This is a genomic window from Micromonospora sp. DT62 (assembly GCF_049847285.1).
Taxonomy (GTDB): Bacteria; Actinomycetota; Actinomycetes; order Mycobacteriales; family Micromonosporaceae; genus Micromonospora; species Micromonospora reichwaldensis.
The window spans coordinates 270,536-494,278 of record NZ_JBNCOB010000002.1 but is presented as its reverse complement, the minus strand read 5'-3'; the positions used below and the strand labels follow the sequence as shown (position 1 = coordinate 494,278).

Annotated in this window: 205 protein-coding genes, 3 tRNA genes and 3 pseudogenes (1 of these 211 running past the window's edge); 121 read left to right on the top strand and 90 right to left on the bottom strand. The window is 74.0% G+C overall.

The features are described from left to right. Both ACPXCB_RS05810 and ACPXCB_RS05805 read left to right on the top strand, forming a co-directional pair. A protein-coding gene (locus tag ACPXCB_RS05810) for an ABC transporter permease (protein WP_425872807.1) crosses the window boundary here: on the top strand, window positions 1-498 show its 3' portion. It extends 213 nt beyond the left edge of the window; the window shows 498 of its 711 coding nt (coding positions 214-711); the start codon falls outside the window, past its left edge; the stop codon is at window positions 496-498. 126 nt (window positions 499-624) lie between these two features. After that, a complete protein-coding gene (locus ACPXCB_RS05805; RefSeq protein WP_425872805.1) occupies window positions 625-1,275 on the top strand; it encodes a hypothetical protein in 651 nt (216 codons plus the stop codon). 62 nt (window positions 1,276-1,337) lie between these two features. On the opposite strand, the gene valS is transcribed toward ACPXCB_RS05805, so the two are convergent. The 5 genes from valS to ACPXCB_RS05780 all read right to left on the bottom strand — a co-directional run bounded on the left by valS (window position 1,338) and on the right by ACPXCB_RS05780 (window position 9,736). Then, window positions 1,338-3,902 (bottom strand): valine--tRNA ligase, encoded by a 2,565-nt coding sequence (valS, locus tag ACPXCB_RS05800; protein WP_425872803.1) that lies wholly within the window; start codon window positions 3,900-3,902, stop codon window positions 1,338-1,340. Between the two features lie 76 nt (window positions 3,903-3,978). Beyond that, on the bottom strand, window positions 3,979-5,850 hold the full coding sequence (locus tag ACPXCB_RS05795; RefSeq protein ID WP_425872801.1) for an ABC transporter ATP-binding protein: 1,872 nt from the start codon (window positions 5,848-5,850) through the stop codon (window positions 3,979-3,981). Then, window positions 5,847-7,661 carry an ABC transporter ATP-binding protein gene (locus ACPXCB_RS05790; protein ID WP_425872799.1) on the bottom strand — a complete coding sequence of 605 codons (1,815 nt, stop codon included), beginning with the start codon at window positions 7,659-7,661 and terminating at the stop codon, window positions 5,847-5,849. Before ACPXCB_RS05790 ends, ACPXCB_RS05795 begins: the two co-directional genes overlap by 4 nt. Window positions 7,662-7,709: 48 nt before the next feature. Further along, window positions 7,710-8,210 (bottom strand): methylated-DNA--[protein]-cysteine S-methyltransferase, encoded by a 501-nt coding sequence (locus ACPXCB_RS05785; RefSeq protein ID WP_425872797.1) that lies wholly within the window; start codon window positions 8,208-8,210, stop codon window positions 7,710-7,712. After that, window positions 8,207-9,736, bottom strand: coding sequence for a DNA-3-methyladenine glycosylase 2 family protein (locus ACPXCB_RS05780; protein ID WP_425872796.1), 1,530 nt, complete (start codon window positions 9,734-9,736; stop codon window positions 8,207-8,209). The genes ACPXCB_RS05785 and ACPXCB_RS05780 overlap by 4 nt, the downstream gene beginning before the upstream one ends. 141 nt (window positions 9,737-9,877) lie before the next feature. Between ACPXCB_RS05780 and ACPXCB_RS05775 the strand changes: the two genes are divergently transcribed. Further along, complete coding sequence (locus tag ACPXCB_RS05775) at window positions 9,878-10,360, top strand: hypothetical protein (RefSeq protein WP_225852416.1); 483 nt, start codon at window positions 9,878-9,880, stop codon at window positions 10,358-10,360. Window positions 10,361-10,530: 170 nt separating this feature from the next. Here the strand turns inward: ACPXCB_RS05775 and ACPXCB_RS05770 are convergent. Next, a pseudogene (locus ACPXCB_RS05770) lies at window positions 10,531-11,298 on the bottom strand (EamA family transporter); the annotation flags it as partial. Between the two features lie 93 nt (window positions 11,299-11,391). Here ACPXCB_RS05770 and ACPXCB_RS05765 point away from each other — a divergent pair. From ACPXCB_RS05765 to ychF, 3 genes are all read left to right on the top strand, one after another. Next, a complete protein-coding gene (locus tag ACPXCB_RS05765; RefSeq protein WP_425872794.1) occupies window positions 11,392-11,895 on the top strand; it encodes a MarR family winged helix-turn-helix transcriptional regulator in 504 nt (167 codons plus the stop codon). Between the two features lie 246 nt (window positions 11,896-12,141). Continuing rightward, complete coding sequence (locus ACPXCB_RS05760) at window positions 12,142-12,876, top strand: Type 1 glutamine amidotransferase-like domain-containing protein (protein WP_425872915.1); 735 nt, start codon at window positions 12,142-12,144, stop codon at window positions 12,874-12,876. A 146-nt stretch (window positions 12,877-13,022) separates the two neighbouring features. Continuing rightward, window positions 13,023-14,108 (top strand): redox-regulated ATPase YchF, encoded by a 1,086-nt coding sequence (ychF, locus tag ACPXCB_RS05755; RefSeq protein ID WP_425872792.1) that lies wholly within the window; start codon window positions 13,023-13,025, stop codon window positions 14,106-14,108. Window positions 14,109-14,148: 40 nt separating this feature from the next. Here ychF and ACPXCB_RS05750 read toward each other — a convergent pair whose 3' ends face one another. Next, window positions 14,149-14,730 carry a Uma2 family endonuclease gene (locus ACPXCB_RS05750; protein WP_425872790.1) on the bottom strand — a complete coding sequence of 194 codons (582 nt, stop codon included), beginning with the start codon at window positions 14,728-14,730 and terminating at the stop codon, window positions 14,149-14,151. A 134-nt stretch (window positions 14,731-14,864) separates the two neighbouring features. On the opposite strand from ACPXCB_RS05750, the gene ACPXCB_RS05745 reads away from it, so the two are divergent. Together ACPXCB_RS05745 and ACPXCB_RS05740 are read left to right on the top strand one after the other, a co-directional pair. Next, window positions 14,865-15,320: a hypothetical protein gene (locus ACPXCB_RS05745; protein WP_421454559.1), complete on the top strand. Its 456-nt coding sequence runs from the start codon at window positions 14,865-14,867 to the stop codon at window positions 15,318-15,320. A gap of 115 nt (window positions 15,321-15,435) precedes the next feature. Next, window positions 15,436-15,939 carry a hypothetical protein gene (locus tag ACPXCB_RS05740; RefSeq protein WP_425872788.1) on the top strand — a complete coding sequence of 168 codons (504 nt, stop codon included), beginning with the start codon at window positions 15,436-15,438 and terminating at the stop codon, window positions 15,937-15,939. 74 nt (window positions 15,940-16,013) lie between these two features. Here ACPXCB_RS05740 and ACPXCB_RS05735 read toward each other — a convergent pair whose 3' ends face one another. Both ACPXCB_RS05735 and ACPXCB_RS05730 read right to left on the bottom strand, forming a co-directional pair. Then, on the bottom strand, window positions 16,014-16,349 hold the full coding sequence (locus ACPXCB_RS05735) for a YnfA family protein (RefSeq protein ID WP_151456642.1): 336 nt from the start codon (window positions 16,347-16,349) through the stop codon (window positions 16,014-16,016). 292 nt (window positions 16,350-16,641) lie between these two features. After that, window positions 16,642-16,998, bottom strand: a complete 357-nt coding sequence (locus ACPXCB_RS05730) for a hypothetical protein (RefSeq protein WP_425872786.1) — start codon at window positions 16,996-16,998, stop codon at window positions 16,642-16,644. A gap of 159 nt (window positions 16,999-17,157) precedes the next feature. On the opposite strand from ACPXCB_RS05730, the gene ACPXCB_RS05725 reads away from it, so the two are divergent. The 3 genes from ACPXCB_RS05725 to ACPXCB_RS05715 are packed head-to-tail and all read left to right on the top strand — an operon-like array spanning window position 17,158 to window position 19,149. Continuing rightward, on the top strand, window positions 17,158-17,619 hold the full coding sequence (locus ACPXCB_RS05725) for a hypothetical protein (protein WP_425872784.1): 462 nt from the start codon (window positions 17,158-17,160) through the stop codon (window positions 17,617-17,619). Continuing rightward, window positions 17,606-18,127 (top strand): DUF3995 domain-containing protein, encoded by a 522-nt coding sequence (locus tag ACPXCB_RS05720; RefSeq protein WP_425872782.1) that lies wholly within the window; start codon window positions 17,606-17,608, stop codon window positions 18,125-18,127. Before ACPXCB_RS05725 ends, ACPXCB_RS05720 begins: the two co-directional genes overlap by 14 nt. After that, on the top strand, window positions 18,124-19,149 hold the full coding sequence (locus ACPXCB_RS05715; RefSeq protein WP_425872780.1) for a hypothetical protein: 1,026 nt from the start codon (window positions 18,124-18,126) through the stop codon (window positions 19,147-19,149). The genes ACPXCB_RS05720 and ACPXCB_RS05715 overlap by 4 nt, the downstream gene beginning before the upstream one ends. A gap of 242 nt (window positions 19,150-19,391) precedes the next feature. Here ACPXCB_RS05715 and ACPXCB_RS05710 read toward each other — a convergent pair whose 3' ends face one another. Further along, on the bottom strand, window positions 19,392-19,805 hold the full coding sequence (locus tag ACPXCB_RS05710; RefSeq protein WP_425872778.1) for a GntR family transcriptional regulator: 414 nt from the start codon (window positions 19,803-19,805) through the stop codon (window positions 19,392-19,394). A gap of 155 nt (window positions 19,806-19,960) precedes the next feature. Here ACPXCB_RS05710 and ACPXCB_RS05705 point away from each other — a divergent pair, with 155 nt between their 5' ends. From ACPXCB_RS05705 to ACPXCB_RS05695, 3 genes are all read left to right on the top strand, one after another. Then, window positions 19,961-20,224, top strand: a complete 264-nt coding sequence (locus ACPXCB_RS05705; protein WP_425872776.1) for a hypothetical protein — start codon at window positions 19,961-19,963, stop codon at window positions 20,222-20,224. A 76-nt stretch (window positions 20,225-20,300) separates the two neighbouring features. After that, entirely contained in the window at window positions 20,301-20,636 is a 336-nt protein-coding gene (locus ACPXCB_RS05700; RefSeq protein ID WP_425872774.1) for a YciI family protein, read from the top strand. Next, a complete protein-coding gene (locus ACPXCB_RS05695; RefSeq protein ID WP_425872772.1) occupies window positions 20,629-21,864 on the top strand; it encodes an RNA polymerase sigma factor in 1,236 nt (411 codons plus the stop codon). The genes ACPXCB_RS05700 and ACPXCB_RS05695 overlap by 8 nt, the downstream gene beginning before the upstream one ends. Here ACPXCB_RS05695 and ACPXCB_RS05690 read toward each other — a convergent pair. Together ACPXCB_RS05690 and ACPXCB_RS05685 are read right to left on the bottom strand one after the other, a co-directional pair. Beyond that, the gene (locus ACPXCB_RS05690) at window positions 21,857-22,219 is read right to left on the bottom strand and encodes a PH domain-containing protein (RefSeq protein WP_088998502.1); all 363 of its coding nucleotides are present in this window, start codon (window positions 22,217-22,219) and stop codon (window positions 21,857-21,859) included. The two genes, ACPXCB_RS05695 and ACPXCB_RS05690, sit on opposite strands and share 8 nt — an antisense overlap. Before the next feature lie 55 nt (window positions 22,220-22,274). Then, entirely contained in the window at window positions 22,275-23,159 is an 885-nt protein-coding gene (locus ACPXCB_RS05685; RefSeq protein WP_425872770.1) for a LysR family transcriptional regulator, read from the bottom strand. 142 nt (window positions 23,160-23,301) lie between these two features. Between ACPXCB_RS05685 and ACPXCB_RS05680 the strand changes: the two genes are divergently transcribed. Next, entirely contained in the window at window positions 23,302-23,694 is a 393-nt protein-coding gene (locus ACPXCB_RS05680; protein WP_425872769.1) for a VOC family protein, read from the top strand. Window positions 23,695-23,734: 40 nt separating this feature from the next. Here the strand turns inward: ACPXCB_RS05680 and ACPXCB_RS05675 are convergent, their stop codons facing one another. Further along, window positions 23,735-24,040, bottom strand: a complete 306-nt coding sequence (locus tag ACPXCB_RS05675) for a 4a-hydroxytetrahydrobiopterin dehydratase (RefSeq protein ID WP_425872768.1) — start codon at window positions 24,038-24,040, stop codon at window positions 23,735-23,737. Between the two features lie 183 nt (window positions 24,041-24,223). Here ACPXCB_RS05675 and ACPXCB_RS05670 point away from each other — a divergent pair, with 183 nt between their 5' ends. Then, window positions 24,224-24,661 carry a (deoxy)nucleoside triphosphate pyrophosphohydrolase gene (locus ACPXCB_RS05670; protein ID WP_132231036.1) on the top strand — a complete coding sequence of 146 codons (438 nt, stop codon included), beginning with the start codon at window positions 24,224-24,226 and terminating at the stop codon, window positions 24,659-24,661. A 77-nt stretch (window positions 24,662-24,738) separates the two neighbouring features. Here the strand turns inward: ACPXCB_RS05670 and ACPXCB_RS05665 are convergent, their stop codons facing one another. The 4 genes from ACPXCB_RS05665 to ACPXCB_RS05650 form a co-directional block, all read right to left on the bottom strand. Then, window positions 24,739-25,836, bottom strand: a complete 1,098-nt coding sequence (locus ACPXCB_RS05665; RefSeq protein WP_425872766.1) for a succinate dehydrogenase/fumarate reductase iron-sulfur subunit — start codon at window positions 25,834-25,836, stop codon at window positions 24,739-24,741. A gap of 3 nt (window positions 25,837-25,839) precedes the next feature. Then, window positions 25,840-27,768, bottom strand: coding sequence for a fumarate reductase/succinate dehydrogenase flavoprotein subunit (locus ACPXCB_RS05660; protein WP_425872764.1), 1,929 nt, complete (start codon window positions 27,766-27,768; stop codon window positions 25,840-25,842). Window positions 27,769-27,780: 12 nt separating this feature from the next. Continuing rightward, window positions 27,781-28,587, bottom strand: a complete 807-nt coding sequence (locus ACPXCB_RS05655; protein WP_425872762.1) for a hypothetical protein — start codon at window positions 28,585-28,587, stop codon at window positions 27,781-27,783. A gap of 306 nt (window positions 28,588-28,893) precedes the next feature. Next, window positions 28,894-29,442 (bottom strand): Uma2 family endonuclease, encoded by a 549-nt coding sequence (locus tag ACPXCB_RS05650; RefSeq protein WP_358117666.1) that lies wholly within the window; start codon window positions 29,440-29,442, stop codon window positions 28,894-28,896. Window positions 29,443-29,717: 275 nt separating this feature from the next. On the opposite strand from ACPXCB_RS05650, the gene ACPXCB_RS05645 reads away from it, so the two are divergent. The 5 genes from ACPXCB_RS05645 to ACPXCB_RS05625 all read left to right on the top strand — a co-directional run bounded on the left by ACPXCB_RS05645 (window position 29,718) and on the right by ACPXCB_RS05625 (window position 35,829). After that, a complete protein-coding gene (locus ACPXCB_RS05645) occupies window positions 29,718-30,773 on the top strand; it encodes an ABC transporter ATP-binding protein (RefSeq protein WP_425872913.1) in 1,056 nt (351 codons plus the stop codon). Between the two features lie 115 nt (window positions 30,774-30,888). Then, window positions 30,889-31,977: an ABC transporter ATP-binding protein gene (locus tag ACPXCB_RS05640; protein WP_425872760.1), complete on the top strand. Its 1,089-nt coding sequence runs from the start codon at window positions 30,889-30,891 to the stop codon at window positions 31,975-31,977. Then, the gene (locus tag ACPXCB_RS05635; protein ID WP_425872758.1) at window positions 31,974-32,975 is read left to right on the top strand and encodes an ABC transporter permease; all 1,002 of its coding nucleotides are present in this window, start codon (window positions 31,974-31,976) and stop codon (window positions 32,973-32,975) included. Before ACPXCB_RS05640 ends, ACPXCB_RS05635 begins: the two co-directional genes overlap by 4 nt. A gap of 12 nt (window positions 32,976-32,987) precedes the next feature. After that, complete coding sequence (locus tag ACPXCB_RS05630) at window positions 32,988-33,974, top strand: ABC transporter permease (protein WP_425872756.1); 987 nt, start codon at window positions 32,988-32,990, stop codon at window positions 33,972-33,974. Between the two features lie 109 nt (window positions 33,975-34,083). Continuing rightward, window positions 34,084-35,829 (top strand): ABC transporter substrate-binding protein, encoded by a 1,746-nt coding sequence (locus ACPXCB_RS05625; RefSeq protein WP_425872754.1) that lies wholly within the window; start codon window positions 34,084-34,086, stop codon window positions 35,827-35,829. A gap of 203 nt (window positions 35,830-36,032) precedes the next feature. Here ACPXCB_RS05625 and ACPXCB_RS05620 read toward each other — a convergent pair whose 3' ends face one another. Then, entirely contained in the window at window positions 36,033-38,174 is a 2,142-nt protein-coding gene (locus ACPXCB_RS05620) for a prolyl oligopeptidase family serine peptidase (protein ID WP_425872752.1), read from the bottom strand. Between the two features lie 87 nt (window positions 38,175-38,261). On the opposite strand from ACPXCB_RS05620, the gene mshB reads away from it, so the two are divergent. From mshB to ACPXCB_RS05605, 3 genes are all read left to right on the top strand, one after another. Then, window positions 38,262-39,188 carry an N-acetyl-1-D-myo-inositol-2-amino-2-deoxy-alpha-D-glucopyranoside deacetylase gene (mshB, locus tag ACPXCB_RS05615; protein WP_425872751.1) on the top strand — a complete coding sequence of 309 codons (927 nt, stop codon included), beginning with the start codon at window positions 38,262-38,264 and terminating at the stop codon, window positions 39,186-39,188. A 17-nt stretch (window positions 39,189-39,205) separates the two neighbouring features. After that, window positions 39,206-39,643, top strand: coding sequence for a hypothetical protein (locus ACPXCB_RS05610; protein WP_425872911.1), 438 nt, complete (start codon window positions 39,206-39,208; stop codon window positions 39,641-39,643). 77 nt (window positions 39,644-39,720) lie between these two features. Then, the gene (locus ACPXCB_RS05605) at window positions 39,721-40,188 is read left to right on the top strand and encodes a hypothetical protein (protein ID WP_425872750.1); all 468 of its coding nucleotides are present in this window, start codon (window positions 39,721-39,723) and stop codon (window positions 40,186-40,188) included. Between the two features lie 187 nt (window positions 40,189-40,375). On the opposite strand, the gene ACPXCB_RS05600 is transcribed toward ACPXCB_RS05605, so the two are convergent. Then, window positions 40,376-41,335, bottom strand: a complete 960-nt coding sequence (locus ACPXCB_RS05600) for a GNAT family N-acetyltransferase (RefSeq protein ID WP_425872748.1) — start codon at window positions 41,333-41,335, stop codon at window positions 40,376-40,378. A gap of 79 nt (window positions 41,336-41,414) precedes the next feature. Here ACPXCB_RS05600 and fdxA point away from each other — a divergent pair, with 79 nt between their 5' ends. The 5 genes from fdxA to ACPXCB_RS05575 all read left to right on the top strand — a co-directional run bounded on the left by fdxA (window position 41,415) and on the right by ACPXCB_RS05575 (window position 45,287). Next, entirely contained in the window at window positions 41,415-41,741 is a 327-nt protein-coding gene (gene fdxA / locus ACPXCB_RS05595; RefSeq protein ID WP_091422126.1) for a ferredoxin, read from the top strand. After that, on the top strand, window positions 41,738-42,844 hold the full coding sequence (dapC, locus tag ACPXCB_RS05590) for a succinyldiaminopimelate transaminase (RefSeq protein ID WP_425872909.1): 1,107 nt from the start codon (window positions 41,738-41,740) through the stop codon (window positions 42,842-42,844). The genes fdxA and dapC overlap by 4 nt, the downstream gene beginning before the upstream one ends. A 19-nt stretch (window positions 42,845-42,863) precedes the next feature. After that, on the top strand, window positions 42,864-43,889 hold the full coding sequence (locus ACPXCB_RS05585; protein WP_425872747.1) for a prephenate dehydrogenase: 1,026 nt from the start codon (window positions 42,864-42,866) through the stop codon (window positions 43,887-43,889). 103 nt (window positions 43,890-43,992) lie between these two features. Further along, window positions 43,993-44,640, top strand: coding sequence for an SIMPL domain-containing protein (locus ACPXCB_RS05580; protein ID WP_425872745.1), 648 nt, complete (start codon window positions 43,993-43,995; stop codon window positions 44,638-44,640). Then, on the top strand, window positions 44,640-45,287 hold the full coding sequence (locus ACPXCB_RS05575) for a nucleoside/nucleotide kinase family protein (protein ID WP_425872743.1): 648 nt from the start codon (window positions 44,640-44,642) through the stop codon (window positions 45,285-45,287). The genes ACPXCB_RS05580 and ACPXCB_RS05575 overlap by 1 nt, the downstream gene beginning before the upstream one ends. 40 nt (window positions 45,288-45,327) lie before the next feature. Here the strand turns inward: ACPXCB_RS05575 and ACPXCB_RS05570 are convergent, their stop codons facing one another. Further along, complete coding sequence (locus ACPXCB_RS05570) at window positions 45,328-45,885, bottom strand: sugar O-acetyltransferase (protein ID WP_151456224.1); 558 nt, start codon at window positions 45,883-45,885, stop codon at window positions 45,328-45,330. 98 nt (window positions 45,886-45,983) lie between these two features. Here ACPXCB_RS05570 and ACPXCB_RS05565 point away from each other — a divergent pair, with 98 nt between their 5' ends. Further along, window positions 45,984-49,349, top strand: coding sequence for a S8 family serine peptidase (locus ACPXCB_RS05565; RefSeq protein ID WP_425872741.1), 3,366 nt, complete (start codon window positions 45,984-45,986; stop codon window positions 49,347-49,349). 52 nt (window positions 49,350-49,401) lie between these two features. On the opposite strand, the gene dapD is transcribed toward ACPXCB_RS05565, so the two are convergent. Next, complete coding sequence (dapD, locus tag ACPXCB_RS05560) at window positions 49,402-50,358, bottom strand: 2,3,4,5-tetrahydropyridine-2,6-dicarboxylate N-succinyltransferase (RefSeq protein WP_425872739.1); 957 nt, start codon at window positions 50,356-50,358, stop codon at window positions 49,402-49,404. 118 nt (window positions 50,359-50,476) lie between these two features. Here dapD and dapE point away from each other — a divergent pair, with 118 nt between their 5' ends. Further along, window positions 50,477-51,550 (top strand): succinyl-diaminopimelate desuccinylase, encoded by a 1,074-nt coding sequence (dapE, locus tag ACPXCB_RS05555; RefSeq protein ID WP_425872737.1) that lies wholly within the window; start codon window positions 50,477-50,479, stop codon window positions 51,548-51,550. 85 nt (window positions 51,551-51,635) lie between these two features. On the opposite strand, the gene ACPXCB_RS05550 is transcribed toward dapE, so the two are convergent. Next, the gene (locus tag ACPXCB_RS05550; protein ID WP_425872735.1) at window positions 51,636-51,797 is read right to left on the bottom strand and encodes a hypothetical protein; all 162 of its coding nucleotides are present in this window, start codon (window positions 51,795-51,797) and stop codon (window positions 51,636-51,638) included. 198 nt (window positions 51,798-51,995) lie between these two features. Here ACPXCB_RS05550 and ACPXCB_RS05545 point away from each other — a divergent pair, with 198 nt between their 5' ends. The 7 genes from ACPXCB_RS05545 (at window position 51,996) to ACPXCB_RS05515 (ending at window position 62,961) form a co-directional block, all read left to right on the top strand. Further along, window positions 51,996-52,856 carry a TIGR00730 family Rossman fold protein gene (locus ACPXCB_RS05545; protein WP_425872733.1) on the top strand — a complete coding sequence of 287 codons (861 nt, stop codon included), beginning with the start codon at window positions 51,996-51,998 and terminating at the stop codon, window positions 52,854-52,856. A gap of 1 nt (window position 52,857) precedes the next feature. Beyond that, complete coding sequence (locus ACPXCB_RS05540; protein ID WP_132231057.1) at window positions 52,858-53,403, top strand: TIGR00730 family Rossman fold protein; 546 nt, start codon at window positions 52,858-52,860, stop codon at window positions 53,401-53,403. Window positions 53,404-53,475: 72 nt separating this feature from the next. Then, the gene (locus tag ACPXCB_RS05535) at window positions 53,476-57,099 is read left to right on the top strand and encodes an ATP-dependent helicase (protein ID WP_425872731.1); all 3,624 of its coding nucleotides are present in this window, start codon (window positions 53,476-53,478) and stop codon (window positions 57,097-57,099) included. After that, window positions 57,096-60,632 (top strand): ATP-dependent helicase, encoded by a 3,537-nt coding sequence (locus ACPXCB_RS05530; protein ID WP_425872730.1) that lies wholly within the window; start codon window positions 57,096-57,098, stop codon window positions 60,630-60,632. The genes ACPXCB_RS05535 and ACPXCB_RS05530 overlap by 4 nt, the downstream gene beginning before the upstream one ends. Before the next feature lie 205 nt (window positions 60,633-60,837). Continuing rightward, the gene (cspE, locus tag ACPXCB_RS05525; protein ID WP_007464836.1) at window positions 60,838-61,041 is read left to right on the top strand and encodes a transcription antiterminator/RNA stability regulator CspE; all 204 of its coding nucleotides are present in this window, start codon (window positions 60,838-60,840) and stop codon (window positions 61,039-61,041) included. Window positions 61,042-61,263: 222 nt separating this feature from the next. Beyond that, a complete protein-coding gene (locus ACPXCB_RS05520) occupies window positions 61,264-62,595 on the top strand; it encodes a DEAD/DEAH box helicase (protein ID WP_425872728.1) in 1,332 nt (443 codons plus the stop codon). A gap of 177 nt (window positions 62,596-62,772) precedes the next feature. Further along, a complete protein-coding gene (locus ACPXCB_RS05515) occupies window positions 62,773-62,961 on the top strand; it encodes a hypothetical protein (RefSeq protein WP_425872726.1) in 189 nt (62 codons plus the stop codon). Window positions 62,962-63,008: 47 nt separating this feature from the next. Here the strand turns inward: ACPXCB_RS05515 and ACPXCB_RS05510 are convergent, their stop codons facing one another. From ACPXCB_RS05510 to ACPXCB_RS05495, 4 genes are read right to left on the bottom strand one after another with little or no spacing between them, the layout of a single operon-like run. Next, window positions 63,009-63,458, bottom strand: coding sequence for an RrF2 family transcriptional regulator (locus tag ACPXCB_RS05510; RefSeq protein ID WP_425872724.1), 450 nt, complete (start codon window positions 63,456-63,458; stop codon window positions 63,009-63,011). A gap of 1 nt (window position 63,459) precedes the next feature. Next, a complete protein-coding gene (locus tag ACPXCB_RS05505; RefSeq protein ID WP_311413001.1) occupies window positions 63,460-64,344 on the bottom strand; it encodes an ABC transporter permease in 885 nt (294 codons plus the stop codon). Beyond that, a complete protein-coding gene (locus ACPXCB_RS05500) occupies window positions 64,334-65,113 on the bottom strand; it encodes an ABC transporter ATP-binding protein (RefSeq protein WP_425872722.1) in 780 nt (259 codons plus the stop codon). Before ACPXCB_RS05500 ends, ACPXCB_RS05505 begins: the two co-directional genes overlap by 11 nt. Then, window positions 65,110-66,174 (bottom strand): ABC transporter substrate-binding protein, encoded by a 1,065-nt coding sequence (locus tag ACPXCB_RS05495; RefSeq protein WP_425872720.1) that lies wholly within the window; start codon window positions 66,172-66,174, stop codon window positions 65,110-65,112. The genes ACPXCB_RS05500 and ACPXCB_RS05495 overlap by 4 nt, the downstream gene beginning before the upstream one ends. Window positions 66,175-66,437: 263 nt before the next feature. Here ACPXCB_RS05495 and ACPXCB_RS05490 point away from each other — a divergent pair, with 263 nt between their 5' ends. Genes ACPXCB_RS05490 through nudC form a run of 3 tightly spaced genes read left to right on the top strand, consistent with a single transcriptional unit; the run spans window position 66,438 to window position 70,082 of the window. Continuing rightward, the gene (locus ACPXCB_RS05490) at window positions 66,438-67,748 is read left to right on the top strand and encodes a M16 family metallopeptidase (RefSeq protein ID WP_425872718.1); all 1,311 of its coding nucleotides are present in this window, start codon (window positions 66,438-66,440) and stop codon (window positions 67,746-67,748) included. A gap of 55 nt (window positions 67,749-67,803) precedes the next feature. Continuing rightward, window positions 67,804-69,147, top strand: coding sequence for a M16 family metallopeptidase (locus tag ACPXCB_RS05485; RefSeq protein ID WP_425872716.1), 1,344 nt, complete (start codon window positions 67,804-67,806; stop codon window positions 69,145-69,147). Further along, window positions 69,144-70,082, top strand: a complete 939-nt coding sequence (gene nudC, locus ACPXCB_RS05480; RefSeq protein ID WP_425872715.1) for an NAD(+) diphosphatase — start codon at window positions 69,144-69,146, stop codon at window positions 70,080-70,082. The genes ACPXCB_RS05485 and nudC overlap by 4 nt, the downstream gene beginning before the upstream one ends. Window positions 70,083-70,251: 169 nt before the next feature. Here nudC and ACPXCB_RS05475 read toward each other — a convergent pair whose 3' ends face one another. From ACPXCB_RS05475 to ACPXCB_RS05465, 3 genes are all read right to left on the bottom strand, one after another. After that, entirely contained in the window at window positions 70,252-70,527 is a 276-nt protein-coding gene (locus ACPXCB_RS05475) for a hypothetical protein (protein ID WP_425872907.1), read from the bottom strand. A gap of 214 nt (window positions 70,528-70,741) precedes the next feature. Further along, window positions 70,742-70,978, bottom strand: a complete 237-nt coding sequence (locus tag ACPXCB_RS05470; protein ID WP_425872713.1) for a DUF397 domain-containing protein — start codon at window positions 70,976-70,978, stop codon at window positions 70,742-70,744. A 72-nt stretch (window positions 70,979-71,050) separates the two neighbouring features. After that, window positions 71,051-72,031, bottom strand: a complete 981-nt coding sequence (locus tag ACPXCB_RS05465; protein ID WP_425872711.1) for a helix-turn-helix domain-containing protein — start codon at window positions 72,029-72,031, stop codon at window positions 71,051-71,053. A gap of 225 nt (window positions 72,032-72,256) precedes the next feature. Here ACPXCB_RS05465 and ACPXCB_RS05460 point away from each other — a divergent pair, with 225 nt between their 5' ends. Then, window positions 72,257-73,552 carry an MFS transporter gene (locus ACPXCB_RS05460; RefSeq protein WP_425872710.1) on the top strand — a complete coding sequence of 432 codons (1,296 nt, stop codon included), beginning with the start codon at window positions 72,257-72,259 and terminating at the stop codon, window positions 73,550-73,552. 85 nt (window positions 73,553-73,637) lie between these two features. Here the strand turns inward: ACPXCB_RS05460 and ACPXCB_RS05455 are convergent, their stop codons facing one another. Beyond that, window positions 73,638-73,880 carry a mycoredoxin gene (locus ACPXCB_RS05455; protein WP_151456061.1) on the bottom strand — a complete coding sequence of 81 codons (243 nt, stop codon included), beginning with the start codon at window positions 73,878-73,880 and terminating at the stop codon, window positions 73,638-73,640. Between the two features lie 92 nt (window positions 73,881-73,972). Here ACPXCB_RS05455 and ACPXCB_RS05450 point away from each other — a divergent pair, with 92 nt between their 5' ends. The 3 genes from ACPXCB_RS05450 to ACPXCB_RS05440 all read left to right on the top strand — a co-directional run bounded on the left by ACPXCB_RS05450 (window position 73,973) and on the right by ACPXCB_RS05440 (window position 77,014). Then, window positions 73,973-76,135: an ATP-dependent DNA helicase UvrD2 gene (locus tag ACPXCB_RS05450; protein ID WP_425872708.1), complete on the top strand. Its 2,163-nt coding sequence runs from the start codon at window positions 73,973-73,975 to the stop codon at window positions 76,133-76,135. Between the two features lie 127 nt (window positions 76,136-76,262). Next, a complete protein-coding gene (locus ACPXCB_RS05445) occupies window positions 76,263-76,520 on the top strand; it encodes a hypothetical protein (protein WP_425872706.1) in 258 nt (85 codons plus the stop codon). Window positions 76,521-76,648: 128 nt separating this feature from the next. After that, on the top strand, window positions 76,649-77,014 hold the full coding sequence (locus ACPXCB_RS05440) for a WhiB family transcriptional regulator (protein WP_088998544.1): 366 nt from the start codon (window positions 76,649-76,651) through the stop codon (window positions 77,012-77,014). Between the two features lie 393 nt (window positions 77,015-77,407). On the opposite strand, the gene ACPXCB_RS05435 is transcribed toward ACPXCB_RS05440, so the two are convergent. The 3 genes from ACPXCB_RS05435 to ACPXCB_RS05425 form a co-directional block, all read right to left on the bottom strand. Beyond that, complete coding sequence (locus ACPXCB_RS05435; protein WP_425872705.1) at window positions 77,408-78,775, bottom strand: ABC1 kinase family protein; 1,368 nt, start codon at window positions 78,773-78,775, stop codon at window positions 77,408-77,410. 78 nt (window positions 78,776-78,853) lie between these two features. Beyond that, window positions 78,854-79,906, bottom strand: a complete 1,053-nt coding sequence (locus tag ACPXCB_RS05430; RefSeq protein ID WP_425872905.1) for a TOMM precursor leader peptide-binding protein — start codon at window positions 79,904-79,906, stop codon at window positions 78,854-78,856. 219 nt (window positions 79,907-80,125) lie between these two features. Beyond that, a complete protein-coding gene (locus ACPXCB_RS05425; protein ID WP_012014940.1) occupies window positions 80,126-80,293 on the bottom strand; it encodes a DUF5679 domain-containing protein in 168 nt (55 codons plus the stop codon). Between the two features lie 548 nt (window positions 80,294-80,841). Here ACPXCB_RS05425 and ACPXCB_RS05420 point away from each other — a divergent pair. Next, window positions 80,842-81,372 carry a M48 family metallopeptidase gene (locus tag ACPXCB_RS05420; protein ID WP_425872703.1) on the top strand — a complete coding sequence of 177 codons (531 nt, stop codon included), beginning with the start codon at window positions 80,842-80,844 and terminating at the stop codon, window positions 81,370-81,372. Between the two features lie 372 nt (window positions 81,373-81,744). Beyond that, window positions 81,745-82,359: a hypothetical protein gene (locus tag ACPXCB_RS05415; RefSeq protein WP_425872701.1), complete on the top strand. Its 615-nt coding sequence runs from the start codon at window positions 81,745-81,747 to the stop codon at window positions 82,357-82,359. Window positions 82,360-82,666: 307 nt separating this feature from the next. Here ACPXCB_RS05415 and ACPXCB_RS05410 read toward each other — a convergent pair whose 3' ends face one another. After that, window positions 82,667-83,974 (bottom strand): zinc-dependent metalloprotease, encoded by a 1,308-nt coding sequence (locus ACPXCB_RS05410; protein ID WP_165947701.1) that lies wholly within the window; start codon window positions 83,972-83,974, stop codon window positions 82,667-82,669. Window positions 83,975-84,087: 113 nt separating this feature from the next. Here ACPXCB_RS05410 and ACPXCB_RS05405 point away from each other — a divergent pair, with 113 nt between their 5' ends. The 6 genes and pseudogenes from ACPXCB_RS05405 to ACPXCB_RS05380 all read left to right on the top strand — a co-directional run bounded on the left by ACPXCB_RS05405 (window position 84,088) and on the right by ACPXCB_RS05380 (window position 90,495). Continuing rightward, window positions 84,088-85,101, top strand: a complete 1,014-nt coding sequence (locus ACPXCB_RS05405; RefSeq protein WP_393168140.1) for a YlbL family protein — start codon at window positions 84,088-84,090, stop codon at window positions 85,099-85,101. A gap of 187 nt (window positions 85,102-85,288) precedes the next feature. Next, the gene (locus ACPXCB_RS05400; RefSeq protein ID WP_425872699.1) at window positions 85,289-88,348 is read left to right on the top strand and encodes a UPF0182 family protein; all 3,060 of its coding nucleotides are present in this window, start codon (window positions 85,289-85,291) and stop codon (window positions 88,346-88,348) included. 268 nt (window positions 88,349-88,616) lie between these two features. After that, window positions 88,617-88,757: pseudogene (locus ACPXCB_RS05395) on the top strand (SigE family RNA polymerase sigma factor); the annotation flags it as partial. A gap of 122 nt (window positions 88,758-88,879) precedes the next feature. Continuing rightward, window positions 88,880-88,956 (top strand) — tRNA-Met (locus ACPXCB_RS05390). A gap of 919 nt (window positions 88,957-89,875) precedes the next feature. After that, window positions 89,876-89,952, top strand: a tRNA-Met gene (locus tag ACPXCB_RS05385). Between the two features lie 291 nt (window positions 89,953-90,243). Further along, on the top strand, window positions 90,244-90,495 hold the full coding sequence (locus ACPXCB_RS05380; protein WP_425872903.1) for a hypothetical protein: 252 nt from the start codon (window positions 90,244-90,246) through the stop codon (window positions 90,493-90,495). Between the two features lie 164 nt (window positions 90,496-90,659). On the opposite strand, the gene ACPXCB_RS05375 is transcribed toward ACPXCB_RS05380, so the two are convergent. Beyond that, window positions 90,660-91,991 carry an ABC transporter substrate-binding protein gene (locus ACPXCB_RS05375; RefSeq protein WP_425872697.1) on the bottom strand — a complete coding sequence of 444 codons (1,332 nt, stop codon included), beginning with the start codon at window positions 91,989-91,991 and terminating at the stop codon, window positions 90,660-90,662. Window positions 91,992-92,157: 166 nt separating this feature from the next. Here ACPXCB_RS05375 and ACPXCB_RS05370 point away from each other — a divergent pair, with 166 nt between their 5' ends. The 3 genes from ACPXCB_RS05370 to ACPXCB_RS05360 all read left to right on the top strand — a co-directional run bounded on the left by ACPXCB_RS05370 (window position 92,158) and on the right by ACPXCB_RS05360 (window position 94,740). After that, the gene (locus ACPXCB_RS05370; protein WP_425872695.1) at window positions 92,158-92,991 is read left to right on the top strand and encodes a phosphoribosylaminoimidazolesuccinocarboxamide synthase; all 834 of its coding nucleotides are present in this window, start codon (window positions 92,158-92,160) and stop codon (window positions 92,989-92,991) included. 70 nt (window positions 92,992-93,061) lie between these two features. Next, window positions 93,062-93,559, top strand: a complete 498-nt coding sequence (locus tag ACPXCB_RS05365; RefSeq protein WP_132231083.1) for a SigE family RNA polymerase sigma factor — start codon at window positions 93,062-93,064, stop codon at window positions 93,557-93,559. After that, window positions 93,556-94,740: a hypothetical protein gene (locus ACPXCB_RS05360; protein WP_425872693.1), complete on the top strand. Its 1,185-nt coding sequence runs from the start codon at window positions 93,556-93,558 to the stop codon at window positions 94,738-94,740. Before ACPXCB_RS05365 ends, ACPXCB_RS05360 begins: the two co-directional genes overlap by 4 nt. 72 nt (window positions 94,741-94,812) lie before the next feature. Here the strand turns inward: ACPXCB_RS05360 and glpK are convergent, their stop codons facing one another. Further along, entirely contained in the window at window positions 94,813-96,297 is a 1,485-nt protein-coding gene (glpK, locus tag ACPXCB_RS05355; RefSeq protein ID WP_425872691.1) for a glycerol kinase GlpK, read from the bottom strand. Between the two features lie 93 nt (window positions 96,298-96,390). Between glpK and ACPXCB_RS05350 the strand changes: the two genes are divergently transcribed. After that, the gene (locus ACPXCB_RS05350) at window positions 96,391-97,329 is read left to right on the top strand and encodes a ribose-phosphate diphosphokinase (protein ID WP_425872689.1); all 939 of its coding nucleotides are present in this window, start codon (window positions 96,391-96,393) and stop codon (window positions 97,327-97,329) included. A gap of 29 nt (window positions 97,330-97,358) precedes the next feature. Here ACPXCB_RS05350 and ACPXCB_RS05345 read toward each other — a convergent pair whose 3' ends face one another. Continuing rightward, on the bottom strand, window positions 97,359-97,826 hold the full coding sequence (locus ACPXCB_RS05345; protein ID WP_425872687.1) for an ATP-binding protein: 468 nt from the start codon (window positions 97,824-97,826) through the stop codon (window positions 97,359-97,361). A 120-nt stretch (window positions 97,827-97,946) separates the two neighbouring features. On the opposite strand from ACPXCB_RS05345, the gene macS reads away from it, so the two are divergent. Next, on the top strand, window positions 97,947-99,077 hold the full coding sequence (gene macS, locus ACPXCB_RS05340; RefSeq protein WP_425872685.1) for a MacS family sensor histidine kinase: 1,131 nt from the start codon (window positions 97,947-97,949) through the stop codon (window positions 99,075-99,077). A gap of 14 nt (window positions 99,078-99,091) precedes the next feature. Continuing rightward, window positions 99,092-99,754, top strand: coding sequence for a response regulator (locus ACPXCB_RS05335; RefSeq protein WP_425872901.1), 663 nt, complete (start codon window positions 99,092-99,094; stop codon window positions 99,752-99,754). Between the two features lie 52 nt (window positions 99,755-99,806). Here the strand turns inward: ACPXCB_RS05335 and ACPXCB_RS05330 are convergent, their stop codons facing one another. The 3 genes from ACPXCB_RS05330 to ACPXCB_RS05320 form a co-directional block, all read right to left on the bottom strand. Continuing rightward, window positions 99,807-100,379 (bottom strand): DUF5709 domain-containing protein, encoded by a 573-nt coding sequence (locus ACPXCB_RS05330; protein ID WP_425872683.1) that lies wholly within the window; start codon window positions 100,377-100,379, stop codon window positions 99,807-99,809. Between the two features lie 104 nt (window positions 100,380-100,483). After that, window positions 100,484-101,212: an ATP-binding protein gene (locus ACPXCB_RS05325; protein WP_425872681.1), complete on the bottom strand. Its 729-nt coding sequence runs from the start codon at window positions 101,210-101,212 to the stop codon at window positions 100,484-100,486. Between the two features lie 86 nt (window positions 101,213-101,298). Next, window positions 101,299-102,297, bottom strand: a complete 999-nt coding sequence (locus tag ACPXCB_RS05320) for an SDR family oxidoreductase (RefSeq protein ID WP_425872679.1) — start codon at window positions 102,295-102,297, stop codon at window positions 101,299-101,301. A gap of 216 nt (window positions 102,298-102,513) precedes the next feature. Between ACPXCB_RS05320 and ACPXCB_RS05315 the strand changes: the two genes are divergently transcribed. Beyond that, window positions 102,514-103,716 carry a glycosyltransferase gene (locus tag ACPXCB_RS05315; RefSeq protein ID WP_425872677.1) on the top strand — a complete coding sequence of 401 codons (1,203 nt, stop codon included), beginning with the start codon at window positions 102,514-102,516 and terminating at the stop codon, window positions 103,714-103,716. Here the strand turns inward: ACPXCB_RS05315 and ACPXCB_RS05310 are convergent. The 4 genes and pseudogenes from ACPXCB_RS05310 to aroA all read right to left on the bottom strand — a co-directional run bounded on the left by ACPXCB_RS05310 (window position 103,671) and on the right by aroA (window position 107,958). Then, window positions 103,671-104,635, bottom strand: a pseudogene (locus tag ACPXCB_RS05310) (hypothetical protein). The gene ACPXCB_RS05315 and the pseudogene ACPXCB_RS05310 overlap by 46 nt on opposite strands. A gap of 59 nt (window positions 104,636-104,694) precedes the next feature. Next, window positions 104,695-105,513, bottom strand: coding sequence for a histidinol-phosphatase (gene hisN / locus ACPXCB_RS05305; protein WP_425872676.1), 819 nt, complete (start codon window positions 105,511-105,513; stop codon window positions 104,695-104,697). A 24-nt stretch (window positions 105,514-105,537) separates the two neighbouring features. Continuing rightward, on the bottom strand, window positions 105,538-106,491 hold the full coding sequence (gene rsgA / locus ACPXCB_RS05300) for a ribosome small subunit-dependent GTPase A (protein ID WP_425872899.1): 954 nt from the start codon (window positions 106,489-106,491) through the stop codon (window positions 105,538-105,540). A 165-nt stretch (window positions 106,492-106,656) separates the two neighbouring features. After that, window positions 106,657-107,958, bottom strand: a complete 1,302-nt coding sequence (gene aroA / locus ACPXCB_RS05295; protein WP_425872674.1) for a 3-phosphoshikimate 1-carboxyvinyltransferase — start codon at window positions 107,956-107,958, stop codon at window positions 106,657-106,659. A 102-nt stretch (window positions 107,959-108,060) separates the two neighbouring features. On the opposite strand from aroA, the gene ACPXCB_RS05290 reads away from it, so the two are divergent. The 5 genes from ACPXCB_RS05290 (at window position 108,061) to rsrA (ending at window position 111,423) form a co-directional block, all read left to right on the top strand. After that, window positions 108,061-108,771 carry an SOS response-associated peptidase gene (locus ACPXCB_RS05290; protein ID WP_425872672.1) on the top strand — a complete coding sequence of 237 codons (711 nt, stop codon included), beginning with the start codon at window positions 108,061-108,063 and terminating at the stop codon, window positions 108,769-108,771. 194 nt (window positions 108,772-108,965) lie between these two features. Beyond that, a complete protein-coding gene (locus ACPXCB_RS05285; RefSeq protein WP_121399693.1) occupies window positions 108,966-109,358 on the top strand; it encodes a WhiB family transcriptional regulator in 393 nt (130 codons plus the stop codon). Between the two features lie 83 nt (window positions 109,359-109,441). Next, on the top strand, window positions 109,442-110,056 hold the full coding sequence (locus ACPXCB_RS05280; RefSeq protein ID WP_425872670.1) for an alpha/beta family hydrolase: 615 nt from the start codon (window positions 109,442-109,444) through the stop codon (window positions 110,054-110,056). Window positions 110,057-110,294: 238 nt separating this feature from the next. After that, on the top strand, window positions 110,295-111,134 hold the full coding sequence (locus ACPXCB_RS05275; RefSeq protein WP_425872668.1) for a sigma-70 family RNA polymerase sigma factor: 840 nt from the start codon (window positions 110,295-110,297) through the stop codon (window positions 111,132-111,134). Between the two features lies 1 nt (window position 111,135). Next, window positions 111,136-111,423: a mycothiol system anti-sigma-R factor gene (gene rsrA, locus ACPXCB_RS05270; protein ID WP_366639441.1), complete on the top strand. Its 288-nt coding sequence runs from the start codon at window positions 111,136-111,138 to the stop codon at window positions 111,421-111,423. Between the two features lie 136 nt (window positions 111,424-111,559). Here the strand turns inward: rsrA and ACPXCB_RS05265 are convergent, their stop codons facing one another. Further along, window positions 111,560-111,634 (bottom strand): 50S ribosomal protein bL37, encoded by a 75-nt coding sequence (locus tag ACPXCB_RS05265; RefSeq protein ID WP_369700219.1) that lies wholly within the window; start codon window positions 111,632-111,634, stop codon window positions 111,560-111,562. Window positions 111,635-111,910: 276 nt separating this feature from the next. On the opposite strand from ACPXCB_RS05265, the gene ACPXCB_RS05260 reads away from it, so the two are divergent. Both ACPXCB_RS05260 and ACPXCB_RS05255 read left to right on the top strand, forming a co-directional pair. Next, window positions 111,911-112,126, top strand: coding sequence for a biotin/lipoyl-binding carrier protein (locus ACPXCB_RS05260; protein WP_088973021.1), 216 nt, complete (start codon window positions 111,911-111,913; stop codon window positions 112,124-112,126). Beyond that, complete coding sequence (locus ACPXCB_RS05255; RefSeq protein ID WP_425872665.1) at window positions 112,123-112,632, top strand: GNAT family N-acetyltransferase; 510 nt, start codon at window positions 112,123-112,125, stop codon at window positions 112,630-112,632. The genes ACPXCB_RS05260 and ACPXCB_RS05255 overlap by 4 nt, the downstream gene beginning before the upstream one ends. An 18-nt stretch (window positions 112,633-112,650) precedes the next feature. Here ACPXCB_RS05255 and ACPXCB_RS05250 read toward each other — a convergent pair whose 3' ends face one another. After that, on the bottom strand, window positions 112,651-114,402 hold the full coding sequence (locus ACPXCB_RS05250; RefSeq protein WP_425872897.1) for a tetratricopeptide repeat protein: 1,752 nt from the start codon (window positions 114,400-114,402) through the stop codon (window positions 112,651-112,653). A gap of 245 nt (window positions 114,403-114,647) precedes the next feature. On the opposite strand from ACPXCB_RS05250, the gene ACPXCB_RS05245 reads away from it, so the two are divergent. Then, on the top strand, window positions 114,648-115,679 hold the full coding sequence (locus ACPXCB_RS05245) for an SIS domain-containing protein (protein ID WP_132231368.1): 1,032 nt from the start codon (window positions 114,648-114,650) through the stop codon (window positions 115,677-115,679). 25 nt (window positions 115,680-115,704) lie between these two features. Beyond that, window positions 115,705-117,321: a histidine kinase N-terminal domain-containing protein gene (locus ACPXCB_RS05240; protein ID WP_425872663.1), complete on the top strand. Its 1,617-nt coding sequence runs from the start codon at window positions 115,705-115,707 to the stop codon at window positions 117,319-117,321. A gap of 140 nt (window positions 117,322-117,461) precedes the next feature. Here the strand turns inward: ACPXCB_RS05240 and ACPXCB_RS05235 are convergent, their stop codons facing one another. Both ACPXCB_RS05235 and ACPXCB_RS05230 read right to left on the bottom strand, forming a co-directional pair. Then, window positions 117,462-118,859 carry a glycosyltransferase family 39 protein gene (locus tag ACPXCB_RS05235; protein WP_425872896.1) on the bottom strand — a complete coding sequence of 466 codons (1,398 nt, stop codon included), beginning with the start codon at window positions 118,857-118,859 and terminating at the stop codon, window positions 117,462-117,464. A gap of 165 nt (window positions 118,860-119,024) precedes the next feature. Further along, window positions 119,025-119,153, bottom strand: a complete 129-nt coding sequence (locus ACPXCB_RS05230) for a hypothetical protein (RefSeq protein WP_425872662.1) — start codon at window positions 119,151-119,153, stop codon at window positions 119,025-119,027. A 322-nt stretch (window positions 119,154-119,475) separates the two neighbouring features. On the opposite strand from ACPXCB_RS05230, the gene ACPXCB_RS05225 reads away from it, so the two are divergent. The 4 genes from ACPXCB_RS05225 to ACPXCB_RS05210 all read left to right on the top strand — a co-directional run bounded on the left by ACPXCB_RS05225 (window position 119,476) and on the right by ACPXCB_RS05210 (window position 123,032). Beyond that, the gene (locus ACPXCB_RS05225; RefSeq protein ID WP_425872660.1) at window positions 119,476-121,191 is read left to right on the top strand and encodes a nitrite/sulfite reductase; all 1,716 of its coding nucleotides are present in this window, start codon (window positions 119,476-119,478) and stop codon (window positions 121,189-121,191) included. A gap of 61 nt (window positions 121,192-121,252) precedes the next feature. Beyond that, window positions 121,253-121,411, top strand: a complete 159-nt coding sequence (locus tag ACPXCB_RS05220; protein WP_121399684.1) for an IS1 family transposase — start codon at window positions 121,253-121,255, stop codon at window positions 121,409-121,411. Continuing rightward, entirely contained in the window at window positions 121,408-122,193 is a 786-nt protein-coding gene (locus tag ACPXCB_RS05215) for a phosphoadenylyl-sulfate reductase (RefSeq protein ID WP_425872659.1), read from the top strand. Before ACPXCB_RS05220 ends, ACPXCB_RS05215 begins: the two co-directional genes overlap by 4 nt. Before the next feature lie 98 nt (window positions 122,194-122,291). After that, a complete protein-coding gene (locus tag ACPXCB_RS05210) occupies window positions 122,292-123,032 on the top strand; it encodes a sirohydrochlorin chelatase (protein WP_425872657.1) in 741 nt (246 codons plus the stop codon). An 89-nt stretch (window positions 123,033-123,121) separates the two neighbouring features. On the opposite strand, the gene ACPXCB_RS05205 is transcribed toward ACPXCB_RS05210, so the two are convergent. Both ACPXCB_RS05205 and ACPXCB_RS05200 read right to left on the bottom strand, forming a co-directional pair. After that, window positions 123,122-123,379 (bottom strand): WhiB family transcriptional regulator, encoded by a 258-nt coding sequence (locus ACPXCB_RS05205; protein ID WP_007072794.1) that lies wholly within the window; start codon window positions 123,377-123,379, stop codon window positions 123,122-123,124. Between the two features lie 451 nt (window positions 123,380-123,830). Next, on the bottom strand, window positions 123,831-124,781 hold the full coding sequence (locus tag ACPXCB_RS05200) for a diacylglycerol/lipid kinase family protein (RefSeq protein WP_425872656.1): 951 nt from the start codon (window positions 124,779-124,781) through the stop codon (window positions 123,831-123,833). Window positions 124,782-124,824: 43 nt separating this feature from the next. On the opposite strand from ACPXCB_RS05200, the gene ACPXCB_RS05195 reads away from it, so the two are divergent. Then, entirely contained in the window at window positions 124,825-125,214 is a 390-nt protein-coding gene (locus tag ACPXCB_RS05195; protein ID WP_425872654.1) for a hypothetical protein, read from the top strand. A gap of 42 nt (window positions 125,215-125,256) precedes the next feature. On the opposite strand, the gene ACPXCB_RS05190 is transcribed toward ACPXCB_RS05195, so the two are convergent. After that, on the bottom strand, window positions 125,257-125,664 hold the full coding sequence (locus tag ACPXCB_RS05190) for an ATP-binding protein (protein ID WP_132231108.1): 408 nt from the start codon (window positions 125,662-125,664) through the stop codon (window positions 125,257-125,259). 199 nt (window positions 125,665-125,863) lie between these two features. Next, window positions 125,864-126,268: a superoxide dismutase, Ni gene (gene sodN, locus ACPXCB_RS05185; protein ID WP_425872652.1), complete on the bottom strand. Its 405-nt coding sequence runs from the start codon at window positions 126,266-126,268 to the stop codon at window positions 125,864-125,866. 86 nt (window positions 126,269-126,354) lie between these two features. Here sodN and ACPXCB_RS05180 point away from each other — a divergent pair, with 86 nt between their 5' ends. From ACPXCB_RS05180 to ACPXCB_RS05170, 3 genes are all read left to right on the top strand, one after another. Then, window positions 126,355-126,705: a S24 family peptidase gene (locus ACPXCB_RS05180; RefSeq protein ID WP_151457052.1), complete on the top strand. Its 351-nt coding sequence runs from the start codon at window positions 126,355-126,357 to the stop codon at window positions 126,703-126,705. Between the two features lie 141 nt (window positions 126,706-126,846). Next, entirely contained in the window at window positions 126,847-128,022 is a 1,176-nt protein-coding gene (locus ACPXCB_RS05175; RefSeq protein WP_425872650.1) for an NAD(P)-dependent malic enzyme, read from the top strand. Window positions 128,023-128,117: 95 nt separating this feature from the next. After that, window positions 128,118-129,080 carry a zinc-binding dehydrogenase gene (locus ACPXCB_RS05170; protein WP_425872648.1) on the top strand — a complete coding sequence of 321 codons (963 nt, stop codon included), beginning with the start codon at window positions 128,118-128,120 and terminating at the stop codon, window positions 129,078-129,080. Window positions 129,081-129,197: 117 nt separating this feature from the next. Here the strand turns inward: ACPXCB_RS05170 and ACPXCB_RS05165 are convergent, their stop codons facing one another. Together ACPXCB_RS05165 and ACPXCB_RS05160 are read right to left on the bottom strand one after the other, a co-directional pair. Next, window positions 129,198-130,193 (bottom strand): alpha/beta hydrolase family protein, encoded by a 996-nt coding sequence (locus tag ACPXCB_RS05165; protein WP_425872646.1) that lies wholly within the window; start codon window positions 130,191-130,193, stop codon window positions 129,198-129,200. A 318-nt stretch (window positions 130,194-130,511) separates the two neighbouring features. Beyond that, on the bottom strand, window positions 130,512-131,402 hold the full coding sequence (locus ACPXCB_RS05160; RefSeq protein WP_425872644.1) for an alpha/beta hydrolase family protein: 891 nt from the start codon (window positions 131,400-131,402) through the stop codon (window positions 130,512-130,514). Between the two features lie 158 nt (window positions 131,403-131,560). On the opposite strand from ACPXCB_RS05160, the gene ACPXCB_RS05155 reads away from it, so the two are divergent. Together ACPXCB_RS05155 and ACPXCB_RS05150 are read left to right on the top strand one after the other, a co-directional pair. Then, the gene (locus tag ACPXCB_RS05155) at window positions 131,561-131,731 is read left to right on the top strand and encodes a hypothetical protein (RefSeq protein WP_425872642.1); all 171 of its coding nucleotides are present in this window, start codon (window positions 131,561-131,563) and stop codon (window positions 131,729-131,731) included. Between the two features lie 158 nt (window positions 131,732-131,889). Then, window positions 131,890-132,408: a hypothetical protein gene (locus ACPXCB_RS05150; protein WP_425872640.1), complete on the top strand. Its 519-nt coding sequence runs from the start codon at window positions 131,890-131,892 to the stop codon at window positions 132,406-132,408. 19 nt (window positions 132,409-132,427) lie between these two features. On the opposite strand, the gene ACPXCB_RS05145 is transcribed toward ACPXCB_RS05150, so the two are convergent. Further along, window positions 132,428-133,579 carry an acetate/propionate family kinase gene (locus tag ACPXCB_RS05145; protein WP_425872638.1) on the bottom strand — a complete coding sequence of 384 codons (1,152 nt, stop codon included), beginning with the start codon at window positions 133,577-133,579 and terminating at the stop codon, window positions 132,428-132,430. Further along, entirely contained in the window at window positions 133,576-135,648 is a 2,073-nt protein-coding gene (gene pta / locus ACPXCB_RS05140; protein ID WP_425872636.1) for a phosphate acetyltransferase, read from the bottom strand. The genes ACPXCB_RS05145 and pta overlap by 4 nt, the downstream gene beginning before the upstream one ends. Window positions 135,649-135,772: 124 nt before the next feature. Here pta and ACPXCB_RS05135 point away from each other — a divergent pair, with 124 nt between their 5' ends. Next, window positions 135,773-136,543, top strand: coding sequence for a hypothetical protein (locus tag ACPXCB_RS05135; RefSeq protein WP_425872634.1), 771 nt, complete (start codon window positions 135,773-135,775; stop codon window positions 136,541-136,543). After that, window positions 136,536-138,731, top strand: coding sequence for a bifunctional polysaccharide deacetylase/glycosyltransferase family 2 protein (locus tag ACPXCB_RS05130; protein ID WP_425872633.1), 2,196 nt, complete (start codon window positions 136,536-136,538; stop codon window positions 138,729-138,731). The genes ACPXCB_RS05135 and ACPXCB_RS05130 overlap by 8 nt, the downstream gene beginning before the upstream one ends. 93 nt (window positions 138,732-138,824) lie before the next feature. Here ACPXCB_RS05130 and ACPXCB_RS05125 read toward each other — a convergent pair whose 3' ends face one another. The 6 genes from ACPXCB_RS05125 to ACPXCB_RS05100 form a co-directional block, all read right to left on the bottom strand. Further along, window positions 138,825-139,868, bottom strand: coding sequence for a glycoside hydrolase family 6 protein (locus tag ACPXCB_RS05125; protein WP_425872631.1), 1,044 nt, complete (start codon window positions 139,866-139,868; stop codon window positions 138,825-138,827). Window positions 139,869-139,900: 32 nt separating this feature from the next. Then, window positions 139,901-140,080, bottom strand: a complete 180-nt coding sequence (locus tag ACPXCB_RS05120) for a DUF6104 family protein (protein ID WP_151456601.1) — start codon at window positions 140,078-140,080, stop codon at window positions 139,901-139,903. A 137-nt stretch (window positions 140,081-140,217) separates the two neighbouring features. Beyond that, window positions 140,218-143,967, bottom strand: coding sequence for a multifunctional oxoglutarate decarboxylase/oxoglutarate dehydrogenase thiamine pyrophosphate-binding subunit/dihydrolipoyllysine-residue succinyltransferase subunit (locus tag ACPXCB_RS05115; protein WP_425872629.1), 3,750 nt, complete (start codon window positions 143,965-143,967; stop codon window positions 140,218-140,220). Between the two features lie 280 nt (window positions 143,968-144,247). Beyond that, window positions 144,248-145,060, bottom strand: a complete 813-nt coding sequence (locus ACPXCB_RS05110) for an ABC transporter permease (RefSeq protein WP_425872627.1) — start codon at window positions 145,058-145,060, stop codon at window positions 144,248-144,250. Beyond that, a complete protein-coding gene (locus tag ACPXCB_RS05105) occupies window positions 145,057-145,992 on the bottom strand; it encodes an ABC transporter ATP-binding protein (RefSeq protein ID WP_425872626.1) in 936 nt (311 codons plus the stop codon). Before ACPXCB_RS05105 ends, ACPXCB_RS05110 begins: the two co-directional genes overlap by 4 nt. Before the next feature lie 131 nt (window positions 145,993-146,123). Then, the gene (locus ACPXCB_RS05100; RefSeq protein WP_425872624.1) at window positions 146,124-146,783 is read right to left on the bottom strand and encodes a hypothetical protein; all 660 of its coding nucleotides are present in this window, start codon (window positions 146,781-146,783) and stop codon (window positions 146,124-146,126) included. A gap of 200 nt (window positions 146,784-146,983) precedes the next feature. Here ACPXCB_RS05100 and ACPXCB_RS05095 point away from each other — a divergent pair, with 200 nt between their 5' ends. Further along, complete coding sequence (locus tag ACPXCB_RS05095; protein WP_425872622.1) at window positions 146,984-147,490, top strand: hypothetical protein; 507 nt, start codon at window positions 146,984-146,986, stop codon at window positions 147,488-147,490. Between the two features lie 106 nt (window positions 147,491-147,596). Here the strand turns inward: ACPXCB_RS05095 and ACPXCB_RS05090 are convergent, their stop codons facing one another. Then, the gene (locus ACPXCB_RS05090; protein ID WP_225852412.1) at window positions 147,597-147,797 is read right to left on the bottom strand and encodes a DUF397 domain-containing protein; all 201 of its coding nucleotides are present in this window, start codon (window positions 147,795-147,797) and stop codon (window positions 147,597-147,599) included. Further along, entirely contained in the window at window positions 147,788-148,585 is a 798-nt protein-coding gene (locus ACPXCB_RS05085; protein WP_151456608.1) for a helix-turn-helix domain-containing protein, read from the bottom strand. Before ACPXCB_RS05085 ends, ACPXCB_RS05090 begins: the two co-directional genes overlap by 10 nt. A 546-nt stretch (window positions 148,586-149,131) precedes the next feature. On the opposite strand from ACPXCB_RS05085, the gene ACPXCB_RS05080 reads away from it, so the two are divergent. The 8 genes from ACPXCB_RS05080 to ACPXCB_RS05045 all read left to right on the top strand — a co-directional run bounded on the left by ACPXCB_RS05080 (window position 149,132) and on the right by ACPXCB_RS05045 (window position 157,373). Continuing rightward, entirely contained in the window at window positions 149,132-149,479 is a 348-nt protein-coding gene (locus ACPXCB_RS05080) for a hypothetical protein (protein ID WP_425872620.1), read from the top strand. A gap of 96 nt (window positions 149,480-149,575) precedes the next feature. After that, complete coding sequence (locus ACPXCB_RS05075) at window positions 149,576-150,406, top strand: DUF4097 family beta strand repeat-containing protein (RefSeq protein ID WP_425872618.1); 831 nt, start codon at window positions 149,576-149,578, stop codon at window positions 150,404-150,406. Continuing rightward, complete coding sequence (locus ACPXCB_RS05070; protein ID WP_425872616.1) at window positions 150,403-151,077, top strand: PadR family transcriptional regulator; 675 nt, start codon at window positions 150,403-150,405, stop codon at window positions 151,075-151,077. Before ACPXCB_RS05075 ends, ACPXCB_RS05070 begins: the two co-directional genes overlap by 4 nt. 75 nt (window positions 151,078-151,152) lie before the next feature. Beyond that, window positions 151,153-151,854 carry a response regulator transcription factor gene (locus ACPXCB_RS05065; RefSeq protein WP_151457730.1) on the top strand — a complete coding sequence of 234 codons (702 nt, stop codon included), beginning with the start codon at window positions 151,153-151,155 and terminating at the stop codon, window positions 151,852-151,854. After that, the gene (locus ACPXCB_RS05060; protein WP_311413062.1) at window positions 151,851-153,410 is read left to right on the top strand and encodes a HAMP domain-containing sensor histidine kinase; all 1,560 of its coding nucleotides are present in this window, start codon (window positions 151,851-151,853) and stop codon (window positions 153,408-153,410) included. Before ACPXCB_RS05065 ends, ACPXCB_RS05060 begins: the two co-directional genes overlap by 4 nt. A gap of 62 nt (window positions 153,411-153,472) precedes the next feature. Next, window positions 153,473-155,278 carry a trypsin-like peptidase domain-containing protein gene (locus ACPXCB_RS05055; protein ID WP_425872614.1) on the top strand — a complete coding sequence of 602 codons (1,806 nt, stop codon included), beginning with the start codon at window positions 153,473-153,475 and terminating at the stop codon, window positions 155,276-155,278. A gap of 175 nt (window positions 155,279-155,453) precedes the next feature. After that, window positions 155,454-156,125, top strand: coding sequence for a BON domain-containing protein (locus tag ACPXCB_RS05050; RefSeq protein ID WP_311413064.1), 672 nt, complete (start codon window positions 155,454-155,456; stop codon window positions 156,123-156,125). A 186-nt stretch (window positions 156,126-156,311) separates the two neighbouring features. Next, complete coding sequence (locus tag ACPXCB_RS05045) at window positions 156,312-157,373, top strand: glycosyltransferase family 4 protein (protein ID WP_425872894.1); 1,062 nt, start codon at window positions 156,312-156,314, stop codon at window positions 157,371-157,373. Between the two features lie 10 nt (window positions 157,374-157,383). Here ACPXCB_RS05045 and ACPXCB_RS05040 read toward each other — a convergent pair whose 3' ends face one another. Further along, window positions 157,384-158,913, bottom strand: a complete 1,530-nt coding sequence (locus ACPXCB_RS05040; RefSeq protein WP_425872611.1) for a serine/threonine-protein kinase — start codon at window positions 158,911-158,913, stop codon at window positions 157,384-157,386. A 190-nt stretch (window positions 158,914-159,103) separates the two neighbouring features. Here ACPXCB_RS05040 and ACPXCB_RS05035 point away from each other — a divergent pair, with 190 nt between their 5' ends. From ACPXCB_RS05035 to ACPXCB_RS05015, 5 genes are all read left to right on the top strand, one after another. Then, on the top strand, window positions 159,104-159,937 hold the full coding sequence (locus ACPXCB_RS05035; protein WP_132231132.1) for a patatin-like phospholipase family protein: 834 nt from the start codon (window positions 159,104-159,106) through the stop codon (window positions 159,935-159,937). Beyond that, window positions 159,937-160,953, top strand: coding sequence for a 1-acyl-sn-glycerol-3-phosphate acyltransferase (locus ACPXCB_RS05030; protein ID WP_425872609.1), 1,017 nt, complete (start codon window positions 159,937-159,939; stop codon window positions 160,951-160,953). Before ACPXCB_RS05035 ends, ACPXCB_RS05030 begins: the two co-directional genes overlap by 1 nt. Before the next feature lie 9 nt (window positions 160,954-160,962). After that, window positions 160,963-161,283, top strand: a complete 321-nt coding sequence (gene cutA, locus ACPXCB_RS05025) for a divalent-cation tolerance protein CutA (protein ID WP_151455675.1) — start codon at window positions 160,963-160,965, stop codon at window positions 161,281-161,283. Between the two features lie 47 nt (window positions 161,284-161,330). After that, window positions 161,331-165,041, top strand: a complete 3,711-nt coding sequence (locus ACPXCB_RS05020; RefSeq protein ID WP_425872607.1) for an SCO7613 C-terminal domain-containing membrane protein — start codon at window positions 161,331-161,333, stop codon at window positions 165,039-165,041. A 147-nt stretch (window positions 165,042-165,188) separates the two neighbouring features. Then, window positions 165,189-166,238 (top strand): fatty acid desaturase family protein, encoded by a 1,050-nt coding sequence (locus tag ACPXCB_RS05015; RefSeq protein WP_425872605.1) that lies wholly within the window; start codon window positions 165,189-165,191, stop codon window positions 166,236-166,238. Window positions 166,239-166,296: 58 nt separating this feature from the next. Here the strand turns inward: ACPXCB_RS05015 and ACPXCB_RS05010 are convergent, their stop codons facing one another. Further along, entirely contained in the window at window positions 166,297-167,070 is a 774-nt protein-coding gene (locus ACPXCB_RS05010) for a hypothetical protein (RefSeq protein ID WP_425872603.1), read from the bottom strand. Between the two features lie 201 nt (window positions 167,071-167,271). Here ACPXCB_RS05010 and ACPXCB_RS05005 point away from each other — a divergent pair, with 201 nt between their 5' ends. Both ACPXCB_RS05005 and ACPXCB_RS05000 read left to right on the top strand, forming a co-directional pair. After that, window positions 167,272-167,565, top strand: coding sequence for a 4a-hydroxytetrahydrobiopterin dehydratase (locus tag ACPXCB_RS05005; protein WP_121399652.1), 294 nt, complete (start codon window positions 167,272-167,274; stop codon window positions 167,563-167,565). Then, complete coding sequence (locus tag ACPXCB_RS05000) at window positions 167,562-168,713, top strand: FHA domain-containing protein (RefSeq protein WP_425872601.1); 1,152 nt, start codon at window positions 167,562-167,564, stop codon at window positions 168,711-168,713. The genes ACPXCB_RS05005 and ACPXCB_RS05000 overlap by 4 nt, the downstream gene beginning before the upstream one ends. A gap of 65 nt (window positions 168,714-168,778) precedes the next feature. On the opposite strand, the gene rocD is transcribed toward ACPXCB_RS05000, so the two are convergent. The 3 genes from rocD to ACPXCB_RS04985 form a co-directional block, all read right to left on the bottom strand. Beyond that, window positions 168,779-169,993, bottom strand: a complete 1,215-nt coding sequence (rocD, locus tag ACPXCB_RS04995) for an ornithine--oxo-acid transaminase (protein ID WP_425872599.1) — start codon at window positions 169,991-169,993, stop codon at window positions 168,779-168,781. Further along, the gene (gene ddaH / locus ACPXCB_RS04990; RefSeq protein ID WP_425872892.1) at window positions 169,990-170,805 is read right to left on the bottom strand and encodes a dimethylargininase; all 816 of its coding nucleotides are present in this window, start codon (window positions 170,803-170,805) and stop codon (window positions 169,990-169,992) included. The genes rocD and ddaH overlap by 4 nt, the downstream gene beginning before the upstream one ends. 329 nt (window positions 170,806-171,134) lie before the next feature. Further along, window positions 171,135-171,974, bottom strand: coding sequence for a thrombospondin (locus ACPXCB_RS04985; RefSeq protein ID WP_425872597.1), 840 nt, complete (start codon window positions 171,972-171,974; stop codon window positions 171,135-171,137). Window positions 171,975-172,161: 187 nt separating this feature from the next. Here ACPXCB_RS04985 and ACPXCB_RS04980 point away from each other — a divergent pair, with 187 nt between their 5' ends. Then, window positions 172,162-172,971, top strand: coding sequence for an Fpg/Nei family DNA glycosylase (locus ACPXCB_RS04980; RefSeq protein ID WP_425872596.1), 810 nt, complete (start codon window positions 172,162-172,164; stop codon window positions 172,969-172,971). Between the two features lie 24 nt (window positions 172,972-172,995). On the opposite strand, the gene ACPXCB_RS04975 is transcribed toward ACPXCB_RS04980, so the two are convergent. From ACPXCB_RS04975 to ACPXCB_RS04950, 6 genes are all read right to left on the bottom strand, one after another. Beyond that, complete coding sequence (locus tag ACPXCB_RS04975) at window positions 172,996-173,880, bottom strand: aminoglycoside phosphotransferase family protein (RefSeq protein WP_425872594.1); 885 nt, start codon at window positions 173,878-173,880, stop codon at window positions 172,996-172,998. Window positions 173,881-174,079: 199 nt separating this feature from the next. Beyond that, window positions 174,080-175,498 (bottom strand): WGR domain-containing protein, encoded by a 1,419-nt coding sequence (locus ACPXCB_RS04970; protein ID WP_425872592.1) that lies wholly within the window; start codon window positions 175,496-175,498, stop codon window positions 174,080-174,082. A gap of 120 nt (window positions 175,499-175,618) precedes the next feature. Continuing rightward, entirely contained in the window at window positions 175,619-176,998 is a 1,380-nt protein-coding gene (locus ACPXCB_RS04965) for an FAD-dependent oxidoreductase (protein WP_425872590.1), read from the bottom strand. 13 nt (window positions 176,999-177,011) lie between these two features. Beyond that, complete coding sequence (locus tag ACPXCB_RS04960) at window positions 177,012-178,160, bottom strand: carboxylate-amine ligase (RefSeq protein WP_425872588.1); 1,149 nt, start codon at window positions 178,158-178,160, stop codon at window positions 177,012-177,014. 148 nt (window positions 178,161-178,308) lie between these two features. Continuing rightward, the gene (locus ACPXCB_RS04955) at window positions 178,309-178,656 is read right to left on the bottom strand and encodes a hypothetical protein (protein WP_425872890.1); all 348 of its coding nucleotides are present in this window, start codon (window positions 178,654-178,656) and stop codon (window positions 178,309-178,311) included. 38 nt (window positions 178,657-178,694) lie between these two features. Next, entirely contained in the window at window positions 178,695-179,165 is a 471-nt protein-coding gene (locus tag ACPXCB_RS04950) for a hypothetical protein (protein ID WP_425872587.1), read from the bottom strand. Window positions 179,166-179,481: 316 nt separating this feature from the next. Here ACPXCB_RS04950 and ACPXCB_RS04945 point away from each other — a divergent pair, with 316 nt between their 5' ends. From ACPXCB_RS04945 to ACPXCB_RS04930, 4 genes are all read left to right on the top strand, one after another. Then, window positions 179,482-179,775, top strand: a complete 294-nt coding sequence (locus ACPXCB_RS04945) for a DUF6412 domain-containing protein (RefSeq protein WP_425872585.1) — start codon at window positions 179,482-179,484, stop codon at window positions 179,773-179,775. 93 nt (window positions 179,776-179,868) lie between these two features. Beyond that, complete coding sequence (locus ACPXCB_RS04940; protein ID WP_425872583.1) at window positions 179,869-180,618, top strand: YidC/Oxa1 family membrane protein insertase; 750 nt, start codon at window positions 179,869-179,871, stop codon at window positions 180,616-180,618. 71 nt (window positions 180,619-180,689) lie between these two features. After that, entirely contained in the window at window positions 180,690-182,114 is a 1,425-nt protein-coding gene (locus ACPXCB_RS04935) for a carbohydrate-binding protein (protein ID WP_425872581.1), read from the top strand. A gap of 159 nt (window positions 182,115-182,273) precedes the next feature. Continuing rightward, the gene (locus tag ACPXCB_RS04930; protein WP_425872579.1) at window positions 182,274-183,677 is read left to right on the top strand and encodes a chitinase; all 1,404 of its coding nucleotides are present in this window, start codon (window positions 182,274-182,276) and stop codon (window positions 183,675-183,677) included. Window positions 183,678-183,879: 202 nt separating this feature from the next. Here ACPXCB_RS04930 and ACPXCB_RS04925 read toward each other — a convergent pair whose 3' ends face one another. The 3 genes from ACPXCB_RS04925 to ACPXCB_RS04915 form a co-directional block, all read right to left on the bottom strand. Continuing rightward, window positions 183,880-184,536, bottom strand: coding sequence for a DedA family protein (locus ACPXCB_RS04925; RefSeq protein ID WP_425872577.1), 657 nt, complete (start codon window positions 184,534-184,536; stop codon window positions 183,880-183,882). Window positions 184,537-184,620: 84 nt separating this feature from the next. Beyond that, window positions 184,621-185,223, bottom strand: coding sequence for a DUF1349 domain-containing protein (locus ACPXCB_RS04920; RefSeq protein ID WP_425872576.1), 603 nt, complete (start codon window positions 185,221-185,223; stop codon window positions 184,621-184,623). Window positions 185,224-185,327: 104 nt separating this feature from the next. Then, a complete protein-coding gene (locus ACPXCB_RS04915; RefSeq protein ID WP_425872575.1) occupies window positions 185,328-185,882 on the bottom strand; it encodes a hypothetical protein in 555 nt (184 codons plus the stop codon). A gap of 203 nt (window positions 185,883-186,085) precedes the next feature. Between ACPXCB_RS04915 and ACPXCB_RS04910 the strand changes: the two genes are divergently transcribed. The 3 genes from ACPXCB_RS04910 to ACPXCB_RS04900 all read left to right on the top strand — a co-directional run bounded on the left by ACPXCB_RS04910 (window position 186,086) and on the right by ACPXCB_RS04900 (window position 190,940). Then, window positions 186,086-187,678: a class I SAM-dependent methyltransferase gene (locus tag ACPXCB_RS04910; RefSeq protein ID WP_425872573.1), complete on the top strand. Its 1,593-nt coding sequence runs from the start codon at window positions 186,086-186,088 to the stop codon at window positions 187,676-187,678. Between the two features lie 119 nt (window positions 187,679-187,797). Beyond that, window positions 187,798-189,135 (top strand): M23 family metallopeptidase, encoded by a 1,338-nt coding sequence (locus ACPXCB_RS04905; protein WP_425872571.1) that lies wholly within the window; start codon window positions 187,798-187,800, stop codon window positions 189,133-189,135. 152 nt (window positions 189,136-189,287) lie between these two features. Continuing rightward, window positions 189,288-190,940, top strand: coding sequence for an alpha-amylase family protein (locus ACPXCB_RS04900; protein WP_425872569.1), 1,653 nt, complete (start codon window positions 189,288-189,290; stop codon window positions 190,938-190,940). A gap of 49 nt (window positions 190,941-190,989) precedes the next feature. Here ACPXCB_RS04900 and ACPXCB_RS04895 read toward each other — a convergent pair whose 3' ends face one another. Continuing rightward, window positions 190,990-192,573, bottom strand: coding sequence for a DUF4139 domain-containing protein (locus ACPXCB_RS04895; RefSeq protein ID WP_425872568.1), 1,584 nt, complete (start codon window positions 192,571-192,573; stop codon window positions 190,990-190,992). 112 nt (window positions 192,574-192,685) lie between these two features. On the opposite strand from ACPXCB_RS04895, the gene fabG reads away from it, so the two are divergent. Next, on the top strand, window positions 192,686-193,444 hold the full coding sequence (fabG, locus tag ACPXCB_RS04890; protein WP_425872567.1) for a 3-oxoacyl-ACP reductase FabG: 759 nt from the start codon (window positions 192,686-192,688) through the stop codon (window positions 193,442-193,444). Window positions 193,445-193,524: 80 nt separating this feature from the next. Here the strand turns inward: fabG and ACPXCB_RS04885 are convergent, their stop codons facing one another. Beyond that, entirely contained in the window at window positions 193,525-193,947 is a 423-nt protein-coding gene (locus ACPXCB_RS04885) for a hypothetical protein (RefSeq protein ID WP_151456210.1), read from the bottom strand. After that, window positions 193,940-194,335 (bottom strand): hypothetical protein, encoded by a 396-nt coding sequence (locus ACPXCB_RS04880; RefSeq protein ID WP_425872565.1) that lies wholly within the window; start codon window positions 194,333-194,335, stop codon window positions 193,940-193,942. Before ACPXCB_RS04880 ends, ACPXCB_RS04885 begins: the two co-directional genes overlap by 8 nt. Window positions 194,336-194,637: 302 nt before the next feature. Here ACPXCB_RS04880 and ACPXCB_RS04875 point away from each other — a divergent pair, with 302 nt between their 5' ends. From ACPXCB_RS04875 to ACPXCB_RS04865, 3 genes are all read left to right on the top strand, one after another. Beyond that, window positions 194,638-196,047 carry a glycosyltransferase family 2 protein gene (locus ACPXCB_RS04875; protein ID WP_425872563.1) on the top strand — a complete coding sequence of 470 codons (1,410 nt, stop codon included), beginning with the start codon at window positions 194,638-194,640 and terminating at the stop codon, window positions 196,045-196,047. Window positions 196,048-196,137: 90 nt separating this feature from the next. Next, window positions 196,138-197,364, top strand: coding sequence for a glycosyltransferase (locus ACPXCB_RS04870; protein ID WP_425872561.1), 1,227 nt, complete (start codon window positions 196,138-196,140; stop codon window positions 197,362-197,364). A 203-nt stretch (window positions 197,365-197,567) separates the two neighbouring features. After that, the gene (locus ACPXCB_RS04865) at window positions 197,568-198,473 is read left to right on the top strand and encodes a Gfo/Idh/MocA family protein (RefSeq protein ID WP_425872559.1); all 906 of its coding nucleotides are present in this window, start codon (window positions 197,568-197,570) and stop codon (window positions 198,471-198,473) included. 2 nt (window positions 198,474-198,475) lie between these two features. Here ACPXCB_RS04865 and ACPXCB_RS04860 read toward each other — a convergent pair whose 3' ends face one another. Further along, entirely contained in the window at window positions 198,476-198,667 is a 192-nt protein-coding gene (locus ACPXCB_RS04860; RefSeq protein WP_425872558.1) for a DUF2795 domain-containing protein, read from the bottom strand. A gap of 90 nt (window positions 198,668-198,757) precedes the next feature. Here ACPXCB_RS04860 and ACPXCB_RS04855 point away from each other — a divergent pair, with 90 nt between their 5' ends. Next, window positions 198,758-200,014 carry an erythromycin esterase family protein gene (locus tag ACPXCB_RS04855; protein ID WP_425872556.1) on the top strand — a complete coding sequence of 419 codons (1,257 nt, stop codon included), beginning with the start codon at window positions 198,758-198,760 and terminating at the stop codon, window positions 200,012-200,014. Window positions 200,015-200,124: 110 nt separating this feature from the next. Here ACPXCB_RS04855 and ACPXCB_RS04850 read toward each other — a convergent pair whose 3' ends face one another. The 3 genes from ACPXCB_RS04850 to ACPXCB_RS04840 form a co-directional block, all read right to left on the bottom strand. Next, entirely contained in the window at window positions 200,125-202,344 is a 2,220-nt protein-coding gene (locus ACPXCB_RS04850) for an MMPL family transporter (RefSeq protein WP_425872554.1), read from the bottom strand. A gap of 38 nt (window positions 202,345-202,382) precedes the next feature. Further along, window positions 202,383-202,928 carry a TetR/AcrR family transcriptional regulator gene (locus ACPXCB_RS04845; protein WP_425872552.1) on the bottom strand — a complete coding sequence of 182 codons (546 nt, stop codon included), beginning with the start codon at window positions 202,926-202,928 and terminating at the stop codon, window positions 202,383-202,385. Window positions 202,929-203,026: 98 nt separating this feature from the next. Then, window positions 203,027-203,473: a winged helix-turn-helix transcriptional regulator gene (locus ACPXCB_RS04840; RefSeq protein ID WP_425872888.1), complete on the bottom strand. Its 447-nt coding sequence runs from the start codon at window positions 203,471-203,473 to the stop codon at window positions 203,027-203,029. Between the two features lie 63 nt (window positions 203,474-203,536). On the opposite strand from ACPXCB_RS04840, the gene ACPXCB_RS04835 reads away from it, so the two are divergent. From ACPXCB_RS04835 to ACPXCB_RS04825, 3 genes are all read left to right on the top strand, one after another. Beyond that, window positions 203,537-203,956 carry an isocitrate lyase/phosphoenolpyruvate mutase family protein gene (locus ACPXCB_RS04835; protein WP_425872550.1) on the top strand — a complete coding sequence of 140 codons (420 nt, stop codon included), beginning with the start codon at window positions 203,537-203,539 and terminating at the stop codon, window positions 203,954-203,956. Between the two features lie 31 nt (window positions 203,957-203,987). Then, on the top strand, window positions 203,988-204,947 hold the full coding sequence (gene ligD / locus ACPXCB_RS04830; protein WP_425872549.1) for a non-homologous end-joining DNA ligase: 960 nt from the start codon (window positions 203,988-203,990) through the stop codon (window positions 204,945-204,947). Window positions 204,948-205,344: 397 nt separating this feature from the next. Further along, window positions 205,345-205,842 (top strand): anthrone oxygenase family protein, encoded by a 498-nt coding sequence (locus ACPXCB_RS04825; protein WP_425872547.1) that lies wholly within the window; start codon window positions 205,345-205,347, stop codon window positions 205,840-205,842. 59 nt (window positions 205,843-205,901) lie between these two features. On the opposite strand, the gene ACPXCB_RS04820 is transcribed toward ACPXCB_RS04825, so the two are convergent. From ACPXCB_RS04820 to ACPXCB_RS04805, 4 genes are all read right to left on the bottom strand, one after another. Beyond that, window positions 205,902-205,973, bottom strand: a tRNA-Arg gene (locus ACPXCB_RS04820). Window positions 205,974-206,226: 253 nt separating this feature from the next. After that, the gene (locus ACPXCB_RS04815) at window positions 206,227-206,919 is read right to left on the bottom strand and encodes a winged helix-turn-helix domain-containing protein (RefSeq protein ID WP_425872545.1); all 693 of its coding nucleotides are present in this window, start codon (window positions 206,917-206,919) and stop codon (window positions 206,227-206,229) included. A 307-nt stretch (window positions 206,920-207,226) separates the two neighbouring features. Further along, window positions 207,227-207,889, bottom strand: a complete 663-nt coding sequence (locus ACPXCB_RS04810) for a DUF305 domain-containing protein (RefSeq protein ID WP_425872543.1) — start codon at window positions 207,887-207,889, stop codon at window positions 207,227-207,229. 8 nt (window positions 207,890-207,897) lie between these two features. Next, window positions 207,898-208,764 carry a DUF3105 domain-containing protein gene (locus ACPXCB_RS04805; RefSeq protein WP_425872541.1) on the bottom strand — a complete coding sequence of 289 codons (867 nt, stop codon included), beginning with the start codon at window positions 208,762-208,764 and terminating at the stop codon, window positions 207,898-207,900. A gap of 100 nt (window positions 208,765-208,864) precedes the next feature. Between ACPXCB_RS04805 and argS the strand changes: the two genes are divergently transcribed. The 6 genes from argS to ACPXCB_RS04775 all read left to right on the top strand — a co-directional run bounded on the left by argS (window position 208,865) and on the right by ACPXCB_RS04775 (window position 219,431). Then, window positions 208,865-210,529 carry an arginine--tRNA ligase gene (gene argS, locus ACPXCB_RS04800; RefSeq protein WP_425872539.1) on the top strand — a complete coding sequence of 555 codons (1,665 nt, stop codon included), beginning with the start codon at window positions 208,865-208,867 and terminating at the stop codon, window positions 210,527-210,529. A gap of 8 nt (window positions 210,530-210,537) precedes the next feature. Continuing rightward, the gene (gene lysA / locus ACPXCB_RS04795) at window positions 210,538-211,953 is read left to right on the top strand and encodes a diaminopimelate decarboxylase (RefSeq protein WP_425872538.1); all 1,416 of its coding nucleotides are present in this window, start codon (window positions 210,538-210,540) and stop codon (window positions 211,951-211,953) included. 8 nt (window positions 211,954-211,961) lie between these two features. Beyond that, on the top strand, window positions 211,962-213,275 hold the full coding sequence (locus tag ACPXCB_RS04790) for a homoserine dehydrogenase (RefSeq protein ID WP_425872886.1): 1,314 nt from the start codon (window positions 211,962-211,964) through the stop codon (window positions 213,273-213,275). 252 nt (window positions 213,276-213,527) lie between these two features. Then, window positions 213,528-214,577: a threonine synthase gene (thrC, locus tag ACPXCB_RS04785; RefSeq protein WP_393167990.1), complete on the top strand. Its 1,050-nt coding sequence runs from the start codon at window positions 213,528-213,530 to the stop codon at window positions 214,575-214,577. A gap of 192 nt (window positions 214,578-214,769) precedes the next feature. Further along, window positions 214,770-218,075, top strand: a complete 3,306-nt coding sequence (locus tag ACPXCB_RS04780; RefSeq protein WP_425872536.1) for an efflux RND transporter permease subunit — start codon at window positions 214,770-214,772, stop codon at window positions 218,073-218,075. Between the two features lie 111 nt (window positions 218,076-218,186). After that, window positions 218,187-219,431, top strand: coding sequence for an MFS transporter (locus ACPXCB_RS04775; RefSeq protein WP_425872534.1), 1,245 nt, complete (start codon window positions 218,187-218,189; stop codon window positions 219,429-219,431). A 60-nt stretch (window positions 219,432-219,491) separates the two neighbouring features. Here ACPXCB_RS04775 and ACPXCB_RS04770 read toward each other — a convergent pair whose 3' ends face one another. Beyond that, window positions 219,492-220,022 (bottom strand): hypothetical protein, encoded by a 531-nt coding sequence (locus ACPXCB_RS04770; RefSeq protein ID WP_425872532.1) that lies wholly within the window; start codon window positions 220,020-220,022, stop codon window positions 219,492-219,494. A 139-nt stretch (window positions 220,023-220,161) separates the two neighbouring features. On the opposite strand from ACPXCB_RS04770, the gene thrB reads away from it, so the two are divergent. After that, window positions 220,162-221,106, top strand: a complete 945-nt coding sequence (gene thrB, locus ACPXCB_RS04765) for a homoserine kinase (RefSeq protein ID WP_425872530.1) — start codon at window positions 220,162-220,164, stop codon at window positions 221,104-221,106. Between the two features lie 297 nt (window positions 221,107-221,403). Next, window positions 221,404-223,617 (top strand): transcription termination factor Rho, encoded by a 2,214-nt coding sequence (gene rho, locus ACPXCB_RS04760; RefSeq protein ID WP_425872528.1) that lies wholly within the window; start codon window positions 221,404-221,406, stop codon window positions 223,615-223,617. Window positions 223,618-223,743 lie beyond the last annotated feature (126 nt).

The following is a 223,743-nucleotide window of genomic DNA, read 5'->3' as shown; positions in this document are numbered from 1 at the left end:
GGGGCCGAGATCGACGACGGCACCGTCGTGCACATCCTGACCAAGCCGTTGCCGCGCTGGCAGATCGTGCTGCCCAAGCTGGCGGTGGCCGCCGGCGTCACCGCGGTCACCGTCGCCGTGCCGATCTACGTGGCGGGCGTGCTGGCCCACTCCGTACGACTCGGCCTGGCGCTCGCCGCCGCGTCGGCGGTCGGCGCGCTGGCGTACTCGGCGCTGTTCGTGGCGCTCAGCCTGCTCACCCGGCGGCCGGTGCTGCTCGGCCTGGTCTACGTGCTGATCTGGGAGGGGCTGCTCGGCAACGTCGTCAGCGGCACCAAGGTGCTCTCCATCCAGCAGTACGTGATCGCCCTCGCCGACCGGATGGCCCCCACCGGGCTGCTGGAGGCCGGCGTCTCGGTGCCGGTGGCGGCGGTGATGGCCGCGTTGATCAGCGCGGGCTTCACGCTGCTCGCCATCGACCGGCTCCGCTCCTTCAGCGTGGCCGGCGAGACGAGCTGATCCCCGACGGTCCGGGCCGCCCCGCCGGGATCCGGGACGCGACCTGACGGCCTCCGGGCAGCCCGACCCGGCGATGGTAGGGCTGCCCGGATGGACCGGGCCGGGCGGCTGGGCGAGGCTGGCGGCGTGAGCGCGCAGACGGGACTGGTGATGTCGCGGGAGTCCTATCCGGGTGCCGGCCGGCACTGGATGGTCAGCCTGGCGGTGGCCGGGCTGGCGGCGGCGGCGACCACCACGGCCGCGCAGGCCACCGGGCACTTCCACTGGTGGGCGGGGTTCGTGCTGATCCCCGGCGCGCTGATCGCCGCCACCGGCGGGCCGCTGCTGGCCAGGGGCGGCGGGCGGGCCTTCGCCGGCTACGTGGTCGCCTGCCTCGGCGCGCTGGTGTTCGCGGTCGGGGCGCTGCTGATGTTCGGCGTGTTCGGGCGGGGCTGGCCCCTGATGGTCATCCTGCCGTGCCTGGCGGTCGCCGGCACCTACCGCTGGCGGCTGGTCCATCCGTTGGCCCGGGGGCTGCACCGGGCGGTCTCCCTGCTGGCGCTGGCCGGCGCCGTGCTGCTCGGCGGGACGCTGCAACTGACCCACGTCGACCTGGTCGGCGTCGATGCCGCGCCGATGTGGGGCGCGTTCCTGATGCTGGTGGGGGTGATCGTGCTGGGCAACGCGGTGGAGCTGACCCGGCACCGGATGCCGTACCGCCTCCAGGCGATCACCCTGCTGGTCGGCCCCGCCGTCGTCGCCTTCCTGCTCGGCCTGCGCCTCCTGCGCGGCTGGTGAGCCCCGCCGCGCCGGGTGAGCAGCCCCGCCGCGCCCGGTGAGAGCGCGACGGGGCCGGCCGGTCAGAACGCGCAGGCGATGACGAGTTCCGGGGTGCGGTCGGGGAGCAGGTCCAGCTTGGCGATGCGGCCGGCGGCCCGGACGTCGCCGGCGATCACGGTCAGCTGTTCCAGCAGGGCCGCCGGGCCGAGCGCCTCGGCCAGCGGCACCTCCGCCTTCATCGACAGTTTCCGCTCCGACTTGGCCCGGCGCACCTGGCCGAGCGCGTCGGCGGCCAGCCGCAGCAGCTCAGGTTGGCCGGTGCCCTGGATCGCCCGGTCCACCTCGTACGTGGTGGGCCAGGTCGCGCGGTGCACCGAGCCGTAGCGCCACCACGACCACACCTCCTCGGTCGCGTACGGCAGCACCGGGGCGAAGAGCCGCAGCTGCACCGAGAGCGCGGTGGCCAGCGCCGCCCGGGCGGAGTCCGCCCCCGGCCCGGAGCCGTAGGCGCGCTCCTTGACCAACTCGATGTAGTCGTCGCAGAACCGCCAGAAGAAGCCCTCGGCGACCTGCAACGCGGCCGTGTGGTCGTACGCCTCCAGCGCCGACGTCGCGGCGGCGACCACGCCGGAGAGTTCGGCGAGCATGGCGCGGTCCAGCGGCTCGGTGGCCGGCGCCCGCAGCGCGTCGGCGGCGCCCAGCCCGAGGGCGAACTTCGACGCGTTCAGCAGCTTGGTCGCCAGCCGCCGGCCGACCTTGATCTGGGCCGGGTCGAAGGCGAGGTCCATGCCCGGCTTGCCGTTCGCCGCCCAGTACCGCACCGCGTCGGAGCCGTGCTGCTCCAGCAGCGCCATCGGGGTGACCACGTTCCCCTTGGACTTGGACATCTTCTTCCGGTCGGGGTCGAGGATCCAGCCGGAGAGCACCGTGTCCCGCCAGGGCAGCACCCCGTGCTCCAGGTGGGCGCGGACCACGGTGGAGAAGAGCCAGGTGCGGATGATCTCCTGACCCTGCGGGCGCAGGTCCATCGGGAAGACCCGGGCGAACAGGTCCGGGTCGGTCTCCCACCCGCCGGCGATCTGCGGGGTGAGCGACGAGGTGGCCCACGTGTCGAGCACGTCCGGGTCGCCGACGAAGCCGCCCGGGCGGCCCCGCTGCGACTCCTCGAACCCCGACGGGGCGTCGATGGACGGATCGATCGGCAGCGCGGCTTCCGCCGGCGTGAGAGGCTGGGACCAGTCCGGCTCGCCAGCGTCGTCGAGCCGGTACCACACCGGCACCGGCACGCCGAAGAAGCGTTGCCGGCTGACCAGCCAGTCGCCGGTCAAACCGCCCACCCAGTGCGCGTAGCGGTGCCGCATGTGCTCCGGCACCCAGCGCAGCTCCCCGCCCCGGGCCAGCAGCTCGTCGCGCAGGCCCGCGTCGCGTCCGCCGTTGCGCAGGTACCACTGCCGGGTCGAGACGATCTCCAGCGGCCGGTCGCCGCGCTCGTAGAACTTCACCGGGTGGGTGACGGGTCGCGGCTCGCCGACCAGGTCGCCGGCGTCGGCCAGCAGCTCCACCAGCGTCCGCCGGGCGCCGTTGACGCTCTGCCCGGCCAGCGCCGCGTACGGCTGCCCCGGCACGCCGGCCGGCGGCTCGGGCAGCAGCCGGCCGTCGCGGCCGATCACCACGCGGGTGTCCAGCCGCAGCTCCCGCCACCAGGTCACGTCGGTCAGGTCGCCGAAGGTGCAGACCATCGCGATGCCCGTGCCCTTGGCCGGGTCCGCCAGCGGGTGCGCCCGCACCGGCACGTCCACCCCGAAGACCGGCGTACGCGCGGTGCCGCCGACCAGGTCGGCGTACCGCTCGTCGTCGGGGTGGCAGACCAGCGCCACGCAGGCCGGCAGCAGCTCCGGTCGGGTGGTGTCGATGAGCACCTCCCGCCCGCCCGGCCCGGCGAACCGCAGCCGGTGGTACGCCCCGGGCCGCTCCCGGTCCTCCAGCTCCGCCTGGGCGACAGCGGTGGCGAAGCCGACGTCCCAGAGCGTCGGCGCCTCCGCCTGGTACGCCTCGCCCCGGGCCAGGTTGCGCAGGAACGCCCGCTGCGAGGCCGCCCGGGCCGCCGAGCCGATCGTCGTGTACGTCAACGACCAGTCAACGGAGAGCCCGAGCCGCCGCCAGAGCGCCTCGAAGACCTGCTCGTCGGCCACGGTCAGCCGCTCGCACAGCTCGATGAAGTTCCGCCGGGAGACCGGGGTCGGGTCCTTGCGGGCGGCCTCGCTCACCGGTGCCTCGGGGGCCTGCCGGTCCGGCTCGTACGGCAGCGCCGGATCGCAGCGCACGCCGTACACGTTCTGCACCCGGCGCTCGGTGGGCAGGCCGTTGTCGTCCCAGCCCATCGGGTAGAAGACCGTGCGCCCGCGCATCCGCTGGAACCGGGCCACCACGTCGGTGTGCGTGTACGAGAAGACGTGCCCCATGTGCAGCTCGCCCGATACGGTCGGCGGCGGGGTGTCGATCGCGTACACGTCGGCGCGCCCCTTCGCGCGGTCGAACGCGTACGTGCCGTCCTCCTGCCAGCGGCGCGCCCAGGTCTCCTCGATGCCGTCCAGGCTCGGACGTTCGGGGACGCCGGCGCGGGCCGTCCTCTCCGTGTCGGTCATCCGTCGATGGTAGGCAGTGGCCGGGGGCCGGACCACGTGGTTTCGCCCCGCGCCCGGACGCCTCCCGCCGGCGCGCTCAGAGCAGGGAGTCGCGCCACTGCCGGTGCAGGGCGGCGTACCGGCCACCGGCGACGACGAGCCGGCCGGGCGGGCCGTCCTCGACGATCCGCCCGTCGTCGAGCACCAGCACCCGGTCGGCCGTCTCCACGGTGGAGAGCCGGTGCGCGATCACCAGCGCGGTGCGGTCGGCCAGGATGGTGCCGAGGGCGTGCTGCACCAGCCGCTCGGTGGGCACGTCCAGCGACGAGGTGGCCTCGTCCAGGATCAGCACCGTCGGGTCGGCCAGGAACGCCCGGGCGAACGCGACCAGTTGCCGCTGCCCGGCGGAGAGCCGGCCGCCGCGCCGCTGCACGTCGGTGGCGTACCCGTCGGGGAGGGCGGCGATGAAGTCGTGTGCGCCGATCTCCCGCGCGGCGGCCTCCACGGCGGCGTCGTCCGCGCCGGGACGGCCGAACCGGATGTTCTCCGCGACCGTGCCGCCGAACAGGTGGGTCTCCTGGGTCACCAGCACCACGGCCCGCCGCAGCTCCGCGTCGGCGACCTCGCGCAGGTCGACCCCGTCGAGGGTGACCGCGCCCGAGAACGGGTCGTGGAACCGGGCGAGCAGCTTGGCGACGGTCGACTTGCCGGCGCCGGTCGCCCCGACCAGCGCCACGGTCTGGCCGGCCGGGACGGCGAGGTCCAGCCCGGCGACGATCGGTGCGTCCGGCCGGTAGCCGAAGGTGACCGCCCGGAAGGCGACCGCCCCGCGCCCCGGCCCGGCGGGCAGCGGCACGGGCCGCGCCGGCTCGGCCACCGACGGCCGTTCGTCGAGCACCCCGGCGAGCTTCTCCAGCGCCGCCGTGGCCGACTGGAGCGAGTTGTAGAACTGGCTCAGTTCCTGCATCGGCTCGAAGAACCGCCGCAGGTAGAGCAGGAACGCCGCCAGCACGCCGATCCCGGTCGCCCCGCCCAGCACCCGCCAGCCGCCATAGCAGAGCACCACCGCCACGGTGACGTTGCCGATCACCTTGATGCCCGGCGAGTACGTCGCGATCAGCCGGAACGCGTCCCGGCTGGCCCGCCGGTAGTCGTCGCTGACCGCCCCGAAGATCTGCTGGTTGCGCGGCTCCCGCCGGAACGCCTGCACCGCCCGGATGCCGCGCATCGACTCGACGAAGTGGACGATGACCAGCGCCACCGTCTCCCGGGTGCGCCGCCACGCGTCCGCCGACGCCCGCGCGAACCAGCGGCTCAGCAGGATCAGGAACGGGAACGCGAGCAGCGTCACCGCGGCCAGCGGCACGTCCAGCCAGAGCAGGATGCCGGCGACCGACAGGATCGACAGCACGGCCAGCACCAGGCCGTCGATGCCGCCGCCGACCAGTTCGCCGATCGAGTCCAGGTCGCTGGTGAGGCGGGAGACCATCCGGCCGGAGGTGTACCGCTCGTGGAACGCCACCGACAGGCGCAGGAAGTGCGCGTACACCCGCTGACGGAGGTCGAGCAGGACGGCCTGGCCGATCCGCGCGGAGAGGGTGAGGAAACCCCGGCGGGCGGTGTACTCGACGGCGGTGGCCGCGGCGAACCCGGCGGCGACGACCAGCAGTGGGCCGGCATGGCCGGCCCGCAGCGGCGCGATCGCCCGGTCGATGCCGAGCATCACCAGGTACGGCCCGGCCATCGCGGCGGCGTTCTGGCCGAGCAGCAGCGCGACGGCCAGCGCGAGGCGGCGCCGGTGCGGGCGCAGCAGGTCGCGCAGCAGCACCCGGCTGCGGGCCCGGAGCCGGGCCACCGCCTCGGGGTCGGTGTCCTCGGCGCGGCTGCGGTCCGCGTCCGGGTCGGTGGCGACGCCGCGCCACCGGGCGAGGTCCGCCCCGCCCGCGGGGCCGGCGGTGTCGCCGGTCACGAACGCACCAGGCCACGGTCGCCGGGTGGCACGGGGGTGGGCTCGGCGGAGAGCACCGCGCGGTACGCCGGCACGGCGGCGAGCAGCTCCGAGTGCCGCCCGACGGCCGTGATCCGGCCCTCCTCCAGCAGCGCCACCCGGTCGGCGAGGGCGATCGTCGAGGGCCGGTGCACGACCAGCAGGGCGGTGGTGGTGCGGAGCACCCGCTTCAGCGCGGTCTCGACCAGCGCCTCGGTGTGCACGTCCAGGGCCGACAGCGGGTCGTCCAGCACGAGCAGCGCGGGTCGGCTGAGCACCGCCCGGGCCAGCGCCAGCCGCTGCCGCTGCCCGCCGGAGAGCGACAGCCCCTGCTCGCCCACCCGGGTGGCCAACCCCCACGGCAGCTCGTACGCGAAGTCGGCCTGGGCGAGGGCGAGCGCGGCGCGGACCTCGTCCTCGCCGGCCTCCGGCCGGCCGAGCGTGAGGTTCTCCCACACCGACATGGAGAACAGCGTCGGCTCCTCGAAGGCGACCCCGACCAGTCGACGCAGGGCGGACAGCCGCAGCTCGCGCAGGTCGTGCCCGTCCAGCGTGATCCGCCCGCCGGTCACCTCGTGCAGCCGGGGCACCAGGGAGAGCAGGGTGCTCTTGCCGCAGCCGGTCGCCCCGACCAGGGCCACGGTCTCGCCCGGCTCGACGGTCAGGTCGATCTCCCGCAGCACCGGCGCGGCGGTGCCCGGGTAACGGAACGAGACCCGCTCGAAGCGGAGCCGCCCACGTACGTCGGCGCGGCGCAGGGCGAGCGCGTGCGGGGCGTCCACGATGGCCGGCGGGGTGTCCAGCACCTCGCGCACCCGGTCGGCGGCGGTGGCGGCCTCCTGCCCGTTGGCGATGATCCAGCCCAGCGACTGCACCGGCCAGATCAGCATCAGCTGGAGGCTGACGAAGGCGACCAGTTCGCCGATGGTCAGCACCCCACCCGCGGCGGCCGCCGCGCCGGCGACCAGCACCACGCCGAGGGTCAGGTTGGGCACCAGGTCGAGCAGGGCGGAGGTGCGGGCCAGCAGCCGGCCCTTGCCGACCCCCGTGTCGTGCAGCGCCCGCGCGCCGGTCGCGAAGCGGGCGGCGAGTTCCGGCCCCCGCCCGTACGCCTTCATCGTGCGCAGCCCCTGCGCGGTCTCCTCGACCAGCGTGGCCAGGTCGCCCTGCTGGTCCTGCATCCGCCGCGAGGCCGCGTGGTAGTGCCGCGCGAAGCGGCGGCTGATCAGGAACAGCGGCACCGCGCTCGCCGCCACCAGCAGCCCCAGCGCGGGGTGCAGCCGGATCAGCAGCGTCACCACGGCCAGGTAGGTCACCAGGTTGAGGATCAGGAAGAAGAGGCCGAAGGAGAGGAACCGGCGCAGCACCGACAGGTCGCTGGTGACCCGGGAGAGCAGTTGGCCGGACTGCCAGCGGTCGTGGAAGCTGGTCGGCAGCCGTTGCAGGTGGGCGTAGACGTCCTCGCGGATGGCCGCCTCGATCCGCATCGAGGACGACGACTGCACCCAGCGCCGGATGAAGATCAACAGTGCCTCGACCAGGCCGAGCAGCAGCGCCAGCCCGGCCAGCCGGAACAGCCCGGCCGGGTCCTGCCGGGCCACCGGGCCGTCCACCACCCGCTGCGCGACCAGCGGTACGGCGATGCCGGCCCCGGTGGCGGCGAGGCCGGCGAGCAGCAGCCAGCCGAACTCGGCCGCGTGCGGGCGCAGGTAGTGGCGCAGCCGCCAGAGGCTGTGCAGCGGGTGCCGGCCGGCCTCGACCCGGGAGGCCGGGTTGCCGTCACCGTCAGGCACTACCCGACGGTAGCCTCAAACAGGGTCGGCGCAGGTGTCGGCTTCCCGTCATCGCCGCTCGTGCCCGAGAAGCCACTTCTTCACGTCCAGCCCCCAGCGGTAGCCCCCGAGCGTCCCGTCGGTACGCAGCACCCGGTGGCAGGGGACGAACAGGGCGGCGGCGTTACGGGCGCAGGCCGCCGCGGCGGCCCGTACGGCGGCGGGGCGGCCGGCCAGCCCGGCGAAACCGGTGTAGGTCACCGGGTCTCCCGGTTTCACCTCGCGCAGCACCTGCCAGGCGTGCGCCATGAACGCGCCCCCCGTGTGCTGCTGGACCGGCACGGCGTCGATCGCGGCCAGCTCGCCGTCCAGGTAGGACGCCACGGCGACGCTGACCGGGCCGAGGTCGGCCCGGTGCCGCAGCGGCGCCCGCAAAGCCGGGTGCACCAGGGGGAGCAGGCTCTCCGGATCGCCGGTGAAGCCCGCCGCCCGGACCGCGCCGTCGGGGCCGGCCACGATGCTGAGCGGCCCGGCGGGGGTGTCGATGACAGTGCTGTCGTTCATGCTCATGCTGCTCTCCAGAGTCGGATCACCGCGTACGAGCGCCAGGGGCGCCAGCGGTCGGCGTACGGGTCGAGGGTCGTGGGGGCGTCGGGGAGGCCGAGGGCCGCGGCGCCCCGGCGTACGGCGAGGTCGGTGGGGAGCAGGACGTCCGGGTCGCCGAGCGCGCGCATCGCCACGTAGCCCGCCGTCCAGGGGCCGATCCCGGGCAGCGCCAGCAGCCGCCGGACGGTCTCCTCGCGGTCCCCGCCCGGCGCCAGGTCCAGCGACCCGTCGGCGACGGCGCGGGCCAGCCCGCGAATCGTCTCCCGCCTGCCAACCGGCATCCCGAACACCTCGTCCGGCACCCCGAGCACCTCCTCGGCGGTGGGGAAACCGGACAGCCACGCCCTCCCCGCCCCCTCGGCTAGTTGATCAAGAGGTTTCGGCTCCCGAGAGCGCTCCCCGGCTGTCGAAACCTCTTGATCAACACCGGCGGGGCCGGGGCCGGGGGCGGGCGGGCGGAGGTGGGTCAGGAGGCGGGTGAGGGTGGTGCGGGCCGAGCGGACGGAGACCTGTTGGCCGACGATCGCGCGCACGGCCATTTCGAAGCCGTCGACCGAGCGGGGGAGCCGGACGCCCGGCTCGGCGGCGACCACCCCGGCCAGCGCCGGGTCGGTGGCGAGCGTGCCGTCGACGGCGGTCGGATCGGCGTCAAGGTCGAGCAGGCGACGGCAGCGGGCCACGGCGGGGGCGAGGTCGCGCATGTCGGTCAGCCGCAGCGTCGCCGTCACGTGCCCCTCCGCCGGGGCCAGGGCCGCCTCACCCGCGCCGTGCGGCAGCCGCAGCCCCCGCCGGTACGTCCCGTCACGCACCTCCTCGACGCCGGGCAGCGCGCGCAGCGCGAGGAAGTCCAGCAGCGCCTCCGCGTGCAGCGGCGGGCGGTACGCGAGCCGCAGCGTGATCGTGCCCGCCCCGCCCGGCGCGGGACACCGGCGGCGGGCGGTACGCAGCTCGGACGGGGCCGCCCCGAACACCTCCCGGACCGTGTCGTTGAACTGCCGCACGCTGCCGAACCCGGCGGCGAACGCGACCTCCGCCATGCCCAGCCCGGTGGTCTCGATCAGGGTGCGGGCGGTCTGCGCGCGTTGCGCCCGGGCCAGGGCCAGCGGGCCGGCGCCCATCTCGGCCCGCAGCATCCGGTGCAGGTGCCGTTCCGTGTAGCCGAGCCGGGCGGCCAGCCCCGGGATGCCGTCGCGGTCCACCACCCCGTCGGCGATCAGCCGCATGGCCCGACCGACGACGTCGGCCCGTACGTCCCACTGGGGGGAGCCCGGGGCGGCGTCCGGCCGGCAGCGCCGGCAGGCGCGCAGCCCCGCCGTCTGGGCGGCGGCGGCCGAGGGGAAGAACCGGACGTTCTGCCGCTTCGGCGTCATCGCCGGGCAGGACGGCCGGCAGTAGATCCCGGTCGACGTGACGCCCGTGTAGAACCAGCCGTCGAACCGCTGGTCGCGGCTGTCGACCGCCCGGTAGCACCGCTCGAAGTCCAACTCCACGTCACCGATGATGCCCCTGCCCGGCGCCCCTGGCTCGCGGGAATCGGACGTGGCCGTGCGGGCCTGAACCGGACGCCCGGCGCCGAAAGTGTCGGTTGTGGTCGGTACCGTCCGGCCACCAACTCAAGAAGGGGTGCGGCGATGGCGAGCGTGGCGGGTCGGCGGGCGGCGTCGACACGGGACGGGCACCCTCCGCTGGACGGCGCGGTGGTGCAGCGCTTCTACGAGCGGATGCGCGCGGTCGCCCCGGCCGCCGTCGGCGCGATCGAACGGGACCGGGCCGGCGACCCGGGGCGGGCGTTCGGCGACACCGCCTGCGGCCGGCTGGTGCGCTCGCTCGACGCCGACGGCCTCCGCGCGCTGGGCATGTGGGTGCACCACTGGTGCATGCGGTTCTACGACGACGACACCCGGGTGGCGCTGCGCCTGGTCCGGGAGATCGCCGGCCGCGCCGGGCTGGGCTGGACGGCCGACGAGGTGCGCTGGATGCTCCGCGAGTCGTACGCCGCCGGTCCCGCCGCCGAGGCCCGCTTCACCCTGCCGCTGGCCGCCGCCGGGGAGCTGGCTCCCGGCGCCCTGCCGATCGAGGCCGTGGTGCCCCGCCAGGCCGGGCCCCGCGACTGACCCACCGGTCCGGCCGACTGACCCGCCGGTCCCCGTGGCCGACGCCAGACCGGCCCGCCGGGCGCGGTGCCCACCGGTCCGTGCCGGCGGGTCGGGAGCTGCCCGGCCACCGTGGCGCCGACCGCCACGGCGAAGCCGGCGAGCTGCCAGCCGGTCATCGCCTGCCCGAGCGCGGCCCAGCCGAGCGCGGCGGCCGTCAACGGGCTGAGCGCCCCGAGCAGCGACACCTGGGTGACCGGCAGCCGGGCCGCGCCCCGGAACCACAGCGCGTACGCCAGCGCCGTCCCGACCAGCGTCAGCCACGCGTAGCCGGCCAGTGCCGGCGGGTCGGGCACGGGCGGCGCCCCCTCGACCAGCAGGGCCGCCGGCACCACCATCAGTCCGCCGGCGGTGAGCTGCCAGCCGGTGGCGGTGAGCGTGCCGACGCCCGGCGGGCGACCCCAGCGACGGGTCAGCACCAGGCCCGTGGCCATCGCGGCGGTGGCGGTCAGCCCGGCGGCGACGGCCGTCGGGTCGAGGCCCGCGTCGGGGCGCAGCACGACCAGGGTGACCCCGGCGAGCGCCGCGAGTGCGGCGGCCAGCGTCCGGGGGTGGGGCCGTTCGTGCAGCACGAGCACCGTCAGCCCCGCCACCAGCAGCGGCTGGGTGGCGCCGAGCACCGCGGCGGCGCCGCCGGGCAGGTGGTAGGCGGCGAAGAAGAGCAGCGGGAAGAACGCCCCGATGTTCAGCGCGCCGAGCACGGCCGCGCGCCACCACCAGGCCCCGCGCGGGCGGTGCCGGGTCAGCGCGAGCAGCAGCAGGCCGGCGGGGAGGGCCCGGATCACGCCGGACCAGAGCGGCCGGTCGGGCGGCAGCAGTTCGCTGGTGACCAGGTACGTCGTGCCCCACGCGGTCGGCGCGGCGGCGGTGAGCAGGATGTCGAGCCGGCGTCGGTCCACGGTTCCTCGCTAATTCTTGTTGCTAAGTATCTTGCTACTAAGCTACTTCGTGGCGAGTTAAAGCGGGAGTGCGAGGTGCGGCACAATCCGGGGGTGACCGAGCGGGACGACGTGGACGGCATCGTCGAGCAGTGGCAGCGCGAGCGGCCCGGAATGCGCCCCGAGCCGATGGCGGTCTTCGGCCGGATCTACCGGCTGGCCCGGCTCGTCGGCGACGAGCAGGAGCGCACCTACGCCCGCTGGTCGATCAGCCGGGGCGAGTTCGACGTGCTCGCCGCCCTGCGCCGCGCCGGCACCCCCTACACGCTGGCGCCGAAGGCGCTCACCGCCTCGCTGATGCTCACCTCCGGCGGGATGACCGGCCGACTCGACCGGCTGGAACGCGCCGGACTGCTCCGCCGCGCACCCGACCCGGCGGACCGGCGCGGGCTCCAGGTCACGCTCACCCCGGCCGGCCTCGAACTGGTGGAGGAGGCCGCCGAGGCGGGGCTGGCCGTCCAGCGCCGGCTGCTCGACGCGCTGCCCGCCGAGGACCAGCGGCACCTCGCCGACCTGCTGCGTACGCTGCTGGGCGCGGTCACCGGCGGCGGACGCTGACCGGCGGCACGGACCCTGGCGGCGCGGACGGCAGCCCCGGGCCGGCGGCCGGCGGCGCGGACCCTGGCGGCGACGGGCGGCAGCCCCGGGCCGGCGGTGCAGCCTCTAGCGGTGACCGGCGGCGCGGACCCTGGCGGCAGCCCCGGGCCGGCGACCGTCCCGGGCGGGCCCGCGTGGCGGGCGCTGAGCGGCAGGGGAGCGGCCTCGGGCAGGATGGGCACCGTCGACCCCGACGGAAGGACGACCGTGCCCGCCAGTGAACCGACCATCCTCGCCACCAGCATGGGCATCTACGCGCCCCACCACGATGGCGGGCCCCGGCGGGTCAACCCCGTCTTCGACCTCGCCGCCGAGTTGGCCGAGGCCGGGCCGGAGCCGAGGATCTGCTTCCTCAACCAGGCCGAGGGGGACCAGCCGACCACGCTCGCCAGGGTCTACGAGGCATTCGCCGGCAGCCGGTTCCGGATGACGCACCTGGCGCTCTTCCCGATGCCGAACGTCGACGACGTCCGCGCCCACCTGCTCGCCCAGGACGTGATCTGGGTCGGCGGCGGCAGCGTCGCCAACCTCTGTGCGGTCTGGCGGGTGCACGGCCTCGGCGAGATCCTGCGCGAGTGCTGGGAGGCCGGCGTGGTGCTCGGCGGCGTCTCCGCCGGCTCGATCTGCTGGCACGCCGGCGGGGCCACCGACAGCTTCGGCACCACCCTGCGCGGCTTCACCGACGGGTTGGGCTGGCTGCCCTACGGCAACGGCGTGCACTACGACAGCGAGGAGCAGCGCCGGCCGCTGATGCACAAGCTGGTCGCCGACGGCGTGCTGCCGACCGCGCACTGCACCGACGACGGCACCGGCCTGCTCTACCGGGGCACCCGGCTGGTCGAGGCGGTCGCGGACCGCGAGGGTCCCTCGGCGTACGAGGTCAGCCGCGCCGACGACGGCACCGCCCGGGAAACCCGGATCACCCCCCGCCTGCTCGCCTGACCGGCCCGAGCCGCTCGAACCCTGGCCGATCTTGGTACGGGAGCGCCCCTGGAAGGGCCGTCTCGTACCAAGATCGGTCGGGCGTGAGGCCGGTGCACCGGCCTGCCTGAACCGGGGTGTGGGGCATCGGCGTAAGCTGGCTCGTCGTGAGTCTCACCATCGGGATCGTCGGCCTGCCCAACGTCGGCAAGAGCACCCTGTTCAACGCGCTGACCAAGAACGACGTGCTCGCGGCGAACTACCCGTTCGCCACCATCGAGCCCAACGTCGGCGTCGTCGGGCTGCCGGACGAGCGGCTGCACACGCTCGCCGAGATCTTCAGCTCGCAGAAGGTGCTGCCCGCCCCGGTGTCGTTCGTCGACATCGCCGGCCTGGTGCGCGGCGCCTCCAAGGGGCAGGGCCGGGGCAACGCGTTCCTGGCGAACATCCGCGACGCCTCGGCGATCTGCCAGGTCGTCCGGGCCTTCTCCGACCCGAACGTGGTGCACGTCGACGGCAAGGTCTCCCCGGCCGACGACATCGAGACGATCAACACCGAGCTGATCCTCGCCGACCTCCAGACCCTGGAGAAGGCCCTGCCCCGGCTGGAGAAGGAGGCCAAGCTCCGCAAGGACCGGGCCGCCGCCGTCACCGCCGCCAAGCAGGCCGTCGAGCTGCTCGACACCGGCGTCACCCTCTACACGGGCGCCAAGGACGCGGGCATCGAGCTGGAGCACCTGCGCGAGCTGCACCTGCTCACCACCAAGCCCTTCCTGTACGTCTTCAACGTCGACGAGGCCGAGCTGGGCAACGCCGAGTTCCTCGACGAGCTGCGCGCCCTGGTCGCCCCGGCCGAGGCCGTCTTCATGGACGCCAAGATCGAGTCCGAGCTGGTGGACCTGCCCGACGAGGAGGCCCGCGAGCTGCTGGAGTCGATCGGGCAGAACGAGCCGGGCCTGGACCAGCTCGTCCGCGTCGGGTTCCGCACGCTCGGGCTCCAGACGTACCTCACCGCCGGCCCCAAGGAGGCGCGCGCCTGGACCATCCCGGTCGGCGCGACCGCCCCGGAGGCCGCGGGGGTCATCCACTCCGACTTCCAGCGCGGCTTCATCAAGGCCGAGGTGGTCTCCTTCGGCGACCTGGTCGCGGCCGGTTCGATGGCGGCGGCCAAGGCCGCCGGCAAGGTCCGGATCGAAGGCAAGGAGTACGTCATGCAGGACGGCGACGTCGTGGAGTTCCGCTTCAACGTGTAGTGACGATCCGGTTCAACCTCTGACGGAGTCGGCGCCCGGCTCAGCTCTTGCGGCCGGGCACCAGCCCATCCAGATCGAGCTCGATCGTGAACGGCGTCGTGGTGCGCAGCTCGTGTCGATGGATTGCGGTCGGCACATAGGACCGAGTGGGCCCGTCGAGTTCGTAGGCGTGGACCACCGGTGATCCATCCTCCTCCTCGATGCGCCAGTAGTTGGCGATGCCGGCTTCCGCGTACTTGCGCAGCTTGACCGTCCGATCGCGGTGGGCCGACTCCGGAGAGACCACCTCCACGACCAGAAGGGTCTCCTCAGGCGTGTAGAAGGTGCGGGACGGATCGTAAGGTGCCCTCGTGGCCAGGAGATCGGGCTCGGGACGATTCCACCTGTCGAGTCGAATCGTGATCTCCCTGTCGACCTCGATGCCAGGCGGTGCCTGGTCCGTCAGGCGGTTCACCAGCGCGGTGACCATCCGGGCGTGCCAGACCCGCTGGGGAGACATCATGAAGACGAGTGCTCCATCGATGAGTTCGGTGTGGCGCGGTGCTTCGGCGAGCTTGTCAAGATCGTCGGCATACCACCCCTCCGGGCGAGGCGGCCGCATCCAGTCAGGCACCGCAGTCATTCCGTCACCGTAGCACTCGGTAATCGCGGCTCCCGGCCTGCTGCGCCCAGCCTTTCCGCTGCTGGCGGCCCCATTCTCGGGACTGCCGCGAGGCCGTGTCCGAGGACTTCTCGCATCGCCTACCCTCACTACCCATGACTCACCCGTACCAGGTGCCCCAACCGCCGAAGCGGCGCACGCTGCGCACAGTGCTGATCGTCGTCGGTGTGGTCGTCGTGCTGTGCTGCGGTGGCGCCGGCGTCGGCGGCTTCTTCCTGTACAAGGGGGTCAAGGGCGCGACGGATCCGGCGCGGCAGGCCGCCGAGTCGTTCGTCAGCCACCTGGAGGCCGGCGATCCGGACGCCGCGTACGAGCTGTTGTGCGGCGACACGCGCGGCGGGTACACCAGGGAGGCGTTCGCCCAGGTCGTCGCCAGGCAGCCGAAGATCCACGGTCACAAGGCCAACGGCGTCAACGTGTCGAGCGTCAACGGCCGCACGTCGGCGACGGTGAACATGGTCCTGACGCGGGACGGCGGCGCCACCGACCAGCACACGTTCATGCTCGTCAAGGAGGACGGGGCCTGGAAGGTGTGCGGCCAGCCGTACTGACGGCGCGCACGCCGTTGCCGCCGGGCCGGCCGAACCTCAGGCGCATGGCGGGGCGCTGCCTCTTCTGAGTACCCGGACGGATGCCTGACGACGGGATCGCTGATCTGCTTACGTCATGTCACGGCACAGCGGTGGTCGACAGGCGTCCGGTTCGGCCCTGCGGCGGGCGGCAGGCAACGTCGGGCGCGGTGGTCTGCTGGCCTGCCTCGTCGCGCTGTCCTGCGCCGGCTGCGCCCGCTCGGGCCACGACGCGGCCCGGGACCGCGTCCTGGAGAGGGCCGGGCAGATCGCCCACGAGACCGGGGCGTGGGCGACCGACTCGCACAGCCTGAGCGGCTGGGCGAGCAACGAGTCGGTGCTCGACCGGCTCGTCGCCCTGACCGGGGGCGAGCAGCTAACCTCGTCGGTCCACGATCCTGACGATCACGGCGTGGGCCTACTGGCCAGGGTGGAGGTGGCGATGGTGGGCGCCGCCTCGGACACCTGGCTCGGCGAGGAGACGCACTACAACATCTGCGTCCGGTTCGACGTCACCCGGGAGAGCAGCGGGCCCCGCGAGATCGCCCCGGTGACCGTCGACTGCCCTCCCCGGGTTCCGGAGACCCGGTCACCGGACTGAGGTGAGCCCGACGTTCCCGCGACCGCCGTCACGCATGTGGCTGGCGCGTCGCCGAAGGTGGCAGTCGCCTCATCTCAGCCGCTGCGTGGGGCGTACATGATGATGGCGACCCCGACCAGGCAGATGGCCGCGCCGACGACGTCGTAGCGGTCGGGGCGGAACTTGTCGACGACCATGCCCCAGGCGAGGGAGCCGGCGACGAAGACGCCGCCGTAGGCGGCCAGGATCCGGCCGAAGTTCGGGTCGGGCTGGAAGGTGGCGACGAAGCCGTAGAGGCCGAGGGCGACGACCCCCGCCGCCACCCACAGCAGCCCCCGGTGCTCGCGCCAGCCCTGCCACACGAGCCAGGCCCCGCCGATCTCGGCGAGCGCCGCGAGCAGGAACAGCAGGATCGAGCGCACCACCGTCATGGTGGGAACGGTAGCGGGAGCACGACCCGGCCAGCGGTCGGCCGGATCAGGGCGTCACGGTCAGCGGGTTGCCGGCGGCGCGCGCGGCGTCGAAGCGCCGGGCGGCGGCCAGCTCGCCGTCCGGGCGGTCGCCGCCGTCGGGGGAGAGGTTGTTTCAGAAGATCGAGTGCACGATGATCACCGGTAGGGGCGCGCCCGCACGTGCCACCGGCCAGCCCCTGCCGTCACCGCCGCCCCTGTCGTCACCGCCGCCCCTGTCGTCACCGCCGCCGTGGCAGAACGGCCGACCCGGTCACCGCCCGCCCGCCGCTGTCGCCGCCTGCTCGGTGAGGCCGTCGAGCACGGCGACGTGTGCCGCCGGTACCCGGATGTCCAACGTCAGCGCGTTCGGACCGGATCGGGACAGGTCGAACGTGAAGAACGAGCAGCACGCCGACTCGCGCGCCGTCAGGTCCCGTGCCGTCTGCTCCGCCTGCGCGGTGCCGGTGAGCCGCAACCGCAGGTGCCGCGCGGAGAGCCGGGTGACGTCGCGTACCGCGTCACGGAAGAACCGATCGAACTCGGCGAGCCGCAGCGGCCGCGCGGCCGTCGGCAGCGTGCACGCGTCCGGCACCCAGGCGGCCTCCGCCGCAGAGCCATGAATGTCCATGTCTCGACGGTAGCCCTCCGGAGGGGCGCGAGATGCGGGCCGTGAACGGGCCGGCCCCCGCCGAGCACGGCCTGTCGCACCGCGCTCCCTCCCACGGGGGAGGGTGTCCCCTCGCGCTCGGGAGTCGGCGCGGGGTCCGCCGGGCCTAGCGTCGGGAGCATGGATGCTTCTCCCGGTGCGCGGCGATGGCCGGCCTACGCGGTGGCGGTGCTCTTCCTCGCGTACGCCGTGGGCAAGGCCGCCTTCGCCCTCGAATCCCGGCTCGGTTTCCCGGGCGGCCCGGTCGTCCCGGCCGCCGAGCACGAACGCTACGCCCGCGACGTGATGGGCGTGGCGACCGCGCAGTGGTCGGCCACCGCGTCGGGGGTGGCGGGCGCCTGCCTCGCCCTCGCCACGGTCACGGCGCCGGGGCGGCGGGTGCCGAGGCCCCTGATGCTGCTGGCGCTGGCGGGCATGCTGCTGGCCGTCGGGGCCGGCGCGACGATCATGGTGGTGGACGGGTTCGTGGGCCTCGGCGTGGGCTGGCAGTGGTACCACGGGGTCCTCGGACTCGTCGTGATCGGGCTGCTCGTGGCGACGATCCGGTCCTACGTGGTGGCGACGAGACGTGTCGCGCACTGACCGGGCGCGGGTGGGCGCGTACGGCGCGGCGGCGTGCGCCTCGGCCTACGGGGCGATGAAGCTCGCGCAGGCGCTGGGGGCCAACGCGCTGGCCGACAAGGATCCGCTCCCGCCGGAGCTGCGCGAACGGCTGCTCGCCCGCGACCCGCTGTTCGTGGCGAGCCACTGGGCGCTGGCCGCCGCCGCGGTGGTCGGTGTCGTGGTCGCGTTGGCCACGTTGCGCCCCTGGCGGGCGGCCCTTCCGCGCCGGCTGCTGCTGGCGGTCACCTGGACGCTCGGCATCCTCATGATCGCCCGGTCGGTCGGGGTGCTGGGGCACGGCCTCATCGGTGACGCGCTGCTGCTGACCGGCGTCCGGCCACCGCCGGTCGGGCACGCCGCCCTGGCCCGCGACCTGGCGTGGTGGGACCTGCTGCTGTGGTCGCCGTTCTTCCTGCTCTGGGGGTCGTGCTGGACGGCGACGGGCTGGCGGCTGGGCAGGCGTCGACCGCCTACGATCTCGCCATGATCACCCCGCCCCTCCCGCCCGACGTGCTCGCCCGCTACCCCGGCCTGGAGAAACTGGGGCGCACGGCGACCCGCCTGCACCCGCGCCCCGGGGCGGTCACGGCCGCCATGAGCCACGTGGGCGGGCCGCTGCGCTGGCCGGCCGACGAGCCCTGGCCCACCTGCGAGGCGCCGCACATGGTGCACGAGGAGGTGCCGGTCCCGGCCGATCTGGTGGACCGGATGCGGGCGGCGGAGCGCGGGCGCACGCAGTCGCACGTCCTGGCCGAGGGCGAGGTCGAGCTGCACCGGGAGATCGCCAACCTGGTCGGCCCGGGCTTCACCGGCTGGGGCTCGCGCGACGGCGGCCCGGTCGTCGGCCACCGATACGTGCCACGACCGCACCCCGTGCCGAACCCGATGGTCCCACTGGCGCAACTGCGCGCGCAGGACGTCCCCGACCTGCCGCGCCCCGGCGGGGCGGACCTGTTGCAGGTGTTGTGGTGCCCGTTCGAGCACGCCGAGGGCCCGTGGGGGCCGACGGTGGAGCTGCGCTGGCGGCGGGAGGCGGACCTGACCGATCTCCTCGGCCAGCCGCCGCGCGGCGAGATCGGGAACGACGAGTACGTGCCCCGGCCGTGCCGGCTGCACCCGGAGCAGGTCGTCGAGTACCCGTACCCGCAGGAACTGCCGGAGGCCCTGCGGACGCTGGTCGACGAGCAGGACGAGGAGGGCGAGTACGACGACGACAACTACGTCGACACGGTCATGGCGCCCGGCTGGAAGGTCGGCGGCCACGCCGACTGGAGCCTCACCGACCTGCGTCCGACGCCGTGCCCCCGCTGCGCCGGCCCCACCACGCTGGCCCTCGTCGTCGCCTCCTCCGAGCGGGGCACCGGCCGGTGGCAGCCGATGCGGACGGACGGCCAGCCCGACCATGACCCGTACGAGCCGACCGGGGTCGTCGTCGGCCGACACGGCGCGCTGCGCATCTTCGTCTGCCTGAGCTGCCCGGACACCCCGTTCCTGCTAGACCAGCAGTGACCGCTGCCGCCACCGACCGCTCCGCGTCGCCAGGTGCCGGTCGGGTTCGGCCGGTGCCCGAGCCAACGCCCACGACGTTGCCCGACCGCCCCGGTAGCCCAACGCCGCCGGGACGAGTGGAACGCCACGGGTGTCAAACAGGCGCTTTGACGCACGTGGTGTTCCACTCGTTGCTCGGCGTCGCGGCGCTGCGGGACGTCCCGGCCGGTGCAGCGGGACGCGCGGTCGCGCGTTGGGGGTGGTCAGCCGGTGGGGCGGGTCAGTTTGACCTGGTCGCCGGCCAGCACCTCCGTGGTGCCCTCCGGGTGGCGAACCTCCAGCACCGGTACGCCCTCGTCGAGTTGCATGCTCCGCCGCTCCTCGCCCGTGGGCATCCGCGCGACCACCGTCGCGCCGGGAGGCACTTCGACCGGCCGGCGCACCGGCGTCTCTCGCACGTGGGTGCCGTGGCCCCGCACCGTGCTGACCAGTCCCTCGGACCGGAGCAACGAGGTTGCCATGCGCACGGCTTCGCGGCCGATCCCATACTCCTGCGTCAGTCGCGTCTCGCTCGGCAAGGTCGTGCCAGGACCGAACTCGCCCGACTCGATGCGCTGCCGGAGCAGGTCGGCGAGCTGCACGTAGACCGGGGTGTGCGAGCGCGGATCGATCGTCATGGCGCTTCAGCCTTGTTCCCCTGTCGGCAGGTCTGGTTGTGCCCCTGGGCCCCTGTGCGTATAGTCCCAGTGACGCTGGGTGCTCGGGCGGAAATCCTCCGCCACCTGCGGTCGTCCCGCCGACGTCCCGTCCTACTCGCCGGAGGTCAACACTGATGAGAGTTGCCCGGGAGCGTTTCGTCATCCACCTGCCGGTCGTCACGAGGGACCTGCTCTCCGCCGTACGCCTGGCGCGGGTCGTGGCGCGGTGGGCGAGCGTGCTCGCGCAGACCGACCCCGGCGAGACCACGGTCTCCGCCGAGGACGCGCAGCACCTGCGGCACCGGGTCTTCTGTGACACGCTGCTGCCTGAGGGCCGGCGCTGCCTGCTGCGGGCCGACCACGACGGTCCGTGCACCCGCCGCCCCGCGAGATTCTGAGATCGCCGGTCGCACGTCGTCCGGAACCGGGTCGCCTGTTCGTCACCCTGGTGAGTACCCGACATCGAGGAGCGACATGAAATACCTGATGTTCGTCTGCACCGACAGCGAGCCGGACACCGACCGGGCCGACTGGCCGGACATCGAGGCGTGGGTGGCGGAGAACGACGCCCGGGGCCGGCGGCTGACGGGCGACGCGCTCGCGGAGACGACGGCGGCCACCACGGTCCGCGTCCGTAACGGGGAGTTGCTGGTCTCCGACGGTCCGTTCGCCGAGACGAAGGAGGTCATCGTGGGCTTCGACCTGCTGGAGTGCGCCGACCTGGACGAGGCGATCGAGGTGGCGCGCGCCCACCCGATGGCCCGCGATGGCCGGCTCGAACTACGCCCGATCGTCAGCCTGGGTGGCTGACGGCCCCACCGACCGGCTCGCGGTGGCCGACGCCGTCGCCACCGCGAGCACCGGGTCGTACGCCCGGATCGTCGCGACGCTGATCCGGGTGACCGGCGACTGGACCCTGGCCGAGGACTGCGCCCAGGAGGCGTCGGCGCTCGCGCTGGCCCGCTGGCCCGCGGAGGGCGTGCCCGCCAACCCGGGCGGCTGGCTGATGACGGTGGCCCGCAACCGCGCGATCGACGTGCTCCGGCGATCCTCGGTCGAGCGGCGCAAGCTGCGTGAGCTGGCAGTCCTCACGCTGATCGGACCGGAGCCCGAGCCGGGAACGGCGGGGGAGGGGGAGATCGTGGACGACCGGCTGCGGCTCGTCTTCACCTGCTGCCACCCGGCCCTGGCGCTGGAGGCGCGGGTCGCCCTGACGCTGCGTACGGTCTGTGGGGTGTCGACCGCCGACATCGCGCGGGCCTTCCTGGTCACCGAGTCGACCATGACCCGGCGGCTCACCCGGGCCAAGGCGAAGATCGCCGCCGCCGGCATCCCGTACCGGGTGCCGACCGGCCCGAGGCTCGCGGAGCGGCTCCCCGGCGTCCTGGCCGTGCTGTACCTGCTCTTCACCCGGGGCTACGACGCCGACGGCGAGCCCGCCTTCGCCGACGAGGCGATCCGCCTGGCCCGGCTGCTCGACCGGCTGATGCCGGGCCAGCCCGAGGTGGCCGCCCTGCTGGCCCTCTTCCTCCTCCAGCACTCCCGGCGCGACGCCCGCCGCGACCGCGACGGCAACCTGCTCACCCTCGACCGGCAGGACCGCGCCCGCTGGGACCACGCCGCGATCGCCGAGGGCGTCGGCATCCTCGCGCGGGTCCCGGCGGACGGCCCGTACGCCCTCCAGGCCCGGATCGCCGCCTGTCACGCCACCGCCGCATCCGCCGAGGCCACCGACTGGGTCGCGATCGCCGAGGCGTACGACCGGCTCGCCGGGTGGCAGCCGTCGCCGGTGGTCGAGCTGAACCGCGCAGTCGCGCACGGTTACGCGTACGGGCCGGCGGCGGGGCTGGCGCTGCTGGCCGCCGCCCGGGCCGGCGGGGCGCTGGACGGCTACCCGCTCGCCGTCGCCGCCGAGGCGGAGCTGACCGCCCGGCAGGGCGACCGCGAGCGGGCCGCCGCGCTGTTCCGACGGGCCGCCGACGCTCACGGCGGGGCGGAGCGCCGCGCCCTGCTGGATCGCGCCGACCAGCTCAGCTGATGTGGTGCAGGATCACGTTGTGCACGTGGTGGCTCTTGTCGGCGCCCCGGAACTCCACCTCGTAGGTGTGCGTGCCGACGTGGATCGCGATGGCCCCGGTGGAGAAGAACGAGCCGCCCCACGACTTGTTGCTGACCACGCTGACGCTGGTGATCTTCGAGTACGGGATGCTGGTGATGGCGTACCGCTTACCGACGAAGGAGCGGTCCTGGATGATGACGCGCCGATCGGTCAGGCCGATGAAGCCGGTGCCGGTGCCGACGGCGTCGTAGACGGCGATGATCTGTTCTCCGTGGAGCAGGCCGCTCTGGATCTGCTGGAACTGCTCCTTGCGGTCGTACGTCGCGTTCGCCATGCCCCCACGGTAGGCCGCGCGCGCCAACCGAAGATCACCCCCGGTGCGGGACCCGTCAGGTCGTGTTCGCGTCGGTCGCGGCCCGCACGAACTCCTGCACCCGGGCCGTGCCGTTGCTCTCCCGCCAGACCAGGCCCCGCCGGATCGGTGGCGCGTCACGGATCGGCACGTACGCCACGTCGGGGCGCGGGTAGTAGCGGCGCGTGTGCTCGCCCACCGGCAGCACCCCCCGCCCCATCGCGACCAGCGTCAGCATCTCCGAGAACGTGTTGCCCGCCGGCCCCTTCGGCACCGGCCGTCCCGACGGGGTCTGCTCGGGGGTGCGGTCGCGCTTGAACTCCGCCGAGGTCACGGCCGGGTACTGCACCACCGGGTGGTCGCCGAGCGTCTCCAGGGAGACCGACGCCTCCCGGGTCAACGGGTGCCCGGCGCTCACCGCGAGCAACCGTCGCTCCTCCACCAGCGCCGGCCCGCAGGCCATCCCGTCGAAGGGGTACGCGGCCATCAGGACGTCGACGGAACCGTCGAGCAGGCTCTGCCGGGAGTTGAAGAGCTGCACCTCCCGCACCTCGACCTGGCAGTCAGGGTGGCGTTGCGAGAACAGGGCGACGGCCTTGAGCAGCGTCGGGGCGGTCCACTCGCCGAGGAAGGCGACCCGTAGCCGCCCGGTCACGCCCCGTCCCGCGTCGACGGCCCGGCGTACGGCGTCGTCGATGCCGGCGACCAGCGGCGCCAGGTCCTCGGCGAGTTGCCGCCCGACCGGGGTGAGCTGGACGACCCGGCTGGTACGGGTGAAGAGCGGGGCGCCGACGTGGCGTTCCAACTTCTTGACCACCTGGCTGATCCGCCCGGTGGTCACCCGCAGGCGCTCCGCCGTCCGGCCGAAGTGCAACTCCTCGGCGAGGGTCAGGAAGGTCTCCAGCTCGTGTCGTTCCAGCACGTCCCGCCCCATCGTTGAATTTGGCTCAACGATGGTATTGCGATCGCGTCTTGGTCGACGCCGCCAGCCAGCGGATCGTGAGGGGCATGAAAACGACGACAGTCACCGACTGGCTGCGCCAGGCCCACGCGCTGGAGGTCAGGTGAGCGCGGTACGGGTCACGGGCTTCGACCACCTGGTGCTCAACGTGACCGACGTGGAGCGCGCGCTGGACTTCTACTGCGGGCTGCTCGGCCTGGCCCCGGTGCGGGTCGACCAGTGGCGGGCCGGCGCGGTCCCGTTCCCCTCGGTACGGGTCGACGCGGGGACCATCATCGACCTGGTCCGCCGGGACCGGGGCGAATCGAACGTCGACCACTTCTGTCTGGTGGTGGAGCCGCTGGACTGGGCGGAGGTCGTCGCGTCGGGTGCCTTCACGGTGATCGAGGGGCCGGTGGGTCGGTTCGGCGCGCGGGGCAGCGCCACCTCGCTCTACGTGCGGGATCCGGACGGCAACTCCGTCGAGCTGCGCTGGTATCCCCAGGACGCCCCCTGAGCGGCCGACGGCCCGGGCCGGGGCGACGGATGGAACGGGGTCAGGGCTGGGTGACCGCGCGGTAGGCGTCCTCGATGCGGGCGGCCAGCAGGACCTCCCCCTCGGTCAGCGGCGCGTTGCCGTGCCCCACCCGGATCCGGGTCTGGTCGGCCCGACGGTTGATCTCCGGCCGCAGGTGCAGCGCGTCGGCGACCACCTTCACCCGCTCGGTGAGCGCGGCGTGCTGCGAGTCGTCGATGACGAGGGTGCGTCGGATCTGCTCACCCTCGCGGATCCAGCCGGGGAGCAGGGTGAGAGCGTCGTCGAGGTAGTCGTGCTTGGATCGACTGCTGAACAGCGCGCGCATCACCGCACCTCCCAGGCGCCGTTGCCGGCTTGTGGCCAAATCGTCGCCGTCCCGTGTCTTGTCGGTGCCCTCTAGTCTGTCCTCGCATGCTGGGTGTGTCCACGCCCACACTTCCGGGTTCTCCTGCCCTGACGGTCGGCCACGCTACCCAAACCGCCGATTGATCTGGCACGCTGGACGCCCGTGCGGACCGAACGGGCGAATGGCGGCGGGCAGGCCGAGCGACGGGACCTCAGGGTGATCGTCGGGGCGGCGATCATCAGGGACGGCCGGGTGCTCGCCTGCGCCCGCTCCGCCCCGCCTGAGGTGGCGGGCATGTGGGAGTTCCCCGGCGGCAAGGTGGAGCCGGGCGAGAGCGAGACCGCCGCGCTCGCCCGCGAGTGCGCCGAGGAGCTGGCCGTACGCGTGGAGATCGGCGACCGGGTGGGCCGCAACGTCCGGATGGCCCACGGCCGCTCGGTGCTCAAGGTGTACGCGGCCCGCCTGCTGCACGACGACCAGCCGCAGGCCCTCGAACACTCGGCGCTGCGCTGGCTCTCCGCCGACGAGTTGGACAGCGTCACCTGGCTCCCGGCCGACGCGCCCATCGTCGCGGCCCTCCGGCCCATCCTGGCCGCCTGAGCGGAAGCGGACATCCGAGCCGAAAGAGGACGGGGGCCGGCGGCATCAGCCGTGGCCCCCGTCATCGTCAGCGCAGGTCAGTGCTTGTCCTGCTCCGGGTGGGCGAAGTTGAGGTGCTCCGGCGGCAGCGGGAAGGTCACGTCGTCGCCGAACGGCGACGGCGCCGCCGCCCGGTCGAAGGTGAGCTCCGTCAGCGGCAGCCTGCCGTGGTCGTCGACGGCTGGCGCGGTCGGCCTCGGCACCTCGCGGTCCCAGTTGACGCCGCGCTGCGCCTGCACCTCGGCCCGCGGGTCGTGGGAGCCGCCCGCGTGCGAGTGCACGCCCCCGTGGGCCGCGCTGCCGCGTACCGCGCCGCTGGCGTGTTCGCTGGTCACGATGGTCTGAGGCACCTGACCCCTCCGGAAGATCTTGCTACCAAGCCACACGAGGGGATCGTACCTGCGGTCGACGACCCGTTCCTTCATGGGGATGATCCCGTTGTCGGTGATCTTGATGTGCTCGGGGCAGACCTCGGTGCAGCACTTGGTGATGTTGCAGAATCCGAGGCCCTGCTCGGCCTGCGCGTACTCCTTGCGGTCGCTCTTCGCGTCCAGCGGGTGCATGTCCAGCTCGGCCGCCCGGATGAAGTACCGCGGCCCCGAGAACGCCTGCTTGTTCTCCTCGTGGTCCCGGATCACGTGGCAGACGGTCTGGCACAGGAAGCACTCGATGCACTTGCGGAACTCCTGCGAGCGCTCCACGTCGACCTGCTGCATCCGGTACTCGCCGGGCGCCAGGTCGGCCGGCGGCGCGAACGCCGGCGTCTCCCGCGCCTTCTCGTAGTTGAACGAGACGTCGGTGACCAGGTCCCGGATCACCGGGAAGGTGCGCAGCGGGGTGACCGTGACCGTCTCGTCCTCCGTGAAGGTGGACATCCGGGTCATGCAGCTCAGCCGCGGCTTGCCGTTGATCTCCATCGAGCAGGAGCCGCACTTGCCGGCCTTGCAGTTCCAGCGGCAGGCCAGGTCGGGGGCGTCGGTCGCCTGGAGCCGGTGGATGACGTCGAGGACCACCTCGCCCTCGTTCACCTCCACCATGTAGTCCTGGAGGTCGCCGCCGTTCTCGTCGCCGCGCCAGATGCGGAACTGGCGCTTCGCGCCCGGCTTCCCGGGCCCCTGGGGGTTCTGGTTACCCATGCGTCAGCGCTCCTTCTCGGTCTCGACGTCGGCGACCTGGGCGTCGAACTCGGCGAGTTCCTCGTCCGTGAGGTACTTGGCCAGCTCCGCGCGGTCGAAGAGGCCGATCAGCTCCGGGCGCATCCTCGGCAGCGGCTTGCGCTCCAGGCGCACCGTGTCGCCGTCGAGGGAGCAGACCAGGTTGACCCGACGCCACGCCGGATCCATCGCCGGGTGGTCCTCCCGGGTGTGCCCGCCGCGCGACTCCCGCCGCTCCAGCGCCGCCTTCGCGGTGCACTCCGAGACCACCAGCATGTTGCGCAGGTCGAGCGCCAGGTGCCAGCCCGGGTTGTAGCGCCGGCCGCCGCTCGCGCTGACCTTCGCCACCCGCTCCCGCAGCTCCGCCAGCCTGCCCAGCGCGTCGACCAGCTCGCCCTCGCGCCGGATGATGCCGACCAGGTCGCCCATCACCGCCTGGAGGTCCTGCTGGAGGGTGTACGGGCTCTCGCCGGTGTCCCGCTGCAACGGGGCCAGGGCCGTCTCCACCGCGGCCTCCACGGCGGCGACGCCCACCTTCGGGCGCGCGGGGAGGCTGTCGGCGTACGTGGCGGCGTGGCCGCCCGCGCGCTTGCCGAACACCAGCAGGTCGGACAGGGAGTTGCCGCCGAGCCGGTTGGAGCCGTGCATGCCGCCGGACACCTCGCCCGCGGCGAAGAGCCCCCGCACGTGGCCGAACGCGGCCCCGCTGTCCGGGTCGACCTCGACGCCGCCCATCACGTAGTGACAGGTGGGCCCGACCTCCATCGGCTCCTTCGTGATGTCGACGTCGGCCAGCTCCTTGAACTGGTGGTACATCGACGGCAGGCGGCGGCGGATCTCCTCCGCCGGCTTGCGGGAGGCGATGTCCAGGTAGACGCCGCCCGCCGGCGTGCCCCGCCCGGCCTTGACCTCGCTGTTGATCGCCCGGGCCACCTCGTCACGCGGCAGCAGCTCCGGCGGGCGCCGGTTGTTGTCCGGGTCGGTGTACCAGCGGTCCGCCTCCTCCTCGGTCTCCGCGTACTGCTTGCGGAAGACGTCGGGGACGTAGTCGAACATGAACCGCTTGCCGTCGGAGTTCTTCAGCACGCCGCCGTCGCCGCGCACCGACTCGGTGACCAGGATGCCCTTCACCGAGGGCGGCCAGACCATGCCGGTCGGGTGGAACTGGAGGAACTCCATGTTGATCAGCGTCGCGCCGGCCCGCAGCGCGAGCGCGTGCCCGTCACCCGTGTACTCCCAGGAGTTCGAGGTGACCTTGTAGGAGCGGCCGACGCCGCCGGTCGCCAGCACCACCGCGGGCGCCTCGAAGAGGACGAAGTCGCCGGACTCCCGGTAGTAGCCGAACGCGCCGGCGACCCGGTCGCCGTCGAGCAGCAGCTCGGTGATCGTGGTCTCGGAGAAGACCTTGATCCGGGCGTCGTACGAGCCGTGGTCGCGCTTGTCCTCCTGCTGGAGCGACACGATCTTCTGCTGGAGGGTGCGGATCAGCTCCAGGCCGGTCCGGTCGCCGACGTGCGCCAGGCGGGGGTACTCGTGGCCACCGAAGTTGCGCTGCGAGATCTTCCCGTCCTTGGTGCGGTCGAAGAGCGCACCGTACGTCTCCAGCTCCCAGATCCGCTGCGGCGACTCCTTCGCGTGCAGCTCGGCCATCCGGAAGTTGTTGAGGAACTTGCCGCCGCGCATCGTGTCGCGGAAGTGCACCTGCCAGTTGTCCCGGCTGTTCACGTTCCCCATCGCGGCGGCGGCGCCGCCCTCGGCCATCACCGTGTGTGCCTTGCCGAAGAGCGACTTGGAGATGATCGCGGTCTTCTTGCCGGCGAGGCGGGCCTCGATCGCGGCGCGCAGGCCGGCGCCGCCGGCCCCGATCACGACGACGTCGTAGTGGTGTCGTTCGATTCGCGTTGTGTTGGTCATGTCAGGGGCCCTCTAGTTGATGAACCGCAGGTCGTTGAACCACCCGGCCGCGATCGCCATGACGTAGAAGTCCGTCAGGGCCAGCGTGCCGAGGGTGATCCAGGCGAGCTGCATGTGCCGGACGTTCAGGGCGGAGACGAAGCTCCAGGCCCGGTAGCGCACCGGGTGCTTGGAGAAGTGCTTGAGCCGCCCGCCGATGATGTGCCGGCACGAGTGGCAGGAGATCGTGTACGCCCAGAGCATCACCACGTTGGCGAGCAGGACGATGTTGCCCAGCCCGAACCCGAAGCCCTTGGGGGAGTGGAAGGCCAGGACCGCGTCCCAGGTGTTGATCAGCGAGATGATCGCGGCGGCGTAGAAGAAGTAGCGGTGCAGGTTCTGGCCCAGCAGCGGGAACCGGGTCTCGCCGCCGTAGGACTTGTGCCCGTCGGGGACCGCGCAGGCGGGCGGCGACAGCCAGAACGACCGGTAGTAGGCCTTGCGGTAGTAGTAGCAGGTGAGCCGGAACAGCAGCAGGAACGGCAGCGTCAGTGCCGCGTCCGGGATGATCCACCAGCCGGGCAGGAACCGTCCGAAGTGGGAGGCGCCCTCCACGCACCGCTCGGTCACGCAGGGCGAGTAGAACGGGGTCAGGTAGTGGAAGTCCTCGACCCAGTACCACTTGTGCATGAAGACCCGGACCGTCGCGTACGCCACCCACGCGCTGAGCCCGATCACGGTGATCAGCGGGGCGAGCCACCAGCGGTCGGTTCGCAACGTCTTCGCCGCGATGGCGGCGCGCGCCCGCGCTCCCCGCGGCCTCGTTGCCGTTGATGTCATTAGAGTCGTCTCCCTGACAGGACCCTCACGGGCGGATCAAGTTCCGGTCGGCAACGCGGACCGGCAGACCCGCACCCGCTTGCCACGTCATGCGCACACCAACGACCGCGCCGGCGATACGGCGCAGCTAAGTGACACACGTTACGCCGATCTTCGCGAGCCGTCCGCGCAAGGCAGTGTCCCGTGTGTCCCGGCCGGTGGAAAGCCCCGCACGGTGATCGATGTCCGGATGTTAAGAACCTCACCCGGCGCCTGTCCGGCGTACCGGAGCGGTTCACCCGGAGCGCGTCCCGACGCGGTGGCCCGTCAGGCGAGCAGGTCCGCCGGCCGGATCGTGGCCCGGACCGGCTCGGTCAGCTCCAGCGTCTCGCCGGCCTTGGTCACCGACCGCTCGACGTAGTGGGCGCCCTGCCGCTGGTAGACGTGCACGCTCAGTGTCTCCTGCTCCACCAGGAGATACCACTCGATGCCGGCCGCCGCGTAGTAGTGCATCTTGAGCACCTTGTCGGTGGCCGCGTTGCCCGGCGAGATGATCTCGCAGACCAGCCTCACGTCGGCTGCCTCGATCCAGGGGTCGTCGAGGTCGATCGGGCCCGTGACGACGAGGTCCGGGATGGGGATGCGCCCCGGCCGGAGCCGGACGTTCACCGCTTCCAGCAGCTCCAGCCCGAGGGCTTCGGCAGCGGGTTCGAGGATGTTGCCCAGCCTGCGTGAGAGGCGCTGGTGGCGGGGCGTGGGGGCTGGGGTCACGTGAAGGCTCCCGTCGAAGAGTTCGACGCGCTGCTGCGTCTCGCCGAGGGCGAGGTACTCCTCTTCGCTCCACGGGCCGTCGTGGTCGAACACCGCCGCGGTCATCGTCACCTCCACCTCGTGCCGGGGGACATCCTTGCGGGACTGCCGCGCCCATCGTCGCACCCGCTGTCCGGGTGCGGGAGGTCAACGCCGGTGAATGCCGAGGTGAGGGCTGTTCACGCCCGTTGCAGAGTCGTTACGCTGTGGCCCGCTGACAGCTCCGGTTATGTAGCTTATTTTCACCCTCAGTGCTTTCCTGTAAGTTCTCTTCGTCGCTGAGGGAGGCGGTCGTGGACAGGCCGGAGTCGGCGCCGTCCGGGAAACCGGACCGCCCCAACGTGCCGGAGCAGCGCTCCGGTCAGGACCCCTACCTGCGGGTGAGCGATCTGCGGGTCCGGTTCGACACCGAGGACGGCGTGGTGCGCGCCGTCGACGGGGTGTCGTTCGAGGTGGCGCGGGGACGCACCCTCGGCATCGTCGGTGAGTCCGGCTCGGGCAAGAGCGTCACCTCGCTGGCCATCCTCGGGCTGCACGGCGCCAAGCGGACCAGCATCACCGGGGAGATCTCCGTCGGCGGCCGTCAGCTCGTCGGCCTGCCGGACGAGGAGGTACGCCGGCTGCGCGGCCGGGACATGGCGATGATCTTCCAGGATCCGCTGTCCGCGCTGCACCCGTACTACACGGTGGGCCGGCAGATCGCCGAGGCGTACCGGGTGCACCACCCGAAGTCCGGCAGGCGCGAGGCCCGCCAGCGCGCGGTGGACATGCTGGGCCGGGTCGGCATCCCGCAGCCGGCCCGCCGCTTCGACCAGTACCCGCACGAGTTCTCCGGGGGCATGCGGCAGCGGGCGATGATCGCCATGGCGCTGGTCAACGACCCGGACCTGCTGATCGCCGACGAGCCGACCACCGCCCTGGACGTGACGGTGCAGGCGCAGATCCTCGACCTGCTGGCCGACCTCCAGGCCGAGTTCCACTCCGCGATCATCCTGATCACCCACGACCTGGGCGTGGTCAGCCAGGTCGCGGACGAGGTGCTGGTCATGTACGGCGGGCGGGCCGTCGAGCACGGCAGCGTCGAGCAGGTGCTCCGCCGGCCGCAGCACCCGTACACCTGGGGTCTGCTCTCCAGCGTGCCCTCGTTGCGCGGCGACGCGGACGCGGACCTGGTGCCGATCAAGGGCAACCCGCCGAGCCTGATCAACCTGCCGTCCGGCTGCGCCTTCCACCCGCGCTGCCGCTACGCCGACCGCAACGCCGACCGGTCCCGCACCGAGGTCCCGGAGCTGCGCCCGGCGGGCGCGCCCGGCCACCTGGTGGCCTGCCACCTCTCCGCCGACGACCGGACCCGGCTGTACGCGGAGGACATCGCCCAGGTGGGAGTGGCCCGGTGAGCGCGAGGAACGCAGCGCAGCGGAGTCCCGCAGTCGCGAACGGAAGGTGGGCCCCGGTGAGCGCGAGGAACGCAGCGCAGCGGAGTCCCGCAGTCGCGAACGGAGGTTGGCTCCGATGAACGTGGAGATCAAGGAGCCGGTGGAGCCGCTGCTGCGGGTGCGCGGGCTGGCCAAGCACTTCCCGGTGCGCAACGGGCTGCGGCGTACCGGCCTGGTCCGGGCCGTGGACGGGCTGGACTTCGACGTGCGCCCGGGCGAGACGCTCGGCCTGGTGGGCGAGTCCGGCTGCGGCAAGACGACCACCGGTCGGATGCTGGTGCGCCTGCTGGAGCCCACGGCGGGCAGCATCGAGTTCGCCGGGCGGGACATCACCCACGCGGGCCGCCGCGAGCTGCGGGCGCTGCGGCAGGACCTCCAGATCATCTTCCAGGACCCGTACGCGTCGCTGAACCCCCGGCACACCGTGGGCCGGATCGTGGCGATGCCGTTGCAGGTCAACGGGATCACCCCGCCGGGCGGGGTGAAGAAGCGGGTCCAGGAGCTGCTGGAACTGGTCGGGCTGAACCCGGAGCACTACAACCGCTACCCGCACGAGTTCTCCGGCGGCCAGCGGCAGCGCATCGGCATCGCCCGCGCGCTCGCCCTGCAACCCAAGCTGATCGTCGCCGACGAGCCGGTCTCCGCCCTGGACGTGTCGATCCAGGCGCAGGTGGTCAACCTGCTGCGCGACCTGCAACGCGACCTCGGCCTGGCGTTCGTCTTCATCGCCCACGACCTGGCCGTGGTGCGGCACTTCTGCCAGCGGGTCGCCGTCATGTACCTCGGCAAGGTCGTCGAGATCGGCGACCGGGACGACATCTACGAACGGCCGCAGCACCCGTACACCCGGGCCCTGCTCTCGGCCATCCCCGACGTCACCCAGCTCGGCGCGGCGGGCCGGATCCGGCTCTCCGGGGACGTCCCGACGCCGCTGGACCCGCCGTCGGGTTGCCGCTTCCGCACCCGGTGCTGGAAGGCGCAGGAGCGCTGCGCCACCGAGGAGCCGGCGCTGGTGCCGCGCGACGGCGGCGACCAGGCCACCGCCTGCCACTTCCCGGAGACGGGGCCGGTCGGCGCCACCACGGGACCGGCCGGTGACGACGCGCGGCCGGTGGACCCCGGGACGGCCGGGGTCGGCACGACCGCCGAGGAGGTGGCGAAATGAGCTTGTCCCCGGTCGAGGGCACGGCGCTGGCCGAGATCGAATCCGGCGGCGACGCCGGCGAGGGGAAGACGCTGATCGGCCGCTCGCCGGGCCAGCTCGTCCGCAGCCGGCTGCGCAGCGACCGTACGGCCCTGGTGAGCGGCGTGGTGCTGGTCTTCTTCGTGCTGTTGGCGGTGGGTGCGCCCCTGGTCCAGCGGCTCTACGGGGTGACGCCGAACGAGCAGTTCGGCGAGCTGCTGGACAGCACCGGGATGCCGCTGGGATACGTCGGCGGGATCAGCGGCGACCACTGGTTCGGTCTGGAGCCCGGCCTGGGCCGGGACATCTTCATGCGGATGATCTACGGCATCCGCACCTCGCTGCTGATCGCGCTCGGCGCGGCCCTGATCACCACCACGATCGGCGTGGTCCTCGGGATCATCGCCGGCTACCTCGGCGGGGTGGTGGACGCGGTGATCAGTTGGGTCACCGACGTGGCGCTGGCGATGCCGTTCCTGATCTTCGCGCTGGCCGTGGTGCCGACGTTCTCGCTGCGCTTCTACGGTCCGCGCGACGAGGTGCCGACCTGGTTCGCGGTCACCACGCTGATCGTGGTCTTCACCGCGTTCGGCTGGACCAGCACCGCGCGGCTGGTTCGCGGTCAGGTGGTGTCGCTGCGCGAACGCGAGTTCGTGGAGGCGGCCAAGGCCAGCGGTGCGGGGCTGGGGCACATGCTCTTCCGGCAGCTGCTGCCGAACATCTGGGCCCCGATCCTGGTGTCGTTCTCGCTGCTGGTGCCGTCGTACGTGACCAGCGAGGCGGCGCTGTCCTTCCTCGGCGTCGGGCTGCCCGAGTCGGTGCCCAGCTTCGGCCGGATGATCTACCGGAGCATCGACTACCTGCAGACCGACCCGGCCTACGTCTTCTTCCCCGGCATCACGATCTTCGCGCTCGTGCTGGCGTTCAACCTCTTCGGCGACGCGTTGCGTGACGCGCTCGACCCGAAGTCGTCACGGTAAGGGGTACTGCGCATGGTGCGCTTCCTGGTGAAGCGGGTGCTGCTGGCGATCTCGGTGCTGTTCGCGGTGAGTGTGGTCAGCTTCCTGCTGTTCTTCGCGCTGCCCGCCGACCCGGTGACCGGCATGTGCCCGAAGAACTGCAACGCCGAGCGTCTGGAGCGGGTGCGGACGGAGTTGGGGCTCAACGAGCCGAAGGTGCAGCAGTACGCCGACTACATGAAGGGCATCTTCGTCGGCCGCGACCTGGGCAGCGCGCAGGGTGGCGAGTGCGCGGCGCCCTGCCTCGGCTACTCGTACGTCAACAGCGAGGCGGTCACCGACACCTTCGCCCGGGTGCTGCCGGTGACGTTGAGCATCGTCCTGCCCGCGGCGGTGCTGTGGCTCGCCATCGGGGTCGGGCTCGGCATGGTCTCGGCCCTGCGGCGCGGCTCGCTGCTGGACCGGATCTCGATCGGCCTCACCCTGACCTTCGCCTCGCTCCAGCTCTACTTCGTCGGCGCGGTCCTGTTGCTGATCTTCGTCTACACGCTGAAGATCCTGCCCACACCGCGGTACACGTCGCTGTTCGAGAATCCCGTGGAGTGGGCGCGGGGGCTGGTGCTGGCCTGGGTGACCCTGGCGCTGCTCTTCTCCGCGATCTACGCCCGGCTGTCCCGGGCCCAGATGCTGGAGACGCTCTCCGAGGACTACGTCCGTACCGCCCGGGCCAAGGGCATGCCGAAGCGGCAGGTGTACGGCAAGCACGCGCTGCGGGCGGCGATCACGCCGATCGTCACCATCGCCGGTCTCGACGTGGGCACGGCGCTCGGCGGCACGGTGATCACCGAGACCACCTTCGGCATCCAGGGGCTGGGGCGTACGGCGGTGGAGGCGGTCAGCCAGGGGGACCTGCCGACCATCATGGGGACGGTGCTGATCGCCGCGCTGTTCGTGGTCGTCGCCAACATGCTCGTCGACCTGCTCTATGCGTTCATCGACCCCCGGGTGCGCCTCGGCTGACCCGAGGCGTGCCGGGTGCCGATCGTTGTAGCCCCGTTATCTGCTCGAAATTTACCGTCATTGAAGGCTAAGCGAAGCTTTCCTTCATCGGCGATCCGGAGGAGTGAGTATGCGAGCAAGACGCGTCACCGCCCTGGGCGGTGCGATCGCACTGATGGTTTCCCTCGGTGCGTGCAGCGAGAACACCGGTGACGACACCGGCGGGGTGGACACCACCAAGCCGCGCACCGGTGCCATCGCGACCGACCCCAAGGACTCTCTCGGCCCGGCGCCGGAGGTGCCCGGCGCGGCCAAGGGCGGCACGTTCTACATCCTGCGGGAGAACAAGATCTCCCACATGGACCCCCAGCGGATCTACTCGTTCGCCGGCCTGATGGGGAGCCAGCTCTACGCCCGCTTCCTCACCACCTTCAAGGACGACGGCAAGGGCAACGTCACCCTGGTCGGCGACCTGGCCGAGACCCCCGGCACCAACGTCAACAACGACTGCAAGGTCTGGGAGTTCAAGGTCAAGCAGGGGGTGAAGTTCGAGGACGGCCGGCCGATCACCAGCAAGGAGATCGCGTACGGCATCGCCCGGTCCTTCGACCCGGACCTCACCGGCGGCCCGACCTACCTCCAGGAGTGGCTGGTCGACAGCCCGCAGTACGACACCAAGTGGGACTTCAAGGCCAACAAGACCTCGCTGCCGCCGGGGCTCACCACGCCGGACGAGAAGACCCTGCGCTTCGAGTTCAACAAGCCCCGCTGTGACCTGCCGTTCGCCGTCTCGCTGCCGGCCACCGCGCCGCTGCCGGCCGACAAGGACACCGGCGTGAACCTGGACAACCAGCCGTTCTCGTCGGGCCCGTACAAGTTCACCAAGCACACCCCGGGCGTCGAGATCGTGCTCGAGCGCAACGAGCACTGGGACCCGGCCACCGACGCCGTGCGCCACCAGTACCCGGACAAGTTCATCTGGTCGCTGGGCGCGGACCAGGCCGCCCAGACCAACCGGGTGCTCGCCGGCACCGGCAACGACGCCGCGGCGGTCGCCACCGGCGGTGTCCCGTCGGAGCTGCTCGCCAAGGTCACCGGCGACCCCAAGCTCAAGGAGCGGATGATCGTCGCGGCCACGCCGAACGCGTACCGCCTGAGCATCAACACCGCCCGGGTCACCGACCTGTCGGTGCGGCAGGCGATCAACCACGCGATCGACCGCACCAGCATCACCAAGAACCTCGGCGGCCCCTACGGCGCCGTGCCGATGACCACGCTGCTGCCGCCCACCACGCTCGGCTACAAGCAGTTCGACGCGTACCCGGCCGGCGAGGGCGGCAACCCGGAGAAGGCCAAGGAGCTGCTCGCCGGCAAGACGCAGAACCTGGTGCTGCTCACCTCCGACGTGACCAGCTCCCAGGAGCGGGCCACCCAGATCAAGAACGCGCTGGAGAAGGCCGGCTTCACCGTCACGATCAAGACGATCCCCGAGGACGGCTACCTCGACACGGTGAAGAAGAAGGACAACCCGTACGACATCTGGGTCGACTCGTGGGCGGCCGACTGGCCCAGCGGCGCGTCTATCCTGCCGGTGCTCTTCGACGGCCGTGGCATCAAGGCCGAGGGCAACAGCAACACCTCGCAGCTCAACAACGAGGCGCTCAACGGGGAGTTCGACCGCATCCTCGCGCTCGACCCGGCCAAGCAGGCCGACGAGTGGAGCAAGATCGACGAGCGGCTCATGAAGGAGACGGCGCCGGCGGTGCCGCTCTACGTCGAGGTGGTCTCCATCGCGCACGGCGAGAAGGCCGGCGGCATCTTCATCGGCAGCATCTTCGGCTGGCCGAGCTTCGTGGACGCGTACGTCAAGCAGTGACAACGCCCGTGAGGCGGTGACACCCGCGCGGTGACACCGCACGGACCGACCCCCGGTCGACAACGTCGTCGGCCGGGGGTCGCCGTGTCGGTGGGCTGCCGGCGACTGCTCGGCGGCGCCACCGCCCGGCCGACCCGCGACTGCTCGGCGGGCCCTCCACCCGGGCGGCCCACGGCGGCGGGGACGGCCGCGCCGGGGCGCGGCTAGAGGTGCCGGCGGACGAAGTCGAGTTCCAGCCTGAGCAGACGCTCGGCGATGCCGCCGGCGGCCATGTGGGTGGCCCCGGTCAGCGGGAGCACGGAGTGTGGCCGGCCGGTCGCCAGCAGCGCCGCCGACAGCCGCAGCGTGTGCGCGGCCACCACGTTGTCGTCGACCAGGCCGTGCACCAGCAGCAGCGGCCGGGCCGCCTCCCCGGCCGGCACGGGCTCGCCGGCCAGCTCCACCAGCGAGTGGTGCGCGTAGATGTCCGTGCCGTCGTCCGGCAGGCCCAGGTAGCGCTCCGTGTAGGCCGTGTCGTACAGCGCCCAGTCGGTGACCGGCGCCCCGACGATGCCGCACCGGAACAGCTCCGGGTGCCGCAGCACCGCCAGGCCTGCCAGCCAGCCGCCGAACGACCAGCCGCGCACCGCCACCCGCTCCAGGTCCAGGTCCGGGTGCTTGCCGGCCAGGGCGGTGAGCGCGTCCACCTGGTCGAGCAGGACGACGTCGGCCACCCGCCGGTGGATCGCCTTCTCGAAGGAGGGGGCCACCCCCGGCGTACCCCGGTTGTCGATGGTGACGACCGCGAAGCCGGCGTCGGCCCACCACTGCCGCTCCAGCCACGCCGCGCGGGCCGCGAGCACCTCCTGGTGCCCCGGCCCGCCGTAGACGTCCAGCAGCACCGGCAGCCGCCGGCCGGTGACGTAGTTGTCCGGGTAGAGCACGGCCGTCGGCAGCCGCCGGTCGGTGACCCGCTCCAGCAGCGGCAGCGGCGCGTACGGCGGGGTGGCGGCGAGCGAGCGCAGCACGGCCACCTCCTGCTCGCCCCGCCGCACCGTCCACCGGACGCCCGCGTGGTCGAGCGAGGCGGTGCCCACCACCAGCACGTCCCCGCCCACGGCGGCGGTGTGCCAGCCCGGGTCGGTGGTGATCCGGCGGGCGTCCACGCCGCCGCCGATCGTCGTGCGCACCCGGAACAGGTGCCGTTCGCTCGGCTCGCCGTCGCTCGCCTCCACCAGCAGGTCGGCCGGGCCGCTGCCGCCGGGCAGCCGCCCCACCACCCGCCGCACGTAGAGCGAGGGAGGGGTGAGCAGGGTGCCGTCGGCGAAGAGGCAGCGGGCGTCGTACCCGTCGTGGGCGAGTTCGCCGCCGACGAGCACCCGGCCGTCCGGCAGGTGCGCCGGGGTGCCCGGGATCGGCTCCACCCAGCGCGGGTCGGCCAGCTCGGCGTGCACCTGGGTCTCGCCGGTGCGCGGGTCCACGGCGAGCACCAGGCCGTGCTGCTGGGACCGGCGCAGCACGGTGATCAGCGGGCCCCCGTCGGCCCAGTGCACGGCCGTCAGGTACGGGTAGGTCTCCCGGTCCCAGTGCACGTCGACCCAGCCGTCGTCGAGATCCAGCAGGTGCAGGCTGACCTCGGCGTTCGCGGTGCCCGCCCGGGGGTACGCGACGGTGGTCGGCGGGGTCGCCGGGTCGGCCGGGTCGTGCAGGTGCCAGCGCTCCACGCGGGACTCGTCCACCCGGGCGGCCAGCACCGCACGACCGTCCGGCGCCCACCAGTAGCCGCGGAACCGGTCGAACTCCTCGGCCGCGATGTGCTCGGCCAGCCCCCAGGTCACCCCGGAGTCCTCGCCGGCCAGCAGGGTGTCCGTGCCGTCGTGCTCGACCACCCGCAGCTGCCCCCGCCGGACCCCCTCGGCGGCGTCGGTGACGTACGCCAGGCGCTGCCCCGTGGGATCGGGCCGGGGGTCGAGCACCGGCCCGACGGTGGCGACCTCGACCACGTCGCCGTGCACCAGGTCGGCCCGGAACAGCCGCCCGGCCAGCGCGAAGACCGCCACCCGGCCGGCGCCGTCCAGCGTGTAGGAACCGATGCCGGAGGCGCTCAGCCGCAGCCGCTCGCGCAGGGCGCGCTCGCCCGGGCTCAGCGCGCCGGCGTCGGCGTCGGCCCCGAGCAACGCCGCCGGGTCGGCGACGAGCCGTTCCTCGCCGGTCGCCACGTCGAGCTGCCAGAGCGCGTCGGCCGGGTCCTCCGGGCCGGCCGACCGCAGGAAGACCACCCGGGAGCCGTCGTCGGCCACGGTGACCGCCCGCGGCGCTCCGCGGCTGAACCGGCGGGTGCGGGCGGCCAGCTCCGGAAAGTCCACAGTCCAGATCGTAGAGCGGGGACCGGGGGTGATGTGGCCGACCTGCGCGGACGCGTCGGGGTCGGCGGAGGAGAACCGCCGGATAGAGTGACCGGCGTGACGACGCTGCCTGACCGCCGCCTCCTGCTGGTCCACGCGCACCCCGACGACGAGTCCATCGGCACCGGCTCGACGATGGCGCACTACGCCGCCGCCGGCGCTCACGTCACCCTGGTGACCTGCACCCTCGGCGAGGAGGGCGAGATCCACGTGCCGGCGCTCGCCCAGCTCGCCGCGGCCGAGGCCGACCAGCTCGGCGGCTGGCGGATCGCCGAGCTGAACGCCGCCTGCGCCGCGCTCGGCGTCACCGACCACCGCTTCCTCGGCGGCGCCGGCCGTTACCGCGACTCCGGCATGATGGGCCTCGCCACCAACGAGCACCCCCGCGCCTTCTGGCAGGCCGACCTCGACGAGGCCGCCGGGCACCTGGTGGAGATCATGCGGGAGGTACGCCCGCAGGTCATGGTCACGTACGACGACAACGGCTTCTACGGGCACCCGGACCACATCCAGGCGCACCGGGTGGCGATGCGCGCGTACGAGCTGGCCGGCGCGGAGGGCTTCGCCCCGGCGAAGGTCTACTGGACGGCGATGCCGCTCAGCGTGCTGGAGGCCGGCCTGACCCACTTCGCCGAGTCGGCGGACAACCCCTTCGCCGGCATCCAGGACATCTCGGAGCTGCCCTTCGGCACCCCGGACGCGCAGATCGCCGCCCGGATCGACGCCACGGACCAGCACGCCGCCAAGGAGGCGGCCATGCGCGCGCACGCCACCCAGATCCCCGACGCCTCCTGGCTCTACTCCATCGCCGGCAACTTCGGCAGCGAGTTCATGGGCGTGGAGTACTACACCCTCGCGGTGGGCGGGCGGGGCCCGGGCAGCGGCCCGTACGGCTGGGAGGACGACCTCTTCGCCGGGCTGGACGTCGCCGACGGTCCGGACCGGTCCCCGGTCTCGGCGGCCGGTAACCGGTGACCCTGCCCGTCGCGTCGATGTCGACCGCCCCGCAGGAGACCGCCCCGCCACCGTCCGGGCGGTCCCGGCGGCTGCTCGACCTCGCCCTGCGGGTGGCCGGCGGGCTGGTCGCCGTCCTCGCTGGGACGCTCACCGCGGTGCTGGAGCTGCTGCTGGCCACGGTCCGGGTCGGCGGGCACCTGATCGGCGTCTCGGTGCTCGTGGCCATCGGCGCGAACATCGCGCTGAGCTGGTTCGCGCACGAGGCCGTCGGTCGCCGGTGGGCCGTGGCGCTGCCCGCGACGCCCTGGTTCGTCCTGATGTCCGTGGCGGCGGTCCGCACCGCGGAGGGGGACCTGCTCGTCACCGGCGACAACTGGGTCGGCCTGGCGATGATCGTGGCCGGCGCGATGACCTTCGCGGTGATGGGTTTCCGGCAGATCCTGGCACCGCCACCGGTCCGGTCGGGGGACTGACGCGCACAGGTTCCGGTGGTAGACATTCCTGCCAGGAGGCCCGCCGCTGGAGCGGGCGGTACGGCGGGAGGCGTGCGATGAGTGAGCGGTGGCGCGCGATCGGGATCCTCGCGGTCGCGCTGTTCGCGGTCAACGTGGTCGCCCGGCTGGTCACCCGGTTCGGCTTCGACGGCGACGACACGGCCGCCGCCGACCGGGTGTCGCTGGGGATGTTCGTGGTGATCGGGCTGGTCCTGGCGGCGGTCGCCTTCGTGTGGGGCAGGCGTCGCCCCGTCTCGGCCTGGGGCGCGGACCTGGCCGCCGCGGTCGGGATCGCGCTGCTGCTGACGGTGCTGGTCGGGCCGCTGCTGGTCGGCGACGACCCGTTCGGCGGGGGCGCGGGCACCTTCTTCGCCCAGATCTGGCTCTACCTCGCGGCGGCCGGCGTGGGCGTGCTGCTCGGCTACCTCCTCCTCACGGCGCTGGGCCTGGACCACCGCTCGCAGTCCCTCAAGCGCTACGCCGAGCTGAGGGCCACCAAGCCCCGCCGCGTAGTCCGCCGCTGACCCACCCCCCACCCCCCACCCCCCACCCACCCCCCACCCCCCACCCCACCCCCTGACCCCGTTGATCATGAAGTTATTGCCACTGTAAGCGCTTTCCGCTGGCAACAACTTCATGATCAACGCTGCGGCGGACGACGGCGCCGCGTGGCGGGGGCGGACGGCGGGAGGGCGGTCAGGGGGCGGGCGGTCAGGGGGGTGGGGTGCGGGTCAGGTAGGTGTGGTGGGTGGTGAAGCCCAGGGCGCGGTAGAGGGTCACCGCCGGGGTTTTGTGCTGCTCGACCTGGAGGAAGGCGCGCGAGGCGCCGGTCGCGGCGCCCCAGTCGGCCAGCGCGCGGATGATCCGGCCGGCCAGGCCCTGTCGCCTCGCCTCGGGCAGCACCTCGACGAGGCTGAGCCCGAGCCAGCGCCCCTGCCCGGTGACCGTGCCCCGGCCGATGGCGAGCAGCGTGCCGTCGGCGTACACGTGGGCGAAGCGGACCTGGTCCACGGCGGTGAGCACGTGCCGGGCGGCGTCCGGCAGGCCGCCCTTGCGGCCGGCGGCGACGGCGAGCCAGTCGTCCGACGGCTCGGCGGTCAGCTCGACCGGCGGCGCTCCGGCGGGCTCCGGCGCGGCCGGCGGCAGCCCCGCCAGCGGCACGGTCTGCACCAGCACGGGCGGCCTGCCGACCCAGCCCCGGGCGTCCAGCTCCGCGCCGACCGGGGCGGCGAGCGGCAGCGGGGTGTTGACCATCGGCGGTCGGCCGAGGTCGGCGTACCAGCGTTCCACCGCGTCGAGCGCGGCGGGCAGGGGCCGGTCCGGGTCGCCCACGGGCAGCGCCGAGTTGGCCCGGCCGGTCCAGCCGTCGGCGGCGCGCAGCCGCCAGTCGCCGAGCCGTCCCCGCACGGCGGCGGGCCACGCCTCGTCGGCGGCCAGTTCCAGCTCGACCACGGCCGCCGCGGTGGGGCGGCGGGCCGGCGGCACCCGCTTTGCCCGGTGCACCTCGGCCACGGGGACCCGGAGCCGGCCCTGCGCGGTGGCGAGTGTGAGATGGGTTTCGCTCAGCTCGACCAGTTCGCCGAGGGCGTCCGAGAAGAGCGGCCGACCTTCGCGAATCCCCACGATTCGGCGAACCACGATCCGGTGTCCCACATCCTGCTGTCGGAGCACGATCGACCCCCTCCCCGGCGAGATACTAGGCTCTAACCGTCGCGGGTGATCGCGGCGTGTCTTGCGGAGGAGAAGACCGGTGACCTACATCATCGCCGAGCCGTGCGTGGATGTGCTCGACAAGGCTTGCATCGAGGAATGCCCGGTCGACTGCATTTACGAGGGCAACCGGATGCTCTACATCCACCCCGACGAGTGCGTCGACTGTGGGGCCTGTGAGCCGGTCTGCCCGGTCGAGGCGATCTTCTACGAGGACGACGTCCCGGAGCAGTGGAAGGACTACACCGGCGCCAACTACGAGTTCTTCGAGGAGCTGGGCTCGCCCGGCGGCGCCTCGAAGATCGGCAAGGTGGAGAAGGACGCGACCTTCGTCGCCGCGCAGCCGCCGCGCGGCGAGGGCCACTGAACCGGCCCGCGCCGGTCTCGTCACGGCTGCCGGAGTTCACCTGGGACACCCTGGACGCCGCGGCCGCACTGGCCGCGGCGCATCCTGAGGGCCTGATCAACCTCTCCATGGGTACGCCGGTCGACCCGGTGCCCGAGGTGATCCGGAGGGCGCTGGCCGACGCGTCCAACGCGCCGGGCTATCCGCTGACCGCTGGCACGCCGCTGCTGCGCGAGACGATCGCGGCCTGGGTGGCACGGGCCTGCGGCGCCGGTGTCGACGGCCTCGGCGTGCTGCCGACGATCGGCTCCAAGGAACTCGTCGCCTGGCTGCCGACCCTGCTCGGGATCGGTCCCGGCGACGTCGTCGTGGTGCCGTCGATCGCCTACCCGACGTACGAGGACGGGGTCCGGCTCGCCGGCGCCACCGTCGTGCGCGCCGACTCGCTGACCGCCGTCGGCCCCACCCCCCGGGTGCGCCTGGTCTGGGTCAACTCGCCCGGCAACCCGACCGGCCGGGTGCTGCCGGCGGCCCACCTGCGCAAGGTGGTCGACTGGGCCCGGGAGCGCGGCGCGGTGGTCGCCAGCGACGAGTGCTACCTGCCGCTGGGCTGGGCCGCCGAGCCCGTCTCGGTGCTCTCGCCCGAGGTCTGCGGCGGGTCGTACGACGGGGTGCTGGCCGTCCACTCGCTCTCCAAGCGGTCCAACCTGGCCGGCTACCGGGCGGGATTCGTGGCGGGCGACCCGGCACTGGTGGCGGAGCTGCTCAAGGTCCGCAAGCACGCCGGGATGATCGTGCCGGCGCCGGTGCAGGCGGCGATGGTGGCCGCGCTGCGCGACGAGCGGCACGCCGACGAGCAGCGGGAGCGCTACCGGGCCCGGCGGGACATCCTGCACGCCGCGTTCACCGACGCCGGCTTCACCGTCGAGCACTCCGAGGCCGGCCTCTACCTCTGGCTGACCCGGGGCGAGGACTGCTGGGAGACGATCGACTGGCTGGCCCGGCGGGGCATCCTCGCGGCTGCGGGCGTCTTCTACGGCCCGGGCGGCCGGCAGCACGTCCGGGTGGCGCTGACCGAGTCCGACGAGCACGTGGCGGCGGTCGCCGGCCGGCTGCGCGCCTGAGCGACCGCCGAGGCGCGTGATGGTGGAGAGTTCGCGAGGGCGACCCCGGGTCGCCGTGGTGGGCACCGGCCTCATCGGCGGTTCGGTCCTGCTGCGGCTGCACGAGGCGGGGCTGGACGTCGCCGGCTGGGACCCGGACCGGGCCACCCGGGCGACCGGGCGCGAACGCGGGATCACCTTCCCCGACGACCTGGGCGGGGCCGTCCGCGACCGTGACGTCGTGTTCCTCTGCGGCCCCCTGCCGAGGCTGCCGGAGACCCTGCTCACCGTCGCGAAGCACACCGGGGGCGGCTGCGTCCTCACCGACGTGGGCAGCACGAAGGGCGCGGTGGCCGCCTTCGCCGCGGCCAACGGGTTGACCGACCGGTTCGTACCGGGCCATCCGATGGCGGGCACCGAACGCTCCGGGCTCGCCGCCGCCGTGCCGGCGCTGTTCGAGGGGGCCGCGTGGGTGCTCTGCCCGGCGGCCGAGGGGATCCGGTCGTTCCGCATGCTGTCCGGCCTCATCGTGGACGTCTTCGCCGCCCGGGTGGTGCCGATGTCGCCGGCGGTACACGACTCGGTGGTGGCGCTCTCCTCGCACATCCCCCACCTGCTCGCCAACAGCCTCGCCGGCGCGGTGGCGAAGTCGGACCTCCGGGACGCCGTGCTGGGCCTCGCCGCGGGCAGCTTCCGGGACGGCACCCGGGTCGCCGGCACCCCGGCCCGGCGTACGGCCGACATGCTCTTCGACAACCGCGAGCAGGTGGTGCGACAGCTCGGCCAGGTCGCTGCGTTCCTCGACGGGCTCGCCGCCGCGTTGCGCGACCAGGACATCGACGCCCTGGTCGGTCACTTCGAGGGGGCGCGGGACCTGCGTACCGTCCTGTTCGACCGTGACCTGCTCGCCCACCGGCAGGAGTTCCCCGCCGACGGCGACCACCGCGCCGAGGTGGAGTTCCTGATGGAGCTGGGGGCCGCCGGCGGTTACCTCACCGAGTGCCGGGTCGACGGCGACCGGGTCGGCTACACGGGCCACCTCCCGGCGACGGCCCACTCGGCCTGAGCCGGACCGGCCGGGGCGTGCGCGACCGGGACCGCCGACCGCACCCGGTCGACGTGCGGTCGGACGGCGGGCGGGCCGACGGGCGCGCGGTTAGGGTGAGGGCATGGTGGACGGGCCGGTGGTGGCGGTGCGCGGCGAGGCGTACCGGGAGGTGGCTCCGGAGCTCGCCCGGTTCGCGGTGACGGCCAGGGCACGCGACCGGGACCGCGAGGCCACCCTGACGCGGCTGGCCGAGCGGGCCGCCGCCGTCCGGGTGCTGCTCGACGGCGAGGGCCCCGGCATCGACCGGCGGGAGACCGGCGAGCTTCAGGTCAGGCCGGAGACCCGGCGTTCCGGCGAGCGGGTGGTGGCGTACAGCGGCAGCGTGACCACCACCGTGACGGTCAGCGACTTCACCGCGCTCGGCGAGCTGATGCTGCGCCTCGCCGACCAGGACCAGATCGAGGTGGCCGGGCCGTGGTGGTCGCTGCGGCCGGACAGCCCGGCCCACCGCGAGGCCCGGCACGCCGCGCTCGCCGACGCCCTGCTGCGCGCTCGCGAGTACGCGGAGGCCCTCGGCGCCCGCGTGACCGCCCTGATCGAGCTGGCCGACGCGGGCGCGGCAGAGCAGCCGATGATGAGCCGGATGGCGTACGCGATGGGCGACGGCGCGGAGAGCGGCCCGCCGGAGCTGGAACTCGACCCGCAGCCGCAGACCGTGCACGCCGCGGTGCAGGCGCGGTTCGCGATCAGCGAGCCGGTACTCGGCTGATGGCCGGCGCCCGGGTCGTCGGCACCGACGAGCTGGTGGCGCGGGCGCGGGCCCTCGCCGGGGCCGGCCCGCGGCAGCTGCTCGGCATCGCCGGGCCGCCCGGCGCGGGCAAGTCGACGCTGGCGGAGCTGATCGTCGAGGCGGTCGGCCCCACCGCCCGGCTGGTGCCGATGGACGGCTTCCACCTCGCGCAGGCCGAGCTGCGCCGGTTGGGCCGCGCGGAGCGTAAGGGCGCCGTGGACACCTTCGACGCCAACGGCTACGTCTCGCTGCTGCGCCGCCTGCGCCGGCTGGAGCCGACGGCGGTCTACGCGCCGGCGTTCCGCCGGGACCTGGAGGAGCCGGTGGCCGGCTCGATCGAGGTGCCGCCGTCGGTGCGGCTGGTGGTCACCGAGGGCAACTACCTGCTGCTGACCGGGACGCCCTGGGACGAGATACGGCCGCTGCTGCACGAGGCGTGGTTCCTCGACCTGGATGCCGAGCTGCGGCTGCGCCGGCTGACCGCCCGGCACGAGTCGTACGGGCGGTCGGCGGAACAGGCCCGGGCGTGGGCGACGGGCAGCGACGAGGCCAACGCCGCCCTGGTGGCCGGCACCGCGCACCGCGCCGACCTGGTCGTCCGGCTCGCCGAGCCGCCGCTGCCCTGACGGGTCGGCCGGCGGGAGGGTGCGCGGCGGACTGACGCTGTCAGTCGAGCTGGCGTACGACGCGGGCCGGGTTGCCCACGGCGACCACGTTCGCCGGCAGGTCCTTCGTCACCACGGCGCCTGCGCCGACGACCGTGTTCTCCCCGACGGTGACGCCGGCGAGCACGATGGCCCCGCCGCCGAGCCAGACGTTGTCGCCGATGGTGATCGGCTTGGCCCCCTCCCACTTGTCGCGGCGGGGCCCGGGTTCGACGGGATGGGTGGGGGTGAGCAGCTGCACGTTCGGTCCGATCTGGACGTCGGCGCCGATGGTGATCGGGGCGACGTCGAGGAGGACCGCGTTGAAGTTGACGAAGCTGCGCGGCCCGATCCGGACCTGCCAGCCGTAGTCGACGTAGAGCGGCGGTCGGACGTAGGTCCCCTCGCCGACCTCGCCGAGCAGGGCGCGCAGGGCCGCGAGCCGGGCCTCGGGGTCGGCGGCCGGACTGGTGTTGAAGGCTTCCATCAGCCGCGTGGCCCGGTCCAGGTCGGCGGCGATCTCCGGATCGTCGGCGATGTACGGCTCGCCGGCCAGCATGCGTTCCTTCATGGATGTCACCGGTCGATCATCTCCGCTGATCAGGCCCGTTCGTTGGCTGGTCCGTCAATTTTGTGACTTCATTTTGCATACTCGGTATGCAAGTCTAATGACTGTCAATGCGTCTCTCCCTACAGGTAGTAACGCCCGACGAGGAGGATCCGTTGCAGCGAAGAAGAAAACTGGTCGGTCTCGGTCTGATGCTCGGCATGGTGCTCGGCACCCCCGGCATGGCCGTTGCCCAGAAGCCCGCCGAACCGACCGTCCGTCCCGACGCGACCCCGCCGTCCCGGGTGGGTGACGCCAGCCGCCCGGTCACCGTCACCCTGCTCACCGGCGACCGGGTCACCGTCAGCGGGACCCGGGCCAGTGTGCGACCCGCACCCGGGCGCGAGGACGTCCGCTTCCTGACCCGACGGGAGCGGGGGCACGTCTCCGTCGTACCCGAGGACGCCGTGGCGCCCATCCGGGACGGGCGGATCGACCGGCGGCTGTTCGACGTCACCGAACTGGTCGCCGCCGGCTACGACGACGCCCGGCGCGACGACCTGCCCCTGCTGATCACCGGCAGCGCCGGCGCGGCCCGGCGCTCCGCCGTGCCCGCCGGGGTGACGGTCACCCGTGAGCTGCCCGCCGCCGGCGGGCTCGCCGCCACGGCGAGCAAGCGGCGGGCCGCCGAGGTCTGGGCGGCGGTCACCGCCGCCGGTGCGAGGGTCGGCGCGGCAGGGGGCGCCGACCGGATCTGGCTCGACGGCCGGCGGCAGCTCACGCTCGACCGCAGCGTGCCGCAGATCGGCGCGCCGGAGGCGCACCGGAACGGCTGGACCGGCCGGGGCATCCGGGTCGCCGTGCTGGACACGGGGATCGACGCGACCCACCCGGACCTGGCCGGCCGGGTGGCGCAGGTGCGCAACTTCACCGAGGAGTCCGCGCCGGGCGACGTCGTCGGGCACGGCACCCACGTCGCCTCGACCATCGCCGGCAGCGGCGCCGCCTCCGGTGGCCGCCACAGCGGTGTGGCCCCGGACGCGACCCTTCTCGACGGCAAGGTCTGCGAGACGTACGGCTGCCCGGAGTCGGCGATCCTCGCCGGCATGCAGTGGGCCGCGGTCGAGCAGCGGGCCCACGTGATCAACCTCAGTCTCGGCGGCTTCGACACCCCGGAGGTCGACCCGCTGGAGGCGGCCGTCAACACGCTCACCGCGCAGACCGGCGCCCTGTTCGTGATCAGCGCCGGCAACTCCGGCCGGTTCGCGCCGGTCAGTTCCCCCAGCACGGCCGACGCCGCCCTCTCGGTGGGCGCCGTCGACCGGGACGACAGCCTCGCCGACTTCTCCAGCCGTGGTCCCCGCACCGGTGACGACGCGCTGAAGCCGGACATCACCGCCCCGGGAGTGGGGATCGTGGCGGCGCGCAGCCGCGACGGGGTGATCGGCGACCCGGCCGGGACCGGGTACGTGGCGATGTCGGGCACCTCGATGGCGGCCCCGCACGTCAGCGGCGCGGCGGCGCTGATGGCCCAGATGCGGCCCGGCTCGAAGGCCGGCGAGATCAAGGCACTCCTGATGTCCTCGGCGAAGCCGGATCCCGAGCTGACCGCATACGAGCAGGGAGCCGGGCGGGTCGACCTGGCCAAGGCGACCTGGCAGTCGCTGACCAACGACCCGCCGAGCGTGTCGTTCGGGCGGACGCTCTGGCCGCACGGCGACGACGCCCTGGTCACCCGCACGGTGACCTGGCGCAACGACAGCGGGACCGCGACCGACCTGGAGCTGGCCGTCGAGGCGACCGGCCCGGACGGCAGGCCGGCCCCGGCAGGCATGTTCACTCTCGGCGCGACCCGGATCAGCGTGCCGGCCGGCGGCACGGCGAGCACCACCGTCACCGCCGACACCCGCGTCGACGGCCCGGACGGCCACTACACCGGCCGGATCGTGGTCCGCGGCGACAACTTCCCGGCGGGCATCCCGCTCGCGGTGCACCGGGAGGTGGAGAGCTACACGGTGACCGCCCGGCACCTGAACCGTGCCGGTGTGCCCACCGGCGAGCACAGCACCACGCTGGTTTCCCTAACCGAGCTGAACCCGTATGACCTGTACGACCCGGACGGCACCGCCGAGCTGCGGGTCCCCAAGGGCCGGTACGGGCTCATCAGCTACGTGTTCGAGGTGGACGGCGACGAGTTCACCGCGGCCACCCAGCTCGTCCAGCCGGAGCTGGTGGTCGGCGGGGACACGCGGATCACCCTCGACGCCCGACGGGGCAAGCCGGTCAGGATGAGCGTCCCGCAGCGCTCGGCCACCCCGGCGCTCGCCGTCACCGAGGCCAGCTTCCTCGCCGAGAACGGCAGCTACACCTTCGGCCTGCTGGACTCCGACTTCGACGGTCTCTTCACCGCAGGGCTCGGGAAGCCGGTGCCCGCACAGCGGTTCGTCGCCACGGTCAGCGGCCAGTGGGCCGACCTGGAGGCAGCGAGCAGCCCCTACCTCTACGCCCTCAACGAGGCCGTGCCGGGCCGGATGCCGACCGGCTTCGTCCGGCACTACCGGGCGAGCGACCTGGCCACCGTCACCCACCGGTTCAACGGCGGCAGCCCCGGCCTGGCCGCGATGCGCCTGGTCTTCGCGCACCGGGAACCCGACCTCGGCGGCTGGGCGGTCGGCCTGCGCACCGCCACCCCCGGGCAACGGGTCGAGCACTACAACACCCGGGGCGTGCGCTGGTCCTCCGAGCTGGAGTTCGGGGTGCCGACCGACGACGGCTGGCTCGACACCAAGGCGATCCTGTTCGCCGAGGAGCGGAGCCTGCGCGCCGGGCGGCACTACCGGGAGAGCTGGAACAGCGCGCCGTACGGGCCGTCGTTCCCGGAGGCGGGGATCGTCCGCCGGGGCGACCGCATCGAGGTGGGCCTGCCGCTGCACAGTGACGCCGAGGGGCACCCCGGCGGCTCGGTCGCCGACACCGCCCGCACCGCCCTCTACCGCAACGGGACGCTGGTGGGGGAGAACGAGGAGCCGGCGTACGGCGGGTTCGACGTGCCGCCGGGCGCGGCCGACTACCGGCTGGAGACGTCGTCGAAGCGGAGCTTCACCGACCTCTCGACCGAGGTGTCAGCCACCTGGACGTTCCGGTCCCGGCACGTCGCCGGGGACGACCCGGCCGTGCTGCCGGCGTCGGCGATCCGGTTCGCGCCCCGACTGGACCGGGACAACGCCGCCCCGGCGGGCCGGAGCTTCGCGATCCCGGTGACGGTGCAGCGGCAGCCGGGCGCGCCCTCGGCCCGGGTCGCCGCGTTGACCGTCGACGTCTCCTACGACGGCGGGAAGACCTGGCAGCGGGCCCGGATCCGTGGCGGCGGGGACGGCTGGACGGCCACCGTGCAGCACCCGGCCGGCACCGGACACGTCTCGCTGCGGGCCACCGCCCGGGACACCGCCGGAAACACGGTCACCCAGCGCGTCATCCAGGCGTACCGCCTGCGCTGAGGCGTACCCCGCCGGGTCCGCGGCCGACCGCGGGCCCGGCGGGGGGCGACCGTCAGTCGTTGGCGTGCAGCGCGGCGTTCAGCTCGATGCCCCTGCCGCTGCGCTGCTTCGCCTCCAGCGCACCGGTCACCGAGTTGCGCCAGAACAGCAGGTTGTCCACCCCGGACAGCTCGCGGGCCTTGACCACCCGGCCGTCCGGCAGGGTGATCTTGGAGGCGGCGGTGATGTAGCAGCCGGCCTCCACCATGCAGTCGTCGCCGAGCGAGATGCCCACGCCGGCGTTCGCGCCGACCAGGCTGCGCTCGCCGATGCGGACCTTGTCGGTGCCGCCGCCGGAGAGGGTGCCCATGATCGAGGCGCCGCCGCCGATGTCGGAGCCGTCGCCGACCACCACGCCCTGCACGATCCGGCCCTCGACCATCGAGGTGCCGAGCGTGCCGGCGTTGAAGTTGACGAAGCCCTCGTGCATGACGGTGGTGCCGGCCGCCAGGTGCGCGCCGAGGCGCACCCGGTCGGCGTCGGCGATCCGCACGCCCGACGGCACCACGTAGTCGGTCATCCGGGGGAACTTGTCCACCCCGTACACGGCCAGGTGGCGGCCGGCGGCCCGCTCGATGACCCGCAGCTCGTCGACCCGCTCCGGGGGGCACGGCCCGGCGGACGTCCAGGCCACGTTCGCCAGCTTGCCGAAGATGCCGTCGAGGTTGAGCTCGTTGGGTCGCACCAGGCGGTGGGAGAGCAGGTGCAGCCGCAGGTACGCGTCGGCGGCGTCCTTGATCGGCTCGTCCAGCGAGCCGATCACGGTGACCACCTGGACGGTACGCAGCCCGGGCAGCGCCCGGTCGCCCATCGCTCCCGGGGGCAGGTCCAGCACGTCCGCCTCGTCCTCGCCGGCGACCAGCGGCAGCTCGCCGAGGCCCAGCTTGCCCGTCGGATACCAGGTGTCGAGCACCTGGTCGTCAGCGGTAACGGTGGCCAGGCCGATGCCCCAGGCGGATTCGGACGTCACTGATTCACCTCTCGTTCGTGCTGCGGGCCGGCGAGCCCTCCGCGTCCCGCGTCCCGCGCGGGCCGCCCCGGAACGCTCGCTCCACGCGCTCGCCGAATCTGACGGTACCGTGCGAACCATGGAGAACCCGCTGACCCCCGAGGTCCTGGCCGATCCGGTGGCGTTGACCCGCGCGCTGGTCGACATGGAGTCCGTGTCCCTCAACGAGAAGGCGATCGCCGACTGCGTGGAGGAGGTGCTGAGGGGCGTACCGCACCTGACCACGTACCGGCACGGCAACACGGTGATGGCGCGGACGGACCTGGGCCGCGACCAGCGGGTGGTGCTCGCCGGTCACCTGGACACGGTGCCGCTGAACAACAACTTCCCGTCGACCATGCGCGGCGACCTGATGTATGGCTGCGGCACCTCGGACATGAAGTCCGGGGTGGCGTTCGCGCTGAACCTGGCGGTGAGCCTGCCGGACCCGCGCTACGACGTGACGTACTTCTTCTACGAGGCGGAGGAGATCGAGTCGAAGTACAACGGCCTCTTCCTGGTCGCCGACGCGTACCCGGAGTGGCTGGAGGCCGACTTCGCGCTGCTGCTGGAGCCGACGCACGGCATCGTCGAGGCGGGGTGCCAGGGCACCATGCGCTCGGTCGTCACCACCACCGGCGTACGCGCCCACTCGGCCCGTTCCTGGCACGGGGTGAACGCGATCCACGCGGCCGGCGAGGTGCTCGACCGGCTGACCAACTACGAGGCGCGGCGGGTGACCATCGACGGCTGCGACTACCGGGAGGGGATGAACGCGGTCCGCATCCACGGCGGCGTGGCCGGCAACGTGGTGCCCGACCGGTGCGAGGTCGAGGTCAACTACCGGTTCGCGCCGGACCGGACCCCGGCCGAGGCCGAGGCGCACCTGCGCGAGGTCTTCGCCGGCTTCGACGTGCGGGTCACGGATTCGGCCGCCGGTGCCCCGCCCGGGCTGGAGGCGGCACCCGCCAAGGAGTTCCTCGCCGCGGTCGGTGCCGCGCCGATCGGCAAGCTGGGCTGGACGGACGTGGCCCGGTTCGCCGCGATGGGCATCCCGGCGCTGAACTTCGGCCCCGGTGACCCCAACCTGGCCCACCACCCCGACGAGCACGTGGAGATCAGCAAGATCCGGGAGGGCGCCGTCACCCTGCGCCGCTGGCTCGCCTCTTCCTGACGCTCTCCGCGCGGGTGTCCCCCGCATGGACGGAAGGTCCGCGTCGGACGACGCGGACCTTCCGTGCACGGTGTCGTCGGTGCGGTCAGACGGTGGTGGACGCGTCGGCGGCGGGCCGGACGTCGGTCTGGCCGCCCTGGTCGGTGGACGGTTCCATCAGGCGGGCGCGGCGGCGCTCGGCCACCACGTCGCGGATGCGGCGCTGCATCTGCCGCCGGATCCGGATCATCTCGCTGTTGCTGATCACGCTGACTCCTCCCCCGAAGGCGCGCGCCGGGGCATACCCGGTATGTGAATAGTAAGACGCCCGTGCGACCGAATTAGTTGCCCAAGATCCGGAAAAATATTTCCCGATCGTCGCCCGGCCCGGCCCCGCCCGTCGCCCTAGGCGGCCCGGCTCACGGTGCGCGCACCTGGCGGGTGCGGCTCCACTACGGTTGCTCCCATGGGTCAGAGCAACGGGCGGGAGGCCGGCCGCGAGCCGGGACGGGAACGGCACCGGGGGGCCGTGACGCTGCGGCGGCAGGCGATGACGGGCAGCACCGCCGACCAGCGCCTGCTCGATTCGCGGGGGCGTGAGGACTGGAAGACCAAGGACGCCTGGCGGGCGCTGCGCATCCTCTCCGAGTTCGTCGAGGGCTTCGACACCCTCGCCGACCTGCCCTCGGCGGTCAGCGTGTTCGGTTCCGCCCGCAGCCACCCGGAGAGCCCCGAGTGCCAGCTGGCCGAGGCGCTGGGCGCTGCCCTGGCCCGGGCCGGCTACGCGGTGATCACCGGCGGCGGGCCGGGCGTGATGGAGGCGGCCAACCGGGGCGCCAGCGAGGCCGGTGGGCTGTCGGTCGGCCTCGGCATCGAGCTCCCCTTCGAGCAGGGGCTCAACGACTGGGTCGACCTGGCCATCGACTTCCGCTACTTCTTCGCCCGCAAGACCATGTTCGTCAAGTACGCCCAGGCGTTCGTCGTGCTGCCCGGCGGGTTCGGCACCATGGACGAGCTCTTCGAGGCGCTCACCCTGGTGCAGACCGGCAAGGTGACCCGGTTCCCCGTGGTGCTGATGGGCGCCGACTACTGGAGCGGCCTGCTCGACTGGCTGCGCGACACGATGGCCGCCGACGGCAAGATCGGCCCCGTCGACCTGGAGCTGATCTGCGTGACCGACGACGTCGACGCGGCGGTCCGGCACATCGTGGAGGCCGAGGCCGCCCTCAACACCGAGCAGGAGGCCGTCCGCGAGGAGGCCGTCGCCGTCACCGCCGCCGACCAGCAGGCCGCCGCCGAGGCGGGCGACGAGAACCGGAAGCGCTGACATGGCGGCGATCTGCGTGTTCTGCGCCTCCTCCCGTACCCTCGACCAGCGCTGGCTGGACCTCGCGGCCGAGACGGGCGCGGAGATCGCCCGGCGCGGGCACACCCTCGTCAGCGGCGGCGGGTGCGTCGGCATGATGGGCGCGCTGGCCGACGGGGCGCGGGCCGCCGGCGGCCGGACGGTCGGGGTGATCCCGCAGTCGCTGGTCGACCTGGAGGTCGCCGACCTGGCGTCGGACGAGCTGCTGGTCACCGACTCGATGGCCAGCCGCAAGACCCTCATGATCGACAAGTCGGACGCGTTCCTCACCCTGCCGGGCGGGCTCGGCACCCTCGACGAGCTGTTCGAGGTCTGGACGACCGCCACCCTGGCCCTGCACGCGAAGCCGATGGTGCTGGTCGACACCGACGGCTTCTACCGCCCGGTGCTCGACTGGCTGGGGGCGCTGGCCGACCAGACCTTCCTCAAGCCCGCCGGCCTGGGCCTGCTCACCGTGACCGACACGGTCCCCGCCGCCCTGGACACCCTGGAACTCCAGCTCCTCTGACGGGGGAGTGTGGGTTGGTCCCCGGCGGGGTGGCGGGGTGGGGGTGTCGTACCGGCGTGGTGGGATGGACGGATGCAGGCGTACCGGCTGGTGCGTCGGCCTGCCGAGGCGGTCCGGGGGGACCACCGGCCCGGCGGGCCGGCCCGGGGGGACGGTCGGTCCGGGGGGCCGACCGAGGGTGAGCGGCGGTCCGGGGGGCCGGCCGACGGTGAGCGGCGGTCCGGGGGGCCGACCGACGGGGACGCGCACAGTGGGGCGGCGCGGCTGGCCGATCCGCGCCAGGCCGAGATCGTGGCGCACACCGACGGGCCGATGCTGGTGCTCGGCGGTCCCGGCACGGGCAAGACCGCCACGCTGGTCGAGGCCGTCGCCGCGCGGGTGGCCGAGGGCGTCGACCCGGAGCGGATCCTGGTGCTCACCTTCGGCCGCCGGGGCGCCACCGCGCTGCGCCAGCGGATCGAGGCCCGCGTCGCCGAGGGCGGGCACCGCGTGCTGCGCGAGCCGCTGGTGCGCACCCTTCCGGCGTACGCCTTCGGGCTGCTGCGGCGGGCGGCGGCCGAGCGCGGCGAGCCGTCCCCCCGGCTGCTCACCGGGCCGGAGCAGGATCTGATCATCCGCGAGCTGCTCGACGTGGTCGGCGAGGCGCCCGACGACGACCCGGTCGGCTGGCCGGAGGACCTTCGCCCCGCGTTGCGCACCCGGGCCTTCGCGGCGCAGCTGCGCGACCTGCTGATGCGCGCCGCCGAGCGGGGCGTCGGCCCCGTCGAGCTGGCCCAGCTGGGCGAGAAGCTCGGCCGCGCCGACTGGCCCGCCGCCGCGCGTTTCCTGCGGGAGTACGTGGCCGTGCTCGCCCTGCGCGACGTCAGCAACCGCGGCTCCGTCGCGTACGACCCGGCCGAGCTGGTCCGGGCCGCCACCGGGATGCTGCTCGACGATCCCGGGCTGCTCGCGGCCGAGCGCCGGCGGCTGGCGTACGTCTACGTCGACGAGTTGGCCGACACCGACCCGGCCCAGCAGGACCTGCTCGCGACGGTGGCCGGCGGCGGCAAGCCCCTGGTCGCGTTCGCCGACCCGGATTCCTCCACGTACGCGTTCCGGGGTGCCGACCCGGCGGGGGTGGCCACGTTCCCGCACCGCTTCCGCACCGCCTCGGGGGCGCCCGCGGCGCAGGTGGTGCTCACCACCTCCTACCGGGCCGGTGCCCGGCTGCTCGCCGCGTCCGGCCGGCTGGCGCGACGGCTGCGCGGCCCGGCGGCGCACCGCCGGCTGCACCCGCTGCCCGACGCGCCGCCCGGCGCGGTCGAGGTACGCACCTTCCGCTCGGCCACCAGCGAGGCGGCCTGGCTGGCGCACGCCCTGCGCGAGGCGCATCTGCTCGGCGGCGTGCCCTGGTCGGAGATGGCCGTGCTGGTCCGCTCCACCGGGCGGCAGCTGCCCTCGCTGCAACGTGCCCTGCACGCCGCCGGGGTGCCCACCGTCGTGCACGGCGAGGACCTGCCGCTGCACCTGCAACCGGCGGTCGCGCCGCTGCTGCTCCTGCTGCGCTGCGCCCTGGAGCCCGAGCGGCTCGACGAGGAGGCCGCCGTGGCGCTGCTGCACTCGCCGCTCGGCGGCGCCGATCCGCTGGCCGAGCGGCGGCTGCGGCAGGGGCTGCGCGCCCTGGCGCTGTCCGGCGGCGACCGCCGGCCCTCGGGCGAGCTGATCGTGGAGGCGCTGCGCGACCCGGCCGGGTTGGCCGGGATCGAGCGGCACTGGGCGGAGCCGGCGCAGACGGTGGCCGGTCTGCTGGCCGTGGCCCGGGAGGCCGCCGCGCGGCCCGGCGCCACGGCGGAGGACGTCCTCTGGGCGGTGTGGCGGGCCAGCGGGCTCGCCGAGCTGTGGTCCGCGGCGACCGGCCGCGGCCAGACGGTGACCGGCGAGGGCGACGTCGCGCGGCGCCGCCGCGCCGAGGCGGCCGACCGCGACCTCGACGCCGTGATGGTCCTCTTCGACGCGGCGGCCCGGTTCACCGACCGGCTGCCCGGCGCGCGTACGGAGGTCTTCCTCGACCACGTCCTCGGCCAGGACCTGCCGGCCGACACCCTCGCCCCGACCGCCGACCGGGGAGAGGCGGTACGGCTGCTCACCGCCCACGCCGCGAAGGGGCTGGAGTGGGATCTCGTGGCGGTCGCCGGGGTGCAGGAGGGCGTCTGGCCCGACCTGCGCCTGCGCGGCAGCCTGCTCGGCTCGGAGCGCCTGGTCGACGTGCTCGCCGGCCGGACGGCCGGCGCGGGCGTGGTGGCGGCCCTGGTCGGGCAGACCTCGGCGCTGCTCGACGAGGAGCGCCGGCTGTTCCACGTCGCGGTCACCCGGGCCCGGCGACGGCTGCTGGTCAGCGCGGTCGCCTCCGTCGCGGTGGGCGGCGACGACCACGAGGAGCAGCCGAGCCGCTTCCTCTACGAGCTGGGCCCCACCGACCCGACCGAGCCGGCCAGCCCGCCGGATCCGACCGGCCCGCCGGATCCCAGCGACCCGACCGGCCCGGCTGGCTCCACCGCGCCTTCCGCGTCAAGCGACGGTCCACCGCCCCCGGGGAGCCGACGCCCGGCCGGCGTCGCAGCGCGACCGGACGGGAGCGCGCCGCAGCGCCCGGAGGAAGGTGGCGCCTCCGCCGAGGAGGAGCCGGACCGGCCGGGGGCGTTGCCAGTGAGCCGGCCGCCCCGGGCGCTGACCCTGCCGGCGCTGGTGGCGGAGCTGCGTACCGCCGTCAGCGACCCGGCCGCGACCTACGCCCGGCGGCAGGCGGCGGCTGCCGAGCTGGCCCGGCTCGCCGCCGCCGGGGTGGCCGGCGCGCATCCGGACGACTGGTGGGGGCTGCGGCAGCTCTCCGACGACCGCCCGCTGGTCGACGAGGGGGAACCGGTCCGGGTCACCCCGTCGGCGATGGAGAGCGCGCTGCGGTGCAGCCTGCGCTGGCTGCTGGAGCGGCACGGCGGCAACCCGCCGGCCAGCGCCGCCCAGGGCGTCGGCAACCTGGTGCACGCCGCCGCGATGCTCGCCGAGGACGCCAGCGCCGACCGGGGGGCCCTGCTGGACTACGTCGCCGCCCGGTTCGACGTGATCGAGCTGGCCGCCCGCTGGATGGTCGGTCCGGAGCACAGCCGCGCCGAGGCGATGGTGGACAAGCTGCTCCGCTGGCTGGCCGCGAATCCGCGCCGGCTGCTCGCCATCGAGCACGAGTTCGCGGTGCGCCTCGACGACCCGCACCGGCCGGTCGAGCTGGTCGGTCGGGTGGACCGACTGGAGGTCGACGAGGACGGCCGGCTGGTCGTCATCGACCTGAAGACCGGCAAGTCCACCGCCGTCACGGCCAACGACCTCGCCGAGCACCCGCAGCTCGGCGCGTACCAGGCGGCGGTGGAGGCGGGGGGCTTCGCCGACTTCGGCGAGGAGTCCGGCGGCGCGGCCCTGGTGCAGCTCGGCACCGGCGCGAAGGACGCGAAGGAGCAGAGCCAACCGCCGGCGGGGGAGGGCCCGGACGCCGGCTGGGCGACCGCGCTGGTGCGACGCACCGCGGATACGATGGCCGCCGCCACCTTCGCCGCGGTCGCCAACTCCAAGTGCCGGGTCTGCCCGGTGCGTACCAGCTGCCCGGTGTCCGGGCAGGGCCGCCAGGTGGTCGAGCCGCCGACCACCCGTCGTCCGGAGACGCCTTGACGCAGCCCGCCCTGTTCAGCAGCGCGACCCCTGCGCCCCGGGTCGCCGACGCCGGCCCCCGCTACACGCCGGTGGAGCTGGCGAAGCTGCTGCGGCTGCCCGCGCCGACCCGGGAACAGGCCGCGATCATCGCCGCGCCCGTCGAGCCGCTGCTGGTGGTCGCGGGCGCCGGGTCGGGCAAGACGGAGACGATGGCCGCCCGGGTGGTCTGGCTGGTCGCCAACTCGTACGTGCGGCCGGAGCAGGTGCTCGGGCTCACCTTCACCCGCAAGGCCGCCGGGGAGCTGGCGCACCGGGTGCGTACGCGGCTCGACCAGTTGGTGCGTCGGCTAGGGCGGCGGGGGCGCGACCCGCTCGACGACCCGCTGGCCGGGGAGCCGACCGTCTCCACCTACCACTCGTACGCCGGCCGGATCGTCACCGAGCACGGGCTGCGGGCGGGCTACGAGCCGTCCACCCGGCTGCTCACCGAGGCGTCCCGCTGGCAGTTGGTCGACCTGCTGGTGCGCAACTACGACGGCGACATGTCCGGAGTGGACCGGATGCCGAGCACGATCACCGACGCGGTGCTGGCGCTGGCCGGGGAGCTGGACGAGCACCTGGTCGACCCGGACGCGCTGGCCGCGTGGACGGGCCGGTTCTTCGCCGAGGTGCAGGTGCGCCCCGGCCGGGTCTACGCCGACGTGCGCAAGGCGCTGCAACTCCAGCAGATCCGGCTGAAGCTGCTTCCGCTGGTGCGCGCGTACGCCCGGCGCAAGGAGGACTTCGAGGCGATGGACTTTGCCGACCAGCTCGCGCGGGCCGCCCGGGTCGCCCGCGACCACCCGGGCGTCGGCGAGATCGAGCGGGACCGGTTCCGGGTGGTGCTGCTCGACGAGTACCAGGACACCAGTCACGCCCAGGTGGTGCTGCTCAACGCGCTGTTCGGCGGCGGGCATCCGGTGACGGCGGTCGGCGACCCCTGCCAGTCGATCTACGGCTGGCGCGGGGCGAGCGCCGGCACCCTGGACCGCTTCCCCACGGAGTTCGCCCGCGCGGGCGGTGCGCCGGCCGAGGTGCTCAGCCTCACCACGAGCTGGCGCAACCGGCCCGAGATCCTCGGTGTCGCCAACGCGCTGGCCACCCCGCTGCGGGCGGCCGGCGCCCGGGTGCCGGAGCTGCGCGCGGCGATGAGCGTCAAGGAGCCGGTCCCGCACCGCAGCGCCCGCGGCGCCGCCGGCGGCACCGTCCACTGCGCCCTGCTGCGGACGTACGCCGACGAGGCCGACTGGATCGCCGACAGCGTGCTGCACGCCTGGCGCGGCGCGGCGGGGATGCCCGGCGTGCTGCCCGAGCACATCCCGGTGCCGCTGCGGCCCACGACCGCCGTGCTCGTGCGGCTGCGCAGCCAGATCCCGGCGATCGAGTCGGCGCTGCGCGAGCGCGGCCTGCCGGTCGAGGTGGTGGGCCTGGGCGGCCTGCTGGACACCCCCGAGGTGCGGGACGTGGTGTGCACGCTGCGGGTGCTGGCCGACCCGACGGACGGGGCCGCGCTGCTGCGGCTGCTGACCGGCGCGCGCTGGCGGATCGGGCCCCGGGACCTGGTGGCCCTGCACCGCCGGGCGAAGTCCATCGCGGCGGCCCGGCGCAGGCTCGCCGACGACGGCACCCCGGAGATCAGCCCGGATCTGCTCGACGAGGCGACCCTGGTGGAGGCGCTGGCCGACCTGGGCCCGGCCCAGGCGTACTCGGCGGAGGGCTACGCGCGGCTGCGGGCGTACGCCCGGGAGCTGGGCCTGCTGCGCTACCGGCTGGACCAGTCCCTGCCGGAGCTGATCGCGGACATCGAGCGGACGATCGGCCTGGACGTGGAGGTGGCGGTGCGGGCCGGCCGGGACGGGGCCGGTGACGCCGGCCTGGCGCGGGGCCACCTGGACGCGCTCGGCGACGTCGCCGCCCGGTTCAGCGGGGAGACGCCGGGCGGCACCCTGTCGGGGTTCCTGGCCTACCTGGCTGCCGCCGAGGACGAGGAGCGCGGCCTCACCCCGGGCGAGGTGGAGGTGGTCGAGGGCGCGGTGCAGATCCTCACCGCGCACGCCGCGAAGGGCCTGGAGTGGGACGTGGTCGCGGTGGCCGGGCTGAGCCGGGGCGTCTGGCCGGGGCCGGTGCGCAACTCCGACCACTGGCTCGGCGGGCTGGGCGTGCTGCCGTTTCCGTTGCGTGGTGACGCCGACGGGCTGCCGGAGCTGGGCCTGGCCGAGGCCGAGGACCAGCGGGGGGTGGCCCGGGCGCTGGAGGACTTCACCGACGCCTGGCGGGCGCACGACGAGCGGGAGGAGCGCCGGCTGGCGTACGTGGCGGTGACCCGCCCTCGGCGGCTGCTGCTCTGCTCCGGCTACTGGTGGGGGGAGGGCACCAAACGGCCGCGCGGCCCGTCGGTGCTGCTGCGGGAGGTGCACGACGCCTGCCTGGACGCCCGCGCCGGGCACCTGGTGGACGAGTGGGCGCCGGAGCCGCCGGGGGACGCGGTCAACCCGACGACCGAGGTGGTGCTGCGCGCCGAGTGGCCGGCCGACCCGCTGGGCGCCCGCCGGCCGGCGCTGGCCGAGGCGGCAGCCCTGGTCCGCCGCTTCCTCGCCGATGGCGACAGGGTGGCACGCCCGCTGCCCGGCGGCGAGACCGCCGAACGGACGCCGTCCGACGGCGACCCGGCGGCCCGCCCGCTGCCCGGCGGGGAGGCAGCGGCCCGCCCGCTGTCCGGCGGCGAGACGGCCGAACGGACGCCGTCCGGCGGCGACGACACCGCCGGGGTGGGCGCGGACCCGTCGGCTGGCGACGCGGACGTGGCGCGGTGGCGGCGGGAGGCCGACCTGCTGCTCGCCGAGCGGGCCGAGCTGACCCGGCAGTCCGGCGCGGTCGAGGTGGCCCTGCCCGGCCAGCTGTCGGTGACCCAGTTGGTGGCGCTGCGCCGGGATCCGGCGGCGCTGGCCCGCGCGCTGCGCCGCCCGGTGCCCACCGAACCCAATCCGTACGCCCGCCGGGGCACCGCCTTCCACACGTGGCTGGAGCAGCGGTTCGGCGCGGACCGGCTGCTCGACCTGGACGAGCTGCCGGGTGCGGCGGACGCGGACGCGGCGCCGGACGAGGCGTTGGCTGAGCTCCAGGAGCGTTTCCTGGCCAGCGAGTGGGCCGAGCGGGTGCCGGTCGAGGTGGAGGTGCCCTTCGCCACAGTGATCGCCGGAGTGGTGGTCCGGGGGCGGATGGACGCCGTCTTCGCCCGGCCGGGCGGGCGGTTCGACGTGGTCGACTGGAAGACCGGCCGGCAGCCCGTCGGCGCAGCCGCCGAGGTGGCCGCCGTGCAGCTCGCGGTCTACCGGCTGGCCTGGGCGGAGCTGGCCGGCGTGCCGGTGGAGCGGGTCGGTGCGGCGTTCCACTACGTGCGGGACGGGGTCACGGTCCGCCCGGCGGACCTGCTCGACGCGGACGGGCTGACCGCGCTGATCGTCTCCGTACCGGAAATTCCGGCAGACGGTGGCGCGGGGCCGAATCCGTGATAGGTTGGTCGCGTTGCAGTTATGGTTCCCAGAGACTCTGTGTGCGCCTGGAGGATTGTGGCCCAGGCGCTCTTTGTTGTGTCCGGAGTTCTCCGGGCGGGGCGACCAGAAGCGACAAGCGAGCCAGGCAGTTCCGCGTGGCGCGCTCCTCTTCGAGCCCGCAACAAGTGCGGGTTCGACGTTCCGTCAAGGAGACGAAACAAAAATGGCTATTGGCACCGTCAAGTGGTTCAACGCTGACAAGGGCTTCGGCTTCATCACTCCGGACGGCGGCGGCGCCGACGTCTTCGCCCACTTCTCGGCGATCCAGTCCTCCGGCTACCGGAGCCTGGACGAGAACCAGCGGGTCGAGTTCGAGGTGACCCAGGGCCAGAAGGGCCCGCAGGCGGAGAACATCCGCCCGCTCTGATCTTCGGATCTTCCAGGTAGCACCCATCGCGCCCTCCGGGCGCGGTGACGGGACCGGCCCGCCGCACTGTCGACCTGCGTGAGCAGGCGGCGAACGGCGGCGGGCCGGGGCCCGTACCCCTTTCGGTTCGTGCTTGTGAGTCACCTGCGGCCTGGCCCGCCGGTGACAGCGCCGCCTCCGGCGCCCTCCCTCGACACGTGCCGCGTCGAGGAAGGCTTCCGCATGACCACTGTCGTACCCTCTTTCGCCCTCACCGGGCTGGCCCCGGCGCTGCTCGCCGAGCTGACCGCCCAGGGCATCACCGAGCCGTTCCCGATCCAGTCGGCGACCCTGCCGGACTCGCTCGCCGGCCGGGACGTGCTCGGCCGGGGCCGCACCGGCTCCGGCAAGACGCTCGCCTTCGGGCTTCCCCTGCTGTCCCGCATCGCCGGCCGCCGGGCCCGCCCGGGCCGACCGTTGGCCCTGGTGCTGGTGCCCACCCGCGAGCTGGCCCAGCAGGTCACCACCGCGCTCGACCCGTACGCCCGCGCCGTCGGGCTGCGCTGCGCCACCGTCGTCGGCGGGCTTTCGCTGCAACGCCAGGCGGACGCCCTGCGCACCGGCGCCGAACTGGTCGTGGCCACCCCCGGCCGGCTGCACGACCTGATCAACCGCGGCGACGCCCGGCTGGACCAGGTCGGCATCACCGTGCTCGACGAGGCCGACCAGATGGCCGACATGGGCTTCCTGCCGCAGGTCACCAAGCTGCTGGAGCAGGTCGCCCCGAACGGGCAGCGGATGCTCTTCTCGGCCACCCTGGACGGCGGCGTGGACAAGCTGGTCCGCCGCTTCCTGAGCAGCCCCGTGACGCACTCGGTGGATCCGGGTACCGCCACGGTGACCGCGATGACCCACCACGTGCTGCACGTCGACGCGCTGGACAAGCCGACCGCGCTGACCTGGATCGCCGCCCGCGAGGGCCGCACCATCCTGTTCATGGGCACCAAGCACCGCGCCGACCGGCTGGCCCGCCAGCTGCTGTCCAAGGGAGTACGTGCCGCCGCGCTGCACGGGGGGAAGTCCCAGCCGCAGCGCACCCGGATCCTGGAGCAGTTCCGCACCGGGCAGGTGACGGCGCTGGTCGCCACCGACGTGGCGGCGCGGGGCATCCACGTGGACGGGCTGGACATGGTGGTCAACGTGGACCCGCCCGCCGAGGCGAAGGACTACCTGCACCGTGGTGGGCGTACCGCCCGGGCGGGGGAGTCCGGCACGGTCGTCACCCTGGTCCTGCCGGAGCAGCGCCGGGACGTGTCCCGGCTGATGTCGACCGCCGGGATCCGTCCCGAGTCCGCCCAGGTGCGGTCCGGCGACGAGGCCCTGGCCCGGGTGACCGGCGCCCGGGAGCCGTCCGGCGTGCCGGTGACGATCGCGCCGCCCGCGCCGCAGGCCGCCTCCGCCGGGTCTGCCGGCGGCCGGTCGGCCGGCCGCGCCGGTGAGGGCGGCCGGGCTCCGCACCGCGCCTCGGGGCGGCCCCGCCGCTCGCGCCGCCCCCGCACCCCGCACGCCTCCTGACCAACCCTCCACGTCACGCTCTCCCATCGGCTCCGGGCACCCGTGCCCGGAGCCGACGGCTGAGTCTGGAATCAGCGGACGTTACGTCCGATCGGCGACTGTTTCCGCCGCCGGGGGTGGTGGAAGCTGGGGCGGGGGAAGATCCGGGCGGGACCGCCCGGCGTGGGAGGGGTGACCATGGCGGGCGACGCCGGCTCGGGCGCGGCGCGGGAACTGTTGCTGGTGCTCGCGGTGGCGCTGGCCGGGCTGCTGCTCGCCGTGGTCGCGGTGTTCACGCCATGGCACGCCACCCCGGACGGGGCCGCGCCAGCCGCTCCGGTCGAGCTTCGCAGCCCGACGGAGCGGCCGGTGTCCACCGTCGGCTGACCGTCGCCGGGGCCCGCCTGCCCGTCGCCGGAGGAGCCGGTGCGCGGTCAGCCGGCGCGGGTCTCCCCGGCGCCGGCCGGGAAGTGGTCCGCCCCCAGCAGGTCGGCGAGGGTGGTCCGGTCGACCACCAGGGCGATCGCGCCGTGCACGGCCAGCCAGACGTCCCGCAGTCCGGTCGCCACACCCGCGTAGCCGGCCCGCTCGGCCGGCAGCCCGCGGACGGTCGTCAGGGACCCGCCGATCGCGCGGAGCACGTCGCCGACGCTGATCTCCACCGCCGGGCGGGCCAGGGCGTACCCGCCCTCGGTGCCCCGGTGGCTGACCAGCAGACCGGCCCGGCGCAGGTCGACCAGGATGCCCTGGAGAAAGCTCAGCGGGATGTCCTGGCTGTCGGCCAGCGTCCCCGCCTTGACCAGCTCGCCGCCACCGACCGGAGCCGCGGCGGCGACGGCGAGCATGGCCCGGAGCGCATAGTCACTGCGCGCGGAGACGTACACGTCACTGACCCGCCTGGTCCAACACGCCCCAGCGCCGCCGGATCGCCTTGTCCGCCGCCCCGAACGCGGCGTCCACCGCCAGGCCCAGCACCAGGATCACGATCATCGTGGAGATCAGCCAGGGCGAGTCGGAGAGTTCCCGCGAGTAGGTGAGCTGCGCGCCCAGCGAGGTCTGCGAGATGCCGACCACGATCAGCTCGCCGGCCATCAGGCTGCGCCAGGAGAACGCCCAGCCCTGCTTGAGACCGGCCACGATGGCCGGCAGCGCGGCGGGCGCGATGACGTACCGGTACAGGTTCAGCCCTCGGGCGCCGAGGTTGCGGCCGGCGCGCAGCAGCAGCGGCGGCACGTAGTCCACACCGGCGATCACGCCGTTGGCGATGGACGGCGCGGCGCCGAGCACCACCACGAAGAAGATGGCCTTCTCGCTCAGCTCGAACAGCAGGATCGCCAGCGGGAACCAGGCGATCGACGGCATCGTCTGCAACGCGGTGATCATCGAACCGATCGCGGCCCGCAGGATCCGCGACCGGGCCACCGCGAGGCCGAGCAGCAGGCCGACGGCGACCGAGAAGACGTAGCCGAGGGCCGCCCGACGCAGGGTGGTGACCAGCCCCTCCCAGAGCTGGACGCCGCTGACCTGCCGGAGCAGCTCCTGACCCACGGCGACCGGGCCCGGCAACGAGTACTCGGGCTTCCAGCCGGTCCAGACCACGACCTGCCAGGCGCCGACGGCGAGGACGAGGGCGGCCAGCTTCGGCCAGGTCGCCGCCCAGAGCCGGCTGGCCCGCGTACGGCTCTTCTCCCGACCAGCCAGCTCCAGGGCGTCCAGCCCGGAGATCTCCGCGTCGGTACGCGGGACGGCGGCGAGGGTGTCACCGGCCATGGCGGCCCACCTCCGTACGCAGGCGGCCGGTGACCTCGGCGGCGATCGCGGCGACCTCGGGGGAGTCGATGCGGCGCGGCCGGGGCACGTCGACCGGGGTGGACCAGATGATCCGGCCGGGCCGGCTGGAGAGCAGGATGATCCGGTCGGCGAGCCGGGCCGCCTCGCGGACGTTGTGCGTCACGAAGAGCACGGTGAGCCGCCGCTCGGTCCAGATCCGTTCCAGCTCGTCGTGCAGGATGTCCCGGGTCATCGCGTCCAGCGCGCCGAATGGCTCGTCCATCAGCAGCACCGGCGTGTCCAGGGCGAGGGTGCGGGCCAGCGCCACCCGCTGGCGCATGCCGCCGGACAGTTCGTGCGGGCGCTTGCGGCCGAAGTCGGCCAGGTGGACCGTGCCGAGCAGTTCGGCGACCCGGTTCCGCCGCGCCGCCCGGGGCAGCCCGCGCAGTTTCAGCGGCACCTCGACGTTGCCCTCGACGGTGAGCCAGGGGAAGAGGGCGGGCTCCTGGAACATCAGTCCCGGGTCGACGCCCTCGTCGAGGGTGATCCGCCCGCCGCTGGGCAGGTCGAGGCCGGCGACCAGGTTGAGCAGGGTGCTCTTGCCGCAGCCGGAGGCCCCGACCAGGCAGACGAACTCGCCGGGCGCGACGTCGAGGGAGACCCCGTCCAGGGCGACGACGGCGTTCGCCCCGCGCCCGTACACCTTGGTGACGCCGTGCAGCGCGACCGAGCCGGTCGCGCTGCGTGGCGTCGTCGTGGTCGACGTCATGGTTGGACGACCCCGGGCTTGCCCTGGCCCTTGAGCACCTCGTTGAGGTGGGTGAGGTCGTAGAGGCCGTCGAGGCTGACCGGCTGGGTCAGCCCGACCGCGACGGCGTGGTCGAGACCGGTCTTCAGCGACGAGGCGATCGGGTCGTTGGTGAACTCCAGCGTCGGCCAGGCCTGCTTGATCAGCTTGAGGTCGAGCGGCTTGCCGCTGATCTTGCCGATGTGGTCGGAGATGGCCTGGTGCGCCTCGTCGGGCCTGCCGTTGACGAACTCGTTCGCGGCCACCTGGCCCTCGACCAGCTTCTTCACCACGTCCGGGTGGGCCTTGAGGAACTTGGTGCTGACGATCAGGTTGGTGATGACGAACTTCCGGTCCGGCCAGAGGTCGCGCTCGTCGACGAGCACCTTGCCCCCGGCGTTGACCAGCCGGGACACGAACGGCTCGGGCACCCAGGCGCCGTCGACGGCCCCGCTGTTGAACGTCTCCACCGTCTGGGCGTTCTCCTGCGGAATGATCTTGACGTCGCCGCCGCCCTCCTTGGTCGTCGTGAGGCCCTTCTCCTTCAGCCAGTGGCGGATGGCCACGTCCTGGGTGTTGCCCAGCTGCGGGGTGGCGATCTTCTTGCCCCGGAGCTGCTCCACCGAGGTGATCTCGGGCTTGACGACGAGCGCGACGCCGCCGGAGGCCGCGCCGGAGATGACCCGGACGGCCTCGCCCTTCGACTTCGAGAAGGCGTTCACCGTCGGGTTCGGGCCGATGTACGTGGCGTCGAGCGCGCCGGAGAAGATCGCCTCGATGGCGGCGGGGCCGGCGTTGAAGGTCTTCGTCTCCAGCTTGACGTCGCCGCCGAGCTTCTCGGCGAAGATGCCCTTCTCCACGCCGACCACGGCCGGTGCGTGGGTGATGTTGGGGAAGTAGCCGAGCCGCAGCGTCGTCGGGCCGGAGCCGCCGCCCGCGCCCTCGCTGTCGTCGCCGCAGGCGGCGGCGGTGCCCAGGGTCGCCGCGCCGACGACGGCGAGGGTGGCCAGGGAGACCCACCGACGCATGGGGAGCCGTCTCATCGTCCATCCAATCCGCAGTATTCCTACTTAGTTGGTAGGAAGATTGGGGCAGGCGGTGAACTGGCGTCAAGGGCCAACCACATGGCGGGATGGGCATCCCAGAAAAAGCGCCAATCTCTACCGGTTGAGTGTGCTTTGCGGCCGGGGCTCGCAGCGTCGCCCCCGGCTGCCGGAGCGGCTGCCCGCGACGCCCCGGGCGCCGGTCGGGGCGGCAGGGGAGAGGTGGCCGGTGGCGGGGGTGCCGACGCGCTAGGGTCGACCCCGTGGCGGCGCGGAGATCGAGAATTCCAGCGACGAAGTACCCGGTAGAGCGGTTCACGCTCGACAACGGCCTGCGGGTGGTCCTGACCCCCGACCGCAGCGCCCCGGTGATCGGGGTGGCGGTCGTCTACGACGTCGGCATCCGCTCCGAACCCGAGGGGCGCAGCGGCTTCGCCCACCTCTTCGAGCACCTCATGTTCCAGGGCTCCGAGAATCTGGAGAAGCTGGCGCACTTCCGGCACGTGCAGGGGGCGGGCGGCACCTTCAACGGCTCCACCCACCTGGACTACACCGACTACTTCGAGACCCTGCCGAGCAACGCCCTGGAGCGCGCGCTGTTCCTGGAGGCGGACCGGATGCGCGGCCCCCGGCTGACCGAGGAGAACCTGCGCAACCAGGTCGACGTGGTCAAGGAGGAGATCCGGGTCAACGTCCTCAACCGCCCGTACGGCGGTTTTCCCTGGCTGACCCTGCCACCTGTCATGTTCGACACCTTCCCGAACGCGCACGACGGCTACGGCTCCTTCGTCGACCTGGAGTCGGCCACCGTCCCCGACGCCGCCGACTTCTTCCGCCGCTACTACGCGAGCGGCAACGCGGTGCTGGCGGTCAGCGGCGACATCGACGTCGCCGAGGCGACCACGCTGATCGAGCGGCACTTCGGCGACGTGCCGGCGCGTCCCGCCCCGAAGCGGCCCGACTTCGCCGAGCCCGACCTGACCGAGGAGCGGCGCACCTCGTACACCGACGAGTTGGCCCCGCTGCCGGCGGTGGCCGGCGCCTGGCGGGTGCCCGACCCGATCACCGACTTCGCCGCCTACCTGCCGTACGTCGTGCTGGCCGAGGTGCTCACCGACGGCGACGCGTCCCGGCTGGTAGAGCGGCTGGTCCAGCGGGACCGGGCGGTGACCAGCCTCGGCGGCTACGTCGGCTTCATGGGCGACCCGTTCGACGTGCGGGACCCGACGGCACTGCTGCTCCAGGCGCACCTGCCGCCCGGCGGGGACGTGGACAAGGTGCTGCGCACCATCGACGAGGAGCTGGACCGGCTGGCCACCGACGGCGTGGCCGAGGGAGAACTGGCCCGCACCCAGGCCCGGATGGCGACCCACCTGCTGCGCGACACCGACGCGGTGCTCGGCCGGGCGTTGCAGATGGCCGTGCTGGAGCAGCAGCGCGGCGAGCCGGGGCTGCTCAACGACCTGCCCCGGCTCGTCGGCGAGGTCACCGACGAGCAGGTCCGCGCCGCCGCGGCCACCCTGCGGCCCGAGCGCCGCGCGTCCATCGAGGTCATCCCCGGAGGTAACAGGTGAGCGCGAGGAGTGAGCCGGGTTTGCGAGCCCCGCAGTCGCGAGCGAAGGAAGACCAGTGACGGCAACCGCACCGGCCGCGCCCCGGGCGCTGCCGCCGCTCGGCCCGAACCGCAAGCTCAAGCTGCCGAAGCAGGCCGAGCGCACGCTGGGCAACGGGCTGACCGTGATCGCCGTACGCCGGCCGGCGGTGCCGCTGGTGGAGGTGCGGCTGTGGATGCCGTTCGGCCGCACCCACCTCGCCCGGGGCGCCATGCTCGCGCAGACCCTGCTCTCCGGCACGGGGACCATGTCCAGCGTGCAGATCGCGGCCGAGTTGCAGAAGGTCGGCGGCGGGCTCTCCGCCGGGATCGACCCGGACCGGCTGATGCTCTCCGGCGCCGGGCTGGTCACCGGGCTGGACCGGATGCTGGAGATCCTCGCCGAGGTGCTGACCGGCGCGGCCTACCCGAACGACGACGTCGCCACGGAACGGGACCGGCTGGTGGACCGGATCCACGTGGCGCGGAGCCAGCCGGCGCACCTGGCCCGCACCGCCCTGCTCCGGCGGGTCTACGGCAGCCACCCGTACGCGGTGCAGACCCCCGAACCGGAGGCGGTCCGGGCGGTCCGGCCGGGAGTGCTGCGGACCCTGCACGCCCAGCGGGTGCACCCCGCCGACGCCGTGCTGGTGCTGGTCGGTGAAGTGCAGCCGGACCGGGCGCTGGACGCCGCCGAGAAGGCGCTGTCCGGGTGGACCGGCGCCGGGCACACCGCCGACCTGCCGCCCGCCCCGCCGCTGGAGCCCGGGCCGCTGCTGCTGGTCGACCGCCCGGGGGCGGTGCAGTCCTCGCTGCGGATCGCGCTGCCGGCGGTGCCCCGCACCCACCCTGACCACGCCGCGCTGCAACTGGCCAACCTGATCTTCGGTGGCTACTTCTCCTCCCGCTGGGTGGAGAACATCCGCGAGGACAAGGGCTACACGTACGGGGGGCACTCCCTCGTCGAGCACTCGGTGGCCGGGTCGGTGCTGGTCGCCGCCGTCGACGTGGCCACCGAGGTCACCGGGCCGGCGCTGCTGGAGACGACGTACGAACTCGGCCGGCTGGCCTCCCTCCCGCCCCGCGAGGACGAGCTGGAGCAGGCCCGCCAGTACGCCCTCGGCACCCTCCAGCTCGGGATGTCCACCCAGGCCGGGCTCGCCTCGCTGACCAGCGCGTACGCCGGCAGCGGGCTGCGCCTGGAGTTCCTGGCCGAGCACGCCGCCCGGCTGGCGAAGGCGACCGTGGCCGACGTGGCCGAGGCGGCGGCCCGCTACCTCGCCCCGGCGCAGGCGGTCACCGTGGTGCTGGGCGACGCCGAACGGATCGGGCGGCAGGTGGCGGCGCTGGCCCCGGTCACCACCGAGCCGGCACGACCGTGAGCGGTGAGCCCGCGCCGCCGCTGGCCCGTTCCACCCTGGACCGGGCGGCCCACCGGCGCACCGACCCCGGGTGGCTGGCGCAGGCGTGGAGCCGGGCCCGGGTGCTGGTGCTCGACGCCGCCGACGGCGGCCGGGCGCTGGTGCGTACCGACACGTCGCCGCCGAAGCTGGTGCTTGTCGATCCGGCCGGGCTGCCCGAGCCGACGTCGCCGATGTTCCTCGGCGTCGAGCCGGACGGGGTGCCGGTCTTCGCCGTGGACGCCCCGCTGCCGGCGGTGTCGGGGGCCCGGGCGGCGCACCTGCGCGAGGTCGGGCACCTGCTCGGCGACCGCGACGCCGGGCTGTTCACCACCGCGCTGGCGCTGGTCAACTGGCATCTGCGGCACCGCTACTCGTCGGCCACCGGGCACCCGACCGAGGTGGACGAGGCCGGCTGGTCCCGGGTCGACCCGGCCGGGGAACGGATCTGGCCGCGTACCGATCCCGCGATGATCGTGCTGGTGCACGACGGCGTCCCGGGCCTGGACGGGCGGTGTCTGCTCGGCAACAACGCCACCTGGCCGCACACCGCCGGCGAGCGCCGGTTCTCCTGCCTCGCCGGCTACGTCGAGCCGGGGGAGTCGGCCGAGGCCGCGGTGCTGCGCGAGGTCCGCGAGGAGGTCGGCGTCCCGGTCGACGACATCGCGTACGCGGGCAGCCAGGCGTGGCCGTTCCCCGGCTCCCTGATGCTCGGCTTCCTCGCCACGGCGGATCCGGAGCACCCGGTGCAGGTGGATCCGACGGAGATCGCGTTCGCCCGGTGGTTCTCCCGCAGGGAGATCGGCGCGGCACTGACGGGACGGCCGGTGGAGGTCGGCGGGGCCCGCCTGGTGCTGCCGCCGCCGTCGTCGATCGCGCTCTTCCTGATCCACCGCTGGCTCGACGGGCACTGCTGAGGCGGTCTTCGCCGCGCGAGCGTGCCGGTGGCCGGGGTCGTGCGGTCCCGGCCCGTGGCCGCCGTTGCCGCGACGGTCACGGACCGGGAACACGGGCCGCCGTGGTCGGCTGGGGCAAAGGAGCACGGCGGGGGAGCCGGTCCGACCACGACGGACGTCTGGGTGCGGGTCAGCTGCCTCGGTCGTCGGGTGCGGCCCGCCGCCCGTGGCCCGGCTCGTCGAGCGGGAGCACCTTGACCCGTTGCTTGCCGGAGCGGACCGCGCCGACCGTGGCGAGGGCCCGGGCCAGCAGCAGCGCGGCGTCGCGCTCCTCGGCGTGCACGATCTGGCGGCGCGGCTCGGGCGTGGTGGTCTCGTCGCGGAGTCGGTCACCGCACGCCCAGGCGGCGGCGATGTCCACGTCGGCGGCAGCGCGGATGTCGGTGCGAACGATCAGGAACCGCATGCGGGTCTCCGGATGAATCGCGAGGGTGGGGAACGGGTGGAAGTTCCACGTCACTCTGTCGTCATGTTACGCCGCGCGGTCGTCTCATCAAGTGAAACGCGACGATTGGTCCGGAGGCTCATCCGATCAGCGGATGCCTGGTCGGCGGGGTGGCAGGGCGCAGACGCGACGGGGCCGCCGGCACGCTGCCGGCGGCCCCGCGACGGTCGACGGATCAGTTCAGATCGAACTGTCCGTTCTTCGCGCCGGCGATGAAGCCCAGCCAGCCGGCCCGGTTGAACAGCAGCACCGGACCGCCCTGGTCCTTGCTGTCCCGCAGGGCCACGGCGACCGGTCCGGTCCTCAGTGGTGCGACCTCGACGCAGTTCGAGGTCTGGCTGCGCGTGCTCTTACGCCACGGGGCGTCGGTGAGCTGGGCGAGTACGGACGGCGTGTTGCGGATCTCGTTCATCGTGTCACTCCTGAGGTGAACTGCTCCGATGGAACGAGTGGCGCCGCACGACCCGACGGTGGGCCCCCGTGATCACCGATCCGTCAGGCGCCCGGAATACCGGCGACGTTGGGTCGGCGCCGTTGCCGGCCCGTACGCCACCGTGGACGCGGTCGCCGTGCCGGGCAGCCGCCCCGTCGCCTCGATCAGCCAGGAGAGGGTGTCCGATTCGGAGAGCGCCGCCGTGCATAGCCACTCGAACACCACTTTATAGCGATTTAGGGCGTTTACCTCGGTCGACATGACGTCGGTGAACCCCCCTTCGATGGCCAGGGTCTCCGGATCGAGCGGATCGGCGAACCGGTAGACCGAGAACGCGGTCGGCGGGAGGTACCAGTCGCCGACCTGGGTGTCGCGCGGCAGGACGTGCAGCGTGACGTTCGGCAGCATCGCCAGTTCGCAGAGCTGCACCAGCTGCGCGCGCAGCACCTCCGGCGGCCCGGTCCGGCCGCCGAGCGCCGCCTCCTCCAGCACCGCCGTGTAGCGGGGCGCGTCGGTCGAGCGGGTGAGCAGCGACTGCCGGGCCAGCCGGGCCCGCACCTCGGTGTCGATGTCCTCGCCGGCCTCCGGGTCGCCGGCCTCCTCGTCGACCTGCCGGGCCGAGGCGATCCGCACCGACGCGTAGTCCGGCGTCTGGAGCAGGCCCGGCACCAGGACGGGGTTGTATTCCGAGATCTCCGCGCAGCCGGCCTCCAGCTCGGCGAAGCTGCGCTGCTGCTGGGTCATCACCGGGTAGTTGCGCAGCCAGCCGCGGATGTCGCCGGCCTCGTCGGTGATGCCGAGGAGTTCCCGGCGCAGCGCCTCGTCGGCGCCGTAGAGATCCAACAGCACGCGCACGTCGTCCGGGTCCGGGCGGCTGCGGCCGTTCTCCAACCGGGACAACTTGGACGCGGACGCCCAGCCGATCCGCTCGATGACCTGGTCTCCCGTGAGACCCGCGGCCTCGCGCAACCGGCGCAGCTCGGTGCCCAACCTGCGGCGGCGCAGGATCGGGCTGGGTGAGGCAGGAGGCACGACGTCCTCTTTTCCCGTGGACCGCCGCAGACGCGACGGTAACTGTATGAAATTCGCCCCCCACGGTCAGTATGGACGGCGCGCCTCCCGCCGGAGGTCCCGGTGGGGGCGTGTCTCGCAGAAAAGAGGACCGTGGAAGGGCGCGGCGTCCGGTACGACGCCGTCGGCCCGGCCGCGCCACCCCAGACCGCGCCACGCCGCGCACCACCCCGCCGGAGGGACCCCATGCGCACCGTCCTGCGCCGCCCGGATTTCCGCCTGCTCTTCGGCGGCCTGCTCGCCAGCATGGCCGCCGAGTCGATCCTGTTGCTGGCCCTCGCCATCTGGGTGAAGGACCTGACCGGGTCGGACGGGCTGGCCGGCGCCACCATCTTCGCGGTCATCGCCCCGATGACCCTGGCCCCGCTGGTGGGGTGGATCGTCGACCGCTACCCTCGGCGCCCGTTCTTCGTGGCGGCGAACCTGGTGACGGCCGTTCTGCTCACCCCGCTCCTCGTGGTGCGGGACCGGGCCGACGTGTGGATCATCTACGTGGTGGCGGCCCTCTACGGCCTGTCGTACATCACCCTCAGCGCGGTGCTCAGCGGCCTGATCCGCCAGCTCGTGCCGGTGGAACTGCTGGCCGAGGCGAACGGCGTGCTCCAGACCGTGCGCCAGGGGCTGCGGCTGGTCGGCCCGCTGGCCGGCGCCGGGCTCTACGCCGCCGTCGGCGGTTGGATGCTGGCCGTGATCGGGATGGTCGGCTTCCTGTCGGCGGCCGTCGTGGTGGGCCTGATCCGCACGACGGAGACGCCGCCGGCCGGGCCCGGGCTGCGCTGGCCGGCCGAGGTGAGCGCCGGGCTGCGTCACCTGGCCGGGGAGCCGGCGCTGCGCCGGGCGCTGCTCGGCTACGGGCTGGGCTCGCTGGCGATGGGCTTCAGCGAGTCGTTGATCTTCGCGTACGTCGACCAGGGGCTGCGCCGGGACGCCGCGTTCGTCGGCGTGCTGGTCACCGTGCAGGGCATCGGCGGACTGGTCGGCGGGCTGCTCTCCCCGGCCGTGGTACGCCGCGCCGGCGAGGTGGGCACGCTCGCCGCCGGGGTGGCGTTCTTCGGACCGGCCTCGCTGGCGCTGGTGTACCCGAACCTCTGGCTCGGCTTCGTCGCCGTACTGCTGGCCGGGGTGTCGCTGCCGCTGACGATGGTCGGGCTGCACACGCTGATCCAGCGGCGTACCCCGCAGGGGCTGCTCGGCCGGGTCGCCGCGGCCTCGGAGGCCGTGGTCAGCGGCCCGCAGGCGCTCTCGATCGGCGCGGGGGCGCTGCTCGTCGGGGTGCTGGACTACCGCGTCCTGTTCGCCCTGATCGGGGTGGTCACCCTGCTCGCCGGCGGCTACCTCTGGCACGGCCGCACGCTCAGCCCACCGCCACCCGTCCGGATCCCCGCCCCCCGCCGGCCCGCCGAGGGGTCCACCGCCGTCGGCCCGGCCGTCGCCGCGAGCCAGGAGGTGGTCGGCACGACCCCACCGGGCCCGGCGCGCTGAACCGCCGCGTCGTCAGGACCTCCCGTGGTACGCGACGAGCGGCCGGCCCGGGTGGGCGGCCGCTCGTCGGCGGTGCTGCGTACGGTCAGGCGTCGATCGTGGCCAGGTGCTGCTTGACCTGAATGATCGAGGGGTTGGTCAGGGCGCTGCCGTCGGCGAAACGCAGCGTCGGGACGGTCTGGTTGCCGCCGTTGACGCTCATCACGAACTCCGCGGCCTTCGCGTCCTGCTCGATGTCGACCACCTCGTAGCCGATGCCCTCCCGGTCGAGCTGCGACTTCAGCCGGTGGCAGTAGCCGCACCAGGGGGTCGAGTACATCGTCAGCATGGTCAGATCCTCCAACGGTCCGCGTGGCGGCTTGCCGATCAAGCCCAGGCTAATCGCTGCAACGTCTGGCGGAGCTGAGACAATTCCTCGCTGTGGTGGTTCACTCAGCATCCGAACGCGTGCTCGCCGGGCTCGACCCCGAGCAGCGGTCGGCGGTGACCGCCCCCGCCGGCCCGGTCTGCATCCTGGCCGGCGCCGGCACCGGCAAGACCCGCGCGGTCACCTCCCGGATCGCCCACCGGGCGCTCTCGGGGGAGATCTCCGCCCGGCACGTGCTCGCGGTGACCTTCACGGCCCGCGCCGCCGCCGAGATGCGCGCCCGGCTCACCGCGCTCGGGGTGGGTGGCGTCCAGGCCCGCACCTTCCACGCGGCGGCGCTGCGCCAGGTGCGCTACTTCGCGCCCCGGCTGCTCCAGGGGCGGGCCATGCCCGAGCTGCTGGACAGCAAGGTCCGGCTGGTCACCCTCGCCGCGGCCAAGGCCGGCCTGCGCACCGACCGGGCGGCCGCCCGGGACCTCGCCGGCGAGATCGAGTGGGCGAAGTCGTCGCTGGTGGAACCGGGGGAGTACGTCGTCGCAGCGGCGAAGGCGATGCGGGACACCCCGCACGAGCCGGGCCGCGTCGCCGAGGTCTTCGCGGCGTACGAGCGGCTCAAGCGGTCCAACGGGGTGATCGACTTCGAGGACATGCTGCGCGCCGCGGTCTGGGGCATCGAGGAGCACCGGGACGTCGCCGAGCAGGTCCGCGCCCAGTACCGGCACTTCGTCGTCGACGAGTACCAGGACGTCAACCCCCTCCAGCAGCGGCTGCTCCAGGCGTGGCTGGGCGGGCGGGACGACCTGACCGTGGTCGGCGACGCCAGCCAGACGATCTACTCGTTCACCGGGGCCACCTCGTCGTACCTGGTCGACTTCCCGCGCCGGTACCGGGGCGCGACGGTGGTCCGGCTGGTCCGCGACTACCGCTCCACCCCGCAGGTCGTCGGGCTGGCCAACGCGGTGATCTCCCAGGCGCGGGGCGCCGAGGCCCGGCTGCGCCTGGAGCTGGTCGGCCAGCGCCCGCCCGGCCCCGAACCGGAGCTGCGGATCTTCACGGACGAGCCGGCCGAGGCCAACGCGGTGGCCGCCCGCTGCCGCGCCCTGGTCGACGCCGGCACCCCGGCGAGGGAGATCGCCGTGCTGTTCCGGACCAACGCGCAGTCCGAGGCGTACGAGAAGGCGCTGACCGAGGCGCAGGTGCCGTACGTGGTGCAGGGGGCCGAGCGGTTCTTCGAGCGCGCCGAGGTGCGGCAGGCGATGGTCGCCCTGCGGGCCGCCACCCGGTCGATCCCCGGGGAGACCCCGCTGCCCGCCGCCGTGGTGGAGGCGCTCACCGCGGTCGGCTGGGCCCCCGACGCCGCCCCGGCCGGTGGCGCCGCCCGCGAGCGGTGGGAGGCGCTCGCCGCGCTGGTGCAACTCGCCGAGGAGTACGCGGCCACCCCGCAGGTGCTGCCGATCGGGCCCGCCGCCTCGGTCGAGCGCCCCGTCACCCTGGCCGACTTCAACGACGAGCTGGCCCGCCGGGCCGCCGCACAGCACGTGCCGACGGTCGACGGGGTGACCCTGGCCTCGCTGCACTCCGCCAAGGGCCTGGAGTGGGACGCGGTCTTCCTGGTCGGCCTCTCCGAGGGCACCCTGCCCACCACGTACGCCAAGACCGTCGAACAGGTCGAGGAGGAGCGCCGGCTGCTCTACGTCGGCGTCACCCGGGCGCGCGAGTGGCTCTGGCTGTCGTACGCCTCGGCCCGCTCCCCGGGCGGGCGGGCCCGGCGGCCCTCGCGGTTCCTGCCGCAGCTCGACCGCTCCGGCGGGGCGGAGCGGGCCGGGGCCGCTCCCGCGGCGCGCCGGCCGGAGCGCCGTCGGACCCAGATCGTCTCCTGCCGGATCTGCGGCGCCACCCTGCTCGCCGGACCGGACCGCAAGCTCGGCCGCTGCCCCACCTGCCCCTCGGACATCGACGAGGAGCTGCACGAACGGCTGCACGAGTGGCGCCAGCGGGTGGCCGGCGGGCAGCGGGTACCGGCCTATGTGGTCTTCACCGACGCCACCCTGGTCGCGCTCGCGGAGCGGCGCCCCGGCCGAACGGAGGAGCTGATCGCCATCGCCGGCATCGGGCCCCGGAAACTCGGCCTCTACGGGGAGGCGGTGCTGGCGCTGGTGGCGGGCGCGGCGGTCGACGACATCTGCCCGGAGAAAACTTTCGAAATCTCGCCGTAAATTCGTTTGCCCTCGCCCCGTGGCGAGGAATAGCCTCATGACACACCTCGCGAGCGGCGCCATTCGGGCTGCTCACGAGGGGTAGAGACCGTATCGGCACGAGTGAACGTCAGAGGAGGTGGTCCCGATGGAGATCGTCTACATCAACGAGCGTCCGGCGGCGCTGCCCGCTGTCGTCGCTCCGTTGTCGGCTGTCCGGGTGGCCCTCGCCGCTGCGCGACCGTCGGTTTCCCAGGTGCACCGTGTCGAGGCTCAGGCCGAGCTGATTCTCGCCACCGCGCCGAACGGAAACCAGGGGACCAGTGGCTTCACGGGCAAGGGCGTCGATGCTGTCAAGCGTCACATGGGCGCCCGCGGAGTTCCACCTCGAGGTAGACCGGTCTGATTCTCAGACACCGGCTCACCTCGAGGCCGCGGAACCCGCTACCGGGATCCGCGGCCTCAGTTTTTTGCCCGCCAAGTACGTCGGAAATGCGATCCACGAGATCGAAGTGAGAGAGAGGTGACCGGGCGATGAGTCTGGCGTTGGCCCCACTCGACGTGAGCGTCGAGGTGGAGGCGAACCTGCCCTGCCGGAAGTTCGACCCCGACCTGTGGTTCTCCGACTCGCCCGCCGAGCTCGAGCTGGCCAAGTCGCTCTGCGGGGACTGCCCGCTGCGCGTCGAGTGCCTGGCCGGGGCGGTGGAGCGGGCCGAGCCCTGGGGCGTCTGGGGCGGCGAGATCTTCGAGCGTGGCGCGGTCGTCCCGCGCAAGCGGCCCCGTGGCCGTCCGCGCAAGGAGGACCTCGCCCGCGACGCGGCGCTCCGGGTCGAGGCCGAGGCACGACTGGCGGCCAGTGGGCTGTCCGAGTCGCGTACCACGGTCCGGCTGGCGGCCTGACATGCACCCGATCCAACCCACCCACGCCGGTGTCACGCCGGCGACGAGAGAGCTGACCACCATGCTGAACGTTCTTGACGGAGTCGCCGAGATGCAACTACTTCACGAAGCGTTGTCCCGGGCTCGAATGCGCCGGCCTCAGGCCGGTCGTACCACCACGAGCACTGAGGCAACCCTTTCCGCCCGTACCGTCGCCATGAACAGCCGCAACCGAGCGGCGCGCGACCTGGGCGTTCTCTAGTACCCCACCGATTGTCGAGGGGCGGTGGCCGGATTCCGGCCACCGCCCCTCGTCGCGTTCCCCGCCCCGTGCCGTCTTCCGCGCGCGTGCCGTCCTCCGCGCGCCGCGCCGTCTTCGACGCGCCGCGCCGCGTCCGGTTGCGCTGCCGTCGCTCAGCCGCCCGCCGAGGGCTGGCCGGACGACGGGGCGAAGCCGGGCAGCCAGCGCTCCAGGATGCCCCGGTAGGGCGCCTTCGCCTCCAGTTGGCAGAGCACGCCGATCGAGCCGAGCGTCACCCGGTGGATGAGCAGGTACGACGGCGGCAGGTTGAGCTGCCGGCTCAACTGGTACGCGGGGGATCGGGGGCTGGCCAACCGGGTCGCCTCCGTACGCAGCCAGGCCCGGGTGAACCGGAACTCCTCGGCGGCGATGGGCTCCAGCATCGGACGGAGGAAATCGAGCACCGCCTCGGCGTCGATCGCCTCGGTGGAACCGATGAAGCCCTCCGAGCGCAGCCCCGCCACCACCTCGTCGGCGTCGCCCCGCAGCGCCAGTGCAGCGATGCGGCCGATCGGCTCGGGCGTGCCCTCCGGCATCCGGGCCACCGCGCCGAAGTCGATCACGCCGAGCCGGCCGTCCGTCAGCAGCCGGAAGTTGCCCGGGTGCGGATCGGCGTGCAACAGCCCGGCCCGCTGCGGCGCGGACAGGTGCAGGATGGCCATCAGCCGGCCGGCCTCGTCGCGCTGTTCCTCCGTGCCCTCGCGGATGATCTCCGCCAGCGGGGTGCCCTCGACCCACTCGGTGACCAGGACCCGGGGCGACGCCGAGACCACCGCCGGGATGTGGATTTCGGGATCGTCCGCGTACGCGGCGGCGAAGGCGCGCTGCGACTCGGCTTCCAACTCGTAGTCGAGTTCCTCGGTGATCCGTTCCCGCAGCTCCGCCAGGAGCGGCTTGACGTCCAGCCCGGGCTGGATCGCCCGGAACATCCCACCGAGGCGGGAGAGCTGCTTGAGGTCGGCGAGCAGGGCGTCGCCGGCGCCCGGATACTGGATCTTGACAGCCACGTCGCGGGTCTGCGGCGCGCCGGACGGCCCGTAGCCCGGCTCCCGCCACACCGCCCGGTGCACCTGGCCGATGCTGGCCGCGGCGGCGGGAGTGTCGTCGAACTCCACGAACCGGTCCCGCCAGTCCGGGCCGAGCTGCTCGGCGAGCACCTTGTGCACGCTGGCCGCCGGCAGCGGCGGCGCCGCCTCCTGGAGCTTTGTCAGCGCCTGCCGGTAGGGGGCGGCGATCTCCTCGGGCAGGGCGGCCTCGAAGACCGACAGCGCCTGCCCGAACTTCATCGCACCGCCCTTGAGCTGCCCCAACACGCTGAAGAGCTGCTCGGCGGTGCGTTGCTGGATCTCCGCGGAGATCACGTCGGAGGCGAGCCCCGTGACGCGCTTACCCATGCCGAGGACGGTCCGACCGGCGAAGCCGAGCGGCAGAGCGGCGAGCTTGGCGGTCCGGGACACGGCCCGGCGCGGGATGTCGGTCACCCGGCCATTGTTACCGACTCCGGGGGCCCACGGCTGCTCTGCCGCCGGGCTGGGTGCCCGTCCCCGCCTTCGGGGGCGTCACCGGCGCCGTCGCGAACATCCGCAGGAGGGGTGCGGCGGCCACATCCGGCGGCGGAACCGCCCCGCCCCGGTGATCTCCACCGCGCAGCCCAGGGTCTCCGGGGTGCCCCCGTCGAGCTGCGCCAGCGCCTCGGCCGCCGCGTACGCCCCGGCCGCCAGGAGGGTCGCGGTGGCACACGCCTGCTCGCCCGCGCCCGTGGCGAGCTGGGCGGCCAGCGCCGGCCAGTCCGGGTCCCGGTCCGCCCGGTGCAGGTCGAGGCAGTTCAGGCAGGGGCCGGCGGGCGGGCGGACGAGCGGGCCGACCACGGGCACGCCCTCCCGGAGGCCGAGCAGCAGGTGCGGCTGGCGGCGCTGGGCGTGACCGGCGGCGAGCAGGGCGGCCGGCCGGTCCGTACCGAGCTGGACGACCAGGTCGACCCGGCCCCGCCGGAAAGGGCCCGTGCCCGTGCCGGGGGCGGCCCGCTCGACGGCGTCGCGTACCGCCCGGGCGAGCGGACGGCCGAGCGCGGCGGCCGGGATGCCCGTGCCGACCAGGTCCGCCGGCCGCACCGGGCCGGCCAGGTCCGGGTGCACGTGCCCCACCCCGGCCTGGGCCAGTGCCAGGGTGACCGGGGCGCCGAGGCGGCCGGCGCCGCTGACCACCACCCGGGCGGCCAACCGCCGGCGCAGCACCTGGGCGGGTGTGCCGGGCAGCCGCGCCGAGGCCAGGGCGAGCGCCTCCGCCTCGGCGGTGAGCCGGGCCCGGGACGGGCCGGCCAGGTCCTTCGGCAGCAGGGTGTGCGCGGGTACGACCAGGCCCGCGGCCCGCAGTGCGTCGAGCAGGGCGCGGGCCTCGTCGGGGGCCACCTCGGCGGCGACGGCGTGCGCCAGGACCAGCCGTTCGCTCCGGGTGCCGTCGAGCAGGTCGAGCAGGCGGGCGGCCCGGGGGTCGGCGATCTCCAGCAGCACGGCGCGGCCCGGCTCGACGCCGAGTTGGAGGGTGTGGCGGTCCCGCCAGAGTCTGGTGAGGCCCGGCAGCAGGACGGGACGGGGCAGCGTGGCACGGCGCATGACACCGATCGTGACCGTGTCCGTGCTCACGGTCGATCGTTGTCCACAGGTGCGCGATGCCCTGTCCAGGGCTGTCCACAGGAAATCCCGGGATATCCACAACCCGCCGGTAATCATGTCGGCGAGCCGACAGTGCGCGAGCGGGTGCGCCGGCGGACGAGGTGCGGTCATGCCGGAGGGGGCGGCCGACGGCCGCCCCCTCCGGTGCATCCGTACGGGTCAGACCTTCGCCTTGCCCAGGATGCGGTTCACTGTTGTGCCGCAGACCGGACACTTGCCCTTGGCCATGTTCATCCCGGTCTTCGAGACCTCGACGCGGCCCTCGAAGTCCCGCTTCTCCTTGCACTTGACGCAGTAACCGTTGTAGGTCTGGGCCTGGTCGGCCACGGTGCCCTCCTCGTCTCGTCCGCCGGCCGATGCCGTTCCGGCGGGGGTTCCCGGCGGCGGGCCACTCGGGCACCGGCGCTGGGTCGTTCTCCCACGGCCACGCTCGTGACCGCTGGTCCGCGGACCCTACCCAGGTGCGGGCGGTTCCATGTCAGCTGTGCTTCGTCACTGTGAGCAAGTCGACGTCGAGAGTGTGCATGGCGAATTACGTCGGATAAGTCAGTTTGGCGGGGACACGCCGACCGAACCCGGTCAGATGCCCCGTGCGGGGCACCCCGAGCTGCGCCTGCCACGGAGATCACTTAACGTGGGGGTACGCCACGCGGCACCCGGCGGAGGCCAGCGGCGCGACGCCTCCGCACCCGTGGGCGGCCGCCACGAAGGGTGACGGCGACGAATCACCGTGGCCCGGCAAAAGATTTTTTGGGACTCCTGCCGACCAATCACCATTTTCCGGGCGGGTGTCGGGGTGTTGACCCTTGCGGACCCCTGGTCAGTACGCATTAGCTTTCCTTCGTGACAGGAATCCGAGGCTGCGCGGCCCGCTGATGGCAGGGGCGCGGAAGCCGGTCGTCGAAGTGCGGCGCAGCCAGCGTCGGCGACGCACGGTGTCCGCTTATCGCGACGGTGAACGGGTCGTCGTCCTCATCCCGGACCAGTTCTCCCGGGCCGAGGAGAGCGAGTGGGTCGACCGGATGCTCGCCCGGCTCGCCGCCCGGGAGGGGCGCCTCGCCCGGTCCGACGCCGAGCTGCTCGCCCGGGCCACCCGCCTGATCAAGCTCTACCTCGCCGAACACGGCACGCAGGCCGTACCGACGAGCGTCCGCTGGGTCACCAACCAGAACGGCCGGTGGGGGTCCTGCACCCCGGACGACGGCACGATCCGCATCTCGCACCGCGTCCAGGGACTGCCGGACTGGGTGATCGACTACGTGCTCCTGCACGAGCTCGCGCACCTCATCGTGCCCAGCCACAACGCGCGGTTCTGGGCGCTCGTCGCGCGCTACCCGAAGTCCGAGCGGGCGCGCGGCTACCTGGAGGGCGTCGCGGCGGCCTCGGGCACCCCGCTGACCGACTGACCCCCTCGGCGCCGCCGCCCACCCGCCGTCCCGACCCCCGCCAACGCCTGCTGCCCGCGCCGGCTTCGTCCGCGCTGCCTGCGCTGTCCGCGCCGGCTTCGCCTGCGCTGTCCGCGCCGGCCTTTTCGCGTTGTCCGCGCCGGCTTTGTCCGCGTTGTCCGCGCCGGCTTCGCCTGCGCTCTCCGCGCCGGCCTTTTCGCGTTGTCCGCGCCGGCTTTGTCCGCGTTGTCCGCGCCGGCTTCGGGGCGGACGGAGCCGGCAAGATCTTGGTACGAAATGGCCCCTCCAGGGGCACGTTCCTGCCAAGATCTCGACGCCGCCTCCCCGCGCCCGTGGGTCGTGGCTCCTGGCACATCCGGTTAGGGTTGTGGGGTGGCCCGACGTGTGGTGGTGGCGTTGCTCGGACCGGTGACCTGGGCGCCGCCCGGCACCGACCCGGTGGACTGGCGGGCCGCGCTCGCCGAGGACGTGGTCGACCTGCTCGCCACGCTCAACGAGGTGGAGACGGCCGTTGCCGTCACCCCGGCGGACCGGGAGCTGGCCGACGCGGTGGTCTGGCCGGACACGGCCGTGTACGAGGTCACCGAGGCGACCCCGAACGCCGTCTTCGCCGCTCTCGCCGACACCGGCTACGACCAGGTGGCCGTGATCGCCGGCGACGCGCCCGACGTGCCGGGCCTGACGATCGGCAAGCTGCTGCGCCCACTCACCACCCGGCCGGTCGCGGTCGCCCCGGTCGAGGGCGGTGGACCGGGGCTGCTCGGCGTGGCCACCCGGCTGCCCGTACCGGCGTGGCTGCCGGCGCTGGACCTGGACACCGCGCGGCCCGCGGCCGTGCGCGCGGCGGCGCCGCGACCCGGCGACCTGGCGGTGACCCCGGCCTGGCGGCGCCTGCGTGGGCCGGGCGACCTGGCGTTCCTCAACCCGGCCGTGGAGGGCTGGGAGACCACCCGCGCCCTGCTCTCCGGCACCGCGCAGCCCCGCTGAGCCGACCGCGGGCCGGAAGCGACCCGCGCTGACCCCCTCCGAACCACCGCCTGGCCGCCCGGCCCCGCGACAAGGGCCGACTCCGCGACAAAGGGCCGACCGTGCGACGAGGGCTGCCCGACCGCGACGTGAGCGGCGCAACCGGCGACGAGGCCCGACCGTGCTACGAGGCCCGACCGTGCTACGAGGCCCGACCGTGCTACGAGGCCCGACCGTGCTACGAGGCCCGACCGTGCTACGAGGGCCGACCGCGCGACGAGGGCCGACCGGACCCCGGTGGGTCGGGCGGCCCTCGTCGTCGACGCGGTCAGGGGCGGCTGGCGTCGCCGCCCTCGGGGTCGTCGTCCGGGCGCCGCTGCTCCGGCTCGCCCGGGGCCTTCTCCTCCGGGCCGCCCGGCGCGCTGAAGTCGAAGCTCTCCAACTCACCGAGGTCCCACTCGGACATCGCGAAGGCCACCGGGTCGGCGAAGTCGTCGTCGGAGGGGAGTAGGTCGGGGTGGCCCCACAGGGCGTCCCGGCCGGCGATGCCCCGGTGCTCGGTCAGTGCCGCCCAGAGCGCCGCAGCCTCGCGCAGCCGGCGCGGACGCAGCTCCAGGCCGACCAGTGCCGCGAAGGTCTGCTCGGCCGGGCCACCGGCGGCCCGGCGGCGGCGGAACGCCTCGCCGAGGCTCACCACGTTGGGCAGCCGGCCGCTCGCCGCGCTGTCGACCACGTGGCACACCCAGCCCTCGACCAGGGCCAGGGCGGTCTCGAGTCGGGCCAGCGACGCCTTCTGCGCCGGGCTGTCCTCCGGCGTGAAGATGCCCTCCAGCGCGATCGCCTGCATCGACTCCGGGTCGGTCGGGTCGACCCGGCCCATCGCCTCCTCGATCGCCTCCCGGTTGACCCGGATGCCGGCCGCGTACATCTCGACGGCGTTGAGCACGTGCCCGCGCAGCCACGGCACGTGCTGGAAGAGCCGCTGGTGGGCGGCCTCGCGCAGGGCCACGTAGAGGCGCACCTCGTCCTCGGGCAGCTCCAGGCCCTCGCCGTACGCCCGGATGTTGGCCGGGATCAGCGCGGCCGTGCCGGCCGGGCCGAGCGGCAGCCCGATGTCGCCGGCGGAGAGCACCTCCGCGGCGAGCGAGCCGAGCGCCTGGCCGAGCTGGCCGCCGAAGAGCGCGCCACCGAGGGTGGCGACCATCGACTGCATCGGGCCGAGCTGGGCGCGCGCCTCCGGCGGCACCAGGTCGCCCATCGCGCCGACCATCCGGCTGGCCACCGGGTCGCAGAGCTTGCGCCAGACGTCGAGCGTCTTGTAGATCCACTCGTTGCGGTTCCAGGCCAGCGAGGTCTGGATGCCCGAGGGCAGGGCGGAGGCCGGCTCCAGCCACAGGTCCGCGAGCCGCAACGCCTCCTCCACCGCGTTGCGCTCGAAGGGCGACACCGCCGGGTCGCCCGCGGCGGCGAGCTGGCTGGCGGCCACCTGCCGGGCCAGGTCCCAGTTGACCGGCCCGCTGCCCGACGCGGAGAGCAGGTGCTGCAACTGCGACATGAACTGCTGCATCTGCGCGGGATCGTTGGGGTCTGGTGGTTGCCCACCCGGGAGCGCGAAACCGAACGGAATATCAGGCACGACGTCTACGGTACGCGCGCCGCGCCCCAGGTAGCTGCCGCTGGCGTTGCGCTGAGGGCGAAGTCGCGATTCACCCGCCGGAGGCCCCGATCCCGGTCGGTACGCTCTGCCGCATGAGACGTCGCGGCGTGACCGTCCTGCTCGGTGCTCTGCTCACCGCTCTGCTCAGCATCGGCGTGCTCGGCGCGCCCATCCCGTACGTGGTGCTCGGCCCGGGACCGACCGTCAACACGCTCGGCAAGGAGAACGGCAAGGAGGTCATCCAGGTCACCGGCCGGGAGACGTCCACCTCCGCCGGCCAGCTCCGGCTGACCACGGTCGGGGTGCAGCCCTCGGTCAAGCTGCGCTCGGCGATCCAGGGCTGGTTCTCCGACGACGAGGCGGTGGTGCCCCGCGAGCTGGTGTACCCGCCGGGGGAGAGCCGCAAGCAGGTCGAGGAGCGCAACGCGGAGGACTTCCGGGTCTCGCAGACCAGCGCGGAGACCGCGGCGCTGCGGGAGCTGGGCTTCCCGGTGCAGGTGGTGGTCAAGACCGTCGCCGCCGACGGTCCGGCGGCCGGCGTACTCAAGCCCGGCGACGTGCTGACCTCGGTGGACGGGGAACCGGTCCCGCTGGCCACGCGCCTCACGGACCTGATCAGGGCGAAGCCGGCCGGGACCGCGCTGAGGATCGGCTACACCCGCGACGGCGCCGCCGCGACGGCGGCGGTCACCAGCCGGGAGCAGGACGGGCGACCCCGCATCGGGGTGGAGATCGAGCAGCAGCAGCCGCACCCGTTCACCCTGAGCATCGACCTGGAGGACATCGGCGGGCCGAGCGCCGGCCTGATGTTCGCCCTCGGCATCGTGGACAAGCTGACCCCGGAGGACCTGACCGGCGGGAAGGTCATCGCCGGTACCGGCACGATCGACGACGCCGGCCGGGTCGGGCCGATCGGCGGCATCGCCCAGAAGCTGGTGGGCGCGAAGGAGGCCGGCGCGGTGGCGTTCCTGGTGCCGGCGGCGAACTGCGCCGAGGCGGTACGCAACCCGCAGCCCGGGCTGCCGCTGCTGAAGGTCGGCTCGCTGGACGAGGCACTGACCGCGCTGGAGACGCTGCGCGCCGGGGGGCAGCCGACCCGCTGCTGACCACGGCGCCCGGGCGGCCACGGTGTGCGGGGCGCCGACCGGCGGGTCGTACGGGCTGCCCGGCCATCGACGCTCCTCGCGCCGGGCGCTCGCCGTGTGACCTTGGACCGACACGTTCAGGAACACCCCGTACTCTGGGTGCCTGGTCGGAGCCGATCATATCGAGCGTGCGGAGCCAACAGTGGTCATGCGTAGCAGCAGCCCCCTGCCGAGGATGAGCCGACGCGGTCGCGTCACGATCGGTGTCCTGGTCGGGGTGTTCGTGCTCTTCACCCTGCTCGGCTGGGGTGTCCAGGCGTGGACGGACTGGCTGTGGTTCGACGAGGTCCGCTACACCGGGGTCTTCACGGGGGTGCTGACGACCCGGCTGCTGCTCTTCTTCGCCGTCGGTCTGGGCATGGCGTTGTTCGTCGGCGGCAACCTCTGGCTGGCCCAGCGGCTGCGCCCCCGGATGCGCCCGCACTCGCCGGAGCAGGCCACCCTGGAGCGCTACCGGATGCTGCTGAGCCCCCGGCTCGGCCTGTGGATCACGCTGGTCGCCGCCGTGGTCGGCCTCTTCGCCGGGCTGTCGGCGCAGAGCCGGTGGAACCAGTGGCTGCTCTTCCGCAACGGCGGTGACTTCGGCGTGAAGGACCCGGAGTTCGGCATCGACGTCGGCTTCTACGTGTTCCAGCTGCCGTTCCTGCGCTACCTGCTCGGCGTGGGCTTCACCGCGGTGGTGCTCTCCGTGATCGGCGCGCTCGCCGTGCACTACGTCTTCGGCGGCGTCCGGCTCCAGGGCGTCGGCGACCGGATGACCAACGCGGCCCGGGCCCACCTGAGCACGCTCGTCGCGGTCTTCGTCCTGCTCAAGGCGCTCGCGTACGTGCTGGACCGGCGCGCGATGCTGCTGGAGTACGGCAACGGCCCCGTCTACGGCGCCGGCTACGCCGACGTCAACGCGCTGCTGCCCGCCAAGGAGATCCTCGCCTATATCTCCATCGTCGTGGCGATCGCGATCATCGTCTTCTCCAACGCCTGGATGCGGAACCTGGTCTGGCCGGGCATCTCGCTCGCCCTGCTGGGCGTCTCCGCCGTCGCCATCGGCGGCGTCTACCCCTGGGCGGTGCAGACCTTCGAGGTCAAGCCCAGCGCGAAGGAGAAGGAGGCGCCGTACATCGAGCGGAGCATCAAGGCCACCCGCTCGGCGTTCGGCCTGGAGGCGGCCACCACCACGCCGTACGCGGCGAGCAACCTGAGGCCGCCGGCGACCCTCGCCACGGACACCTCCGTGGTGCCGAACATCCGGCTGCTCGACCCGCAACTGGTCTCCGAGACGTACACCCAGCGCCAGCAGGTCCGGCAGTTCTACGACTTCGGCGAGAAGTTGGACGTCGACCGGTACGGGGTCAACGGCAAGGTGCAGGACTACGTGGTGGGCCTGCGCGAGGTCAACTACCGGCAGTTGACCCCCCAGCAGAACACCTGGATCAACCGGCACACCGTCTACACCCACGGCTACGGGCTCGTGGCGGCGCCCGGCAACCGGGTGGTCTGCGGCGGCCAGCCCTTCTTCGTCTCCGGTTTCCTCGGCGACCCGCAGGAGCAGCAGAAGGAGCAGAGCCAGCAGACGGGCGAGCAGTGCGCCTCGCAGACCGAGCAGATCGCGGCCAAGCAGCCCCGCGTCTACTACGGCGAGCGGATGGACGCCAGCGACTACGCGATCGTCGGCCAGAGCGACCCGGCGCGGAAGGCGGAGTTCGACCGCCCGGTCGGCGAGGGCGGCGAGTCCTACACCTACACCGGTGAGGGCGGCGTCGACATCGGCTCGTTCTCCCGGCGGCTGCTCTACGCGATCAAGGAGCAGGAGTCGAACTTCCTGCTCTCCGACGCGGTCAACGACAACTCGAAGCTGCTCTACGTGCGCAACCCCCGCGACCGGGTGGAGAAGGTCGCCCCGTTCCTCACCCTCGACGGCGACCCGTACCCGGCGGTGGTGGGCGGCCGGATCCAGTGGATCATCGACGGCTACACCACGGCGGCGACCTACCCGTACGCCGAGCGCGTCAACCTCCAGGAGCAGACGGCCGACGAGCTGACCGGGCGGGGCACCTTCCAGCTCGCCCGGGAGAACGTCAACTACATCCGCAACTCCGTGAAGGCCACCGTCGACGCGTACGACGGCACGGTGCGGCTCTACGAGTTCGACGAGACCGACCCGGTGCTCAAGGCGTGGAACAAGGCGTTCGGCGGTGACCTGGTGCTGCCGAAGTCGGAGATCCCGGCCGAGCTGGCCGAGCACTTGCGTTACCCGGCCGACCTGTTCAAGGTGCAGCGCAACCTGCTGACCCGGTTCCACGTGACCGATCCCGGCGCCTTCTACTCGGAGACGGACTTCTGGCAGGTGCCGAACGTGCCGGACGCCCCGGACACCGGCCAGAAGCAGCCGCCCTACTACCTCTACACGCAGTTCCCGGGCCAGGAGTCGGCGCGCTTCCAGCTCACCTCGGCGGTCACCCCGAACGGCCGGGAGAACCTCGCCGCGCTGATCTCCGGGTCGTACGTGGACGGGCAGCCGCGGCTGGAGGTGCTCGACCTGCCCGACCAGACCCGGGTCTCCGGCCCGGTGCAGGTGCACCAGTCGATGACCAACAACGCGAACATCCGGCAGCAGCTGAACCTGCTCCAGTCCCAGCAGGCCCAGGTGCAGTACGGCAACCTGCTCTCCCTGCCGTTCGGCGACGGCATGCTCTACATCGAGCCGGTCTACGTGAAGACCGCCGCGCAGAACGCGCCGCCGCTGTTGCAGCGGGTGCTGATGTCCTACGGCGACGGCGGCTCCTACGTGGTGCTGGCCAACAACGTGACCGACGGCATCAAGCAGCTCGTCGAGCAGGGCAAGCAGGCCGCCGCCCCGGGCACCCCGCCGCCCGCCGGTGGCACCCCGCCGCCCGCCGGTGGCACCCCGCCCCCGGCCGGGGGCACGCCGCCGGGTGGGACGGCACCTCCGCTGACCGGCGAGCTGGCCGAGGCGGCGAACCGCGTCCAGACCGCCATCGCGGAGGTCCGGGCCGCGCAGACCTCGGGCGACTTCGAGCGGTACGGGCGCGCGTTGAAGGCGCTGGACGAGGCGCTCACCGCCTTCCAGCAGGCCCAGCAGGCCGCCACCGCCCCGGCGTCCCCGACGCCCGGCGCCAGCGCCCCGGCGCCCAGCGCCCCGGCGTCCCCGGCACCGGGCGGCAGCGCCTCACCCACCCCGGGCGGCTGACCCGCACCACCCTCGCAGCGCCCCCGGCCGACGGACCGATCCGGTCCCGACGCCGGGGGCGCTGTCGCGTTCGCGACCACCGGCTGGGCGCCGCAACCCGCCGTCCCACGACGCTGTGTGGAGGAGGCGTACGCCCGGGCCTGGCGGCAGTGGGCCGGACCGGCCGCCCACCCGGCGCCGGAGGCGTGGCTGCGGCTGGTGGTCGCCCGGCTGGCCAAGGCCGGTGGCGCGGTTGCAGTGTTGGCGCGTGGCGCATGGCGCAGGGCGCATGCCCGTGGGGTTGAGCCGCACCGGGCCGCCTGAACTGGCGCCGCCGCACGAGGCTGGCGTGCTGCTGGCGGGCGCGCTGCGCCGGTTGCCGTACGCCCAGCGGCAGGCGCTCGCCCTGCACTACCTCCTCGACATATCGGTGGAGGACATCGCCCGGGAGACGCAGGTGCCCGCAGGCACCGTCGAGTCGTGGTTGTCGTGGGGTGTCCCCGGGGTCGTTTTGCGGCGACGGGGGTCGGTGGGATACGGTGTACAAGCCGACGCGGGGTGGAGCAGCTCGGTAGCTCGCTGGGCTCATAACCCAGAGGTCGCAGGTTCAAATCCTGTCCCCGCTACCACGTCGGAACGGCCCCGGACTTCAATCCGGGGCCGTTCCGCATTTCCGGGCCACCACCCGCTACCCGACGATCACCCGGCTACCGGCTACCGGCTACCGGCTACCGGCTACCGGCTACCGGCTCCGGCTCCTTGCTGCCGCCGCTCCGCTCGCCGCCCGTTGCCGCCGCATGCCGCTGCACGCCTGCCGCCCGCCGTCGCCCGCTGCCATCGTCGCCCGCCGCTGCCGGCCGCTGCCCGCCGTCGCCCGCTGCCATCGTCGCCCGCCGCTGCCGGCCGCTGCCCGCCGTCGCCCGCTGCCATCGTCGCCCGCCGCTGCCAGCCGCTGCCCGCCGTCGCCCGCTGCCGTCGCCCGTTGGCGAGACCGGCGGCCGTGGATTGCGTCAGTGCGGAGGCGGAGTGACCGACATCACGCGATCCGTCGGCGGACATCGTCGGGAGCGACCCCACGGCGGCGACAACCGCGACCGTTCGCGCAGGAACGCGAACGGCCACTACCGGCGACGGACGCACGGCCGAACGACCGGACAGGCGGGCGTGCGGGCGTGCGACGGCGTGATCAGGACGTCATGGACCTTAAAAAGCCCGGGTAACGTCCATGGCGTCCTGATCACCGGACACACGCGCGAGAGAAGGCAACGCGCCCGCGTCAGAAGGAGACAGCTCGGAAGCGGGCCGGAGCCCGGAGGCGGCCGGAGCCTGGAAGTGGGTCGGAGCCCGGAGGCGGGCCGTAGTTCGGAGGCGGGCCGTAGTGCGGAAGCGGACCGAGATGTGCCACTGCGGTCGGGCGCGGCCTGAGCCCGGCTGGGGCGCCTCGCGGCGACCTCCGGCGCCGGTTTGCGCTGGTCAGGGCGGGGTCCATCGCAGGATCGGGGGTCCGCTGATCATCGCCCGCCGGGTGCGCTAGAGTTAACGAGCCGACGCGGGGTGGAGCAGCTCGGTAGCTCGCTGGGCTCATAACCCAGAGGTCGCAGGTTCAAATCCTGTCCCCGCTACCACGTCGAAGAGGCCCCGGAGATTGTCTCCGGGGCCTCTTCGCATCTTGCCTCCGGCGTCGACGTGTCGCATCGGTCGACGACGGGCTTCGTCAACCCCGAGTACGACGCACCCGCCGACAGGCGGGCCGGCCGGCGGGAGCGGCGGGCCCGGGACAGCCACGACTCCGTGCTCCAGGTGCTGGCGGTGCTCAGGGCGACCGACCAACGGACGGCGCCAGGCGTGCCTGGGCGCGGCGCGTGTTCCTCCTTGACCGACGTGCCGAGGTTGCGGTTGTCGGCGAAGATGTGGGCATGTCTTCTTTCGGTAAGTGGTGGGGCCGGTTGACCGCCGTTTTCGGTGTGGTCGTGTTGTCGGTGTTCGTGCCCGTCGCGGCCTGGGCGTCCACGGGCACGGGTGAGCTCGTGGTGGAGGCGGCGCGACGGCGGCGCGGTGGTGGCGGCTTCGGCTTCATCGGCCTGCTCTGCTGCCTGGTCGTGGTGGCCGGCGTCGTCTTCCTCCTGATGCGCATGATGCGCAACCGCCGAGGCGGCCCGCCGCGCTGAGGCGGCCCGCCGCGCTGAGGCGGCCCGCCGCGCTGAGGCGGCCCGCCGCGCTGAGGCGGCCCGCTGGCGCGCCGGTGTTCCGGCAGCGTGACGGTGCCCTGCCTCGGCCCAGGCGGAGCAATCCGACCGGCATCCCCACCGGGGCAGCCTCTCGGTGACCGGCCCTATCCGGCCAGCGCCGCGTCCGCCTGGGCCATGAAGCGGGCCGTCGCCGCCCGGGGGCCGGTCCTGCCGCCGCGGATGCTCTCGGCGGCCTCCAGCAGCAGCGCCCGCACCCGGGGGTGGCCCTGCGGCGGTGGGCTGGGCGCCGGTCCCAGCCGGGCGGCCAGCGCGTTGCCGAGGGCCGCCGCGCGCCGCTGCGCCGTATCGGTGATGCTGCCCTCGACGTAGCTGCGTACGGCGAGGCTGGGGCTGAGCCCGCGCTCGTGACCGAGCGCGCTCCCCGCCTCGCCGTTACCGGTCAGGAAGTTGATCACGTCCGCGACCAGGTCGGGGTGCCGGGTGCCGCGGAAGGCCGCCCAGTACATCGACGCCCGGTGCCACTGCGCCTCCGGGGGACCCGGCATGGCGGCCAGGCCCAGCTCGGCGTCGGTGAGGCGCTGGAGTTCCGGCAGCTGGTGCGACCAGGCGAACGAGGCGGCCGTCGCGCCAGTGACCACGAGCTGCTGGACGGGTTCGCCGCCGTCGGCCTGCTCCACGAGGGCGGCGCTCGGGGTGGCCCGGCTGGAGCGGGCGCGCCGCCACAGGTCGAACCATTCGATCAGCGCGTCGGCGTCGAAGCCGAGCTGTCGACCGCGGTAGAACTCACCGCCCTGGCCGCGCAGCCAGAGCCAGAGCGCCCGGTAGTCGCCGGACGGGTCCATCGTGCCGGCCACCCGGCCCTCGCTCGCCCGGGTGACCCGCCGCGCCCAGGCGACGTACTCCGCCCAGGACATTCCCGTGTTCGGCTCGGGCAGCCGCAGCCGGCGCAGCAGCGTGCGGTCGTAGACCACGGCGGCGGCGGTCTGTGCCGCGGCGACGCCGACCGTACGGCCGTCGACCTGCCCGTACCGGACCAGGCCCGGGGGCAGGGTGCGCAGGTCCAGGCGGTGGTCGGCGACGTACCCGCTGAGGTCCAGGACGATCTCGCGGCGGGCGTACTCGGTGAGCATGCTGTCGTCGAGCTGGATCAGGTCGGGCACGTTGCCGCCCGCGGCCTGGGTGGCCAGCCGGTCGTAGTAGCCGCCGGCGCCCTGCCAGGTGATCCGGAAACCGACGCGGGGATTGCGGTCGGTGTAGAGCCGCAGCACCCGCTCGGTGAGTTCGGCCCGCTTCGCCCCGCCGTACCAGAAGACCGACAGCTCGACCGGTCCGGTCTCCACCGGGGCCGTCCGGCCCTCGGTGCACCCGGTGAGCCCGCCGGTCGCGAGCACCGGCGCACCCAGCATCGCAGCGAGCACCCGACGCCGGCCCGGATCCGCTTCGGCACGGGGCAGCGGGGATCGGGCAACGGGCACGAAGAACTCCTGGCGGACCGGTGGGGCGGGCGGCCGGATCATTCACGCAGGCGCGCGCGAGGGTGTCAACGTACGTCCGGCCACACCACCACATCCCAGGCGTACGCATCGATGCCCGCAGCCACCGGCGGAGGCCGTGGCCGGCCCGCATGGTGTACTAGGGCGCGTGGAACTTCTGCACTCGGGCAAGGTGAGGGATGTCTACGCCGACGGCGGGGACCTGATCCTGGTCGCCTCCGACCGCATCTCGATCTACGACGTGGTGCTGCCGACGCCGATCCCCGACAAGGGCAAGCTGCTCACCGCGCTCTCGCTGTGGTGGTTCGAGCAGCTCGCCGACCTGGTGCCGAACCACGTCATCTCCGCCACCGACGTGCCGGCCGAGTTCGCCGGTCGGGCGATCCGCTGCCGGCGGCTGGAGATGGTCGCGGTGGAGTGCGTCGCCCGGGGCTACCTGACCGGCGGCGGCCTGAAGGAGTACCAGCGCACCGGCGCGGTCTCCGGCGTCGAGCTGCCGCGCGGGCTGGTCGAGGCGTCCATCCTGCCCGAGCCGATCTTCACCCCGTCGACGAAGGCGCCGGTGGGCGAGCACGACGAGCCGATCACCTTCGCCGAGGTGGTGGACAAGGTCGGCGCGGAGACCGCCGAGCGGCTGCGCCGGATCACGCTCGACGTCTACCGCCGGGGCGCCGAGCTGGCCGCCGACCGGGGCATCCTGGTCGCCGACACCAAGATCGAGCTGGGCTGGGCGCCGGACGGCACGCTGACCGTCGGCGACGAGCTGCTCACCTCCGACTCGTCCCGGTTCTGGCCGGCGGAGTCGTACCAGCCGGGTCGGGCGCAGTTCTCCTACGACAAGCAGTACGTCCGGGACTGGGCGGTGGAGAGCGGCTGGGACCGGCAGGGCCCGGCGCCCGAGGTGCCGGCCGAGGTGGTCGAGGCGACCCGGGCCCGTTACGTCGACGTCTACGAGAAGCTCACCGGCAACCGCTGGGACTGATTCCCGAACGGGTTTCCCGACCGGTGCAGCACCTCGGTCGCCTCATGGACTTTCCTGGGGCGGAGGTGCCATGCAGCCGACGTTCGAGGAGTTCGTGACCGCCCGCGGGGGATCCCTGCTGCGGTTCGCGCTCATGCTCACCGGGGACCGGCACCAGGCCGAGGACCTGGTGCAGGCGGTACTGGCCAAGGCGTACGTCCGGTGGGCGCGGGTGGCCGGGATGAGCCGGCCCGAGGCGTACCTCAAACAGGTCCTGGTCAACGAGAACCTGCGCTGGTGGCGGCGGCTCTCCTCGCGTGAGCTGCCGGTCGAGGCCCCCGCCGACGGCGCGGCCGGCCCGGACGACGCCGGTGCCCACGCGGCGCGCGACGCGGCCTGGGCCCTGCTGCGCCGGCTGCCGCGCCGGCAGCGGGCGGTGCTCGTGCTGCGCTACTACGAGGACCTCTCCGACGCGCAGATCGCCGAGGTCCTCGGCTGTGCCCCCGCCACCGTGCGGTCGCAGGCTGCCCGTGCCCTCGCCACGCTCCGGGCCACCGTGCCCACCATCGATCGGGAGGCGCTGCCATGAGCAGGGACGACGTCGAGACGCTGGTCCGGGACACGTTCCTCAGTCACGAGGCCGAGGCCGACGGGGGCGCGCTGGACCTGACCGGTGCGGTGCGGGCGCGGGTGGCCCGGCGCCGCCGCCGGACCCGGGCGGCGGGGGCCGGGGCGGCGGCCGTGGCGGTGCTCGTCGCCGCCGGGGTGATCCCGGCGCTGTTCGGCGACCGCCCGGCCCGGCCCCCGGCGGTCGACGTGGCGGCCGAGGACCGGGCGGCGACGGCGGACTGGCGCTGGGAGAGCTCCCTCGGCGCGGAGATCCGGGTACCGGCACACTGGACGGTCAACGACTCCGGCTGCTTGCAGACCGACGCGCCGAGCGTGGTGCGGGGTGCCGGCCTACAGTTCTCCTGCTTCACACCGGAGCCGGTCCACAAGGAGCTCGCCTTCATCGGCGACCGACCGGCCGGCAGCCCGCTGACCGCGATTCCCACCGGGCCGCCGAGCGGATGGCCGACTGCCGTCGCCCTGCCGAAGCGGGCCGTCGAGGTCAGCGGGGTGCCAGCCGTCCGCGCCGAGGGACGGCTGCCCGACGGCCGGTACGCCGGCACCGTCACCGTCGCGGCGCGGCAGGTCGCGGTGACCGTGCGGACGCGGGACGAGGCCACCACCCGGCGGATCCTGGACAGCCTCCGGCTGGTGGAGATCGACCACGCCGGCTGCCCCACCCGTCTCCGGCCGGTCGCTCCCGCGCCGCTGCCTGGGCAGAGGTCGCCGGGCCGGTCGACGGCGCAGACCACGGAGGATCAGAGGCGCACGCCCTTCGTGCCGAGCCTCCCGTCCTCGATCTCCGTCTGCTCCTACGGATCGCCGAACCCGCGTGGGGAGCGCCGGGACCGGATCGAGGCGTCGGCCCGGCTCTCGGGTGCCGAGGCGACGGAACTCGCCGCGGCACTCAACGCCGCCCGCCCCGGCGGCAATCCCGCGCCTCCCGGCCTGGCCTGCGCCCGACCGGACCCGCTCGGCTACGAGGCACTGCTCCTGCTGCGGGACCAGGGCACGGAGGTGCGGGTGCGGGTCAGCTGGAACGGATGCACGCGCGGGCTGGACAACGGGGCGAGCCGGGCCCAACTGACCATGTCGCTGCTCGCGGACATCATGGGACCGGTGAAGGCGGGCTACTCGCTCTCCCACGCCCTGCCCAGATGACCTGGCCGCACGCCGATACAGCCGCCCCGGGCCCGGTCCCGGTCCAGGTCGGCCGTGGTCCGGTCGGTGTGGTCAGTCGACCCAGTCCAGGGTGCGCTCGACGGCCTTGCGCCAGTTGCGCAGCTCCCGCTCCCGGTGCGCCGGGTCCATCGTCGACTCCCACTGCGCGTCGGAGCGCCACTGGCCGCGCAGCGTCGCCAGGTCCGGCCAGAAGCCGACCGCGAGGCCGGCCGCGTACGCCGCGCCGAGGCAGGTGGTCTCGGTGATCCGGGACCGCACCACCGGCACGTCGAGCACGTCGGAGAGGAACTGCATCAGCAGCCCGTTGGCGGTCATCCCGCCGTCGACCCGCAGCCGGCGCAGCGCCACGTCGGAGTCGGCGTTCATCGCGTCGACCACCTCGCGGGTCTGCCAGGCGGACGCCTCCAGCGCCGCCCGGGCCAGGTGGCCCTTGGTGATGTAACCGGTCAGCCCGGCGATGACCCCGCGCGCGTCGCTGCGCCAGTGCGGGGCGAACAGCCCGGAGAAGGCCGGCACGACGTAGCAGCCGCCGTTGTCGTCGACGGTGCGGGCCAACTCCTCCACCTCGGGCGCGGTGGAGATCAGCCCGAGGCCGTCCCGCAGCCACTGCACCAGCGAGCCGGTGACCGCGATCGCCCCCTCCAGCGCGTACGCGGCGGGCTGGCCCTGGATGCGGTAGGCGACCGTGGTGAGCAGGCCGTGGGTGGAGGGGACCGGGCTGGCGCCGGTGTTGAGCAGCAGGAAGCTGCCGGTGCCGTAGGTGCACTTGGCCTCGCCCGGCTGGAAGCAGGTCTGCCCGAACAGAGCGGCCTGCTGGTCGCCGAGCGCGCTGGCGACCGGCACCCCGGCCAGGACGCCGGTGGCCTCCCCGTAGACCTCGGCGGAGCTGCGGATCTCCGGCAGCATCGCGGCCGGCACCCCCATCGCGTCGAGCAGCTCCGGGTCCCAGTCGAGGGTGCTCAGGTCCATCAGCAGGGTGCGGCTGGCGTTGGTCACGTCGGTGACGTGCCGGCCGGTGAGCTTCCAGATCAGCCAGCTGTCCATCGTGCCGAAGAGCACCTCGCCGGCCTCGGCGCGCCCGCGCAGCCCGTCGACGTGGTCCAGCAGCCACCGCAGCTTCGGCCCGGCGAAGTAGGTGGCCAGCGGCAGGCCGGTGCGGGAGCGGAACCGCTCCTCGCCGTACGCCTGGTCGAGCTCACGCAGCAGCGGCGCGGTGCGGGTGTCCTGCCAGACGACGGCGTTGGCCACCGGCCGTCCGGTGGCCCGGTCCCAGACGAGCGTGGTCTCCCGCTGGTTGGTGATGCCCACGGCGGCGAGCCCGGCGGCGTCGGTGCCGGCGGCGTGCAGCGCCTCCCGGACCACCCGCTGGACGTTGTCCCAGATCTCCTCGGCGTCGTGCTCCACCCAGCCCGGCCGGGGGAAGATCTGCCGGTGCTCCCGCTGGGCGACGGAGACGATCTCCCCGGCCCGGTCGAAGACGATGCACCGCGAGGAGGTGGTGCCCTGGTCGATGGCGGCGACGTACTGGGGGGTCACGGCAGCACCGTACCCGGCCCGGCCGATCTTCGCCGGCCGGCGGCGGGCCCCGGCGGGGAGCGGGTCCCGTGCACGTCCGTACGATGTGCGGACGTGCGTGACATCGCCGTCTTCAGTGGTACCGCCCACCCCGAACTCGCCGCCGAGATCTGCGCCCAACTCGACGTGCCGCTGCACCCGGTGCGGGTCTCCCGGTTCGCCAACGACTGCCTGGAAGTGCAGTTGCAGGCCAACTGCCGGGAGCGGGACGTCTTCCTGATCCAGCCGTTGGTGCCGCCCGTGCAGGAGAACCTGGTCGAGCTGCTGCTCATGATCGACGCGGCCCGGGGCGCCTCAGCCGGCCGGATCACCGTGGTGCTGCCGCACTACGCGTACGCGCGGTCCGACAAGAAGGACGCGCCCCGCATCTCGATCGGCGGGCGGCTGGTCGCCGACCTGCTCACCTCGGCGGGCGCGGACCGGGTGCTGGCGATGACCCTGCACTCGCCCCAGGTGCATGGCTTCTTCAGCGTGCCGGTCGACCACCTGCACGCGCTGCGCGAGCTGGCCGAGCACTTCACCCGCTACGACCTGAGCAACACGGTGGTGGTCTCGCCGGACCTCGGCAACGCCAAGGAGGCGGCGGCGTTCGCCCGGCGGCTCGGTACCCCGGTGGCCGCCGGGGCGAAACAGCGGTTCAGCGACGACCGGGTCAAGATCAGTGCGGTGATCGGCGACGTGACCGACCGGGACGTGATCGTGCTGGACGACGAGATCGCCAAGGGCAGTACGGTGATCGAGCTGATGGAGCACCTGCGCGAGCTGAGGGTCCGCTCGATCCGGCTGGCCTGCACCCACGGCCTCTTCTCCAGCGGCGCGTTGCAGCGGCTGAGTGAGCAGGAGGGCGTGCTGGAGATCGTCTGCACCAACACGGTGCCGATCCCCGCCGACAAGCGGGTGCCGAAGCTGGAGATCCTGTCCGTGGCGCCGGCGCTGGCCGAGGCGATGCGCCGGATCCACAACGGCGAATCGGTCAGCGCCCTCTTCGCCTGACCCGCCCCGGGCCGCAGGTCCAGCGGGGGTCAGTCGCGGCGGTGGCGGCCGGTGTGCTGGGGGGCCGCGACGGCGGTGCTGATGCGGACCGTCGTGCCGCGCGCGCCGGTCTCCACGTCCATGCTGTCGCTCAGCTCCCGGGCCAGCCAGAGGCCCCACCCGCCGGCGGTGTCGGCGGCGGGGCGGCTCCGGTCGCCCAGCCGCTGCGTGCTGATTCCCTGCCCGTGGTCGGAGACCTCGCACAACAGCTGGCCCGACTGGCGCCACAGCCGGAGCCAGCCCTGGCCGCCGCCGTGTCGGACCGCGTTGGTGATCAACTCGTTGACCGCCAGCACGAAGTCGTCCAGCCGCTGCCCGCTGAGGCCGGCCGCGTGCGCGCAGGAGGTGACCGAGTGGCGCAGCCCGGTCACCTGGGCCTGGTCGAAGGCCTCGGCGATGAGAAGGGAAGGTTCGATGGGCACAACCGTACGCTGTGCTCCGGGTTCCGCATTCGTCATGGCCCCGTCCCGACAGCGGATCGTGGATGTTTCGCGGCTTTTCCACCGTACGTCAGGGTTCCTCCGGGCGCATCTGACGGCCCACGGGACCGTCGTGACGGCTGTGGCATCGTGACGGGCGTGTCGACGCCGCCCGGTGGTTTCGAGGTCCCGCTCTGGCGCGCCATAGCCGTGTTCCGGGTGGCCTCCCTGGCGTACGTCTGCGTGCTGGCGCTCCGGGACGCCGACCGGTACGCCCATCCGCTCGCGGCCGGCGGCCTGGTCCTGCTGATGGCCGCCTGGACCGGCGTGACCGCCGTCAACTACGCCCACCCGGCCCGCCGAGGCTGGCCGCTGCTCCTGGCGGACCTGGGGGTCGTCGTCGGCATCATGCTGGCCACCCCGTGGGTGATCGGGCGGACGGCGCTCGCCGCCGGCGTGCCCAGCCTCACCGTGGCCTGGCTGGCCGGACCGGTGCTGGCGTGGGCGGTCTCCGGCGGCCGGCGCCGGGGCACGGTCGCCGCGCTGGCGCTCGGCGCGGTGGACCTCGCCACCCGCGAACGGATCGGCCAGTCGTCCCTCACCGGGACGATCCTGCTGCTGCTCGCCGGCGTGGTGGTCGGGCACGTCGCCCGGCTGGCGGTGACCGCCGAGGAGCGGCTGCACCGGGCGGTGGAGCTGGAAGCCGCCACCCGGGAGCGGGAGCGGCTGGCCCGGGACATCCACGACGGCGTGCTCCAGGTGCTGGCGCTGGTGCAGCGGCGCGGCGCCCACCTGGACGGCGAGGCAGGGGAGCTGGCCCGGCTCGCCGGGGAACAGGAGGCCGCGCTGCGCGCCCTGATCGGCGGCGCCACGCCGGTCGGGCCCGCCGCCCACGGCGGGCCGGTGGACCTGCGTGGGCTGCTCGGCCGGTACGCCTCGGCGACGGTCTCGTTGTCCGCGCCGGCCACCCCGGTGCCGTTGCCCGGGCGGGTCGCCCACGAACTGGCCGCCGCGACCGCCGCCGCCCTCGACAACGTGGCCCGGCACACCGACGGGCGGGCCTGGGTGCTCGTCGAGGACGAGGGGGCGACGGTGACCGTGTCGATCCGCGACGAGGGGCCGGGGTTTCCGGACGGCCGGCTGGAGGAGGCCGCCGCCGAGGGCCGGCTCGGCGTCGCCCGGTCGATCCGGGGCCGCCTCGCCGACCTCGGCGGCACGGTGCGGATCACCTCCGCGCCGGGCGCCGGCACCGAGCTGGAACTGACCGTTACGAGGGAGGGACAACCGTGACAGGCGTACGGGTGATGGTGGTGGACGACCACCCGATGTGGCGGGAGGGGGTGGCCCGGGACCTCACCGAGGCCGGCCACGTCGTCGTCGCCGCCAGCGGGGAGGGTCGGCAGGCGCTGCGGGTGGCCGCCGCCGCCCGGCCGGACGTGGTGATCCTCGACCTGCAACTGCCGGACGTCTCGGGGGTGGAGGTGGTCCGCGGGTTGCGCGCCGTGCTGCCGGAGGTGCGGGTGCTGATGCTCTCGGCCAGCGGCGAGCAGCAGAGCGTGCTCGACGCGGTGAAGGCGGGCGCCACCGGCTACCTGGTCAAGTCGGCCGCCCCGGCGGAGTTCCTGGAGGCGGTGCGCCGGACGGCGGCGGGGGAGCCCGTCTTCACGCCCGGCCTGGCCGGGCTGGTCCTCGGCGAGTACCGCCGGCTCGCGGCCGACCCGGACGGCGCCGGACACGCCGCCGGACACGACGCCCGGGGTGCCGGCCCGGCGCCCCGGCTCACCGACCGGGAGACCGAGGTGCTGCGCCTGGTCGCCAAGGGGATGTCCTACAAGCAGATCGCCGAGCGGCTCGGGCTGGCCCACCGCACCGTGCAGAACCACGTGCAGAACACGCTCGGCAAGCTCCAACTGCACAACCGGGTCGAGCTGACCCGGTACGCGATCGAACGGGGCCTCGACGACTGAGGGCCGCCGGGGAACCGCCCCCGAAGGGTTCCCCGACGGCCCCCGGGCCGGTTCAGACCGAGTGCGGCGGACGCGTCTCGTGGATGGCCAGCTCCTCGGCGCTCGCGCCGCCGCCGGCCGAACCGGCGTCGTACGCCACCGAGTCGGTCTCCTGGTCGGTGTGCGCCCCCTCGTCCGGTTCGACGAGCCGGCCGACCTGGCCGTCACTGACACTCCCCAGCTTGCCGTGGTCGTAGAGGGACACCGGCGAGTCCGGGTCGGAGGTGGGGCCGGGATCGATGACGTCCGCGTCGAGCTGGGCCTGCGCCGCAGCCTCCTGGCTGTCGGCCTCGGCGGCGATGTCCGGGTCGACGGGGCCGGCGAGCGGGTCGTCGGCCGTGCGTTCGTGCTGCTCCCGGTCGAGCTTGTAGTCCAGCGACTCGCCGTCGAGCTGCTCCTCGGCGGTGTTCCCGTACCGGTCCACCGCGACCGGCGTCCGGTCGCCCGGCAGCTGGGCGGGCTCCGGACCGTCCGCCTCGCGCCCGGTCAGGACGTCGTCGTTGGCGGTCGAGTCGTCGTCGGCGGTGTCGGGCAGGCCCTCCGCCTCGGGGTCGGACACGGGGGTCGGGTACTCGTCGTCGCGCATGGCTGATCACTACCCACTGCCCTCCCGGCATAACCGGTGCCGCCCGTGGCCATCCGGGCGGAAGGGGCACGTCGGGGGACGCCGGGGCAGGAATCAGGCGGCGGTCAGCCGAGGTGGGCGGTGGCCTCGTCGTCGGCGTGCAGCACGCACCAGACGACCTTGCCGTCCGGCACCCGGCTGCTGCCCCAGCTGCGGGCGACGGTGTCGATCAGCAGCAGGCCGCGCCCGCCCGCGGTGTCCAGCGGCGCCTGCCCGGTGAACGCCGGCTGGCGCGGCGAGTGGTCGCGTACCGCCAGGTGCAGCGCGCTGCCCCGGGGTGCCAGGCGGACCGTCATCGGAGTGTGCGCGTGGGCGACCACGTTGTTCACCATCTCGGTGACCGCGATGCCGGCCGGCTCGATCAGCTCGGGCAGGCCCCAGCGCCCGCAGCCCTCCGTCACGAGCTGCCGGGCCTGCCGGGCCGCCCCGAGGGCCGGGGGAAGGTCGGTCTCGGCCACTGCGGCGAGCGGCGCGGCGGCCAGTCCGGCCAGCGCCCCGGCCAGGGTCGGCCAGGCCGGCACCCCCTCGACGGCACCGGTCGGATCGCAGAGCAGCAGGTCGGCGGCGGGCCAGTCGTGTACCTCCCGGCGCACCTCGGCGAAGACGTCCCGGGCGGCCGGATCGGCCACCCGCAGGGCGGTGAGGTCGGCGAGGACCGGGCCGGGTCGGCAACAGAACTGGGCGAGCAGGCCGTCGCGCACCACGTCGACGCCGGACCGGTCGAGTGTCCCGGTCAGCCGGAGCACGCCGGACGACTCGTCCGCCTCCACCCGGCAGCCCGCGTCGGTGGCCATGACCGGCTCCGCCCCGCCTTGCGGGCCAGGCAGCGCACCGTGCACCGTCCGCCCGGACCGCGCACCCGACCGCTCGGCCCCCGGCATCAGCGTTTCGTTCCCGCGCGGCGGGTCATCGCGGCCACCGTCCCGACGGCCGTCCCCGCCGCGGCCAGCCCGAAGGCGGCGGTCATCCGCACCAGGTGCCGCCGCCGGCCGTGCCAGCCGCCCTCGCGCCGCGCCGCCGCGTCGGCGTGGAAGACGTTGCCGGTGCTCTCCGGCCGTGGGGCGGGCCCGAACTGGGTGCGGTGCGCGTACCAGCCGAGGACCCGCTCGGCGAACGCCGGGGCGAGCCGCCACTGGAGGCCGATCAGCCGGGCGGCGCCGCCGGCGTACGCCTCGCGCCTCGGGCGGCGCAGCAGCCGGACGATCGTCTCGGCCACCACCTCGGGCGGGTAGACCGGGGGCGGCGGCACCAGCTCCCGGCCGCTGTGGTTGGCGGCGTGCCGGAAGAACGGGGTGTCGATGGTGGCCGGCAGCACCGTGCAGATGGAGATGTTGCCCCGCCCGGTGACCCGCATCTCCTGGCGGACCGTGTCGGCCAGCCCGCGGATGCCGTGCTTCGTGGCGTTGTACGCCGACTGGTAGGGCATCGCCACCTCGGCCAGCACGGAGGCGTTGTTGACCAGCACCCCGCCACCCGCCGCGCTCAGCTGGGGCAGGGCGGCCCGGGTGCCGTACGCGGCGCCCAGCAGGTTGACCTCCAGCACCCGGCGGAACTCCGCCACGGGGATCTCGTCGAAGAGCCCGACCGCGCCGACCGCGGCGTTGTTGATCCAGCCGTCGATCCGGCCGAACTCGGCGACCGCGCGGGCGGCGAGCCGCTCGACGGCCGCCGGGTCGGTCACGTCGGTCGGCACCGCCAGCGCCCGCCCGCCCAGCTCCCGGCACCGTACGGCGACCTCCTCCAGCGCCGCTTCGCTGCGGGCGGCCAGCACCACGGCGGTGCCGCGCCGGGCGAGGGCGTACGCGGTGGCCGTACCGATGCCGCTGGAGGCGCCGGTGAGCACGACGGTGGCGTCGGCGAGGCTGCGGGTGAGAGGCATTCCTCGCCCGTACCCCCGTCGGCAGGGGTCATGCGGCCAGCGCCGGTCGGATACTCGCGGCCCCGGATCGGGGTGCCACCCGTCCCGCAACAGTTGCCGTCGCGCAAGCACCCGCCGGGCTCTTCCCGATCTGCCAGGTTTCGGCTCCCGGGGGTTCGGTTAATGGGACCCTCTGACCGAGGACCACCGCTTGAGAAGATCGCATGGAGGTGACCCATGCGCGTCGGCCTCGTCTGCGCGCACGCCGGCCCAGCCAGGGGCACCGACGGCCTGACCGTCGGCACCCACCAGCACATCGCCCGGGTCGCCGCCGAACTCGCCGCGCGGGGCCACGACGTCCGGGTGTACGAACGCCGCGACGACCCGGCCCTGCCGGAGACGGTGACGGTCGACGGCTACCGGGTGGAGCGGGTGCCGATCGGCCCGGCCGCGCCGCTGCCCACCGCCGAACTGGTGCCGCACGTGTCGGCGATCGGCGCCTGGCTGGCCGAGAGGTGGACGGGCGACTGGGATCCCGAGGTGGTGCACGGGCACTACTGGGTCGGCGGGCTGGCCGCCGCGCACGCGGTCCGCGAGACGGACATCCCGGTGGTGCAGACGTTCCACTCCCTCGGCGTCGAGCAGCTGCGCCACCTCGGCCGGCAGTACGACGGGCCGGGGGAGCGGATCCCGCTGGAGCGGGCGCTGACCCGGGCGGTGGACATCGCGGTCGCCCAGTGCAACGACGAGGTCGACGAGCTGACCCGGATGGGACTGCAACGCGCCTCCGTGGCGATGGTGCCGGCCGGCGTCGACACCGCGCAGTTCCACCCCGACGGCGAGGCCGCCCCCCGCGACCAGCGGGCCCGGATCCTCTCCGTCGGCGGGCTCTCGGCCGGGCACGGCCAGGAGGACCTGATCCGGGCCATGCGACTGGTCGGCGACGCCGAACTGGTGATCGCCGGCGGCCCGCCCGTCGGGCAGCTCGCCAACCACGCCGAGGCCCGGCGGCTGCGCGAGCTGGCCGAGCGCAGCGGGGTGGCCGACCAGGTGAAGCTGGTGGGCGCGGTGCCGCACGAACAGATGGCCACCTGGTACCGCTCGGCGGACGTGGTCGCCTGCACCCCGCACTACTCGTCCGCCGGCCGGGTGTCGCTGGAGGCGATGGCCTGCGGGGTGCCGGTGGTCGGCTACTCCATGGGCGGGATCGCCGACGCCGTGGTCGACGAGGTCACCGGCCGGTTGGTGCCGCCGGGCGACGTCCGCGCGCTGGGCGTGACGCTGCGCCGGCTGCTCGCCGACAACGCCGGGCGGTTCGCGTACGGGCACGCCGCCGTCGACCGGGTGCGGTGCAGCTACACCTGGGAGCGGACGGCGGGCGCCCTGGAGCGCCTCTACGAGCGGGTGGTGAGCCGCCGCAAGCCGGTCGAGGCGGCCTGACCGGGGCCGGCGGTCCGAGGCGGCCTGACCGGGGCCGGCCGCTCCCGGGCCTGGCTCAGAGCGGGCGACCGGGCGCTCCGGCGCCCACCATGCTCCGGTCCCGTTCCCCGGCGACCGCGTGGTGGTGCTGGGGCTCGGCGTACCGGGTGAGACCGATGACCGCCGCGAGGGTGACCAGGAACCCCACCGCGGCGAGCCACTCCCGCCCGGGCCAGATCTTGTCGTTGAGCAGGAGCAGGCCGACGATCGCGGCGGGCACCGCCCCGGCGGCGTCCATCGCCGCCACGGCGGCCGTGGTCGAGCCGCGCTGCATGGCAAGGCCGAGCAGCAGCTGGCCGACGACCGAGTGGACGATCAGCAGGTAGAGCAGCGGATCCTGGACGAACGCCTCCGGCGTCGGGGCGGAGGCGAGGGGCCGGGCGGCCACCGCGGCGGCGGAGAACGCCAGCCCGGCCAGCGCGCCGAGCGCCACCGAGCCGGGCGCCCCGTGCAGGCGTACGGCGAAGAAGCCGATCACGGCGATCACGCCGAGCGTCACCGCCAGGGCGATCAGGCCGGCGGTGCCGAGCGGCTTGGCCGGCGCGGGCTCGGCGGAGAGCACCAACGCGGTGATCCCGGCGAACAGCAGCACCAGCAGGGCCACCTCGGCGGCCGGCATTCGCCACTTCAGCACCAGCACGCCGAGCAGGGCGGTGACCCCGAGCCCGGCGGCGACGCTGGACTGCACCAGGAACAGCGGCAGGTCCCGGCGGGCCAGCAGGGCCAGCACGAACCCGGCCACCTGGCAGCCCAGCCCGATCAGGTAGGTGCGGTGCCCCGCCAGCCGCAGCAGCAGCCCCGGGTCGAAGGTGTGGTGCACGGTGGTGCGGGCGGCGGCGACCGACTGGAGCAGGTTGGCGACGCCGTACGCGACGATCATGGCCGCGAGGAAGCACCAACCGGAGGAGACCACCTGGCGAGGATAGAGGCTGCCGGAGGTCAGTGCTCGGTTGGCCGACCCAGCCGGGCGAGGATGTCGGCGTGCAGCGCGCCGTTGCTGGCCACGGCGCTGCTCTCGGTGCCGGCGTCGCCGGAGGGGGCGGGTCGGCCGGCGAGATCGGTGAACGTCCCGCCGGCCTCGGTGACGATCGGCACCAGCGCGGCGACGTCCCACAGCGACAGCTCCGGCTCCACCATCACGTCCAGCGCGCCCTCGGCCAGCAGCATGTAGCCGTAGAAGTCGCCGTACGCCCGGCTGCGCCAGGTGTCCCGCATGAGCTGGAGCATCGCGTCCAGCCGCGCGGCGGACTCCCACCCCGTCAGCGACGAGTAGCAGAAGCTCGCGTCCGCGAGGTCCCGTACCGCGGAGACCCGGATCGGCGCGCCACCGGCGGCGTCCGGCCCCGCGTACGCGCCCTCGCCGAGCGCGCCCCACCAGCGGCGGCCGAGCGCCGGCGCGGAGACCAGTCCGGCGACCGGGCGGTCGCCCTCCAGCAGCGCGATCAGGGTGGCCCACACGGGCACGCCCCGGATGAAGTTCTTCGTGCCGTCGATCGGGTCGACCACCCAGCGGCGGCCGTCCGGGGCGCTGGCGGGCTCCTCGCCGTACTCCTCGCCCAGCAGACCGTCGGCCGGCCGGTGCACGGCCAGCAGCGCCCGGATCTCCCGCTCCACCGCGGTGTCCGCGTCGGAGACCGGGGTCAGGTCGGGTTTCGCCTCGACCCGCAGGTCGAGCGCGCGGAACCGGGCCGTGGAGACGGCGTCGGCGGCGTCGGCGAGCAGGTGGGCGAGGGCGATGTCGTCGGCGTACCCGGGCATGCCTAGACGGTAGCGGCGACCGGCTCAGGACCCCGCGAGCGGGTCGCCGGGGTTCCGCTGGTCGGGTTCGCGCGCGTCGCCCTCGCCCGACCGGGAGGCCAGCAGCCGGCGGTACGAGGCCAGCCGCCGCGCGTCGGCCTTGCCGGCGGCGACCCAGGCGTCCAGCCCGCAGTCGGTCTCGTCCGGCGTGTGCGGGCAGTTGGCGGGGCAGTCGACCGTCCCCTCGACCAGGTCGGGGAAGCCGTGCAGCAGGCTGTCGGCGGAGACGTGCGCGAGCCCGAAGCTGCGCACGCCCGGGGTGTCGACGATCCAGCCGGCGGGGGCGTTCTCGCCGTGCGTCGGGTCCCCGGGCAGCCGGGGCAGTCGCAGCGCCACCGCGCTCGTGGAGGTGTGCCGGCCCCGGCCGATCGCGCTGACCGTGCCGACCGCCCGGGCGGCGTCCGGAACCAGGCGGTTGACCAGCGTCGACTTGCCCACCCCGGAGTGCCCGACCATGACCGAGATCCGCCCGGCGAGCAGGTCGCGCAGCGCGTCGAGGTCGGCCTCCGGGCGGATCAGCACGTACGGCAGCTCCAGCTCGGCGTAGTAGCCGAGCACCGCCTCGGGGCCCGCCAGGTCGGCCTTGGTGAGGCAGAGCAGCGGCTCGATGCCGGCGTCGTACGCGGCCACCAGACACCGGTCGATGAAGCCGGTGCGCGGCGGCGGGTCGGCCAGCGCGCTCACGATGACCAGCTGGTCGGCGTTGGCGACGACCACCCGTTCCAGCCGTCCCTCGGCGGTGGTGTCGTCGTCGTCGGCGGTGCGTCGCAGCACCGACGACCGCTCGGCGATCCGGACGATCCGGGCCAGCGCCCCGGCCGCGCCGGAGGTGTCCCCGACCAGGCCGACGCGGTCGCCGACCACCACCGACTTGCGCCCCAGCTCCCGGGCCCGCATCGCGGTGACCAGGGGCGCGTCCGGCTCGGCGTCGGGCGGCACGCACGTGTAGCGGCCCCGGTCGACGGCGATCACGAAGCCGTCCACCGCGTCGGAGTGCTGGGGTCGGGTGCGGGTACGCGGGCGCGACGACTTGCCGGGCCGCACCCGGACGTCGTCCTCGTCGTACTCCCGCCGTCTGGTCGTCAGGACCCGCCCCCCGTCGTGTCAGCTCTTGCCGGTCACCAACGCCGACCATAGTGCCGGAAACTCGGGCATGGTCTTCGAGGTGCACCCCACGTCGCTCAACTCGATGCCTGGGACGGCCAGGCCGGCCACGGCGGCGGCGTGCGCCATCCGGTGGTCGTGGTAGGTCTCGAACACCCCGCCGTGCAGCGGCCGGGGCCGGATCTCGAGCCCGTCGGGGGACTCGGTGATGTCGGCGCCGAGCGCGGCGAACTCCCGCGCCAGCGCGGTCAGCCGGTCGGTCTCGTGGCCGCGGATGTGGCCGACGCCGGTGAACACCGACGGCGAGTCGGCGAGCATGGCCAGCGCGGTGAGCGCCGGGGTCAGCTCGCTGACGTCGGAGAGGTCGGCGTTCAGGCCGTGCACCGCGCCGGTGCCCCGGACCGTCAGCCCGTCGGTGGAGAGGGTCACCTCGCCGCCCATCCGCTGGAGCAGCGAGCGGAGCTGCTCGACGGGCTGGGCGCTGCTGCGCGGCCAGCCCTGGAGGGTCACCTCCCCGCCGGTGACCAGGGCGGCGGCGAAGAACGGCACGGCGCCCGACAGGTCGGGCTCGATCTGCCAGCCGCGCCCCGTCAGCGGGCCCGGCTCGACCACCCACACGTCGGGGGTGCCGTCGTCGACCGCCGCGCCGGCGGCCCGGAGCATCTGCACCGTCATCCGCAGGTGCGGCGCGGACGGCACCGGCGGGCCCACGTGCCGGACCACCACGCCCCGGTCGAAGCGCGGCGCGGCCAGCAGCAGCCCGGAGACCAGCTGGCTGGAGGCGGAGGCGTCGATCACCACCTCGCCGCCGGCCACCCGCCCGGCGCCGAGCACGGTCAGCGGCAGGCTGCCGGTGGCGGGGGCGTCCACACGCGCGCCGAGGGAGCGCAGCGCCCCGATCAGCGGGCCGAGCGGCCGGGTGCGGGCCTGCGGGTCGCCGTCGAAGGTGATCCGCCCGTCGGCCAGGCCCGCCACCGGCGGGACGAAGCGCATCACGGTGCCGGCCAGGCCGACGTCGACGTGTGCGGGGCCGACCAGCGGGTGGGGGCGGACCAGCCAGCGCTCGTCGTCGCTGATCGACATGTGCGCGCCCATCGCGCGCAGCCCGGCGGCCATCAGCTCGGTGTCCCGTGCGCGCAGCGGCCCGGCCAGGGTCGACGGGCCGCCGGCCAGCGCGCTGAGCACCAGGGCGCGCGCGGTCATCGACTTGGACCCGGGCAGGCGCAGCGTCGCCGCGACCGGGTCGGAGGCGGTCGGAGCGGTCCACGGCTGCGGCGGCCGGGTCGCGATCAGGTTCCCCACGGTTACATTCTGCCGCGTCCGACGGCGGGTGGCGCCGGCCGGCACGCGTCCTCCCGGTCAGCGGGACAGCCGGGCGGCGCGCGGCGGGTTAGCGTGTGCGGCATGTGCGGGAGGTACGCGACGACCCGGAGCGCGGGCGACCTGAGCGCGCTGTTCGAGTCCCAGGACGAGACCGGCGGCGGGGTCGGCCCCGACCACAACGTCGCGCCCACCGACCCGGTGCCGCTGGTGCGGGTCAGCCCGGAGGGCCACCGCGCGCTGTCGGTCGGCCGCTGGGGTCTGGTCCCGTCCTGGTCCAGGTCGCCCGCGGGCGCCGCCCGCATGATCAACGCCCGCGCCGAGACGGTCGCCACCAGCCGGGCGTACGCCGGGGCCTTCGCCCGCCGCCGCTGCCTCGTCCCGGCCGACGGCTGGTACGAGTGGGTCCGCGCGGCCGACGGGCGCAAGCAGCCCTACTACATGACCCCGTCGGACGGCTCGGTGCTCGCCTTCGCCGGCATCTGGTCGGTCTGGGACGGCTCCGGCGGTCCGCTGCTGACGTTCAGCGTGCTCACCACCGCCGCGTTGGGCGAGTTGGCCGAGGTGCACGACCGGATGCCGCTGCTGCTGCCCCGCGACCGCTGGGGGGCGTGGCTGGCGTCGACCGACGAGCCGGCGGGCCTGCTCGCGCCGCCCGCGCCCGACTGGCTCGCGACGCTGGAGATCCGCCCGGTGGGCACGGCGGTGGGCGACGTGCGTAACGACGGGCCGCAGTTGACCGAGAGGGTGCCGCTCGCCCGGGCCGCCGCGCCGGAGGAAATGACGCTCTTCTGACAGTCCGACACATTGTCGGGCGTGATTTGCCAGAGTTGCGGACGAAACGTCGCCCCGACGTTCACCCATATTCGCCGTGAAGTCTTGTCCCGGTGTCCGGAAGTGCGATACAACACAGCGCCGGTAGTGGGCGCGACTCGCACGGGGCGGACGACGCACACCGATCTTGCCGGTCCCACGGGGGAGGTGGGTGGATGACACGGGCACGTATGCCTCGGCCGCACGAGGTGGCCACCGCACGACGGGATCCGCGGCTGTTGCGGGCGTTGCGGGAGCGGCGACAGGACGAGGCGTGGCGCACCAGGGGAACCTGCCAGAACGTCGACCCGGAAACGTTCTTTCCGGCGCCGAACGAGCCGGCCGACGCGGCCGTCGCGCTCTGCCGCAGCTGTGACGTGCAGGGATCCTGCCTGGCCTGGGCGCTGGACGTGGGTGACTGCCACGGCGTCTGGGGCGGCACCACCCCGCGCGAACGGCGGGCGATGCTGGTCGCCTGGCGCGACGAGGTGCAACCGGATCCGGACGCCGCCCGCGAGGCGGGTCCGCCGGTCCGGGACCGGCTGCTCACCCTGGTGCCGCTGAGCTGACCGTCGAGTGAACCGGTCGCAGCCGGCCCGCCACCTCGGCGGGCCGGCTGCCCGTCGTGCCCCGGACGCCGCAGAATGGGCCGATGCCCGAGGACGACGACGTACCCACCCCGCGCGGGCCCGCCCGGGTCGACACCGACCTGCCGGCGGGTGCGCCGAGCGCCCTGCTGGTGCTCGGCCACGGCGCGGGCGGCGACGTCGACGCCCCCGACCTGCGTGCGCTCCGGGACGCGGCGGTCGACGCCGGGCTGGTGGTGGCCCGGGTGACCCAGCCGTACCGCGTCGCCGGACGGCGTGCGCCGGCACCGGCGGGGCACCTCGACGAGGCGTGGACCGCCGTGCTCGCCGTGCTGCGGCAGCGGCATCCCGGCGTACCGCTGCTGGTGGGCGGCCGGTCCAGCGGCGCGCGGGTGGCGTGCCGCACCGCGCCCGCGGTGGGCGCCGCCGGGGTCGTCGCGCTCGCGTTCCCGCTGCATCCGCCCGGCCGCCCGGAGCGGTCGCGGGCGGCGGAGCTGGCGACCGGCCTGCCGACCCTCGTGGTCAACGGCGACCGTGACCCGTTCGGGGTACCGGAGCCGGGGCGGGGGGTGCACGTGGTGACCCGCCCAGGGGAGCGGCACGACCTGCGGGGGGATCCGGCCGGCACGGCCGCCGTGGTGCGCGACTGGCTGCGCGGGCGGGGCTGGGCGCGAGGCTGAGCGCCGCCCCGCCAGGCGCTCCGGTGGGCCGTGTCCGCCTGCCGCGGCGGGTCGTTGCATCGGATGGCGCCGGACGCCCGGCTCGGGCGGGCGGCGCCGGTCCTCCCAGGCCCTTCCTGGTCCCAGCGTCGGCCTCCGCCGGCGCCGGGACCAGGAACGGGGGAGGTGAGCGGAATGCCCCGCCCCGTCGGGGGCGTTGCACCCCCCGGGACGACATTTCTGGCGAGGGGGGAGACCGGTGCCGACCGAGACGCGGGTCCGGGAACGGGACGAGCGGGGAGCGCGGCAGTTGCGACGGCTGCTGGGCGGCCCGGACTGGCCCGCGGTGGTGCCGCCGGTCAGCCCGGCCGCGGTGAGCACGCCCACGGTGAGTACGAGCACACCCGCCGGAAGTGAATCTGCGGGCACGTCCGTACGCGTATCCTCGGCGGGACAGCATCCGACGCGAGGGGATGTGCGGTTGACCACCGAGAAGACGGACGAGCGCAGGGCCCGCTTCGAGCGGGACGCGATGCCATTCGTCGATCAGCTCTACGCTGCCGGGCTGCGGATGACCCGCAACCCGGCGGACGCCGAGGACCTGGTCCAGGAGACCTACCTGAAGGCGTACGCCGCCTTCCACCAGTTCGAGCAGGGCACGAACCTGAAGGCCTGGCTCTACCGGATCCTGACCAACACCTACATCAACTCCTACCGCAAGCGGCAGCGCCAGCCCATCCAGGCGCCGACCGACGAGATCACCGACTGGCAGCTCGCCGAGGCCGAGTCGCACACCTCCAGCGGGCTGCGCTCGGCCGAGACCGAGGCGCTGGACCGGCTGCCGGACAGCGACGTCAAGGAGGCCCTCCAGCAGTTGCCGGAGGAGTTCCGCCTGGCCGTCTACCTCACCGACGTCGAGGGCTTCTCCTACAAGGAGGTCGCCGACATCATGGGCACGCCGATCGGCACGGTCATGTCGCGACTGCACCGGGGCCGTCGTAATCTGCGCAAGCTGCTCGAACAGTACGCCGCAGAGCGGGGCTTCAGCGCCGCGGCGTCGAAGAAGGGCTCGACCGCTTCCGCTGGCCGGGAGGTCTGACATGAGCTGTGGAGATCCGCACGAGACGGATTGCCGCGAGGTCATCGCGGAGGTCTACCTCTACCTGGATCTGGAGTGCGCCGAGGAGCGGCGCGCGCTGATCCGGCACCACCTCGACGAGTGCGGCCCGTGCCTGCGCGAGTACGGCATCGAGCAGGAGGTGCGGGCGCTGGTCGCCCGCTGCTGCGGCAACGAGACCGCGCCCGACCAGCTGCGGGAGCGGCTGCGGCTGCGCCTCACCGAGCTGGTCGTCTTCGAGGGCACCGAGTCGAAGGAGCTTGCCGACTGAGGTCGGGCCGGGTGCGGCAGCCGACCGAGGTCGGTGCCCCCGGAGACAGCAACGCCGGTGGCCCGGGTCGTGACGACCCGGGCCACCGGCGTCTGCGCCGACTGGTCGACGCCGGGCCGTGGGGCCCGGCCGCCGGTCAGGAGTTGGGGCGCTTGCCGTGGTTCGCGCCGCTCTTCTTGCGGGCCTTCTTCTTACGGGCCTTCTTCGCCATGGTGACCTCCTCGTGATGGTCGGATCCCGCCTGCGCACGATCTCGGCGCCGGTGCACGCACCGGTCCTCCCGGCGCCGGGTCCGACCCGCTGATGCTAGTGCGGCCGGCACCCGCCGTCGTCCGCCGGGGCCGCCGACGCGCGCCACGCCGCGCGCCACGCCGCCGGACCACCCCTGAGTCGATCATCGACCCGGCCCGCGCCGCTCCACGCCCGCCGGAGGTCGCCCGCATGATTGGATACGTCGGCAGGCAACCGCGAGAGGGAGGGCCCGAAGATGGCCGAGGAGATCCGCGCCGAGATGGTGGCGAACGTCTGGAAGGTCGTCGCGTCGGCCGGGGACACCGTGTCCGAGGGGGACACCCTGGTGATCCTGGAGTCGATGAAGATGGAGATCCCGGTCGTCGCCGAGTCCGACGGTGTCGTCAAGCAGCTCGCGGTCAACGAGGGCGACGTCGTGCAGGACGGTGACCTGATCGCGGTGATCGATTGACCGGCCTCTCGGTACGCCGGGCCGGGCCGGCCGACTTCGCGGCGGTGGCCCGGCTGACGGTGGCCGCGTACGAGGCGGACGGCCAGCTGAAGAACGAGCACGGCTACGCCGCCGTCCTCGCCGACGTGACGTCCCGGGCCCGGGACGGCGAGGTGCTCGTCGCCGTCGACGACGCCACCGGCGAGCTGCTCGGCTCGGTGACCCTCGTCCTGCCCGGTACCCGCTACGCCGAGCTGTCCCGGGCGGGTGAGGCGGAGTTCCGGATGCTGGCGGTGGACCCGGCCGCGCAGGGGCGGGGCGTCGGCGCGGCGCTGGTCGAGGCCTGCGTGTCGCGGGCGACCGAGCTGGCCTGTTCCGCCGTCGTCATCTGCGTCCGCGACGGCTTCGCCGCCTCCGCCCAGCGGCTCTACCGGCGTCGCGGCTTCGTACGGGTGCCCGAGCTGGACTGGGCGCCCGTGGACGGGGTGCACCTGCTCGGCCTGCGGCTGGAGCTGACCGGCGCGTGAGGCGCCGGCGACGACGGCTCACCGGCGCCTGAGGAGCCCCCAGAGGCGGCGCAGGCGGGAACGCGGCCGGGGGACCGGGGCGGTGACCGTCAGCGCGGTGGCCAGGGCCGCCGTCTCCGGGTCCAGGGCCGGGCTGGCCAGGGCCAGGTGTGCCAGCGACGGCGCGATCGGCGCCGGGCGGGTCCGGGCGACCGCTGCCACGTCGGCCAGCCGCTCGGTCACCACCCGGGCCACGTCGGGGCGCACGTCCGGGTCGACCCAGGCGGCGGTGACCAGGGCGAACAGGGCCGCCTCGGTGACCCAGTCCTCGACTCCCCAGACCAGGTCCAGCAGCACCCGGCGCCGGGTCGACTCCGCCCACGGCTCGTCGGTGCGGTGGTGCAGCAGGCCCAGGCACGCCCACACCTGGACGCAGCGCACCCAGAGCGAGGGGTCCTGCCCGAGTACCCGGCCCAGCGCGGTCGGCGGCGCCTCCGGCGGGTGCGCCAGCAGGCCGAGCAGGTCGTCCAGTTCCAGGGTGGCCAGGCCGACCGCCGCGTCGTACGCCGCCGGCGGGTGTGGCCACGCGGGGTGGGCGAGCTGCCGCAGCCGCGCCGCCGCCTCCGGTGAGGGCGCCGGCACGGCGGGCACGACCGTCGTCCCGTCGTGCTCCCAGAGCTGCCGGGCGGTCGCCCGCCGGGGCTCGCGCGGGTCCGGGTCGGGCACGCCGGCCACCTCGATCCGCAGCCCGGGCGCGGCCGTCGCGGCGGCACGCAGCGCGCTGGGCGGCGGGGGCTGGTCCAGCCGTACGGCGCCGAGGCCGACGCGCTCGTCGGTGACGGCCTGACGCAGCGCGTCCACCACCGGCCCGGTCGCCGGGGTGACCTGCCCGAGCCAGGGCCGGCTCCGGCAGCTCTCGGCCAGGTCGCTGTGCTCGTGCGTGTCGTCGGGATGGTCCCGGACGAAGTCAGCGAGCGCGATCAGGTGCGCCACGTCGCCGTCGCGCTGGTGCCGCAGCCGGTGCGCGGTGTGCACGGCGCACTCGAAGGAGGGGTCCCGGGCCAGCGCCCGGTCTATCCAGTCGAGCGCCTCGTCGAGCCGCCCGTTGTCGGCGAGCGTGCCGGCGATGTCGGCGTAGACGGTGAGGTCGTCGGGGTCGTGCGCGACGGCACGGCCGAGTGCCGCCAGCGCCTCCCGGGTGCGCCCGGCGCTGCGGTACGCGTACCCGAGCCACACCTCGCCGATCTTCGACGGCTCCGCGCGTACGCCCCGGGCGGCCCAGCGGATCGCCAGGTCGACCTCGCCGAGGCGCCTGGCCAGCGCGGACGCCGCGCCCAGCAGCAGGCCGTGCTCGGGGTGGACGGTGACCGCGTTGCGGGCCAGCGCCAGGTAGGGGGCCAGGGCGGCCCGGCCGGCCCGGGGCACCGGGTCGGGCACGGCGGCGCAGACCTGCATCAGGATCCGGGCGGCCCGGTCCGGTTCGAGGCGCTCGGCGAGTTCCGGGGTGGTCACCCACGGCACCCCCGCCCAGTCCGTCCCCGGCGCGTGGCCGGTCGCCGCGACCAGCAGGTCCAGCCCCTCGGCGGGCCGGCCGGCGGCGGCGAGCAGGTGCGCGCGGGCCACGACGGCGCCGACGAAGGCGTGGCCCTGGAGCGGGAAGAGGTCGACGCCGCCCGCGCCGTCGGTGGCGGCGAGCCGGGCGAGGGTCTCGTGCACCTCGGGCAGGGTCGGGGCCTGGGCCAGCGCGGCGGCGACGTGACCGGCCGCGTGTGCCAGGTCGTTGTCGTCCATGGCGAGGCGGGCCAGGGCAAGTTCCTCCGCCGCGGACAGCGACCGGTCGTCCTCGGGCACGTCGTCCTCTCGCTCGTCGGTCGGTGGGGCCGGGCAAGCCTAGGTGATGTTGTGCCGAGATGGTGATCATCTGCGCACTACTGCTCGTTCGATTGCTCAGGTCAGTTCAAACGTGCAAGACTGAGCAGGAAACGCGCGGCAACCGCGCAGTGGGAGGAGTTTCCGTGACGCGTGCAGGGGCCGGCATGGCGGCCGACATCGACGAGCAGCCGGCGGGCTACGAGCGGCTGCTCTCCGCCGAGCACGCCGGGGCGATCGCCCGGGTGGCGGCGGTCATCGCGGAACGCCGCCCGCGGCACGTGGTCTTCACCGCCCGGGGCACCTCCGACCACGCGGCCCTCTACGGGGCGTACCTGACCGAGATCCGGCTCGGCCTGCCCGCCGGCCTCGCCTCGCCCAGCGTCGTCACCCTCTACGGCGCGAAGCCGGACCTCTCCGACGCGCTGGTCGTCGGCGTCAGCCAGAGCGGCGGCTCGCCCGACCTCGCCGAGGTGCTGCGCACCGCCCGCGCCTCCGGCGCGTTGACCCTCGCGGTCACCAACGCGCCCGACTCCCGGCTGGCCGGCGTCGCCGAGCTGAGCGTCGACATCGCCGCCGGGCACGAGCGCGCGGTGGCCGCCACCAAGACCTACACCGCCGAGCTGCTCGCCCTGCTGATGCTCGTCGAGGGCGTCCGGGCCGGCGACGGCGCGCTGCCCGCCGACGAACGCGAGGCGCTCGCCGCCCTGCCCGAGCTGGCCGCGCGCACCCTGGAGGACACCACCCCCACCCAGCTCGCGCCCCGCTACCGGTTCGCCGGCCAGCTGGTCACCACCGGCCGGGGGTACGCGTACCCGACCGCCCGCGAGGCCGCGCTGAAGCTGATGGAGACCTCGTACCTGCCCGCGCTCGCGTTCTCCGGCGCCGACCTGCTGCACGGCCCCCTCGCCATGACCGACCCGGACGTGCCGGTGCTCGCCGTGGTCGGCTCCGGGCCGGGCGGCCGGTCGATGGGCGAAGTGCTGCCCCGCCTCGGCGAGCGCCGCGCCGACGTGGTGGTGGTCGGCTCCGCCGACGTCGAGGGCGCCACCCGGATGGCCGTCCCCGAGGTCGACGAGCGGTACGCGCCGCTGCTGGACATCCTGCCGTTGCAGCGCCTGGCGCTGGCGCTGGCGCTCGCCCGGGGCGAGGACCCGGACGCGCCGCGCGGGCTGAAGAAGGTCACCGCGACGATGTGACGCCCGTCGTGGCACGCTGGTCGACGTGTCCACGCTGCGCAACCTCGCCGAGGAGCACACCCGCCTCCGCCCGGCCGACATCGACCACCTGCACCGGATCGCCGGCGACTGGCAGTTGCTGTCCGATCTGTCCTTCGCCGACCTGCTGCTCTGGGTGCCCGTGGACGGTGACGGCGCGTTCCTCTGCGTCGCCCAGGTCCGGCCGACGACCGCCCCCACCGCGTACCTGGACGACCAGGTGGGGCGGATCGTCGGCGGGCCCGAGGTGGCCCACCTGGAGGTGGCCCACCGGCAGGGCCGCATCTGGCGGGAGGGCGACCCGGTCTGGTACGGCGACGTGCCGGCCCGGCACGAGGCGATCCCGGTCCGGTTGCGCACCACCGACGGCGAGGCCGGCGAGGTGATCGCCGTGGTGGGGCGGGACACCAACCTCTCCACCGCGCGCACCCCGAGCCAGCTGGAGCTGAACTACCTCACCACCGCCGACGACCTGGCCCAGATGATCGCTGACGGGACCTTCCCGCCGCCGCGCCATCCCGGGGAGACCACGTCGGCCCCGCGCGTCGGCGACGGGCTGGTCCGGCTCGACGCCGGCGGCAAGGTAACCTACGCGAGCCCGAACGCGCAGTCGGCGTACCGGCGGCTGGGCTACGCCTCCCACCTGGTGGGCGAGGACCTGGCGGCGCTGCACCGCCGGCTGGCGAGCGACCCGCTGGAGGGCACCGACGCGGCGAACGGCATCCTCGCGGCGCTGCGCGGCGAGGCGCCGCCCCGCCGGGAGATCGACGCCCGGGGCGCGACGATGCTCACCCGGGCGCTGCCGCTGATGCCCGCCGGGGTGCCGATCGGCGCGCTGGTGCTGGTCCGCGACATCACCGAGGTACGCCGCCGCGACCGCGCCCTGATCACCAAGGACGCCACCATCCGGGAGATCCACCACCGGGTGAAGAACAACCTCCAGACCGTCGCCGCCCTGCTGCGGCTCCAGGCCCGCCGGGTGTCCATGCCGGAGGCCCGGGTCGCCCTGGAGGAGTCGGTACGCCGGGTCGCCTCCATCGCGCTGGTGCACGAGACCCTCTCCATGTCCAGCGACGAGGCGGTCGAGTTCGACGGCATCGTCGACCGGGTGGCCAGCGCCGCCACGGAGGTGGCCGCGACGGAGGCCACGGTCGGCATGCGGCGCGAGGGCAGCTTCGGCGTGCTGCCCGCCGAGGTCGCCACGTCGCTGGTGATGGTGCTCAACGAGTTGCTGCTCAACGCCGTCGAGCACGGCTTCCCGCCGGCCGCCGAGACGCCCGCCGGCCCGACCGGTCCCGGAACCCCCGCCCCGGTCGCGGCTGGGCCGCCCGCCCCGGAAGCGGCCGTGGCGGAGGCGGCCGGCCCGGTCGAGCCGGAGGTGGTGCTGTCGGCGCACCGGTTCCGCAAGATGCTGCACGTCTCGGTCACCGACAACGGGCGCGGGCTGCCGCCCGACTTCGACGCCGAGCGGAGCGGCAACCTCGGGTTGCAGATCGTCCGCGCGCTGGTCACCGGCGAGCTGCGCGGCACCATCGAGCTGCGCGACGGCGCGAAGGGCGGCACCGAGGCGACCCTCGTCGTCCCGCTGGTGCGCAACGCCCCCGAGGGCCGTTCCGCCGGCTGACCCGGACGCACCGGCGCGAGGGCCGGGGGTGCCGGGGCGGCCATGATCAGTTGACCGGAAACCGGCCCCGGAGGCCCCACGACCCCGGCTCCCCGTCAACCGATCAAGCCGGTCGCCGGAGCCGGGGCGGAGTGGGTTGGTCAGCGGGTGAGCAGGGCGACGGTGAGTCCCGGGCGCGGCCAGACCCGTTCGACGGTGTAGTCGGCGCGCAGCGCGTCGCCCTTGGCGCTGGCGACGGCGGCCAGCGGATCGTCGCGGCGGCCGGCCACGACCAGCCAGACCCGTTCCGCGCCGGCCAGGCACTCGGCCGGGCGGGCGCACTCGGCGGCCCACAGGTCGCCCCGGCGGGCCTGGTCCTGCGTCACCAGCACGTCGCGGGGCCGACGGTCGCCCAGGTGGTACGCGAGACCCAGGTCGAGGAAGAGCCAGCTCTGCCGGGGGGAGTAGACGACCGCGTCGCCCGGCCGCTGACCGTCGGCGACGATCCGGGCCGCGCCCCGGTAGTCCACCGTCGCGCTGCGCGGCCACTCGTGGGTACGCCGCAGCGCCGCCTGGTCGGGCAGCCCGAGCAGCCCGGCCAGGGCGACGACGGCCAGCGCGGGCGGCAGCGGCACCGTCGCCAGCGCCGCGCCCGCGAGCAGGCAGGCGAAGGGCACCACGAAGACGAGGTACCGGGGCACCCAGAGCGGTACGACCAGCCCTGCGGCGAAGAGCAGCAGCACGGGCAGCAGCACGGCGAGCCCGGGCAGCAGGGCGCGCCGGCCCAGGCGTGCCGCGCCGAGCGCCGCGAGACCGAGCAGCAGACCCCCCACCACGCCGCTCTGCGCCACCCCGGTCGGCAGCGTCGTCAGGTCGGTCAGCCGGGCGGTGTCCACCCAGCCGAGCTGCCGGGACCGCTGCCCTCTGGCCAGCAACACCAGCGGTGCCAGCAGCAGCGCCGCCGGCACCAGGGCGAGCACCCAGCGCAGCGAACGGTTCGGCGGCCGGTCGCGGGGAGCGGCGAGCACCGCCACCGCGTGCGCGGCGAGCAGGGTGAGCGCGACCAGGTGGGTGAGCCCGAGCGCGGCCACGGCGGCGGCGTACCCGGCCCAGCGGGTCCACCGGGGTCGGGCCGTCGCCTCGACCAGCAGCAGGGTCGCCAGCACCGCCAGGAAGGTGGCCAGCGCGTACGGGCGGGCCTCCTGGCCGTAGCGCGAGGTGCCCGGCAGCACCGCGAGGAGCAGCCCGGCGAGCAGCCCGGCCCGGGCACCGAGCAGGCGCTGCCCGAGGACCGCCGTCAGCCCGGCCGTGGCGGCCATGGCCAGTGCGGCGGGCAGCCGCAGCGCGGTCACCGAGTCGCCGAAGACGGCCACCCAGGCGTGCATGAACAGGTAGTAGGGGCTGGTGGCGGCGTCGATGCTGCCGGCGAGCCGGACCAGGTCCCCGGGCGACCGGCTCGCCGCGCTCCAGGTGGCCAGCTCGTCGCGCCACGGCTGCGCGTGGTCGATCCCGGTCAGCACGACAGCCAGGGTGAGCAGCGTCGGCGCGATCCAGATCACCCGATCCGTGCGGCCCGGCCCGCCTGTCGCCTCGTTCGTAGGCCCGCCCGTCACCTCGCCCGGCGGCGAGACGGGCTCGCCGGGCAGATCAGCGGAACCGGTCACACACCGCAGCGTCACACAGTCCGGCCGCCCGGTACGCCGATCCGCCGATCAGGGCCGGCGTCAGCCCTCGACCGTGGCCCCGTGCTTCCCGCACGCGGCCACGAAATGGGGCAGGGTCTGGCGCAGCGACTGCCGGTAGAGCTCGGCCCCCGGCCCGGTCTCGCCGCGTTGGCGCTGGACCCGTTCCACCTGACCGACCGTGGTGGAGCGGTGGTCGGGGTGTGGCCCGTGATGTGGGATCCCGCACGCACTCGTTGGCCGGCCCCTGTCGGGTGTGGCAGCATGACTTCCATGACCGCCGCTGTCGTCCGCCGCTTCGTGGCTCGTCGCCACGTCGACTACGGCCGCGTGCGCAGCGCGATCTGTCCGGCCCACTGACGACGCCCGATCACTCTGTCTCGGGCGCGCCTCGCGCCGGCTGTTTCGACACCGTTGTCGCCAGCCCGTTCCGACGGGTCGGCCGCGCGCCTTGCGTGTCCCCGAGGCACCGCAGACAACGGAGGACGCCGCCATGGCGGTCAGCAGCATCCCGGCCCGGGCCGGGGACCCGACGTCCCCCCGACCGGCCCGGACTCCCCGCCGGCCCCGAGGTGAAGGTCAGTGGGCGCTCGGTCACCGCGAGCCGCTCAACCCCAACGAGCGGATCAAGAAGGACGACGACCCGCTGAACGTACGGGCCCGGATCGAGAACATCTACGCCCACCACGGGTTCGCCTCGATCGATCCGCAGGACCTCCGTGGCCGCTTCCGCTGGTGGGGCCTCTACACCCAGCGGAAGGCGGGCATCGACGGCGGCCGTACGGCCGTGCTGGAGCCGCACGAGCTGGAGGACGAGTTCTTCATGCTCCGGGTCCGGGTGGACGGGGGCGAGCTGAGCCTGGCGCAGCTGCGGGTGGTCGCGGACATCTCCCGCGAGTTCGCCCGGGACACCGCCGACATCACCGACCGGCAGAACATCCAGTACCACTGGATCCGGGTCGAGGACATGCCGGAGATCTGGCGCCGCCTGGAGTCCGTCGGCCTGCAGACCACCGAGGCGTGCGGTGACTGCCCCCGGGTGGTGCTGGGCAGCCCGGTCGCCGGGGTGGCCCGCGACGAACTGCTCGACCCGACGCCGGCGGTCGACGAGATCGTCCGTCGGTACGTGGGCGACAAGGCGTACTCCAACCTGCCGCGCAAGTTCAAGACCTCCATCTCCTGGCTGGTCGACACCCCGTACGAGGCGAACGACATCTCCTTCCTCGGGGTGGACCACCCGGACCACGGGCCGGGCTTCGACGTCTGGGTCGGCGGCGGCCTGGCCACGAACCCGATGCTGGCCAAGCGGCTCGGCGTCTGGGTGTCGCTGGAGGAGGTGCCGGACGTCTGGGCGGGCGTGGTCGGCATCTTCCGCGACTACGGCTACCGCCGGTTGCGCAACCGCGCCCGGCTGAAGTTCCTGGTCGCCGACTGGGGCGTGGAGAAGTTCCGCGAGGTGCTGGAGAAGGAGTACCTGGGCCGGGCGCTGCTCGACGGCCCCGCCCCGCAGCTGCCCGACAGGCCGGTGGACCACATCGGGGTGCACCCGCAGCGCGACGGCCGCCACTGGGTGGGCGCCGCCCCGGTGGTGGGCCGGGTCTCCGGCGGGCAGCTCGCCCGCCTGGCCGACGTGGTCGAGGCGCACGGCAGCGGGCGGGTGCGGCTCACCCCGTACCAGAAGCTGCTGGTGCTGGACGTGGCGCCGGAGCGGACCGACTCGCTGGTGCGCGAGCTGCGCGGGATCGGCCTGGAGGCGCAGCCGTCGGCCTGGCGGCGCGGCACGATGGCCTGCACCGGCATCGAGTACTGCAAGCTGGCCATCGTCGAGACCAAGGCGCGCGGCGAGGAGCTGGTGGCCCGGCTGGAGGAGCGGCTGCGCGACTTCGACGCCGACATCTCCATCCACCTCAACGGCTGCCCCAACGCCTGCGCCCGCACGCAGGTCGCCGACATCGGCCTCAAGGGCCAGCTGGTCGTCGGCCCGGACGGCCGTCAGGTGGAGGGCTTCCAGGTCCACCTAGGCGGCGGGCTCGGCATGGCCGAGGGACAGACGGCCGGGTTCGGCCGCAAGCTGCGCGGTCTGAAGACCACCGCCGAGGAGCTTCCGGCGTACGTGGAGCGGCTGGCCCGGCGCTACCTGGCCGGCCGGGAGACGGGCGAGACGTTCGCCAACTGGGTGATCAGGGTCGACGAGGAGGAACTCCGATGAGCGAGCGAATCAGCGGTGCCGTGGGGCCTCGTCGCGGCGCCGAGCGAAGCGAGGTGACGCGATGAGCGAGACCCGTTCCGCGCCGTTGTACTGCCCGTACTGCGGCGAGGAGGACCTGCGGCCGAGTGAGGCCGGCCACGGCGCCTGGGAGTGCCACGCGTGCGCCCGGGTGTTCACGGTGAAGTTCACGGGCCTGCTCGGCCGGGCGGTGGCCCGGTGAGCGGGGGCACGGGCGAGCGGCCCGGTCTCGTCTCGGCGGCGGGCCTGGGCCTGGTCGGCCTGGGCGCTCCGGCTCCGGCCGACACGGCCCGACGCGACCCCGACGAGCTGCGTGCGCTGGCCGAGGCGGCCGGCCGGGAGCTGGAGGGCGCGCCGGCGCTGGAGATCGCGCGCTGGGCGGCCGAGACCTTCGGCGACCGGTTCTGCGTCACCAGCTCGATGGCCGACGCCGTGCTGGCCCACCTGGTCTCCCGGGTCGCCCCGGGGGTGGACGTGGTCTTCCTCGACACCGGACTGCACTTTCCGGAGACGCTCCGGGTCCGCGACGAGGTGGCCCGGACGCTGCCGGTGAACGTGCGCTCGATCCGGCCGCGCCTGACCGTGGGTCAGCAGGACGGCCAGTACGGTCCGCGCCTGTTCAACAAGGCTCCGGACGACTGCTGCCAGCTGCGCAAGGTGGAGCCGCTGGAGCGGGCGCTCGCCGGCTACGACGCCTGGGCGGCCGGGCTCCGCCGGGACGAGTCGCCGACCAGGGCGAACACGCCGGTGGTGACCTTCGACGCGCGCCGGGGCAAGGTCAAGGTCAACCCGATCGCGGCCTGGCGGCAGGCCGACGTGGACGCCTACGTCGCCCGCTGGAACGTGCCGGTCAACGAGCTGTTCAAGCAGGGCTACGGCTCGATCGGCTGCTGGCCCTGCACCCGCCGCACGAAGGCGGGGGAGGACCCCCGGGCCGGCCGCTGGGCGATGTTCGAGAAGACCGAGTGCGGCCTGCACGTCTGACCGGGCCGGTCCCGGGCTCTCCCGCGTCGGGGGCGCCCGGGCCGTCGGAACCGGTCGGGCCGTCAGGGGCGCCCGGGCCGTCGGAGGTGGCCGATCCGGTGGTCCTGGTCGCCCACGGCAGCCGGGACCCGAGGGCCGCCGAGGCTACCCGGGCGCTGGTCCGGGCCGTGTCGGCCGCCCGGCCGGGCACGCCGGTGCTGGCGAGCTGGTTGGACCACACCGAGCCGGGACCGGCGACCGTGCTGCGGAACCTGGCCGCCGCCGGGCACCCCCGGGCCGTGCTGGTGCCGCTGCTGCTCACGGCGGCGTACCACCGGCGGGTGGACGTCCCGGCGGCGGTCGCGGCCGCCCGGGCGGCGGGGCCACCGATCGCGGTACGGGTGACCGACGTGCTCGGCCCGGCCGACGGGGCGGTGGACGCCGGTCTGCTGGCGGGCCTGCACCGGCGGTTGGGTGAGGCGGGTGCGGGGCGCTTCGACGGGCTGGTGCTGGCCGCGGCCGGCACCAGGGACGCCCGGGCGCGCGGGTCGGTGGGCCGGGTGGCCGCCGCGCTGCGCGCCGGTCTCGGCGTGCCCACCCGCGTGTCGTACGCCTCGGCGGCCCCGCCGGCCGTCGCGGCGGCGGTGGCGCGGCTGCGGGCCCGGGGTGCCGGGCGGGTGGCGGTGTCGGCGTACTTCCTGGCTCCGGGCCTGTTCCACGACGCCGTCGCCACGGCGGCGCGGGGCGCCGGTGCGGTGGCGGTGTCCGCCCCGCTGACCGACGCGCCGGAGCTGGCCGATCTGGTCCTGCGGCGCGTGGACGCGGCGAGCCGGTTGGCCGGGCTCACGGCCGGGCCATGATCGGACGCCGGATCACGAATACGGCGATCGGACAGCAGTACGCCCCGGCGGGCGTACCCGGCCGGGGCGTACTGACTGGTGCGTGGGGATCAGGCGGAGTGAGCGCGCAGCACCCGGAGGCCACCGCGGCGCTTGACAGCCCGCCGTTCCTCCTCGCTCATCCCGCCCCAGACGCCAGCGTCCTGACCGGACTCCAGCGCCCACTGCAGGCACTGGTCGGTCACGGAGCAGCGCCGGCAGACGGCCTTGGCCTGCTCGACCTGCAGGAGAGCCGGCCCGGACGTCCCGATCGGGAAGAACAGTTCCGGGTCCTCGTCGCGGCAGACAGCATGGTGACGCCAGTCCATGGCGGCAACACTCCTCATTCTGGGTGGGGTGGCAGAGATTGCTTTCTGTTGCTTTCCTATATGCATCCGCAGCGCCGAATGGTGACGGTTCGCGTACGCCTATTCGGCAGTGCGTGAGCAGGCTGTGTCGGCCCTGCGGACCTGCTGGAACAGCTCAACCTGACGAGCCTATCCAAACAATGTCCCGGTAACTCAAGTTCGCTTGTGAATACTTTCACGAACGCCCGGGATGTCAAGGGTGACGCTCGGAAAAACTCCGGGCGGTGAGCAAGCCCACAACCCCTTTGTCCGGATTCCAGCGCCTTCCTGGTTACCCGGCGTACCACTGTCGAGGATCAATATAGTACAGTCCGCGTGACATTGCTGACATTTCCGGCACAGCCCCTCGGTGTGGCGGCCGTCGCATCGGTCCGGTGTCGCGGCCGCGTCGACCTAGGGCAGTACCCGAGACCTAGCAGATTACTCTCAGTGCGGCGGGAATGGATGTGAATCTGACTTTTTCCCGCTCGCCAAGGTAGTCGCCGTCGAGCTGGAACGCCTGCGGACGTGCCGAGACCAGGGTGAACTCCGCAACATCGTGCAGCCGCAGCACCTGGCGGCCGTGCGGATCCGGGGTGCGGGAGAAGAACTGCGTCACCGTCCGTGTCGTGCTGGCCACCCGGAGCTGCCGCAGGGCGAGCACGTCCAGGCCCAGATCGAACGACGCCTCCGGGTTCGGGTTGACCTCGCGGTCGCCCAGGTACGTCCACGGCGCGGTGTTCTGGATGATGACCGTCGCCAGCTCGCCCTCTGCCAGCTCGTCCGGGCGCTCCAGGCTGATCGCCGGATGGCGGCGGTCGGAGTTGAGGAAGTACTGGGCCGCGGTGGACCGGAAGTAGAGCGCGGGCGTCGAGACCCGGCCCCGCCGGCGGGCCCGCTCCACCCGGTGGATGACGGCCGCGTCGAGGCCGAAGCCCGCGCAGAAGGTGAAGTAGCGGTCGTCGGCCCGGCCGAGCCCGATCGTCCGGTACCGGCCCAGCCGCAGGCCCTCCAGGATCATGCTGGTCCCGTCCGGCCAGTCCCGGGGCAGGCCCAGCGCCCGCGCGAAGACGTTGGTCGAGCCCCCCGGCACGGTCGCCAGTGCGGGCAGCCGCTCGGCCGGCGTGGTGCTGGCGGGTATGGTCGGCGGCTGCGCCGCCATCAGGCCGTTGACGACCTCGTTGACCGTGCCGTCGCCACCGAGCGTCACGACGACGTCGACGCCCTCCTCGGCCGCCTCGCGCGCCAGGTCGGTCGCGTGCCCCCGTCGCCGGGTGTAGCGCACAGAAAGGTCGACTTCGCTGCGCAGCGCCCGGACCAGGACGTCCCGGCTGCGCTCGCTGGTGGTGGTGGCCTTCGGATTGACCACCAGGACGGCCCGCATGGGCGGCACTGTACCGCGCGCCGCCACGGGTATCGTGGCGCGCGTGACCATCGACTCCGACCCGATCCCCGCCACCCTCAGCTGGGCGGTCCGGCTGCTGCGGGCCGAGGGGGTCGCCGTGGGACTGGTCGCCGCGTGGCTGCTCTGGGCCGATCTCACCGCCACCACCACCGACCTCACGTCGGCGTTGCTCGTGACCGCGTTCGCCATCGGCGCGGCGGCGGCCCTCTGGGCGCTGGGCGGCGCGCTGGCGCGCCGGAAGGCGGGAGCCCGGGCCCCGGCGATCGTGCTCCAGCTGATGCTGCTGCCCATCGGCTGGTTCATGGTCCAGGGCGGGATGGGGTGGCTCGGCGTACCGCTGATGGCGCTCGGCCTCGGCATGACCGCTCTGCTGGTGAGCACCCCCACCACCCGGGCCCTCGGCTTCGAGTGACCCCGCCGGGCCCGCGCGGCCCGGCGCCGGGTGGGCGGCCGGTCAGTAGCCGGAGGCGCGGCGGGTGAGCAGCGAGATGGTGGCCCGGCCGTCGGAGGCCGTCGCGGCCGCCGCCGTGGTCAGCGCCGTGAGCACCTTCCAGGCGAAGGACGACTCGGCGGGGAGCGTGGCGCCACGGACCGTCGGCACGGTCACCTCCACGGTGAGCGCGTCGTCAGTGACCGCGAAGCGGCAGTCGAGCTCCGCGTCGCGGGTGGCGATGGCGAGCAGCATCGCGCACGCCTCGTCGACGGCGATGCGCAGGTCCTCGATCTCGTCGAGGGCGAACTGCAGCCGCGCCGCGAGCCCCGCGGTGGCGGTACGTAGCACCCCGAGGTAGCCCCCGTCCGCGGGCACGGTGAGGTGCACGACGTCGTCGTCGGTCGTCGGCTGCCCGGTCAGTTGAGTCACCACTCATCCCCCCGGTCGGGGACTCTACCCGCTCGGTCGCCCGAACGTGTGGGGACCGCCACGTGTGCCGCGGGAGCGGTCGGGGCGTCCCCGCTGAACCGGTGGGGAAACCACTCCTCCGCCAGCCCGTACGCCATGGCGACGACGGCCGGCACGTCCTCGGGACGTGCCGGCCGGATCGTCGGCGGACCGGTGAGGGTCACGCCTGCTTGGTCTCCCAGAAGATCTTGGAGATCTCGTCGATCTTCTGGAGCAGATCGTCGGCCTTGGACGGGTCGGTGCCGCCCTTCGCACCGGCGGCGCCGGCCAGCTTGGTGGCCTCGTTGAACAGCTGGTGCAGGTGCGGGTACTTCTCGAAGTGGGCCGGCTTGAAGTAGTCGGTCCACAGCACCCACAGGTGGTGCTTCACCAGGTCGGCGCGCTGCTCCTTGATCAGGATGGCGCGGGTGCGGAACTCGGGGTCGGTGTTGGCCTGGTACTTCTCGCAGATCGCCTTCACCGACTCGGCCTCGATCCGGGCCTGGGCCGGGTCGTAGACACCGCAGGGCAGGTCGCAGTGGGCGCTGGCGGTCACGCGGGGCGTAAGGATGCGCGGAAGTCGCATCAGGATCCTCCATGGGAAGTTTGCGATGATCCAAGACGACATTACTCCTGGACGCGCTCCGGGGAGGCCGGGTGGAGGGGAAACCAATGGGGACCGATCACCCGACGGTGGCCCCCCGGCTGCGGTGGCCGCTGACCGCCGTGCTGGTGACCGGTCCGTCCATGTCGCCCACGCTGCGGCACGGCGACGCGGTGCTGGTCCGCCCCGGCGGCCGGGCGGTCCGCCCCGGCGACGTCGTCGTCGCGGTCTTCCGCAGCCGCCCCGACCTGCTCGTGGTCAAGCGCGCGATCCGCGCCCAGGACGGCGGGTGGTGGCTGCGCGGCGACAACGACCTGGTCACCGACGACTCCAGGGCGTACGGGGTGGCTGACGTGCGTGGTCGCGTGGTGGCCCGCTACTGGCCCCGGCCCGCGCGGGTGCGCCCACAACGGATATGACCCCGCTCACACCGGTGTGACGGTGGCGACACTATGCTCCAGACGTGCCCGGGTGACCCCCGCACCGCGTGCCGCCCGCTCGGCGCCTCACCTCGCGTCCGCGCCGGCCGCCCCGTCTGCTCGACAGATCCTGGAGTCACCATGTCATCGTCCACCGTGGACCCCGCTGATCCCGTCTTCCGGCTGCACCGGGGCGGCAAGATGGCCGTCGCCTCGACCGTTCCGCTGACCAGCCGCGAGGACCTCTCCCTCGCGTACACCCCGGGCGTGGCCCGGGTCTGCGAGGCGATCGCCGCCGACCCGACGCTCGCCGACGACTACACCTGGGCGGCGCACACCGTCGCGGTCGTCACCGACGGCTCGGCCGTACTCGGGCTCGGCAACATCGGCCCGCGCGCGGCGCTGCCGGTGATGGAGGGCAAGGCGGTGCTGTTCAAGCAGTTCGGCGGCGTCGACGCGGTGCCGGTCTGCCTTGACACCCAGGACGTCGACGAGATCGTGGCCGTGGTGCGGGCGCTGGCCCCGTCGTTCGGCGGGATCAACCTGGAGGACATCAGCGCCCCGCGCTGCTTCGAGGTGGAGCGCCGCCTGGACGAGGCCCTGGACATCCCGGTCTTCCACGACGACCAGCACGGCACCGCGATCGTCGTGCTCGCCGCCCTGCGCAACGCCGCCAGGCTGCTCGACCGCAAGCTCGGCGACCTGCGGGTGACGGTCAGCGGCGCCGGCGCGGCCGGGGTCGCGGTGACGAAGATGCTGATCGCCGGCGGCGTGAACCCCGACCAGGTGGTCGTCTGCGACTCCAAGGGGATCATCGGGCGGCACCGGCCCGAACTGACCGGCACCAAGGCCGAGCTGGCGGCGGCCACCAACGCCGACGGTCGCGAGGGCGACATCACCGAGGCGCTGCGCGACGCGGACGTGCTGATCGGCGTCTCGGGCGGGCAGATCCCCGAGGCGGCGGTCGCCGGCATGGCCCCCGGCGGCATCGTCTTCGCCCTGGCGAACCCGACGCCCGAGGTGCACCCGGAGGTGGCCGCCCGGCACGTGGCGGTCGTCGCCACCGGCCGCAGCGACTACCCGAACCAGATCAACAACGTGCTGGCCTTCCCGGGTGTGTTCCGGGGCGCGCTGGACGCCAAGGCCACCCGGATCACCGAGGGGATGAAGGTCGCCGCCGCCGACGCGATCGCCGGCGTGGTGGCCGAGTCGCTCACCGCCGAGGCGATCGTCCCGTCCCCGCTCGATCCCCGGGTCGCCCCCGCGGTGGCCGAGGCGGTCGCCGAGGCCGCCCGCCGCGACGGCGTCACCCGCTGACGGTGCAAGGAAGGGCCCCTTCCTATCGCCTGAGCGATAGGAAGGGGCCCTTCCTTGCGTCGGTGCCCTTCTTGCCGGGGGCTCGGCTTGTTACCGTGCCGATCATGCGTGCCGCCTTCGTCTCCCGCTTCGACGACGCCAACCCGCTCGCCGCGCTCACCGTCGGCGAGCAGCCCGAGCCGACCCACTCGGCCGACGACTGGGTGACCGTGCAGGTGCGGGCCAGCTCCCTCAACCACCACGACCTCTGGTCCCTGCGGGGGGTGGGGCTGCGCGCCGAGCAGCTGCCCATGATCCTCGGCTGCGACGCCGTCGGGGTGGACCCGGACGGCAACGAGGTCGTCGTCTACCCGGTGATCCCCACCCCGGGCGACCCGCGCGGCGTCTCCATCCTCTCGGAGCACTTCCCCGGCACGCTGGCCGAGCGGGTCGCCGTACCCCGGTCGAACCTGCTGGCCCTGCCGGCGGGCCTGGCGGCGGCGGACGCGGCCTGCCTGCCGACCGCCTGGCTGACCGCGTGGCGGATGCTGACCACCGTGGGCCGGGTCGGCGACGCCGACGCCGTGCTGGTCCAGGGCGCCGGCGGGGGCGTGGCCACCGCGGCCGTCGCGCTCGCCGCCGCGATGGGCAAACGGGTGTACGCGACCAGCCGCGACGCCGCCAAGCGGGAACGGATCGTCGAACTGGGCGCCACCGCCGTCGAGCCCGGCGCCCGGCTGCCGGAGCGGGTCGACGTGGTCGTCGAGACGGTCGGGGCGGCCACCTTCGACCACTCGCTGAAGTCCGCCGCGCCGATGGCCCGGATCGTGGTCTCCGGCGCCACCGCCGGGCACGAGCCGAAGGTCAACCTGCGCCGGGTCTTCGCCATGCAGCTGGAGATCCTGGGCACCTCGATGGGCACCCCCGACGAGCTGGCCGCCCTGCTCGCGTTCTGCGCCGAGCGCGGCGTGCGCCCGGTGGTGGACTCCGTGCTCCCGTTCAGCGAGGTCGCCGACGCCTTCGCCCGCCTGCACTCCGGCGACGTCTTCGGCAAGGTCGTCGTCGACCACACCGCCTGAGGCCCGCCGTCGCCGGGGAGCCCGCGACGAGCGGGCCCCCGGCCACCGTCGGAGTCGCCCGGGGGCCGCGACGAGCGGGCCCCGGGTGGCCTCCCCGGTCGGGGAGGCGACCGTCGGTCAGAGGCGGTTGTCGAGGGTGGCGAGGTCGTCGCGGGCGGCGTCGGTGGGGATGCGGCCCTTGGCGGCCTGGTCGCCGTAGAGCGACCAGCGCAGGAACTCGACCGTGGTGTCCGAGACCACCCGCAGCGAGGCGCCGTCGCTGAGCAGCGCCCGACCGTGGTCGCCCTTCGGCAGGCTCAGCATCGCCTTCGGCCAGGGCACCCTGTCGTAGGCGGCCTTGCCGGCGGCGTACTCGACCACCTCGTCGGCCTCGCCGTGCACGAAGAGCTGCGGGGCGGCGGCGCCCGCGAAGGTGGTGCCGACGCCGAGCGCCGTGCCGGCGAAGACGACCCCGGCGTCCAGCCGTTCGTCCCGGCCGGCGGTGAACAGGCCGATGGTGGTCACCCCGCCGGCCGAGTGCCCGGCCGCCGCCACCCGGTCCGTGGCCAGCCGGCCGCGCAGCGGGTCGCCGGCCTTGCCGTCGAGGGCGAGCACCTGGGTCAGCACGTACGACACGTCGGCCGGCTGGTTGAGCACGTCGAGCACGTTGCCGTCGCCACCCCGGGCGGTGTGCGGGAAGGTCGGCGCGGCCACCACGAACCCGGCCGCCGTCCAGCGGGTGAGCAGCGTCTCGTAGTCGGCCGGCCGGGCGCTCAACCCGTGGCTGAACATCACCACGGGGAACTTCCCCGTGGCGGCGTCCGCCGCCCGCTCCGGCTGCCCGCCGGGCTTTCCGGCCGCCGGGTACCAGACGGTCACCGGCAGCGGGCGCTTCCCGTCGCGGTTCAGCTTCAGCTGCCGTACGCCGACGGCGAAGGCCTTGTCGGGTGCGGTGCCGGCGGGCACCTGCGGGGTGGGGCCGGCCGCCTGTGCGGGCGGCGCCGAGGCCGTCACCTGCGGGGCCGCCTGGGAGCCTGCCGCCCGCGGGGCCGGCCCGGCGTCGTCGGAGCAGCCGACCAGACCGGCGGTGAGCAGTGCGGAGGCGAGCAGGGCGGGGGTGACACGACGGGGCATGGGAACGATTGTGCCTCGCGGCGCGCCCCGCTCCGCCGCAGACCGCCGCAGACCGCTGCGCTGCCCGCGCCCGGGCTGCTGGCGGTGCCCCGGTGATCAGGACGCCATGGACGTTATCCGGTGGTTTTAGGGTCCATGGCGTCCTGATCACCGTTGGTTGGCGCACCAGCCCGCTCCCCTGATGAGTAGTTCCCGGGGCCGCTCCGGCAACCAGGCGGGGACTGGTCGGGCTTCGAGCGGCGGCCTGGGCCGGGCTCGACTGGGAGATGGCCACGCGCCGGGTCGCGACTCCTGGCTCCGGGCGTCCGCTCGGGAGGGTCAGCGGGCGGGGCGGGTCTCGTACGCCGTCACGCCGGGGCGGCGGGCGTCGCCGGGCAGCCGGCGGCCGGCGGCCGGGTCGCCGTAGAGCGTCCAGCGGAGGAAGTCCGTGGTCGTGGCCAGGACCTGGTCGAAGCCGGGCAGCCCCGGGGTGAGGTACTCGCCGTGGCCCTGTCCGAGCAGGCTCAGGAAGGCGGTGGGGCCGGTCGTGCGCTGGTATGCGGCGCGGCCGACCGTCGCCGGCACGATCTTGTCCGCCGTACCGTGCACGAAGAGCAGCGGGGCCGCCGGCCCGGCGAAGCTGCCGGCCGTTCCGCCGCCGGCGATCACGATGCCGGCGCGCAGCCGCCCCGAGCGCCCGGAGGTGAACATGCCGGCCGTGGTGAAGCCGCCCGCCGAGTGGCCGGCGGCGGCGACCCGGGTGACGTCGAGGTGCCCGGCGAGCGGGTCTCCGGCCCGGGCGTCGAGCCGCGTCAGGTGCCGGATCAGTCGCCAGCCGTCGGCCGGCTGGTGGCGTACGTCGGCACGGCTGAACCGGGCCGCGCCGCGCCGGGTGTGCGGGTAGGCCGGGGCGGCGACCACGAACCCGGCGGCGGCCCAGCGCGCGGTCAGCCCGGCGTGCAGCTCGGGCAGGCTGTGCAGCCCGTGGCTGTAGACCACCACGGGGAAGCGGCCGGCGGCCACCGCGTCGCCCTCCGCCGGGTACCAGACGGTCACCGGCAGGGGGCGCGCCGAGGTCGGGTCGACGGTGAACGTGCGTACGCCGACGGCGTAGGCGGCCACGGGCGCCGGACGGGCCGGCGGCGGTGTGCCGGGCGCGGCTGCTCCCGCCGGGGCGCAACCGGCCAGCAGCGTCGTCATCAGTACGGCGACCAGCCGCTTTGTCCCCACGGATTCACGGTAGGTGCCCGGCGGCCCCGACCGGCCCCGCCGTCCGGACCGGACGCCCCCGCCACCCGGCCGGATCGTCTCCACCGGCCGGCTGGACCTGACCCCGGGAGGCGCGCCGGGGACGGCGGCGCGCAACCGGCTTGGCTAGGGTCACCGCCATGCCTGAGAACCGCACAGACCCGAGCGGCAACACCGAGGCGTTCCGCGCCTACGCCCACACCGCCGAGCCCGAGGCGCCAGCCGGCGCGTCCCGGACGCCGCTGCTCGTCGGCGCGGCGGCGGCCGCGGTCGTACTGGTCGCCCTGCTCGCCTGGCTCGCGCTGGGCTGAGTGGCGTGGAGCCGCCTGGAGGGCCTGAGCCGGGCGCGGGGGAGCCGCCGACGGGAAGCCCGGAGCCGGCGGCGGGCCCGGGGCGCGTTCCGGGGCGGTGGCGGAGGCTCCGCTCCGGTCTTCGCGGCATCCACCGGGGCAGTGCCGTCCTCGGCCTGGTGCTGCTGCTCGCGGGCCTGACGAACGCGGTGGCCACCGGGGCGTACAAGTGGCACCTGCACGCCAAGGCGGAGCGGCTACGGGCGGACGGCGTGCCGGTACGGGCGACCGTGAGCGACCGCCGCGACACCGTCGGACGCGGCGGTGGCACCGACACCGTCCAGGTCTGGTACGAGTACGGCGGCGTCCAGCACAACGAGCGCATCCTCTGCGGCTCGGCCGGCGGCTGTGCCGAGGAACCCCCGGAGGAGATGATGCTCTGGGTCGATCCGGAGCGGCCGGCGGAGTTCGTGGCCGCCAACGGCAACACCGACGACTCGGTCTTCTTCCTCAACTCCTGGGGCGGCATCCCGTTCGGGCTGCTGGGTGCGGCGTTGGGCGGGGGTTTCCTCTTCGCGGCCCTCGTTCCGACGGGGATGTTCGACCGGCCCGCCCCCGCACCGCCCCGGCGGGGCCGGGGGCGCGACCGCGTCCGGCGCACCCGGGCCGCCAGGCGACGCGGAAAGGCCCGCCGCTGAGGCCGACGGTCGGCATGGCTCAGCCGGCGGCCTCGATGACGGCCCGGGTCTGGAGGGCGATCTCGCGCTCCTCGTCGGTGCCGACGACGCAGACGGTCACCTCGGCGCCCTCCGGCGAGACGACCCGGTCGCCGGAGCCGGCGTTGCGCTCGGGGTCCACCGCGATGCCGAGCCGGTCCAGGCCGGCCAGGGCGGCGGCGCGGACCGGCGCGGCGTGCTCGCCGACGCCGGCGGTGAAGGTGACGGCGTCCACCCGGCCGAGCAGCGCGTAGTACGCCCCCACGTAGCCGGTGATCCGCCGGCAGTAGACGTCGAAGGCGAGCACCGCCGCCGGGTCGCCATCCGCCCGGCGGGCGAGCACCTCGCGCATGTCGTTGGCGCCGGTCAGCCCGAGCAGGCCGCTGCGGTGGTTGAGCAGGTCGTCGATCTCGTCGACGGAGAGCCCGCCCTCGCGGCGCAGGTGGAAGATCACGGTCGGGTCCAGGTCGCCGCTGCGGGTGCCCATCACCAGGCCCTCCAGCGGGGACATCCCCATCGAGGTCGCCACGCTCCGGCCGCCGGCCACCGCGCAGGCGCTCGCGCCGTTGCCGAGGTGCAGGGTGATCGTGTTCACCTCGGCGTACGGGCGGCCGAGCAGCTCGGCGGTGCGCCGCGACACGTACGCGTGCGAGGTGCCGTGGAACCCGTAGCGCCGGATGCCGTACCGCTCGGCGGTGTCCCGCTCGATCGCGTAGGTCGCGGCGGCCTCGGGCAGGGTGGTGTGGAACGCGGTGTCGAAGACGGCGACCTGCGGCACGTCCGGCAGCGCCGCCCGGGCGACCTCGATGCCGGCCAGGTTGGCGGGGTTGTGCAGCGGCGCGAGCGGGACCAGGTCGCGGATCGCGGCCAGCACCGCGTCGTCGATCAGCACCGGCTCGCCGAACCGCTTCCCGCCGTGCACCACCCGGTGCCCGACGGCGGCCAGCCCGGTGAGGTCCAGCCCGTCGAGGATGTCCCGGACGGCCGTCTCGTGGTCGGCCGGGCCGCCGCCGGCCTCGCCGATCCGCTCCACGGTGCCCTTGTCGACCACCCGGTCGCCGTCGAAGAGCCGGAACTTCACCGACGACGACCCGCAGTTGAGGACGAGGACGCGACCCGCCGGGCGGTCCTGCGGGGCGGCGGGACCGCTCATGACGACTCCTCGGTGGCCGCGGCCTGGATGGCGGTGATCGCCACGGTGTTGACGATGTCCGGCACGGTGGCGCCCCGGGACAGGTCGTTGACCGGCCGGCGCAGGCCCTGCATCACCGGCCCGACGGCCACCGCCCCGGCGGAGCGCTGCACCGCCTTGTACGTGTTGTTGCCGGTGTTGAGGTCCGGGAAGATGAAGACCGTGGCCCGGCCGGCGACGTCGCTGCCGGGCAGCTTCGTCGCCGCCACGGCCGGGTCGATGGCCGCGTCGTACTGGATGGGCCCCTCGACGAGCAGGTCGGGCCGGCGCTCGCGGACCAGCTTGGTGGCCGCCGCGACCTTCTCCACGTCGGCGCCCGCCCCCGAGCTGCCGGTGGAGTAGGAGAGCATCGCGATCCGGGGCTCGATGCCGAACCGGGCGGCGGTGTCGGCCGAGGAGATGGCGATGTCGGCGAGTTGGGCGGCGTCCGGGTCGGGGTTGACGGCGCAGTCGCCGTAGACCAGCACCCGGTCGGCGAGCAGCATGAAGAAGACGCTGGAGGCCACCGAGACGCCCGGCACGTTCCGGATGATCTCGAACGCGGGACGGATGGTGGCGGCGGTGGTGTGCGTCGCGCCGGAGACCATCCCGTCGGCGTGCCCCGTCTGGACCATCAGCGTGCCGAAGTAGTTCGGCTGGGCGACGATGTCGTGGGCCAGGTCGGGGGTCATGCCGCGGTGCGCGCGAAGCTCGGCGTACGTGGTGGCGAACTCGTCGCGCCACTCGCTGGCGACGGGGTCGACCACCTGGGCGCCGGTGATGTCGATGCCCAGCTCGCGGGTGCGCCGCGCGACGTCGTCGGGGCGGCCGAGCAGGGTGATGTCGGCGACGCCCCGGCGCAGCAGGATCTCCGTCGCCCGCAGGATCCGTTCCTCCGCCCCCTCGGGCAGCACGAGGTGCCGGCGTCGCGCCCGGGCCCGGTCGATCAGGTCGTACTCGAACATCAGCGGGGTGACCCGCTCGGAGCGGCTGACCCGCAGCCGGCGGGCCAGGTCGTCGGTGTCCACGCAGCGTTCGAACGCGCCGAGCGCGGCCTCCACCTTGCGCGGGTTGGTCGCGCTGGGTCGCCCCTCGATCCGGCTGGACGCGGCCACGGTGTCGTAGCTGTCGCTGGGCACGGAGAGCACCGCGAGCCCGGTGTTGAGGCCCTCGACCAGCCGCATCGCGCGCGGGTCGGGCTGCTCGCCGAGGGTCAGCACCAGCCCCGAGACGGAGACCTGCCCGGCCACGTGCGCGGCGCTCGCCGCCACCAGCAGGTCGGCCCGGTCGCCGGGGGTGATCACCAGGGCGCCGTCGGTCAGGTGGTCCAGCAGCGTCGGCACGTGCGCCGCGCCCACCACGTAGTCGAGCACGTCGCGGCTGAGCGCGTCGTCGTCCCCGGCGAGCAGGGTGGCGCCGAGCGCCGCCGCCACCTCGGCCACCGTCGGCGCCGACACGGTCGGCACCTCCGGGATGGCGTACGTGGGCACGGGCAGCTCGGGCAGCGTCATCGGGCCGGGGACCCGGTTGGCGATCACCGCCAGCACCGTCGCCCCCAGGTCCTCCAGATCGTGGTACGCCCCGCGCGCGGCGGCCGCGATCGCCGCCGGCTCCTGCCCGAAGCCGTCGACGACGGGCACCACCACGCTGCCGAACTCGGTGGCCAGCCGGGCGTTGAAGGCCAGCTCGCGGGGGCCGGCCCCGTCGCCGCCGTCGGCGAAGTCGCTGCCGACCACGACCACGGCGGGGCAACGCCGCTCGATCTCCCGGTAGCGCTCGACGATGCCGGCGATGAGCTGCTCCCGCCGCCCGTCGGCGACCAGGGCGGTCGCCTCGGCGTAGCTGGTGCCGCTCAGGTCGGCCAGCGGAAGCTCGATCCGGTAGCGGTCACTGAGCAGGGCGAGGATCGGGTCGGGGCCGTGCCCCCGGACCAGCGGCCGGAACGCGCCGATCCGCTCGACCTGCCGGGACAACAACTCGGCCAGGCCGAGGGCGATGGTCGACTTCCCGCCGCCCGAACCCACGCTGGTCACGTACACGCTTCGGGCCACGCCCCCACGCTACAAGATCGTGGAGGTGCCCGCCGCGATCCAAACCCTGAGCAGGCAGGATGCTCGTCTCACTCCGCCGGCGGGGTGGCCGGTACCGACGCCGACGTTCCTAGACTCGCTACCCATGCCCGACCGTTCCGCCGCAGCTCAGGCGGCCATTGACAGTCCGACCGTCGTCCAGGCGACGACTGTCGGGCCAGCCGTCGTGCCGGCCGGTACCGACGCCCCGACGGTCGCCCACGCGCCGGTCGAGGCGCCGACGGCGCCGCTGTCGGCGGTGGACGCTCCGACGGTCGGGTCGGCGGCGGACGCTACGGCGGCGGACGTTCCGACGGTCGGGTCGGCGGTGGACGCCCGGCCGGGGGCCGACGCTCCGACCGCCGTCCACGCCGTCCCGCCCCCGCTCGCGCCGGTCTTCGTCGACCCGAGCGGGCGACGCCGGCGGCGCTGGCAGCGGCTCGCGTACGCCCTCGGGTTGGTCGGCGTGGCGTACACCGTCCTGGTCGGGGCGAGCTTCGCCGGGGGACCGGTGAGCCCGGAGAACGTCCTGCCCTTCGTCGAGTCCACCCGACGGCCCTGGAGCCCGCCTCCGGCGCCCGCCAGCACGCCCGCCACCCCTGAGCCGACCGTCGGGCGGCCCGCGCCGGCCGTGCCCGGTGGCCGGCCGACCCCGGGCACCCCGTCGGCGCCCCGGTCGTCCCCGCCCCCGGCGCAAGCACCCGCCAGCACACCACCCGCCCCCGGGCGCACCACCCCGCCGCCGGTCTCACGGCCACCCGCGACCACCCCACCCGCCCCGCCGGCCTCCGAGCCGCCACCCGCGGAACCGTCCCCGGACATCGACCTGCCGCTGCCGCTGCCGCCCGTTTCCGGGGAACCGGTCGACGATGCCTGACCGCTTCCGTCCGCGCACGCCCCGGACGACCGCCCGCCGCCACGGCCGGGTCCGGCGGGTCGCGCCGCCGCCCAGCTGGACCGTGCTCGGCATGCTGCTCGTCGTCCTGGCCGGCGTGCTCTTCGTCGGGGCGTACGCGGACGCCGCCTTCGTGCCCGAGCGCCAGCCGGCCGGCGCCGGCCAGGACCGGGTGCCCGACGAGGTGGTGAACGGCGGACCGATCATCAGCGCCGGGGACGAGCGGACCCGTTCCTACCGGCTGCCGCCCCGCACCGTCTCGCTGACCTTCGACGACGGCCCGGATCCGAACTGGACCCGCGAGGTGCTCCGGGTGCTGGACGCCCACCAGGTCAACGCCACCTTCTTCGTGCTGGGGGCGCAGGTCGCCCGGCATCCCGAGCTGGTCCGGGAGATGTCGGCGGCCGGGCACGAGATCGGGGTGCACACCTTCACCCATCCCGACCTGACCGCCATGCCGGGCTGGCGGCGCCGCATGGAGTACGCCCAGACCCAGCTCGCGGTCGCGGGCGCGGCGGGGATCCGGAGCTCGCTGGTGCGGTTCCCGTACTCCTCGCACGCCGACGCGCTGAACGACCGGGACTGGCCCCTGGTCACCGAGGCCGGCGACCTGGGCTACCTGACGGTGCTCAACGACACCGACAGCCGGGACTGGGCGCTGCCGGGCGTCGAGCGGATCGTCGAGAACGTCACACCGTCCGGGTACGCGGGCGCGATCACGCTGTGGCACGACGCCGGCGGCGACCGCGCGCAGACCGTCGAGGCGCTGGACCGGTTCATCCCGTTGATGAAGGCGCGCGGTTACCAGTTCGCCACCGTCACGGGCGGGCTGAACCAGGCGTTGGCCGACGCGGGGGTGCGGCACGAGGTGACCGGCAATCCGACCGCCTCCGCCGGGGAGCGGTGGCGGGGGCGGGTGCTGGTCTGGGCGGTGCGGGGCGCGGACCGGACGATGAGCGGCTTCGGGCTGATCTTCGTCGCCGTCGGGGTGCTCACGGTCGGGCGTACCGCGCTGCTCTTCCTGCTCGCCGGTCGGCACGCCCGGCGGCGGCGGGCCCGCGACTGGACCTGGGGGCCGCCGGTCACCGACCCGGTGTCGGTGATCGTCCCGGCGTACAACGAGAAGGAGGGGATCGCGGCGGCGGTCCGGTCGCTGGCCACCGGCGACCATCCCGGGGGGATCGAGGTCGTCGTCGTCGACGACGGCTCCACCGACGGCACCGCCGACATCGCCGAGGGGCTCGGCCTGCCGAACGTCCGGGTGGTCCGCAAGCCCAACGGCGGCAAGCCGAGCGCGTTGAACACCGGCGTCGCGCTGGCCCGGCACGACCTGATCGTGATGGTCGACGGCGACACCGTCCTCGAACCGGACTCCGTCCGGCGGCTGGTGCAGCCGTTCGCCGACCCGCAGGTGGGCGCGGTGGCCGGCAACGTCAAGGTGGGCAACCGGGACAGCCTGATCGCCAAGTGGCAGCACATCGAGTACGTGATCGGCTTCAACCTCGACCGCCGCCTCTACGAGTCGATGCGCTGCATGTCGACGGTGCCGGGGGCGATCGGCGGCTTCCGGCGGCAGGCGCTGGTGTACGCCGGCGGGATGACCGACGACACCCTGGCCGAGGACACCGACATCACCATGGCGCTGGGCCGGGCCGGCTGGAAGGTGGTGTACGAGGAGACGGCGCGCGCCTGGACCGAGGCGCCGGCGACGATGGGGCAGCTGTGGAAGCAGCGCTACCGGTGGAGCTACGGCACCATGCAGGCGATGTGGAAGCACCGGCGGTCCCTGCTCGACCGGGGCGCGTCCGGCCGGTTCACCCGCCGCTGCCTGGCCTTCCTCAGCCTCTTCGGGGTGCTGCTGCCCCTGCTGGCACCGGTGATCGACCTGCTGGCCCTGTACGGGTTGTTCTTCCTGGACCGCACCGCCACGGCGGTGGCCTGGCTGGCCATGCTCGGGTTGCAGACGCTGACCGCCGTGGTGGCGTTCCGGCTGGACCGGGAGAAGCTGGGCGTGCTGTGGGTGCTGCCACTCCAGCAGTTCGTCTACCGGCAACTGATGTACCTGGTGATGCTCCAATCGGTGGTCACCGCGTTGACCGGCGGCCGGCTGGGCTGGCAGAAGTTGCGGCGCACCGGCCTGGCACCGGCGGAACGCGGCGGCACGGCCTGACCGGAGCCGCCGGCCAGGCCGACCGGCTTGGCGGGGCTGAGCGGCCGGGCGGCGGGGCTGGCCGGCCGACCTGCCCAGGTCGGCCGGGTCCGGTCAGCCGGCGCGGCGGGCCAGACCGAGGGCGTACTCGGGCCACCAGACGCCGCTGTCCGGCTCCCCGGGGCGGCAGGCGCCGTCGGACTCGCCCGGGTACTTGACCCAGAGCAGCGCGTCCACCCGGGGCAGGCCGGGGGCGGCCGTCGGCTCCTGCCCGAGCGCCCGTCCCGGCGGATTGCACCAGCTGGGCGCGCCGTCCACCGTGGCACCCGCGTGGGGGCCGTTGCCGTTGCGGCTGGTGTCGACGACGAAGCGGGTGCCGCCGCCGAGGGCGTCGGAGATGCGGTGGCCGTAGCGGACGTTCTGCGCGGTGCCGAAGAAGTTGGCCACGTTGAGCGCGAAGCCGTCGGCCTCGCCGACCCCCGCCCGGTCGAGCGCCGCCGTGAGCGCGGCGACGTCGGAGATCCAGCCGGGGTGCCCCGCGTCCACGTAGACCCGGGCGCTGCCGGTGCTGCGGAGCACGGTGACGGCGTCCCGCAGCAGCGCGAGCCGCCCGTCGGGGTCGCGGACGCAGCCCTGTACGGCGTCCGGCACCGCCCCCGGTTCGAGGACCACGGTGACCGGCCGACCCCCGACGCCCGCCGCGAGGTCGCGGATCCAGCGCTGGTACTCCGCCGGCCCGCCGGCCCCGCCGGTGCCCTGTCGGGCGCAGTCGCGGTCCGGGATGTTGTGTACGACCAGCACCGGCGTCTGGCCGGCGAGCGCCGCCTGCCCCAGGAACGCGTCCACCTCGTCGCGGACCGCCGGCCCGCCGGTCAGCCACTTCGCGCTGGGCCGCGTGCCGATCCGGCGCAGCGCCGCCGCGTCGGCGGTCCGGCCCAGCGCCTCCCGCCGGTCAGCCTCCGCCTCCGCCGGGTTCCCCGGGGCGACGTAGAAGAGCGGGGGCGGTGCCGCCGCCGGGGGCCCGGTGGCGCTCCCCGGCACCGGTCCGGGGCGTCGGGGTTCCGCGCCGCAGCCCGAGAGCAGCAGCGCCACGGCGGCGCCCGCCGCCAGGGCCGACCGGCGTACGGGCGCGTGCCGGGGGCGGTTCGGTGACGGCACCGGGGACGTCCGTTCCTCCGGGGTGGTCCGGCTCAGTCCTCGTCCTCGTCGTCCAGGCGGGCGAGCCAGGTGGCGAAGCGCTCGATCGGGGTCTCGAACTCGGGGTTCAGGTCCACGAAGTCGCGTAGGCGCTCGCCGAGCCACTCCATGCTGACCTGTTCGCCGCCCCGGCGCTCGACGAGCTCCTCGATTCCACGGTCGGTGAAGTACATGCTGTCGGTTCCCTCTTCGTCGCTGTGCTGGGTGGGCCGTGGTGCCGCCGGGGCCTGCCGGCGGCGGGGGCCGGGACGCCGACCGGGGCAGAGCCGTCGTCGTGACGGTCCCTGCCCCGGTCGGCGGTGCTGTCAGGTCACGGGCGGGGCAGGGCCGCCTCGATCAGCGCGGTCTGCTCGACCTCGTGCATCTTCGCCGAGCCGACGGCCGGGGCGGCGGCGGCCGGGCGGGAGATCCGGCGCAGCCGTACGTCCGACAGGTGCTCCAGCAGGTTGAGCGCGACGAACGACCAGGCACCCTGGTTGGCCGGCTCCTCCTGCACCCAGGCGAAGTCCTCCGCGTTCGGGTACGCCGCGAGGGCGGCCCGGATCTCCTCGACCGGCATCGGGTAGAGCTGCTCGATCCGGATGATCGCGGTGTCGGTGACGCCCCGCTCGGCGCGGGCCTGGAACAGGTCGTAGTAGACCTTGCCCGAGCAGAGCAGCACCCGCTTCACCTGCTCCGGCGCCGGCGAGCCCGAGTCGGGCAGCACCGGCTGGAAGGTGCCGGTGGTGAAGTCCTCGACGGGCGAGACGCAGAGCTTGTGCCGCAGCAGCGACTTCGGCGTGAACACCACCAGCGGCTTGCGCTTCGGCGACAGCGCCTGGCGGCGCAGCAGGTGGAAGTAGTTCGCCGGGGTGGTCGGGATGGACACCCGCATGTTGTCCTCGGCGCACATCTGGAGGAACCGCTCCGGGCGGCCGGAGGTGTGGTCCGGGCCCTGGCCCTCGTGGCCGTGCGGCAGCAGCAGGGTGACGGCGGAGCGCTGGCCCCACTTCACCTCGCCGGAGGAGATGAACTCGTCGATCACCGACTGCGCGCCGTTGACGAAGTCGCCGAACTGCGCCTCCCAGGCGACCAGCGCGTTGATGTTCTCCACCGAGTAGCCGTACTCGAAGCCCATCGCCGCGTACTCGCTGAGCAGGGAGTCGTGCACGAAGAACCGGGACCGCTCGCCGTCGCCGGTCAGCGACTGCAACGGCAGGTAGTCGTCGCCGGTCTGTGCGTCGACCACGGAGGCGTGCCGCTGGACGAAGGTGCCCCGGCGGGAGTCCTGACCGGCGAGCCGGACGGTGACCCCGTCGTGCAGCAGCGAGCCGAACGCGATGATCTCGCCGAAGCCCCAGTCGATGTTGCCCTCGGCGGACATCTTGGCCCGCCGGTCGAGCAGCTGCTGGATCCGCTTGTGCGGGGTGAAGCCCTCCGGCAGGTTGACGTGCGCCTCGCCGACGGCCCTGACGACGGAGGCGTCCGTGGCGGTCTCCACCTGCGGCTCCGGCTCGTCGTCCCGCTTGGGGCGGCTGAGCTGCCGCGGCGTGGTGGCCGCGTCGCGGGTGGCCTTGAAGACCCGCTCGAGCTGCGACTGGTAGTCGCGCAGCAGCTCCTCCGCGTCCTCCACGGTGATGTCGCCGCGCCCGATCAGCTCCTCGGTGTAGAGCTTCCGGACGGACCGCTTCGAGTCGATGATCTTGTACATCTGCGGGTTGGACATCGACGGGTCGTCGCCCTCGTTGTGCCCGCGCCGGCGGTAGCAGACCATGTCGATGACGACGTCCTTGTTGAACTCCTGCCGGTACTCGAAGGCCAGCCGGGCGACCCGGACCACGGCCTCGGGGTCGTCGCCGTTGACGTGGAAGATCGGCGCCTGGATCATCCGCGCGACGTCGGTGCTGTAGAGGCTGGAGCGGCTGTACTCCGGGGCGGTGGTGAAGCCGACCTGGTTGTTGACCACCACGTGGACGGTGCCGCCCGTGCGGTAGCCGCGCAGCTGCGAGAGGTTGAGGGTCTCGGCGACCACGCCCTGGCCGGCGAAGGCGGCGTCACCGTGCACCGCCAGCGGCAGCACGGTGTAGCCCTCCAGCTTGAGGTCTATCCGGTCCTGCTTGGCCCGGACGATGCCCTCCAGCACCGGGTCGACGGCCTCCAGGTGCGACGGGTTCGCCACCACCGAGACCTTGACCGCGTGGTCGCCGGCCGGCGTGGTGAACTTGCCGTTCTGGCCCAGGTGGTACTTCACGTCGCCGGAGCCCTGGGTGGAGCGCGGGTCCAGGTGCCCCTCGAACTCCGAGAAGATCTTCTCGTACGGCTTGCCGACGATGTTGGCCAGCACGTTCAGCCGGCCACGGTGGGCCATGCCGATGACGACCTCGTCCAGCCCGCCCTCGGCGGAGGCCTCCAGCACCTCGCCGAGCAGCGGGATCAGCGACTCGCCGCCCTCCAGCGAGAAGCGCTTCTGCCCGACGTACTTGGTCTGGAGGAAGGTCTCGAACGCCTCGGCGGCGTTGAGCCGGTTGAGCACGTGCTTCTGCTCGTCGGCCGACGGCTTCTCGTACTTGCGCTCGATCCGTTCCTGGATCCAGCGCCGCTCCTCCGGGTCCTGGATGTGCATGTACTCGATGCCGACGCGCCGGCAGTACGAGTCGCGCAGCACGCCCAGGACGGCGCGCAGCTTCATCCGCTGCTTGCCGGCGAAGCCGTTGACCGGGAACTCGCGGTCGAGGTCCCAGAGGGTCAGCCCGTGCTGGAGCACGTCCAGGTCGGGGTGCTTGCGGATCTTGAACTCGAGCGGGTCGGTGTCGGCCATCAGGTGGCCGCGCACGCGGTACGCGTGGATCAGCTCGTGCACCCGGGCGGTCTTGTTGATCTGGCCCTCGTTGTTGACCGCGACGTCGCGCATCCAGCGCACCGGCTCGTACGGGATGCGCAGCGAGGTGAAGATCTGGTCGTAGAAGCTGTGCTCGCCGAGCAGCAGCTCGTGCATGACCTTCAGGAACTCGCCGGACTGGGCGCCCTGGATGATCCGGTGGTCGTACGTGCTGGTGAGGGTGATGACCTTGCTGACGGCCAGCTCGGCCAGGGTGGCCTCGGACATGCCCTGGTAGGGGGCCGGGTACTCCATCGCGCCGACGCCGATGATGGCGCTCTGCCCCTGCATGAGCCGCGGCATCGAGTGCACGGTGCCGATGCCGCCGGGGTTGGTCAGCGAGATCGTGGTGCCGGAGTAGTCGTCCATGGTCAGCTCGTTGCGGCGGGCGCGCCGGACCACGTCCTCGTACGCCTGCCAGAACTGCCGGAAGTCCATCTGCTCGCAGGCCTTGATGGAGGGGACCACCAGGTTGCGGCTGCCGTCCGGCTTGGCCAGGTCGATCGCGATGCCCAGGTTGACGTGCTCCGGCCGGACCATGACCGGCTTGCCGTCGACCTCGGCGAAGGAGTTGTTCATCTCCGGGTGGGCGACCAGGGCGCGGACCATCGCGTACCCGATGAGGTGGGTGAAGCTGACCTTGCCACCGCGCCCACGGGTGAGGTGGTTGTTGATCACGATGCGGTTGTCGACCAGCAGCTTGGCCGGGACGGCGCGCACGCTGGTGGCGGTCGGCACGGCCAGCGAGGCGTCCATGTTCTGGACGATCTTCGCAGCCACGCCGCGTAGCGGGGTGGTCTGCGGGCCGGTGGCGGTCGGCTTGGTGGCCGCGGGCTTGGCGGGGGCCGCCTTCGCGGGCGCCGGCTTGGCCGGGGCGGCCTTGGCTGCGGGCTTCTCCGGCCTGGTCTCCGGCTTGGCCTCGGGCTTCTTCTCCGCCGGCTTCTTCTCCGCCGGCTGCGCGACCGCGGTGGCCGCCTCCTGCTGGCCGGCGGGCTCCGGCTTGGCGGCCGGCTTCGGGGCCTGCTCAGTTCCGCGCGGCTTCCCGGCGCCGGGCGCCGGGCGGTAGTCCGCGAAGAAGTCGTGCCAGGCCGAATCGACGCTGGTGGGGTCGGCGAGGTAGCGCTGGTACATCTCCTCGACGATCCACTCGTTCGGACCGAAACCCGCCAGTGGGTTCTCCTGCGAAGTCTGCTGGGTCGACACGGCCGGTAATCGCCTCTTTCACGCGGGTTTGTGTGTCACGCGGTGTCCGGTGTCGCCCTGCCTTCGAGCGCACACGAGACGGCTCCCAGGCTACGCCGTACGGATGCCACAGGCATTTCCGCCTCCGACCCGTGGCCCGTTTCACAGAAGATGCCAGAAGTTCACCAAACGCTGCGTGTGCGGCCGGCTGCTGGTAAGGCCCGATGTGGTGGCCGGCCCCATGTCGTACGGCGGTGGGGGTGGTGCCGGGCACCACCCCCACCGCCTTCGCCCGGACGCGTCAGGAGATGTCGCGCCGCCGGGTGATGAGCACGCCGACGACCCCGCTCACCACCGCGTAGCCGATCAGCACGAGCGCGCCGACCCACCAGGCGGGGGTGTAGTCCGTCTGGCCCTCGCTGACCATCACGGTCGAGGCGATGGCGGGCCAGATCACCTGCCACTTGACGACGGCCTCGCTGTTCAGCAGGTTCGACAGCAGCATGAAGAGCAGCCCCACCACCTGCGTGCCGACGAGGTAGAGCACCGCGGCGGTGATCACCGCGCCGAGCTGGTTGGTGATCAGCGTGCCGATGCCGATGCCGAGGACCGTCCAGATCGCGTACGCCAGCAGGTTGAGCAGCAGCGCCCGCTGCACGGCCCACTCGCCGAGCAGGGTGCCGTGGCCGTTGGCCGACAGGAACACCGCCCCGGCGGCCAGGTCGATCAGCGTGGTCACCAGCCAGAAGCCGATGCCCAGCAGGCTGGCCGCGACCAGCTTGCTGAGGATCACCGACGTGCGCCGCGGCGTGGCCAGGAACGTGGTGGTCGCCGTCTGGTGGAAGAACTCGTTGGTGACCATCAGGATGCCGATGAGCATCACGAACATCAGGCCCAGGTACTGCCCGGAGGTGTACAGGTTGGCGGCCTGTGCCGCCGCGGAGGCCTGGTCGCCGGTGACGCCCAGTTCCTCGGCGTTGCCGTTCAACGTCTCGTTGGCGACCCAGGCGTTGAAGGCGAAGGCCAACGCGATCGACAGGAACGCGGCGATGGCCAGCCACCACCACGTGCTGGTGGTACGGATCTTGAGAAGCTCGGACCGGACGAGGTTCATCGGATGCCCGCCTTTCCGGCCGTCAGCTCCAGGAAGACCCGTTCCAGGTCGGGCCGTTCCGTGGTCAGTTCGTGCAGTTCGACGCCCGCCGTCAGGGCGATCCGCCCCACGGTCGGGGCGTCCACCCCGCCCACCAGCAGGACGCCGTGCTCGTCGCGGTCGACGGTGGCCGGCCCCTCCTTGAGGGCGGCGGTCAGCACGTCGGCCTGCGGGGTGCGGACCCGTACCCGGATGCCCTGCGCCATCGAGCCGATCACCTGCTCGACCGTGCCCTGCCGGACCAGCTGCCCGGCCGCGATGATCACCACGTCGTCGGCGAGCAGCTGCATCTCCGACAGCAGGTGGCTGGAGACCAGCACCGTGCGGCCCTCGTGCGCGAGGTTCTTGAGGAAGCCGCGCATCCACCGGATGCCCTCCGGGTCGAGCCCGTTGGCGGGCTCGTCGAGGATCAGCACCCGGGGGTCGCCGAGCATCCCGGCGGCGATGCCGAGCCGCTGCTTCATGCCCAGCGAGTAGCCCTTGAACTTGCGCTTCGCCGCCGGGGTGAGCCCGACCTGGGCCAGCACCTCGTCGGCCCGGTGCTTCGGCAGGCCGGCCGCCGCGGCGATCACCCGCAGGTGGTTGATGCCGGTGCGGCCCTTGTGCGCGCTGGACGCCTCCAGCACGGCGCCGACGTGCCGTAGCGGGTCGGTCAGGTCGGCGTAGCGCCGCCCGCTGATGGTCGCCGTCCCGCTGGTCGGCGTGACCAGGTTCAGCAGCATCCGCAGCGTGGTCGTCTTGCCGGCGCCGTTGGGGCCGAGGAAGCCGGTCACCCGCCCCGGTTGGACGGTGAACGACAGATCGTTGACGGCCCGGACGTTCTTGTACTGCTTCGTCAGGCCGGACACCACGATCTGACCGTCACCGGTGGGGCTTCTCTGCCCGTCAGTCATTGCTCTCCTTCGTGCGGTGGCGTCGGGGTACGCCGTGACACAGCGTGGCGGGCGGGCGCAACCAGGTCAATCAGGCGCACTTCCGAGATCCACCTCCGCCTCAGGCAGGAGGCCCTCATCCCCAGGAACGATTATCCGATGTCGTCCGCGACGGCGATCCAGGTTGCCCGGGCCCAGGCCAGGAGGGCGCCGTCGGGGGCGTACAGGCTGGTGTGCACGAGCGCCTTGCGGCCCTCGCCGCCGACCGTGACACCGGTCACCACGCACTCGTCGCCCGGCTCCGGCAGCGCCGCGACCACCGCCGCGATCCGGCCCAGGACGTACGGCCGGCCGGGGGCGATCACGGCCCAGCCGCCGGGGCAGTCCAGCGCGGCCCAGACGGTGGCGGTCGTGACCGACCCGGGCACCCGGAACGGCGCGGCGGTGCGGCCGTCCGGCAGCCGCCCCGGAAAGATCCGCAGCCCGTCGGCGCGGTCCGGGCCGCAGACGTAGCAGCCCGGGAAGGGGTGGTCGACCAGCCCGGGGTACGCCGCCGAGGCGGCCCGCGCGACCGGCAGGTCCACCGGCGGCACCACCGCCCGGGGGTCCTCCGTGGGGCGGACCTGGGCGACGAGGTGGCCCTGCGGGTCGCGGACCTCGCCGTCGACGAGAGTGAGCGGGGTCTCCAGCGGGGGCGGGCGACGCAGCGTCACCTCGACCGGCCCGGGGCCGGCGGCACCGGCGAGGACCCCGGCGCTCCAGCCGCCGTTGCCTGAGCCGGGCGGCCCGTTGAAACGCGACTCGATGATCATGAGACACCTCCGACCGCGACGCCCGGCCCCGTCGCCGGTGCGCCCCGGCAGCCTCGCACGTCGCGGCCCACCACCGGCACGGGCGCCTCAGGGCTGTCGGCGGCGGTGACGCACGGTGACGTGTGGGCTACCTCTCCTGTCCCGGAGGGCTCGCCAGCCCGCGCACCGGCGTTCTTCCGGTGCTGTGCCACTGTGGGGCCGTGCCCAGTCCTCACCTGCCGGCCGGCCCGACCCGCGAGGCGGCCCGGCGCCGGCTCCGCTCGCTCGCCGGCTGGGAGCTGCTGAACGTCCCTCTGCAGGCGTGGGTGTGGTTCCAGCTGGTGGGCCTGCCGCCGACGGTGGCGAACCTTGCCGGCTTCGGGGCGTTCGCGGCCCTGCTCGTGGTGGGCGCGGCCTACTGGGCGCTCAAGCTCCGGCAGTTGCGCCGTGGGGAGCCGCGCCTGCCCGGCCGGCGCCACTTCGTCACCGCCCGCGCCGCCCTGCCGATCCTCCTGGCCGCCGTGATCATCGCCTGCGCCGTGGCCGCCGTGCGGACGCCCGGCGCGCAGTCGTACCCGGGGCTGGCCTTCGGGCTCTTCGCCGCGCTCGAATACGTCAACTACTTCCACGTGCAGCTCATGCACGACAACCGGGCCGACCTGCGGCGCCTCGCCACGGTGGGGCTCCGGCGCTCGCATCTCGCCCGGGACCTGCGCGCCACCCGCTGAACCGTGCGCCGCGACGGTGGCTCTCATGCGCAGCAGCGGACCGGGGCGCCGGGTCTCACCCGCAGGAGCGGATCAGGACGCGCCTAGCCTCACGGGGAGGGGCGGATCAGCCGACCGGGCCGATCCGCCTGGCCAGGCCGACGAACGACTGCCACGCCCGGGAGTCGAAGTGGAGGGTGCCGCCCTCGCGGTCCTTGGTGTCGCGTACCAGCACGACGCCCGGCAGGTTGTCGGCGACCTCGACGCAGGAACCGCCGTTGCCGCCGGATCTCGTCGACTTACGCCACCGCGGGGTCATCACGTCCATGACTTCGCCACCTCCTTGATCAGCACGGTCGACTGCCGGCGGGGGAGGGCCTCGTTCCGCACGATCTCCCACGTCCTGGCCAGCCTAGCAATGTCGGTGGATGCGTCGACGATCTGCGCGCTGAGCTGGTTGTCCGCATGGGCCACGCGGGTGCCGTCCGGCAGCTCGGCGATGATGAACTGGCCGGCCAGTCCGAGATACATGCCGGCGTCGGCCGGGACGACGTGGAGCTGCACGTGTTCCTGCGTCGCGAGGGCCACCAGGTGATCGAGCTGCTCGGCCATGAGCCCCGGTTGGTCGAGCACCGGCCGGCGCAGCACGGCCTCGTCGACGACGGCGATGAGCTGGGGTGGCCGCTCCCGGCCGAGGATCGCCTGACGCTCCAGCCTGGACGCGACGATCCGCTCGACCTCGTCGGCCGTGAAACGGCCCCCCGCCAGCGTGGCGCGGGCGTAGCGTTCGGTCTGGAGCAGGCCCGGCACGTACGCCAGCTCGAACCAGCGCAACGTCGCCGCCTCCCGCTCGAACTCGATCCACTCCCGCAGCCAGGCCGGCGTGGCGTCCAGCCGGGCCAGCTCACGGAGCATCCGGCCGAACCGCTCGCCCGTGTCGTGCTGGTCGTCGATCGCCTTCATGTACTCCCGGGTCGGCGGGCGACCGCCCGTCTCGACGGAGCTGACGTGCGACCCGGAGTAGCCGATCGTCCTGCCGAAGTCGTCCTGGCTCAGGCCGAGCTGAGCGCGGAACGTGCGTAGCTCACCCAGCACGTAGTTGGTGGCGGTGCCCATCGATTCCCCACATTCTGCTCGATCCCGTCGGCGTGTCTCCCGTGCCCGCTCGACCGGCTCGTTGACCTGCGCGGATGCGGCGAGCATGTGTCGACGGTAGTGGTGTCCTCACCAGACTGTCACCACGCGGACCCGTTCGCCGTCGTCGAGGACGTGGGCGGGTCCTGCCGGGGCCGCCCCGCTTTCCCGTGGCGGGGCGGCCCACCTCGACAGCGGGGTGGGGGAGAAAGTGGGTCACCGTGGAGGCTGGCACCGGAGTCGGTGCGGACGGCACTGCGCCTGCCCGAACTGCGCGGAGCGGCGGGAGATCCGGAGCCGGCGGCCGAAGCCGGCACCGGGGGTGTGGGGCGCGCGGCCGAAGCCCGCTCCGGCACCGCACCCGCCGCCCCGCCCGGGCAGGCCGGCTCCGTACATCCCCGGCCCCATCGGGCCCTTCGCGCCGCCTCCGGTCGGGCCGAGGGCGAACGACGCGACCGAGATCCTGTGGTACGGCGCGGCCGATCTCGCCGCCGCCGGGCGGGCGCGCCGGATGAACGGGGGGCGCTGGTGAGGCCCGCGCTCTCCACCCGGCTCCCGCAGCCCGGCCCCGGACCGAGTCCCGAGCGGCCCCGCCACCGGATCGAGGGCCGGCCGCCGCACACGCCGCTGCGACCGCACTGGGGTTGTCGCTCGTGCGGCCAGCCGTGGCCCTGCGCTACCGCGCGACTGTTGCTCAAGGCCGAGCACGAGGGCGCGCAGCAGAGCCTCACGATCTACCTGGCCGGCCTGATGTACGAGGCGATGCGCGACCTCTACCACCTCGACCCCCGCGGCGGCCCCAGCCCTCGGGCCATGTTCGACCGCTTCGTGGCTTGGGGCCCGTACCGCCGGCCGCTCGTGGAACCGGTGCCGTGAGGCCGTCACGCCGGCGCTTGTCATATCGCGATGTATCGCGTTAGTGTCCTGCCATCCGACGTGCCGGCGACGCGGCACGCCGTGGAGGGAGGACCGATGACCGACTGGACCGTGCACGCCCCGCAGCGGATCACCCTGGACGGGCCCGTCGGCCGACTCGACGTCCACCTGCTCAGCGGTCGCCTCAACGTGGTGGCCACCGACGGGCCGCCCCGGGTCGACATCACCCGGGTCGGACGCCGGCCGGTCCTGGTGGAGCACCGCGACGGCCGGCTCTCCGTACGCCAGCAGCGACGCTGGCGGCTCGCGGACCACGTCTTCTGGCTGGGCCCGCTGTCCCGGCTGCCCCGGGTCGACGTCTCCGTCGCGGTCCCGGCCGACGTGCTGGCCGACCTGGAACTGGTGGAGGGTTCGCTGGTCGCGTCGGGACTGCGCGGCGAGACCCGGATGGAGGTGACCTCCGGCCGGATCGCCCTGATGGGCCTTCACGGCCGGACGTCGGCGAAGACCATGGCGGGCCCGGTCGAGGCGCTGGGGGTGGCCGGCGACCTGGACCTGGAGACCGTCGCGGGAGAGGTGACCCTCGCTGACAGCGCGGCCGGGCGGGTCCGCGCGCACACCGTCTCCGGGGCCATCACCTGCGACCTGGACAACCCCCGGCGCAGCGACATCCGGCTCAGCACGGTCTCCGGCAGCATCACCGTCCGGGTCCGCGCGGACAGCGACCTGGCCGTCCGGCTGCACACCACGTCGGGTCGGATCACCAGCGGCTTCCCCGAGGTGCGGGGCAGCGCCGTCCCCGGATCCGTGGTGGACAGCGAGGGCGTGCTCGGCGCGGGCGAGGGTAGGCTCTCCGCGTCCGCCACGTCGGGCAGCATCGCGCTGCTCGCCCGCCCGGTGGACGACGACGAGGAGGAGCTGCCGTGACCGCCGTGTTCAGTCACGGGCGGCTCCGGCTCTACCTGCTCAAGCTCCTCGACGACGGCCCGAAGCACGGCTACGAGCTGATCCGCCTGCTGGAGGAGCGCTTCCTCGGCCTCTACGCGCCCAGCGCCGGCACCATCTATCCCCGGTTGCAGCGGCTGGAGGCCGACGGGCTGGTCACCCACACCGCCGCCGGTGGCCGCAAGGTCTACGAGATCACCGAGGCGGGCCAGGCCGAGCTGCGGCAGCGGGCCGGCGAGCTGACCGCCCTGGAGTCGGACATCGCCGCCTCGGTGGAGGACCTGTCCGCCCTGGCCGGAGAGATCCAGAACGAGGTACGCGGCTCCGTCCGCGACCTGAAGCGGGAGCTGCGCGAGGCGGCCCGGCAGACCCGTCGTCCCCGCTGGGCGCCCCCCGGCTCCGGCCCGACCCCCGCCCCCGGCCCGTCGCCCGTACCTCCCGCCGGCCCGTCGCCCGCGTTCGGTGCGTCGTCGGAACCTGGGCCGGCGTCCGCGTCCACCGCCACGCTGGCCGAGTTCGACCAGCGGCTGGCGACCTTCGCCGTCGAGGTGGGCGCCCTGGTCCGGGCCCGCCGGCTCAGCGACTCGCAGCTGCGTACGGCCATCCGGCTGCTCGACGGCGCGCTGGACGGGCTGCGCCGGCTGCTGCGCTGAGCCCGACGCCGCCTCACAGCTACTTTCCAGCGAGTGCCCAGCGCGGACGCAGCGAGAGCGCGGATGATGGGCGGCATGGCCGCTACCCAGACCGAGGCGCGACTGCTCGTCGTCGAGGACGATCCCAACATCCTCGAACTGCTCTCCGCGAGTCTGCGCTTCGCGGGCTTCGACGTGGCCACCGCGACGAGCGGCAGCGCCGCTCTCAACGCCGCCAAGGACCACCGGCCCGACCTGGTGGTGCTCGACGTGATGCTGCCCGACCTGGACGGCTTCGAGGTCATCCGGATGCTGCGCGAGGGCGGCACCCGTACGCCGGTGGTCTTCCTCACCGCCCGTGACGCGACCGACGACAAGATCCGGGGGCTGACCCTGGGCGGGGACGACTACGTCACCAAGCCGTTCAGCCTGGAGGAGCTGACCGCCCGGATCCGGGCGGTGCTGCGGCGGACCAGCAGCGGCGAGCAGACGCCCTCCCGGCTCACCTTCGCCGACCTGGAGCTGGACGAGGAGACCCACGAGGTGCACCGGGCCGGCCAACGGGTGCAGCTCTCGCCGACCGAGTTCAAGCTGCTGCGCTACCTGATGCTGAACGCCAACCGGGTGCTGTCCAAGGCGCAGATCCTCGACCACGTGTGGAACTACGACTTCCGGGGCGACGACAACATCGTCGAGTCCTACATCTCGTACCTGCGCCGCAAGGTCGACAACACCCAGCCCCGGCTGATCCACACCCTCCGAGGCGTCGGCTACGTCCTGCGCAAGCCGGCGGCGTGAAACCACTCGACCAGGGCAAGGCGCGGCTGCGCAGCGTCCCGCTGCGGGTCAAGCTGGTCGCCGCGGTGCTGGCCCTGGTCGCCGCCGCGCTCCTGGTGATCAGCTCGCTGACCACCGTCTTCCTCCGCGGCTACCTCATCGAGCAGGTGGACGGGGAACTGCGCGGCACCACCCGCTCGGTCGACGCGGTGCTCAACCTCTACAAGGAGGGCAGGGCGGGCGGCACCGTGCTGCCCAGCGACTTCGTCGTGGCCCTGGCCGAGCCGGGCGGGGTGATGTCGCCCGTGTACGACACCCGCAACTTCCGGTCCGACCAGCTGCCGCGACTCCCCGACACCGTCGCGGGTTTCGCCGAGGAGACCGGCGAGCCGCGCACGGTCACCTCCCAGGACCACAGGTCCCGCTGGCGGATGCTCTACACCCAGCTGCCCGACGGCGAGGTCCTGGCCGTCGGGCAGCACCTCACCGACGTCGACCGCGCCGTCAAGCGACTGGTCTGGATAGACCTGCTGGTCGGCGGCGCGGTGCTGGTCCTGCTTGCCTCCATCGGCGCGGCGATCGTCCGGACCAGCCTGAAGCCGCTGGTGGAGATAGAACGTACGGCCGCCGCCATCGCCGGTGGCGACCTGACCCGGCGGGTGCCCGACCCGGAGCAGGGGCAGCCCGTCCCCACGTCCGAGCTGGGGCGGCTCTCCCGGGCGTTGAACGCCATGCTGAACCAGATCGAGGTCGCCTTCACCGCGCGGGCCGCCTCGGAGCTGGCCGCCCGGTCCGCCGAGGCCGCCGCCCGGGAGGCGGCCGGCTCGGCGCGGGCCTCCGAGGCGCGGGCCCGCCGCTCCGAGGAGCGGATGCGGCAGTTCGTCGCGGACGCCTCGCACGAGCTGCGGACGCCGCTGACCACCATCCGGGGCTTCTCCGAGCTGTACCGGCAGGGCGCGGCGAGCGCGCCGGAGCAGACCGCCGACCTGCTGCGCCGCATCGAGCAGGAGGCGGCCCGGATGGGGCTGCTGGTGGAGGACCTGCTGCTGCTCGCCCGGCTGGACCGGGAGCGACCGCTCGCCCTCGCCCCGGTGGAGCTGCCCGTGCTGGCCAGCGAGGCGGTCGAGGCTGCCCGGGCGGTGGCGCCGGAGCGCCGGATCGAGCTGGAGGTCACCCCCGGCTCCGGTCCGCTGGTGGTCTACGGCGACGACGCCCGGCTGCGCCAGATCATCGGCAACCTGATGACCAACTCGCTCACGCACACCCCGCCGGAGGCCTCGGTGACCCTGCGGCTGCGCGCCGAGCCCGGGAACCTGGCCGTGGTCGAAGTGGCGGACACCGGTCCCGGGCTAACCCCGGAGCAGGCGGAGCGGGTCTTCGAGCGCTTCTACCGGGTGGACGCGGCGCGCACCCGGCGGGCCGGCGGCAACACCGGCACCGGCCTCGGCCTGGCCATCGTCGCGGCGCTGGTGCGCGCCCACCACGGCACCGTCGAGGTGGCCGAGACCCCCGGCGGGGGAGCGACCTTCCGGGTCCGGCTCCCGCTCGTGCCGGACGACGAGGGCGATGGCGAGTGACTTTCAGCCAACATTCAGGTGCGTTCCAGGCGGATCGCAGTGGTGCGCGTCAAGGTGGAGACATGACCGAGCACGAGTCCGACCCGCAGCGCCGGCCGGCACACCCCGACGCCGAGCCGTCGCACCCCACCGCCGAGCTGCCGCGCGCCGAGCGCGCGCAGTCCGACTCCGCCCCCGCCGCTGACTCCGCCCCGACCGTCGGCCTGACCACCGTGCCCGGCGGCGACTCCGCCCCGGTCGCCGGTGACTCCGCCCCGACCGTCAGGTTCGGCACCGCGCCCGGCGGTGACTCCGCCCCGGCCGCCGGTGGCTTCGCCCCACTGGGCGGCGAGACGCCGCGTACCGCCGGGTCGGGCCCGGCCGCCGACGGCCCGCCGGCCGGCGACGGCGGCCCGCGCGCCGCCGAGCCGGCCCGCGCCCCCGAGGGTGTCGGTCCGCTCGACCGGCCCACCCCGCCCGGCCCCTTCGCGCCCGCCCCGGCCGTTCCGCAGCACCCGACCGCCGGCCAGTTCCAGCCGGCGCATCCGCAGGCCGCCGGCCAGCCCGGTCACCCGCACGCGGCGGGCCAGGCCGGTTACCCGCAGGCCGCGGGCCAGTCCGGTTACCCGCAGGCTGCGGGTCAGCCCGGCTACCCCCAGGGCGCCGGGCAGCCAGGTCACCCGCAGTCCGGCTACCCGCAGGCCCCCGGCGCGCCGTGGTACGGCCAGCAGTCCGGCTGGAGCGGCGGGGGACAGCCGGGACAGCCGTACGGTCACCAGCCGCACCCCTCCGGCCAGCCCGTCCCGCCCTGGGCGGCCCCGCAGACGGCGGGCCCCCGGCCCAGCCGGATCGCCAAGTTCGCCGGCGCCGGGGTGGCGGTCTTCGCGCTGATGCTCGGCTCGGGCGTCGCCGGCGGGGCGCTCGCGCTCGCCGTCGACGGCGACTCGGGCATCACCCGCACCTACTCCGCCGCGCCGATCATCAACGGCGCCGACCTGCCCCGGATCGCCGCTGCCGTGCAGCCCAGCGTGGTCTCGATCGGCACGGACAACGGCGAGGGCTCCGGCGTGATCCTCACCGCCGACGGCTTCGTGCTCACCAACAACCACGTGGTCGCCTCCGCCACCGACGGCAAGGCCGTGGTGACCTTCGCCGACGGCAAGACCGCCGAGGCCAAGATCGTCGGCACCGACCCGAAGACCGACCTGGCGGTGGTGAAGGCCAACGGCGTCAGCGGCCTCAAGGCGGCCACCTTCGGCGACAGCGACGCGATGCAGGTCGGCGACCAGGTGCTCGCCCTCGGCAGCCCGCTGGGCCTCCAGGGCTCGGTCACCGCCGGCATCCTCAGCGCCCGGGACCGCACCATCCAGGCGGGCAGCGGGCAGCAGCGGCAGGACCCGGCGCAGGGGGCCAGCTCGATCGCCGGGCTGCTCCAGACCGACGCGCCGATCAACCCCGGCAACTCCGGCGGCGCACTTGTCAACACCAGGGGCGAGGTGATCGGCATCAACACCGCGATCGCCACCGCCGGGCAGGGCAGCAGCGGCAACATCGGCGTCGGCTTCGCCATCCCCAGCAACAAGGCCAAGGACGTGGCCGGCAAGCTCCAGCGGGGCGAGAAGGTCAGCCACCCGTCGCTCGGGGTCAGCGTGACCCCCGCCGAGGGCGGCGGGGCCCTGGTCGCCGCCGTCACGCCGGGCAGCCCCGCCGAGAAGGCCGGCTTGCAGCGCGGCGACGTGGTCACCCGGTTCGGCGACAAGGCGGTCAACGACTCGGACGACCTGGTCGGCGCCGTGCAGGCCGGCAAGGTCGGCGACCGGGTCGAGGTGACCTACAAGCGCAACGGCGCCGAAGCCAGGGCGACCGTGACGCTCGCCGAGACGTCGTAACCGACAACCGAAGACATTCCTCCTCCCTCCGGGCGGCGGGTGGCGGGGCCAAGGGGGTTGGCTCCGTCACCCGTCGCTCCCTCTGACGGCGGTTCACCCGGTGCGGGTGAGCCGCCGTCACCCGTCGCGCCGGAATCGTCGGCAGTCAGGACCGGCGAGGCGTACGGAGGGTGCGATGACCACGGCAGCGGCCGTTCGAACCGACGAGCGGATTCAGCGGGACGTGCTCGACGAACTGGCGTGGGACGCCCAGGCGCAGCCGAACGAGATCGGGGTGACCGTCCACGACGGCGTGGTCGCCCTGACCGGCTGGGTCGACGGGTACGCGCGGAAGTGGGCGGCGCGGCGCTGCGCGCAGCGCGTACGGGGGGTGCGGGCGGTCGCCGACGACGTCGAGGTGCGCCTGCCCGGCGAGCCGGGGCGTACGGACGCCGAGATCGCGATCGCGGCGGGCCGGGCGCTGGAGTGGGACAGCTTCGTCCCCGCCGAGCGGCTGGACGTCACCGTGGCCAACGGCTGGGTGATGCTCCGTGGCGAGGTGGAGTTCGGCTGGCAGCGGCGCACCGCCGAGCGGGAGTTGCGCCGGCTGCGGGGCGTACGCGGGGTGACCAACCTGGTCGAGGTGCGGCCCGTCGCCCGTACCGACAGCGAGCGGCTCCGGCGCGACCTCCAGCGGGCGCTGGGGCGCGGCATCGGCACGGAGCGGGTGACCGTCGAGGTGGACGGGGACACGGTCGTGCTCACCGGGGTGGTGCGCTCCTGGTGGGAACGGGACGAGGCGGAGCGGGTGGCCTGGTCCGGCGAGGGGGTACGGGCGGTGCGGGAGCAGCTCCTCGTGGGCGGCTGACCGCCCGGATCGTCCCGTTTAGTGGCGCCGCCGCCGGGAACCCGTCGTCGATCCCGCCCGCCCAGCGGGCACCGGTCGCGGCGGGGCCGGTCCGGTGATGCCACAGCAGTGACCGAGGGGGAGGAATCCGTGGCCGTGAACCATCCGTCGCCCGACCGATCGGCAACGCGGCCGTTGCGGATCGCGATGGTGGTGCCGCCGTGGCTGTCGGTGCCGCCGCCCGGCTACGGCGGGCTGGAACAGGTGGTGACCGGCCTGGTGGAGACGCTGGTCGACCGGGGCCACGCGGTCACCGTGTTCGGGGCGGGCCGGGAGCACGGGACCGCGGCGGCGTTCGTCTCGACGGTGCCCGAACTCCAGTTCGACCGGCTCGGCGAGGCGCTGCCCGAGCTGGCCCACCTGGCCCGGGTCAACCACCGGGTCCACGCCGGCGACTTCGACATCGTCCACGACCACACCACCATCGGCCCGCTGATCGCCGGCCACCGGGCCGTGCCCACCGTGGCCACCGTGCACGGCAACCCCGTGGGCGAGTACGGCGACGTGCTCAGCGAGACCGACCGGGGGGTCGGGCTGGTGGCCATCTCGCATGCCCAGCGCCGGCTCAACCCGCCGCTGCACTGGGTCGGCACGGTGCACAACGCGATGGACGTCCGGGGCGTCCCGCACAAGACCACCCCCGGGCGGGGGCCGGTGCTCTGGCTGGCCCGGTTCAGCCCCGACAAGGGCCCGGACGTCGCCATCCGGGCCTGCCGGGCGGCCGGCCTGCCGCTGGTGCTGGCCGGCAAGTGCAACGAGCCGGCCGAGCGCCGCTACTACGACCAGGTGGTCCGGCCCCTGCTCGGCGAGGACGTCCGGGTGGTGCTCGACGCCGACCGGGCCGAGGCGCTGCGGCTGCTGGTCGAGGCCCGCTGCCTGATCATGCCGATCCGGTGGGACGAGCCGTTCGGCATGGTGATGGTGGAGGCGATGGCGACCGGGACGCCGGTGGTGGCGCTGGACCGGGGCGCGGTGCCGGAACTCGTCCGACCGGGAAGGACCGGCCTGATCTGCGAGCACGTGGACGAGCTGCCCAGCGCCCTGCGCGCGGCGACGGGCATCGACCCGGCGGCCTGCGTCGCGCACGTGGCGGAGAACTTCTCCACCGGGCGGATGGCCACCGGCTACGAGGAGGTGTACCGCCGCTTCATCGCGGAGGCGGCTTCGCCCGAGGCCGCCCGGGAGCCGGTCCGGGCCCGGGCCCGCTGACCGCCGGCGGTCAGACCCGCGCCGCCCCGAGCGCGGTGATCGCGCTGTCCAGCCGGCGGGCGTACGCGTCGGTGAGGGCGCCCTCGCCGCGCCGGACCGCGACCTTCTCGCGGAGCCGGGCGATCCGCTCGCCCAGGTCGCCCGAGCGGGCGCGGGCCGCGTCGGTCAGGTTACGCAGCTCGTTGCGGAAGTCGAGGCCGACGTCGGGTCGGATCCCCCCGTCGTCGAGACCGGCGCCGATCAGCCCGTCGACCCGGTTGGCCGCCTCGATGAGGTCGCCGCGTTCCGGGGCCGTCGGGGTCGGCCGGGGCGCGACCGGCGGGGCGGACGTCGGGGTCGAGGAGGCCGCCGGGGGTGGTGCGGCGTCGGCCGTGGGCGTGGGGGAGGGCGGTGGATCGGCCGGGCCGGTGGTGGGCAGCGACCGGGGCGGGCTCGGCTCCTCCTGCCGGATCGCGGGCACGGCCAGGGCCACCCCCACGAGCAGTACGACCGGCACGATCAGCACCGGGCGCGGCAGGCGGCGCCGACGGCGCTCCCGGGCGTGGCGGGCGCCGTGCGGCTCGGACCCGCCGCCCGGTCCTTCCGTGCCTGGCACCGTCCCGTCCGCCGGCTCCGTCCCGCCCCCCGGGGCCGGGGTGGCCGGCGGGGCGGGCAGGGTCGGGAGGGTGACCGTCGGCGCGAGCATGGTGGCGGCCTGCGGATCGGCGGGGAGCAGTTGGTCGCGCAGGAGGGTGGCGACCTGGCGGGCGGTGGGCCGCGCCAGCGGGTCCCGCTCCAGGCAGCGCAGGCAGGTGCGGGCGACCTCCGGCGGCAGTCCCGGCAGGTCGGCCAGCGAGGGCGGGCCCTCCCCGGCGAGCGCCTCGCTGAGCTGCTCCCAGGTGTCCGCCGGGTACGGCACCCGACCGGTCAGCGCCTCGTAGAGCAGCACGCCGAGGGAGTACACGTCGGTGGCCGGCTGGGCGGGTGCCCCGTCGAGCCGTTCCGGCGCCACGTACGCGGGCGTGCCGAAGGTGCCCCCGTCCTCGTCGTCGTCCGGCGCGCCGATCCGGGTGGCGATGCCGAAGTCGAGCACCTTGACCCCCGCCCGGGTCATCATCACGTTGGCCGGGGTGATGTCCCGGTGCACGATGCCGAGCCGGTGCGCGGCGGCGAGCGCGTCCGCCACCTGGGCGGCGACCTCGATCGCCTCGGCCCACGGCAGCGGCCCCTCGGTGAGGCGCACCTCCAGCTCCTCGCCGGCCAGCAGCTCCATCACCACGAACGAGGTGATCGACCCGTCGGGCGCGACGGTCTCGCCGTAGTCGTGCACCGAGGTGACGTGCGGGTGGACGAGCTGGGCGGCGGCGCGGGCCTCCTCGCGCACCATGTCGCGGAAGCGGGCGTCGGCGGCGAGCGACGGGGCGAGCACCTTCAGCGCCACGATCCGGTCGAGCACCTCGTCGCGCGCCCGCCAGATCACCGACATGCCGCCGGCGCCGATCTGGTCGACGAGCCGGTACCGGCGGGCCAGCAACCGGCCGGGGTGCAGTGCTGGCTTCACGGAACGCACCTGCCTCGCTGTGGGAGCGCTATCAGGTTGCGCGAATGTGTCGGGCCTGTCAACGGTCGGCTACCTTCCGGGATCGGACCGTGTCGGCCGGACCCGGGTCGGGCCGGCGCCGGGTTACCGCCCGGCCGCCCCCCGGCCGGCACCGGGTGGCCACTTTTCCGCCCGTGCCAGGATGGAACGCATGTCGCAGGGACCGGTGGCTTTCGTGCTCGGGGGCGGGGGAGTCCTCGGCGCGGTCGAGGTGGGCATGCTGCGGGCGCTGTTCCGGGCCGGCATCCGGCCCGACGTGGTGCTCGGCACCTCGATCGGGGCGGTCAACGGCGCGCTGGTCGCCGCCGAACCGTCCGAGGCGGTCACCGACCGGCTGGTCCGGCTCTGGGCTTCCCCCGAGGCGAGTGAGGTGTACGGCGACTCGGTGGCCCGCCAACTGCGCCGGTTCGCCGCCCGTACCCACCTGCACTCGCCCCGCCCGCTGCGCAAGCTGCTCGAGGCCGAGCTGGGTGCGGAGACCACCTTCGCCGATCTCAAGGTGCCCTTCCGCTGCTGCGCGGCCAACATCGAGCGGGCCGCCGAGCACTGGTTCGACAGCGGGCCGCTGGTGCCGGCCGTGCTCGCGTCCGCCTCGGTGCCGGGGCTCCTGCCGCCGGCCCGGATCGACGACCAGCACTACATCGACGGCGGGATCGTGAACTCCATCCCGATCGGCGAGGCGGTCGCCGTGGGCGCCACGCGGATCTTCGTACTCCAGGTGGGCCGGATCGAGCGGGCGCTGACGCCGCCCCGGCGTCCCTGGGAGATCGCCCAGGTCGCGTTCGAGATCGCCCGGCGGCACCGGTTCGCCCGGGAGATGGCGGCCCTGCCCGACGGGGTGGAGGTGCACGTGCTGCCCACCGGCGGGCTGGAGCCGCGCGACGACACGCCGTGGGCGTACCGGGACATGGCGGCGGTGGGGCGGCGGATCAGCCGCGCCTACACGGCCTCCCGGCGCTACCTGGCGACGCAGTTGGAGCACTGATGCCCCTACCGCCGCGGTGGGTACGCCGGCTCCTCCTGGCCCCCGGCGTGGTGCTGCTGGCCTTCCTGGTCGTGACGACCCTGCCGGTCTGGGCGCTGCTCGCGGCGGCCGCCTCGCCGCTGGTCCCAGGCCGGCTGCGGCCGCTGCGCCTGCTCTGGCTCGGCTGCGTCTACCTGGTCTGGGACGCGGCGGCGCTGCTCGCGCTCTTCGTGCTCTGGGTCTCCTCCGGCTTCGGCTGGCGGGTCCGCTCGCCCGGCTTCCAGCGGGCGCACTACGTGCTCGCCGGCTGGTTCCTGCGGGCGCTCTTCTGGCACGCCCGCTGGGCGCTGCACCTGAGCATCGACGTGGTGGGCACCGACCCGGACACGGCCCTGCCCGGCCGGCCCGAGCTGGTGCTCTGCCGACACGCCGGGCCGGGCGACTCGTTCATCCTGATCCACGCCCTGGTCAACTGGTTCAAGCGGGAGCCGCGGATCGTGCTGAAGGACAGCCTCCAGTGGGACCCGGCGGTCGACGTGCTGCTCAACCGGCTGCCGAACCGCTTCCTCGCGCCGGGGCCGGACCGCCGGGGGTCGGTGACCGAGCAGATCGGGCACCTGGCCCACGGCCTGGACGACGACGACGCGTTCGTGATCTTTCCGGAGGGCGGCAACTTCACCCCCGGCCGCCGGCTGCGGGCCATCGAGAAGCTGCGCGGCCTCGGCCTCGAACGGATGGCGCGGCGCGCGGAGCGGATGCGGCACGTGCTCGCCCCGCAGCCGGGCGGGCTGCTCGCAGCGCTGGACGCCGCGCCCGACGCCGGGGTGATCTTCGTGGCGCACACCGGCCTGGACCGGATGCTGAGCGTCGGCGACGTGTGGCGGGAACTGCCGATGGACAAGCGGATCATCATGCGCTTCTGGTCGGTGCCGCCGGAGGAGGTGCCGACCGGCCGCCAGGAGCGGATCGACTGGCTTTTCGACTGGTGGGCGCGGATCGACGAGTGGATCGCGGCCAATCGGGACGGTGCCGCGTAGGGTGCGCTGGTGGACCAGATCTGCGTGGTGACGACGGTGGTGGACGCCCGCTCGGTCGCGGACGTGATGGCGGCGGCGGCCGTCGCCGGTCGGCTCGCGGCCTGCGCCCAGGTGGGCGGCCAGGTGGACAGCACCTACTGGTGGCGTTCCGGGGTGGACACCAGCACCGAGTGGTCGGTGCAGTTCAAGACCGCGCCGGACCGGGCCGCCGCGCTGGTGGAGCAGATCCGGGCCAGCCACCCGTACGAGGTGCCGGAGATCCTGGTCACCCGGGTGGAGAGCGGCGACCCCGCCTACGCCACCTGGGTGCACGAGCACACCCGGCCCTGAGTACCCGCACTCTGGTCAGGTGATCCGCCGGCCACCATGATGGCCGGGTGCAGAACACCGGTTATCCCTGCCCCGCCTGCGGCGCGCCGGCCGACCTCGGCTCCGGCTGCTCAGGTTGCGGCCGACCGCCGTACCCGGCCGCCGCCGAGGTGGTCCGGCTCGACCGGGAGATCGTCGCGCTCGGCGGCGAGGTCGAGCGGGCCCGCGCGGCGTACCAGGGACTCGTCGGCCGACTGAACGCGGCCCGGCACCGTCGGGCGGCGCTGGCCGCCGCGGTCCGGGCGGAGTTCCCGGTGTCGCGCCCGGCGGCTCCCGCGGCTCCGGGGCCGGTGCGCCCCGCGTCCGTCGCGACCCCGGCGCCGGCCCGCCCCGCGCCGGGCGTGACCCCGCCGCCGGCCGCGACCCCGGTGCCGGCCTGGCCGGGCCGGGGTCCGGTCGCTCCGGTGCCCGCGCCGGCGGGTGCGGGGGTCGGCGGGGCGGAGACCTCCACCCGTACGGTGCAGGGCCTGCTCTTCGTCCTCGGTGGGCTGCTGCTGGGCACCGCCGCGGTGGTCTTCACGGCGGTCGCCTGGGCGTCGGTGGGGGTCGCCGGCCGGGCCCTGATCCTGTTCGCGTTCACCGCCCTCGCCCTGGCCGCGCCGCTGGTGGCGGTGCGGCGCGGGCTGCGCGGCACCGCGGAGACCTTCGCCGCCGTCGGGCTGCTGCTGGTGCTGCTCGACGGGTACGCCGCCTGGTCGGTGGACCTGGTCGGGGTGGCGGACTGGCCCGCCACCCGGTACGCCGCGCTGGTCGGGGGGGCCGGCGCGGCGGTCGCTGCCGGGTACGCCCGGCTCAGCGGACTGACCGTGCCGTGGTTCGCGGCCCTGGTGACCGCGCAGCCGGTGCTGCCCCTGCTCGTCGTCGACGCCCGGCCGGACGCCGCCGGCTGGGCGATGACCTTCCTGGGGGTGGCGCTGCTCGACCTGGCGGTGCTGGTCGCGCTGCGCCGCCGGGGCGCCCCGGCGGCCGGTGCCGCCGTCGGGACGCCGCCGGCCGGTGCCGGGGCCGTCGGGACGCCGGCGGCAGTGGGCCCGACCGTTGGCGGCCCGGTCGCCGGCGCCGTGGCCCCGGCCGCTGTGGCGCCCGCGCCGTCCGGCGAACGTCCGGCGGTCCTCGCCGGGCGCGTCCTCGCCTGGGTGGGGCACGCGGGTGCGCTGTTCGTGGCCGCGTGCTGCGCGCTCGCACCGCTGGCCCTCGGCCGGGCCGCCGGTGTTCCGCTGCTGGCCGGTGCGCCGCTACTGCTGGTGGCGCTGACCCTGCTCGGCACCGCGCTGCTCACCGGCGGGACGGTGTTCCGCGCCGTGGCCGCCGCGCTGCTGGTGCCGGTGCTGGCCGGCGCGGTGATCCGCCCGATCGTCGAGCTGGACCTGTCGCTGCTGCTCACGGCGCTGGTCGTGGTGGCGGTGGCCGGCGCGGTACGGCTGCTGCCCGCCGGGTGGCGGACCGGTCCCCGGGCCGGCGCGCTGCTGGTGGCCGGCGGGATGGCGCAGTTCGTCGTGCTGCTGGCCGTCGCGCTCGCCGGCGCCACCGCCGGCCGGTCGCTGCCGCCGTGGCAGGGGGCCGCGGCCGGGCCCGACGCCGACGGGGGGTGGCAGCTTCCGGTGGCGATCGCGCTGACCGTGGCCGCCTTCGGGCTGTTGCTGCCGAGGGCCGCCCGGCCGGCGCTGGCCGCGATCGGCGCGGCGGCCGTCGTGCTGGCGGTGCCGGCCGGCTGGCCGTCGCCCTGGCCCGCGGTGGTGGCGCTGGACCTGGTGGCGGCGGTGGGCCTGCTGGCCGTCGCGGTGGGGCGTCCGGGCGTCCGGTCCTGGACGGTCCTGGCCGCGGGGGTGGCCGGGACCCTTTTGCTCGGGCACGGACTGGTCGTCGGGCTCGCCGCGACGGCGGGTGCGGGTGCGGCGCTCGCGGTGGTGCTGGTCGCCGGGACCGCCGTGGCGGCGGCCGGCCGGCGCGGCACGGCCGTGCAGCGCCGGGTGGCCGGGGCGGCGTCGGCCGTCGTGCCGCTCGCGGTGCCGGCCGGCGCGGTCGTCGCCCTCCTCGCCGCCGGGGCGCCGGCCTGGTGGCAGGCGCGGGCGGCGCTCGCCGCCATCGCGCTGCTGCCCGTCGGGCTGCTCGCGGTCCGCCGGCACTGGCCCGACCTGCGGGCGTACGCCTCCGGCGGGGTCGCCGTGGCGGTCGCGGCGGTCGGGTTGGCGCCGCTGGTCGTACCGGCCGACGAACCGGTGACGCTCTACGCCGCCGTGGCGGTCCTGCTGGCGACGCTGGGCGGTGCGGTGCGCTCCGACGTCGTCCTGCGGGTGGCCGGCATCGGGCTGCTCGTGGTCTCGGCCGCCGCCGCCCTGCCGGTGGCGTTGACGGCGCTCGTCGCCCCGTACGGCGAGGTGTCGCCCTGGTCCGGGGCGCCCACGGTCCGGGCCGACCCGGGGGCGCTCCCGGTGGGCCTGGCGTTGGCCGTGCTGGCGGTGGCCGGGGTGCTGGCCGGCCGGCGGGACCGGGCTGCCGTGCGGACCGGCCCCACCGGCGCGGACGCCGTCCCGTCGGCGGGGGCGGTCGCGTCGGCGGGCGCCGGTTGGTGGCGGGCCGCGCTGGTCGCGGTGCCGTTCGCCGCGGCCGCGCTGCCCGTGCTGCTGGTGGCCGCAGGGGTGCCGTGGCCGGTGCTGCCGGTCGGCACGCTGCTCGGCGGGGTGGCCCTGGTGCTGCTCGCCGCCCTGGCCGCACCGCGTCCGCTGCTCGCCCCGGTCGGGCTGCCGGTGGGTCTGGTGCTGGCGGCGTCCGGGCTGCTCGGGCTGCTGGCCACCCGGACGGGCACGATCGTCGGCCTCGGCGTGCTCGTCGTCGCGGCGGCGGTGGTCGGCGCGGCGGCCCGCCGGGACGACGCCCGGCTGGGCGGCGCCCTGGTCGCGGTGGCCGCCGCGACCAGCCTCGCGGTCGTCGCGCCGCTGGCCGGCGGGCTGCCGGTACGGGCGGCCACGTTCAGCGTGCTCGCCGTCGCGGCACTCACCCTGGCCGCCGCGGCGGTGCTCGGTCAGGTCGCGGCCGGCCCGGCCCGCCGGGGACGGGCCACGGCGGCGGCGTTGGACGCGGCGGCCCAGGCGGTGGCGCTGGTCGCGCTGCTGCTCGCGGTGGGCTCGCTCCGCCACGCCGCGGCGGTCTGCGTGCTGTGGGGCGCCGCCGTCGCGCTGCGGGTGCTGCCCCGGGGCGAGTCGGCGGGCCGGCGGTGGGCCTTCGCGGGCATCGCCGGCGGCAGTGAGCTGCTCGGCGGCTGGCTGCTGCTGGCCGCCGGGGACGTGGCGGTGCTGGAGGCGTACACGGTGCCGGCGGCGGCGCTGGCTCTCGCGGCGGGCGTGGTGGCGCTGCGTACCCGGCCCGGGTTGAACAGTTGGCTGGCGCTGGGTCCGGGGCTCGCGGCCGGGTTGCTGCCGAGCCTGGTGTCCGTGCTGGTGGCTGGGGACCCCCAGCCGTGGCGGCGGCTGCTGCTGGGCGTCGCCGCGCTCGCCGCGGTGCTCGCCGGGGCGACCCGCCGCTGGCAGGCACCGGTGCTGCTGGGCGGGGTGACCCTGGCACTGCTCGCGCTGCACGAGCTGGTCCGTGGCTGGGACCTGCTGCCCCGCTGGATCTTCCTGGCCATCGGCGGGTTCGCGCTGATCGGGCTCGCCACGACCTACGAGCGGCGCCGCCGGGACCTGGCCCGGCTTCGGGCCGCCGTCGGCCGGATGGGCTGACCGGGGCCGGTCACGGGCGCCGGAGGTAGGGTTCGCCCTACCCCCGACCCGGGGGTGGGCAGGGTTACTCAGCGCAACCGTGCGACGGAGACTGGAAGCGGGGACGCGCCAACCGGCGCGCTCCGGGATCGAGGAACGGGAGCCGCGATGGTGCTCGGAGCGGTGGCGGACCCGCCGGTACGGCGGGGCAGTGACTACGCGCAGTTGTCCCGGCGGATCAGCGGGGCGGGCCTGCTGGAGCGACGCCCGGGACGGTACGTGACCCGGATCGTGCTCACGCTGGGCGTCTTCGCGGCGGGCTGGGCGGCCGTCGGCCTCGTCGGCGACTCGTGGGCGCAACTCCTGGTCGCCGTCTTCCTCGCCGTCGCCACCACCCAGGTCGCGTTCCTCGGCCACGACGCCGGACACCGGCAGATGTTCCGGCGGCGCGGGCCGAGCGAGGCCATCGGCCTGCTCACCGGCAACCTGGCGGTCGGGCTGAGCTACGGCTGGTGGGTCGACAAGCACAACCGGCACCACGCCAACCCCAACCACGAGGACGAGGACCCCGACGTCGGGGCCGGCGCGCTGGTCTGGACGTACGAGCAGGCCGCCGCGACGCGCGGGTTCGGCCGCCGGCTGGCCCGCCGGCAGGCGTGGCTGTTCTTCCCGATGCTGCTGCTGGAGGGGCTCGCCCTGCACGTGGCGAGCGTCCAGGCGATCGTGGGGCGGGACTCCGACGGCAAGTTCCGCACCCCGATGCGGCACCGCGGCGTCGAGGCGCTGCTGCTGGTCCTGCACGCCGTGGGCTACCTCGGTGCGCTGCTGCTGGTGATGTCGCCGGTGAAGGCGCTGCTCTTCGTCGCGGTCCACCAGGGGCTGTGGGGCTTCTACATGGGCTGCTCGTTCGCCCCCAACCACAAGGGCATGCCGATGCCCACGGCCGACGACGACCTGGACTTCCTGCGTAAGCAGGTGCTCACCTCCCGCAACGTGCGGGGCAGTCGGCTCGTCGACGTCGCCCTGGGCGGGCTCAACTACCAGATCGAGCACCACCTGTTCCCGAACATGCCCCGGGCCAACCTGCGCCGGGCCCGGCCGATCGTCCGCGCCTTCTGCGCCGAGCAGGGCATCCCGTACGCCGAGACGGGGCTGGTCGAGTCGTACCGTCAGGCGCTCGCGCACCTGCACGAGGTGGGCCGGCCGCTGCGCGGCTGAGACGCGCGAACGGGGGCGGCGCCGGTCGGCGCCGCCCCCGTTCCGTGTGCGGTCGGGCTCAGGAGCCCATGGACTCGATCAGCTCCTGCGGGGCCTCCTGCGTGTCGCCCGCGGCGGGCTTCTTGACCGTGACCGGGGCGCCGAAGTCCGAGTAGTTGGTGATCATGGTGCCCAGCGACTCGTGCAGCACCTGGGTGTCGATGGCGAACTCGACGAGCCGGCCCTGGTCGTCCACCCTGGCGGTGAACGGGACGGCCTTGGCCTTGTCACCGAGGGCCTGGATGGCCTTGTCGTCGGGCTTGGTACGGGTGTAGTCGAGGGTGCCGGAGTAGCTGCCCGGGGCGGTCCTCTCGACGTCCACCACGCTGTCGACCATCTGCTTCGCGCCGCCCGGGTCGCCGTCGGGCATCAGGTTGAGCTGGCCGCTCTTGCCGAGCTTGGTGGCGTCCATGTGCATCCACTTCTTCGGCATCCCCTGCATGCCGGTGACCTTCAGGTAGACGTCGTTGCCGAGCATCAGGATCCGGAAGGTGCCCTCCGCGCCCATCTTCAGCGTCATGTCGCCGGTCTTGGTGGCCGGGTCCATCACGCCGCTGCCGTTGATGACCGGCGACGTGAGCCGCATCTTGACCGTCTGCTGGTTCAGCTTCTGCGCGGCGGCGGCCAGCTCGGCGCGGGCGTCGGCGGGGGCGCTGCTGGCCGGTGCCGCGCCGGTGGTGCCACCGTCGCCGGCCGGAGCGGCCGTGTCCGTCCCCGTACCGCACCCGGTGAGACCGAGGGCGAGCGCGGCGACGAGCGCGACCCCCGTGGTCGCCAGCCGTCGAGTGTTCATCGTGGAAATCTCCTCACGCAGGGTGGGCCGGGGGCGACGCTGGTCGCGGGCCCCCGGCCGGGCCGCCGGTCAGCCTAACCCCGCCGGTCCACAGCCGCTCATCTATGCCGTGGCGGTCCCCGGGCCGCCGCGCTGCCGGGGTGGGCCACACCTCCCGCCGCTGGTCGGCGTCGCCGCGACCGGTCCCGGTAGGGTCTCCCCATGGCAGACGTGCTCACCGCCGAGGCGGTGCGAGACGAGCTGGGTGGGCTGGCGGGCTGGTCGGGAGACCCCGCCGGGATCACCCGCACCGTGGAGCTGGCCAGCTTCCCGGAGGCCATCGCGGTGGTCGACCGGGTCGCCGTGACGGCGGAGGAACTGGACCACCACCCCGACATCGACATCCGCTGGCGGGCCCTGACCTTCCGGTGCGTCACGCACTCGGCGGGCGGGGTCACGCGGCGTGACCTGGAACTGGCTCGGCGGATCGACGAGATCGTGGGGAGCGTCGGATGAGATTCGAGATCAGCAAGGTGCTGGACGCCATCGAGGGCCGGGTCAGCACCGACCCGTCGCTGGCCCGGGCCGTCATCGACCTGGCCGAGGTGATCCGCTACCAGGACCTCGACGGCGGTCGGCCGGCGAGCCTGCTCCGCCTCGGCATGGTGATCGACGCCCTCGCCCGCGAGCTGGAGGAGGACAGCGTCCCGGTCTACGCGGTGGTCCACCGGGCCCTGCTCTCCGACGCCGACCTCACCTCCAACGAGCGCATGGTGGTCCGCCGGTGGGCCGACGACGGGCTGGTCGAGGTGCTCGACAACCCCGGCGACCGGATGCTGGAGGTGGCGGACCTGCTCGGCCTGCCCGTGCTCACCCGGGTGCGGGCCGACGGCCTGCGCGGGCGCTACCCGTGGCTGGTCGAGCAGGCCGGCCGGGTGCTCGCCCCGGTGCCCGGCGCCGGCGGGCCGGCCTTCGTCGCCCACGTCGGCGGCGGGCACACGCCCGTCGCCGGTGACCGGTCACCGGCCGGCGCGAAGCTGCTCGCCCGGCGCTGGCGTTGCGCGGAGCCCGGCTGCGCGCTCTTCGGCGGTGGTGGGGGCGGCGGGGCCTTCGCCGACCTGTCCCGGGTGGTGGAGCGCAGCCCGGCCGGCCAGCCGCCGCCCACGCTGCGCGGTGGCGTGCCGACCTGCCCCCGGCACGGCACCCGGCTCGGCGACGCCGGTCCGCGACCGCGTAGCGCCGTCCTGGCCGTGCGGGTGGGCGGGCTGATCCGCCGCCGCTTCGTGCTCACCGAGGACGAGCCGGCGGTGGTCGGCCGCGCCCCCGACCAGGCCGGCGGGATCACGCTCGGGCAGTGGCTCAACGACGAGGCGCGCCGCTGGATCAGCCGTAGCCACGTCCGGTTCGAGCTGCGGGTCGGCGAGGTGATCGTGACCGACGTGAGCACCAACGGCTCGGGCATCCGCCCGGGCGGGTCGATGGCGGAGAGCGACCGGGTCCCGCTGGCGCCGCAGCAGTCCCGGGTGCTGGCCGAGGGCGACATGGTGGAGCTCTACCCCGGGGTGCAGATCGGCCGGCCCGACGAGCTTCCCACCGGTGCCCCCTACACGCCCACGTCGGTCATGGCCGAGGCGCCCACGATGGCGATGCGCCTGCCCCGCTGAGCCGCCGGGAGACGACGGCGGGCGCCGGGACCGTGGTCCCGACGCCCGCCCGTGTCGTACGGGGCTCAGCCGGCCAGCACCGCGGCGAGCTGGGCCACCGCGTGGTCGATCTCCTCCTCGGTGATCACCAGCGGCGGGGCGAGCCGGATGGTGGCGCCGTGGGTGTCCTTGGCGAGCACCCCGCGCTCGGCGAGCCGCTCGCACGCCTCCCGGCCGCTCATCAGCGCCGGGTCGATGTCGAGGCCGGCCCACAGGCCACGGCCCCGCACCGCGACGAGGCCCCTGCCGACCAGCGACCGGAGTCCGGCGTGCAGCCGGGCGCCCAGCTCGGTCGAGCGGCGCTGGAACTCGCCGGTGGCCAGCAGCCGGACGACCTCGGTGGCGACGGCGCAGGCCAGCGGGTTGCCGCCGAACGTGGAGCCGTGCTGGCCCGGCCTGAGCACGCCGAGCACGTCGGCGTTGGCGGCCACCGCGGAGACCGGCACGATGCCGCCGCCGAGCGCCTTGCCCAGCAGGTACATGTCGGGCGTGACGCCCTCGTGGTCGCAGGCGAAGGTGTCCCCGGTCCGGCCGAGGCCGGACTGGATCTCGTCGGCGATGAAGAGCACGTTCTGCTCGGTGCAGACCCGGCGTACGCCCGGCAGGTAGCCCTCCGGCGGCACGACGACGCCCTGCTCGCCCTGGATCGGCTCGATCAGCACCGCGACGGTGTTCTCGTCGATGGCGGCGGCCAGCGCGTCCAGGTCGCCGTAGGGGACGACCGTGAACCCCGGGGTGTACGGCCCGAAGTCGGCCCGCGCGTCCTCGTCGGTGGAGAAGCTGACGATCGTGGTCGTCCGGCCGTGGAAGTTCCCCTCGGCCACCACGATGTTGGCCTGCCCCGGCGCGACGCCCTTGACCTGGTAGCCCCACTTGCGGGCGACCTTGATGCCGGTCTCCACGGCCTCGGCGCCGGTGTTCATCGGCAGCACGAGGTCCTTGCGGCACAGCTCGGCCAGCTCGCGGCAGAAGTCGGCGAACTGGTCGTGGACGAACGCCCGGCTGGTGAGCGTCAGCCGGTCGAGCTGCGCGTGCGCGGCGGCGATCAGCGTCGGGTGGCGGTGGCCGAAGTTCAGCGCCGAGTAGCCGGCCAGGCAGTCGAGGTAGCGGCGGCCGTCCACGTCGGTCAGCCAGGAGCCCTCGGCGGAGGAGATGACCACCGGCAGCGGGTGGTAGTTGTGCGCGGTCCACCGCTCCGCGTCGCGGATCGCCTCCGGCGTCCGCAGCATGTCGTCGATCACTGGCTCGCCTTTCCCTGACGGAGTCGCAACGTGCAGCACTTCGGTCCGCCGCCGGCCTTGCGCAGCTCGGAGAGGTCGACACCGATCGTCTCGTAGCCCCGGTCGCGCAGCTTCGCGGCCAGGCCGGTGGCCTGCTCCGGCAGCACCACGTGCCGGCCGTCGCTGACCGCGTTCAGCCCGAAGACCTCGGCGTCGGCGAGGGTGGCGTGCACCGCGTCGGGGAAGAGCCGGCGCAGCACCGCCCGGCTGCCCGGCGAGAACGCCTCCGGCAGGTACGCCACCGTCCGCTCGTCGAGCACGGTGAGCGCGGTGTCCAGGTGGTAGAAGCGCGGGTCGACCAGCTGCATGGTCACCACGGGGTAGCCGAAGACCTCCTGGAGCTGCGCGTGCGAGGCGTGCGCGGTGCGGAAGCCCGTGCCGGCCAGCAGGAAGTCGCCGGCCAGCAGGATGTCGCCCTCGCCCTCGTTGACGTGCTTCGGGTCGTGCATCTCGAAGCCGGCGGCCTCGAACCAGGCGCGGTAGGCGGGGGCCTCGTCGGCGCGCTGCGGGTCGCGGAACTGCACGGCCATCGCCTTGCCGTCGATCACCGTGCCGCCGTTGGCGGCGAACACCATGTCGGGCAGGGCGGGCACCGGAGCGATCTCCTCGACGGTGTGGCCCAGGTCCCGGTAGATCTGGCGCAGCTGCTCCCACTGCCGGACGGCGAGGTCGGCGTCGACCGGCGCGGTCGGGTCCATCCACGGGTTGATGGCGTAGTCGACGGCGAAGTACGTCGGCCGGCACATCAGGAAGCGCTGGCTGGTGGCGTCCATCGTCATTGTCCTGCTCCCAGAGGTCGGGCGCGCCCGGCCACCTTCGGCCCACGGGCTGGCGCCGTTGCTCAACGTTATGCGGCGCCGATGGTGGAATCCACCGCTGGAAGTTGCGCAGGCCGACGGAACGTTGCGTCTGGGGAGTGCTGGACGATGGTTCGTTGCGTATCGGGCCCTGTCGGTGTGTCCGGCCGGAAGGCGGGCCCGGAAAACACTTCGGGGGCGGCGAATCGCCGCCCCCGAAAAGGGTTGCCCGGCTGGTGAACCACCAGGCTGGTCGGGCGTCGCCGGTGAACCACCGGCGCTGCCGGCGTACCGGACAGTGCCCGCTAGAAGCGGTCCACAAACTGTGAGTCGAGCCACTCGCGGAACCGCTGCACCCAGTCCCCGTCGGTGGTCGGCCAGTCGAACTGGCCGGTCATCGCCAGCACGCCGAGCACCACCGCGCCGAGGCCCAGCGCGACGCCGAGCAGCGCGTCGGTCTTGCCGGCGATGTGCCGGCGACGGGTGGCCATCAGGCCCAGCACCGCGAGGACCGCGCCGAGGGCGCCGAGGGCGATGCCGTACCCGGCGAGGCTGCCGGTGAGCACGAAGAGCGCCCCGGCCACGCCGACGATCAGCCCCAGCGTGGCGAGGATGCTGGCCCGGGGCTTCGGGCCGGCGACCACCGCCCGCTCCGGCTCGCGGTCGGGAACGCCGTCGCCGTCGCGGTCGACGGGCCGCTCCACGGTGTCCCCGTCGAGCGCGCGGTCCCGGTCCGTCCGGGCGCCCAGCGCCGCGTTCCGGTCCAGGTCGGTCGTCCGACCGCCGAGGGTCCGTTCGAGGGCCGGTTCGGGCTCGGTGCTCCGGGGGACGCGTCGGTGGTCGTCGTCGGTGGGCCGGGCCGTGGCCGCCCGGGCGACGGCCGCCCGCTCGGCCGCCCGCCGCTCGGCGGCGCCGTCCCGTCCGGCGCCGTCGGGCGCGGCGCTGCTGCGGTAGGTCGTCTGCTCGCCGTCCCGGTCGGTGACCACCGGACGGCTGGGCCCGCTGCTGCCGTCCGCGTCGGCCCGTGGCGCGCCGTCCCGGCCGGTGCCGGCGGGAGCGTCACGGCCGTCGACGTGGCCGTCGAGGTTCTCGTCCCGTGTCGGCGCCTCTTCCGACCTGCGGGACAGCGAGGGAATCTTCACCACACACACCTCCTCGTGAATGCGTGGTGGCCGATGCAACGACTCGCCGCCCACGCGGTACACGTCCGCAATACCCAGGTGGTCGTTCTCCGACACGGATACCTAGCCGGTCGTTCTCTCGGGCGGGGCGCGAGCACCCGCAGCACGCCACGGTCGGCGGCCCCGCGAGTCGCACGTATCCTTGGCACCCGTGCCAGAGGGACACACCATCCACCGCCTGGCGGCGCGGCACGCCGAGCTGTTCGGCGGGGACAAGCTGCACGCCGCCAGCCCGCAGGGCCGCTTCGCCGAGGGCGCGGCCCGCCTCTCCGGCACCGTCCTGGAGAGCACCGAGGCGTACGGCAAGCACCTGCTGCACCACCACGCCGAGGAGCTGACCCTGCACGTGCACCTCGGGCTCTACGGCAAGTTCGCCGACGGCGCCGGGGAGCCGCCGGAGCCCGTCGGCCAGGTGCGGCTGCGGCTGACAAGCGACCGGCACTGGCTCGACCTGCGCGGCCCCACCGCCTGCGAGCTGCTCACCCCGCCCGAGGTCGCGGCGCTGCGGGCCCGGCTCGGCCCCGACCCGCTGCGCGCCGACACCGACCCCGAGCGGGCGTACGCCCGGATCTCCCGCAGCCCGACGCCGCTGGCGGCGCTGCTGCTCGACCAGTCGGTGGTGGCCGGCACCGGGCTGATCTTCGTCACCGAGGCGCTGTTCCGGGCCGGGCTGCCGCCGACGCTGCCCGGCCGGCGGCTGACCCGCGCCGGCTGGGACGCGCTCTGGGCCGACCTGGTGGCGCTGATGCGGCTCGCCGTCACACGCGGCCGGATCGACACCGTCCGCGACGCGCACCTGCCCGAGGCGATGGGCCGCCCCGCCCGCGTCGACCGGCACGGCGGCGAGGTGTACGTCTACCGCCGCCCCGGCGATCCCTGCCACGTCTGCGCCACGCCGGTCAGCCGGGGCGAGCTGGCCGGCCGCAACCTCTACTGGTGCCCCACCTGCCAACCGTCCTGACCGCCGCCCACGCCGACGTCGGTCTCACCGGGGACGCGCGGCGAGCAGCCAGCGGACCACCTCGACCTGGTTGGGGAAGACCTGCCCCTCGCCGATGCTCCAGGCCAGCGTCTGCCCAACCGTCCAGCCCCACACCCGCTCCCGGTCCAGCCCCAGCTCCGCGCTGAGCCGGTCCAGCCGGTGCCGGACGGCGTCCGGCGAGTGCCCCAGCTCCGCGCCCCGCACCAGCGGCACCACCCCGAACTCGCGCTCGCCGGTCAGCGGCTTCGGGTCGATGACCAGCCACGGCTCCCGGGTCGCCCGCAGCACGTTGCCGGCGTGCAGGTCCTGGTTGACCAGCACCTGCGCGCCCTGGCTGTCGACCAGGTCGGCCAGCAGCCCCAGCGCCGCGTCGAGCAGCCGCCGCTCGTAGGGCCGGCCGGCCCGCTCCCAGTTGGCCGGCAACCGTTCCGCCCAGCCAGCTGCCTCGTCGGCGAGCGGGGTGAACGGCGCACCGGCCGGACGCCAGACCCGGGGCAGCAACTCCACCGCCGCGTCCAGCGCCGCGTCGGCGGGCAACTCGTGCAGCGGCGTGCCGGGCACGCACCGCTCGACCAGCAGCGCCCGCCGCTGCGGGTCGTGCCCGAGCAGCCGGGCCGCCCCCACCCCGGCCCAGCACTCCAGTGCCGTCGCCTCGTGGACGCTGTCGGGGTCCGGGTACTGGAGCTTCAGCACCGTCGGGGTGCCGTCGGGCAGCTCCGCCGGCAGGGCCAGCGAGGCGAAGGCGTACGGGAAGGGCGGCCCGAGCCGCAGCGACCAGCGTTCGGCGCAGGCGGCCAGGCGCTCCGGCAGCGCCGCCAGCCACTCCCGCCCGGCCGGCGTGCCCCGCACCCAGCCCAGCCCGTCGGGGATCAGGAGTTCGGAATCCACCCGGCCATCCTTCACCAGCGCCCGCCCATACCGCACCATCGATTCCCCGCCCACCGCCGGTGGTGGTGATCAAGAGGTTCGGTTCCGCAACGGATTTCGAACCGGACGCAAACCTCTTGATCACCGCGTCGGGGAAGAGTCGGGCGGCGGAGGGGACGAGGCGGGCGGCGGAAGGGAGGGGGCGGGGGAGGGAGCGCTGTCAGCGGAGGCGGCGGATGTCGCCGTGGGCGCGGTAGAAGCCGCCCCGGCCGGACTCGCGGACCTGGGTGACCAGGTAGCGCGCGCCCGGCTCGCGGATGCCCTTCGGGAACTGCACGGACCAGTCCCGGTGGTAGCCGGGGGAGACCACGTGCACCCGCAGCCGGCCCCCGTCCTCGACGCACTGCACGACCACGCCGCCGCCGACGTCGCTGGTCACCTCGACCGTCGTCCAGGCCGCCGGCTCCGGCATCCGGGGCGGGGCCTTGACGTCGACCACCTCCGGCACGCTGCCGGCCTCCGCCGCCCGGATCGCCGGCTCGCTGGCGTCGATGCAGGCCAGGTGGCCGCTGGTGGTGACGACGTAGAGCCGCTCCTCGTGGTACTGCATCGAGTAGGCCGAGCCGCAGCCGGTGCCGAGCTTCCACAGCCGGTTGCCGGCCGCGTCGAAGCAGTAGATCGAGGACTGGCTGTCGCCGGCGAAGACGAACCGGCCGCCCTCGGCCGTGGCGCAGGAGAAGACCGGGGCGTCGCAGCGGTAGGTGCGCTCGGCGCGGCCGTCCTTCGCCAGCCGCACCACCTCCCGGGTGCCGGTGCCCGCGAAGACCGCGTCGCGCTCCTGCCAACCGAAGAGCACCGATCCGGTACGGGTGTGCCACCGCTCCTGGCCCGTCCGCCAGTCGTAGCTGGTCACCCCCTGGGAGTGGCCGTGGTAGAGCGCGTCGGCGTCGCAGCGCACCATCCACGCCGACCGGCCGCGCCCCTGCCGGCGCCAGAGGAACTCGTCCTCGTGGTCGACGGCGACGATGCCGCCGCCCGCGTCGGAGACGCCCAGCACCCCGTCGTGGATGTCCAGCCAGTAGATGTCGATCTCCGGCGCGATCTCGTAGGCCACCCGGGGCACCTTGCCGGACAGGTCGTAGACGTTGCCGTCGTCGCAGCCCGCGTAGATCCAGGCGTCGTCGGCGACGATGCACTTCACCCCGTCGGGGAGGCGGACCTGGTCGAGCACCCGGGCGTCGTGGCCGAGCGTGGTGATGACCCCGCGCTCGTTGCCGACCATGCAGCTCTGCCCGTCGACGAAGATGCCGAAGGCGGGGGCGCCGGAGTCGTAACGCCACAGCACCGGGGCGGTGCGGGCGGTGGAGCGGGTGCTGACGATCTGCCGCCGGGAGACGGCGCGCTTCTGCCGCACGCCGCGTACGGCCGGGGCGTACCCCTTGCGGACCTTCTCGCCGATCTTCTTCGCCGCCGCCGCGCGGGCCTTGGCGTTGTCGGCGTAGGCCGTGGTCTTGAGCTGTCCCTGGTCGCCGATCCGGCCGTAGCGGACGGTCAGCGCGGCGTCGTCGACGACGACCTCGTAGAACTTGTGCGCACCATCCGCTTCGGACAGTTCGAGGTAGGTCGTCTCCTGCGGCATGGGGGCCTCCGAGGGGGATCAGCGACCGGCCTGGCGTGACCGGTGGGGCGCGAGCGGGCACACGCTAACCACCACCCCCGACATGCACGCGAAAAACGGCCCCTTCCTCACACCTGACGCTCAGCGGCCGACGGCGGCCAGGGCGTCGACGGCCTTGCGGGCGGCGATCAGCACCGGGTCCCAGACCGGGGCGTACGGCGGGGCGTAGCCCAGGTCGAGCGCGGTCATGTCGTCCACCGTCATGCCGTTCCACAGCGCCACCGCGAGGGTGTCGATCCGCTTGGCCGCCTCGGACCAGCCCACGATCTGCGCCCCGAGCAGCCGCCCGCTGGGCTTCTCCGCGATCAGCTTCACCGTCATCGGCCGGGCGCCCGGGTAGTAGCCGGCGCGGTTGGTCGACTCGACGATCACCGAGACGAACTCGAACCCCGCCGCCGCGGCGTCCTTCTCGCGCAGCCCGGTGCGCCCCACCTCCAGCTCGCAGACCTTGGTGACGGCGGTGCCGATCACCCCCATGAAGGTGGCGTACCCGCCGCCGATGTTGATGCCGGCGACCCGGCCCTGCTTGTTGGCGTGGGTGCCCAGTGGCACGTGCACGGGCAGCCCGGTGACCCGGTGCACGGTCTCCACGCAGTCACCGGCCGCCCAGACGTCCGGCACCCCCTGCACCCGCATCCGACGGTCCACCCGGATCCCGCCGGTGGTGCCCAGCGGCAGCCCGGCCGCCTCCGCGAGGGCGGTGTTGGGGCGTACGCCCAGGCCGAGGACGACCACGTCGGTGGGGATGGGCCCCTCGGCGGTGACCACGGCGGACACCCGCCCGTCGGTCTCCTCCAGGCCGGTCACCCCGAGGCCGGTGCGGATGGTGATGCCGATGCTCCGCATCGCGTCCGTGACCAGCTCGGCCATGTCCGGGTCCACGGTGGCCATCGGCTGCTCGGCCTGCTCGACGAGGGTGACGGTGAGCCCGCGCTGGATGAGCGCCTCGGCCATCTCCACGCCGATGTAGCCGCCGCCGATCACCACCGCCCGGCGCGGCCGGGGCTCGGCGTCCAGCCAGTCGCGTAACGCGGCGCCGTCGTCGAGGGTCTGCATCCCGAAGACCCCGCCGGCGTCGGTCTCCGCCCAGCCCGGCTTCTTGGGCACCGCCCCGGTGGCGTACATCAGGGTGTCGAAACGCTCCCGGACCTCGCCGCCGCCGTCGAGGTCCCGGGCGGTGACCTCGCGCCGGTCGAGGTCGATGGCGGTCACCTCGTGCCGGAGCCGGACGTCGATGTCGAACTTCTCCCGGAACGTCTCCGGGTCGCGGGCGATCAACTGGTCCCGTTCGGGCACCAGCCCGCTGATCCAGTACGGGATGCCGCACGCCGAGTACGACGTGAAGTGCCCCCGCTCGAAGGCGACGATCTCCAGGTCGCCGCGGTCCCGGCGGCGTCGCGCCTGCGACGCCGCCGCCATTCCCGCGGCGTCCCCACCGATGACGATCAGCCGTTGCGCCACGTTCACCATCCTGTCACGAGCGGCCCGCGCCACGGGTCTGCCGCGCGACGTCCTCCACCACGTCCACGAGCCTGCCGGTACGCGCGAAGACGGCGCGCTGCCGGGCCGCCCCGCTGCCGTGCCGGCGCAGCCCGGCGACGAGCCCGGTCACCTCGTCGAGGTCGCCGTGCCGTTCCAGCGCCGGGCGCAGCCGCTCGATCAGCTGGTCGAACAGCTCCCAGGCCGGCCGCAGCTCGCCGTCGGTCAGGTCGACGCCGTTCCCCTCCAGCCCGTCGTGGGCCGCCCGCCAGTGCGCGGCGACCAGCAGGTGGTGATCGGTGCGCAGGGCCGGCCGCCCGGCGGCGATGTCGTCCATCGCGGTCGCCACCATGGCCCGGACCAGCGCGGCGACGAGCACCGCGTCGTCCACCGACGGGCAGACGTCACCGATCCGGATCTCCACCGTCGGGTACTTGGCCGACAGGCGGGCGTACCAGTAGAGCATCCCCTCGTCGAGCATCACGCCGCTGGCGATGAGCTGCCGGATCAGCCGCTCGTAGTGCTCGTGGGACTCCAGGAACGGGGTGGGCGCCACGGACGGCCAGCGCTCCCACTCCACCGACCGCCAGCTCGCGTACCCGGTGTCCTCGCCCCTGGCGAAGGGGGAGTTGGTGGTGGCCGCGTGCAGCACCGGCAGCCAGGGCCGGACGTGGTTGAGCACCTGCACGCCGGTCTCCGGGTCGGGCACCCCGACGTGCACGTGCATGCCGTTGTTGCCGGGGCCGGGGACCAGCAGGCGGAACCGCTCGATCATCCGGTCGAAGCGGGGCTTGTCGACCACCGGGGGCACCGGACCGTCGACCGGCCCGGTGCCGATGGCGAGCAGCCGTACGCCGGCCCGCTCGGCCGCGTCGGCGAGCGCGGCCCGCAGCACGCCGAGGGAGTGCCGGATCGAGGAGAGTTCCAGGCCGGGCGGGCTGCCGATCTCGATCTGGCTGGTCTGGAACTCCCGCTCCACCTGACCGCGCAGCTCGGGCGGCACCTGCTCCATGACGAGGTCGACAGCGGGCACCGCGGCCCCGGTGTGCGGGTCGACGAGCAGGAACTCCTCCTCGACACCCACCGTGAGCAGGTCGGTCCCCTCGGTCGTTCCGCTCGGAGCCTCCGCCACCTGGCCGGTCATCGTCACCACCGTCCGTTCGCGCCCGGCAGCGGTCCGTCCGCGCGGGGTCGGTCAGTGGTTACCCACCGTGCGGAGGCGGAGAAACGCGGTCCCGGCGTGTCGCCCGTCGCGCGCGGGCACGGGGATCACGCCGCGCGCGACCCGCAGGTCATCGTGGCCCGCGGTCCTCGCCGTCGCGCACCAGGGCGCGGACGCGGCGCAGCGTGGCGTCCGGGGCCAGGATGGCCGCCCGCCACCGGTCCAGGGTTCGGCGCAGGTCCCAGACCGTCGCCTGCAGCTGCCGTTCCTGCTCGCGGGCCGAGTCGAGCTGCGCCCGGGCGAGCAGCGCGGCCTCCTCCAGCTCGGCGACCCGGGTGCGCAGCGGCTGCACCAGCGTGAGGGCGGCGTCGGTGAGGGTGTCGGCGGCGTCCGCCTTGAACTTGCCCCGCTGCACGATGACGGTGGCGATGACGGCGAGACCGCCGGTCCCCCCGAGCACGCCGAGGACGGAGAGCAGGACCTGCACCCAGTGCGGGGCGGACGTCGCCGAGGTGTTCACGTCCCACCCCTGGCGGAGAAGGTGCCACCGACGCCCACCCCGGCGAACTGGGTGGCCTGGCCGGCCCGGGTCAGCCGGCGCAGGTCGAGCGCGATCTGGACGGCGCGCCACCCGGAGCCGGCGGCCACCGCGACGACGAACGACATCGCCGCGACCCCCTGCGCGCCGGCGACCACCGCCAGGGCGACGGCGTACATGCCGGTGATCGTGCCCAGCACGAGCACCGACGCGAGTTCGATCCCGAGGCCGGTGGAGAGCCGGCCCGGCCAGAGCACGCCGAGCAGCCCGGCGACGCCGGCCACGATGAGGCCCGACTCCCACCCCGCCTGGATGGGCCCCGGCATGGCCATCTCCACCGACTGCGGCCGGACGTCGAGGACGATCAGGAGGACCCCGCACACGGGAGCGGTCGCCATGATGGCGATCTCGAAGGGCTGGTGCCTCGATCGGATTCGGTTGTGGGGCACGGCAGCTCCTCAGAATGGCCCGCCACCTCGTCGAGGCGGCCCGTCGGCCGGGGCGGGCGCCCGGTGCCGACGGTGTACCGGGAGGACCCGCTCCCACCGCCCGGGTCGGCGTGGCATCCCGACGACGCGGAGGCACACCGGCGACCGAGAAGGACGACACACCGACGTCAGCTGTCGACGCACCCAAGTCGTACCACTTCCGCCGCGCCTCCGTCCACCCCGGACCTGTCGTATAAGCGCAGGTCAGAGCGGGTGTGGAGGGCTCGTTGCGCGAACTGGGCCGGGTGGCGTGACAGCGGGTCCTAGGCTGGGCGGCGTGCCGGGGCTGCTGGGGATCGTGCTGGGGACGTGGGCGTACGCCCTCGCCCACCTGACCCTGCTCGCCGACCGCCCGGCCGGGTTGCTCGCCGGGGCCGCGCTCGCCGCGGTGGCGCTGCTCGCCGTCGCGCTCGCGGCGCACGCGGCCGGCGTCGTCGACACGCCCCGGGCCGGCCGCGCCGCCGCCCTGCGCGCCCGGGCCCGTCGCCGCCGGGTGCCGCGGCAGGTCGACCCGGACGCCGCCGGGCGTCCCCGTCCCCGCGCGCCCGGGCTGCTCCCCTCGGCCGCGTAGCACCGCCGCGCGGCCGATTCCGCCGCCATCCGCCCGTCCGGCGACCCGCCTTCCCGCCGGACCGGCACCCGGAATCGGACCGAGGGGTCACCCATGCTCGCCTTCGCACCTCTGCACGACGCCGTCGGCGCCGCCGGCCGCGCGCTCACCTGGTTCACCACCCTGCTGGAACCGCTGGCCGGCGACGCGGCCACGGCCGCCGCCATCGTCGCCCTCACCGTCGTCGTCCGGTTGCTGATCTCGCCGCTCACCCTCATGCAGGTCCGCGGGGAGCGGCGCCGCGCGGCGCTCGCCCCCGACGTCCGCGAGCTTCAGCGGCGGTACGCGGACGACCCCACCCGGTTGCAGGGCGAACTGTTCGCGCTCTACCGGGCCAACGGCGCCAGCCCGGTGTCCGGCTGCCTGCCGCTGCTGCTCCAGGCCCCGTTCCTGCTGGTGATGTACCGGCTCTTCACCACCACCGAGGGCGGCACCGGGCTGCTGGCCGAGCGCCTGGCCGGTGTGCCGCTGGGCCACCACCTCGGCGACGGGGCGGTCGGCGGCGCGCTGCCACTGTTCGGCGCCCTGCTGGCGGCCCTGCTCGCGCTCGCCTGGTGGACGTCGCGGCGGATGCGGCGCGCGGCGGCGGCGACGGGAACGGTGGCCGGTACGCCGACCGAGGGGCCGGGCGCGGCCGTGTTCGGCCGGCTGCTGCCGCTGCTGCCGTACACGACGGTGCTGGTGGCGCTGGTGCTGCCGCTGGCCGCGGTGATCTACCTGGTCACCACCACCGCCTGGTCGGCGGGGGAGCAGGCGGTGCTGCGCCGCCCGCGGCCCGAGCCGGCCCGCATCGATGGGCGTTGACATCTGTGGAGTCGGCACGTACAACTCGTGAGAGAGCGCTCTCTCGCCCGTCCCCGCAGAGAGGCACGTCAATGACACCTGCCCCGGCGGCGCCCGCCGCCCTGCCCCCGCGACGCCGGCTGACCCTGGCGTTGACCCTCCTCACCGCCGCCGCGACCGCCCTGGTCGGCACGACCGTGACGGCGAACGCCGCCGTCCCGGCGCCCGCGCCCGGCTGGAGCCTGGTGTGGAGCGACGACTTCACCGGCGCGGCCGGCACACTGCCGTCCGCCGGCAACTGGATCATCGACACCGGCACCAGCTATCCCGGCGGCCCGCCGAACTGGGGCACCGGGGAGATCCAGACGTACACCAACAGCACCGCCAACGTCAGTCACGACGGCGGCGGCAACCTGCGGATCACCCCGCTGCGCGACGCCTCCGGCCGCTGGACCTCGGCCCGGATCGAGACCGTGCGCAGCAACTTCAAGCCTCCGTCCGGCGGCGTGCTGGCCATCGAGGGCCGCATCCAGATGCCCAACGTCACCGGGGCCCAGGCGTCCGGCTACTGGCCGGCGTTCTGGGCGCTCGGCTCGCCGTACCGGGGCAACTACCAGAACTGGCCGGGCATCGGCGAGTTCGACGTGATGGAGAACGTCAACGGCCTCAACTCGGTCTGGGGCGTACTGCACTGCGGCGTGGCCCCCGGCGGGCCGTGCGACGAGTTCAACGGCATCGGCGCGTCCCGGGCCTGCCCTGGCAGCACCTGCCAGTCGGCCTTCCACACCTACCGGTTCGAGTGGGACGCCTCGGCCAGCCCGCAGCAGCTGCGCTGGTACGTCGACGGCCAGCTCTACCACTCGGTCAGCCAGTCCCGGGTCGGCGAGCCGTACTGGTCGCAGATGACCAACCACGCCGGCTACTTCCTGCTGCTCAACGTGGCGATGGGCGGGGCCTTCCCGAACGGCGTGGCCGGTGGTGCCACGCCGACCGCCGCCACCGTCCCCGGCCGTCCGATGCTGGTCGACTACGTGGCGGTGTACAGCCGGGGCGGCGGCACCACGCCTCCGCCCACGACCCCGCCGCCGACGACGCCGCCGCCCGGTGGGGTGCGCGACGCGTACGCGACGATCCAGGCGGAGTCGTTCAACGCGCAGAACGGGGTGCTCGTCGAGGCGTGCGCCGAGGGTGGGCAGAACATCGGCGCGCTGCGCAACGGCGACTGGGTGCGGTTCGACAACGTCGAGTTCGGGGCCACCCCGCCACGCGACTTCGTCGCCCGCGTCGCCTCCGGCGCGGCGAGCGGGGTCAGCGGGCTGGTGGAGGTGCGGCTGGACAGCCCGACCAGCCCGCCGATCGGCAGCTTCGCGATCGGGAACACCGGCGGCTGGCAGAGCTGGCGCTCGGTTCCCGGCAACGTCGCCGGCCCGACCGGCCGCCGGACGGTCTACCTGACCTTCAACAGCGGGCAGCCCGCCGACTTCGTCAACGTCAACTGGTTCACCTTCCGCCGCTGAGCCCGCCCGCTCGGCCCGCTGGGGCCGGCTGAGCCCCGTGGAGCCCCCGGCCGTCGCCGGGGGCTCCCGTCGGCCTGCTCTGGACAGAAACAGTTAACACTCCTAATAATGAGCGTCAATGTTGATGCCGATGGATGGCGTCCGGGTGTGGAGGGTGTCGTGAAACGACCTAGATCTCTGGTGTTCTCGCTGGTCACAGCCGTGGTGGCGGCGCTCGGCGCGGTGTGGGTGGCGATGCCCGCGTTCGCCGCCGGGGTGACCGCCAGCTTCGTCAAGACGTCCGACTGGGGATCGGGCTGGGAGGGGAAGTACACGATCACGAACGGCGGCGGGTCCACGGTCGACGGCTGGACCGTCGCCTTCGACCTGCCGGCCGGAACCACTCTCGGCAGCTACTGGGACGCGCTGCTGACCTCGTCGGGCCAGCGGCACACCTTCACCAACCGGTCCTGGAACGGTCGCCTCGCCCCGGGCGCCTCGGTCTCGTTCGGCTTCCTCGGCGCCGGGCCGGGCTCGCCCACCAACTGCCAGCTCAACGGCACGGCGTGCGGCGGCGGCACCAGCCCCACCACCGCGCCGCCCACCACCGCACCGCCGACGACCGCGCCCCCGACCACCCCGCCGCCGACCACGCCGCCCCCGACGAGCCCGCCGCCGAACACCGGGCTGCCGAAGCACATCCTCACCGGGTACTGGCACAACTTCGACAACCCGGCCGTCGAGCTGCGGCTGCGTGACGTGCCGGCCGAGTACGACGTCGTCGCGGTCGCCTTCGCCGATGCCACCGCCACCCCCGGCGCGGTCGCCTTCGCCATCGACCCCGGCCTGTCCACCGCCCTCGGTGGCTACACCGACGCCGACTTCTCCGCCGACGTGCGGACCCTCCAGTCCCGGGGCAAGAAGGTGATCATCTCGGTCGGTGGCGAGACCGGCCGGGTGGCGGTCAACGACGCCGCCTCCGCCGCCGCGTTCAGCGACAGCGTCCACGCGCTGATCCAGCGGTACGGCTTCGACGGCGTCGACATCGACCTGGAGAACGGGCTCAACCCGACCTACATGGCCCAGGCACTGCGCTCGCTGCGGGCCAAGGTGGGCGCCGGACTGATCATCGCGATGGCCCCGCAGACCATCGACATGCAGTCACCGGCCAGCAGCTACTTCAAGCTGGCGCTCGACATCCAGGACATCCTCACCGTCGTGAACACCCAGTTCTACAACTCGGGGGCGATGCTGGGCTGCGACCGCAACGCCGCGTACGCCCAGGGGACGGTGAACTTCATCGTCGCGCTGGCCTGCATCCAACTGGAGGCCGGGCTCCGCCCGGACCAGGTCGGCCTCGGCCTGCCGGCCGGTCCCGGGGCGGCCGGCGGCGGCATCGTCGCGCCCAGCGTGGTCAACGCGGCGCTGGACTGCCTGGCCCGGGGCACCAACTGCGGCAGCTTCCGCCCGCCGCGCACCTACCCGGGCATCCGTGGCGCGATGACCTGGTCGGTCAACTGGGACGTGAGCAACGGCAACACCTTCGCCCGCACGGTGGCCCCCCACCTGGACACCCTCCCCTGACCCCTCCCCACCCCTCCTGACCCCGCCGCTCCCCGCCGATCCTGCCCCCGACCTTCCCCGCCCGCGCCGCGTCAGCGGCCCAACAGGGTCGATCATGCAGTTGTGGTGGTCCGCATAAGCCGTGTATGCGGTCACTTCCGGCACTACAACTGCATGATCGGCGGGGCGGACTGGGGCGCGGCGGGCGGGTGGGGGTGGGGAGTCAGGGGGTGGCGTCGGCGTGGGTGCGGCGGCGACGGGTCTTCTTGATCACCCACCAGGCGATCATCACGACGAAGACGGCGATGATGCCGTAGTCGAACCACTTGCTGTACTGCTCGATCTGCTGCCAGCGGGAGCCGAGCGCGTAGCCCAGGCCGACGAAGAGCGCGTTCCAGATGCCACTGCCCAGCGTGGTGAACACGATGAACTCCGGCAGCGGCATCCGGTTGGCCCCGGCGGGGATGGAGATCAGGCTGCGGACCACCGGCATCATCCGGCCGAAGAGCACCGCCCACCGGCCGTGTCGCTCGAACCAGCGGTCGGCCTTCTCCAGGTCGTCCCGGTCGACCAGGGGCAGCCGGTCGAGCCAGCGCTTGAGCCGGTCCTCGCCGGCAGCCGCGCCCAGCCAGTAGAGGACGAGTGCCCCGCCCAGGGAGCCGGCGGTGGCGGCGAGCCCCACCAGGATGACGTTGAACCGTCCCTCGCTGGCCAGGTAGCCGGCCATCGCCAGCACGATCTCGCTCGGGATCGGCGGGATGATGCTCTCCAGGGCGACCAGCAGGGCCACGCCGACGGCGCCGGCCGCGTCGATCACCCCCGCCACCCACCCGGTCAGGCCGCCGAGTTCGGTCGGGTCGACGTTCTCGGCGAGTGCCATCGCGATCCTTTCGGCCGGGTCCGATCAGAGACATCTACCCTGCGGCCCGGCCGCCACACCTGCCCGTGAGTCGGGCCACCGGGTTCATCCCTCCGGGTGCAGCGCCGCGTCGGCCAGCCCGCGCCGCCAGCCGGTGAACCGGATCCGCAGGCCCGCCCGGGTGGGGGAGCAGCAGTACGGCCCGGCCGTCGCCACCGCCTCCGGGGCCAGCGGAGCGAGCCGGACCAGCCGCCACGGCTCGTCGTCGGCGCGGGCCCGTACGGTGAGCGCGTCCCCGTCGCGGCTGACCCGGACGGTCACCTCCCGCCCGGCCCACCTCGGCACGCCGGCGACCGACCAGTCGGAGACCTCCCGGGTCACCACGGCGCCCACCTGCGGCTGGCCGTCGCTGACCTCCACTCCGGCCTTGACCCAGTTCCGCTCGTCAACCCGCACCAGCACGCCGGCCTGGTCGAACTGCTCGTCGTAGTCGAGCACGAAGGCCACCTCCATCGCCTCGCCGGCGGGCAGCGGCGCGAGCAGCGCCGGGGCGTCGTCGTGGACGAAGCCGTACGAGGTGTGCCGCCACAGGTCGCTGCCCTCGGCCGGCTGCACCAGCAACTCGCCCGCCGGCCCGTTCTCGACCCGCACCGGCTCGTTCCACCACTCACCCTCGGCCCAGTCGACCGGTCGCTCCGCGTCACCCATGCCGGCGACCGTACCGCCGTGGCCCGCCCGGTCGCCGGCACGGGCCCGGTCGCGTCGGGCGGCTGCCGGCCCGGGTGACCATCCGGTGTCGCGTGGCGGTGCCGTCAGCCGGCGGCACACACGTCCCGGAGGTGCTGGGCGTCGCGGTCCGTCCTGGCCTGCACCACCTCGTAGTCGCTCGCGACCATGCCGGACAGGATGAAGCGCAGCTCGGAGAAGTCCTGCGACAGTGCCACCGCGGCCTGGTGGACGCCGCCCTCGGCCTGGAGACTCGCGCCCATCATGCCCTGGTACGCGGTCGTGGCGGCGGCCTCCCGGCTCTGCCGGGTCGAACCCGAGGTCCGGTAGAACCGGTCGACGACGGCGAGCGCCTCCTCGCAGCCGGCCGGTTGCAGCGGCGCCAACGACGGCAGTCGACCCGGGGCGGGCGGCCGCGGCGTCCTGGTGACGGGGTGGTCCTTCGTGGCGTCCGCCGCGGGCGCGGTCGTCTGGTCCGACGGGGTCCGGTCGGGGCTGGCCTGGGTGGGCGTGGTCGGGTCGGGCCCCGGTGACGGCCCCGCTCCGGCTCCCGAGACCGGCGGCGGCGCGGAGGGCTCCCGTGGCAGCACGTACGTGAGCAGGGTGAGCACGGTGGCCACCACACCGGCGATCGCGCCCACTGCGGCCCAGTCCGGGCTGCGCGACGCGGAGCCGGCTCCGGACGGGTTGCGCCCAGATCGTTGACTGCTGATGTCTCCAATGTAGCGGCGGGCCGGTCCGGGGGCGGTCCCCGTTCTCCGCCGAGGGCTCCCGGCCCGCCGCCGGGTCGATGCCACCCACCCCTGCCGCGCACCGCACGCGGGGCATCGGCTAGGAACGTGCCATGCCCCGCTACCTGCTCTTTCCCGGCCGCCACCACCTGTTGACCCGCTTCCAGGCCGGGTACCTCCGCCAGCTCGCGGCGCAGGGCGACGGCCCCCTCGCCGACGGTGACGGCACGACCGGGAGCGGGGAGGCCAGCGGGGCGACCGGGAGCGAGGACGCCGGTGGGGCGACGGTGGTGTGGGCCGTCACCTCGGCCAACCACGAGAACACCCGGCGCAACCCGGTCCCGTACCACCGGCGGGAGGCGGCGATCGAACGGTTCAGCGTGCTCGCCGGGCTCCGGTCGGTGGTGGTGCCGGTGTTCGACACCGTACCGACGGACAGGTTCGCCGAGGTGACCCTGAAGACCGTCGCGGCGTCCACCGGGTTGGAGCTGACCCCGGCGGACACGGTGGTCGCCTGCTCCACGCCGGAGGTCGCCGCGATGTATGAGCGGCTCGGTTTCCGGATCGCCGGGGTGGAGGCCGACGTCGAGCCGACACCGGTCCGGCCGTGGGACGTCCTGCTGCGGCTGGCCGACGACGACCCGTCGTGGCGGGACCTCACCCACCCGGCCACCGTCGACGTGTACCGCCGCTACCGGCTCGACGACCTGGTCCGCTCCGTGGTGAACGACCCGGTGGTCGGCGACGAGGGCGGACTGACCACCACCCGCGACTACCGGACGTACGCCGAGGCGTTCAGCGACGCCGCGCAGCGCAAGTGGGACGCGGTGCGCGAGCACGTGCGACCGGGGCGGATCGTCGACGTCGGCTGCGGCGCGGGCGCCGTCCTGGAACTGGCCGACCGGGAGCCGGCCCTGCGGGAGAGCGACCTGATCGGCGTCGAGGTGGCCCGGCACCTGTTCGAGGAGTGCGTCCACAAGAAGGCGCAGGGCGTCTTCGCCAACCCGAACGTCTTCTTCTACCGGCGCAACGTGCTCGGCGGGGCGGTGTTCGCGCCGCGCTCGGTGGACACCACGATGACCTTCGCGCTGACCCACGAGATTTGGTCGTACGGCGAGCGGATGGCCTCGCTGCGCCGGTTCGTGCAGGCCCTCTACGACCACACCGTGCCGGGCGGGGTGTGGATCAACAGCGACGTGTGCGGGCCGGACGGCCGGGACCGGACGGTGCACCTGCGCCTGGCCACGACGGACGGCGGCAACCCGCCCCGGCCCCGTGCCGATCTGGCGGACCTGCCGCCCGGTGAGGTGACGGCGTACGTCGACGCGCTGTCGACCCGGGCCCGGCTGGACCAGTTCGCGGTCGACTACCGGTTCCCGTTCGCGTACCGCCCGGTGGACGGGGCGGACGGCGTGGTCGAGTTGACCCTCGGCGCGGCGATGGACTTCCTCACCCGCAAGGACTACACCGACAACTGGCTGTCGGAGACGCAGGAACAGTTCTGCGGCCTGGAGTACGCCGACTGGAAGTCGTTGCTCACCGACGTCGGCTTCGAGATCGACGCCGCGAGCGCGACGTCCCGCAACGACTGGATCGTCACCAACCGCCTCGCCCCGGTGGCCGCCCTCAGCACCCCGGCCGGCGAGCCGCTGGACTGGCCTGTCACCCACGTGCGCCTGATCGCCCGCCGTCCGGTCAACACCTGACGGCCCCGGCCCGAAGGTCCCCGCCGTCGCAGCACGGGCGCGGGGGAGGACGCCGGCGACTCCTTCGTCTATCTTGTCTCCGCAGTTGTATCGATGCCGATGAGATCGTGAGGCATGGCGTGACCAAGGAGACAGCGGGTAGGCGGCTGCGGGCGCTGACGGTGGCCGCGGCGGTCCTGTGCGGACTTGCGCTCGTGCCGGCGCAGCCGGCGGCCGCGCAGACCGGGGCCATGATCCAGCCGGTGGGTGGGCGGGTCACGGGGGTGTTGTCGAACAGGTGCGGCGCCACCGACAGCGACCACTACGGGGTGGACCTCGCGGGGAACGGTGGGACGGCGATCGGGGCCGCCTATCCGGGCACGGTCGCCTTCGCCGGTTGGACCTCCGGCGGGGGCAACTCGGTGACGCTCTCGCACGCCGGCGGCTACCAGACCCGCTACCTGCACATGGTGCAGCCGGCCTCGGTCGCGCTCGGGCAGCAGGTCGGGCAGGGGCAGGTGCTCGGGTACGTCGGCAGCACCGGCAACTCGACCGGCCCGCACCTGCACTTCGAGATCCGCCGCAACGGCGCGGTCCACAACATCGCCCCGGCGTACGCCTGCGGCGCCACGGTGACCAAGGGCGCGCCGATCAACCTTCCGTTCCCGGACCTGACGCCGGCCGGGGCCGCTCCCGACCGGTTCGCGTTCGTGAACTCGGCGGGGGTGTTGTACGCGAAGGATGGCGCGTACTCGTCGTGGCAGGCGGTCAACGCCGGTGGGGCGACGAAGGTGGTGCTCTCCGGCAACTGGATCGGTTGGGTGCAGGGTGGGAACTTCTATGTCAAGGACGGTGTGTACGGGCAGTGGTTGACGCTGGCCGGGGGCGGGCAGGTGCGGGACATCGCGGTCAGTGGTGACCGGTTCGCGTTCGTGAATTCGGCGGGGGTGCTGTTCGCCAAGGATGGCGCGTACTCGTCGTGGCAGGCGGTGAACTCGGGTGGGGCGACGAAGGTGGTGCTCTCCGGTAACCGGATCGGTTGGGTGCAGGGTGGGAACTTCTATGTCAAGGACGGTGTGTACGGGCAGTGGTTGACGCTGGCCCAGGGCGGGCAGGTGCGGGACATCGCGGTCAGTGGTGACCGGTTCGCGTTCGTGAACTCGGCGGGGGTGCTGTACGCGAAGGATGGCGCGTACTTGTCGTGGCAGGCGGTCAACGCCGGTGGGGCGACGAAGGTGGTGCTCTCCGGTAACCGGATCGGTTGGGTGCAGGGCGGGAACTTCTACGCCAAGGACGGCATCCAGGGCGGGTGGCTCACCCTGGCCGAGGGCGGGCAGGTCAGCGACGTCGCGGTCGGCGGCGACGACTGGTTCGCGTTCGTCGGCGGCGGGAACTTCTTCGCTAAGCAGGGCGTCTACGCCGGGTGGCTGACGATGGCCGGCGGCGGGCAGGTCGGCGACGTCGACATCGCCACCTGACGGGCCGCGCCCGACGGCCTGGCGGTGCGGGCGAGGTCGTGCCCGCACCGCCAGGCCGGCGCGCTGCCGACACACCTGCCGGGCCACCGCGGAACTCGGAGCGCCGGGCCCCGGTGTTTGCGGGCAGCCGGGATCGGAGACATTAGCTCGGCATGGCTGACAGGTGGTACTCGGAGGCGGTCGTCTACTGCCTCGACATCGACACGTACGCGGACTCCGACGGCGACGGGGTCGGTGACATCCGGGGGCTCATCGGCCGGCTGGACTACCTCGCCCGGCTGGGCGTGACCTGCCTCTGGCTGCACCCCATCCACCCGTCGCCCAACCGCGACGACGGGTACGACGCGACCGACTTCTACAACATCGACCCGCGCTTCGGCACCCTCGGGGACTTCGCGGAACTGCTGCACCAGGCGCAGAACCGCGGCATCCGGATCATCATCGACCTGGTCGTCAACCACACGTCGAACGAGCACCCGTGGTTCCAGTCCGCCCGTTCCTCGCCGGACTCGCCGTACCGGGACTGGTACGTCTGGGCCGACCACGAGCCGAGCGACCGGCACCAGGGCATGGTCTTTCCCGGCGAGCAGCACGAGACGTGGACCTACGACCGGACCGCCAAGGCCTGGTACTACCACCGGTTCTACAAGTTCCAGCCGGACCTGAACTTCACGAACCCCGCCGTCCGCGAGGAGATCAAGAAGGTCGTCTCGTTCTGGCTCCAGCTCGGCGTCTCCGGCTTCCGGATGGACGCGGTGCCGTTCATCATCGAGCTGACCGAGCCGGGCAACCCGAACTCGCCGAAGGACTTCGAGTTCCTCACCGAGCTGCGCCAGCACGTGCAGTGGCGCCGGGGCGACGCCGTCCTGCTCGCCGAGGCCAACGTCGAGCCCGACCAGCTGCCGACCTTCTTCGCCGACAGCGGCGGCTCGGGCAACCGCCTGCACATGCTCTTCGACTTCATGCTCAACGGGCGCCTGATGCTGGCCCTGGCCCGGCAGGACCCGGAGCCGATCATCGAGGCGCTGCGGGACACCCCGGCGCTGCCCGAGGGCGGGCAGTGGGCCACCTTCCTGCGCAACCACGACGAGATCGACCTCTCCCGGCTCACCGCCGAGCAGCGCAACCAGGTGTACGCGGAGTTCGGCCCCGACGAGAACATGCGCATCTACGACCGGGGCATCCGCCGCCGGCTCGCCCCGATGCTCGGCAACGACCGCCGCCGTATCGAGCTGGCGTACGCGTTGCAGTTCTCGCTGCGCGGCACGCCGGTGCTGCGCTACGGCGAGGAGATCGGCATGGGGGAGGACCTGTCGCTGCCCGGCCGGGAGGCGATCCGCACCCCGATGCAGTGGTCGTACCAGCCGAACGCCGGTTTCTCCACGGCCGACCCGGAGAAGCTGATCCGCCCGGTGATCGACAAGGGCGAGTTCTCGTACGAGAAGGTCAACGTGACCGCCCAGCGCAGCGACCAGAAGTCGCTGCTCGCCTGGTTCGAGCGGATGATCCGTACGCTCCGCGAGGCCCCCGAGGTGGGCTCGGGCTCGACCACCCACATCGACGTGGCGATGCCGCCAGGCGTGCTGGCGCACCGGGCCGACGGGCGGACCGGCACGATGCTCTTCGTGCACAACCTCGGCACCACCGACGCCGAGGTGGACCTCAGCATGCTGGAGCCGGAGGCGGACCTGCCCATCGACGTCCTCGCCGACCGCAACTACGGCGAGGTCGGCAAGCTGGACCGGCTCAAGGTGGCCGGCTACGGCTACCGGTGGATCCGCCTCTGCCGGGGTCGCGGCCTCTGACCCGGCCGCCACGTCGACGGCCGTCCGCCCCACCCCGGCGGACGGCCGGTCACTCCCGCCAGCCGGCCAGCTCGACCCCCTTGGCGATCTCGACCCGGTAACCCATGGCGATCTCGCCGCTCTCGCCCGGCCCGAGCCGAAGCCGCCAGGTCAGCTCGCCCAACTCGGTGCGTTCGGCCGGCGGCGGGACGAGGGTGGACTCCCGCACGACCACCGCCTCGTCCCGGGACACCGGCAGCTGGTCGCGCACCTCCACGCTCGCCGGCCGGGGCGTGTGGTTGGCCACGCTGATCCGGTACTCCACGTCCCGCCGCCGGGTCGAGCCGAGCGTGGCCCGGGTGTCGGCGCGCCGGCCCAGCTTCCGTTCCACCCGTACCCGGTCGTCCACGCCGAGCGCCAGCTCGGTCTCCTCACCGGGCGCCCACACCGGCAGCCGGGTGGCCGCGACGAAGTCGGCGCCGTGGAAGACCGACGCCGGGCCGGGGAGCAGCGTGTGCGACGAGGTGTTGCGAACCGTCGCACGCAGGTGCGCCTCGGTCGCCAGGACCGGCACGGTCACGTGGTCCAGCCGGGCCGGCAGCTCCAGCACGGCGATGGTGGCCCGGTGGGCGCTGCCGTCCGCCGGCACCGCGACCGGGCGGGCCGGCCGGTAGGTGGCCGCCGTGACCCCCTGCTCGACGGTGGCCACGCTCTCGCGCATCTCGGGGCGCGGCGCGCCGGACCGGGCCACGGCCCCGGCGGGCGCACCGGCGGGAGCCGCGGGGGCCGGCATCGCGCCGAAGCTGGCAGCCCTCGGCATCGGCGGCGGCACCGGCCGGAGCCGGTCGAGATACCAGGGCGTCAGTTCGGGTACGCGGGTCGCCGCCGCCGGCCGGGCCGTCGAGAGTTCGAGTACGCACTCCGGCCAGTCCTCGCCGGTGTCCTGGCTGACCAGCCCGAACCAGGTGACGGTCATGGTGTCGTCGACCAGCCGCAGGTCGTAGGAGGGCTGCCAGCGGGCCCCGTCGATCAGGTAGCTCAGCTCCAGGTCCAGCTCGTCGTCGTCGGCGTCCACGGACACGGTCACCTCGGCGACCAGCTGGTCCGGTCTCCGCTTGCCGCGCGTGGCCTCCAGTTGTCGCCCGACGGCCGCCAGCTCCTCGGTCAGCTCGGTACGCTGCCGGTCCAGCGCGCGACGGCGGCGCTGGGAGTCGGCGAGCTGACCGGCGACCGAGTCGGCGAAGGTGGCCACGTCGGTTGGGGCGGCGTCGCCGGAGGCCAGCGCGCGGGCGTACGTGCCGCCGGCCCGGTCGGCGAGCCGGGTGAGGAACTGCCCCCGCTGCGTCTCGACCTCGCACGCGTCGTCGACCTCGACCAGCGCGTCGGCCAGTTCCCGGCTCCGCTGCTCCAGCTCGCGGACCTGCCCGTCGGTGCTGCGCGCCTGCCGCCACGTCGTGACGTCCACGCCGAGCACCGTGGCGGCGCCCCGCCCGCCGACCCGCAGCGAGTCCCGCCGCAGGCCCATCGGCAACGGTGCGACGCGTACGCGATGCTCACCGGCGGCCAACCGGGTGCTGCCCCGGCGGGTGACCCGGGCCCGGTCCGGATAGACGGTGACCCCGACGACAGGTGCTTCGATCTCCACTGCCTCCACGGCGGCGAGAGTAGCCGGGCGATGCTCGTGACCGGCGTCCCGCGCCGGGCCGGCGTCGGCGTACGGCTGGGTTAAGCTCCTTCGATCGAGCGTAAGTTACCGGGAGGTAGGCATGTCGGAGGAGCAGCGGGTCGCCATCGTCACGGGCGCGGCGCGGGGGATCGGGGCGGCCACCGCGCGGCGGCTGGCGGCCGACGGCCTCGCGGTCGCCGTGGTCGACATCGAGGAGTCGGCGACCAAGGAGACCGTGGAGGCGATCGCGGCGGCCGGCGGCCGGGCGCTCGGCGTCGGCGCGGACGTGTCCGACCGGGCCCAGGTCGAGGCGGCCGTGGCGCGGGTCGCCGCCGAGCTGGGCGCCCCGACGGTGCTGGTCAACAACGCCGGCGTGCTCCGCGACAACCTGCTGTTCAAGATGACCGACGCCGACTGGGACACGGTCATGGGGGTGCACCTGCGCGGCGCGTTCCTGTTCAGCCAGGCCGCCCAGAAGCACATGGTCGAGGCGAAGTGGGGCCGGATCGTCAACCTCTCCAGCACCTCGGCGCTGGGCAACCGGGGCCAGGCGAACTACGCCGCCGCGAAGGCCGGCCTCCAGGGCTTCACCAAGACCCTCGCCATCGAGCTGGGCCCGTTCGGGGTGACCGTCAACGCGGTCGCGCCCGGCTTCATCGTCACCGACATGACCGCCGCCACCGCCGCCCGGATGAAGGTCGACTTCGAGGCGCTCCAGAAGCATGCCGAGTCGGAGATCGCGGTACGCCGGGTCGGCCGCCCCGAGGACGTCGCGCACACCATCTCGTTCCTGGCCAGCGAGGGCGCCTCCTTCGTCTCCGGCCAGGTCATCTACGTGGCCGGCGGCCCCAAGGACTGAGGTGTCAGGAAGGGCCCATTCCTGACGCACAGTGTCAGGAATGGGCCCTTTCTAAACGTCGGGCACCCGCCCGCCGGGGATCAGGCCGCCGGGGCGGGGCGGGTGCGCCAGAGCCAGAGCAGGCCGAGCACCGGCAGGACCAGCGGGATGTAGCCGTACCCACTGCCGAACTGCGACCAGACCGTCTCGTCGGGGAAGAGCTCCGGGTCGGCGAGGCTGAGGGCCCCGACGCCGAGCACCCCGACCAGCTCCACGGCGCAGCACGCGAGGGCGACGCGCCGGCCGGCGGCGCCGGCGCGGGCCAGCCCCACCGCCGCGACGATGTAGATGGCCGCGGCGAGGGCCGAGAGCAGGTACGCCACGGGCGCCTCGTCGAACTTCGTGGCGATCTGGAGGCCCGCGCGGCTCGTCGCGGCGATCGCGAAGAGCAGGTAGACCGCGATCAGCAGCCGTCCCGGGCCGGCGTTGGTCCGCTTCGCCTCCGGGGCGCGTACGTCAGCCACCCAGCACCTCCCAGGTCTGCTGGAGCCGCACGACGACCACCGGCGTGACCAGGCAGACCGCGCAGACGATCGCCGAGCCCCAGCGCGTCGGCTCCATCCGGGCCAGCACCCAGGCCAGCGGCGGCAGGCAGACCACCGTGGCGACGTACCCGAAGAAGGCACCCGGCTCGCCCGGCCGCTCGCCGCCCTCGATGGCCACCAGCGCCACCGCCGCGAGCGCGAGCAGCGCCACCTCCAGCACGGCCAGGCCGGCGAACTGCACCCGGTCCGGTGCGCGGTGCCGCAGCGCCGCCACCAGCGCCCACGCGGCGACGAGGAGCGACAGCACGATCGAGGCGGTCGCGAGGAGCCCGTCCACCGGCGAACCCGCCGACGCCGCGCTGGTCATCGGGGTCGTCCGGGGTGTGTCTCGGTCACCGGCACAGCCTACTAACCCGCGTAGTACACCCCGTCACCCGGCGCCTCCTGTCAGGGGTCCGCCGTCCGCCCGTCCCGGCTCCCCGTGGTCCGACGGCGTCGGGCCGGTGGGCGTGGGAGCGTGTTCTGCCGAGGCGGCGACGAATGTCGGCAAAGGACAGTGGGGTACCCCTATTGACCCCTACTCACGGGTAAGCGGAAGGTCGCGGACCGTTATTCTCGGGCGACGTCGCCACACTCCGACGGCACGTTCGTCTGACGGAGAGGATCGCCATGTCGCTGCCCACCATCCCCCCGGCGCTGAGCGTGGTGATGCCGACCTACCAGGATCCGCAGTGCCTCGCGCTGACCCTGCGGGCGCTGACCCGGCAGACGCTGGCGCCGGAGCGCTTCGAAGTGATCGTGGTCCGGGACGGTGGCTCGTCCGACGGGTACGCCGAGGCCCTCGCCGAAGGTGCCGGCCTCCGCCTGCGCGTGGTGGAACTTCCCCGGCGCAAGGGCCGCTCCACCGCCCGCAACGAGGGAGCGCGGTCTGCCACCGCACCCCTGCTCGTCTTCCTCGACGCCGACTCGTGGGCGGCGCCCGACCTGTTGGAGAGGCACCTGGCGTGGCACAGCACGCCCGGCAACGCCGCGGTGCTGATCGGCCGGCGGGACGAGATCGGCCTCGCGGACCTCCCGGCCGTGCTGGCCGGCGAGTCGGACACGATCGCGCGTGCCTTCCCGCACGGCGGCGACCTGCGGTTCGCGACGGGACTCCCCGACGACGGCGGCGACTGGCTACGGGCCGGCTGGGTGATCGCCTACACGCACAACATCTCGCTCTCCACCTCGCTCTTCACGAAGGTCGGTGGCTACCGCGAGGCGTTCGGTCTCAGCTACGGCGTGGAGGACGTCGAGCTGTTCTACCGCGTGGACCAGAGCCTGCCGGACGGCGTCAACTTCGGCTACGACGACGAGGCCCGGGTCGTCCACCTGCCGCACCACAAGAACATCACCCGCAACTGGATGGAGATGAAGGCCAACTTCCAGCAGGCGGCCAGGCTGTACCCCTGCCTGGAGTGGGAGTTCCTCACCGCGGTCATGGGGTACGAGGCGATCCGGCGGATCCTGCACTACCGGTCGCTCGTCGACGAGTGCGTCGAGCGCTCGGCCTGCGCCATCGGGCCCGCCGTCGCGCGCCTCGCCGGCACGTTGCGGGGACCCAAGGCGCTCTGGATCGGCACCGGCCGCGCCGAGGCGAGGCTGCCCGCCTCGGCGCTCACCTACGACTACTCCGCTCCCGTCGGGCCGGCCAACTTCCACCTGCTCGGCGTGGCCCCACCCATGCCGGCGGGCAGTCTCGACGCGGTGGTCAGCGTCGACTTCTGGCGGTACCTGCTGTGGCCGGAACTCTGCCAGTTCATCTCCGCCTCGGTGCAGCTGGCCGGCGAGGTCCACCTGGTCGCCATCGCCGACGCGACGCCGGGAATGTGCGCCGCCGACCCGCAGACGCTCGACTACCTGCGCCAGGCGCAGGCCGCCGAGTACGTGGCCGAGCTGCGCGCGGTCGAGGGGCTCGGTGACGTGTTGACGCTACGGGCCCGCCAGCCCGTGACCGGCGCCGCGCGCCGGGTGCCCGGCCAGGTCCCCGCCAGGACACGACCCACGGCACTGGCGCCGGGGCGTCCCCCCGCGAGGTAGCAGATCGACGGTGCGGCCGGCCCCGACGTGCGGGTCCCGGCTCGCTGCACCGTGCCCGGATCCGTCGCTACAGCCGGAAAGGCGAGCATCATGCGCGTACTGTTGTCGACCCTCGGGTCACGTGGCGATGTCCAACCACTGGTGGCGCTGGCATCGCGGTTGAAAGCTCTCGGTCTGCAGGTTCGCCTCTGCGCCCCACCGGACTTCGCCCGGTGGGTGGCCACCTTCAAGATTCCGTTCGTGCCCGTCGGCCCGCCCTGGCGCAGGTCGGCGGCGCCCAAGCCGCGGGCCGCCGTACCCCGCCCGTCGCCGGCGCAGGTGCGTCAGCTGGCGGAGTCCTCCATCGGCATCCAGTTCGAGGTGTTGTCGGCGGCGGCCCGGGACTGCGACGCCGTCGTCGCGTCGACCGGCCTCCAGATCGCCGCCCGCACCGTGGCGGAGAAGCGGGGCATACCGTACGTGTTCTCGGCGTTCTGCCCGGCGGCCCTTCCCTCGCCGCAGCACGCTCCGCTGCCGCTGCCAGCCCTCGGGGAGGTGCCCGCGCCCGCGTCGGCCGACAACCGCGAGCTGTGGGCCGCCAACCAGCGGCACGTCAACGACACCTTCGGCGCGCCGCTCAACGCGCTCCGGGCGACGATCGGACTGGTTCCGGTCGAGGACGTCAGCGCCCACATCCACACCGACCAGCCGTGGCTGGCGGTCGACCGGACGCTGGCGCCCTGGCCGGACGCCGCCGACCGGGCCGTCTACCAACCGGGCGCCTGGCTCCTGCCGGACGAGCGGGCGCTGCCGCCCGAGTTGACGGCCTTCCTGGACGCCAGCGACGAGCCGTGCGTCTACGTCGGATTCGGCAGCGTCGCCGCACCCCCGGGTCTGCTGGAGACGGCCGTCCAGGCGGTGCGCGCGGTCGGCTGCCGCCTGGTCGTCTCCCGGGGCTGGGCGCCCCTCTCGCTGGCCGTCCGGGCGCCCGACTGCCTGGTCGTCGGCGAGGTGAACCAGCAGGAGCTGTTCAAGCGGGTGGCCGCGGTGGTCCACCATGGCGGCTCGGGCACCACGACCACGGCCGCGCGGGCCGGGACGCCGCAGGTCGTCATCCCGCAGGTCTACGACCAGCACTACTTCGCGCGCCGCGTGTCCGCGCTCGGCATCGGCGGCGCACACCCCGGCGCGGTACCGACCGTCGAGTCGCTGACCGCGGCTCTCAGCGCCGCACTACGGCCCGAGGTGGCCGCCCGCGCCGGGGCGTTCGCCGCCGCCGTCAGCACCGACGGAGCCCAGGTCGCCGCGGAGCGGTTGACCATCACCCTGCGGAGCTGAGCCGGGTCACCGGCGGGTCAGCCGCGACGACCCGCCGGCGGGCGGACACGTGCCGGCCGGGCGGCACCGGGGAGGGGGCGGCGCGCGGCCGAACCAGCCGCCACCCTGGCCACCGCGCGGGCGCGCCACGACATCCGGCACAGGTCCGGGTTGCGCATGGCCGCGGGTACCGTGGTGTGACTCGACGACGGTGGAGGTGGCTCGTGGTGCGGTTCGGGTTGTTCGGCACCGGTCACTGGGCGGCCGAGACGCACGCCGCGGCGCTGCACGCGCACCCGGGGGTCGCGTTCGCCGGCGTGTGGGGCCGGGACCCGCGCAAGGCCGCGGCCCTGGCCGAGCGGTACGGAGTGTCGACGTTCGACGACGTCGACGCGCTCATCGACGCCTGCGACGCGGTCGCCGTGGCCCTCCCGCCGGACGTCCAGGCCGGCATCGCGGTCCGCGCGGCCACCGCCGGCCGGCACCTGCTGCTGGACAAGCCGCTCGCGTTGAGCGTCGCCGACGCCGACCGGGTGGTCGACGCCGCACAGACGGCGGGCGTCGCCTCGGTGGTCTTCTTCACCGGCCGCTACCGGCCGAACATCGCCGCTTTTCTCGCCTCGACGGCCGCCGTCGGCGGGTGGCACACTGCCAAGGCGATCCGGTTCGGCTCCATCTTCCAGCCCGGCAGCCCCTACGGGGCCTCGCCCTGGCGCCGGGAGCACGGCGCGCTGTGGGACATCGGCCCGCACGCGCTGTCGCTCGTCCTGCCGGTGCTCGGCCGGGTCACCCGCGTCGCCGCGATGGACGGGCCGCGTGGGCTCGTCCACCTGCTCCTCACCCACGACGGGGGCGCGACCAGCATGGTGGCGCTGACCTTGGACGCCCCGCAGGAGGCGGTGAGCCAGGAGTTCGTCTTCTACGGCGAGAACGGCGTGGAGACCGTTCCGGCCGGCGAGGGCGACTCGACGACCGCCCTCGGGGTGGCGATCGACCAGCTGCTGGAGGAGATCGGCTCGGGCAGCCGGGACCACCGCTGCGACGTGCGCTTCGGCCGCGAGGTCGTGGCCGTGCTCGCCGCCGCCGAGACCGCCCGCGCCGAGGGCCGCACCGTCGACCTGCCGAGCTGAGGTCAGGCCAGCGGGTTCAGGGCCTCGCTCAGCTCGGCGGGGGAGTCGAACTCCTCCGCCGGCAGGGCCCGGAGCGTCTGGAGCATCGCCGTGCTGACCCCGTTCTCCTGGCCCCAGCGGATCAGGTCCTCCCGGGAGACCGGGTAGTCGAGCCCGGCCAGGTACTCCTGCAACTGCACGCCGGTGACGGTCATGCCGGCGGCCTACCCGCTCAGCCCGCCGGCACACGCCCGCCGATCGACGTTCGGCGGTTTGCTCCGGCGGCGCGCCGGGTAGCCGCCGGCATGCTGGTTCAGCGGCTCGGCGCGCCGAGCGACTTCGACCCGTTGCTGGAGCGCGTCCGGGACGCCCGGATCGTGATGATCGGCGAGGCGACGCACGGCAACTACGACTACTACCGTCTGCGCGAACAGCTCACCCGCCGGCTCATCGCCGAGTGCGGTTTCTCCTTCGTGGCCGTGGAGGGGGACTGGCCCGACTGCGACCGGGTGCACCGCTCGGTGACCGCCGCCCCGGGCGGGGCCGCCGACCCGCGCGTCGCGCTGGAGCGCTTCGAGCGCTGGCCGACCTGGATGTGGGCGAACGCCGAGGTGGCCCGCTTCTGCTCCTGGTTGCGGGCGTGGAACGTGGAGCGGCCCCAGGACGCCCGGGCCGGCTTCCACGGCCTGGACGTCTACAGCCTGTGGGAGTCCATGCAGGCGATCTTCGACTACCTCGGCGAGGAGGACCCGGGATCGCTGGAGGCGGCGCAGGACGCGTACCGCTGCTTCGAGCCGTACGGCAAGCGGGTCGAGGAGTACGGCATGGCGAGCCGGTTCGTCTCCGCCCGCTGCGAGGAGGAGGTCGTGCGCCTGCTGGCGCGTACCCGCGAACAGGCCGCCGCGGACGGCCCGGACAGCTTCTCGGCCTGGCAGAACGCGGAGGTGGTGGCCGGCGCGGAGCGCTACTACCGGGCGATGGTGGGCGGCGGGCCGGAGTCGTGGAACATCCGGGACACGCACATGACGGACACCCTGGACCGGCTGCTGGAGCGCTACGGCCCGGGCGCGCGGGGCGTCGTCTGGGCGCACAACACGCACATCGGCGACGCCCGGGCCACCGACATGGCCGCCGACGGGATGGTCAACATCGGCCAGTTGGCCCGCGAGCGGCACGGCGCCGACGAGGTCGTCCTGGTCGGCTTCGGCGGCTACCGGGGCACGGTGATCGCGGCGCCCCGCTGGGGTTCGCCGGCCGAGGCGATGGTGGTGCCGCCGGCCCGCCCCGGCTCGGTCGAGCACCGGCTGCACGAGCTGATGCCCGAGCGGGCCGTGCTGGTCTTCGGCGGCGACGACCAGCCCGGCTGGGTCACCGGAACCGCCGACCACCGGGCGATCGGGGTGGTCTACGACCCGTCCTTCGAGTCGTGGGGCAACTACGTGCCGACCCGGCTGGGGGAGCGCTACGACGCCCTCATCTGGTGCGACGAGACCACGGCCCTGCACCCCCTCCCGGCCCTGACCACCCCGGGCGAGATGGAAACCTACCCGGCCGGCGTCTGACCGAGGCCCACCCAGGTCCCGGCGATCATGCAGTCGTGGTGCCCGTTCCCGCCGGGTTCGCCGGTTGTGCGGGGCACCACGACTGCATGATCGACCAAGCGGTGGGTGGGTCAGGGGTGGGCGGGGGACTTCTCGTCCAGGTGGGCGCGGAGGCCCTCGCCCTCGATGTCGACGTTGGGCAGGATCTTGTCCAGCCAACGGGGGAGCCACCAGGCCCGCTTGCCCAGCAGTGACATCACGGCCGGCACGATGGTCATCCGGACCACGAACGCGTCGATGGCGACGCCGATGGCGAGCGCGAAGCCCATCGACTTGATGACCGGGTCGTCGAGGAAGACGAAGCCGCCGAACACCGAGATCATGATCAGCGCGGCGGCGGTCACCACCCGGGCGCCGTGCCCCATCCCGTTGATGGTCGCCTGCTGCGCGGTGTCGCCGTGCACGAAGTCCTCCCGCATCCGGGAGACCAGGAAGACCTCGTAGTCCATCGCCAGGCCGAACAGGATGCCGATCAGCAGGATCGGCAGGAAGCTGACCAGCGGGCCGGGCGTGTCCAGGCCGACCAGGTCGGCGAGGTGGCCCTGCTGGAACACCGCCACGGTGATGCCGAAGGTGGCGGCGACGGTGAGCAGGAAGCCCAGCGCGGCCTTGACCGGCACCAGCAGCGAGCGGAAGACCAGCATCAGCAGCAGCACCGACAGGCCCACCACCAGCAGCAGGTACACCGGCAGGGCGTCGGAGAGCTTCTCGGAGACGTCGATGCCGATCGCGGTCGCCCCGGTCAGCAGCACGTCGACGTCGGGGAACCCGCCCACCTCCGCGCGGACGTCGTTCACCAGGGTCTCGGTGGCCTCGTCGGTCGGGCCGGTCTTCGGCACCACCCCGAGCAGCGCGGTGCGGCCGTCCGGGCTGAGCTGCGGCGGGGCCACCGCGAGGACGTTCTCGGTGCGCTGGATCAGCGCGGTGACCTGCGGAATGGCGGCCGAGGTCGCCTGCGGGGTGTCACCGGCGACCACCACCGCGAGCCGGCCGGTGAAGCCGGGCCCGAAGCCCTCGGTGATCACGTCGTTCGACTCCCGGGCGGCCGAGCCGACCGGCGCGGTGCCCGCGTCGGGCAGCGCCAGCCGCATGTCGGGCGCGGGCAGGGCGAGCAGCCCCAACCCGATCAGCCCGACCAGGATGACCGGCACCCGGAACCGGGTGACGAGGCGCGCCCAGCGGAACCCGAAGCCCGACCGGTCCTCGGCCGGCGGAGTGACCGGGTCGGCGGCGTCGCCCGCCCGGTCCTCGGCCGCGGCGTCCCCGGCCGGCACCGTCGAGCGGCGCTTGCGGGGCAGCACCCGGCGGCCGGCGAAGCCGAGCAGGGCCGGCTGGAGAGTGATCGCGACCAGCACCGCGATGGTGACCGTGCCGGCGGCTGCCAGACCCATCACCGTCAGGAACGGGATGTTCACGACGGCCAGCCCGGCCAGCGCGATGACGACGGTGGCGCCGGCGAAGACCACGGCCGAGCCGGCGGTGCCGACCGCGCGGCCCACCGCCTCGTCCGGTGGCAGCCCCTCCATCAGGTTCTGCCGGTAGCGGGAGGTGATGAAGAGCGAATAGTCGATGCCGACCGCGAGGCCGAGCATCAGGGCGAGGATCGGCGCGGTGCTGCTCAGGTCGACCACGCTGCTGATCGCGAAGAGACCCGCCATGCCGACGCCCACGCCGATCAGCGCGTTGAGCATCGTCATCCCGGCCGCCACCAGCGAACCGAAGGTGACCACCAGGACGATCGCGGCGACCGCCACGCCGATGACCTCGGTCGAACCGACCTCCGGCACGCTGCTGAGCACCTCGCCGCCGGGCGCGACCTCCCAGCCCTGGGCCTCGGCCCGCTCGCCGACCTTCTCGTACGCCTCGCGCTGGGCGTCGGTCACCTCGTCGGCGCCGGTGGCGAACTGGACCTGGACCAGCGCGTACCGGCCGTCGGGGGAGACCGCCCCCACCTGGAACGGGTCGACGGCGCCGACGACGCCGGGCAGAGTGGCGGCCTCCTGGGTGAGTTCCTTCACCACGGCCTGCCCCTGCGGGCTGGCGAGCACGCCGTCGGCCGGCGCCCTGACCGCGATCGTGCCGGTCGCGCCGCTCGCCGCCGGGAACTGCTCGGCGAGCAGGTCCAGGGCGCGCTGCGACTCGGTGCCGGGCATGGTGAAGTTGTCGGCTATCGGGCCGCGCAGGGTCGCGGCGGCGAGGCCGAGACCGACGAGTACGACGAGCCAGATCGCCGCGACGAGTCGCCGCCGGCGCATCGAGCCCCGGCCGAGCCGGTAAAGCAGGGTGGCCATGAGTTCCTTGTCCTCGGTCGTGGATTGTTGGGTACGGATCAGTCGACGGGCTCCAGTGCCCGCCGGGTGAGCGCCAGCAGGGCGGCGCGCAGTTCCTCGTCGGGTACGTCGACGAACTCCCCGCAGGTCTCGGAGATGCCGGCGAGCAGCACCAGCGCCACGATCCGGGCGGACGGGCGTTCCGGGTGCCCGGCGAGCGCGTCGACCAGTCGCTCGGACATCCGCTGGATGTGCGCGAAGGCGGGCTGCTTGAGCAGCTCCGGGAACTCGCCCCGCAGCAGGGCGATCTCGCGGCGGAATCGGACCGCGAGGTCGACGAAGCCCTCGGCGGCGACCCGTTGGGCGTCCGCGCCGCGATGCGCGCGGATCCGCTCGTCGAGCGCCTGGAGGACGTCGATCGCCGGGGCCATCAGCTCGGTGAGGATGGCTTCCTTGTTGGCGAAGTGGTAGAGCACCGCCGCCTTGGAGCAGCCCACCTCGCCGGCGATGTCCTGCAACGAGGTGCCCCGGTAGCCGGTCGTCGCGAAGCGTCGGGCCGCCGCCGCAAGGATCTCGTCGTGCGTCTCCGGAACCATCCGCGCCATGCCGGTCCACCTCCCCGACCAGCATGCCTGACCGATCGGTCAGACCCTGACCGATCGGTCAGATGGAGGGCGTGGCGTTCCCCACACGCGGCCGGGGTTTACCGCTCAGGTACGGGCGGGAGGTCCCCGCCGTGCGCCCGGTCGTACGTGGCCCGGGCGTCGGCGATCGCGCTGCGGTGCCGTTCCGCCCAGTGGGTCAGGGCCACCAGCGACTCGTGGAGCTCCAGCGCGATCGGGGTGGCGGTGTACTCCACCTTCGGCGGGACGGTCGGATGGACCTTCCGGTGCAGCAGCCCGTCGCGTTCGAGGTTGCGCAGGGTCAGGGTGAGCATCCGGCGGCTGATCCCCTCGACGCGGCGTTCCAGCTCCGTGAAGCGCACCGGGCCCTGGGAGGCGGCCACGAGGATGCCGATGCTCCACTTGCCGCCCACCCGGTCGAGCACCTCGCGGACCGTGCACGCCGTGGCCCGACCGGGGGCGACCGCCCCGCACGCCTCGGACGCCCGCCCGGCGGTGACAGCGCTGTTCCCCTGCGACACGCCCATGCCTCCTTCACGCTCCGCCCTCATGGTCACAGAGGGTGTCCCCGCCGACAAACCGCGTCGCCCGTGCGCCGCCGGCGGCGGAAGCGGCCAGGTCCATCGACACGGAATTGGGGCTGCGCCCCGGGCGCCGGTCCACCGAGAATCGGCGTCTTCCTCGCCGGCGGCGACCCCGCCGCCCTGCTCCCGGAGGCGGTCCGCCGGGCCACCCGCTACCTCGCCGCCGGCGCGGACTGCGTCTACCCGATCCTGCTCGCCGACCCGGCGATCCTGGCCGAGCTGGTGGCCGCCGTGCCCGGGGCGGTGAACGCGCTCGCCCGCCCCGGCGCCCCCACGGTGCCGGAGCTGGCCGCGCTCGGGGTGGCCCGGGTCAGCTACGGCGGGGGCCTGTACGCCGCCGCCCGCGGGCACACGCAGCGGATGCTCGACGTCGTCCGGGCCGGCGGCGATCCGTTCGCGGCGGTTCGCCCCGCCGCGTCCGGTTGACCGCCGGCCCCCGGGCCGCGAAGGTGGTCGGATGAGTGGCGCTGACGAGACCCGGGACGGGGTGTCGCTGACCAACCTCGACCAGCCGTTGTTCGACGGCGCCGACGCGACCAAGCGGGACCTGGTCGACTACCTCGACGCGGTGCACGAGCGGATCCTGCCGCAGTTGCGGGGCCGGCCGCTGTCGGTGATCCGGGTCCGGCCGGGGCAGCCGCCGTTCATGCAGAAGAACCTGCCGAAGTACACGCCGGACTGGGTGGCCCGCACGCCGGTCTGGGCCGAGGCGTCGCACCGCGAGATCTCGTACGCGCTCTGCGACGACCGGCGCACCCTGCTCTGGTTCGCCAACCAGCGCGCGGTGGAGTACCACCCCACCCTGGCCACGGTCGACGACCTGCACCGCCCCACCCACCTGGTGCTGGACCTCGATCCGCCGGAGGGGGACTCCTTCGCGCTGGCGGTCGCCGCCGCGCGGCTGGTCCGGCAGGCGCTCGCCGACGCGGGGCTCGCCGGCGCGGTCAAGACCAGCGGGGCCAAGGGCGTGCACGTCTTCGTGCCGGTGGCGCAGGGCGCCACGGTGGAGGACATGGCCGCCGCGACCCGGGCGGTGGCGGCCCGCGCCGAACGGCTGGACCCGGCGCTGGCCACCACCGCCTTCATCCGCGAGGACCGGGGCGGCAAGGTGTTCGTCGACTCGACCCGGTCCGGCGGGGCGACCGTGGTGGCCGCCTACAGTCCCCGGCTGCGGCCGGGCGTGCCGGTCTCCTTCCCGGTCGACTGGGCCGACCTGGGCGACGTGACCCCGGCCGACTTCACCATCCGCACCGCCCCGGCGCTGACCGCCGGACGCGACCCCTGGGCCGAGCGGCTGCCCGCGCCGCAGCGGCTCCCGGCGGACCTGGTCGCGGAGGGGCACACCATCCCGGTCGCCCGGGTGCAGGCCATGCACGAGGGCAAGCGCCGGGCCCGCGCCCGCCGCGCCGCCGGCTGACGTACGCGCATCAGCCCCGCCCGTCACCGGCGGCCCTGCCGATGCCCGTCACCGCTGCCGTCGCCGTCGCTCGCCCCGTCGTCTGTCGCCCGTCACCGCCGCCGTCGTTCGCCCCGTCGTCTGTCGCCCGTCACCGCCGCCGTCGTTCGCCCGTCGTCCGTCGTCCGTCGCCCGTCGCCCGTCGCCCGCCCGGGCTACGTCGGGAGGCGACGCCCGGCCGCGCGGACAAGCGACCGGTCCGCGCCGCCGTACGTCCACAGGCGACCCCGCCTTCACGCCGTCGGGCGGCAGACGGGCCGCGGCGGCCCACCTAGCGTCGACGACGACCCAGCGGACGACGCCGGGACGACCCGGCCGACGGCGCCGGGACGGCGTCGACGGATCGGCAGGAGGACCCATGACCCGCGACAGGCTCATCTGGGCGGTGCTCGTCGTTCTGGTGTGGACGGCGATGATGTCGTTCGGCGGCGTCGCCGCCGAGACCGTGATGCTCTACCCGAACATCTTCGGGGACCCGCCGGCGTCGCTGGACCGGGCCCGCGAGTTCCTGGTGGCGGGCGGCCCGAGTGACTACTTCCCGCCGCTCGGCGCTACCGTCGTGCTCGCCTGCCTCGCCGCGGCGGTGCTGACCTGGCGCGACCGCCGGCTGCGCTGGTGGATCGCTGGCGCGGCCGTGGTCTTCGTCGCCTGCGAGTTCCTGTTCTCCGTGTTCTTCTTCTGGCCGCGCAACGAGATCATGTTCGTCGACCCGGTCGGCACGCACTCCCCGCAGTACCTGCGTGAGGTGGCGGCCGAGTTCGTCGCGGGGCACCGGGTGCGCCTGGTGGGCGGAGCGGTGACGGCGGCCCTGGCGTTCACCGCGCTGCTGCGCTGGGCGACGGCACCTCGGACCTGACGTGGACAGGCGAACGGGGTGGACGCTCGGCGTCCACCCCGTTCGATCGTTGTCTGGTGTGCCCCCGGCAGGATTCGAACCTGCGCCCCCGCCTCCGGAGGGCGGTGCTCTATCCCCTGAGCTACGGGGGCTCAGCGACTGGAGAAGACTAGCAAACGTCTCCCCCGAACACCGAATCGGTATCCGGTGCGCGCCCTCGTGTCGCCCCGCCCTGCCGATGTCGGTCGCCGGAGGACCGGCGACCGGTGCCACCCTGTTCCACCTGCACCCGGACGCCGCTGCCAACAACCCCCCCCCGGCTGGCACGAGTGGAACCTCACGGGTGTTTCCGGGCACCGGATACACCCCTGACGTTCCACTCGCCAACGCCACTCGCGCGGGTGGTCAGGCGGCGACGGGGCGGCCGCAGCTCGGCAGCGGGTGCAGCACGATGCGGCGGGGCAGGCGGCGGGGCCACTCGCTGCGGGGCCAGGAGCCGTCGACGATCAGGTGCACGGTCCGCTGCTCCTCGCCGCTGAGCCGCAGCACGAAGTCGCGCGGGAGCGGCGGGTCGACCGACGGGGTGGTGATCATGAAGCGCACCCGGCCGCGGGAGGAGACGGCGGAGATGACGTCCGCCGCCGGCATCGTGCCCCGCAGGCGTACGCGGCCGATCCAGTAGACCTCGGCGAGGTGCTCCTGCGCCGCCCGGGTGATGGCCGGGTACTCGCTGCGCACCCAGCGTTCCACCGCGCCGACGCAGAGGCCGCAGGCCCGTTCCCGGGGCTCCCGGGGGCCCAGCCCCCAGGCCCGCAGGTACGCGCCCACCGCCCCGGCGTCCATGGACGGCTCGAAGCGGTGCTGGATGAGGGCGTGCAGGCTCTGCCGCGTCCACAGCTCCTCGTCCAGGCCCAGCTCGTCGGGATGGACGCCCCGCAGGACGTCGATGAGTTCGAGCTCCTGTTCGCGGCTGAGCGTTCCCGGCTCGCCCTGCCGCTGTCCGCGACGGACGGCTGCCACCGCCCCGTCACCGCCGATGGTGTGGCGCCGGCACCAGCTGGTGACCGAACGCCGCGCGTCTCTCAGTGCAACCCCCACGTCCTGCGCAACGAGCCCGAATCGCAACTGGTCACGATATGTGTGGAGAAAACTCTCTTAGTGTCGCAATGGGGTAGATGGCGCAGGAGATCGCTTAGCACTCAAAGCGGACAGGGAGGCGTGGGCGGCCTCTCTCGCCGCCCAACCAGCGCGCGTGACCTGCAGCATCGTGCTTACAGCCGGAGCAGGGGTCGGCGCGGCTGGCCGGCGCCCTGCGGGGGCTGGGATGGCGAGAGGTCCGCGTCGGCCGGGTGAAGCGGCGGCGACGCGGACCTCTCGATCGGGCGACGGTGCGGTGGCGGCGGGGTCAGCCGCCCAACCGCTTCAGCGCGTTCTGGAGATTCGTGAGGTCGTTGCGCTGGGTGTTCTTCATGGTCTGCGCGGTCCTGACGACGTCGGGCTCGTCGCTGACGTCGAGGATGCCGTCGATCATGTGGATGCCGCCCAGGTGATGCTTGATCATCAGTTGCAGGAAGAGGACGTCCAGCTCCCGGCCCTCGGCCGCGTGCAGCTTCGCCATCTCCTCGGGGGTGGCCATGCCCGGCATGAGGCCGTTCCTGACCAGGCCGGCGCCGTCGGACATCCACGACATCGGCGGCTGGCTGCCCGCCGGGTCGAGCCCCCACGAGCGCAGCCACGTGTGCATCGTGCCGATCTCGCCCTGCTGGGAGGTGGCGATGTCGCCGCCGATGCTGCGGACCTCCGGATCGCTGCCCTTGTCGAAGGCGACCAGGCCCATCTCCACCGCCTGCGCGTGGTGGGTCAGCATGTCCCGGGCGAATCCCGCCTCCGCCGAGGCGTCGCCCGGCCGGGTGAGCCGGGGGGTCAGCATGCCACCGGCGTACCCGAGGAGCAGCCCGACCACGACGGCCAGGGCCAGCGCGGCCGTGCCCCAGCGGGCCGGCGACCGCCGTTCCTCCGGAGCCGGGCTGGCCGGCTCGCTGGTCGCGGTCATGGTCGGGATGCTCATCGCTCTCCTCAGCCCTGCGGCATCTGCTGGGCGTCGTCGCGCGGCGTGGTGCCGGTGGCGGTGATGCCCTGGCTGCACAGCGCGGTCGGCCCCTCGATCGAGGCGTTGACCTTCAGCGTCTTGATGAACTCGTCGATGCGGCCGTCGTCGGCGTTGTCGACCTTGAGCTGGTAGCCCCACGCCTGGAGCGAGATCGGCTTGTCCAGCCCCTCGAACGGGCTGAGCATCAGCTTCTCCTTGCCCCGCACCTTGTCGGCGAGCTTCGTCACCTGGTCGGCGGGCAGGTCCGGGCGGTAGGTGATCCAGACCGTGCCGTGCTCCAGGCTGTGCACCGCGTGCTCGTTGGCGATCTGGGCGGGGTAGACGTCGCCCATGCAGTTCTGCCAGGCCGCGTTGTGCGGGCCGGCCACCGGCGGGAGCACCGTGTAGGTGAGGGGCCCCGTCTTGTGGTTGCCGCCGGACACGAGGTCCTTGTCCTTCTCGCGGTAGTTGACGATGCCGTCGATCGCGTCCGCCCGGTCCTCCCAGGGCTTGGCGCCCTGGAACGTCGCCCAGGCGCCGTAGCCGATGATCGCCACGGCCAGCACACCCACGGCGACGAAGAGCGCGATCGGCCCCCACGAGCGGCCCTGGCTCACCTTGACCGGGGCGATGGGCTTGCGGCTCTTGCCCCCGGCGCCGGGGCGGGTGCCCGTCGGCTTGCCGGACCCGGCCTTGGCGCCGGTGGATCCGGTCTTCGCGCCGGTGGAACCGGGCTTGGCGCCGCCGGACCCGGTCTTGGCGCCTGCTGCCGGCCGGCCCGCTGCCGGCTTCTTGCCGGTGCTGACCACGTTCGGGCGCCGCTCGGGGCCGCCACCCGGTGTGCTGATGCTCATCGTGCCTCGTCAGGTCGGTCGGTCAGGGGATCCGGCGGGCCGGTCTCACACACTGGGTCGCCGCCGCGGGTGCCGAGTCTACCCCCGATAACATGGATCGGTGACTCCCGCAGAACTCGCCGAGGTCGTCCTATCCGCAGCCCACGCCGTCTTCACCGAGCGTGGCCTGGACCGCTCCGCCCTGCCGGAGCGGACGGCGGTCGAGCGACCTCGCAGCCCCGAGCACGGCGACTACGCCTCCACGCTGGCCCTCCAGCTCAGCAAGAAGGTGGGCGTCCCGCCGCGCGAGCTGGCCACGGCCCTCGCCGAGCAGCTCGGCCGGGCCCCGGGGGTCAAGTCGGTGGAGATCGCCGGCCCGGGCTTCCTCAACATCCGGCTCGACGCGGCCGCCGCCGGCCAGCTCGCCCGCACGATCGTGGAGGCGGGCGAGGCGTACGGGCGCAGCGACCGGCTCGCCGGGCAGCGGATGAACCTGGAGTTCGTCTCGGCGAACCCGACCGGCCCGGTGCACATCGGCGGCGTCCGCTGGGCGGCCGTCGGCGACGCGCTGAGCCGGCTCCTGCGCGCCACCGGCGCCGAGGTCGGGACGGAATACTACTTCAACGACGCGGGCTCCCAGATCGACCGGTTCGCCCGGTCGCTGCTCGCCGCCGCGAAGGGCGAGCCGGCCCCCGAGGACGGGTACGCCGGGGCGTACATCAGCGAGATCGCCGACGCCGTCCGGGGCATCCGCCCCGACGTGCTGGAGCTGGACGACGCCGCCGCCCAGGAGGTCTTCCGGGTCGAGGGCGTGCAGCTCATGTTCGCCGAGATCAAGTCCTCGCTGCGCGGCTTCGGGGTGGAGTTCGACACCTACTTCAACGAAAAGGACCTGCACGACCGGGGCGAGCTGGACCTGGCCCTCCAGCGGCTGCGTGACCAGGGCCACCTCTACGAGTCCGACGGCGCGACCTGGCTGCGCACCACCGACTTCGGCGACGACAAGGACCGGGTGCTGCGCAAGTCCAACGGCGAGTGGACCTACTTCGCCGCCGACTGCGCCTACTACCTGGACAAGCGGGAGCGCGGCTTCGACCGCGTCGTGATCATGCTGGGCGCCGACCACCACGGCTACATCGGCCGGATGAAGGCGATGGCCGCCTGCTTCGGCGACGACCCGGAGCGCAGCCTGGAGATCCTGATCGGCCAGCTGGTCAACCTGGTCCGCGACGGCGCCCCGGTCCGGATGAGCAAGCGGGCCGGCACGGTGGTGACCCTGGAGGACCTGGTCGACGCGATCGGCGTGGACGCCTCCCGCTACGCGCTCGCCCGCTACTCCAGCGACTCCCCGATCGACATCGACGTCGAGCTGTGGACCCGGGCCACCCGCGACAACCCGGTCTACTACGTGCAGTACGTGGCGGCCCGGACGGCCAGCGTGGGCCGCAACGCCGCCGAGGTGGGGCTGACCCGGGGCGACGCCGAGGCGTTCCGCCCCGATCTGCTCGGCCACGAGAAGGAGAACGAGCTGCTCAAGGCGCTCGCCGAGTTCCCCGCCGTGGTCGCTGCGGCGGCCGAGCTGCGCGGCCCGCACCGGGTGGCCCGCTACCTGGAGGAGCTGGCCGGGGCATACCACCGGTTCTACGACGAGTGCCGGATCCTGCCGCGCGGCGACGAGGAGACCACCGACCTGCACCGGGCCCGGCTCTGGCTGAACGACGCCACCCGCACCGTGATCGCCAACGGCCTGCGCCTGCTGGGCGTCTCGGCCCCGGAAAGGATGTAGGAGCGGTAATGCGTGCTCACGAGGCCGGTGCGCTGCACGGTGACATCGGCAGCCGGGGGCCGTCCTGGCTGCGTACCCCGGCCGACGTCAACGCCCTGGTGCCGGCGCTGTGGCCGCGCAACGTCACCCGCGACGGCGACGGTGTGCTCGCCGTGGCCGGCCTCGGCGTCCGCGACCTCGCGGCCGAGTTCGGCACCCCGGTGTACGTCCTCGACGAGGACGACCTGCGGTCCCGCGCCCGGGACTTCCGCACCGCCTTCGACGGCGTCGACGTCTACTACGCCGGCAAGGCGTTCCTCTGCCGGGCCGTGGTGCGGATGATCGCCGAGGAGGGCCTGCACCTCGACGTGTGCACGGGGGGCGAGCTGGCCACCGCGCTGTCGGCCGGGATGCCGCCCGAACGGATCGGCTTCCACGGCAACAACAAGTCGGTGACCGAGCTGACCCGGGCGCTCGACGCCGGGGTCGGCCGGATCATCCTCGACTCGTCCGACGAGATCGGCCGCCTCACCGCGCTCGCCCGCGAGCGGGGCGTCCGCCCCCGGGTGCTGATCCGGGTCACGGTCGGCGTCGAGGCGCACACCCACGAGTTCATCGCCACCGCCCACGAGGACCAGAAGTTCGGCTTCTCCCTCGCGGGCGGGGCGGCGGCCGAGGCGGCCTTCCGGGTGCTCGACGAGGGCGTCCTGGAGCTGCGCGGCCTGCACTCGCACATCGGCTCGCAGATCTTCGACGCCAGCGGCTTCGAGGTCTCCGCCCGCCGGGTGCTCGGCCTCCAGGCGCAGATCCGCGACGCGCGCGGGGTGGAGCTGCCCGAGCTGGACCTCGGCGGTGGCTTCGGCATCGCGTACACGACGCAGGACGACCCGGCCGCCCCGCAGGACCTCGCGAAGCGGCTGCGCCGGATCGTCGAGGCCGAGTGCGCCGCCGAGCGGCTGGCGGTCCCGCACCTGTCGATCGAGCCGGGCCGGGCGATCGTCGGGCCGGCCGTGTTCACCCTCTACGAGGTCGGCACGGTGAAGTCCGTGCCGGTAGGCACTGGTGGTGGTGACGGCGCGGACGGGCGTCGTGCCTACGTCAGCGTCGACGGCGGGATGAGCGACAACATCCGTACCGCGCTCTACGACGCGTCCTACTCCGCGACGCTGGCGTCCCGGGCGTCGGCCGCCGAGCCGCTGCTCGCCCGCGTGGTGGGAAAGCATTGTGAGTCCGGGGACATCGTGGTGAAGGATGAATTCCTGCCCGCCGACGTGCAGCCCGGAGATCTTGTCGCGGTGCCGGGCACCGGCGCCTACTGCCGGAGCATGGCCAGCAACTACAACCACGTGCCCCGCCCCCCGGTGGTCGCGGTGCGCGACGGCCAGGCGCGCCTGATCGTCCGGCGGGAGACCGAAGAGGACCTGCTGGCATTGGACGTGGGATGACATCACCTGTGCGCCTGGCACTGCTCGGCTGCGGCACGGTCGGTAGCGAGGTGGTCCGGCTGCTGCACGAGCAGGCGGCCGACCTCGCCGCCCGGATCGGCGCCCCGCTGGAGATCGCCGGCATCGCCGTACGCCGTCTCGGCCGTGATCGGGGCGACCTGCCCGTCGACCCGGCCCTGTTCACCACCGACGCGCTCGGCCTGATCAAGCGCGACGACGTCGACGTGGTGGTCGAGGTGGTCGGCGGCATCGAGCCGGCGCGGGGCTGGCTGGTGGAGGCGCTGCGGGCCGGCAAGAGCGTGGTCACGGCCAACAAGGCGCTGCTCGCCGAGGACGGCGCCGCCCTGCACGACGCGGCGGCCGAGGGCGGCGGCGACCTCTACTACGAGGCGTCCGTGGCGGGGGCGATCCCGCTGCTGCGCCCGCTGCGCGAGTCGCTGCACGGCGACCGGATCAACCGGGTCACCGGCATCGTCAACGGCACCACCAACTTCATCCTCTCCGCCATGGACGCCACCGGCGCCGGCTTCGCGGAGGCGTTGGAGGAGGCCACCGAGCTGGGCTACGCCGAGGCCGACCCGACCGCCGACGTGGAGGGCTTCGACGCGGCGGCCAAGGCGGCCATCCTCGCTTCGCTGGCCTTCCACACCCGGGTCGGCGCGGCCGACGTGCACCGCGAGGGCATCACCGAGGTCACGGCGGCCGACGTGGCCAGCGCCAAGGCGATGGGCTGCACCATCAAGCTGCTCTGCATCGCCGCCCGGGGCGCCGACGCCGCCGGCCGGGAGACGGTCAGCGTGCGGGTGCACCCGGCGATGATCCCGCTGGGCCACCCGCTGGCCAGCGTCGGCGACGCGTTCAACGCCGTCTTCGTCGAGGCCGAGGCGGCCGGGCCGCTGATGTTCTACGGCCGGGGCGCGGGCGGCGCGCCGACGGCCAGCGCGGTGCTGGGCGACGTGGTGGCGGTCTCCCGCAACCGGCTCGCCGGGGTGCGCTCGGCCAGCGAGAGCGCGTACGCCGACCTGCCGGTGCGGCCCATGGGGGAGGCGCTGACCCGCTACCACATCAGCCTCGACGTGGCCGACCGGCCGGGTGTGCTGGCGGCGGTGGCCGGCGTGTTCGCCCGGCACGACGTGTCGATCGCCACCGTGCGGCAGGGCCCGGCGGGCGGCGGCGCGGCGGGTCGGGGCGAGGACGCCGACCTGGTGATCGTCACCCACGTGGCGCCGGACGCGGCGCTCGCCGCCACCGTGCGGGAGCTGCGCGGGCTGGACATCGTCCGCTCGGTGGCGAGCGTGCTGCGGGTCGAGGGCGGGCTCTGAGCGGTCCGCCCGCGGGGCCGCGCGGCCAGACGGTCCGGTCGTGTTCCGGTGACGGGAGCGGAGCGGCCCGCGGCTGCCGGCGGTGCGTGCCGGGCGGGCCGGGGTCCGTTCGTCGCCCCGGCCCGGCGGGGCGAGCGCTTCCGCGTCTCGCCTGATGGTTAACTGCGGGTGCGCCGGCGGGCACACGGCGAGACTGGTCCAGGCTGGAGGCGTACCCGACTCGGCGGGACGGTAGAGGCGAGGGAGAACGACATGTGGCGGGGTCTGATCGACGCGTACCGGGACCGGCTGCCGGTCACCGACGCCACCCCGGTCGTGACCCTGCACGAGGGGAACACCCCGCTGCTGCCCGCGCCGGTGCTCTCCGCCCGGCTCGGCTGCGACGTGCACCTGAAGGTGGAGGGCGCCAACCCGACCGGCTCGTTCAAGGACCGGGGCATGACCCTCGCGGTCTCCAAGGCGGTCGAGGCCGGCAACAAGGCGATCATCTGCGCCTCCACCGGCAACACCAGCGCCTCCGCGGCGGCGTACGCGGCCCGCGCCGGCCTGACCTGCGCGGTGCTCGTGCCGCAGGGCAAGATTGCGCTGGGCAAGCTGGCCCAAGCGCTCGTGCACGGGGCGAAGCTGCTCCAGGTCACCGGCAACTTCGACGACTGCCTGTCGCTGGCCGCCAAGCTCGCGCAGGACTACCCGGTCGCCCTGGTCAACTCGGTCAACATCGACCGGCTGCACGGCCAGAAGACGGCCGCGTTCGAGATTGTCGAGGCGTTGGGCGACGCGCCCGACATCCACTGCCTGCCGGTCGGCAACGCCGGCAACGTCTCCGCCTACTGGATGGGCTACTCGGAGGACCTGCGGGACGGCAACGCCACCCGCACCCCGAAGATGTACGGCTTCCAGGCGGCCGGCGCCGCCCCGATCGTCACCGGGGAGGTGGTCCGCGAGCCGTCCACGATCGCCACCGCCATCCGGATCGGCAATCCGGCGAGCTGGACCAGGGCGCTCGACGCCCGGGACTCCTCGGGCGGGCTGATCGCCGCCGTCACCGACCGGGAGATCCTGGCCGCGTACCGGCTGCTGGCCCGCGAGGTCGGGGTCTTCGTCGAGCTGGGCAGCGCGGCCAGCGTGGCCGGCCTGCTCCAGCAGGCCGCCGCCGGTCGGGTCCCGGCCGGCTCGACGGTGGTCTGCACGGTCACCGGCCACGGCCTGAAGGACCCGGAGTGGGCGATCTCCACCGCGCCCGTGCCGACCACCATCGCCAACGACCCGCTGGCCGCCGCCCGCTGCCTCGACCTCGCCTGAACCGCTGGCGGATCGGCCTCGCCTGAGCCGCCGGCGGATCGGCGCCGGTCGAGGTCGACGGGAGGAAAAACGGGGCGGCGCAGGCGAGTCCTGTGCATCGGACTGGGGCAGGGTCGGCCGGGGCCGGTCGGGCCGGGTGGGGGAGAATCCGGTACCCCCGCCAATCGCCTTTTCCAGGAGTGAGTCACGCCGATGTCGCTGCTCGCCAGATTCAGCCTCGCCAACCGAGGGCTGATCGCCCTCATCGCGGTGGTGACCACGCTGTTCGGGGCGTTCGCCGTACCGTCACTGAAGCAGCAGCTCCTGCCGTCGCTGGAGTTCCCGGCGGCCTTCATCGTGGCGGTCTACCCCGGCGCCGGGCCCGAGGTCGTCGAGTCGCAGGTCACCGAGCCGATCGAGAACGCCCTCCAGGGCATCCCCGGGCTGGACCAGGTCACCTCGACCTCCCGCGAGGGCTCCACGACCGTCCAGGTCCAGTACGAGTTCGGCACCGACCTGGACGACGTGGTCAACAAGATGCAGACCGCGCTCAACCGGATCGACGCGCAGCTGCCCGAGGGAGTCGACCCGCAGGTCATCGCCGGCAGCACCGACGACCTGCCCGCGGTGGTGCTCGCCGCCTCCGGCGGTGCCGACCAGCGCGTCCTCGCGGAGAAGCTGCGCGCCACGGTGGTGCCCGAGTTGGAGGCGATCGAGGGGGTGCGGACGGTCGACCTGACCGGCGCCCGCGACGACGTCGTGGTGGTCACCCCGGATCCGGCCAAGCTGGCGGCGGCGAAGCTCCAGCCGACCGCCCTCGGCGCGGCGTTGAAGACCAACGGCGTGACGGTGCCGGCCGGCGCGGTGACCGACGGCACCCGCGCGCTCCCGGTGCAGGTCGGTACCCGGCTCGCCACGCTGGACGACCTCCGGGGCGTCGTGGTCGCGCCGGCGACGGGCCGGGCGGCCCCGATCCGCCTCGGCGACGTGGCCACCGTCGAGCAGCAGCTCGCCCCGGCCACCGCGATCACCCGCACCAACGGCAAGGACAGCCTGGGCATCGCGGTCACCGCCTCCCCGGACGGCAACGCGGTGGAGATCTCCCACGAGATCCGGGACCGCCTCGCCGACCTGCGGGAGGCCTCCGGCACCGAGCTGACCGTCGTCTTCGACCAGGCCCCCTTCGTCGAGAAGTCGATCGAGAGCCTGACCACCGAGGGCCTGCTGGGCCTGGTCATGGCCGTCATCGTCATCCTGGTCTTCCTGCTGTCGGTCCGCTCCACGGTGGTCACCGCGGTCTCCATCCCGCTCTCGGTGGTGGTCGCCCTGATCGCCCTCTGGATCGGCGACTACTCGCTCAACCTGCTCACCCTCGGCGCGCTCACCATCGCGGTCGGCCGGGTGGTCGACGACTCGATCGTCGTGCTGGAGAACATCAAGAGACACCTGGAGTACGGCGAGCCGAAGCGGCAGGCGATCCTTGCCGCCGTCCGCGAGGTGGCCGGCGCGGTGACGGCGTCCACCCTCACCACGGTCGCCGTGTTCGCGCCGATCGCCCTGGTGGGCGGCTTCGTCGGGCAGCTCTTCGCGCCGTTCGCGATCACCGTCACGGTGGCCCTGCTCGCCTCGCTGCTGGTCTCGCTGACCGTCATCCCGGTGCTCGCGTACTGGTTCCTGAAGCCGCCGAGCGGCACGGCGGACGACGCCGCGGTGCGCCGGGCGGCCGAGGAGAAGGAGCTGCGCAACCCGTTGCAGCGGGCGTACCTGCCGGTGATCGGGTTCGCCACCCGCAAGCGGGCCACCCGGTGGATCACGCTGGGGCTCGGCGTGCTCGTGCTGTTCGGCACCTTCGGCCTGTCCCGCCAGCTGGAGACCAACTTCATCGACGACTCCGGCCAGGACACCCTGAGCATCACCCAGGAACTGCCGGCGGGCACCGGCCTGGTCGGCACCGACGCGGCGGCCAAGCAGATCGAGGCGGTGCTGGAGCGCACCGAGGACATCGAGACGTACCAGGTCACGGCGGGCGGCGGGGACAACCCGTTCGGCGGCGGCGGCAACAACGTCGCCAACTGGTCGCTGGCCCTCGGTGACGGGACCGACGCCCAGGAGATGCGGGAGAAGCTGCGCCGGGAGTTCGACGCGCTGGGCCCGGCCATCGGTGAGGTCAGCTTCGGCGCCGGCCAGGGCGGAGCGGCGGCCAACCAGATCGAGGTGGTCGTCCAGGGCACCGACCCGGAGGCGCTGACCCGGGCCGCCGAGGAGGTCCGGTCGGCGATGGCCGGGCTGGCGGGCGTCGAGGACGTCTCCACCAGCCTCGCCACGCGGGTGCCGCGCGTCGACGTCACCGTCGACCGGGTCGCCGCCGGCCGGGTCGGGCTCACCGAGGCCGCCGTCGGCCAGGTGGTGGCCCAGGCGTTCCGGGGTTCGCCCCTGGGGCAGGTCACGCTCGACGACGGGCAGCGGGACGTGGTGCTGCGGTTCGCGGGCAAGCCGCCGACCACGGTGGAGGAACTGCGCGCGATGCCGGTCGGGCCGGTGAAGCTCGACGACATCGCCGACGTCACCCAGACCGAGGGCCCGCAGCAGGTGAGCCGGATCGACGGCGAGCGCAGCGTCTCCGTCACCGGTACGGCCACCGGCTCGAACCTCGGCGCCATCACGCAGGAGTTGCAGAAGAAGCTGGACGGCATCGACGTGCCGGGGGCGAGCTTCGCCATCGGCGGCGTCAGCGCCGACCAGGAGGAGGCCTTCGCCGACCTGGGCCTGGCCGTGCTCGCCGCCATCGCGATCGTGTTCCTGATCATGGTGGCGACGTTCCGGAGCCTGGTCCAGGCGCTGATCCTGTTGATCTCCATCCCGTTCGCGGCGACCGGCGCGATCGGCCTGCTGCTGGCCACCGGCACCCCGATGGGTGTGCCGGCGCTGATCGGCGTGCTCATGCTGGTCGGCATCGTGGTGACAAACGCGATCGTGCTGCTGGATCTCGTCAACCAGTACCGGGCCCAGGGCATGGGGGTCCAGGAGGCGGTGGTCGAGGGCGGCCGGCGCCGGCTGCGACCGATCCTGATGACGGCAATCGCCACCATCTTCGCGCTGCTGCCGATGGCGCTCGGCCTCACCGGGGAGGGCGGCTTCATCTCCAAGCCGCTGGCGATCGTGGTGATCGGCGGGCTGCTCAGCTCGACGCTGCTGACCCTGATCCTGGTGCCGACGCTCTACGCCATGGCGGAGAACACCAAGGAGTCGTTCCGCGCCCGCCGGGCCCGCCGCTCCGGCGGGGTGGTCCCGGCCACCGGCACGGGCGACGGCGACCCGGCCGGCGACGACGGTGGGGCGCCCGCCGCCGCGCCGGTCCCGGTGCCCGCCGCGGGCGGCCCGTCCACCGCCGGCACGGAGGCCACCGGTGCCCCGGCGTCCCGGCCGACGCCGTCGGGCGCGCTGGTGGACGGCACCGACCAGTTCGAGGTGCTGCGGCTGCCGAAGAGCCGCACGTCCCCGCTGCCGCCGGCCGAGTAAGGGCAGTGCGCGAACACCCCCGACGGGTCCCACCCGCCGGGGGTGTTCGCGTTCGGTCAGGTACCCGCCGTACGCCCGGCCCGCCGGTCACCGCCCGGTAGGGTCCCGAACGTGCCGTCCACCGTCTCGGTCCTCACCCACAACCGCAACTTCCGCAATCTGTTCCTCGCCGAGCTGGTGGTCTTCGGCGCCGACTGGTTCGTCATGGTGCCGCTGCTGGTGCTGCTGCCGGACCTGACCGGCAGCGGCGTGTGGGGCGCGCTGGTGCTCGCCGTCGACACCGGGATCGTGGCGCTGCTGCTGCCGTACACGGGCACGATCGCGGACCGGTTCGACCGGCGCAAGATCATGATCATTTCGAACGTCGCGGCCCTGCTCGGCGTGCTGCTGCTGCTCGGCGTCCGCAGCGCGGAGACCGCCTGGCTGGCGATGGCCGGGATCGGCGTGGTGGCGGTCGCCAAGGCGTTCTACTCCCCGGCGGCCCAGGCGGCCCTGCCCAACGTGCTCGACCCCGACGAGCTGGCCGCCGGCAACGCCGTCGCGGGGTCGGCCTGGGGCACCATGACCGTCGTCGGCGCCTCCCTGGGTGGCGTGCTCAGCGCCGCCGTCGGCCCGTACGCCTGCTTCTGGGTGGCGGCGGTGGGCCTGGTGGTCGCCGCGGGCCTGGCCACGCTGATCCGCCGGCCGTTGCAGGCGCCCCGCGACGCGGAGCTGCCCGTGCAGCGGACCTGGCCGGCGATCCGGGAGGCGCTGGGCTACATCGGGCACCGGCCGAGGGTGCTGGCGCTGGTCACCGTGAAGTCGGCGGTGGGCCTCGGCAACGGCGTGCTGACGGTGTTTCCGCTGCTCGCGGCCGTGTACGGCGTGGGCCCCGTCGGCACCGGGCTGCTCTTCGCGGTCCGCGGGGCGGGGGCGCTCGTCGGGCCGATCCTGATGCGTCGGGTGCTGACCAACCGCGCCTGGCTGCTGCCCGGGCTGGCGCTGTCGATGTCCCTCTACGGCCTGGCCTACCTCGGCACCTCGGTCGCCAAGTGGTTCCCGCTGGTGCTGGCTCTGGTCTTCGTCGCCCACTTCGCGGGCGGCAGCAACTGGGTGATGTCGAACTTCGCCCTGCAGGGGGAGGTGCCGGACCGGCTGCGGGGCCGCGTCTTCGCCACCGACATGATGCTGGCGACCCTCGCCGTCTCCGTCAGCCAGCTCGCCGTGGCCGCGGTGGTGGACACCGTGGACGAGCGGGTGGTGCTGGCCAGCTGTGGCCTGGTCACGGTGGTCTACGCGGTCGGCTGGCGGATCGCCACGCGCCGGCTTTCGCTCACGGACCCGGCCGCGCAACCGGCCCCGAGCGCCGCCCGCTGACCCGGCGGCGGCCGACCCCGAGCGCCGCGCGCACGCGCCGCCCGCCGACCCGCCCGGCGGTCAGGGTTGGTCCGTCCCGGCGCCCGTCGGCGCGTCCGGCCGGGACCGACCGCCCCACTGCGCCGGCACGTCGGCCTCGCCCTCCACGGTCCACCCCGGGTCGGTCGGCGGCACCGGCTGGGCGGCGGGCACCGGCGCGGTGGTCGGCACCGGCCCGCCGCCGGCGAGCGGTCGACCGCCGAACGGGCCGGCCTCCGCGCCGCCCGCCCGCCGCCCGACCAGCACCGCCGCGATCAGCAGACCCGTCCCGATCGGGTACGCCAGGGCCTGCACCCCGCCGTAGGCCAGGTTCATGAGCCGGAAGTTCGAGTATCCCCAGTCGAAACTGAACGCGCGGGACAGCAGCAGGATCCAGGCCACGTTGAGCAGTGCGCTGCCCAGCAGCACGCCGAGCCCGGACAGCGCCAGCAGCCGGGGCTTCCGAGGCAGCCGCCCCCCGGCCGTCGCGGCCAGTACGAGCCCGACCAGCAGCACCAGCACGGTGGGCGCCTCGAAGACGAACGTCCTCGCCAGGTACTCGAATTCGCGCATTCCCGCCTCCATCCGCCGTCGGTCGGGCCAGGCTAACGGACCGGCGGCGCCACCACCGTCCGGTGACGAGGCCGTCCGGCCCGGTCCCATCCGGCGGGCGGCGATCCGCCCCGTCGGTGTGCAGCCCTACCATGAGCCCGTGCCGACGAACTTCATCTCCGGCCCGGTCCGGGTCCGGGTCCCCGCCACCAGCGCCAACCTGGGGCCGGGGTTCGACGCCCTGGGGCTCGCCCTGGCGCTGCACGACGACGTGGCCGCCGAGGTGACGGCGGGGGACGTCACGGTGACCGTGGCCGGGCAGGGCGCCGGGGAGTTGCCGGCCGACGACCGGCACCTGGTCGTCCGCGCCATGCGGGCGGCCTTCGACGGGCTCGGCGGGCAGCCGCCCGGGCTGGCGGTGGAGTGCGTCAACCGCATCCCGCAGGCCCGTGGGCTGGGTTCCTCGTCTGCGGCGATCGTCGCCGGCGTGCTGCTGGCCCGCGCGCTGGTGACCGACGGCGAGACCCGGCTCGACGATGCCGCCGCGCTGCGCCTCGCCACCGAGATCGAGGGCCATCCGGACAACGTGGCGCCGTGCCTGCTCGGCGGCTTCACCCTGGCCTGGACGGAGCCCTCCGGCGCCCGGGCGGTGTCGTTGCCGGTCGCCGATGGCGTACGACCGACGGTCTTCGTGCCGGCGGAGCGCGGCCTGACGGCTACCGCGCGGGCCGCGCTGCCGGCCACCGTGCCCCACGGGGACGCGGCGCTGAACGCGGGCCGCGCCGCGCTGCTGGTGCACGCGCTGACCGCCGATCCGGGTCTGCTGCTGCCGGCCACGGTCGACCGGCTGCACCAGGACTACCGCGCCGACGGCATGCCGGGCAGCGCCGCCCTGGTGAAAGCGCTGCGTGAGGCCGGTGTGGCCGCCGTGGTCAGCGGTGCGGGCCCGACCGTCCTGGCCCTGACCGGCCCACCCGAGGGCTTCGACGCGGGAACAGGCTGGGAGGTCTGGCGGTTGGATCCAGACGGGCGCGGAGCACAGGTTGCCCGGGGTAGACTGGGACACGCAGAGCGGGACCCTGTTGCCGCAGGTCGGAAGAGTTGATTACGCTCTAGACTTAGCACAGCCGCGAAGCATGCGATCTCCCTGCGGGTCGGCGCACCCCCGAAGCTTTCGGCGGTCAGCCCGTCACCCCTGCCTAGGCCCACGCCGCACCGCAGTCTTCACAGGTCGCCGCAGACGGCGAGACCTGCTCACCGACCTTCGGTGAGTCGGGAAACCGACCGGCTGCTGTGTCACAGACTCCCGCGACGCGTCCTTGCGAGGCGGGTGCACCGAGGCCGCCCGGCCACCTTGTTTTTCGACTCCGGGCAGTCCCGGCCTATCGAGGGAAGGAATCCATTGAGCGACACCACCGACGTGACGTCGGATGTTTCCAACGTCGCTGGCGATGCCACCACCGCCGCCGCCCCCGCCCGTCGTCGGCGCAGCGGCACCGGCCTGTCGGCGATGCTGCTGCCGGAGCTGCAGAGCCTGGCCGCGTCGCTCGGCATCTCGGGCACGGCCCGCATGCGTAAGGGCGAGCTGATCAGCGCGATCTCTGAGCGGCAGGGCGGCGCCACCGCCGGGACCCCTCGACCGCGGGCCGAGGCCGCTGCCGCTCCCGCCCGTGAAGAGGCCCACGCCGAGGTCCGCGAGAGCACCGAGCGGCCGGCGGCCGCGCGGCGTACCACGGAGCAGGCTCCGGCGGAGCCGGCGGCGGCCGAGGCCGAGCCCCGTGGCCGGACCCGGCGCAGCCGGGCCGCCACCTCCGAGGCGCGGGTCGCGGAGGCCCGTCCGGCGGAGGCTCGTGAGGCGGAGGCCGTCCGTCCGGCGGAGGCCCGTCCGGCGGAGACGCGCGCGGACGAGGCCGAGGCCGGCGAGCGTGCCGACCGCAGCCGTGAGCGCGGTGACCGTGCCGAGCGCGGCGACCGTGCCGAGCGTACGGAGCGCGGCGAGCGCGGCGACCGTGCGGAGCGCGGCGACCGTGCGGAGCGCGGCGAGCGTGCCGAGCGTGCCGAGCGCGGCGAGCGCAACGAGCGCGGTGACCGTGCCGACCGTGCGGACCGCAGTGACCGCGCGGAGCGGGGTGACCGCGCGGAGCGGGCTGACCGTACCGAGCGCGGTGACCGTGCCGAGCGGGGCGAGCGCAACGAGCGGGGTGACCGCGGCGAGCGTGCCGAGCGCGGTGACCGCAACGAGCGGGGCGAGCGTGCCGAGCGGGGCGGCGACCGTGACCGCAACGAGCGCGGCGACCGGGGCCAGCGCGTCGAGCGTGACAACGACGGCGACGACGACGAGAGCGGTGGCCGGCGTGGCCGGCGCAGCCGGTTCCGGGACCGCCGCCGTGGCCGCGGTGAGCGCGCCGAGGGCGGCGAGGCTGGCCGCGACGGCGGGCGCGACGGTGGGCGCGACGGCGGACGCGAGCCGCAGGTCGGCGAGGACGACGTGCTCGTCCCGGTGGCCGGCATCATCGACGTGCTCGACAACTACGCGTTCGTACGGACCACCGGCTACCTGGCCGGCCCGAACGACGTCTACGTCTCCATGTCGCAGATCAAGAAGTACGGCCTGCGGCGCGGCGACGCCATCACCGGTGCGGTGCGCGCCTCGCGCGACGGCGAGCAGCGGCGGGACAAGTACAACCCGCTGGTGCGGCTGGACACCATCAACGGGATGGAGCCGGACGAGGCGAAGCGCCGGCCGGAGTTCTACAAGCTCACCCCGCTCTACCCGCAGGAGCGCCTGCGGCTGGAGACCGAGCCGCACATCCTCACCACCCGGGTCATCGACCTGGTCATGCCGCTCGGCAAGGGCCAGCGCGCGCTGATCGTGTCGCCGCCGAAGGCGGGTAAGACGATGGTGCTCCAGGCCATCGCTAACGCGATCACGCACAACAACCCGGAGTGCCACCTGATGGTGGTGCTGGTGGACGAGCGGCCCGAAGAGGTCACCGACATGCAGCGGTCGGTGAAGGGCGAGGTCATCGCGGCGACGTTCGACCGTCCGCCGCAGGACCACACCACGGTGGCCGAGCTGGCGATCGAGCGGGCGAAGCGCCTGGTCGAGCTGGGCCACGACGTGGTCGTGCTGCTCGACTCGGTGACCCGCCTCGGTCGCTCGTACAACCTGGCGGCGCCGGCCAGCGGCCGGATCATGTCGGGTGGTATCGACTCCACCGCGCTCTACCCGCCGAAGCGCTTCCTGGGTGCGGCCCGCAACATCGAGAACGGCGGCTCGCTGACCATCCTCGCCACCGCGCTGGTGGAGACCGGGTCCATGGCGGACACGGTCATCTTCGAGGAGTTCAAGGGCACCGGCAACGCGGAGCTGAAGCTGGACCGGAAGATCGCCGACAAGCGCATCTTCCCGGCCATCGACATCCACCCGTCCGGCACGCGCAAGGAGGAGATCCTGCTCGCGCCGGAGGAGCTGGCCATCATCCACAAGCTCCGGAAGGTCCTGCACTCGCTGGACTCGCAGGCGGCGCTGGACCTGCTGCTGGACAAGCTCAAGCAGACCCGCACCAACATCGAGTTCCTGATGCAGATCGCCAAGTCGACGCCGGGGGAGTGACCCTCCCCGGGTGAGACAGCGAGAAGGGGACGGCCGCGGGGCCGGGCCCCTAACGCGTCCCCGCCCCCCGGTTCCTGGTGGGCCGGCGGGGGCGGGTACCGGGGTGGCGGGGGGTGCGGGCGGCGG

What these genes read in the sequence shown, in the direction of transcription:
- valS (WP_425872803.1), bottom strand. Translation starts at nt 3,902, where the DNA reads ATGACCGACACGGAGAGGACGGCCCGCGCCGGCGTCCCCGAACGTCCG.
- ACPXCB_RS05785 (WP_425872797.1), bottom strand. Translation starts at nt 8,210, where the DNA reads ATGAGCATGAACGACAGCACTGTCATCGACACCCCCGCCGGGCCGCTC.
- ACPXCB_RS05775 (WP_225852416.1), top strand. Translation starts at nt 9,878, where the DNA reads ATGGCGAGCGTGGCGGGTCGGCGGGCGGCGTCGACACGGGACGGGCAC.
- ACPXCB_RS05750 (WP_425872790.1), bottom strand. Translation starts at nt 14,730, where the DNA reads ATGACTGCGGTGCCTGACTGGATGCGGCCGCCTCGCCCGGAGGGGTGG.
- ACPXCB_RS05745 (WP_421454559.1), top strand. Translation starts at nt 14,865, where the DNA reads ATGACTCACCCGTACCAGGTGCCCCAACCGCCGAAGCGGCGCACGCTG.
- ACPXCB_RS05740 (WP_425872788.1), top strand. Translation starts at nt 15,436, where the DNA reads ATGTCACGGCACAGCGGTGGTCGACAGGCGTCCGGTTCGGCCCTGCGG.
- ACPXCB_RS05735 (WP_151456642.1), bottom strand. Translation starts at nt 16,349, where the DNA reads ATGACGGTGGTGCGCTCGATCCTGCTGTTCCTGCTCGCGGCGCTCGCC.
- ACPXCB_RS05730 (WP_425872786.1), bottom strand. Translation starts at nt 16,998, where the DNA reads ATGGACATTCATGGCTCTGCGGCGGAGGCCGCCTGGGTGCCGGACGCG.
- ACPXCB_RS05725 (WP_425872784.1), top strand. Translation starts at nt 17,158, where the DNA reads ATGGATGCTTCTCCCGGTGCGCGGCGATGGCCGGCCTACGCGGTGGCG.
- ACPXCB_RS05715 (WP_425872780.1), top strand. Translation starts at nt 18,124, where the DNA reads ATGATCACCCCGCCCCTCCCGCCCGACGTGCTCGCCCGCTACCCCGGC.
- ACPXCB_RS05710 (WP_425872778.1), bottom strand. Translation starts at nt 19,805, where the DNA reads ATGACGATCGATCCGCGCTCGCACACCCCGGTCTACGTGCAGCTCGCC.
- ACPXCB_RS05705 (WP_425872776.1), top strand. Translation starts at nt 19,961, where the DNA reads ATGAGAGTTGCCCGGGAGCGTTTCGTCATCCACCTGCCGGTCGTCACG.
- ACPXCB_RS05700 (WP_425872774.1), top strand. Translation starts at nt 20,301, where the DNA reads ATGAAATACCTGATGTTCGTCTGCACCGACAGCGAGCCGGACACCGAC.
- ACPXCB_RS05690 (WP_088998502.1), bottom strand. Translation starts at nt 22,219, where the DNA reads ATGGCGAACGCGACGTACGACCGCAAGGAGCAGTTCCAGCAGATCCAG.
- ACPXCB_RS05675 (WP_425872768.1), bottom strand. Translation starts at nt 24,040, where the DNA reads ATGCGCGCGCTGTTCAGCAGTCGATCCAAGCACGACTACCTCGACGAC.
- ACPXCB_RS05665 (WP_425872766.1), bottom strand. Translation starts at nt 25,836, where the DNA reads ATGGGTAACCAGAACCCCCAGGGGCCCGGGAAGCCGGGCGCGAAGCGC.
- ACPXCB_RS05660 (WP_425872764.1), bottom strand. Translation starts at nt 27,768, where the DNA reads ATGACCAACACAACGCGAATCGAACGACACCACTACGACGTCGTCGTG.
- ACPXCB_RS05655 (WP_425872762.1), bottom strand. Translation starts at nt 28,587, where the DNA reads ATGACATCAACGGCAACGAGGCCGCGGGGAGCGCGGGCGCGCGCCGCC.
- ACPXCB_RS05650 (WP_358117666.1), bottom strand. Translation starts at nt 29,442, where the DNA reads ATGACCGCGGCGGTGTTCGACCACGACGGCCCGTGGAGCGAAGAGGAG.
- ACPXCB_RS05640 (WP_425872760.1), top strand. Translation starts at nt 30,889, where the DNA reads ATGAACGTGGAGATCAAGGAGCCGGTGGAGCCGCTGCTGCGGGTGCGC.
- ACPXCB_RS05635 (WP_425872758.1), top strand. Translation starts at nt 31,974, where the DNA reads ATGAGCTTGTCCCCGGTCGAGGGCACGGCGCTGGCCGAGATCGAATCC.
- ACPXCB_RS05630 (WP_425872756.1), top strand. Translation starts at nt 32,988, where the DNA reads ATGGTGCGCTTCCTGGTGAAGCGGGTGCTGCTGGCGATCTCGGTGCTG.
- ACPXCB_RS05625 (WP_425872754.1), top strand. Translation starts at nt 34,084, where the DNA reads ATGCGAGCAAGACGCGTCACCGCCCTGGGCGGTGCGATCGCACTGATG.
- ACPXCB_RS05610 (WP_425872911.1), top strand. Translation starts at nt 39,206, where the DNA reads ATGTCGACCGCCCCGCAGGAGACCGCCCCGCCACCGTCCGGGCGGTCC.
- ACPXCB_RS05605 (WP_425872750.1), top strand. Translation starts at nt 39,721, where the DNA reads ATGAGTGAGCGGTGGCGCGCGATCGGGATCCTCGCGGTCGCGCTGTTC.
- ACPXCB_RS05585 (WP_425872747.1), top strand. Translation starts at nt 42,864, where the DNA reads ATGGTGGAGAGTTCGCGAGGGCGACCCCGGGTCGCCGTGGTGGGCACC.
- ACPXCB_RS05580 (WP_425872745.1), top strand. Translation starts at nt 43,993, where the DNA reads ATGGTGGACGGGCCGGTGGTGGCGGTGCGCGGCGAGGCGTACCGGGAG.
- ACPXCB_RS05575 (WP_425872743.1), top strand. Translation starts at nt 44,640, where the DNA reads ATGGCCGGCGCCCGGGTCGTCGGCACCGACGAGCTGGTGGCGCGGGCG.
- ACPXCB_RS05565 (WP_425872741.1), top strand. Translation starts at nt 45,984, where the DNA reads ATGCGTCTCTCCCTACAGGTAGTAACGCCCGACGAGGAGGATCCGTTG.
- dapE (WP_425872737.1), top strand. Translation starts at nt 50,477, where the DNA reads ATGGAGAACCCGCTGACCCCCGAGGTCCTGGCCGATCCGGTGGCGTTG.
- ACPXCB_RS05545 (WP_425872733.1), top strand. Translation starts at nt 51,996, where the DNA reads ATGGGTCAGAGCAACGGGCGGGAGGCCGGCCGCGAGCCGGGACGGGAA.
- ACPXCB_RS05540 (WP_132231057.1), top strand. Translation starts at nt 52,858, where the DNA reads ATGGCGGCGATCTGCGTGTTCTGCGCCTCCTCCCGTACCCTCGACCAG.
- ACPXCB_RS05535 (WP_425872731.1), top strand. Translation starts at nt 53,476, where the DNA reads ATGCAGGCGTACCGGCTGGTGCGTCGGCCTGCCGAGGCGGTCCGGGGG.
- cspE (WP_007464836.1), top strand. Translation starts at nt 60,838, where the DNA reads ATGGCTATTGGCACCGTCAAGTGGTTCAACGCTGACAAGGGCTTCGGC.
- ACPXCB_RS05520 (WP_425872728.1), top strand. Translation starts at nt 61,264, where the DNA reads ATGACCACTGTCGTACCCTCTTTCGCCCTCACCGGGCTGGCCCCGGCG.
- ACPXCB_RS05515 (WP_425872726.1), top strand. Translation starts at nt 62,773, where the DNA reads ATGGCGGGCGACGCCGGCTCGGGCGCGGCGCGGGAACTGTTGCTGGTG.
- ACPXCB_RS05505 (WP_311413001.1), bottom strand. Translation starts at nt 64,344, where the DNA reads ATGGCCGGTGACACCCTCGCCGCCGTCCCGCGTACCGACGCGGAGATC.
- ACPXCB_RS05500 (WP_425872722.1), bottom strand. Translation starts at nt 65,113, where the DNA reads ATGACGTCGACCACGACGACGCCACGCAGCGCGACCGGCTCGGTCGCG.
- ACPXCB_RS05495 (WP_425872720.1), bottom strand. Translation starts at nt 66,174, where the DNA reads ATGAGACGGCTCCCCATGCGTCGGTGGGTCTCCCTGGCCACCCTCGCC.
- ACPXCB_RS05475 (WP_425872907.1), bottom strand. Translation starts at nt 70,527, where the DNA reads ATGCGGTTCCTGATCGTTCGCACCGACATCCGCGCTGCCGCCGACGTG.
- ACPXCB_RS05470 (WP_425872713.1), bottom strand. Translation starts at nt 70,978, where the DNA reads ATGAACGAGATCCGCAACACGCCGTCCGTACTCGCCCAGCTCACCGAC.
- ACPXCB_RS05460 (WP_425872710.1), top strand. Translation starts at nt 72,257, where the DNA reads ATGCGCACCGTCCTGCGCCGCCCGGATTTCCGCCTGCTCTTCGGCGGC.
- ACPXCB_RS05455 (WP_151456061.1), bottom strand. Translation starts at nt 73,880, where the DNA reads ATGCTGACGATGTACTCGACCCCCTGGTGCGGCTACTGCCACCGGCTG.
- ACPXCB_RS05445 (WP_425872706.1), top strand. Translation starts at nt 76,263, where the DNA reads ATGGAGATCGTCTACATCAACGAGCGTCCGGCGGCGCTGCCCGCTGTC.
- ACPXCB_RS05440 (WP_088998544.1), top strand. Translation starts at nt 76,649, where the DNA reads ATGAGTCTGGCGTTGGCCCCACTCGACGTGAGCGTCGAGGTGGAGGCG.
- ACPXCB_RS05430 (WP_425872905.1), bottom strand. Translation starts at nt 79,906, where the DNA reads ATGCGCCGTGCCACGCTGCCCCGTCCCGTCCTGCTGCCGGGCCTCACC.
- ACPXCB_RS05420 (WP_425872703.1), top strand. Translation starts at nt 80,842, where the DNA reads ATGGCAGGGGCGCGGAAGCCGGTCGTCGAAGTGCGGCGCAGCCAGCGT.
- ACPXCB_RS05405 (WP_393168140.1), top strand. Translation starts at nt 84,088, where the DNA reads ATGAGACGTCGCGGCGTGACCGTCCTGCTCGGTGCTCTGCTCACCGCT.
- ACPXCB_RS05400 (WP_425872699.1), top strand. Translation starts at nt 85,289, where the DNA reads ATGCGTAGCAGCAGCCCCCTGCCGAGGATGAGCCGACGCGGTCGCGTC.
- ACPXCB_RS05380 (WP_425872903.1), top strand. Translation starts at nt 90,244, where the DNA reads ATGTCTTCTTTCGGTAAGTGGTGGGGCCGGTTGACCGCCGTTTTCGGT.
- ACPXCB_RS05365 (WP_132231083.1), top strand. Translation starts at nt 93,062, where the DNA reads ATGCAGCCGACGTTCGAGGAGTTCGTGACCGCCCGCGGGGGATCCCTG.
- ACPXCB_RS05360 (WP_425872693.1), top strand. Translation starts at nt 93,556, where the DNA reads ATGAGCAGGGACGACGTCGAGACGCTGGTCCGGGACACGTTCCTCAGT.
- ACPXCB_RS05345 (WP_425872687.1), bottom strand. Translation starts at nt 97,826, where the DNA reads ATGACGAATGCGGAACCCGGAGCACAGCGTACGGTTGTGCCCATCGAA.
- ACPXCB_RS05335 (WP_425872901.1), top strand. Translation starts at nt 99,092, where the DNA reads ATGGTGGTGGACGACCACCCGATGTGGCGGGAGGGGGTGGCCCGGGAC.
- ACPXCB_RS05330 (WP_425872683.1), bottom strand. Translation starts at nt 100,379, where the DNA reads ATGCGCGACGACGAGTACCCGACCCCCGTGTCCGACCCCGAGGCGGAG.
- ACPXCB_RS05325 (WP_425872681.1), bottom strand. Translation starts at nt 101,212, where the DNA reads ATGGCCACCGACGCGGGCTGCCGGGTGGAGGCGGACGAGTCGTCCGGC.
- ACPXCB_RS05320 (WP_425872679.1), bottom strand. Translation starts at nt 102,297, where the DNA reads ATGCCTCTCACCCGCAGCCTCGCCGACGCCACCGTCGTGCTCACCGGC.
- ACPXCB_RS05315 (WP_425872677.1), top strand. Translation starts at nt 102,514, where the DNA reads ATGCGCGTCGGCCTCGTCTGCGCGCACGCCGGCCCAGCCAGGGGCACC.
- hisN (WP_425872676.1), bottom strand. Translation starts at nt 105,513, where the DNA reads ATGCCCGGGTACGCCGACGACATCGCCCTCGCCCACCTGCTCGCCGAC.
- ACPXCB_RS05290 (WP_425872672.1), top strand. Translation starts at nt 108,061, where the DNA reads ATGTGCGGGAGGTACGCGACGACCCGGAGCGCGGGCGACCTGAGCGCG.
- ACPXCB_RS05285 (WP_121399693.1), top strand. Translation starts at nt 108,966, where the DNA reads ATGACACGGGCACGTATGCCTCGGCCGCACGAGGTGGCCACCGCACGA.
- ACPXCB_RS05280 (WP_425872670.1), top strand. Translation starts at nt 109,442, where the DNA reads ATGCCCGAGGACGACGACGTACCCACCCCGCGCGGGCCCGCCCGGGTC.
- rsrA (WP_366639441.1), top strand. Translation starts at nt 111,136, where the DNA reads ATGAGCTGTGGAGATCCGCACGAGACGGATTGCCGCGAGGTCATCGCG.
- ACPXCB_RS05260 (WP_088973021.1), top strand. Translation starts at nt 111,911, where the DNA reads ATGGCCGAGGAGATCCGCGCCGAGATGGTGGCGAACGTCTGGAAGGTC.
- ACPXCB_RS05250 (WP_425872897.1), bottom strand. Translation starts at nt 114,402, where the DNA reads ATGGACGACAACGACCTGGCACACGCGGCCGGTCACGTCGCCGCCGCG.
- ACPXCB_RS05245 (WP_132231368.1), top strand. Translation starts at nt 114,648, where the DNA reads ATGGCGGCCGACATCGACGAGCAGCCGGCGGGCTACGAGCGGCTGCTC.
- ACPXCB_RS05225 (WP_425872660.1), top strand. Translation starts at nt 119,476, where the DNA reads ATGGCGGTCAGCAGCATCCCGGCCCGGGCCGGGGACCCGACGTCCCCC.
- ACPXCB_RS05220 (WP_121399684.1), top strand. Translation starts at nt 121,253, where the DNA reads ATGAGCGAGACCCGTTCCGCGCCGTTGTACTGCCCGTACTGCGGCGAG.
- ACPXCB_RS05205 (WP_007072794.1), bottom strand. Translation starts at nt 123,379, where the DNA reads ATGGACTGGCGTCACCATGCTGTCTGCCGCGACGAGGACCCGGAACTG.
- ACPXCB_RS05200 (WP_425872656.1), bottom strand. Translation starts at nt 124,781, where the DNA reads ATGCGGGCCGTCCTGGTGGTCAATCCGAAGGCCACCACCACCAGCGAG.
- sodN (WP_425872652.1), bottom strand. Translation starts at nt 126,268, where the DNA reads ATGCGACTTCCGCGCATCCTTACGCCCCGCGTGACCGCCAGCGCCCAC.
- ACPXCB_RS05180 (WP_151457052.1), top strand. Translation starts at nt 126,355, where the DNA reads ATGGGGACCGATCACCCGACGGTGGCCCCCCGGCTGCGGTGGCCGCTG.
- ACPXCB_RS05175 (WP_425872650.1), top strand. Translation starts at nt 126,847, where the DNA reads ATGTCATCGTCCACCGTGGACCCCGCTGATCCCGTCTTCCGGCTGCAC.
- ACPXCB_RS05165 (WP_425872646.1), bottom strand. Translation starts at nt 130,193, where the DNA reads ATGCCCCGTCGTGTCACCCCCGCCCTGCTCGCCTCCGCACTGCTCACC.
- ACPXCB_RS05155 (WP_425872642.1), top strand. Translation starts at nt 131,561, where the DNA reads ATGCCTGAGAACCGCACAGACCCGAGCGGCAACACCGAGGCGTTCCGC.
- ACPXCB_RS05145 (WP_425872638.1), bottom strand. Translation starts at nt 133,579, where the DNA reads ATGAGCGGTCCCGCCGCCCCGCAGGACCGCCCGGCGGGTCGCGTCCTC.
- ACPXCB_RS05135 (WP_425872634.1), top strand. Translation starts at nt 135,773, where the DNA reads ATGCCCGACCGTTCCGCCGCAGCTCAGGCGGCCATTGACAGTCCGACC.
- ACPXCB_RS05130 (WP_425872633.1), top strand. Translation starts at nt 136,536, where the DNA reads ATGCCTGACCGCTTCCGTCCGCGCACGCCCCGGACGACCGCCCGCCGC.
- ACPXCB_RS05120 (WP_151456601.1), bottom strand. Translation starts at nt 140,080, where the DNA reads ATGTACTTCACCGACCGTGGAATCGAGGAGCTCGTCGAGCGCCGGGGC.
- ACPXCB_RS05110 (WP_425872627.1), bottom strand. Translation starts at nt 145,060, where the DNA reads ATGAACCTCGTCCGGTCCGAGCTTCTCAAGATCCGTACCACCAGCACG.
- ACPXCB_RS05105 (WP_425872626.1), bottom strand. Translation starts at nt 145,992, where the DNA reads ATGACTGACGGGCAGAGAAGCCCCACCGGTGACGGTCAGATCGTGGTG.
- ACPXCB_RS05100 (WP_425872624.1), bottom strand. Translation starts at nt 146,783, where the DNA reads ATGATCATCGAGTCGCGTTTCAACGGGCCGCCCGGCTCAGGCAACGGC.
- ACPXCB_RS05090 (WP_225852412.1), bottom strand. Translation starts at nt 147,797, where the DNA reads ATGGACGTGATGACCCCGCGGTGGCGTAAGTCGACGAGATCCGGCGGC.
- ACPXCB_RS05085 (WP_151456608.1), bottom strand. Translation starts at nt 148,585, where the DNA reads ATGGGCACCGCCACCAACTACGTGCTGGGTGAGCTACGCACGTTCCGC.
- ACPXCB_RS05075 (WP_425872618.1), top strand. Translation starts at nt 149,576, where the DNA reads ATGACCGACTGGACCGTGCACGCCCCGCAGCGGATCACCCTGGACGGG.
- ACPXCB_RS05065 (WP_151457730.1), top strand. Translation starts at nt 151,153, where the DNA reads ATGGCCGCTACCCAGACCGAGGCGCGACTGCTCGTCGTCGAGGACGAT.
- ACPXCB_RS05055 (WP_425872614.1), top strand. Translation starts at nt 153,473, where the DNA reads ATGACCGAGCACGAGTCCGACCCGCAGCGCCGGCCGGCACACCCCGAC.
- ACPXCB_RS05050 (WP_311413064.1), top strand. Translation starts at nt 155,454, where the DNA reads ATGACCACGGCAGCGGCCGTTCGAACCGACGAGCGGATTCAGCGGGAC.
- ACPXCB_RS05045 (WP_425872894.1), top strand. Translation starts at nt 156,312, where the DNA reads ATGGTGGTGCCGCCGTGGCTGTCGGTGCCGCCGCCCGGCTACGGCGGG.
- ACPXCB_RS05035 (WP_132231132.1), top strand. Translation starts at nt 159,104, where the DNA reads ATGTCGCAGGGACCGGTGGCTTTCGTGCTCGGGGGCGGGGGAGTCCTC.
- ACPXCB_RS05030 (WP_425872609.1), top strand. Translation starts at nt 159,937, where the DNA reads ATGCCCCTACCGCCGCGGTGGGTACGCCGGCTCCTCCTGGCCCCCGGC.
- ACPXCB_RS05015 (WP_425872605.1), top strand. Translation starts at nt 165,189, where the DNA reads ATGGTGCTCGGAGCGGTGGCGGACCCGCCGGTACGGCGGGGCAGTGAC.
- ACPXCB_RS05010 (WP_425872603.1), bottom strand. Translation starts at nt 167,070, where the DNA reads ATGAACACTCGACGGCTGGCGACCACGGGGGTCGCGCTCGTCGCCGCG.
- ACPXCB_RS05005 (WP_121399652.1), top strand. Translation starts at nt 167,272, where the DNA reads ATGGCAGACGTGCTCACCGCCGAGGCGGTGCGAGACGAGCTGGGTGGG.
- ACPXCB_RS05000 (WP_425872601.1), top strand. Translation starts at nt 167,562, where the DNA reads ATGAGATTCGAGATCAGCAAGGTGCTGGACGCCATCGAGGGCCGGGTC.
- ddaH (WP_425872892.1), bottom strand. Translation starts at nt 170,805, where the DNA reads ATGGACGCCACCAGCCAGCGCTTCCTGATGTGCCGGCCGACGTACTTC.
- ACPXCB_RS04970 (WP_425872592.1), bottom strand. Translation starts at nt 175,498, where the DNA reads ATGCCGCAGGAGACGACCTACCTCGAACTGTCCGAAGCGGATGGTGCG.
- ACPXCB_RS04960 (WP_425872588.1), bottom strand. Translation starts at nt 178,160, where the DNA reads ATGACCGGCCAGGTGGCGGAGGCTCCGAGCGGAACGACCGAGGGGACC.
- ACPXCB_RS04940 (WP_425872583.1), top strand. Translation starts at nt 179,869, where the DNA reads ATGCTCGCCTTCGCACCTCTGCACGACGCCGTCGGCGCCGCCGGCCGC.
- ACPXCB_RS04935 (WP_425872581.1), top strand. Translation starts at nt 180,690, where the DNA reads ATGACACCTGCCCCGGCGGCGCCCGCCGCCCTGCCCCCGCGACGCCGG.
- ACPXCB_RS04925 (WP_425872577.1), bottom strand. Translation starts at nt 184,536, where the DNA reads ATGGCACTCGCCGAGAACGTCGACCCGACCGAACTCGGCGGCCTGACC.
- ACPXCB_RS04920 (WP_425872576.1), bottom strand. Translation starts at nt 185,223, where the DNA reads ATGGGTGACGCGGAGCGACCGGTCGACTGGGCCGAGGGTGAGTGGTGG.
- ACPXCB_RS04910 (WP_425872573.1), top strand. Translation starts at nt 186,086, where the DNA reads ATGCCCCGCTACCTGCTCTTTCCCGGCCGCCACCACCTGTTGACCCGC.
- ACPXCB_RS04900 (WP_425872569.1), top strand. Translation starts at nt 189,288, where the DNA reads ATGGCTGACAGGTGGTACTCGGAGGCGGTCGTCTACTGCCTCGACATC.
- fabG (WP_425872567.1), top strand. Translation starts at nt 192,686, where the DNA reads ATGTCGGAGGAGCAGCGGGTCGCCATCGTCACGGGCGCGGCGCGGGGG.
- ACPXCB_RS04880 (WP_425872565.1), bottom strand. Translation starts at nt 194,335, where the DNA reads ATGACCAGCGCGGCGTCGGCGGGTTCGCCGGTGGACGGGCTCCTCGCG.
- ACPXCB_RS04875 (WP_425872563.1), top strand. Translation starts at nt 194,638, where the DNA reads ATGTCGCTGCCCACCATCCCCCCGGCGCTGAGCGTGGTGATGCCGACC.
- ACPXCB_RS04870 (WP_425872561.1), top strand. Translation starts at nt 196,138, where the DNA reads ATGCGCGTACTGTTGTCGACCCTCGGGTCACGTGGCGATGTCCAACCA.
- ACPXCB_RS04860 (WP_425872558.1), bottom strand. Translation starts at nt 198,667, where the DNA reads ATGACCGTCACCGGCGTGCAGTTGCAGGAGTACCTGGCCGGGCTCGAC.
- ACPXCB_RS04855 (WP_425872556.1), top strand. Translation starts at nt 198,758, where the DNA reads ATGCTGGTTCAGCGGCTCGGCGCGCCGAGCGACTTCGACCCGTTGCTG.
- ACPXCB_RS04850 (WP_425872554.1), bottom strand. Translation starts at nt 202,344, where the DNA reads ATGGCCACCCTGCTTTACCGGCTCGGCCGGGGCTCGATGCGCCGGCGG.
- ACPXCB_RS04845 (WP_425872552.1), bottom strand. Translation starts at nt 202,928, where the DNA reads ATGGCGCGGATGGTTCCGGAGACGCACGACGAGATCCTTGCGGCGGCG.
- ACPXCB_RS04840 (WP_425872888.1), bottom strand. Translation starts at nt 203,473, where the DNA reads ATGGGCGTGTCGCAGGGGAACAGCGCTGTCACCGCCGGGCGGGCGTCC.
- ligD (WP_425872549.1), top strand. Translation starts at nt 203,988, where the DNA reads ATGAGTGGCGCTGACGAGACCCGGGACGGGGTGTCGCTGACCAACCTC.
- ACPXCB_RS04825 (WP_425872547.1), top strand. Translation starts at nt 205,345, where the DNA reads ATGACCCGCGACAGGCTCATCTGGGCGGTGCTCGTCGTTCTGGTGTGG.
- ACPXCB_RS04810 (WP_425872543.1), bottom strand. Translation starts at nt 207,889, where the DNA reads ATGAGCATCCCGACCATGACCGCGACCAGCGAGCCGGCCAGCCCGGCT.
- ACPXCB_RS04805 (WP_425872541.1), bottom strand. Translation starts at nt 208,764, where the DNA reads ATGAGCATCAGCACACCGGGTGGCGGCCCCGAGCGGCGCCCGAACGTG.
- lysA (WP_425872538.1), top strand. Translation starts at nt 210,538, where the DNA reads ATGCGTGCTCACGAGGCCGGTGCGCTGCACGGTGACATCGGCAGCCGG.
- thrC (WP_393167990.1), top strand. Translation starts at nt 213,528, where the DNA reads ATGTGGCGGGGTCTGATCGACGCGTACCGGGACCGGCTGCCGGTCACC.
- ACPXCB_RS04780 (WP_425872536.1), top strand. Translation starts at nt 214,770, where the DNA reads ATGTCGCTGCTCGCCAGATTCAGCCTCGCCAACCGAGGGCTGATCGCC.
- ACPXCB_RS04770 (WP_425872532.1), bottom strand. Translation starts at nt 220,022, where the DNA reads ATGCGCGAATTCGAGTACCTGGCGAGGACGTTCGTCTTCGAGGCGCCC.